Source organism: Psychrobacillus sp. FSL K6-2836, assembly GCF_038003085.1.
GTDB lineage: Bacteria > Bacillota > Bacilli > Bacillales_A > Planococcaceae > Psychrobacillus.
The window spans coordinates 1,038,084-1,268,769 of sequence record NZ_JBBOOM010000001.1 but is presented as its reverse complement, the minus strand read 5'-3'; the positions used below and the strand labels follow the sequence as shown (position 1 = coordinate 1,268,769).

General features: G+C 36.9%; 189 protein-coding genes and 1 pseudogene (2 of these 190 only partly in view). 152 read left to right on the top strand and 38 right to left on the bottom strand.

Annotated elements, in window-relative coordinates:
* Together MKY37_RS05955 and MKY37_RS05950 are read right to left on the bottom strand one after the other, a co-directional pair.
* On the bottom strand, positions 1-38 hold the 5' end (the start) of the coding sequence (locus MKY37_RS05955; protein ID WP_340774855.1) for a hypothetical protein. Its footprint begins 115 nt before the window's first position; the window shows 38 of its 153 coding nt (coding positions 1-38); the start codon lies at positions 36-38; its stop codon lies off the left edge, out of view.
* 191 nt (positions 39-229) lie between these two features.
* The gene (locus MKY37_RS05950; RefSeq protein ID WP_340774852.1) at positions 230-1,111 is read right to left on the bottom strand and encodes an AraC family transcriptional regulator; all 882 of its coding nucleotides are present in this window, start codon (positions 1,109-1,111) and stop codon (positions 230-232) included.
* Positions 1,112-1,364: 253 nt separating this feature from the next.
* Between MKY37_RS05950 and MKY37_RS05945 the strand changes: the two genes are divergently transcribed.
* Both MKY37_RS05945 and MKY37_RS05940 read left to right on the top strand, forming a co-directional pair.
* Positions 1,365-1,634 carry an Atu4866 domain-containing protein gene (locus tag MKY37_RS05945; RefSeq protein WP_241600672.1) on the top strand — a complete coding sequence of 90 codons (270 nt, stop codon included), beginning with the start codon at positions 1,365-1,367 and terminating at the stop codon, positions 1,632-1,634.
* Positions 1,634-2,365, top strand: coding sequence for an SDR family oxidoreductase (locus MKY37_RS05940; RefSeq protein ID WP_093496819.1), 732 nt, complete (start codon positions 1,634-1,636; stop codon positions 2,363-2,365). Before MKY37_RS05945 ends, MKY37_RS05940 begins: the two co-directional genes overlap by 1 nt.
* A gap of 1,172 nt (positions 2,366-3,537) precedes the next feature.
* Here the strand turns inward: MKY37_RS05940 and MKY37_RS05935 are convergent.
* From MKY37_RS05935 to MKY37_RS05925, 3 genes are all read right to left on the bottom strand, one after another.
* Positions 3,538-3,714, bottom strand: a complete 177-nt coding sequence (locus MKY37_RS05935; RefSeq protein WP_241600805.1) for a hypothetical protein — start codon at positions 3,712-3,714, stop codon at positions 3,538-3,540.
* 149 nt (positions 3,715-3,863) lie between these two features.
* Positions 3,864-4,133 (bottom strand): hypothetical protein, encoded by a 270-nt coding sequence (locus MKY37_RS05930; protein ID WP_340774842.1) that lies wholly within the window; start codon positions 4,131-4,133, stop codon positions 3,864-3,866.
* Between the two features lie 142 nt (positions 4,134-4,275).
* Complete coding sequence (locus MKY37_RS05925) at positions 4,276-4,497, bottom strand: hypothetical protein (protein WP_241600675.1); 222 nt, start codon at positions 4,495-4,497, stop codon at positions 4,276-4,278.
* 687 nt (positions 4,498-5,184) lie between these two features.
* On the opposite strand from MKY37_RS05925, the gene MKY37_RS05920 reads away from it, so the two are divergent.
* Positions 5,185-6,162 (top strand): hypothetical protein, encoded by a 978-nt coding sequence (locus MKY37_RS05920; protein ID WP_340774837.1) that lies wholly within the window; start codon positions 5,185-5,187, stop codon positions 6,160-6,162.
* Between the two features lie 181 nt (positions 6,163-6,343).
* Here MKY37_RS05920 and MKY37_RS05915 read toward each other — a convergent pair whose 3' ends face one another.
* Positions 6,344-6,781: a GNAT family N-acetyltransferase gene (locus MKY37_RS05915; RefSeq protein ID WP_340774836.1), complete on the bottom strand. Its 438-nt coding sequence runs from the start codon at positions 6,779-6,781 to the stop codon at positions 6,344-6,346.
* Between the two features lie 1,214 nt (positions 6,782-7,995).
* Between MKY37_RS05915 and MKY37_RS05910 the strand changes: the two genes are divergently transcribed.
* From MKY37_RS05910 to MKY37_RS05790, 25 genes are all read left to right on the top strand, one after another.
* Complete coding sequence (locus MKY37_RS05910; protein WP_340774834.1) at positions 7,996-9,240, top strand: copper amine oxidase N-terminal domain-containing protein; 1,245 nt, start codon at positions 7,996-7,998, stop codon at positions 9,238-9,240.
* Between the two features lie 314 nt (positions 9,241-9,554).
* On the top strand, positions 9,555-10,832 hold the full coding sequence (locus MKY37_RS05905) for an ATP-binding protein (protein WP_340774830.1): 1,278 nt from the start codon (positions 9,555-9,557) through the stop codon (positions 10,830-10,832).
* 815 nt (positions 10,833-11,647) lie between these two features.
* A complete protein-coding gene (rpoN, locus tag MKY37_RS05900; protein WP_340774827.1) occupies positions 11,648-12,991 on the top strand; it encodes an RNA polymerase factor sigma-54 in 1,344 nt (447 codons plus the stop codon).
* 405 nt (positions 12,992-13,396) lie between these two features.
* Positions 13,397-15,148, top strand: coding sequence for a sigma-54 interaction domain-containing protein (locus tag MKY37_RS05895; RefSeq protein WP_340774825.1), 1,752 nt, complete (start codon positions 13,397-13,399; stop codon positions 15,146-15,148).
* Positions 15,149-15,336: 188 nt separating this feature from the next.
* Positions 15,337-15,714 (top strand): Rid family detoxifying hydrolase, encoded by a 378-nt coding sequence (locus tag MKY37_RS05890; RefSeq protein WP_340774823.1) that lies wholly within the window; start codon positions 15,337-15,339, stop codon positions 15,712-15,714.
* 15 nt (positions 15,715-15,729) lie between these two features.
* Entirely contained in the window at positions 15,730-16,968 is a 1,239-nt protein-coding gene (gene dpaL / locus MKY37_RS05885; RefSeq protein WP_340774820.1) for a diaminopropionate ammonia-lyase, read from the top strand.
* On the top strand, positions 16,969-18,150 hold the full coding sequence (locus tag MKY37_RS05880) for a YgeY family selenium metabolism-linked hydrolase (protein WP_340774818.1): 1,182 nt from the start codon (positions 16,969-16,971) through the stop codon (positions 18,148-18,150).
* Positions 18,151-18,168: 18 nt separating this feature from the next.
* Positions 18,169-19,785 (top strand): N-acyl-D-amino-acid deacylase family protein, encoded by a 1,617-nt coding sequence (locus MKY37_RS05875; RefSeq protein ID WP_340774815.1) that lies wholly within the window; start codon positions 18,169-18,171, stop codon positions 19,783-19,785.
* A gap of 27 nt (positions 19,786-19,812) precedes the next feature.
* A complete protein-coding gene (locus tag MKY37_RS05870; RefSeq protein ID WP_340774812.1) occupies positions 19,813-21,222 on the top strand; it encodes a sodium:solute symporter family transporter in 1,410 nt (469 codons plus the stop codon).
* Positions 21,223-21,831: 609 nt separating this feature from the next.
* Positions 21,832-22,563, top strand: a complete 732-nt coding sequence (locus tag MKY37_RS05865; protein ID WP_340774810.1) for an FCD domain-containing protein — start codon at positions 21,832-21,834, stop codon at positions 22,561-22,563.
* A 25-nt stretch (positions 22,564-22,588) separates the two neighbouring features.
* Complete coding sequence (locus tag MKY37_RS05860; protein WP_340774808.1) at positions 22,589-24,145, top strand: Na+/H+ antiporter NhaC family protein; 1,557 nt, start codon at positions 22,589-22,591, stop codon at positions 24,143-24,145.
* Between the two features lie 26 nt (positions 24,146-24,171).
* Positions 24,172-25,602 carry an amidohydrolase family protein gene (locus MKY37_RS05855; protein ID WP_340774807.1) on the top strand — a complete coding sequence of 477 codons (1,431 nt, stop codon included), beginning with the start codon at positions 24,172-24,174 and terminating at the stop codon, positions 25,600-25,602.
* 677 nt (positions 25,603-26,279) lie between these two features.
* Entirely contained in the window at positions 26,280-26,825 is a 546-nt protein-coding gene (locus MKY37_RS05850) for a helix-turn-helix domain-containing protein (RefSeq protein ID WP_340774805.1), read from the top strand.
* A gap of 22 nt (positions 26,826-26,847) precedes the next feature.
* Positions 26,848-28,890, top strand: a complete 2,043-nt coding sequence (locus MKY37_RS05845) for a hydantoinase/oxoprolinase family protein (protein WP_340774803.1) — start codon at positions 26,848-26,850, stop codon at positions 28,888-28,890.
* 1 nt (position 28,891) lies between these two features.
* The gene (locus tag MKY37_RS05840) at positions 28,892-30,622 is read left to right on the top strand and encodes a hydantoinase B/oxoprolinase family protein (protein WP_340774800.1); all 1,731 of its coding nucleotides are present in this window, start codon (positions 28,892-28,894) and stop codon (positions 30,620-30,622) included.
* A gap of 19 nt (positions 30,623-30,641) precedes the next feature.
* On the top strand, positions 30,642-30,956 hold the full coding sequence (locus tag MKY37_RS05835) for a cupin domain-containing protein (RefSeq protein ID WP_340774797.1): 315 nt from the start codon (positions 30,642-30,644) through the stop codon (positions 30,954-30,956).
* A gap of 48 nt (positions 30,957-31,004) precedes the next feature.
* Positions 31,005-32,315: a purine-cytosine permease family protein gene (locus MKY37_RS05830; RefSeq protein WP_340774795.1), complete on the top strand. Its 1,311-nt coding sequence runs from the start codon at positions 31,005-31,007 to the stop codon at positions 32,313-32,315.
* 879 nt (positions 32,316-33,194) lie between these two features.
* On the top strand, positions 33,195-34,124 hold the full coding sequence (gene kdgD / locus MKY37_RS05825) for a 5-dehydro-4-deoxyglucarate dehydratase (RefSeq protein ID WP_340774792.1): 930 nt from the start codon (positions 33,195-33,197) through the stop codon (positions 34,122-34,124).
* Between the two features lie 16 nt (positions 34,125-34,140).
* Positions 34,141-35,601 carry an alpha-ketoglutaric semialdehyde dehydrogenase GucD gene (gene gucD / locus MKY37_RS05820; RefSeq protein WP_340774790.1) on the top strand — a complete coding sequence of 487 codons (1,461 nt, stop codon included), beginning with the start codon at positions 34,141-34,143 and terminating at the stop codon, positions 35,599-35,601.
* A 29-nt stretch (positions 35,602-35,630) separates the two neighbouring features.
* Positions 35,631-36,083 (top strand): RidA family protein, encoded by a 453-nt coding sequence (locus tag MKY37_RS05815; RefSeq protein WP_340774788.1) that lies wholly within the window; start codon positions 35,631-35,633, stop codon positions 36,081-36,083.
* A 43-nt stretch (positions 36,084-36,126) separates the two neighbouring features.
* A complete protein-coding gene (locus MKY37_RS05810) occupies positions 36,127-37,098 on the top strand; it encodes an aminopeptidase (RefSeq protein WP_340774786.1) in 972 nt (323 codons plus the stop codon).
* A 144-nt stretch (positions 37,099-37,242) separates the two neighbouring features.
* On the top strand, positions 37,243-38,253 hold the full coding sequence (locus tag MKY37_RS05805) for a TRAP transporter substrate-binding protein (protein WP_340774784.1): 1,011 nt from the start codon (positions 37,243-37,245) through the stop codon (positions 38,251-38,253).
* Positions 38,254-38,267: 14 nt separating this feature from the next.
* Positions 38,268-38,762, top strand: a complete 495-nt coding sequence (locus tag MKY37_RS05800; protein WP_340774782.1) for a TRAP transporter small permease — start codon at positions 38,268-38,270, stop codon at positions 38,760-38,762.
* The gene (locus MKY37_RS05795; protein ID WP_340774780.1) at positions 38,759-40,066 is read left to right on the top strand and encodes a TRAP transporter large permease; all 1,308 of its coding nucleotides are present in this window, start codon (positions 38,759-38,761) and stop codon (positions 40,064-40,066) included. Before MKY37_RS05800 ends, MKY37_RS05795 begins: the two co-directional genes overlap by 4 nt.
* 152 nt (positions 40,067-40,218) lie before the next feature.
* Positions 40,219-40,908, top strand: coding sequence for a FadR/GntR family transcriptional regulator (locus MKY37_RS05790; RefSeq protein WP_340774777.1), 690 nt, complete (start codon positions 40,219-40,221; stop codon positions 40,906-40,908).
* A gap of 311 nt (positions 40,909-41,219) precedes the next feature.
* On the opposite strand, the gene MKY37_RS05785 is transcribed toward MKY37_RS05790, so the two are convergent.
* The 5 genes from MKY37_RS05785 to MKY37_RS05765 form a co-directional block, all read right to left on the bottom strand.
* A complete protein-coding gene (locus MKY37_RS05785; protein ID WP_340774775.1) occupies positions 41,220-41,357 on the bottom strand; it encodes a hypothetical protein in 138 nt (45 codons plus the stop codon).
* A gap of 33 nt (positions 41,358-41,390) precedes the next feature.
* A complete protein-coding gene (locus tag MKY37_RS05780) occupies positions 41,391-41,603 on the bottom strand; it encodes a hypothetical protein (protein ID WP_340774771.1) in 213 nt (70 codons plus the stop codon).
* A gap of 57 nt (positions 41,604-41,660) precedes the next feature.
* The gene (locus tag MKY37_RS05775) at positions 41,661-42,035 is read right to left on the bottom strand and encodes a carboxymuconolactone decarboxylase family protein (RefSeq protein ID WP_340774770.1); all 375 of its coding nucleotides are present in this window, start codon (positions 42,033-42,035) and stop codon (positions 41,661-41,663) included.
* A 1-nt stretch (position 42,036) separates the two neighbouring features.
* The gene (locus MKY37_RS05770) at positions 42,037-43,671 is read right to left on the bottom strand and encodes a thiamine pyrophosphate-binding protein (RefSeq protein WP_340774767.1); all 1,635 of its coding nucleotides are present in this window, start codon (positions 43,669-43,671) and stop codon (positions 42,037-42,039) included.
* Between the two features lie 64 nt (positions 43,672-43,735).
* Positions 43,736-45,955, bottom strand: coding sequence for an EAL domain-containing protein (locus tag MKY37_RS05765; protein WP_340774764.1), 2,220 nt, complete (start codon positions 45,953-45,955; stop codon positions 43,736-43,738).
* Between the two features lie 357 nt (positions 45,956-46,312).
* Here MKY37_RS05765 and MKY37_RS05760 point away from each other — a divergent pair, with 357 nt between their 5' ends.
* The 12 genes from MKY37_RS05760 to MKY37_RS05705 all read left to right on the top strand — a co-directional run bounded on the left by MKY37_RS05760 (position 46,313) and on the right by MKY37_RS05705 (position 62,497).
* The gene (locus tag MKY37_RS05760) at positions 46,313-49,321 is read left to right on the top strand and encodes a hybrid sensor histidine kinase/response regulator (protein WP_340774761.1); all 3,009 of its coding nucleotides are present in this window, start codon (positions 46,313-46,315) and stop codon (positions 49,319-49,321) included.
* Entirely contained in the window at positions 49,322-50,416 is a 1,095-nt protein-coding gene (locus MKY37_RS05755; RefSeq protein ID WP_340774758.1) for a response regulator, read from the top strand.
* 138 nt (positions 50,417-50,554) lie between these two features.
* Complete coding sequence (locus MKY37_RS05750) at positions 50,555-54,202, top strand: S-layer homology domain-containing protein (RefSeq protein ID WP_340774756.1); 3,648 nt, start codon at positions 50,555-50,557, stop codon at positions 54,200-54,202.
* A 209-nt stretch (positions 54,203-54,411) separates the two neighbouring features.
* Complete coding sequence (locus tag MKY37_RS05745; RefSeq protein WP_340774754.1) at positions 54,412-54,729, top strand: hypothetical protein; 318 nt, start codon at positions 54,412-54,414, stop codon at positions 54,727-54,729.
* A 512-nt stretch (positions 54,730-55,241) separates the two neighbouring features.
* Complete coding sequence (locus tag MKY37_RS05740; protein WP_340774752.1) at positions 55,242-55,724, top strand: sigma-70 family RNA polymerase sigma factor; 483 nt, start codon at positions 55,242-55,244, stop codon at positions 55,722-55,724.
* Positions 55,725-55,971: 247 nt separating this feature from the next.
* Positions 55,972-56,439, top strand: coding sequence for a competence protein ComK (locus MKY37_RS05735; RefSeq protein ID WP_340774751.1), 468 nt, complete (start codon positions 55,972-55,974; stop codon positions 56,437-56,439).
* A 206-nt stretch (positions 56,440-56,645) separates the two neighbouring features.
* Entirely contained in the window at positions 56,646-57,152 is a 507-nt protein-coding gene (locus MKY37_RS05730) for a PTS sugar transporter subunit IIA (RefSeq protein WP_340774748.1), read from the top strand.
* Positions 57,149-57,418, top strand: a complete 270-nt coding sequence (locus MKY37_RS05725) for a PTS sugar transporter subunit IIB (protein WP_340774746.1) — start codon at positions 57,149-57,151, stop codon at positions 57,416-57,418. The genes MKY37_RS05730 and MKY37_RS05725 overlap by 4 nt, the downstream gene beginning before the upstream one ends.
* A 12-nt stretch (positions 57,419-57,430) precedes the next feature.
* Positions 57,431-58,696, top strand: coding sequence for a PTS ascorbate transporter subunit IIC (locus MKY37_RS05720; protein ID WP_340774744.1), 1,266 nt, complete (start codon positions 57,431-57,433; stop codon positions 58,694-58,696).
* A 150-nt stretch (positions 58,697-58,846) separates the two neighbouring features.
* The gene (locus MKY37_RS05715; protein WP_340774742.1) at positions 58,847-59,707 is read left to right on the top strand and encodes a transketolase; all 861 of its coding nucleotides are present in this window, start codon (positions 58,847-58,849) and stop codon (positions 59,705-59,707) included.
* A gap of 5 nt (positions 59,708-59,712) precedes the next feature.
* The gene (locus MKY37_RS05710; RefSeq protein WP_340774739.1) at positions 59,713-60,645 is read left to right on the top strand and encodes a transketolase family protein; all 933 of its coding nucleotides are present in this window, start codon (positions 59,713-59,715) and stop codon (positions 60,643-60,645) included.
* A 481-nt stretch (positions 60,646-61,126) separates the two neighbouring features.
* A complete protein-coding gene (locus MKY37_RS05705; protein ID WP_340774738.1) occupies positions 61,127-62,497 on the top strand; it encodes a S8 family serine peptidase in 1,371 nt (456 codons plus the stop codon).
* Positions 62,498-62,745: 248 nt separating this feature from the next.
* On the opposite strand, the pseudogene MKY37_RS05700 reads toward MKY37_RS05705, so the two are convergent.
* From MKY37_RS05700 to fosM, 5 genes and pseudogenes are all read right to left on the bottom strand, one after another.
* Positions 62,746-63,167 (bottom strand): annotated as a pseudogene (locus tag MKY37_RS05700) (GNAT family N-acetyltransferase).
* A 55-nt stretch (positions 63,168-63,222) separates the two neighbouring features.
* The gene (locus MKY37_RS05695) at positions 63,223-63,789 is read right to left on the bottom strand and encodes a GNAT family N-acetyltransferase (RefSeq protein WP_340774735.1); all 567 of its coding nucleotides are present in this window, start codon (positions 63,787-63,789) and stop codon (positions 63,223-63,225) included.
* Between the two features lie 255 nt (positions 63,790-64,044).
* Positions 64,045-64,329: a CD3324 family protein gene (locus tag MKY37_RS05690; RefSeq protein WP_340774732.1), complete on the bottom strand. Its 285-nt coding sequence runs from the start codon at positions 64,327-64,329 to the stop codon at positions 64,045-64,047.
* A 212-nt stretch (positions 64,330-64,541) separates the two neighbouring features.
* Positions 64,542-65,003: an NUDIX hydrolase gene (locus MKY37_RS05685; RefSeq protein WP_340774729.1), complete on the bottom strand. Its 462-nt coding sequence runs from the start codon at positions 65,001-65,003 to the stop codon at positions 64,542-64,544.
* 17 nt (positions 65,004-65,020) lie between these two features.
* On the bottom strand, positions 65,021-65,443 hold the full coding sequence (gene fosM / locus MKY37_RS05680) for a FosM family fosfomycin resistance protein (RefSeq protein ID WP_340774726.1): 423 nt from the start codon (positions 65,441-65,443) through the stop codon (positions 65,021-65,023).
* Positions 65,444-66,296: 853 nt separating this feature from the next.
* On the opposite strand from fosM, the gene MKY37_RS05675 reads away from it, so the two are divergent.
* Both MKY37_RS05675 and MKY37_RS05670 read left to right on the top strand, forming a co-directional pair.
* Entirely contained in the window at positions 66,297-67,328 is a 1,032-nt protein-coding gene (locus MKY37_RS05675; protein ID WP_340774723.1) for an acyltransferase family protein, read from the top strand.
* Between the two features lie 125 nt (positions 67,329-67,453).
* Positions 67,454-68,407: a glycosyltransferase family 2 protein gene (locus MKY37_RS05670; protein WP_340774722.1), complete on the top strand. Its 954-nt coding sequence runs from the start codon at positions 67,454-67,456 to the stop codon at positions 68,405-68,407.
* A gap of 7 nt (positions 68,408-68,414) precedes the next feature.
* On the opposite strand, the gene MKY37_RS05665 is transcribed toward MKY37_RS05670, so the two are convergent.
* Positions 68,415-68,780, bottom strand: a complete 366-nt coding sequence (locus tag MKY37_RS05665) for a GtrA family protein (protein WP_340774719.1) — start codon at positions 68,778-68,780, stop codon at positions 68,415-68,417.
* Between the two features lie 164 nt (positions 68,781-68,944).
* Here MKY37_RS05665 and MKY37_RS05660 point away from each other — a divergent pair, with 164 nt between their 5' ends.
* The 5 genes from MKY37_RS05660 to MKY37_RS05640 all read left to right on the top strand — a co-directional run bounded on the left by MKY37_RS05660 (position 68,945) and on the right by MKY37_RS05640 (position 77,313).
* A complete protein-coding gene (locus MKY37_RS05660; protein WP_340774715.1) occupies positions 68,945-70,543 on the top strand; it encodes a M14 family zinc carboxypeptidase in 1,599 nt (532 codons plus the stop codon).
* A 132-nt stretch (positions 70,544-70,675) separates the two neighbouring features.
* Positions 70,676-72,049, top strand: coding sequence for a S8 family serine peptidase (locus tag MKY37_RS05655; protein WP_340774712.1), 1,374 nt, complete (start codon positions 70,676-70,678; stop codon positions 72,047-72,049).
* Between the two features lie 379 nt (positions 72,050-72,428).
* The gene (locus tag MKY37_RS05650) at positions 72,429-73,880 is read left to right on the top strand and encodes an S-layer homology domain-containing protein (RefSeq protein ID WP_340774710.1); all 1,452 of its coding nucleotides are present in this window, start codon (positions 72,429-72,431) and stop codon (positions 73,878-73,880) included.
* 573 nt (positions 73,881-74,453) lie between these two features.
* Positions 74,454-76,805, top strand: a complete 2,352-nt coding sequence (locus tag MKY37_RS05645; RefSeq protein WP_340774707.1) for a bifunctional 2',3'-cyclic-nucleotide 2'-phosphodiesterase/3'-nucleotidase — start codon at positions 74,454-74,456, stop codon at positions 76,803-76,805.
* 355 nt (positions 76,806-77,160) lie between these two features.
* Complete coding sequence (locus MKY37_RS05640; protein ID WP_340774705.1) at positions 77,161-77,313, top strand: hypothetical protein; 153 nt, start codon at positions 77,161-77,163, stop codon at positions 77,311-77,313.
* A gap of 204 nt (positions 77,314-77,517) precedes the next feature.
* Here the strand turns inward: MKY37_RS05640 and MKY37_RS05635 are convergent, their stop codons facing one another.
* Genes MKY37_RS05635 through MKY37_RS05620 form a run of 4 tightly spaced genes read right to left on the bottom strand, consistent with a single transcriptional unit; the run spans position 77,518 to position 82,053 of the window.
* Positions 77,518-78,192 carry an ABC transporter ATP-binding protein gene (locus MKY37_RS05635; RefSeq protein WP_340774702.1) on the bottom strand — a complete coding sequence of 225 codons (675 nt, stop codon included), beginning with the start codon at positions 78,190-78,192 and terminating at the stop codon, positions 77,518-77,520.
* Entirely contained in the window at positions 78,155-79,312 is a 1,158-nt protein-coding gene (locus MKY37_RS05630) for an ABC transporter permease (protein WP_340779850.1), read from the bottom strand. The genes MKY37_RS05635 and MKY37_RS05630 overlap by 38 nt, the downstream gene beginning before the upstream one ends.
* Positions 79,309-80,544 (bottom strand): ABC transporter permease, encoded by a 1,236-nt coding sequence (locus tag MKY37_RS05625; protein ID WP_340774699.1) that lies wholly within the window; start codon positions 80,542-80,544, stop codon positions 79,309-79,311. The genes MKY37_RS05630 and MKY37_RS05625 overlap by 4 nt, the downstream gene beginning before the upstream one ends.
* Positions 80,545-80,556: 12 nt before the next feature.
* Positions 80,557-82,053 (bottom strand): DUF6583 family protein, encoded by a 1,497-nt coding sequence (locus tag MKY37_RS05620; protein WP_340774697.1) that lies wholly within the window; start codon positions 82,051-82,053, stop codon positions 80,557-80,559.
* Positions 82,054-82,396: 343 nt separating this feature from the next.
* Between MKY37_RS05620 and MKY37_RS05615 the strand changes: the two genes are divergently transcribed.
* The 17 genes from MKY37_RS05615 (at position 82,397) to MKY37_RS05535 (ending at position 111,611) form a co-directional block, all read left to right on the top strand.
* On the top strand, positions 82,397-85,219 hold the full coding sequence (locus MKY37_RS05615; protein WP_340774696.1) for a carbohydrate binding domain-containing protein: 2,823 nt from the start codon (positions 82,397-82,399) through the stop codon (positions 85,217-85,219).
* Positions 85,220-85,906: 687 nt separating this feature from the next.
* Positions 85,907-87,580: a hypothetical protein gene (locus tag MKY37_RS05610; protein ID WP_340774694.1), complete on the top strand. Its 1,674-nt coding sequence runs from the start codon at positions 85,907-85,909 to the stop codon at positions 87,578-87,580.
* A gap of 15 nt (positions 87,581-87,595) precedes the next feature.
* The gene (locus MKY37_RS05605; RefSeq protein ID WP_340774692.1) at positions 87,596-88,840 is read left to right on the top strand and encodes a DegT/DnrJ/EryC1/StrS family aminotransferase; all 1,245 of its coding nucleotides are present in this window, start codon (positions 87,596-87,598) and stop codon (positions 88,838-88,840) included.
* Positions 88,841-89,117: 277 nt separating this feature from the next.
* Entirely contained in the window at positions 89,118-90,932 is a 1,815-nt protein-coding gene (locus MKY37_RS05600) for a hypothetical protein (RefSeq protein ID WP_340774690.1), read from the top strand.
* Positions 90,933-90,942: 10 nt separating this feature from the next.
* Positions 90,943-92,004, top strand: coding sequence for an alpha/beta hydrolase family protein (locus MKY37_RS05595; protein ID WP_340774688.1), 1,062 nt, complete (start codon positions 90,943-90,945; stop codon positions 92,002-92,004).
* A gap of 76 nt (positions 92,005-92,080) precedes the next feature.
* Positions 92,081-93,511, top strand: a complete 1,431-nt coding sequence (locus MKY37_RS05590; RefSeq protein WP_340774687.1) for an extracellular solute-binding protein — start codon at positions 92,081-92,083, stop codon at positions 93,509-93,511.
* A 27-nt stretch (positions 93,512-93,538) separates the two neighbouring features.
* Positions 93,539-95,821 carry a heparinase II/III domain-containing protein gene (locus MKY37_RS05585; RefSeq protein ID WP_340779849.1) on the top strand — a complete coding sequence of 761 codons (2,283 nt, stop codon included), beginning with the start codon at positions 93,539-93,541 and terminating at the stop codon, positions 95,819-95,821.
* A gap of 386 nt (positions 95,822-96,207) precedes the next feature.
* Positions 96,208-96,849 (top strand): YesL family protein, encoded by a 642-nt coding sequence (locus tag MKY37_RS05580; protein WP_340774685.1) that lies wholly within the window; start codon positions 96,208-96,210, stop codon positions 96,847-96,849.
* Positions 96,850-97,010: 161 nt separating this feature from the next.
* Positions 97,011-97,934, top strand: coding sequence for an ABC transporter permease (locus tag MKY37_RS05575; protein WP_340779848.1), 924 nt, complete (start codon positions 97,011-97,013; stop codon positions 97,932-97,934).
* Positions 97,935-98,084: 150 nt separating this feature from the next.
* Positions 98,085-98,960, top strand: a complete 876-nt coding sequence (locus MKY37_RS05570) for a carbohydrate ABC transporter permease (protein ID WP_340774683.1) — start codon at positions 98,085-98,087, stop codon at positions 98,958-98,960.
* A 63-nt stretch (positions 98,961-99,023) separates the two neighbouring features.
* Positions 99,024-100,652 (top strand): extracellular solute-binding protein, encoded by a 1,629-nt coding sequence (locus MKY37_RS05565; protein ID WP_340774681.1) that lies wholly within the window; start codon positions 99,024-99,026, stop codon positions 100,650-100,652.
* A gap of 1,012 nt (positions 100,653-101,664) precedes the next feature.
* Positions 101,665-102,909 (top strand): Nramp family divalent metal transporter, encoded by a 1,245-nt coding sequence (locus tag MKY37_RS05560; protein WP_340774679.1) that lies wholly within the window; start codon positions 101,665-101,667, stop codon positions 102,907-102,909.
* Between the two features lie 18 nt (positions 102,910-102,927).
* Positions 102,928-103,944, top strand: coding sequence for an NAD-dependent epimerase/dehydratase family protein (locus tag MKY37_RS05555; RefSeq protein WP_340774677.1), 1,017 nt, complete (start codon positions 102,928-102,930; stop codon positions 103,942-103,944).
* Positions 103,945-105,003 (top strand): dihydrodipicolinate synthase family protein, encoded by a 1,059-nt coding sequence (locus MKY37_RS05550; RefSeq protein WP_340774676.1) that lies wholly within the window; start codon positions 103,945-103,947, stop codon positions 105,001-105,003.
* 59 nt (positions 105,004-105,062) lie between these two features.
* Entirely contained in the window at positions 105,063-106,385 is a 1,323-nt protein-coding gene (locus MKY37_RS05545; RefSeq protein ID WP_340774673.1) for a hypothetical protein, read from the top strand.
* Positions 106,382-107,248: a Gfo/Idh/MocA family oxidoreductase gene (locus MKY37_RS05540; protein ID WP_340774671.1), complete on the top strand. Its 867-nt coding sequence runs from the start codon at positions 106,382-106,384 to the stop codon at positions 107,246-107,248. Before MKY37_RS05545 ends, MKY37_RS05540 begins: the two co-directional genes overlap by 4 nt.
* A 736-nt stretch (positions 107,249-107,984) precedes the next feature.
* Entirely contained in the window at positions 107,985-111,611 is a 3,627-nt protein-coding gene (locus MKY37_RS05535; protein WP_340774668.1) for a S8 family serine peptidase, read from the top strand.
* Between the two features lie 512 nt (positions 111,612-112,123).
* Here MKY37_RS05535 and MKY37_RS05530 read toward each other — a convergent pair.
* Positions 112,124-112,993 carry a D-psicose 3-epimerase gene (locus MKY37_RS05530; protein ID WP_340774665.1) on the bottom strand — a complete coding sequence of 290 codons (870 nt, stop codon included), beginning with the start codon at positions 112,991-112,993 and terminating at the stop codon, positions 112,124-112,126.
* A 158-nt stretch (positions 112,994-113,151) separates the two neighbouring features.
* Between MKY37_RS05530 and MKY37_RS05525 the strand changes: the two genes are divergently transcribed.
* From MKY37_RS05525 to MKY37_RS05440, 18 genes are all read left to right on the top strand, one after another.
* Positions 113,152-113,892 carry a GntR family transcriptional regulator gene (locus MKY37_RS05525; protein ID WP_340774664.1) on the top strand — a complete coding sequence of 247 codons (741 nt, stop codon included), beginning with the start codon at positions 113,152-113,154 and terminating at the stop codon, positions 113,890-113,892.
* 12 nt (positions 113,893-113,904) lie between these two features.
* Positions 113,905-115,437: a xylulokinase gene (xylB, locus tag MKY37_RS05520; protein WP_340774661.1), complete on the top strand. Its 1,533-nt coding sequence runs from the start codon at positions 113,905-113,907 to the stop codon at positions 115,435-115,437.
* 1 nt (position 115,438) lies between these two features.
* Positions 115,439-116,314, top strand: coding sequence for a class II fructose-bisphosphate aldolase (locus MKY37_RS05515; protein WP_340774658.1), 876 nt, complete (start codon positions 115,439-115,441; stop codon positions 116,312-116,314).
* Complete coding sequence (locus tag MKY37_RS05510; RefSeq protein ID WP_340774655.1) at positions 116,311-117,795, top strand: xylulokinase; 1,485 nt, start codon at positions 116,311-116,313, stop codon at positions 117,793-117,795. The genes MKY37_RS05515 and MKY37_RS05510 overlap by 4 nt, the downstream gene beginning before the upstream one ends.
* 12 nt (positions 117,796-117,807) lie before the next feature.
* The gene (locus tag MKY37_RS05505) at positions 117,808-118,845 is read left to right on the top strand and encodes a galactitol-1-phosphate 5-dehydrogenase (protein WP_340774652.1); all 1,038 of its coding nucleotides are present in this window, start codon (positions 117,808-117,810) and stop codon (positions 118,843-118,845) included.
* 11 nt (positions 118,846-118,856) lie between these two features.
* Positions 118,857-119,792, top strand: coding sequence for a 1-phosphofructokinase (gene pfkB, locus MKY37_RS05500; RefSeq protein WP_340774649.1), 936 nt, complete (start codon positions 118,857-118,859; stop codon positions 119,790-119,792).
* Positions 119,793-119,796: 4 nt separating this feature from the next.
* Positions 119,797-120,573 (top strand): SDR family oxidoreductase, encoded by a 777-nt coding sequence (locus tag MKY37_RS05495; protein WP_340774647.1) that lies wholly within the window; start codon positions 119,797-119,799, stop codon positions 120,571-120,573.
* Positions 120,574-120,748: 175 nt separating this feature from the next.
* Complete coding sequence (locus MKY37_RS05490; RefSeq protein ID WP_340774644.1) at positions 120,749-121,822, top strand: substrate-binding domain-containing protein; 1,074 nt, start codon at positions 120,749-120,751, stop codon at positions 121,820-121,822.
* A 118-nt stretch (positions 121,823-121,940) separates the two neighbouring features.
* On the top strand, positions 121,941-123,422 hold the full coding sequence (locus tag MKY37_RS05485) for a sugar ABC transporter ATP-binding protein (RefSeq protein ID WP_340774642.1): 1,482 nt from the start codon (positions 121,941-121,943) through the stop codon (positions 123,420-123,422).
* 5 nt (positions 123,423-123,427) lie between these two features.
* Positions 123,428-124,387, top strand: coding sequence for an ABC transporter permease (locus MKY37_RS05480; protein ID WP_340774639.1), 960 nt, complete (start codon positions 123,428-123,430; stop codon positions 124,385-124,387).
* 28 nt (positions 124,388-124,415) lie between these two features.
* Entirely contained in the window at positions 124,416-125,447 is a 1,032-nt protein-coding gene (locus MKY37_RS05475; RefSeq protein WP_340774638.1) for a zinc-dependent alcohol dehydrogenase, read from the top strand.
* 23 nt (positions 125,448-125,470) lie between these two features.
* Positions 125,471-126,490 (top strand): zinc-dependent alcohol dehydrogenase, encoded by a 1,020-nt coding sequence (locus tag MKY37_RS05470; RefSeq protein WP_340779847.1) that lies wholly within the window; start codon positions 125,471-125,473, stop codon positions 126,488-126,490.
* A 156-nt stretch (positions 126,491-126,646) separates the two neighbouring features.
* Positions 126,647-127,585 (top strand): phosphoglycerate dehydrogenase, encoded by a 939-nt coding sequence (locus MKY37_RS05465; protein WP_340774635.1) that lies wholly within the window; start codon positions 126,647-126,649, stop codon positions 127,583-127,585.
* A gap of 11 nt (positions 127,586-127,596) precedes the next feature.
* Positions 127,597-128,559, top strand: a complete 963-nt coding sequence (locus MKY37_RS05460; RefSeq protein WP_340774633.1) for a phosphotriesterase family protein — start codon at positions 127,597-127,599, stop codon at positions 128,557-128,559.
* Between the two features lie 17 nt (positions 128,560-128,576).
* Entirely contained in the window at positions 128,577-129,518 is a 942-nt protein-coding gene (locus tag MKY37_RS05455; protein ID WP_340774631.1) for a shikimate dehydrogenase family protein, read from the top strand.
* Between the two features lie 29 nt (positions 129,519-129,547).
* Positions 129,548-130,123: a glucose-6-phosphate isomerase gene (locus tag MKY37_RS05450; protein ID WP_340774629.1), complete on the top strand. Its 576-nt coding sequence runs from the start codon at positions 129,548-129,550 to the stop codon at positions 130,121-130,123.
* A gap of 15 nt (positions 130,124-130,138) precedes the next feature.
* Positions 130,139-130,783: a bifunctional 2-keto-4-hydroxyglutarate aldolase/2-keto-3-deoxy-6-phosphogluconate aldolase gene (locus MKY37_RS05445; RefSeq protein WP_340774627.1), complete on the top strand. Its 645-nt coding sequence runs from the start codon at positions 130,139-130,141 to the stop codon at positions 130,781-130,783.
* A 71-nt stretch (positions 130,784-130,854) separates the two neighbouring features.
* Entirely contained in the window at positions 130,855-131,475 is a 621-nt protein-coding gene (locus MKY37_RS05440; protein ID WP_340774626.1) for an HAD family hydrolase, read from the top strand.
* A 247-nt stretch (positions 131,476-131,722) separates the two neighbouring features.
* Here MKY37_RS05440 and MKY37_RS05435 read toward each other — a convergent pair whose 3' ends face one another.
* Positions 131,723-131,854 carry a hypothetical protein gene (locus tag MKY37_RS05435; protein ID WP_340774624.1) on the bottom strand — a complete coding sequence of 44 codons (132 nt, stop codon included), beginning with the start codon at positions 131,852-131,854 and terminating at the stop codon, positions 131,723-131,725.
* 578 nt (positions 131,855-132,432) lie between these two features.
* On the opposite strand from MKY37_RS05435, the gene MKY37_RS05430 reads away from it, so the two are divergent.
* The 18 genes from MKY37_RS05430 to MKY37_RS05345 all read left to right on the top strand — a co-directional run bounded on the left by MKY37_RS05430 (position 132,433) and on the right by MKY37_RS05345 (position 152,878).
* Positions 132,433-133,437: a LacI family DNA-binding transcriptional regulator gene (locus MKY37_RS05430; protein ID WP_340774622.1), complete on the top strand. Its 1,005-nt coding sequence runs from the start codon at positions 132,433-132,435 to the stop codon at positions 133,435-133,437.
* 18 nt (positions 133,438-133,455) lie between these two features.
* A complete protein-coding gene (locus MKY37_RS05425; protein ID WP_340774620.1) occupies positions 133,456-134,412 on the top strand; it encodes a sugar kinase in 957 nt (318 codons plus the stop codon).
* Positions 134,413-134,461: 49 nt separating this feature from the next.
* A complete protein-coding gene (locus tag MKY37_RS05420; RefSeq protein ID WP_340774618.1) occupies positions 134,462-135,487 on the top strand; it encodes a C4-dicarboxylate TRAP transporter substrate-binding protein in 1,026 nt (341 codons plus the stop codon).
* Between the two features lie 46 nt (positions 135,488-135,533).
* A complete protein-coding gene (locus MKY37_RS05415) occupies positions 135,534-136,016 on the top strand; it encodes a TRAP transporter small permease (protein ID WP_340774617.1) in 483 nt (160 codons plus the stop codon).
* A 3-nt stretch (positions 136,017-136,019) separates the two neighbouring features.
* Positions 136,020-137,303, top strand: coding sequence for a TRAP transporter large permease (locus MKY37_RS05410; protein ID WP_340774615.1), 1,284 nt, complete (start codon positions 136,020-136,022; stop codon positions 137,301-137,303).
* 18 nt (positions 137,304-137,321) lie between these two features.
* A complete protein-coding gene (locus MKY37_RS05405) occupies positions 137,322-138,830 on the top strand; it encodes a UxaA family hydrolase (RefSeq protein ID WP_340774613.1) in 1,509 nt (502 codons plus the stop codon).
* Between the two features lie 12 nt (positions 138,831-138,842).
* The gene (locus tag MKY37_RS05400) at positions 138,843-140,297 is read left to right on the top strand and encodes a tagaturonate reductase (RefSeq protein WP_340774611.1); all 1,455 of its coding nucleotides are present in this window, start codon (positions 138,843-138,845) and stop codon (positions 140,295-140,297) included.
* Positions 140,298-140,306: 9 nt separating this feature from the next.
* Positions 140,307-141,317, top strand: a complete 1,011-nt coding sequence (locus MKY37_RS05395; RefSeq protein ID WP_340774609.1) for a zinc-binding alcohol dehydrogenase family protein — start codon at positions 140,307-140,309, stop codon at positions 141,315-141,317.
* Positions 141,318-141,329: 12 nt separating this feature from the next.
* Positions 141,330-141,959 (top strand): bifunctional 4-hydroxy-2-oxoglutarate aldolase/2-dehydro-3-deoxy-phosphogluconate aldolase, encoded by a 630-nt coding sequence (locus tag MKY37_RS05390; RefSeq protein WP_340774607.1) that lies wholly within the window; start codon positions 141,330-141,332, stop codon positions 141,957-141,959.
* A gap of 532 nt (positions 141,960-142,491) precedes the next feature.
* Positions 142,492-143,841: an acyclic terpene utilization AtuA family protein gene (locus tag MKY37_RS05385; RefSeq protein ID WP_340774605.1), complete on the top strand. Its 1,350-nt coding sequence runs from the start codon at positions 142,492-142,494 to the stop codon at positions 143,839-143,841.
* Between the two features lie 10 nt (positions 143,842-143,851).
* Positions 143,852-144,163 (top strand): DUF4387 domain-containing protein, encoded by a 312-nt coding sequence (locus tag MKY37_RS05380; RefSeq protein ID WP_340774603.1) that lies wholly within the window; start codon positions 143,852-143,854, stop codon positions 144,161-144,163.
* A gap of 12 nt (positions 144,164-144,175) precedes the next feature.
* Positions 144,176-145,105, top strand: a complete 930-nt coding sequence (gene rbsK / locus MKY37_RS05375; RefSeq protein ID WP_340774601.1) for a ribokinase — start codon at positions 144,176-144,178, stop codon at positions 145,103-145,105.
* Entirely contained in the window at positions 145,074-145,976 is a 903-nt protein-coding gene (locus tag MKY37_RS05370; RefSeq protein WP_340774599.1) for an ABC transporter permease, read from the top strand. Before rbsK ends, MKY37_RS05370 begins: the two co-directional genes overlap by 32 nt.
* The gene (locus tag MKY37_RS05365) at positions 145,977-146,870 is read left to right on the top strand and encodes a carbohydrate ABC transporter permease (protein ID WP_445323019.1); all 894 of its coding nucleotides are present in this window, start codon (positions 145,977-145,979) and stop codon (positions 146,868-146,870) included.
* A gap of 49 nt (positions 146,871-146,919) precedes the next feature.
* The gene (locus tag MKY37_RS05360) at positions 146,920-148,380 is read left to right on the top strand and encodes an extracellular solute-binding protein (RefSeq protein WP_340774597.1); all 1,461 of its coding nucleotides are present in this window, start codon (positions 146,920-146,922) and stop codon (positions 148,378-148,380) included.
* 12 nt (positions 148,381-148,392) lie between these two features.
* Positions 148,393-149,550, top strand: a complete 1,158-nt coding sequence (locus MKY37_RS05355) for an ADP-ribosylglycohydrolase family protein (protein WP_340774595.1) — start codon at positions 148,393-148,395, stop codon at positions 149,548-149,550.
* A 19-nt stretch (positions 149,551-149,569) separates the two neighbouring features.
* On the top strand, positions 149,570-151,666 hold the full coding sequence (locus tag MKY37_RS05350) for an ADP-ribosylglycohydrolase family protein (protein ID WP_340774592.1): 2,097 nt from the start codon (positions 149,570-149,572) through the stop codon (positions 151,664-151,666).
* A gap of 177 nt (positions 151,667-151,843) precedes the next feature.
* On the top strand, positions 151,844-152,878 hold the full coding sequence (locus MKY37_RS05345) for a LacI family DNA-binding transcriptional regulator (RefSeq protein ID WP_340774590.1): 1,035 nt from the start codon (positions 151,844-151,846) through the stop codon (positions 152,876-152,878).
* Between the two features lie 66 nt (positions 152,879-152,944).
* Here the strand turns inward: MKY37_RS05345 and MKY37_RS05340 are convergent, their stop codons facing one another.
* Both MKY37_RS05340 and MKY37_RS05335 read right to left on the bottom strand, forming a co-directional pair.
* On the bottom strand, positions 152,945-153,883 hold the full coding sequence (locus MKY37_RS05340; protein WP_340774588.1) for a putative bifunctional diguanylate cyclase/phosphodiesterase: 939 nt from the start codon (positions 153,881-153,883) through the stop codon (positions 152,945-152,947).
* A gap of 77 nt (positions 153,884-153,960) precedes the next feature.
* Positions 153,961-154,086 (bottom strand): hypothetical protein, encoded by a 126-nt coding sequence (locus MKY37_RS05335; RefSeq protein ID WP_340774586.1) that lies wholly within the window; start codon positions 154,084-154,086, stop codon positions 153,961-153,963.
* 48 nt (positions 154,087-154,134) lie between these two features.
* Between MKY37_RS05335 and MKY37_RS05330 the strand changes: the two genes are divergently transcribed.
* On the top strand, positions 154,135-155,010 hold the full coding sequence (locus MKY37_RS05330) for a helix-turn-helix domain-containing protein (RefSeq protein WP_340779845.1): 876 nt from the start codon (positions 154,135-154,137) through the stop codon (positions 155,008-155,010).
* A 334-nt stretch (positions 155,011-155,344) separates the two neighbouring features.
* Complete coding sequence (locus MKY37_RS05325) at positions 155,345-156,007, top strand: ribonuclease H family protein (RefSeq protein WP_340774584.1); 663 nt, start codon at positions 155,345-155,347, stop codon at positions 156,005-156,007.
* A gap of 100 nt (positions 156,008-156,107) precedes the next feature.
* On the opposite strand, the gene MKY37_RS05320 is transcribed toward MKY37_RS05325, so the two are convergent.
* Positions 156,108-156,575, bottom strand: a complete 468-nt coding sequence (locus MKY37_RS05320) for a hypothetical protein (RefSeq protein WP_340774583.1) — start codon at positions 156,573-156,575, stop codon at positions 156,108-156,110.
* Between the two features lie 128 nt (positions 156,576-156,703).
* Between MKY37_RS05320 and MKY37_RS05315 the strand changes: the two genes are divergently transcribed.
* The 4 genes from MKY37_RS05315 (at position 156,704) to MKY37_RS05300 (ending at position 160,825) form a co-directional block, all read left to right on the top strand.
* Positions 156,704-157,183 carry a metal-dependent hydrolase gene (locus MKY37_RS05315; protein ID WP_340774580.1) on the top strand — a complete coding sequence of 160 codons (480 nt, stop codon included), beginning with the start codon at positions 156,704-156,706 and terminating at the stop codon, positions 157,181-157,183.
* Between the two features lie 692 nt (positions 157,184-157,875).
* On the top strand, positions 157,876-158,769 hold the full coding sequence (locus tag MKY37_RS05310) for an NAD-dependent epimerase/dehydratase family protein (RefSeq protein WP_340774577.1): 894 nt from the start codon (positions 157,876-157,878) through the stop codon (positions 158,767-158,769).
* A gap of 102 nt (positions 158,770-158,871) precedes the next feature.
* Positions 158,872-159,573, top strand: a complete 702-nt coding sequence (locus MKY37_RS05305; protein WP_340774575.1) for a gamma-glutamyl-gamma-aminobutyrate hydrolase family protein — start codon at positions 158,872-158,874, stop codon at positions 159,571-159,573.
* Between the two features lie 220 nt (positions 159,574-159,793).
* Complete coding sequence (locus MKY37_RS05300) at positions 159,794-160,825, top strand: M23 family metallopeptidase (protein ID WP_340774573.1); 1,032 nt, start codon at positions 159,794-159,796, stop codon at positions 160,823-160,825.
* Between the two features lie 12 nt (positions 160,826-160,837).
* Here the strand turns inward: MKY37_RS05300 and MKY37_RS05295 are convergent, their stop codons facing one another.
* Entirely contained in the window at positions 160,838-161,173 is a 336-nt protein-coding gene (locus MKY37_RS05295; protein ID WP_340774570.1) for a DUF5658 family protein, read from the bottom strand.
* Positions 161,174-161,281: 108 nt separating this feature from the next.
* Between MKY37_RS05295 and MKY37_RS05290 the strand changes: the two genes are divergently transcribed.
* Together MKY37_RS05290 and MKY37_RS05285 are read left to right on the top strand one after the other, a co-directional pair.
* Positions 161,282-161,947: a Dph6-related ATP pyrophosphatase gene (locus MKY37_RS05290; RefSeq protein ID WP_340774568.1), complete on the top strand. Its 666-nt coding sequence runs from the start codon at positions 161,282-161,284 to the stop codon at positions 161,945-161,947.
* 89 nt (positions 161,948-162,036) lie between these two features.
* The gene (locus MKY37_RS05285; RefSeq protein WP_340774565.1) at positions 162,037-162,501 is read left to right on the top strand and encodes a divergent PAP2 family protein; all 465 of its coding nucleotides are present in this window, start codon (positions 162,037-162,039) and stop codon (positions 162,499-162,501) included.
* A 307-nt stretch (positions 162,502-162,808) separates the two neighbouring features.
* Here the strand turns inward: MKY37_RS05285 and MKY37_RS05280 are convergent, their stop codons facing one another.
* Positions 162,809-163,015: a YusW family protein gene (locus tag MKY37_RS05280; RefSeq protein WP_340774562.1), complete on the bottom strand. Its 207-nt coding sequence runs from the start codon at positions 163,013-163,015 to the stop codon at positions 162,809-162,811.
* Positions 162,994-163,302, bottom strand: a complete 309-nt coding sequence (locus MKY37_RS05275; RefSeq protein ID WP_340774560.1) for a hypothetical protein — start codon at positions 163,300-163,302, stop codon at positions 162,994-162,996. Before MKY37_RS05275 ends, MKY37_RS05280 begins: the two co-directional genes overlap by 22 nt.
* A gap of 195 nt (positions 163,303-163,497) precedes the next feature.
* On the opposite strand from MKY37_RS05275, the gene ytxJ reads away from it, so the two are divergent.
* The 15 genes from ytxJ (at position 163,498) to MKY37_RS05200 (ending at position 183,676) form a co-directional block, all read left to right on the top strand.
* Complete coding sequence (gene ytxJ, locus MKY37_RS05270; RefSeq protein WP_340774558.1) at positions 163,498-163,830, top strand: bacillithiol system redox-active protein YtxJ; 333 nt, start codon at positions 163,498-163,500, stop codon at positions 163,828-163,830.
* A 249-nt stretch (positions 163,831-164,079) separates the two neighbouring features.
* Entirely contained in the window at positions 164,080-164,934 is an 855-nt protein-coding gene (locus tag MKY37_RS05265) for an STAS domain-containing protein (protein WP_340774556.1), read from the top strand.
* Positions 164,935-165,747: 813 nt separating this feature from the next.
* Positions 165,748-167,499 carry a mechanosensitive ion channel gene (locus tag MKY37_RS05260; RefSeq protein WP_340774554.1) on the top strand — a complete coding sequence of 584 codons (1,752 nt, stop codon included), beginning with the start codon at positions 165,748-165,750 and terminating at the stop codon, positions 167,497-167,499.
* A gap of 209 nt (positions 167,500-167,708) precedes the next feature.
* Entirely contained in the window at positions 167,709-169,202 is a 1,494-nt protein-coding gene (locus tag MKY37_RS05255; RefSeq protein WP_340774551.1) for a class I adenylate-forming enzyme family protein, read from the top strand.
* Positions 169,203-170,047: 845 nt separating this feature from the next.
* A complete protein-coding gene (locus MKY37_RS05250; protein WP_090565261.1) occupies positions 170,048-170,341 on the top strand; it encodes a WXG100 family type VII secretion target in 294 nt (97 codons plus the stop codon).
* 77 nt (positions 170,342-170,418) lie between these two features.
* On the top strand, positions 170,419-170,658 hold the full coding sequence (locus MKY37_RS05245) for an EsaB/YukD family protein (RefSeq protein WP_093494092.1): 240 nt from the start codon (positions 170,419-170,421) through the stop codon (positions 170,656-170,658).
* 13 nt (positions 170,659-170,671) lie between these two features.
* Positions 170,672-172,042, top strand: coding sequence for a type VII secretion protein EssB (gene essB / locus MKY37_RS05240; protein WP_340774543.1), 1,371 nt, complete (start codon positions 170,672-170,674; stop codon positions 172,040-172,042).
* A 66-nt stretch (positions 172,043-172,108) separates the two neighbouring features.
* Entirely contained in the window at positions 172,109-176,587 is a 4,479-nt protein-coding gene (gene essC, locus MKY37_RS05235; RefSeq protein ID WP_340774541.1) for a type VII secretion protein EssC, read from the top strand.
* Positions 176,584-179,439: a type VII secretion protein EsaA gene (gene esaA / locus MKY37_RS05230; RefSeq protein ID WP_340774539.1), complete on the top strand. Its 2,856-nt coding sequence runs from the start codon at positions 176,584-176,586 to the stop codon at positions 179,437-179,439. Before essC ends, esaA begins: the two co-directional genes overlap by 4 nt.
* Positions 179,420-179,935 carry a type VII secretion EssA family protein gene (locus MKY37_RS05225; protein WP_340774535.1) on the top strand — a complete coding sequence of 172 codons (516 nt, stop codon included), beginning with the start codon at positions 179,420-179,422 and terminating at the stop codon, positions 179,933-179,935. Before esaA ends, MKY37_RS05225 begins: the two co-directional genes overlap by 20 nt.
* Before the next feature lie 18 nt (positions 179,936-179,953).
* Positions 179,954-180,313 carry a YwqH-like family protein gene (locus MKY37_RS05220; protein ID WP_340774532.1) on the top strand — a complete coding sequence of 120 codons (360 nt, stop codon included), beginning with the start codon at positions 179,954-179,956 and terminating at the stop codon, positions 180,311-180,313.
* A gap of 21 nt (positions 180,314-180,334) precedes the next feature.
* Positions 180,335-180,637 (top strand): YwqI/YxiC family protein, encoded by a 303-nt coding sequence (locus MKY37_RS05215; RefSeq protein ID WP_340774531.1) that lies wholly within the window; start codon positions 180,335-180,337, stop codon positions 180,635-180,637.
* Positions 180,634-182,082, top strand: coding sequence for a ribonuclease YeeF family protein (locus MKY37_RS05210; RefSeq protein WP_340774528.1), 1,449 nt, complete (start codon positions 180,634-180,636; stop codon positions 182,080-182,082). Before MKY37_RS05215 ends, MKY37_RS05210 begins: the two co-directional genes overlap by 4 nt.
* Before the next feature lie 21 nt (positions 182,083-182,103).
* Complete coding sequence (locus MKY37_RS05205; protein ID WP_340774526.1) at positions 182,104-182,817, top strand: hypothetical protein; 714 nt, start codon at positions 182,104-182,106, stop codon at positions 182,815-182,817.
* Positions 182,818-182,881: 64 nt separating this feature from the next.
* A complete protein-coding gene (locus MKY37_RS05200; RefSeq protein ID WP_340774524.1) occupies positions 182,882-183,676 on the top strand; it encodes a hypothetical protein in 795 nt (264 codons plus the stop codon).
* An 83-nt stretch (positions 183,677-183,759) separates the two neighbouring features.
* Here MKY37_RS05200 and MKY37_RS05195 read toward each other — a convergent pair whose 3' ends face one another.
* The gene (locus MKY37_RS05195; RefSeq protein ID WP_340774522.1) at positions 183,760-183,960 is read right to left on the bottom strand and encodes a hypothetical protein; all 201 of its coding nucleotides are present in this window, start codon (positions 183,958-183,960) and stop codon (positions 183,760-183,762) included.
* 202 nt (positions 183,961-184,162) lie between these two features.
* Between MKY37_RS05195 and MKY37_RS05190 the strand changes: the two genes are divergently transcribed.
* The 3 genes from MKY37_RS05190 (at position 184,163) to gdhA (ending at position 188,350) form a co-directional block, all read left to right on the top strand.
* Complete coding sequence (locus tag MKY37_RS05190) at positions 184,163-184,600, top strand: HEAT repeat domain-containing protein (RefSeq protein ID WP_340774519.1); 438 nt, start codon at positions 184,163-184,165, stop codon at positions 184,598-184,600.
* 452 nt (positions 184,601-185,052) lie between these two features.
* On the top strand, positions 185,053-186,648 hold the full coding sequence (locus tag MKY37_RS05185) for a M20/M25/M40 family metallo-hydrolase (RefSeq protein WP_340774516.1): 1,596 nt from the start codon (positions 185,053-185,055) through the stop codon (positions 186,646-186,648).
* A gap of 319 nt (positions 186,649-186,967) precedes the next feature.
* The gene (gdhA, locus tag MKY37_RS05180) at positions 186,968-188,350 is read left to right on the top strand and encodes an NADP-specific glutamate dehydrogenase (RefSeq protein ID WP_340774514.1); all 1,383 of its coding nucleotides are present in this window, start codon (positions 186,968-186,970) and stop codon (positions 188,348-188,350) included.
* Positions 188,351-189,265: 915 nt separating this feature from the next.
* Here gdhA and MKY37_RS05175 read toward each other — a convergent pair.
* The gene (locus MKY37_RS05175; protein WP_340774512.1) at positions 189,266-190,966 is read right to left on the bottom strand and encodes a methyl-accepting chemotaxis protein; all 1,701 of its coding nucleotides are present in this window, start codon (positions 190,964-190,966) and stop codon (positions 189,266-189,268) included.
* A gap of 392 nt (positions 190,967-191,358) precedes the next feature.
* Between MKY37_RS05175 and MKY37_RS05170 the strand changes: the two genes are divergently transcribed.
* Entirely contained in the window at positions 191,359-191,844 is a 486-nt protein-coding gene (locus MKY37_RS05170; protein WP_340774509.1) for a C40 family peptidase, read from the top strand.
* A 547-nt stretch (positions 191,845-192,391) separates the two neighbouring features.
* On the opposite strand, the gene MKY37_RS05165 is transcribed toward MKY37_RS05170, so the two are convergent.
* The 3 genes from MKY37_RS05165 to MKY37_RS05155 form a co-directional block, all read right to left on the bottom strand.
* The gene (locus tag MKY37_RS05165) at positions 192,392-194,647 is read right to left on the bottom strand and encodes an S-layer homology domain-containing protein (protein WP_340774507.1); all 2,256 of its coding nucleotides are present in this window, start codon (positions 194,645-194,647) and stop codon (positions 192,392-192,394) included.
* 17 nt (positions 194,648-194,664) lie between these two features.
* The gene (locus tag MKY37_RS05160; protein WP_340774504.1) at positions 194,665-195,903 is read right to left on the bottom strand and encodes an S-layer homology domain-containing protein; all 1,239 of its coding nucleotides are present in this window, start codon (positions 195,901-195,903) and stop codon (positions 194,665-194,667) included.
* A 989-nt stretch (positions 195,904-196,892) separates the two neighbouring features.
* Positions 196,893-198,530: a hypothetical protein gene (locus tag MKY37_RS05155; RefSeq protein WP_340774502.1), complete on the bottom strand. Its 1,638-nt coding sequence runs from the start codon at positions 198,528-198,530 to the stop codon at positions 196,893-196,895.
* A gap of 235 nt (positions 198,531-198,765) precedes the next feature.
* Here MKY37_RS05155 and MKY37_RS05150 point away from each other — a divergent pair, with 235 nt between their 5' ends.
* Complete coding sequence (locus tag MKY37_RS05150) at positions 198,766-199,842, top strand: branched-chain amino acid aminotransferase (RefSeq protein WP_340774501.1); 1,077 nt, start codon at positions 198,766-198,768, stop codon at positions 199,840-199,842.
* 66 nt (positions 199,843-199,908) lie between these two features.
* On the top strand, positions 199,909-200,706 hold the full coding sequence (locus tag MKY37_RS05145; RefSeq protein ID WP_340774498.1) for a gamma-glutamyl-gamma-aminobutyrate hydrolase family protein: 798 nt from the start codon (positions 199,909-199,911) through the stop codon (positions 200,704-200,706).
* Between the two features lie 22 nt (positions 200,707-200,728).
* Here the strand turns inward: MKY37_RS05145 and MKY37_RS05140 are convergent, their stop codons facing one another.
* On the bottom strand, positions 200,729-201,328 hold the full coding sequence (locus MKY37_RS05140; RefSeq protein WP_340774496.1) for a transposase: 600 nt from the start codon (positions 201,326-201,328) through the stop codon (positions 200,729-200,731).
* Positions 201,329-201,597: 269 nt separating this feature from the next.
* On the opposite strand from MKY37_RS05140, the gene MKY37_RS05135 reads away from it, so the two are divergent.
* From MKY37_RS05135 to MKY37_RS05125, 3 genes are read left to right on the top strand one after another with little or no spacing between them, the layout of a single operon-like run.
* Complete coding sequence (locus tag MKY37_RS05135; RefSeq protein ID WP_340774493.1) at positions 201,598-202,305, top strand: response regulator transcription factor; 708 nt, start codon at positions 201,598-201,600, stop codon at positions 202,303-202,305.
* Entirely contained in the window at positions 202,295-203,656 is a 1,362-nt protein-coding gene (locus MKY37_RS05130) for a sensor histidine kinase (RefSeq protein WP_340774491.1), read from the top strand. Before MKY37_RS05135 ends, MKY37_RS05130 begins: the two co-directional genes overlap by 11 nt.
* Before the next feature lie 39 nt (positions 203,657-203,695).
* Positions 203,696-204,763: a PepSY domain-containing protein gene (locus MKY37_RS05125; protein WP_340774488.1), complete on the top strand. Its 1,068-nt coding sequence runs from the start codon at positions 203,696-203,698 to the stop codon at positions 204,761-204,763.
* Between the two features lie 535 nt (positions 204,764-205,298).
* Here MKY37_RS05125 and MKY37_RS05120 read toward each other — a convergent pair.
* Both MKY37_RS05120 and MKY37_RS05115 read right to left on the bottom strand, forming a co-directional pair.
* On the bottom strand, positions 205,299-206,276 hold the full coding sequence (locus MKY37_RS05120) for a proline dehydrogenase family protein (RefSeq protein ID WP_340774484.1): 978 nt from the start codon (positions 206,274-206,276) through the stop codon (positions 205,299-205,301).
* A 426-nt stretch (positions 206,277-206,702) separates the two neighbouring features.
* Positions 206,703-206,858: a hypothetical protein gene (locus tag MKY37_RS05115; RefSeq protein ID WP_340774482.1), complete on the bottom strand. Its 156-nt coding sequence runs from the start codon at positions 206,856-206,858 to the stop codon at positions 206,703-206,705.
* Between the two features lie 205 nt (positions 206,859-207,063).
* Here MKY37_RS05115 and MKY37_RS05110 point away from each other — a divergent pair, with 205 nt between their 5' ends.
* The 18 genes from MKY37_RS05110 (at position 207,064) to MKY37_RS05025 (ending at position 226,634) form a co-directional block, all read left to right on the top strand.
* Positions 207,064-207,261, top strand: a complete 198-nt coding sequence (locus MKY37_RS05110) for a hypothetical protein (protein WP_340774480.1) — start codon at positions 207,064-207,066, stop codon at positions 207,259-207,261.
* Between the two features lie 118 nt (positions 207,262-207,379).
* Positions 207,380-208,363, top strand: a complete 984-nt coding sequence (gene guaC / locus MKY37_RS05105; protein ID WP_340774478.1) for a GMP reductase — start codon at positions 207,380-207,382, stop codon at positions 208,361-208,363.
* Between the two features lie 93 nt (positions 208,364-208,456).
* A complete protein-coding gene (locus MKY37_RS05100) occupies positions 208,457-208,885 on the top strand; it encodes a VOC family protein (protein WP_340774476.1) in 429 nt (142 codons plus the stop codon).
* A gap of 397 nt (positions 208,886-209,282) precedes the next feature.
* Positions 209,283-210,281 carry an ABC transporter ATP-binding protein gene (locus MKY37_RS05095; protein WP_340774474.1) on the top strand — a complete coding sequence of 333 codons (999 nt, stop codon included), beginning with the start codon at positions 209,283-209,285 and terminating at the stop codon, positions 210,279-210,281.
* Positions 210,271-211,269, top strand: a complete 999-nt coding sequence (locus MKY37_RS05090; RefSeq protein ID WP_445323018.1) for an ABC transporter ATP-binding protein — start codon at positions 210,271-210,273, stop codon at positions 211,267-211,269. Before MKY37_RS05095 ends, MKY37_RS05090 begins: the two co-directional genes overlap by 11 nt.
* Positions 211,266-212,075, top strand: a complete 810-nt coding sequence (locus MKY37_RS05085) for an IclR family transcriptional regulator (RefSeq protein ID WP_340774472.1) — start codon at positions 211,266-211,268, stop codon at positions 212,073-212,075. Before MKY37_RS05090 ends, MKY37_RS05085 begins: the two co-directional genes overlap by 4 nt.
* 12 nt (positions 212,076-212,087) lie before the next feature.
* A complete protein-coding gene (locus MKY37_RS05080; RefSeq protein WP_340774470.1) occupies positions 212,088-213,671 on the top strand; it encodes an ABC transporter substrate-binding protein in 1,584 nt (527 codons plus the stop codon).
* A gap of 72 nt (positions 213,672-213,743) precedes the next feature.
* Positions 213,744-214,676: a nickel ABC transporter permease gene (nikB, locus tag MKY37_RS05075; RefSeq protein ID WP_340774468.1), complete on the top strand. Its 933-nt coding sequence runs from the start codon at positions 213,744-213,746 to the stop codon at positions 214,674-214,676.
* A complete protein-coding gene (locus MKY37_RS05070) occupies positions 214,676-215,578 on the top strand; it encodes an ABC transporter permease (RefSeq protein WP_340774466.1) in 903 nt (300 codons plus the stop codon). The genes nikB and MKY37_RS05070 overlap by 1 nt, the downstream gene beginning before the upstream one ends.
* A gap of 3 nt (positions 215,579-215,581) precedes the next feature.
* Entirely contained in the window at positions 215,582-218,476 is a 2,895-nt protein-coding gene (locus MKY37_RS05065; RefSeq protein WP_340774463.1) for a M14 family metallopeptidase, read from the top strand.
* Positions 218,473-219,087, top strand: a complete 615-nt coding sequence (pcp, locus tag MKY37_RS05060; protein WP_340774461.1) for a pyroglutamyl-peptidase I — start codon at positions 218,473-218,475, stop codon at positions 219,085-219,087. Before MKY37_RS05065 ends, pcp begins: the two co-directional genes overlap by 4 nt.
* Positions 219,077-219,820, top strand: coding sequence for a 5-oxoprolinase subunit PxpB (pxpB, locus tag MKY37_RS05055; RefSeq protein WP_340774459.1), 744 nt, complete (start codon positions 219,077-219,079; stop codon positions 219,818-219,820). The genes pcp and pxpB overlap by 11 nt, the downstream gene beginning before the upstream one ends.
* Positions 219,817-220,578 (top strand): LamB/YcsF family protein, encoded by a 762-nt coding sequence (locus tag MKY37_RS05050; RefSeq protein WP_340774458.1) that lies wholly within the window; start codon positions 219,817-219,819, stop codon positions 220,576-220,578. The genes pxpB and MKY37_RS05050 overlap by 4 nt, the downstream gene beginning before the upstream one ends.
* Positions 220,578-221,468, top strand: a complete 891-nt coding sequence (locus tag MKY37_RS05045; protein WP_340774457.1) for a 5-oxoprolinase subunit C family protein — start codon at positions 220,578-220,580, stop codon at positions 221,466-221,468. The genes MKY37_RS05050 and MKY37_RS05045 overlap by 1 nt, the downstream gene beginning before the upstream one ends.
* 366 nt (positions 221,469-221,834) lie before the next feature.
* Complete coding sequence (locus MKY37_RS05040) at positions 221,835-222,995, top strand: aminotransferase class I/II-fold pyridoxal phosphate-dependent enzyme (RefSeq protein ID WP_340774455.1); 1,161 nt, start codon at positions 221,835-221,837, stop codon at positions 222,993-222,995.
* Positions 222,996-223,109: 114 nt separating this feature from the next.
* The gene (locus MKY37_RS05035) at positions 223,110-223,496 is read left to right on the top strand and encodes a MerR family transcriptional regulator (protein ID WP_340774453.1); all 387 of its coding nucleotides are present in this window, start codon (positions 223,110-223,112) and stop codon (positions 223,494-223,496) included.
* Positions 223,493-224,992 carry a class I adenylate-forming enzyme family protein gene (locus MKY37_RS05030; RefSeq protein WP_340774449.1) on the top strand — a complete coding sequence of 500 codons (1,500 nt, stop codon included), beginning with the start codon at positions 223,493-223,495 and terminating at the stop codon, positions 224,990-224,992. The genes MKY37_RS05035 and MKY37_RS05030 overlap by 4 nt, the downstream gene beginning before the upstream one ends.
* Before the next feature lies 1 nt (position 224,993).
* On the top strand, positions 224,994-226,634 hold the full coding sequence (locus MKY37_RS05025) for an acyl-CoA dehydrogenase family protein (protein WP_340774447.1): 1,641 nt from the start codon (positions 224,994-224,996) through the stop codon (positions 226,632-226,634).
* A 366-nt stretch (positions 226,635-227,000) separates the two neighbouring features.
* On the opposite strand, the gene MKY37_RS05020 is transcribed toward MKY37_RS05025, so the two are convergent.
* The gene (locus MKY37_RS05020; RefSeq protein ID WP_340774446.1) at positions 227,001-227,906 is read right to left on the bottom strand and encodes an LCP family glycopolymer transferase; all 906 of its coding nucleotides are present in this window, start codon (positions 227,904-227,906) and stop codon (positions 227,001-227,003) included.
* A gap of 254 nt (positions 227,907-228,160) precedes the next feature.
* On the opposite strand from MKY37_RS05020, the gene MKY37_RS05015 reads away from it, so the two are divergent.
* Together MKY37_RS05015 and MKY37_RS05010 are read left to right on the top strand one after the other, a co-directional pair.
* Positions 228,161-230,320 (top strand): 5'-nucleotidase C-terminal domain-containing protein, encoded by a 2,160-nt coding sequence (locus MKY37_RS05015; protein WP_340774443.1) that lies wholly within the window; start codon positions 228,161-228,163, stop codon positions 230,318-230,320.
* Positions 230,321-230,415: 95 nt separating this feature from the next.
* Positions 230,416-230,686, top strand: partial view of a CAP and S-layer homology domain-containing protein gene (locus MKY37_RS05010; protein ID WP_340774442.1) — the beginning only. It continues 782 nt past the right edge of the window; the window shows 271 of its 1,053 coding nt (coding positions 1-271); it begins with the start codon at positions 230,416-230,418; the stop codon falls past the right edge of the window.

Genomic DNA, 230,686 nt, shown 5'->3' with positions numbered 1-230,686 from the left:
ATTCCATTTAATTTTTCCACAAAATATAACGAAATCATCGAGTAGGAGGAGAATTTCGAAAGATTGAATAGGTAACTCATTTTTCCTAGATCTCTAATTAGGTATCCAAGCACTTTTTCTTTATATTTTTAAAATAATTTCCTATTTACCTCAATGGGTTCACTTTTCCTATGCCCTTCCACTTACATAGAATAACCCCTTAAGTCTTGACAAACGTGTGCTTCTTTTATTACAACATTTTCCGCAGACGTCGTATATCTTTCATTGGGGACAGGCCAAATTTACGGCTGTATTCCCGGCTGAAATGAGATGGACTTTCATAACCTACCTGAAACGCTGCCTCAGCCGCTTCCAGGTTTTCCGTTAAAAGCAATCGGCGTGCTTCCTGCAACCGAAGCTGTTTCTGAAACTGGATTGGGCTCATACCCGTGACTTCCTTGAAATGGCTGTAGAAGGATGAAGGGCTCATTCTGGCTTCTTTAGCCAATCTGTTTACCATTAATGGCTGTGCAAATTCACGGTTTAACACCCCGATCACCTTTGCAATACGTTGAGCCTGACTCCCTACAAGTGCAAAATGCTTCAAGGAATCATTCTGGTCATTCTGTAGAATCCTGTAAATGATTTCACGTTTGATACCATCGGCAAGGATAGGTATATCCTGTGGAGTCTCCAGTAGCCTTGTAAGCCGTAAAACCGCTTCAAGGAGCGAGTCATTTATTAGGCTGATTACCAGACCTCGTCCAGGGGAGTCATCAGAAATTACTTGACTCGATGACTGAACGACTTCGAAAATCTGGTTCATATCAAGCTGCAAATGAACGCATAAATAAGGGTTTTTAGGCGAAGCCTTTATGATCTGTCCCGTAATCGGCAAATGAACGGAAGCAGTCAGATAACTGGCAGAATCGTACTGATAGCTTTCTTCCCCTAGCATGACTAATTTTGATCCCTGGGCCACAACACATAGGGAAGGTTCATAAACAGAGTAAACGGGTTCAGAAGTCTGGGTGGTACGAACAAATCGCAATCCTGATATAGACGTGTCATGCGTTCCATCCACCGCTACATTTCTCTCAATCAACTCCGCTAATTCCTTAATTCGATCCATGAACCATTCCTCCTCCTTTCCAGTTACATATATGGATCTCTTGCTCATTATACTATAAATTTATTGGAGTATTAGGCAACAATTGTATATTTTCCGACTACCCCCTCTTTGGTGCAAAAGTTCATAATGAGTTTATGGTCAGACACTTCAATTAGATGGTATGGATTTTATCAAGTTTCTGTTACGTTCTTTGGATCACTTTTTGCCATTATTTGAGTGCCATCCATCTTTTAAATATGAGAGGAGAATATAAATGAAAAAAGAACTTATAAAAAATTCACATCCCTATGTGGGAATGTGGGTGACCGCGGACGGCTATATTCGGCACGAGCTGCTTCCAAACGACCGATACGATGAAGCCCGCGGCAACCGCGAAAGCGCATATCAAGGCAGCTATATCGTCAAAGACAATCATATCGAATATGTCGATGATACAGGCTTTACTGCCAATGGTGATTTTATCAACGGGGTTCTTTACCATGCAGGTATGGTGTTATATCTGGAAGAAGGGAGCAAGGAATAATGTCCGAACTTAATGGAAAAGTGGTTGTGATTACAGGGGCAAGCAGCGGAATTGGTGAAACAACAGCCCGACTGCTCGCAAGCCTTGGCGCTCATGTTGTGATCGGGGCAAGACGTGTGGAAAGACTAGAGTCATTGGCATCTGACATTCAAGGGGATGGCGGTTCTGTAGTCATTCAACAGCTCGACGTGACAGAACTGGAACAGATGCAGGCAATTATAGGTGCAGCCCAAAGTCGTTTTGGAAGAGTTGACGCTATTATTAACAATGCAGGGGTGATGCCGCTTTCTTCGCTGGAAGCATTAAAAATTGAGGAATGGAACCGGATGATTGATGTCAACATACGCGGTGTCCTCCATGGCATTGCCACAGGTCTTCCGGTCATGAAGAAACAAGGTTTTGGACATTTCATCAACATCGCATCCACCGGTGCCTACGAAGTGACCCCGACAGCAGCTGTCTACTGTGCGACCAAATATGCCGTACGTGCAATAACAGATGGATTGCGGCAAGAGACTGTAGGTCTAGGGATACGTGTGACCCTTGTATCGCCAGGAGTAACGGAATCAGAACTAGCTGAGAGCATTACTGACAACCAGGCTAGAGAATTCATGAAGGAATACCGACGTAACGCTCTGCCAACTAAGGCTATTGCCCGTGCGATCGTCTATGCACTTGAACAGCCTGTTCATGTGGATGTAAGTGAACTGGTCATTAAACCTTCAATGTAAATGAAACAAAGAGATATTAGGAATGCAAATAGAAAATTTAGCTTTCTGAGGATTCATCGTTTTTCTGACTCCATTTCATCACAGAGAATAATTGTATGTAGTAAAATACCCTCAAATCCTTACATTACATGGACTTGAGGGTATTCCTTTTCCTAATTATACTTCTTTTAAAGTACATTCATTCATCACTTTAGGTTAGTTACTCCAAAATATGATCCGATTGTTGAACACAAGTTCATTTTATAGGAAAACGTTTAAAGTTTAAATAAACTAACTCCAACCAAGCAATCGCTTCACAAGGTTTGAAAGTGTATGAACACATTTGGTTAATTATACACATCTAGAACCAGTAAGCTTGGTTTTGGGAGTTTTTTAATCATGGAAAGATAACTTTCGAAAAGTATGTTATTCAACTAAACTGCAGCATTAGTTCAATCAGAAAAGTGAACTGTATTATCAGCCCTACATTTTACTAGTCGAGTAGAAGGGAACCTCTCTACCTTACGGTAGATTGTGTTCCACTCCCCTCACAGAACCGTGCTTGCGCTATTTACGCACACGGCTCCTCCAAATCATCCTTCACAAAATGGTGATTCTGCTATCCTCAATAGTTTAGTTTACATTTATTATTTCTACCGCTGTGTGTAGTAAATGTGTCCCTAGTGAGGGTGATCATTTGGTAGCAGCCTTTCCTCCATCGGCATTACCCAACTTCATTGGTACTACGCTGCTATCCGACTCCCTACAACGGCATTTGGTTTCCTTGCTTATTATCGCTTGTACACCATACTCTTCTATAAGAAGAAAAGACCGGTAGGGCCTCCCGAGTTGCCGTATCATATCAATGTGTGACGTGCCAAGGTCTCTGACTCCAGAGAGGTTTTATCCTTCTTGCCTTTAACGATGGATAAAATGTAGCTTTCTGCTGTGCTTAAGGCATCAGCCCTCTCGATTTACTAACATTATGGAGCTCAATCCCTTCAACCATTTGGCTTTCGGCCCGCCACCTAACTGTCTACGCTTAAAGGCTAATGTTACCATTAGCCCTCCAAGACTCGCTACGAGTGAATGGCTAGTTCTTTCTCGACGGGAATCCCACCCGCTATATGATACAACCTAGGCTCGGCCGCACAAGCACCCGTTAGTGAAATAAGAAAAGAGAGCTGAGCTACCTATGCTTGAACATTCTTTAACCCTTTATTTTTCTTGTCATTATAAAGCAGAATTGATGCCACAATTATCCCAATCAAAAGATACTTGAAAAAACCGCCTTCAATAAAATAATCGACAATACCTATGCCTACCAACATTGTTATGACACTAAATAAGATCCTTATATATACTTTCATTAAATCACATCCTTGATGTATCAAATTGAACTAAACTGTTGCTTTAGTTTAAGTGTAACATTTCTCAATGCATATCTGAGATCAACTTATTGTTTTGGACATAAAAATAGACCATCAAAATGATGGTCATATTTTGCTAAAGCACACCTTTAGTGCAATAAGAAGTATGAAAAAGAAAGAGCTAAAATTATAGATACAATAATTCTAATCCAAATCAATTTTTTACTTATTCCTGCTCTCTTTTCTAAGTAATTGATATAGGTAATCGTTAAAAGAAAGCCAAAATATATACTTATGTATCCGATATAATCATTTTCTTTAATCATATACCTCACTGCAGCTAAAAAAATGAGTACAGGTCCAATTGTACCCAAAATCATATTGAAATACAGAGCCTGTTTATTTTCTTTCAAAACCATCCATCCCACCCACTAATGTTATTTTACCGAAATATCCCAATTATTTGTTTAACTAATCTGCCGCTTTAGTTCAATAAAAAAATGGTTTTACTCCTTCTTCAAGTAAAGCACCCGTTACTTTAAGTACATTCGAAACCGACAGTTATCCATGAAACCACCAACCAACAAGAGATATAGCCCCTACTCCCCAAGCAGTGGCACCACATATCCACCAAATTACAGATTTAGCTTTTGATAAATTTTCCTCGTCTTCCACATTTGCTTTTATAAAAGCGACCTTTCTTTCCATACCTTTTTTCATAGAAACGAGAACAACAAATCCGATTAGCATGAAACCAGTAGTTATCCAGAGTAATAAGTCCATCTTCTATACCTCCTTTTTTATGAATTACTTTCCTTTCAATCTTCTGCTTTACTTTAATACGTTTGAAACAAATAGATGTTCCAATTTTATATAAATTTTCCATTTATAATAAGTGAAAATCTATATTGCTTATTGAACTAAACTGCGTACGTTAGTTTAAGTACATTTCTTCACAATCTTTACAATTACATTAACAAAAATATCCAATAAAAAATCATCTAACCTCTATGAAATATACAGAGGAGAGATGATTTTAATCAATCTTTATTACAAAGCTACAGCATTTTATGCTTTTCTTGTCTGGGCCAAGTTACCGAACAATTATTAGCCAACTGTTCGGCTTCATCTTCTTCCTCAAAATTTTTGAATGAAATGAGATTGATTTTTCTAGAAAAAAATCTCAATTTACCATCTCTTCTTGTATTAATAATAGGATTTTGAAATTTATTTTATTTAGAACCTATTATACTATGAAAAGGAAAAATGGATCTCTGTGTTAGAAACAATTCTTCGATATTCTGACAGTTCACTATTAAAAAGCAATTATTGCGGTCAAAATTGAACCCTTCTGCTGCATTTTTATTCGACGGCCAGTGAGCACTTTTGGTTTAATCACCTTGAAAATAATTAGTTCTAAATACTATTTCTTAACTAGGAATATGTATAAGAAAGAAGTGGGGTGTGAGCGTGTCTATCTACGAAAATATTTTTCATTACTATAGAGGACAAACGAAAAATAGTTCAGAGGAAACAAATATTTTACAGGTTGAAAATAATGTAACAAAAGCTTTTATAAATGTTTTACAGCATTCTTCTCCTGAATTGACCTTAGCATTTATAAAATTATTGGATTCAAATAACGTTTCTATGGAAAACTATGAATATCGATATCAAGTGAGTTCTCCACTTTCCAAACTAACACCTATCGCTGCAATAGTTGGTATTGCCGAAAGTAAAAAAATTGTACCTGGAAAGCCTAGGAAATATGGAATACCTGATGGAGCTATCATTTCCAATGAAATTTCGCTATTAATAGAAAACAAAATTGGTTATAATACTTACTTAGAACTGGAACAATTGGAAAGGCATAAAAGTAATTTTGCAAATGGTCAGATGATCATTGATAAACCATTTATCTTAACATGGAAAGAAATTCGAAGCTTTTTTATGGAGCAATACAAGCATTTCGAAGCTAAACAAGATCTAATAAGTTGTTTTTTGATGAGGCAGTTTGAGCAATTCTGCATTATTAACTGTATTGGAGACAAGCAGAAGTCTAAAGAATATTTCTTTTTAAGATTTGAGAAGTTAAAAGCGAGAGAACTAGCAAGAGCTATTGATGCGTATATATGGAATAATAAAGAATTTGCTATTACTGATGCTGGTACGAGTGATGGGATAGGCTATAAAAAGGTAGGGAAAAGCAAGTTTGCTACTTTAACAACTGCGAGACAACGATGTTTAATCTTACATATAGGAAAGAAGGACTTAAGTTTAGGATTGGAAACACAAAACAAAATCGATAATGAACTCGGGATTAAGTATCCGAGACAGGATTATGAATATATCAAATACCCCCATGAAACATATATCAGACTTGAATGGGTAGAGAGATTTAGTCAAATAGAACCGTATATCAAATTAGCGTATGAATCAAGAAAGTAAAGTTAAATACGTCCATGTGTGAGAAATAATTCTGCACTTTTTTCATAATAGGCTACAATTCCCTATTAAATAAGAAAACACCAAATAACCCCCACTGAAAGAGTGAAGTTATTTGGCTCTACCTTTAATAATTTTCATAGCGTCAAGCCTAACTTCTTAGACAGATGGCAAATTAATAGAATTAAAGAGAATAATAGTAATAGTAACTGGAGTCTTTTGTAAAGCCAATCGTTTCGTAAAGTTTTTGGGCATTTACGTTTTCCTTCCCTGTTTCTAATAAAATTCCTTTTGCCTTAGTTTCTTCAGCCAAGCCAATCGCTTTATTTATTAACTCTTTAGCGACTCCTTTTCTCCGAGCAGTTTCTTTCACATACAAATCATTTAAAACCCATGACTTTTGCATACTAACGGATGAAAATGATGGAAATAGCTGAGTAAAGCCAACAGGTTCTCCATTATCGTAGGCTATAAAAATGACGGACTCATTTTTTTGAAATCTTTCTTCCAAAAACTTCTTTGCACCTATAAGATCCGATGCTTGTTTATAAAATAGCCTGTAAAAGTCGAAAAGTTCCGTTAGGGAATCAAGATCGTTTATAGTTGCTTGATGAAAATTCATATATGATAACCTCCAATTTCAATTATGTTTTTTATTCTGTGAAACAATGTTGTTAACATTACTATATCATTGTTTCAATCTATTCCTCCTTAATAAGGAACAGCGATAAAACAATTTTCGAATTCAATTGAGTCAAATTCATGATTCCTTATTTCAACTAGAAAGACGAATGATTATATGTATTTTTTAATGTTCGTTATTGTGATACACTACACGCGTTGAGTGAAGTGCAAGGCGTTGACTCCTGAGGGAATAGCATGAGCTGATGGCCCTGGACTGAGCAAAGCGAGAGAAGCGGCTGAAGTCATGCCTGCGGAAAACAACCTCGTTTGGGTTTTCAGATTAGATTTCTATTATGAAATTGATACAGTTACAAATAATAAGAAATAATACAACAGGAGTAAGATGGATCAAACACTTTCAAAACTTACATTAAAAAGCTTGAACAAATTTAATATAAGATGTTTAATCATTTTTAAGCGGGGTATATAAATAGTACAAGGCGGAACTACCGTAGGAAGGGACTGGTAAACGATGCGTTTACAAGAGACTCCAATGGATGATTTGCACAGCCTTGGCGGAAAATTTGCTTTACTGACGAAAGGTACTCTCGTCGGGAACCGATATATTTAGGTTTCCATCCAACGTGTTTTACCTGTAAGTGAAAGAAAAGTTTTTTGTGGAAGTGCACCTAAATGTCTGATTGTTTCATATCAGACGACCTAACTGCACTGACGAGATGAAGATTGAAATTGTCAGTTACGGTTTAACTAAGCAACATAACAAATTTTCCGAGTGTATTCCCCCTTTAGGGAAAGAAGGAAGCGTAGTCCTATAAGGATTACGCTTTTTTCTTGCCTTTTTTTGAAAGATATTATATAAAAAATCCCGTGAACACTGGGGTCACGGGAATCTAATGAAGGGTAGAAACAGGTTTTGAACTTAAAGGACCGGGCGTCTTTTTGACCGTTTTTTTGGGGGCCAGTGTAAAAAAGCAGAATAATAATGGATACTTCTTGTTTACCAGCATCTCGAAGAACTCAACTAGAACCCGAACCTTTTGCATTCCTTTTTACCTATTAATTACCATTTAAAAACATCAAAATAGTCTGAAAAAACAATGTGCCAAATGGATACTCTAGCATATTGGGAAATGGTTCCATATCGTCTAAGATTAATTGTAAATAGTTCCAATAATTGAGAGGGGAAAACCTATGAAAATTACACGTAAGCTCTTATGTATTGCCCTAACCTGGTTACTAGTTTTAGGAATAGTAGGGAATGCATCCGCAGCAAGTAAGTCAGTTTTAAATCAGGTGCAAAAAGAATATGAGATGTATGAAACAAAGACAACAACTGCTTATGAGTCGTATCGTCAAAAGACTGTAAAATCCTATGAAAATTATAGAGATAAAGAACAGACATCTTTAAATACATTTGTTAACCAAACCGTTAAAGATCTTACAAATCTGGAAGAGTTGCTTAATGAGGACCTTAAACGCTTAGAGGCACAATATAGTGATAATAAGGCATACGTTTCACAGTTGAGAGCATACAGAAGTGAGGTTAGCCCAACTTCTTTAGGCAGTGCTATGTACAAATATGCACAAATGGTCAACCCGAATAGCTTAGGAAGTCTCATGACAAAATACAAAATCTCTATCAATGAAAATTCGCTGGGAAGCCCGATGATGCATTATAAAAATGCGGTAAATCAATATTCGTTAGGTAGCCCTATGACCAAATATAAAAATGCAGTCAATGAATATTCGCTCGGCAGTCCAATGACAAAACTTAAGAGTAATAGCAATGAAGATTCCTTAGGGAGTGTTATGTTCAAATTCAAACGAGGTAGCTTGACCCAAAAAGAGGCACTTAAGCAGTGGAATGCAAGCATGAAAGAAGAAAAGGGAAATATCCAAAAAATTATTAACAAAGCAAATAAAGACATTAACCAGACATTTAATACCACAAACAATGAAATTTTAGCCCAAAAGTCCAAAACAGTAAATGGGATCATTGAACAACGGGAGATTACCTTAAAGACCATTTCAAATCTACGTACCGAATATTTTGGAGAAGGAATCTCATTTGACTCGTTTGTTCCCGATTTAGGAGACATAAATATCATAATAGGTGGGGAATGGCTAGCGCTAACTCAGCCACCAAAAATAGTAAACAAAGAAGTGCTTGTCCCATTAAGAGCAGTTTATGAAAAACTTAATGCTTCTACTAAAATTGAGAAAAAAGGAAATGTTATCACATTGACTGTCAACAAATCTATAGTGAAAATGACGCTCAATTCGAAGACAGCTAATGTGAATGGAAAAAACATTTCTCTTAAAACAGCCCCGAAAATTGTAAACGGTCAAACTATGATTCCACTACAGCTTGTAACAGAGCCACTTGATAAACAAGTGGAATGGAATGCGAGTGTCAAAACGGTATTCATCAAATAGTGCTCATTAGCGTTCCTCTGGAATAAACGATACTAAAAGTCAAAATAGAAGAAGCATCCGAAGGTTGAAAATTTCGGATGCTTTTTTAGTTATTCCTGTGTTTCACTAAAAATCTCTCTAACAATTATTTCTAATTTCAATATTAATGATGGAAAGGGGTGTCTCTCTGGTTTTTAGCTCAATTCTCTCAAATATTTATAGATCAAATTTTTGAATGGCATTTGTGACCTGGAATATATTGCTGAATCTTGTTATATATGTGACAATATAACTAAACATACTTAGCTTATCAATCGCAATAAGGGGACAAAAAAATGAATAAAAACACTGACTTTTTCCGGATAGTACCTTTTTTGTATGTAATAATAGGCCCTGTTTGGATTATTGGTACTGATTATTTCCTCGCTGTTTTTAATCTCTCTGATGAACAGATTCTATTTTTTGATACAATTAAAGGTTTTTTGTTCGTTTTCCTTACAGCTATTCTTTTATTTGTTTTAATAAATAAATTAAGGGATTCCAAACAAATTGAAGAAGAAAAAGAGAAACTTTCTTTTTTAATTGATACGATGCCCGACTTTGTTTCATTTAAAGATGGGGAAGGTAAGTGGCTTCAAATAAACAAATTTGGTGCTCAGCTATTCGAGCTTGAAGGCATCGATTATAAAGGAAAAACAGATAAAGAAATGGCAGAATATACAGATTTTTATCACGATGCTTTGATTTATTGTATAGAAACAGACGAAGAGGCGTGGAAGGTTGGAAAGGTTAGTCGATGCGAAGAAATAATTCCATTGAGGAATGGTTCCAATAAAATTTTCGATGCATTTAAAGTGCCTATTTTTAATAATGATGGTTCCAGAAAAGGATTAGTCGTTATTGGGAGAGAAATAACCGCTTTAAAAGAAGCAGAGCGCAAGTTAATACAATCCGAAAAGATGTCTGCTTTAGGCGAACTATCGGCAGGTATTGCCCATGAAATACGAAATCCTCTTGCAATTATTAAAGGGTATTTGCAAATGGGACAAGAGAAAACGATTAAACTGGATGAGCATATTAACCTGTTAGTAACTGAAATTGATCGAATTAATAGCATTGTGAATGAACTATTAATGATTGCAAAACCAACAGACATGTTGCTTGAAAATAATAACATTAATAAAATTGTGAGAGAAGTCGTTCAATTGTTTTCAATAGAAGCATCCAAACAACAAACGAAAATAAACGTAAATGACCTTGATCAATTTCATACATACTGCAATGAAAGTAAATTGAAACAAGTGTTTATAAATATATTGAAAAACGCTTTAGAGGCAATTACAACAAATGGGGAAATCAACATCTCTATATATGAGAAGGATGAAAACTATATTGGCATTAAGATTGAGGATAATGGCTGCGGAATGGAAGAGAGCCATTTACAACACATTGGTGATCCTTTCTATAGCTTAAAAGAAAAAGGAATTGGTTTAGGAATGACTGTCAGCCATAGTATAATAGAAGCGCACAAAGGCTCTATAAAAATTACAAGTCAAGTAAATATCGGGACTAGTATAGAGGTATTGTTACCAAAATTAAACGATTCCTTGTAGAAGTATTCCATGTGTAAGAAAAAACTCACATAAAAAAGTTTGAAAAAAAATAATAAAAGATGTTTAATCATTTTTAAGCGGGGTATATAAATAATACAAGGCGGAACTACCGTAGGAAGGGACTGGTAAACTATGAGTTTACAAGAGACTTCAATGGATGATTTGCACAGCCTTGGCGGAAAATTTGCTTTACTGACGAAAGGTACTCTCGTCGGGAACCGATATATTTAGGTTTCCATCCAACGTATTTTACCTGTAAGTGAATGAAAAGTTTTTTGTGGAAGTGCACCTAAAAGTCTGATGGTTTCATATCAGACGACCTAACTGCACTGACGAGATGAAGATTGAAATTGTCAGTTACGGTTTAACTAAGCAACATTAACAAATTTTCCGAGTGTATTCCCTCTTTAGGGAAAGAAGAAAGCGTAGTCCTATTAGGATTACGCTTTTTTCTTTTTTTTTCTTGTCCCTGTGTAAAAAAAGAACAATATTGGATACTTGTTAGGTGCAAGGTTCAATTCAGTGAGAATCTGCTATCTTTTACAAGACCATTCACAAGTATGTTTGCGTGTTCTTTGTTTTTCAAAGGGGATTTATGTAGCAACTTTCTATTTAAAAACTTAATAGAATTGCGTTTGAAGCTAGAATTAATGTCCAAATCCAAATAGAGTTCCAATATTAAAAGCTTAAGCTCATTTACACATAAATATTGAAGGTCTCGCTTAATATGATAATATATAGAATGAAATCAGAAAATTAATATAAATCAATATTTTTATAGTGTTATGATAATTAAAAATTTGGAGGGGGATATAATGCACGTTTCATTAGATATTTCACAGACTCAAAAAATAGCGCTTACAACAGAGTTAATACAACATCTTGAAATTTTACATTATTCAGGTGCGGAGCTGGAAGGGTATATTTACGAAAAAGCAAATGATAATCCTCTCCTACATGTAGAGGACTCAAAATTCCAAAAAAGTTATAAAGATGTATTACAACTTTCGTCCGTTTTTTCAAATAATAGAAGTAGTAACCTTAGTGAAAAAATGGATTCAATACAAACAAGGTTAGCCCAAAAAGACAGTTTAGAGCCTTATTTATTAGAACAGATACCAATGCATCAAAATTTATCTAAAAAAGATCTAAGTATTATAAAATATTTAATATGTAGCTTAGATGATCGTTTATTTTTGGATATTGAGTTAGAAGAGGTAGCAGAAAAGTTTAAAACAACAACTGAGCATGTTGAAGATATTTTAGATTTATTTCAAACTTTTGAACCAATTGGAGTGGGTGCAAGAAGTTTTACCGATTACTTACTCATCCAGATTGACCGAGATTTAACTGCACCATCACTTGCCAGGGATTTTGTGAAGTTCGAGCTTGAAAATATCGCTACACTATCACTGAAAATATTAAGTAAGAAATATAGAATTTCTATAAAGGAAACACAAGAAATCTTAAATTATATTAAAAATTTAAATCCTTTGCCAATTTTGGAAGACATGTTCAAACCTATACAATATATAGTGCCTGATGCAGAGGTTATAAAAAGAAACGGACAATGGATAATTCAGTTAAACCGCAAGTATTTACCAACTGTTTCAATAAGTAATACATACGTAGATTTACTAGAATCTGATCCTGACCCTAAAACTAAAAAGTATTATCAAGACTGTCTAAAGGATGCTCTACTATTAATGCAAGGAATCGAACAGCGAGATAAAACGATATATTCCTTACTTCGAGTATTACTTGAAAAACAGCAAGATTTTTTTGAAAAGGGAATGCAAGAAATTAAACCTATGCGTTTAAAGGACGCTTCCATAATTCTTGGCGTTCATGAATCTACAATTAGCCGTACGATTAGAAGTAAATATATACGAACACCACAAGGTACCTATGCTTTACAATCATTATTTACTAAAGGACTTGTAAATAATTCAGGTAAAATGGATTCAGTCAGCTATGTTAAACGCCGTATTAAAGAATTAATAGACAGTGAAAATCCTGATAACCGACTTTCTGATCAGCAAATTACTGATATTTTGGGAGAGGAAGAAATCCAAATCTCTCGTCGTACTGTTGCAAAATACCGTGAAGAGTTAAATATATTTAGTTCATCAAAACGTGTATATATATCTATTAAGTGACTGTTTCAAAAAGAACCTTCTTTTTGAAACAGTTCTTCCTTTATTAAAATAATAATTTAATAGACAAAACGTGAGAGTCAATTTCATAATTGCTTACTTTAATCTAAAACACGAATATTTATATGGAATTATATTAAATTACGAGTTTATTTAAAGTGGATTTTGTTGATTGGAGCGCAAGGCGGCGACTCCAGCGGGATCAGTGAGACAGATGAACCATCACAGCGTACCCGTAGGGGCGGTGTTGGTTCATCGCTCACCCCGCGGAACGCGTCCGCCTAAGTAGAAATCAACCTTGTTCGGCTTTTACTATTTAATATGCTTTTATGGAATTGACTCATATATATGAATTTCAAGCTATTGTAGTTTTTGTTTAATTGCCAATCATTAGGGAGAGGATTCTATTTGTACTTATTAGACATTCAATCAGACGTGCAAAGTATTGCAGAAGCGATTGCAGCTGTTTTAGATTTAGAGGTTGAAATTGCTGATATAAATTATATGAGAATTGCTGGTACAGGAGAAGGAAAAATAAATATATTAAAAAAGCTCGAGGGGAATTTAGTATACAAAGAAGTTTATGAGACTAAGAAATCTATGATTATACGTAATCCGGGTTTTGAAAAGATATGTAAATCGTGTGGATTTTATGGAAATTGTATGGAAGCAGGAGAAATTAGTGCGCCGATTTTTATGAACAATCAAATCATTGGATTTATTGGTTTAATAGCATTTTCAGAAGAACAACGAGAAAGGTTATTTATAGATATAGAAGGAATTTTACTTTTTTTAAGTAAATTGGCAGACTTATTAGCAAGTAAGTTAGAACAAGGACGAATTTTAGAAGAAATGAAAAATCAAGCTGAAAAATTAGATCATGTTATTAATCTAATGGATCAGGGGGTCCTAATAGTTACAAAATATTTTAAGGTCTTACAAGCCAATGAGCATGCTTTGAGAACATTAAATCTAAATGGACTAGATGAATTACCAAGTAGCGTGGAAAAATGGATACGAAGGGTTATAAAATTGGACAAAATTGAAAATGAGCCCTTTATCATTCAAACAAGGCCGCGTGAAACAAAAGTGATAGTAACTAAGCGACCTATTAATAATGAAGAGTTTTTAATAAGTATACAAGACGTAGATACCATTCAAACGATTGCGGAAAATGTTCAATTGGAAAAAAGAAAAGTTTTTAGAAGTATTATTGGATCAAGTTCACAACTTGAAGCAGTAAAAGAATTTGCACTAAGAGCAGCGCAATCAAAATCAACTATTCTTTTACAAGGTGAAAGTGGGACAGGAAAAGAGGTATTTGCAAAAGCAATTCATCATGCAAGCGAAAGAAATAGAGATTCTTTTATAGCAGTGAACTGCGGTGCAATTCCAGAAAATCTATTAGAAAGTGAATTGTTTGGTTATGAAAAGGGTGCTTTTACAGGAGCTAATAAAATCGGTAAAGTCGGAAAATTCGAAACAGCAAATGGAGGGACCATTTTTTTAGATGAAATTGGGGAAATGCCACTAGCTCTGCAAGTGAAAATTTTGCGTGTTTTACAAGAAAATGAAATTGAACGAGTAGGAGGAACCTCTCCAATTAAAGTAAATGTTCGAGTTATAGCAGCGACTAATCGGGCTTTAGATAAAATGGTTGAAGAAGGGACTTTTCGAGAAGATCTTTATTATCGTTTAAACGTTATTCCAATATTAATACCTCCATTAAGAAGTAGACCTGAGGATATTTTTACGTTATGCGATTACTATATAAACGAATTTAATGTATTGTTCAACAAAAGTATTAAAGGGTTTGATGAAAAAATTACACAAAAAATTTATGAATATCCATGGCCTGGTAACGTGAGAGAACTGAAAAATTTTATCGAATACTTATTTAATTTTGTACGAGAAGATTTTGTAACTTGGGACAGTGCAAAAGATCTTATTAATCGAAAGCTAAACAATGAATCTTTTGTAATTATAAAAGAAAAACAACAAATGGTATTTCAATTAGATTTAATAGAAAAAGAAACAATCCAGAAAACAATTGAATACATAAAAATGAATCAATTAAATATGGATGAGGCAGCGAAGTTATTAGGCATAGGTAGAGCTACTTTATTTCGAAAAATTAAAAAGTATCAAATTGATATCTAGTATCAATTTGATACTTTTTTAATTTTATCCTTATTTTCAAGTACTTATAGTGAAAAAATACAAATATAAGTATCAAATTGAGACTGAAATAAAAGATAGAGATATAAAAACATATGAGTTTAACTGGTTATTTTAGTTTGGCACGCTTCTTGCTTTCTTAAAAGTATACATAAAAAGGAGGAGATAATATGAAGATAATTACCGCATCAAAAGCACCAGCAGCCGTTGGTCCCTATTCTCAGGCAATTAAGTTAAATGATGTTCTATACTGCTCGGGAATGTTACCACTAAATCCGGAGACAGGTGTAGTTGTAGGAATAACAATTGAAGAACAGACAGAACAAATTTTTAATAATATTCGAGCTCTACTTGAGAGTGAAGGATTAACATTGGATCGAGTAGTGAAATCATTAGTTTTTTTACAAACAATGGATGACTTTTCTGGAATGAATACAATTTATGCAAGAGAATTTGGAGAGCATAAACCTGTGAGAAGTTGTGTAGCTGTTGCTGATATCCCAAAAGGAGCACTAGTCGAAATTGAAGTAGTTGTAAGTTACAAATAGAGAGGGGTAGTCAGGTTGGAATTGCAAAACAAAAATATCCTTTGGGCAAAAAATCGATTTTACCAAGAGAAAGACAATAGTAACATTTTAGTAGATTTTAATGAATTGGAAATTGAAAGAGTGCTTGCTTTCCAAAAAACTCACAAAGCATTTACATCTACACCACTGTACAAACTTAATCACTTAGCTAAAGAATTAAATGTTCGCACAATTTTTGCCAAGGATGAGTCTAAACGTTTTGGATTAAATGCATTTAAGGTTTTAGGTGGAATTTACTCAATAGCTAAATATATAGCAGAGGAATTAAATCGACCAATTGAACAATTATCTTTTGATATATTAAAATCCGATAAAGTAAAAAGTCAGCTAGGTGATTTAACATTTATATCTGCAACGGATGGTAATCATGGTAGAGGTGTAGCATGGGCTGCACGCGAATTAGGATATAAATCGGTGATTTATATGCCTAAAGGGTCCTCCGAGCAACGTTTGAAAGCAATTCGAGACGAAGGAGCCGTAGCTGAAATACAGGAAGTAAACTATGACGAAACAGTTCGTATTTGTGCACAACTTGCTGAAAAAAATGATTGGATAATGGTACAAGATACAGCATGGGAAGGTTATGAAAAAATTCCCTTATGGATTATGCAAGGCTACTCAGCGATTGCAAAAGAAATAGTAGATGAACTAAAAATTAACGATGAAAAAATTCCTACTCATGTATTTTTACAAGCTGGAGTAGGTTCCTTTGCTGCAGCTATTGCAGGATACTTATTGCAAGTGTACGGAGAAAATACTCCGAAAATTGTTATAGTTGAACCACATAAAGCTAACTGTTTTTATGAGTCTTTTATATCTTCAGAAGGGACGAGAGAATTTATAACAGGGAGTTTGAATACGTTAATGGCTGGTTTAGCCTGTGGTGAACCAAATACTAAAGCGTTTGAATTATTAAGGAATTATGCAATTGGTACAATTTCTTGTACCGATGAACTTGCAGCATTAGGAATGAGAATTTATGGAAACCCGATAGGTGAAGATCCTAAAATAACTTCTGGGGAATCAGGTGCTGCCACATTAGGTTTACTTTATTACTTAAGAAAATATGAACAAGATCAAAATATTTTAAAAGAAATGGAACTAAACGAAGAGTCTTCAATTTTATTAATTAGTACAGAGGGCGATACAGATAGTGAAAGTTATAAACAAATTGTTTGGGAAGGTAAATATGCCTTAGAATCGGAGGGAAAATAAATGATTCAATTACGTATAGATGAAATTGTTGCATTGTGCCAGAGCTTAGTTCAAAGTCCTAGTCTTTCTGGACAGGAAAAAGAAGTAGCAAAAAAAATTCAGGACTTTGCGAATCAGCATAAATTTGATGAAGTAACAGTTGATCGATTTGGGAATATTGCGGTCGTTATAAATGGAGTTGAGCCAGGTCCAACAGTGCTATTTGATGGTCATATTGATACGGTACCGGTATTTGAAGAAAATTGGACTGTTAACCCTTATGAAGCAATAGTGAAAGACGGAAAGATTTGGGGTCGCGGAACTTCAGATATGAAAGGTTCTATCACCGCTATGCTTTTAGCGGCAAAATACTTTGCTGAAGATTGCCAGAAAAATTTTAAGGGTAAGATTGTTATTTCTTGTAGTGTGCATGAAGAATGTTTTGAAGGAGTAGCAACAAGGTTAGTCAGTGAACAGCATCAACCTAATTATGTAGTTATTGGTGAAGCAACAAATTTAAAGTTAAATATTGGTCAACGTGGTCGAGCTGAAGTAATTGTAGAGACATTTGGAAAATCAGCCCACTCTTCAAATCCAGATGCAGGGATTAATGCAGTAAATAAAATGGTCACACTAATAGCTGAAATTAACGAATTAAAGAATGAAGAACATCCAATTTTAGGTAAAGGTATCTTGGAGTTAACTGATTTCATTTCTTCACCATATCCAGGAGCTTCAGTTGTCCCTTCTCATGCTCGAGTGACATTTGACCGTCGTTTATTAGTAAATGAAACACGTGAATCCGTGTTAGAACCAATACAAAAAATCATTGATCGTTTAGAACTAGAAGATGAACAGTTTAATGCAAAAGTAAGCTTTTCAAGTGGCAGTGAACTTTGCTATACAGGTGAAACAATTGAAGCAGAACGTTTTTTCCCTGCTTGGTTATATGATGCAAATGAAAATTTTATAGCTCAAACATTTGAAAATTTAAAGAAGATTATTCCTCAGACAGAGCTTTCACACTACTCGTTCTGTACAAACGGTAGCCATTTTGCAGGTGAGGCTAATATCCCAACTATCGGGTTTGGCCCATCCTTAGAAAAACTTGCGCATATTGATGATGAGTATATTGAAATTGAACAACTTGTCAAGGCAACAGAAGGCTATATTTCAATTATGGAAACGCTAACAAACTTATAACATATAGGGGGTAGGGAAATGGTAGATTTAATCATTAGAAACGGGAAGATTATTGATGGTACAGGATCACCTTGGTATTACGGCGATATTGCAGTTAAAGAAGGGAAAATCGAAAAAATAGGGTTACTAACTGATGTGCAGGCGCAAAAAGAGATCGATGCAAAAGGATTAGTAGTATCACCTGGGTTTATCGATATGCATACCCATTCTGATTTAGTGATATTAGAAGAGCCATTAATAGAAGCAAAAGTACGTCAAGGAATTACGACAGATTTATTGGGTCAAGATGGAATTGCTGCTGCCCCACTTCCGCGTGAGTACGTGTCTACTTGGCAGAAAAATCTAGCTGGATTAGATGGGACACCGGCAATTGATTGGGACTGGCAAACAGTAGGGGAATATATTGAAAAAATTAAACGAAATAAACCAAGTTACAATTTAGCGGTTTTGGCACCGCATGGAAATATTCGTATGGAGGTAATGGGCTTAGCAAATCGCCCAGCTACCGATGAAGAAATTAAGAGAATGCAAGATGTTCTCCGAAGATCTTTAGATGAGGGAGCAGTTGGCCTTTCTACGGGATTAATTTACCTCCCTTGTTGCTTTGCGGAAATGAAAGAGCTTGAAGCATTATGTCAAGTAATTGCTGAATACGGCGTACCTCTAGTAATTCATCAGCGTAGTGAAGGCGATGAAATTTTAGAATCTATGGATGAGTTAATCGCAATGATGAAACGATGTGGGGCTCATCTGCATTTCTCTCATTTGAAAAATTGTGGTAAAGACAATTGGCATAAAACAGCTGATGTTTTAAAGAAAATTGATGAAGCACGAAATACAGGATTAGAAGTTACATTCGATCAATATCCATACATTGCAGGTAGTACGATGCTAAGCGCAATTTTACCGCCATGGGCACATGATGGTGGAACTGAAGAAATGTTAAAACGTCTTGAAGATTTGCAATTACGTGATCAAATTAAAAATGAAATGTCTACAGCTCTTAAAGGCTGGGATAGTATTGCAAAATGGGCTGGATGGAGTGGCATCATTATCACATCAGTTGAAACAACTGAAAAACAATACTGTATAGGTAAAACTATTGAAGAAATAGCAAAAATTGATGGTAAAGATGAGGCAGATGTGGCTTTGGATTTAATTGTTCATGAGAAAAATAGCGTTGGCATGATTGATTTCGTTATGAATGAAGAATCGGTTAAGATGATTTTGGCACATCCAGCTGGTACGGTAGGTTCTGATGGATTGTTGGGAGGAGAACCACATCCACGTGCATATGGGTCCTTCCCTAGAATTTTAGGTAAATATGTGCGAGAAGAAAAGGTAACGACTCTTGAAGAAATGATTCGGCGTATGACATCGCAACCGGCTCGTATTATAGGATTACAAGATCGAGGAATAATCCGTGAGCGACTGGCCGCGGATATCGTAATTTTCGACCCAGATAAAATTATAGATCAAGCAACTTTTGAAAAGCCGCGTCAACACAATGTTGGTATTGAAACAGTTATTGTTAACGGGCAAGTAGTTGTTCAGGGGGAAGAGGCATACCGAAAACCTGTTGGTGTTGTTATTGTTAGGGATTATCCTCAAATTAGACAGACAGTAAGTAAATAAAAAATATTCCGATGAAGGGGGCATTACATGGGTATTATATGGGGAATTATTATAGTTTACATGCTAGTGATGATTGGGATTGGTTTTTATGCAAAAACAAAAATTAAGAGTAGTGAAGATTATCATTTAGCTGGACGACGTTTAGGGCCAATTATGCTTGCAGGAACACTTGCCGCTACTGAAATTGGTGGTGGTAGTTCGGTCGGTGTTGCGTCAAAAGCGTACGGAGAATGGGGACTATCGGCGGGTTGGTATGTTGTATCTGCTGGTGTAGCTATTATTCTAGTTTCTTTTGTAGCACCTTTTATGCGTCGCGCATTGGCTACCACTGTTCCAGAAATAATTGGTCGACGTTATGGTAAAAGTAGCCAACTAATTTCGAGTATTTTGTCGGTTGTAGCATCTTCAGCGTTAACAGCTGTACAGATTACTGCTACAGCATCAATTGTACATGTATTAACGGGCTTTAGTTTAAATTGGGCAATCCTTATTTCAGGTACTATTGTTGTCTTCTATACTTTCTTAGGAGGTATGTGGAGTGTAACATTAACGGATTTTGTTCAGTTTTTCATAATTGTTGTAGGATTTGCAATCGCAGTACCTTTTGCATTTTCCGCAGCAGGTGGTGTCGACACAGTATTAAATAATTTACCGAAGGAACAGTTAGGTTTCACAAAAATTGGTTGGCCAACAATTATTGGTCTAACCTTGATGTATTTTATGACTTTCTCTACAGGGCAAGAGGCGGTACAACGTTATTATTCGGCGAAAGATGAAAAAACGGCTGTATGGGGATCTGTACTCTGCGGTGGTCTAATGACTATATATGCGTTTATACCAGCAATTTTAGGATTAATTGCATTGTCTAGCTTTCCGAATATTAACGAAAATAGTGCATTAGCCACTGTTTCGGTAGAGCTATTACCACCAATTATTGCAGGTCTCTTGTTATCAGGGGTTATTTCAGCTACATTATCAAGTGCCTCAGGCAATCTACTAGCAGTAGCATCAGTTTACATGACTGATATTCACCCTACCCTATCAAAGAAAAAGGTTACGAGCGAAGCCGAATTAAAAGCATCTCGTTTGATTATCATTCTAATAGGTGTGTTTGCTATAGGAATTTCACTTTTTAGTCAACAAATTATACCGTTATTAGTATTTGCTTTTACTATTCGTTCAACTGGTCCATTTGCCGCGTTCATTTTAGGATTATTAGTTGATCGAGTAACCAAAAATGCAGGTTTGTCTTCGATTATTGTTGGCTCAATAGTTGGTGTAACCTGGCAAATATTAGAAGATCCTTTCGGGATAATGGCAGTTATCGCAGGTAGTGTTGCTAGTATTATTACATTCCTAGTTGTGAATAAAATTGAACTTAGTAGAGGTAAACCAATTGCTCCATCTGCCTATATACCGAAAAGTGAAAGTACTTGATCAATCAATTATTATTTTAAAAGACTGTAGTGATACTCAGATTTTGAGTATCACTACAGTCTTTTTCTTGCTAAAACTATAAAAATTTCAACAATTTAATTGCCTTTATGATTTAATTTCTCATTATGAAATATCGGGTTATTACAAGATTTATAATACCTAAAATACTCACTAAATGACAAATACCAGGTTCTAAGACAATTAAGAAGGGGCAAAAAAAGCACCCTATTTAGATGTCAATTTGATTTTTATAAAATCGGTTGTCTATCTTCTGATAATTTTATGAAATACGACTATCAGAAATCTTGCGAATGGTGTGGTAAGTGGAAGTAAAATAAAAGCATAAATCGTACCCCAGATCAATGTGCCTTCAACATTGATCTTTTTCAAACCACTTCTAACGGTAGTTTCGCCAAATTGTTGGGGAAGCAGCATTATTTTCGTTAACGCAACCGTTATTAATGAGATAAACAAATTGAATCCGAAGGTCACATAAATCTAGGTAAATATTTTTATTAAAACTGTTAATTCAGAAAATAATGATTGTTTTTACTAAAAAGATAAATTATAATTCTAATAGCTACTCATCAGTGAGGAGGAGGTGTGATTATGAGGATGAGTAAAGAGTTGTTTTCTAATGAAGCGGATTTTCATTACTTGATCGCTTTACAGTGTCTTGCTGATTCAGAAAAGCCACTTGGTTCATGGATTATGAAAGAAAAGATGGAGAACCTGGGTGATTCTATCAGTTTGGCATCTGTTGGTAGATTGTTAAAGGAGCTAGATGGGCTCGGATGGACAGAATTAGTATCCTCGCAAGGGAGAATTCTAACTGTAAAAGGACAACGGCAATTAGAAGGAATGCAAAGTGATGTAGAAAGACTAAAGATTGAAGCTGAAATGAAGAAGGCAACAGATCCTGAGAATGCGCAAGATATCATTGATTTACTAAATGTACGTGTGATCATCGAGTCGGAGGTTATTAAATCAGTCATTGAAAATGCGACTGATGATGAAATAGGTTTTTTAGAGGAATCAGTTAAGCAACATAAACAGTGTGTGAGTATTGGGGAAGATTCTGAATTACTTCCGATTAATTTTCACCAAGTATTATGTACACTTTCTTGTAACCGCTTTCTTAACTCTGTATTAAAACTTTTAATACATGAAGAGTTAAGACTTGAGGAGAAGTTTCCAGAGATTGCAACTAAGTTAAGGGATGCACATCATCTTGTGGAACATGAACTAATTTTAGAGGCAGTAAAAGCAAGAGATGTAGAAAAAGCAGTTTTACTTACAAAAGATCATATCCAAAAGCTGATTCAAAGCGTTATCAATTAAATAGTTTCATAAGGGGGACGAGAAAATGGAGTATGGGATATTATCATTATTACCACCGGTTCTTGCAATTGTAATAGCTATCGTGACTAGACAGACGATTTTATCATTGTTCATTGGTGTTTGGTTAGGTTCTACAATTATTAGCAGTTGGAATCCATTCTTTGGTTTTACATATTCGATTACGGATGTTGTCATTCCTTCGATCGCTGATCCTTGGAATGCGGGAATGTTATTACTAGTTACGCTGGCAGGAGGGTTTGTAAATATTCTACGTGTTACGGGTGGAGCGCGTGCGTTTGCCGAAATGGCTACGAAAAAAGTGAATACGCGCAAGAAAGCGCAAAACTTTATATGGGGTAGTTCCTTCCTATTTTCATATACAGAGCCAGTTTTAATCTTAGGTACGGTTACTCGTCCTATAGCGGATAAGTTAAAAGTATCCCGTGTTAAATTAGCTTATATTTTGGATTCGATGGGAAGTCCACTTGCCGCTATGTCACCGATAAGTAGTTATGGGCCTTTTATTACTGGACTTATTGCCACGCAACTTGCAGTGCTTGGACTAAGTGATAATCCATGGTCACTGTTCATCCAAATGATTCCTTATAATTTATATGGTCTGTTCGCGATGATTGGTGTGTTATTTGTAGTGAATTTGAATTTAGATATTGGTCCGATGTATAAAGCTGAAATGAGGGCGGTGGAAACTGGGGAGCTATATGGGAAAGACGATAAGCTGATGATAGATGAGTCTATTGAAGAAGAGATGAAGGTCTCCAATACAAAAGCGGATATTTTTAGCTTTTTGATTCCAATGGTTTTATTGATGGGGACTATTTTTACCGTTATTTTTTGGACAGGAAATATTGGAGAGAACGGATTTCGGGGAGCTTTTTTAAATTCTAATATTGTTTTGTCCATCATTTGTGGATTTATAGCAGGTGCAGTTGGCGGAATTATCTATGCAAAATTGAGATATAAAACATCATTAATTTATCTTTTTGATGAATTAACGAATGGTATTTTAAAACTAATGATTGTGCCACTTATCCTAGTCATGGCTTGGTCGATTGGTTCCATCGCTTCTACGATGGGATTAGGTACGTATATTACAGAATTTGTTGGAAACTACTTGCCGGCATTCCTAGTTCCATTAATCATTTTTCTCATTGGTGCATTGATAGCGTTTGCGACGGGAAGTTCTTGGGGTGTTTTTGCAATTATGATTCCAATAGCTGTTCCAATGGCTGCCTCGATGGATATCAATTTAGCTCTAGCGATTGGTGCAGTAATTAGTGGTGGCTTATTTGGAGACCATTGTTCACCGATTTCCGATACGACCATCATGTCATCAACTGGTGCAGCTGCTGATCATATTGAACATGTTCGAACCCAATTGCCATATGCTTTAGTTATTGCGACCGCTTCCGGAATTGGTTTTCTTTCCGCAGGACTTACGCAGAATGTATTTGTTGGATTGATAGTAACGGCAATTGTTCTACTAGTAGCGTTGTATTTATTGAATCGTCGAGTAAAAGGAAGAGATTCAAATGTACTTATAAATAAGCAAGTAATCTCTTAATATAGCTGGAAAGGAAATGATAATGTATGTTGAAAGTTGATATGATTATTCATAATGGGCATCTTCTCACAATGGAAGGAAAAGGTGTTGGTTTTATCGAAAATGGAGCAATAGCGATTAAAGGAAATTTGATAGAAGCAGTTGGAGAATCAACAGAAATTTTGTCTAATTACGAGGCAGAACGGATGATTGATGCATCTAACAAATTAATCATGCCAGGATTGATAGATGCACATATTCATACAGGCATCAGTATTTTCCGTGGCGTGGCACAAGATATGTCGAACTGGATGCAAAAAGGTCTATGGCCATTTCAAAAACATTTACGTCCAGAAGAAAGTGTTGTTGGATCCATGGTCAATATTATAGAGGGTTTGAAAGCTGGTACTACCACTTTCTGCGATTACGACGGGCGAATGGACTTACTTGTACAAAACTATAAAAAAATCGGAGCGCGTGCAAGGCTTGCCGAATTGATAAACGAGATACCAGATGATATTGGAGATTTGCCAGTAGGAGAGTTATATCCATTTGACCCTTCAATTGGTCAAGAAAAGCTGCAACGAAATCTAGATCTATATGAAGAACATCATAATACTGAAAATGGACGCATAACAGTTATACTTGGTCCACATGGTCCGGATATGATGAGTTTGGAGCTGTTGAAAGAAATTCAAGCGCATGCAGAAAGATTAGATACAAAACTGCATATGCATGTTGCGCAGGGCGATCGTGAAGTACTTCAAATCGAAAAACGATACGGTAAGCGAACTATTGAATTTCTAGAGGAACATGGTCTATTAAACGAACGACTTATAGCTGTGCATCTAACAGAGGCAACGGACGAAGAAACTGAAGTGGTTGCAAAAAGTGGAGCAAAGTTAATATACTGTGCAGGTAGTATCGGTATTATCGATGGTATGGTCCCACCCGTTCAGAAATTTTTGGATGCGGGAGGAACGGCTTGTCTAGGATCTGACCAAGCTCCAGGTAACAATTGTAACAATATGATCAATGAGATGAAAATGGCAGCCATTTTAAACAAAGTGAAATATAAAGATCCAAGAGTATTTAATGCCACACAGGCACTTCGAATGGCAACAATCGAAGCAGCTAAAGTGATGGGGATTGATGACCAGGTTGGTACGTTAAAAGCAGGTAAAAAAGCAGATGTTATCTTGCTGGATTTGTCCTCACCTACCTTTTTCCCAGTGTTAACAACACCAATTCGCAATATTGTTCCAAACCTTGTGTATTCTGCCCGTGGGGATGAGGTTGAAACGGTTATCATTGATGGAAACATCGTGATGGAAAATCGAGTAATTTTAACAGTAGATGAAAAAGAGGAAATACGAAAAGCACAAGCAGCAGCAGAACAGATTTCTATTCGTGCTAAAGACGATATATTAAGTGCTGATAGTGATATTTTACAAATGGTTCGGGATGGATTGTTGTAGAAGGAAGTATAATTTGAGCGTCCCTTTGTAAGAAACAATTCTACATTATTCGGATAGATCTATCTTTAGTGTTTTTTAGCATACTATTATAGAAAAGAGAAAGCAGCCGGTAATACTCGGCTGCTTCTTTTTGTATTCAAGGTTGTTATTTTGAAACGTAATATTAGTGCTATTAGGAAAATTTCCCTTGTGTAAGAAACAATTCTACACTACTCTGACAACAGGCTACAATTCAGTATCAAACATTAAAAAAACAGAAGTGATTGTATAGTGGTATCTTTTAAAAGAAGAACAGTTTCTCATCTGGCACCAATTTCATATGAATCTATAAGAATCCTCAATCAAGAGATTGATGGATTCTTTTTTTATAAATATGAACTGTTTAAGAAGTCAAAGATTTAGTGGTGTCATCCATCTTAGAAATTAAAATAACAAACCTCGAAATTACATGACTTCGAAGCTCGCTATTTTAGATAGTGTCCTTTTCTCTTTCATATGGATAAAAGTATTACTAGTCGAACAGGGGGCGTTGTTTAGTGTTTATCTTTATTAACAGATTTCCTATAAAACTCATAAAATATTAACTGATAATTATAAATAATCATTCCATTCACTCAATAATTATGTTATATTCATAATCATTACACATATACTGTAATTCTATAGGGGGTGTTTGAATGGATGATATTCATCTTAAGATCAAGGAGTTAAGGCAAGAGAAGAATTTAACACTAAAGGATTTAAGTGAACAGACAGGTCTTTCTTTAAGCTTTTTATCCCAAATTGAACGAGGTGCTTCCTCTTTATCGATTACCTCTTTAAAGAAAATTTCGGATGCATTGAATATTCATATGAACTATTTTTTTCTTGAAAGTAATGATCATCAACGGTTTGTTGTTCGGAAGAAGGATCAGCATAGCTTTACTACAAATTTAGGAAGTCAAATTTATACAAGAATGTCTGGGACATTTGCAGGACGAAAGCTGGAGCCATTGACTGTGACATTGCCACCTAATATGAAGGAGGATCATCCTTATAGTCACAATGGAGAAGAGTTTTATTTTGTGGTAGCTGGTGAAGTTGTTTTTTATATTAATAATGAGAAGTTTCATTTGTTTGAAGGGGATACAATTCATTTCCCTTCTAGTTTTAGTCACCAATGGGAGAACCCACTTGAAACAGAATCGGTTGTGTTAAGTGTCGTAACCCCAATTATATTTTAACTAAAATAGGAGTGTGATCAATGTGAGAGTTGCTACAGATATAGGCGGCACATTTACAGATTTAGTATATGTAGATAATAATGGAAATTTTGGAATTGCTAAAAGTAATACGACACCTCCCCATTTTGAAGAGGGAGTACTGAATGTTATTAAGAAAAGTGGAGTCGATAAGTATCCGCTAACAATGTTCATACATGGTACTACTGTAATTATTAATTCTTTAACAGAAAGAAAAGGTGCAAAAACTGCATTAATAACAACGAAAGGCTTCCGTGATGTACTTGAAATTGCTCGAGGTAATCGACCGGATTTATTCAATGTTAAATATGATAAGCCTAAACCATTTGTGGAACGTTATTTACGCAAGGAAGTAAGTGAACGTTTGAACTACAAAGGGGAAGTTTTAGAATCATTAAACATGGATGAAGTGAAAGAGGCTGTTGAATATTTTAAAACAGAAGGAGTAGAAGCGATTGCGGTTTCGTATCTTCATTCCTATGTGAATCCTTCTCATGAAAAACAAACAGTTCAATTAATCAAAGAGATTTGGCCAGAAGTGAAAGTAACTGCATCTAGTGATATTACACAAGAATGGCGGGAATATGAAAGAACGAATACAGCAGTATTGAATGCATATGTACAACCAGCTGCGACTACATATATAGATAATTTGGAGCGGAAATTATCCGAACAAGTCAAAATTGAGCAGCGTTATATTATGCAGTCCAACGGAGGGACTACCAAGTTTGCAAAAGCGAAGGAATCTCCTATTAATATGGTAGAGTCTGGACCTGTGGCAGGAATCCTTGGTGCAGCTGTATTAGGAGAAATAATTGGCGAAAAGAATATCATTGCCTTCGACATTGGAGGAACCACGGCAAAATGTTCGCTTATCGAAAATGGAGAAGTAAAAGTTTCGACTGACTATTATATCGAAAAAGATAGTCGAAATGCAGGATACCCAATAAAAACGCCAGTTGTAGATATCGTGGAAATTGGAAATGGCGGAGGTTCTATTGCATGGATTGATGAGGCTGGTTCCTTGAAGGTTGGTCCGCAGTCAGCTGGTGCAAGTCCTGGTCCAGTTGCATATGGTCAAGGGGGAACAGAACCAACGACTACTGATGCAAATCTCGTAACAGGTAGACTCTCTTCTTCCAATTTCGATTATGACGTTAATTTAGAAAAGGTGAAGTCTGCTATTTCTTCAAAAATTGGAGATCATTTTAAGATGTCGGCAGAGGAAGCGGCACTCGGAATTATCCGAATTGCAAACTCAAATATGTTAAATGCTTTAAAACTAATCTCTATTCGAAAAGGACATAATCCGCAAGATTTCACCTTGCTCGCATTTGGTGGTGGAGGATCTATGCATGCACCAGCACTTGCTTTGGAACTAGGGGTGAAGAAAGTAGTTATTCCTGTTGCATCCCCAGTATTTTCTGCTTGGGGAATGCTCATGACAGATCTTCGACATGATTATATCCAAACGTATATCAAACGCATGAATGAATTGACAATCGAAGAGATTAATCAGCAATGGGCAGAAATCGAAAAGAATGCATTCCATCACTTTGATGAAGAGGGGATGGAGGCAAATAATGTAGAATTCCAACGCTTTGCGGATATGCGTTATTTAGGGCAAGAGCATACAGTGAAGGTACCTGTTTCTAATGGAAATTGGTCAGAGCTGGAAAAACTACAAGCAATTGAGGATTTCCACCAATTGCATGAGAAGAATTTTACATTCAATCTACCAGAATCCCAAACAGAAATTGTTAATATTCATGTAACTGCCTTTGGTAAAGTTCCTAAGCCAAAGCTAAAAAAATTAGAGCGGGTAGGAACATTAGAAGAAGCGAAAAAAGAAAATAGAAATGTGTATTACGAAGAGGATGGTTGGGTGGATACCCCAATTTACGATCGTGATAAATTACCACCTGGTGAAGTAGTACAAGGTCCAGCAATCGTGGAAGAAAAAGCTGCTGTAACGGTTATATATAGGCAGCAAAAACTCTATCTAGATGATTACGGCAACATTATCATTGAGAAGGAGGAAAACTGAGATGACAACAACTAAACTAGATCCATTCACACTTGAGATTGTAAAAGACTCTCTACTATCCGCAGGAGATGAGATGTTCGTTGCATTAGCGCGTACTTCTATGAGTCCAATTATTTATGAAGTATTGGATTATGCAAGTGGCTTAACAGATGCACACGGGAATCTATTAACACAAGGAAATGGTGTAACGGGGTTCATTGGTATGCTGACGTTTATGGTAAAAGAAACATTAAGAAAATACCCTGGGGAGAAATTAAAAGAGGGAGATATCATTATTATTAATGATCCTTATCAGGGAGGGGGTTCCCATTTATCGGATGTAGGTCTGGTAATGCCAATTTTCTATCAAGGTGAGCTTGTAGCTTTTTCTGCAAACAAAGCTCACTGGACTGAAGTAGGTGGGAAAGATCCAGGTTCCTTTACAAATGATTCAGTAGATATCTTTCAGGAAGGGCTTCAATTTTCCTGCATTAAGCTTTATGACGAAGGGAAATTAAATGAAGGTATCGTAGAAATTATCCGCTCTAATGTTCGATTCCCTGACTTATCATTAGGAGATATGTTTGCCCAAGTAGCTGCTCTTCGAACAGGAGATAAACGAGTAAGAGAATTATGTGAAAAGCATTCTATAGAAACTATTCTAGCGGCTATTGAATATCACTTAGATCATGGGGAAGCTATTTCTCGACAAGAGTTGAAGAAACTTCCAAAAGGTGATTTCTATGCGGAGGACTTTATCGATACAGACGGAATTGGCAATGGACCTTTCCCTATTAAAGTAAAGGTTACTATAACGGATGATGAGTTTATATGTGATTTTAGAGGCAGCTCACCGCAGGTTCCAGGTCCGATGAACTGTTCTTATACGGGACTTGTATCTGCTGTCCGTGCAATCTTCCTAGCTATTACAAACCCTGAGCAAGACGTAAATGATGGGGTATTTAGACCATTAAAAATCATCGTGGATCCAAAATCTATCATGTCAGCAGAACGGCCAGTTCCTGTTTCAAATTATTTTGAAACACTACTTGGCAGCTTAGACTTAGTTTGGAAAGCAATGGCTCCTCATATTCCGACTCGCTTAAATGCGGGACAATTTTTATCGGTATGTGCTGTAACATTATCAGGAAACCATCAAGATACCGATGAACCATTTTTAATAGTGGAACCTTCTGTAGGAGGTTGGGGAGGTTCAATCGATAAAGATGGTGCTTCTGGACAATTCTGTTTTTCCGATGGAGAAACTTACAATGTGCCTGTAGAAGTTGCGGAGACTAGGTATGGAGTATTACTCGACGAATATAGCCTTCGACAAGATGGTAATGGAGCAGGTGCAGGAAAATTTGTTGGAGGTAAAGGTGTTATTCGCTCCTACCGCGCACTTTCTGATGGACAAGCAGTAACTGTAACATTTGGCCGCAATAAGTTTTTGCCTTGGGGAATTGAAAAAGGACATCAAGGTTCTCCAAATGAATTTTACGTGAAGAAATCTACAGGCGAAGTAGATGGTCCTTACGGAGTTTATCCACGTTATAAGTTGAATACAAATGATGTCGTTCAACTGATGACTGGAACTGGTGGAGGTTACGGAGATCCTCTAGAACGTTCTGCCGCTCAAGTTGCATCAGACGTAAAAAATGGTTACTTTACAGCAGAAGAGGCTCGCGAGTATTTCTTAGTAGATGTAGATGGAGAGACATTCGAATATCAAGAATTACCAGGAAGAAGCTAAATAAAAGGAGATTATTTAAATGAAAAAACAAACAGTACAAGTAACAAACGAAATTGTGCAAAACTTATTCCATGATCAATATCCAAATACAGAAGTGAAGTTTGGATTTGTAACTGTTCCAGTAGGAGAAAGATTGCCTAAAGAAGGAACGAATGCACATGAGGAGCAAGAATACTCTTATATGCTAAAAGGAACTCTACGAGGCGTATCTGGTGGAGAACCATATGAAATAACTGCGGGAGAATCGTCGCTAATTCCTGCGGGTGAACAGCATTGGTGTATTAATGATGGAGACGAGCCAGTGGAATTAGTATTTGCGTTAGTCAAGGCTTAACAAATAATGGGGGTTGATAGCCCCCATTATAAAAAAGGGGTGTTATAAATGGAGAATTATAAATCGGAAGAAAAAACATCATTTTTAGGAAACGATCCTGCCTTATCGGCTATTCCCGAAAAAGATCGTCAACATTGGATAACACCAGCAATGATTTTCGGTGGACTAGAGTTTACGATTCCAGTATTAATGGTAGGAGCCGCATTAACTGCTAGCTTTGGTTTAAGCAAAATACTATTTATTTTAATCATTGCATTGTTTGGATTTCAATGGGTTGGTAACACTTTACAAGGATATATTGGTGCAAAAACAGGTAGAACTTCTTCCGTTATTGCAAAAACAAGCTTCGGATCCCTTCAAGCAAAGGTGATCGTTGGATTAACGATATTTGTTGTATCCCTGGGTTGGTGGGCGCTACAAACTGCGGTTGCCGGTAATGCGATGTCTGCCATGTTTGGTATCGACTATGAAACGAATTGGATTGGATGGGCAATTGTTACAACTATTGCCGGACTATTATTCGCAGCACCTTCTATCATAGGCTATGGTTCGATGAAATGGACGGACTATCTTGCTGTACCATCCGGACTTATATTAATCATCGGTGGGATTTACCTTGCTTTAAAAAACACAGGGTGGGAAACGATAAGCTCTTGGAATCCTGAACCTACGATGACTATTTTTGCAGCTATCAGTTTAGTTATTGGTGTAAATGTTTCACAATGGGTAATCGCATCTGACTATACACGTTACGCAAAACCAACTTGGAGAGACAACTGGATTATCCCGAGTGGTATCGTATTAATTGGGTTTCCGTTATTTATAGTTGGAGCAATTATGTCTGTTGGAGTTGGAGATCCGGATATTGTTAATGTTATGATGAACCTTGGCTTTCCAGTATGGGGCTTTCTTATTCTTTGGTTTGCAACTTGGACGTCCCAACTAGTAAACAATTATAGTATGGGTCTTGCACTAGCTAACGTATTAAATGTAAATTCCGGTAAAGGACGTGCGCTTCTTACGTTAATTGGGACAATAATCGCAATCATCATTGCCTTAATGGGGATTTTACAATATTTTGAGGACTTCTTATACTTAACGGCCCTATTGTACCCAGCAATCGCAGGCGTTATGATGGGCGACTTTTTCTTCATTCGCAGACAGGAATGGAAAGACATCCCAGGTTGGAACTGGATGGCTACCATCGCAGTAGTTGCGGGGATTATCGTAGGCTACATCACACAATATGTTAGCCCAATGGGATTACCTGCTGTTCAATCTCTATTAGTTTCCATCGCAGTATATATTATTGCCATGAAAATCAAAAAGAAAGTAGCACCAGACCGTTTTACTGTTTGAGAAACATATTTGTCTTTGTATGTCAAAAGATTTTTCAATATTCGGATAAAAATCATGCCTGTGCAAGAAACAACTCTGATAATAGAATACAATTCAATATTTATTCTTAAACTTTAATAACGTACTATATGTATTTGGATAATAGAAGTACCAAATCATGAAAAATGGATTGATGAATTCACTGCATTATAAGTTTCTGCAAAGCAATTATTTAAAAAGGAGTTCGACTGGTCTTGTCGAAGTCCTTTTTAGTATGGAATGAAGTAGGAAGTTCTAGATCACCTACAATGATTTTACAAGTGCTTGAAGCAGAGGACATCAAAATTTTAAATGGATAAAGAAATCGTTCGCGCCAAAGGATTAGCTATTCAAGTTACTGGAAAGTCCCCTCTTCTTCTCTCAACTTCTTTTCTAAAACCTTTAATTTTATAATCTCCTGCCTCTTCAAATCGAGTAAAAATATAATACAACCAATCCTATGTAATTTCTTCGTCGAAGCAAACATGATTAATAAGAACCCTTTTATAGCTATCCCATTTACTCTCAAAGTCATTTCCCTTCTTTTCGTTATAAAGGCGTTATAACAGGATATGCCGAGATATTTGAATCTGTAACTGTTGGTTTCTCATTAACGGCCATGTTGGTCAGATGAGATAGTTTAAGGTAAAAATTTTTAACAAAATAAGTTTTCGTTTAATAGTAAAGCCACAGCCGCTTCTCTGTAATAGAGAAGTGTTATTTTTGGTTCCAAATTTAGAATGAATCTATTTAAATTATTTTACTTTTCAAAAAAAGCGTTTGACACAACAATATAATTGTCTTACAATAAAATTTATAGAAAATTATAATTCTTAAGTTTATTAGAAGGGTGGAATTTGTATGAAGACGAGTAAGAGACAAGCACCGAAAGGAATTTTAGGATTTCCGGTTGCGCCAATGAATGCAGAAGGTAAGCTAGATTTAGACGCATTAGGGAAAAATATTGAATTTTTAATAGAGGGAGGTTTAAGTTCTATATTTGTTGCATGTGGAGCAGGTGAGTTGCATGCAATTAGCAATGAAGAGTATAGATCAATGGTGGAAGTTGCTGTGAAAAAAACGCAAGGGAAGGTTCCTCTTTATACAGGAGTAGGAGGAAACATTTCACATGCTATAGAACAAGCAAAAATTTCGGAAGAGCTAGGAGCGGAAGGTTACTTGATTTTACCGCCATTTTTGATTGATCCTTCTCAGGATGGAATTTACGAATATTTAAGAACGATTATCCAAAGCACTGACTTAAACTCAATTGTCTACCAAAGAGATAATTGTATTCTAGATTCTAAGACACTAAAAAAACTATGTGAACTTCCCCAACTTGTAGGGTTTAAAGACGGTGTTGGAAACATGGAGAATAATATTGAGTTTACACATATAATCGGAGATCGTCTGGAGTGGGTGAACGGTATGCCATTAGCAGAAGTGACAATGGCTGCTTATGTGAACTTAGGCTTTACATCCTATTCTTCCGCAATTTCCAACTACATACCACATATTTCAGCTATGTATTACGAGGCACTGCTAAATGGAAATAAAGAAGTTGCGCATGAATTGCATGAAGACGTTATTTTACCAATTCATCGGATTCGTAAACAGAAAAAGGGCTATGCAGTTTCTCTTATTAAGGCGGGAATGCAAATTGTTGGCCTACCAGTGACAACGAACGTTAGAGCACCTATTGCCACTGTTGAAAAAGAACATTATGAAGAATTGAAGAAAATTATTGAGCACGCATTGGAAAAATATCCTGCTCCATCAAGAGTTATATAATAGGAGGTTCTTTTAAATGACAACTATAGCTAAAGAAAAAACGTATTTGAATTATATAAATGGCGAATGGATTGCTTCGGAAACAAGAGAAACGGCCGAGAGTAAAAATCCGGCAAATAAGGATGAAGTGGTTGGTCTTTACCAACTATCTTCAGCCAATGACTTTGATCAAGCTGCTACTTCCGCAAGAAAAGCACAAAAAGCATGGCGCAAGCTTACTGGAAATGTAAGAGGAGATTATTTACTAAAAGCTGCCACTATTTTAGAAGAACGAATAGAAGAAGTAGCAACCGCTATGACAAAAGAAATGGGTAAGACATTTGCAGAGGCAAAAGGAGAAACTGCACGTGGGGTAGCTATCTTGCGTTATTACGCAGGAGAAGGAATGCGACCGATTGGGGATGTAATCCCTCCTACTGATAGTGAAGCACTTATGTTCACAACTAGAGTACCTCTTGGTGTTGTAGGCGTTATTACACCTTGGAACTTTCCAGTAGCCATACCTCTATGGAAGATGGCACCAGCACTTATTTACGGTAATACGGTTGTTATTAAACCAGCAAGCGAAACAGCGGTTACTTGTGCAAAAGTGATAGCGTGTTTGCATGATGCGGGAATTCCAGCAGGAGTTATAAACATGGTGACGGGTTCTGGATCTTTAATTGGAACAGAAATGGCAAATCACACTGAAATAGATGCGATTACATTTACAGGATCCAACGCAGTAGGCAAGCAGCTCGCACAAACAGCTATTTCAAGAGGTATTAAATACCAACTTGAAATGGGAGGCAAAAATCCTGTAATTGTTGCGAATGATGCAGACCTAGATTTAGCGGTGGACGCAACGATTAGTGGTGGATTAAAATCTTCTGGCCAAAAATGTACAGCTACGAGCAGAGTTATTGTCCAATCAGAAGTTTATGCACAATTTAAAGAAAAGCTACTACAAAAAGTGGCAGACATTACAATTGGAGATGGCATGGAAGAAGGTACATGGATGGGCCCTTCCTCAAGCGAAAATCAGTTGAACACAGTACTCTCAGCTATTGCAAAAGGAAAATCAGAAGGGGCTACACTTCTCTTTGGAGGAGATAAAGTAGAAAAGGAAGGCTTGAATGGGTATTACGTTGAGCCGACGGTATTTGAAGACGTATCATCTACTATGACACTTGCTCGAGAAGAGATTTTTGGACCTGTTCTTGCACTTATGAAAGTAGATACTATTGAAGAGGCACTAGAATTAGCAAATGACTCAGAATATGGATTAAGCGCTTCTATTTTTACAACAAAAATAAGTAATATGCTTTCATTTATAAATGAAATGGATGCAGGGTTAGTGCGTATTAACGCTGAAAGTGCCGGAGTTGAATTGCAAGCTCCATTTGGTGGGATGAAACAGTCTAGTTCTCACTCTCGTGAACAAGGACAAGCGGCAAAAGAGTTTTACACGGCTATTAAAACAGTGTTCATTAAATAAAGTGAAATCGTTACAATGGAGGTGTTAGGGTGAATTACGAAGAGAAATTAGAAAGCAAAGGATATAAATTTCCAACACAAGCAAATAAGCGAATATTTGAAGCAGGAGTCAGAACTGGAAATTTAATCTTTGTTAGTGGTAATGCAGCGAAAGTAGAAGGTGTATTAAAATATAAAGGGATTGTAGGCGACACAGTTACGATGGAGCAAGCACAGGATGCAGGTAAAATTGCCTTTGTAAATTGTTTAGCAACAGTTAAAAATATGATAGGTAATTTGGATTCTATGAAAAGGATTGTTAATATTAAAGGTTATGTGGCAAGCACTCCTGAATTCACTGACCAACCAAAAGTGATGGATGAAGTTTCTGCATTGGCAATTGAGATATTTGGAGATGTAGGAAAACATAGTAGGGCTTCGATTGGAACATCTTCACTACCAGAAGGAACACCTGTAGAAGTTGAAATTATTGTTGAAGTGTAATAATTGATTAACGCGCAAAATAACTACAAAAGGAGTCTGACAGATGAAAAATATGAACGATCTACCATTAGGTATTAAACAATTATTTACGAGTATTACTCACTTGAAAGAAGGGGAAAAAGTTCTGGTCATCACGGATGATGATAAAAGAGAGATTGGTGAATTTGTTTATAAATATGCCAAACAATTTTTTGAAACTTCCATGATTGTTATGCCTCCAACTGAAGGACATGGTGCAGAACCGACAGAAGCTGTTATTGCAGCATTAAATAATTGTGATGTTGCATTTGGTGCTACTACTTACTCCTTGTATCATTCAAAAGCGCGCTTAAATACAAGTAAAAATGGACGACTACGATGGATTGGGCTTCAAGATTATGCTCTTCATATGTTCGAAGAAGGTGGACTAACTGCAGACTTCGATGAAGTTACACGAGTTGTTAATCGAGTTGCACCATTTTATAAAGGCAAAACATTTACACTCACTGCTCCTGGTGGTACTAATATGGTTTGTAGCATAGAAGGACGTGAACCTGTGCTGGATCATGGAACGGCAACAGTACCTGGATCTGCTTCATTTCCTCCGAATGCAGAAGTTGCGTTAGGACCAGTTGAAGGAACTGCAAACGGTGTATTGGTATTTGATGGAAGTATCCCACACCCATTATTAAATTTAATCGAAGAACCGATTACATGCACAGTGAAGGACGGCTACATTACAGAGATAACCGGTGGACATGAGGCAGATATATTGCGTAAGATGCTGGCTGACTTCAACGATCCAACCGTTTATAATATTGCAGAGCTTGGACTTGGACTCAATAAAGAAAATTTCCTATGCGGACATATGGCGCCAGATGAAGGGTCATTTGGGAATATTCATATTGGTATTGGAAAGAATTTAAATTTTGGTGGGCATGTCGATTCGCCATTGCATTTAGACATGATTATTAAAACAGTTACATGTAATATTGATGGGCGAGATATTATGAAAGATGGAGAATTGCTAGTTTAATAAATTTTGGGCAAAAACTCTTGGTGTGCTACTTAGGAATAGCCTAGTTAGAATACCAAGAGTCTCCTGTTGTGATAATATATTTAACTTTGAAAGTAAGCGCTTACAAATATATATTTAATATATAAAGAATGAGGTGGCTGAATGAAAAAGAAGAATAAAGTTACGGCAATTATACTAGGTCTTGCATTGATGATAGTGTTGGCTGGATGTTCTGCTTCAGCTAATGGAGCGGTAAGTAGTAAACGAATTATTAGTGTGGCAACCGTTCAACCTGAGAACCATGCAATTTATCTTGGTTTAAATGCATTTAAAGAATATGTAGAAGAAGAAATGGGAGATAAATTCGAGATCAAACTGTTTACTAATGGTGTAATTGGTGGAAATTCAGAGGCACTCGAATTGTTACAAATGGGATCACTAGATTTAGTTGCTACGAGTGGAAGTAATTTGGAAGCTTTTGCAAATGAGTATAAGATTTTTGGTTTACCTTATTTATTTAACGATGAAGCAAGCTTTCGTAAAGTGATGAACGAGGAAGAATTTACAGATATAATTTATAATTCGACAGCTGACAAAGGAATCCAAGGTGTAGCTTGGTTTTCCAATGGGGTAAATAATTTTTATGCTTCAAAGAAAATTGAAACTCCAGAAGACTTAAAGGGATTAAAGATTCGTGTTCAGTCTAGTGAAGCAAATGTGAAGCTTGTACAAGGATTTGATGCGGCAGCTGTTGTTATGGCTTATGGAGAAGTGTATACAGCTTTACAGAACCGTGTCATTGACGCTGGTACTAATCCTGAGATGGCGCTAGTTGATATGAAGCATGGGGAAGTTGCAAAATACTATTCTCGCACAGAACATCAGATTTTTACCGACATGCTTGTTGCAAATACAGACTTTTTAGATTCGCTTTCGACAGAGGAAAGAGAAGTTTTCCAAGATGGATTCAAATTAAGCAGTCAAGTTGCAAATGAAGCATGGGATAAACGGATTACTGAAGTGACAGAAGAAGCAACGGAAATGGGAGTAGAATTCATCACTGTGGATAAGGCATTATTCGAAGAAATGCAAAAACCAGTAAAAGAGGAATTATTAATCTCCAACCCGGATTTGCAACCACTTTATGACAAGATTCAACAAATCCAAAACTAAAGAAGGTGTATTTAATGGAAATAGTAAAGAACATAATGGATAAGGTGTTATCAGGTGTTTGCGCCGCTTTATTGTCTTTTATGACGCTACTTGCTACTTATCAAGTGATTTCACGATATGTATTTAGTAGTCCAAGTACGATGTCTGAAGATTTGTTGAGTTATTCCTTTGTTTGGGTATCTTTGCTCGGTACAGCGTTAGTATTTGGTCAAAAAGACCATATGAAATTATCTATATTTTCGGATAAGTTCACAGGGATAAAGCTGTTTGCATTATCCATTTTTACCGAGTTACTCATCATGACTATTGCGGTAATTGTCTTTTTATTTGGAGGTACACAGGTTGTTGGAGTAGGCGCAATACAAATATCACCAACGTTAAATATTTCTATGGAATGGATTTATATTGTGCTTCCAATAAGTGGCGTATTGATAGTTGTCTATAACGTCATTAATATTATCCAATTAGTACAACGATTCACAGAAAGCAAAAAGGAGGGGATTCTATGAGTGTAGCAGTAACAGCAGGTTTATTGATTTTTTTTACAATTGTTATTCTATTACTTATCGGTATTCCAATAGGAATAGCACTCATTGTTGCCTCGATCCTAGCGATTACACAAGTATTAGGTTTTTCAGCGGCAATTCCCTCATCAGCTTTGAAAATGTTTCAAGGTATTAATATATTTACTTTATTGGCCATTCCTTTCTTTATACTTGCAGGGAATATTATGAATAAAGGTGGTATAGCCGTTCGGCTGATTAACTTAGCAACCGCTATGACTGGCAGAATACCAGGATCACTTGCTCAGACGAATGTAGTTGCAAATATGCTATTTGGATCTGTATCTGGTTCTGGAACAGCTGCGGTATCAGCAATGGGGTCTATCATGGGTCCTATTCAAAAAAAAGAAGGCTATGATGAGAACTTTACAGCTGCTATAAATATAGCAACCGCTCCTACTGGATTATTGATACCACCGAGTACTGCTTTAATCACATATGCTTTAGTAAGTGGAGGAACTTCAGTAGCTGCTCTTTTTCTTGGTGGCATAATTCCTGGTGTCTTATGGGGAATAAGTTGTATGATCGTTGCATTCTTTTATGCGAAAAAGAAAGGGTATGTTGGTAAAAAGCAAATATCCTTAAATGAATTCCTAAAAGTTGCATTGGAAGCAATACCAAGTTTGCTACTAATCGTCATTGTCGTTTTTGGTATTGTTGGAGGTATATTTACTGCTACAGAAGGCTCTGCAATTGCAGTTGTCTATAGTTTGCTTTTATCTACTATATTTTATAAAACGATCAACTTAAGAGAATTATATACTATTTTGATAGATAGTTCGAAGTTGTCTGCTATTATTATGTTTTTAATTGGGGCATCTAATATTATGGCTTGGGTTATGTCGTTTACTGGAATTCCTGATATGATGGCAAACGTGATATTAGGCATTTCGGATAATCCAATTATCATTTTGTTAGCTATAAATATTTTATTGTTGTTCGTAGGCACATTTATGGATCTTACACCAGCAATTTTAATCTTTACACCAATACTACTTCCTGTGTGTTTAGCATTAGGAATGACTCCTTTGCATTTCGGTATTATGCTTACGTTTAATCTATGTATTGGAACTATAACACCACCTGTAGGGAATATTCTTTTTGCCGGTATTAAAGTATCAAACGTAAAATTGGAAAGAGTTATGCCACACCTGCTCAAATTTTATGTAGCCATTTTTATTGTACTTTTGCTTGTAACGTATATTCCATGGTTTTCAACATTTCTACCGTCTTTAGTTGGACTTAGTTAAAATGTTTGAATAAGTAGATTAACGAAGAGGGAGAATGTAGTGTTACAACAACTTCACTCCTTTTTACATAGTAATGTGAAATTCCTTGGGGATTATAGTGTATAATTGTCATATAGAAAATCTCAATTATTTTTAAAGAAAGGTGGGATTTGATGAAGGAGTATACAATGAACACCATCCGTAGGAGTACTTTGTCACAGCAGGTGTTAGAACAAATTATTTTTATGATAACAAGTGGACAATTGAAGCCAGGCGATAAACTACCAGCTGAAATGGCATTGATGGAACAGCTTGATGTAAGCCGACCAGTATTACGTGAGGCCCTAGGGTCATTGGAAACGTTAGAAATTATTACAAGAAGACCCCGGAGTGGTACATTTGTCAATGATAGAGTGGGGAGCAGTCCGTTCAAGGCAATGCTCGCATTGTCCATTAATAATATCCCTGCCGTTATTGAAGCTCGAATGACTTTAGAATTGGGACTCGTCACAATTGCAGCTGAAAAAATATCCGATGATCAACTTGAAAGAATAAAAGAAACAATTGATAGAATTCAAGAAAATCCAAATAGTGATTACGGAAAATTAGATAAGGAATTTCATCGGCTTATTGCGCAAAGTGCAAATAATCCTGTAGTAGAAGGGATGATCGACTCCCTTCTTATTACACATGAAAAAACAGATAGCTTGATCACTTACCGTGAGCCTTCTATTACGGTCGAACATCATTTAGCTATATATGAAGCGTTGAAAAAAAGAGATCCTCATGAATCGTTCAAACAAATGTATAAGCATTTAAGATATGTAAGGGAAAAAATATTAGATGACTATGAAAAAGAATAATCATAAAACTCGTCCTTTTTCAGAAATAATTTTACGATATTCTGTTCGTTAAAGATTCTACTAACAAGATATGTTGGTACGACATTAATAAAAAGTACAAATTCGCTATTAACGAATTTCGAGGGTTAGAGAGCCATATTAGTAAGGTTTTTAGCCGTTTCGTCCCTGTGAAAGAAACAATTTTTACAAACCAGCTTCTCATACAATGCAAAACTCAATAAAAGGCTTGTACCTTTTGCAAAAAGAAACCCACTCTATATGAACTGCACCCCAATTGTTAGACACAATCTAACAGTGGAGGTGCAGTTTTTTTAAGTAAAACCCCTTATATCCTCCAACGCCACATAAACATCCATAACCACCACATAACCCAATCCAACCACCACAAAAGTCGACAACCACCACATAATTCGATCAAACCACCACATAAACATCCATAACCACCACATAAACCAAACAAATCACCACATAAACATCCATAACTACCAAAAAACTCGATCCAACCACCATAAAAGTCGACAACCACCACATAAACCAAACAAACCACCACTTAAATATCCATAACCACCACCAAACTCATCGCAACCAGCACAAAAATCGACAACCGCCACATAACCCAATCCAACCACCACATAACCCAATCCAACCACCACATAAACACCAATAACCACCACAAAAGTCGACAACCACCACATAAAAAACTTCCCTGTGTAAGAAACAATTCAGAATTGTCTCGTACACAGGGACGTTTATTATTTTGCTTCCTCAAAAACTTCCCCGGCAATTCCCATTGCCTGAACCGCTTTTGGAAACCCAACATATCCGACACAGTGGATGATAATTTCGATAATCTCTTCTTTGGTAAGTCCAACATTTAGTGCTGCTTGCAAGTGAACTCTCAGCTGATCGAAGGCTCCCTGGGTGATAAGGGTCGTCAGTGTGATAATTTCCCTTTGTGCGTGAGAAAGGGTGTTTCTGCCATAGAGATCGCCAAAACCAGAGGACACAATCATCTCCCAAAAGTCCGGTGAAATTTTCTTCATTTCTTCCATACCCGTTCGTACTTCTGGGGAAAATAATTCTTCCATTGCACGTAAACCGGACTCGTATCGCTTGTTATTTTCCATCTTATTGCCTCCCCATAGTTGGTGGTATTTCGTTTTCATCGACTAATACTTCAATGACAATTGGCTTGCTTGTTTCTTTCATCTTATGTAATGATTCTTTTATTCTATCGGCTAAATCATAAGGGTTGTGACAGGTATATGCTTTCAGTCCCATAGATTCGGCAAATCGAGTTACATCAAGTGGAGTCTCATACACACCGCCGATAGATGTGCCGATCATTTTTTGCATTCCTTTTTCCACCATATCCAATCGTCCATTATTCAAAACGACGAATAAAACAGCAGAATTATAATTGTACGCCGTGGATAGCTCCGTCCCATGCATGAACATACATCCATCCCCTACTAAACATACAATAGTTTTTTCAGGAGCAGCTAGCTTTGCACCGATGGAATAGCCAATTCCGTTGCCCATCGCTCCGAATATATCATCAAAGAAGAAAGTACCAGGTTTATAAATGTCAAAGTGTTTGATGCCGTAAAAAGAGTGACTTCCATCATCTCCAAAAATAATCGCATCATTCGGAAGTGCGTAACGCATCGCCCGTAATGCTTGAACCGCAGACACTCGATTTCCTGGTTTGTTCTCCTCCAGTTGGATCAACTCGATTGGTGTTAAAAATGATTCGCTATCCGTTTTCGGTATATCCTTTAAAATAGCTAGCAAATTTGCTTTTATATTACCAAGCACTGGAGTAGTTGGCACTTGGATCGACTTCCCAATAAAGGTTGGGTCATAATCGAGGTGAATGACGTGCTCTGGATACATTGCTTCCGAAAATCCAGCGATAGACATATCACTTAGTCTTGAGCCGATAACGAGGAGTAGGTCGACTTTCTCTTGTAAGTATGCGGTTGCTTCAATCGTACCACCTAATCCAAATGCTCCCAATGAAAGTGTGTGATTGGAAGGGAATACACCTTTTCCTCCTGGAGTGGTGATGACAGGGATGTTCCAATACTCTGCAAGATGCTGAACTTCTTCATAGGCTTTACTCGAATGAACACCTTTTCCTAGAAAGAGAAGAGGACGTTTAGCCATATTCAGTTTATCGATCACAGCACTCGTTTTAGGTGAAATCATTTCATGCGACACTGGTAGCTCCAGTTGGAACGGTTCAATCTGTTCTAACAAAATATCAAAAGGAATGGCTAGATGCACAGGGCCTTTTACACCGGATAATGCTTTTTCTAGAGCATGTTGCAGGAAGGGCTGTAGCATATCTCCTCGTTCCACCCGTGCGCTAAACTTGGTGACAGATTTGAACATATCTACAAGATCAGTGCCAAACAGACTGGAGTCTTGTCCCATTGCTTTTCCAGTATCTTTCATCGAAGGATGCCCAGTGATGATGATTAGAGGAAGATTAGATGCTTTCGCCTGACCGGCAGCTGTAAGTAGGTTAGTGCCACCAGGGCCAGACGTACCAACTGCGACCCCGATTTTTTGATTCATCAGGGCATAGCCTGAAGCCTCAAACCCTGCAGCTGCTTCGTGTTTACTTAATACAAATTCCAATTCATGGTGTAATATTTCGAATAATATAGGAGATACTGCCTTTCCAGGAATGCCGAAAATATGATGAATACCCCAATGTTTAAAATTCGCTACTAATACGGATGAAATTGTTTTCATACTGTCATTCTCCTATTTTTTCCCTGTGTAGGAAACGATTCAGAATGGTGTCCTTCACAGGGACCTATTTAATATAAATCTTCTCAATCTCATCTGCAGGAAGTGGTTTGCTAAAGAAATACCCCTGCGAGATATCACATTGATGATTTTTCAGAAACTTAAGCTGTTCCTTTGTTTCAACCCCTTCAGCGATCACCTCCTTATGCAGGTTGTGCGCTAACGAGATAATTGCTTTTACAATGACGGCATCCTCCTCATTATTCATTAATTCACTCACAAAGGATTTGTCGATCTTAATATAGTCAATCGGAAAATTTTTTAGATAATTGAGCGAGCTATAGCCTGTTCCAAAATCATCAATGCTAATGCCAATACCGAGAGCTTTTAGCTGTTCTAAAACGTGAATGGAGTATTCATATTCCATTGCCATATATTCGGTAATTTCCACGACAATATATGCTGGATCGATAGCAGTACGTTCTAGCACCTCTTCCATAAATGTTAGGAGATCTCTTGTAAGAAATTGCTGTGTGGATAGGTTAACGGACATTTTTACTGGAGTCATTCCAGCATCTTGCCATTTTTTGTTTTGTGAACAGGCCTCATCGATAACCCACTCACCTATTTGAGTGATCAATCCATTTTCTTCGGCTAGTTTTATAAACTTTCCTGGAGGTATTAGACCTAACGTAGGATGCTGCCAGCGGATTAACGCTTCAAATCCAACCAATTTGCCGGTATCATTATTAACTTGAGGCTGATAATGAAGAACAAATTCATTATTCTCTAGTGCACTTCTTAAATCGACTTCGAGCCTATATTCATCCATCATTACATCTAATAATTCAGACGTATGAACGACATAGCGGTTTTTCCCTTGAAATTTTGCTTGGTACATGGCATTATCAGCGTAAACCATAAGCTGTTCCATTGTAATTGAATAGTCGGGATAAATGGCGACCCCGATACTCGCAGTCGTATGCAACTCTTTCTCGCCAACATGAAAAGGTTGTTGAAATAGCTGAAGTATCTCTTCCGCTTTTTTGGTGACATAATCCAAATCAACAAAATCTTTCAATAGGAATATAAATTCATCGCCCCCAAATCGTGCAAGTATATCCTTCTCCCCAAGACAACCTCGTAACCGTTTGCTTACCTCGATTAAAAATCTATCTCCATAAGAATGACTAAAGTTATCATTAATGATTTTAAAACGATCCAGATCTACGAATAAAAGAGCCAAGGTCCGATGATGCCCGGCATGTATATCCTGGATAATGGCTTCTAATTCTTTTTTTATATGCCGTCTGTTAGACAGATTTGTTAAATCATCATGATATGCTAAGTAATTATATTTTTCCTGTAGCAAGTAACGATCAGAGATGTCTCTGAACTGTCCAAAGGCCCCGATCATTTTATCTTCTTCATAAATTGGCTGTGCATCGAACAGACAGACTATAATGTTGCCAGCATCATCCTTAAATTTTAATTCTTCATTTTTAAAAATTTTTCCTTGTTCTAACACTTCTTTAAAATAGTCTCCAGTTAAATGTGACTCACGAATATTTCTTCCCATAACCGAATCTCTGCTGTTATTTGAAATTTTTTCAGCAAAATTATTAAACTCGGTAGTGATTCCTTTCTCATCGGTAATAACAATTCCATTTCTAGTTTTACTTAACATAATCTGATTCATAATATTAAGCTTCTTATTTTGTTTTCTTAATAATAATTCTCTTTCGATCGAATCGACCACCTGAGCTAACATCGTTAAGAAAAGTGTATTCTGAAACTGGATAGGCATCATGATAGAGACACTACCAAGCAAGTTGTTTTCATCTGTATAGTGAAATGCCGTCCCATAACAAGCAATTTCATGAAGAAACTTATGATAATGATGTTCGCCAATAAGACTGATAGGATGTCTTTGCTGCAATGAAAGACTAATAACATTCGTGCCCGTATCTTCTTGGACGAATAGACTTCCAGGCATAATCCCGAATTGTTCAATGACGGACTTGATCGTTTCATCTCCTTCAATTTCCAAAAGGTAACCCGTTGCATCCGACACAACAACTAGTATCGGTGTGCCTTTTAAGGAATCTAGTAACTTATTTGAGAAAAAACGCACAACTGATAGTATTTCACTGTAAGATTTTCGCTTCTGATCAAACTCTACTTCGCTTAAAAAGTTCTTTGGTCTTGATATCTCATTCGGATCCATTCCTGCCTCTGCGCACATTCTCTTAGATTCTGTAATATAGTATGGTTCCGTTGTGTTCATGTTGTCCTCCTAAAACTTTTTATATAATATATACCCTAATTTAAATGAGTTATAATTCTTTAATAGTGAAAAAAGAATCCTTTTCTACTAAGGTTAAATCGCCACGATATAACCAGCCGAAAGAATTCTAGAATACTACTTTACCGCAAAAAATTGTTAAGTTCAATTTTAGAGTTGCGTCCCTGTGTATGACACTACTATAAAACAATTCAGAGTAGTGTCCCAATTGCGTCTTACACTGGGACTAACCCAATATACAAATCTCCACCACAAAAATCCATCAAAAAAATATTGTATAAAGTAGTATTACCGCATACAATCAACATATCAAATAACATGAATCTAAGGGAAAATAGCATGAAAAAAAACTATATAAAAATCATCACTATTATTGGAATATTACTTATAAGTGCATTTGCCTTGAATTCCATTCTAGTGCAAGACAAAACGATTTCACCAAAGGCAGTGGATGGTGTTTTAGATTTACGTAATTATGAATTCAATGGGAACGAACCAATAGAAATGAATGGAGAGTGGGAGTTTGTCCCTGGTAAGCTATTAGACTCTCCAGAATTTGATAAGCAACAATCATATCCTGTTCCAGTTCCATCACTATGGACAGAATACGATCTAGATGGTGAACAAGTACCCAAGTATACTAGTGGTACCTATCGGTTAAGAGTTTTAATAAATGATTCGACAGAAGTGTTAGGGATAAAAACAACAAATATTCGTATGTCGAATGCCATTTATATGGATGGAAAACTCTTAGGTAAAAGTGGAGTTCCAGCAGAGGATTCTGCATACACACCTCATAATATCCCATATGTCTCTTATTTTTCTCCTGACGCAGAGGAGATAGAAATGATTGTACATATTGCTAATTTTGATTACGCATCTGGTGGAGGGATTTTAGGTTCTATCTATCTAGGAGATCAGGAAAGTATCGGAAAACTTCGTGAAAGTTCTCTTGCTTATGATTGGATAACAATTGCAGCTTTTTCTACGATGTTTATCTATTTTTTAGGCTCATATTTGCATGCGAGGATAGGGATGGAACAGCTTTTCTTTTCCTTATTTTGTTTTGCCAATATATTATATGCCGTTTCCCATGGTGAGAAGGTTTTTTTGGAGTTGTTCCCTTCGACACCCTACGCGATATTTGAAAGGATCCAATCGTTATCAAGTATTTGGATCGGTTTGTTTATGTTAAGTTTTTTTGCAACATCTTTAAAACCATTTGCTAATAAAAAAATAGTGAAGTTTTTATATATTTTGAGTATTTTACTCACTGGATCTGCCCTGCTACCAGTAAAAATTAACTCTAGCCTTCAATTCTACTATTCTCTTTATATATTTATCATTTTAGTGTATATCATTTATTTACAAATTATTGCCATATCCAAAAGGGCTGTAGGTGCCTCCTATCTAATCTTTAGTAGTTTCACTATTTTTATTTATTTTACTGTCGGAACTTTAAATGTTTCGGCAAATTATGCAATTAACTTAATACCGCCTTTATTTCCGTTTATTTGTTTGACGATGCTGTCTCTCTATATTTCTCATCGTTTCTTGGATTCATTCTTAAAGAAAGAAGAGTTGTCCAAAGCACTTCTACGAGTGGACAAGTTGAAGGATGGGTTTCTTGCGAAGACGTCTCATGAATTTCGAACACCTTTGCATGGAATTATTGCTATTTCCCAATCGATGCTGGAGGATAGAAAATCTTCCTTGACGATAGATGAAGAAGAGAAAATGGGTTTAATCATAGGGACCGCTCAGCGTTTGTCTAATCTTGTGAATGATATTTTAGACTTTTCAAAATTGAAAGAAGGAGACCTACGGGTTCGTATTACCACGGTGGATCTATTTGCTATTACGCATGTCGTAGTGGAAACTTTTACGTACATGGTAGACAAAGATGTGAAGATTGTAAATCACATCCAGAGAGGGCAATTTGTAATGGCTGACGAGGATAGACTCCGTCAAATTTTATATAATTTAATAGATAATGCGGTTAAATATACTATCCGCGGGAAAGTAGAGATTAAGTGCTCCGAACAAAAAGAAAACTTAGTGATAGAAGTTAGTGATACTGGCATTGGAATTGCTCCGGAGAATTTAAAATTTATATTCGAGCCTTTCCGCCAATATAGTAATTCGAGTGGGGGGACGGGATTAGGATTAAGTGTTACGAAAGAACTAGTTCAAATTCAAGGAGGGACTATCACTCTAGCTTCAGCGGTGAATAAGGGAACTACCTTTTCGGTTACGCTTCCTAAACCAACTCAATTCAATGAGGTTGAGCAACATCATTTTTCTCTTCCTATCCCTTCAATTATCGAAAATAAAGGAAGAAAAAAAGTGATTATTGCAGACGATGATCATGTAAATTTGAAAGTGCTTATAGATGCCCTTATGACAGAGAACTATTATATCGTTGCGGTTGATAGTGGAAAGGCAGTTTTGGAGCAGATAAGAAAGCATCAAGATGTGGATCTTGTCATTTTAGACATTATGATGCCAGAGTTTTCTGGTTATGAAGTAAGTCAACAATTGAGGAAGTCTTTTCTACCTTCTGAGCTCCCTATATTAATGCTTACTGCTGCCGTTCGACCGGAAGATATGATCGCAGCTTTCCAGTCTGGTGCGAATGATTTTCTGCACAAACCATTAGATACATCAGAGTTAAAAACTAGAATAAGAAACTTACTATTAATAAAGGAATCAGCCGAAAATGCTGTGAAGATGGAAGTAGCTTTTTTACAAGCCCAAATAAAACCTCATTTCATTTTTAACGTATTAAATTCAATTCTTTCACTTAGTTATATTGATTTGGATAAGGCTCGTGTCATGATTACGGATTTCGCAAACTTCATGAGAGGAAGCTTTTCTTTTGAGAATACGCATAGTCTAGTGCCGTTGAAGAAAGAACTTTCCCTAATTCAATCCTATGTGAATATTCAGCGCACTAGGTTTCCGGAGCGGTTAGAATGGGAAGTCGAAATGGAAGAAGCGTTCCATTGCCTTATTCCCCCATTACTATTACAACCAATCGTAGAAAATGCGATTCTTCACGGTCTGGATATGAAGGAAGGTCAAGGAACAGTAAAACTTACTGTGAAAAGGGAAAATGACCTAATTACTTTCTTGGTGGAAGATGATGGAAAAGGGATGTCGAAGCAGCAAATTCGACAGATTTGGAGTGTAGAAAAGAATAATAGGCAAAGTGTGGGACTGCGGAATATAGAGAAACGATTAAAATATTATGAAAATGCATCTATTGAAATAACTAGCGAAGAAAATATAGGTACTGTAGTGGAGTTAAGGTTTCCACTAATACAAAGTGAAAAGGAGGGACATTAAATGTTGAAAGCAGTATTAGTTGATGATGAATTTTTAGCGATTGAATTATTAGATGCAATGCTAAAAGAAATTGGAGGCATCGAAATTATAGGTAAGTATTCCAACCCATTAGAAGGATTAGAAAGTTTTGCAGCACATAAGCCTGATATCTTATTTCTTGATATAGAGATGAAAGAGATGAACGGTATAAAATTAGCAGAAAAAATCGAATCATTGGATTCTAAAATGGATATTGTATTTGTTACAGCTTACGATGAATATGCACTGGAAGCATTTAATGTCCATGCAGTAGATTACATCCTCAAGCCGATTGAAAAGAGTCGTCTAGAAAAGACAGTGCGTCGAATCCAACAACGTAGAAAACAGCCGGATCTTCCTTCTCATAAGGAACCATCTTTAAAAGCAAATTTTCTTGGTGGCTTTCGACTACTATACGACCAACATGAACCGATCAAGTGGAGAACAAAAAAAGTGAAAGAGTTTTGCGCCTATCTCATCCATCAAAATAAACCTGTACACAGAGAAAAAATTATGGAAGAGTTATGGTCAGACCGTACGTTAGATAAAGCATCCGTAGCGTTGCACACAAGTGTATATCATTTGCGAAAAGAACTAAAAAATCATGGGTATCATGATTCGATCAAGTATGTAGATGAGCGTTATTCTTTATCGATAGAGTTAAATAGCGATGTAAAGGACATAAAAAAAATCTTCAATCAAACACAAGTCAAAACAGAAGATGTAAAGAAACTCATAGATTTATATAAGAATCATTACTTAGCCGAAGAATATTATGATTGGGCGGCGGAAGAGCGAGAACAATTACAAAAAAGGACTATACAGTTTTTCGAAAAATTTATCGCTACTCATCATAAGGAAACAAAAACAGACAGTATATTAAAAGAAGCTATTGAAAAGCTTATAGAAATGGACCCTTGGGAAGAACGATATACAATAAAATTAGTTCAGTATTATATCTATCATGAAAACCATCGAGCAGCAATACAAACCTTCAATAACTATAAAACTAATCTTTGGCAGGAGTTAGGAATAAAGCCACAGAAAAAACTAGAAGATTTGATAAAAAATATATAATTATGACTAAATCCATCTTATTATTACTTATAAGATGGATTTTTTGTCGTTTTTTGTCAGCAATGTTTAGAAAATGTCTAGACTAAAGTGCTAGACTTCTTTAAGTGAACTGATATAAAACAACTAGGGGGAATATTTTTGAAGCAAAACAGATTATTATTATGGTCACTTATTTTTATACTTCCACTTTATAGCATACTTAGTAATGTTGGTATAGTAAGTGCGGCAGTATTGACCAATGATGAAACTAGTATTACTTCAGATACAAATGATGAGGATAAAATTTTATCCGTTGATCCAAAATTATCAGATGAAGAAGTTGTAAAAAAGGCAAAGGAAGCATTAGCCATTAGTTATACGGATGAGGATGACGCATCGAGTACGTCCAAGAATTTAATTCTCCTTACGACAGGTATAGAGGACGCAGTTATAAGCTGGCACTCAGATAAACCAGAAATTATAGCGAGTGATGGAAAAGTTACCCAACCTCTTACTTCAACAGGGAGTCAGTTAGTAACATTAACTGCAACAATTTCTAAAGGTGAAGTATCAGATACAAAAGTATTCAATGTAACAGTACTAGAATTGGCAGAAGAGATAGCACCGGTTCTAATTGCAGGACTAGTGGAGCGTTTATCCCAAACAACTGCCACGGTAAAATTTACATCAAGTAAACTTGGACACTACTATTATGAAATAGTGGAGAGTGGTAAGTCCTCTACTGAAATAATAGGGACAACAGAAGGAAAACCAGTATCGACTGAAGAAGAAACGATTAATTTAACAGATTTAGAGTTTGGTGCAAAGGATATTTATATAATAGTTAAAGATGAGAAAGAAAATACCAGTGAAAAACTAAAAATTGAAATCCCCGAGTTTATTGACTTCTCTACTAGTACTGGTAGACATGTTCGTGTAGAAGATGAAGTTTTCTTAGGTGGAAAGTATATCGAGGTAGGTATATCGAAAAGTGGCTCATTTGGAACAAAAAATAACGCCCCTGATGGATTTCATCCGATTGACCGTTTAAATTTAGGATTCGTCTTTGATGGAGACGGTTTTGATACTGGCAAAGCCATGACTAGTGGAGACTACTTCTTACCAGGTGGTCCATATGAAGGATTTATTGTTGGTTATAAAAATGAGGAAAGTCCAGTAACTTTTTTAAATGCCGAAAGAAGCTCAAGCATACGGATACCAAGTATATCTATTGAAGATATATCTACTGAAAAAATGTTAGCGGCTAAAACAATTGGTTTTACGTCAGATGATATGCTGAAGGTAGAACAAACCGTATCATTCAATGAAAATGATAAATTTTTTAAAATGACAGTGTTAATCACAAATAATACGGATAGCATGTTGAATGATGTGAGATATATGCGTTCAGTAGATCCAGACGTAGATCTTGATATGAGTGGTACCTTTGATACTATTAATTCGGTTCCATATAATTTTCCTAGTGATTCAAAATCTGTAGCATTAGCAAAAGGCCCTATTACGGGAAATTCTCTTGTGTTAATGTCGACTGATTCAAGATCTAGGGCATCACTGATTACTACAGACCCATATTCTGAACAGGCATTTAATGACAATGGTACAACCGCAGAAATTACGGAAGATGCTATGATAGGATTAACATTTACTTTAGGTAATTTATCCCCTGGGCAAACAGAAACAATAGAATATTTCTATAGCTTAGATAGCGATATCGATAAAACAATAGGGGATATAGAAAATGAAGCAGGTCCTGGAATATCGGATGAGGAAGCAGTTGCAAACGAATTAGAAAAATTAGTTATAGGATATGGGGAAGAAGACAATGAGTCTAACGTTACTAACGACGTAGTGCTTCCTACGAAAGGGATGAATGGGACGCAGATTAGTTGGTCTTCAAACACACCTGGAATCATTAATGAGGATGGTGCAGTTAACCGTCCTACCTATTTAACTGGAGATTCAGATATCATTTTAACTGCTACTATTACAAAAGGAGACACTTCAGTAATAAAAACCTTTAAACTGAAAGTTATAAAGCTACCAATTACGGATTTAGAGTCGGTGAATATAGCAAAAGAATCGTTAACTATAAGCTACTCACCTGGAGATAGTGAATCAAGTGTAAAACAAAAGCTTACTCTCCCAACTTCAGGACCGGAAGCAACAACCATTACCTGGTCAAGTAATCCTGCTGGATCTATATTGGAAGATGGAACAGTGCTCCGCTCTTCAAATGCAGACAAGAATATCACTGTCACAGCGACAATTTCAAAGAATGGTGTAACAACGACGAAGGAGTTTCAAGTGACAATACTGAAGAATCCAGCATCAGTACCTAATCCAACACCAACTCCGGCACCAACACCGGCACCAACCGGTCCAACAACCGAACAAGTCGAGGTCGATGTTGATGGTGAAGATGGGACAAACTTAACGAAAACGCCAGTCACTCGTACGACTGAGCCGAATGGTACCGTTAAGGATAAAGTTGCAATGACAGAGACACTCGCTAAAGAAATAGTAGCGAAAGCGAAACAACAAGGTGTCGATACAGCAAGAATTGTCATTCCAGATGCAAAGGATAAAGTAGCTGAAATCAAGGTGGACATTCCGAAGTCCGCATTAAAACAGCTAAATGATGGCAACCTGAAGCTAGAAATTGTTACAGATTATGGTGTGATATCTATACCAACTAAATCGATTTCTGGATTTGCAGAAGATTTATACTTCCGCATCGTACCGATGAAAACGGAACAACAACGAAAACTAGTAGAAGAACGTGCGAAGAAGGAAGAAATGATACAAGATGTCGCACAAAATCAAACCGTGCAAGTATTAGGTCGCCCGATGGAAATCGAAACAAATATGCAGAGTAGAGAAGTTTCGATTGTTCTTCCATTAAAAGATAGTTTGCCGTCGGATGCGAACAAGCGTCAAGAAATCTTCGATAACCTTGGTGTATTCATCGAGCATAGCGATGGAACAAAGGAGCTAATGCAAGGTAAACTTATCAAGATGAAGGATGGCTCTGAAGGTATTGAATTTACGGTTACGAAATTCAGTACGTTCACATTAATCTATATGGATGGCTGGAAGGAATTCCAGGATGAACAGAAGCAAATCCATAAAGCTTATATTAACGGGGTAGGAGACGGAACCTTCCGTCCAAATGCGAAGGTAACGCGTGCACAAATGGCCAAGATGTTAGCTCGGAATTTGTCAGATGTAGATTCTATCAATCTACTATCCTACATGGATGTCAGCAAAACCCACTGGGCATATAATGACATACTGAAAGCAAAAAATGCAGGCATTATGTTAGGGACAAGTACAGATAAATTCAATCCTGAAGGGACAATCACCCGCGCTCAAATGGCAATGATTGGGTACCGTTGGATTCAACAGGAATGCAAGAAGAATGCTTCCTCTTTTGACAGCTGTGCTTCTCTTACAAGTCTCAGCCAAGCGAATTATAAGGATGTTTCAACGAATCACTGGGCAGTTGAAGCGATTGACTTCATGAAGATGACAAATTTCATGAATGGATATGATGATAGTATCTTCAAACCAGATGAAAAACTAACACGAGCTCAAGCAGTAAAAGTTCTCAACCATCTCTTCAAACGTGACCCATTAACCGAAGTTAAAACTTCGACCTACAAGGATGTCCCAACAACTCATTGGGCATTCGCAGAGATCGAAGAAGCAACTAGAGAGCATATATTCACGATAGACACAGATGGAAAGGAATATCGTGTTCCTGTGTCAGAAACAATTCCCAACTAATCAGATAATTTACGATTAAATAAGCAATAGCATATAACGCTCACCTGGCAAACAGGTGGGCGTTATTTTGTACTTACAAAAGTTAGAATTGGCTCCACTGTTGGTAGTCCCCCGAGTAAATTCCGATAAAAATTTCCACTTTAAAATCAGAATTGCTGCAACCGTTAAAGAATGTAGGTACTCGTTATATTGTTTATGGGGTTCATTCAATGTCGTTTAATGGAACTTATAGATATAAAACTGATTTCAAGCGTTTTGATGAAGTAAAACTTTTATCGGAAGGTGTCAAAACTTCGGTGATTGAATATAATGGAGCACTCTATAAGGTACCGACTACGGCCTTAGCTATGGACAAACCAAAAGAGTCTCCTGTTATTAATAAGTCATTGATACCTGGTGATTCAATAACACAAATACAATTTGCCATCACAAAATCAAACCGTCCACTATGGTTTACTAGAACAACAGGTAATCGTTTTGAATGGACGGATTATTTTTTTGATTATAGAGGAACTGAAACAGCGTAAGTGACGTTTTTCCAAGATATGAAAAAATAGTAGAGTTTCAATCTGATAAAAGCCGTTTTGATATTGAACTGCACCTCCATTGTTAGACACAATCTAACAATGGAGGTGCAGTTTTTTAAAAGTAAAACCCCTCAAATCCTCCAACGCACATAACCGCTCATAACTACCACATAACCCAATCCAACCACCACATAAACACCGATAACCACCACATAACCCGATCCAACCACCACATAACCCGATCCAACCACCACATAAACTTCCAATAGTTATATCTCTGTATAAGAAACGGTTTGGATACAACTCTGAAATGCTTCTTACAAAGGGAACACTCTCAAAATAGTTTAGTTTTAAATGTTTCACCTCCGAACATTCACAGTACCAGACACAAAAACATAACGTTTGCAACGTCATTACTCCTTAAACGGTCATTGGATTATACCTGATGAGTTTATTATTCTTAGGCTACCTAGGAATAAGCGAATCGTGCATGACTCAAAAGGAATATAACTTTGACTAATTTTGAAGAAGTATTGAAGCAGTTTGAGCCGATGATTTCTGCCTGCATTCGAAAGCTAAGCATATATAAAAATCATGAGCTTTATAGACAGGCTGGTAGAATTGCGTTATGGAAGGCATGGGTTAAGTTCGATGTGGAAAAAGGAGATTTTGCACCCTATGCGTACCGATCCATATATGGGGGAATACTTGACGAATTAAAACGAGAAAAGCGTCAGGAGGAGCAAGTTGATCCCATGGAGGATGAAAAATTGGGGTTTTTACTTGAACAATCTATGGCGACAAGCTTATTGCGAGAGGATTTAGAAACAGCGATTGAATCATTGCAGTCAAATGAGCGAGAACTGTTGATGTGGATATTCGTGGAAGGCGTCTCGCTGCAGCAGGCTGCGACCAGAGTTGGTATCACAATACCGGGTATTAAAAAGAGGCGGGAAAGAATGCTTGCAAAATTGAGAGAACGTATTGAAAAATAGGATTTACTATTGGATGCCGAGAAAGTGATAGTTATCACTTCTCGGTATTTTTTCAGTTATTTTCTACTATCAGGACAGAAAATATTTTTCTAGTATAGGACCAAATTCTATAAATCAGCATTAGGATAGGGGGATTTAGGAATTATTTTTAAAATATTGTATATTTTTAGTATATTTAGACTAGTAAGATATATTGTCGTTTGATAGGATAGACTTATAGGGAGGAGACAAAAAAGGGGGAAATGTTTTGAAGGATAATAAAAGTAATTCTGAATTGATTGATAGTCAAACATTAATGCTTGAATCCGTTTTTAAAGATAAGGTAAAGACGCGAATCGTGACGACCCATGGAGTATATTATTCAGAAGAGAGTACATTGAACTTGCTTGAAGATGCATGTAATCGATTTGCATCCACGTTAGAGGGACGCTTGAAGGCAACGAAAAAATTAATGAATTATTCGGTAAAGACACCACTACTAATAGAACCGAATCATTTTGGCGCTTTTCCAACTATGTCCTATACGCATGTGGAATGTGTATGGATTTTCAATCACCCTTTTCATGTGAAAGAGGTGGGCAAGAGAAAGTCAATCATCCTTTTTTCAAATGGAATCTCTGTTCTTGTTAATGCTTCGAAGCATGTATTGCTCAAACAACATCAAAGACTACACACCTCGTTAAATATATATGGTATCCACCATCGAAATAAGTAGGGTACATAGGAACCTTAAAGTATACGTTTCTATTGTTTATGTAACTTAAAAGCTAGACACTGGCATTGAAGTGTACAAAAATATTGTCTCCTAACTAAATATTTTAACGTTGTGGCGTCTGAAGCTATTTTCAGATGCTTTTTTGTTTCCGTATTTTATATGTTAGTTCTTTTTAAATACTAGATCAAAGACTACTGTCACCTCTCATGTTCAAACTCAAACAAGCATATAATACAAAAAGCAACAAAGGAGCAAAAACACTGAATCGTAGAATACTAGAAAAGCAAGGAATACTGCTAGATGTCACAGCGAAAGACTGGGAAGATGCTGTACGTATTTGCGGTGAAATACTTATAAAAACGGGAAAAGTAGCAGCGACTTATGTGGATGCAATGATTCGTAATATTCATGAGCTTGGACCATATATTTTAATAGCTCCTGGTGTAGCCATGCCTCATGCGCGTCCGGAAGATGGGGTTGTTCAAGAGGGAATTAGTGTCGTTGTCTTGAAGGAAGAGATTGCTTTTAAGCCTGGTAAGGAGTTTAAGGTATTAATCGGCTTGGCCGCTTTAAATAATGAAACACATATTGACATTTTACAAAAAATTGCGGAGGTGATTTCCAAAACGGATTCGATAGAGCAACTTAAAAATGCAACTGAGCATGATGAAATTTTTCAGTTATTCCAAGAAAAAGAGGAGCATAGGCCATGAAAATACTAGCAGTCTGCGGAATGGGTTTTGGATCAAGCATGATGTTGAAAATAACAATTGAAAAAATATTAAAGGAAAAAGGCATAACAGCGGATGTAGAGACTGCCGATTTTACAACAGCTTCGAGTATCTATGCAGATATCATTTTTACTAACGAAGAATTTGCTAAACAATTGGAAGGAGGAAAAGTAAAGGTTGTTAGTGTAAAAAATATTGCAGATACAAATGAAGTTAGAGGTGCATTGGAGACAGTATTAAACACATAAGGGGGATAGAGTATGGCTTTTGTTGAATTCTTGATGAATGAAATTTTAAGCATTCCTGCTGTGTTAGTTGGTTTAATGGTATTTATCGGACTTGTTGCTCAGCGTGCTGCTACTACGAAAGTGATGTCTGGGACTCTTAAAAGTATTATAGGTTTTCTTATTTTAGGAGCAGGTGCGGGAGTAATTGTAGGCTCATTAGATTCGCTAGGCGGAATTATTGAAGAGGCCTTCCATATACAAGGTGTTATTCCGAATAATGAAGCGGTTGTTGCTATTGCTCAGCAAATGTTTGGTACGGAAACAGCACTTATTATGGGATTTGGATTCATTGCGAATATTTTATTTGCCCGTTTTACACCTTGGAAATATATCTTTTTAACGGGACATCATACATTCTTTATGGCCGCTTTGCTATCTGCCGTTTTAGGAACATCTGGCATGGAAGGGGCAACTTTAGTAATTGTCGGTTCCTTACTATTAGGATTTTTCATGGTTGCAATGCCAGCACTTGGCCAACCTTTTATGAGGCAAGTAACTGGAAATGACGATATTGCGATTGGTCATTTTGGAACATTTGGTTATATTTCTGCTGGCTTAATAGGGAAATGGTTTGGCAATAAAGCGAAATCCACTGAGGATATTAAAATCTCAGAGAAGTGGTCATTTCTGAAGGATTCATTGATATCTACTGCTTTAACTATGATAGCTATTTTCATCATATTAGCTGTTCTAGCTGGCTCGGATGTTGTGTCTAGTTTCTCCGGTGACCAAAATTATATTATGTTCAGTATTATGCAAGGTATCATGTTCGCTGCTGGTTTGAGTATTATTTTACTCGGTGTACGTATGATTCTAAATGAAATCGTGCCTGCTTTTAAAGGTATTGCAGATAAGCTTGTTCCTGGTGCAAAACCTGCTCTAGATATCCCAATTGTTTTCCCATTTGCCCCAACTGCTGTAATGATTGGTTTCCTTTTTAGCTTTGCTGGAGGACTTATTAGTATGGCGTTGTTAGGTGTATTGTCATTACCACTAATTATTCCAGGACTTGTGCCACATTTCTTTACAGGAGCGGGTGCGGGAGTTTTCGGTAATGCAACAGGAGGTCGAATTGGTGCTGCTGCGGGTGGGTTTGTAAATGGTGTTTTGATAAGCTTCTTGCCAGCATTTTTGTTGCCTGTTTTGGGAGAACTCGGATTTGCAAATACAACATTTGGTGATTCAGATTTTGGTGTAATTGGCATTATTATTGGATTTATTGCAAGTCTATTTAGCTAAAATTATTTAGGTAGCCTTCTTTTGAGGAATAAGGAGTGGGTTACCTAATTTTATCCCCATTAACAGGATGTTGTTTACTTAGGAATTGCCGCATGATGCGGCGTTATTTGCTTCAATCAGTGGGGGATGAAGAAAACCCCCACTAATTTTATGAGTAGAGGAAGAGGTGTTTCATTGCTACATTCAATTGATCAATTAAAACTGACAGCTACTGTGCTGAGAAAAAGGATATTATCTACTGCTTATTATAAAAAACAGGGGCATGTCGGTGGTTCCCTATCCTGTGCGGATATTTTAGTTAGTTTATATTTTCACCAATTATCGATCGATCCATCTAATCCAAAATGGGAGGATAGGGATCGATTTGTGTTGTCAAAGGGGCACACGGCATTGGGTCTCTATGCGACATTAGCATTGAGAGGATACATTTCCGAAGAAGAGCTTAAAACCTTCGATCAATATGATTCGCGACTACAGGCACATCCGGATATGACTAAGCTAGATGCGTTAGATATGTCTACAGGATCTTTAGGACAAGGATTATCAACGGCTGTTGGAATGGCTATTGGTGCGAAAAGGTTGAAGAAGGATTTCCATGTCTATTGTTTGATAGGGGATGGGGAGTCTCAGGAGGGACAAATTTGGGAAGCGGCAAATATAGCTGAAAAATATAAGTTAGATAATCTGATTGTTATTTTGGATCAAAACGGTCTGCAGCAATACGGTTGGAAAAATGGCAATAAAAGAATGAACCCAGAGAGTAATGGAAAAAGAAAGTTTGAGAGTTTTGGTTTTGAAACATGGGAAGTAGATGGACATTGTATGGAGGATTTAGTCACTGTTCTAACTGAAGTAAAGGGGAGGGAGAATGGTTTCCCTAAAGCCATTATTGCAAATACAACAAAAGGTAAGGGTGTTCGGTTTATGGAAAATAATTATGTCTGGCACTCGAAAGCCCCTAATGATGAGGAGTATATTATAGCTTTAAACGAACTAGAGGAGGAAGATTAACAAGCATGTCGATAAGTGTACGTGATCAATTTGGAAAGCACCTGGCACAAATAGCAAAAGATGATTCCAGAGTTCTTGCTTTAGATGGGGATCTTGGAAACTCGACACGTCTAGATTCGATAGAGAAAGAAACTGTCGATTCCTTTTTACAAATGGGGATTGCGGAGCAAAATATGGTGGGTGTGGCAGCAGGCTTAGCTTCTGTCGGATTTCAGCCTTGGGTATGCAGTTTTGCCACTTTTTTAACGAAAAGAGCATTAGATCAAATTGTAGTCAGTGTGGCACAGACTAATTTCGATGTGAAGTTAGTTGGCAGTTATAGCGGATTGCTGACAAGCAACACTGGTAAAACACATCATTCTTTAGATGATATAGCGATCATGACGACGATACCAAATATGACTGTCATTGCCCCTGGCGACGCAAGTGAAACGGTAGCTGCTATGAAAGCAATGCATCAAACAGCTGGGCCAATGTATTTAAGGCTAACTAGGGATGAAACAATTCCTTCCTTCTTGTCTGATTCTACGTTCGAAATTGGAAAGGGTAAAACGCTTGCGGAAGGGACGGACGTCTTAATAGTAACAACTGGGAGTACAACCTACCGGGTAGCGGAGGTTATTAAACAAATGGAAGAAGATGTGTCAATTGCCCACCAGCACTTTCCAACACTCAAGCCATTCGACAAAGAATTGTTATTGGAAGGTGCTAGAAAAGTTCAACTAGTAGTAACAGTAGAAGAGCATTATATACGTGGTGGTCTTGGAAGTATCGTTTCGGAAATTTTATCGGAAGAACTACCAAAGAGAGTGTATAGAATTGGAGTTCCCGATAGATTTTTGGGGTGTGGGACGGATGAAGAGCTGTTGGAGGCAAATGGACTATCGGTGGAGGAAATTAGAAAGTCATTGTGTAATGTATTGTTAAGCTTACAGTGAGGCCTGTGGAATTATGTGGTGGTTAGGAAGTTATATGTGGTAGTTAGGTAGAATTATGTGGTGGTTATAAGTTAATATGTGGTCGTTATGTTAGTTTAAGTGGTGGCAGATAGGTTATGTGTTAATTAGGGAGTTTTATGTGGTAGTTAGGCAGATTTAAGTGGTGTAAAATAGTTAGAACATATTAAGAGCGTCAGAAATGGCGTTCTTTTTAATTCTGCTGATTTTATGTGTAGTTCATTTCGATCGGAACGTTTATAATAACAAGTATAAGGAGTAAACAGTAAAAGAAGGGGAAAAATGGCATCGTCTGATCAAAAGCTTTATGAATACCATTTTGAAAATTCAAGTAGATAAAGGAAGTTGAAGGTAAGAGGTAGCTGGTTTTGGCTATTATAGATTTTACTTAGTCTATCTTGCCGCTATACATATAGGAAAACGAGTATGGATTGGTACTTGTAAGATTGGAGAGTAGTATGTGATGAAATATTTTATTTACCCCGTAGTTTTATTTGCATTAGTGCTTTTGTTACCTGGTATTTCCTATGCGACTGGAACTGATCAGAAATCATCTGGGACGGATAGAGTGATAGTCGAGGTTCTAAATGAGGATGGGCAGGAAGAGATTGAAAGTTTAACTTGGGATGAGTTAGATAAGATAGAAGAAGTACAACAGGTTGAAGTGTTAGAACCGGATTATATACGCTCCATCGGTGTTGTTGATACTAATATAGCGATGAATCCTACTTGGTCAGCAAAGCGAATTGGTGTGGAGCACATGAAGGAGCAGTTATTATCGAAAAAAGATGACATAATTGTGGCTATTATTGATACGGGAGTAGATAATACGCATCCTTTGCTAGCTGATAGAGTAATAGGTGGATACGATTTCGTAGATAATGACAATGATCCAATGGACAAACATATGCATGGAACACATGTCGCGGGAATTATTGCACAGTCTACACCTAAGCATGTGAAAGTACTTCCAATACGTTCCTTGGATGCGGATGGGAATGGGTACGACACGAATATTGCTAAAGGAATTCATTATGCTGTAGATAACGGAGCATCTATTATTAATCTGAGTTTGGCAGGAGAAAACTATAGTACTTATTTGGCAAATGCCATTGAATATGCGATTCAGCATAATGTTCTTATAATAGTTGCCTCGGGGAATAAGGGAATGGATACCGAAAAATTTTATCCTGCCTCTGAACAAAGAGTAATTGTCGTATCTGCGACAGATCAAAATGATCGGGTAACAGATTTTAGCAATACAGGGGCATCGATTGACATTTCAGCACCGGGTGTAAGTATTCTTTCGAGTATCCCTGGAGGAAAATATGCTCTAATGGATGGCACATCAATGGCTGCTCCCCATATTAGTGCAGTTGCCTCCATGTTAAAATTAGATGATCCTACTAGAAACATTAAGGAAATAGAAGACTTACTCAAACGATATGCGGATGATAAAGGTGAGGCAAACTGGGATTCACTATACGGAGAAGGTATTGTAAATGTCTCCTCCTACGAAAAGTATTCCATCATCGAGCAAACACTGGCATCAGCTGACTACATCTCGCTACCAAAATATACAAATGTCCCACTTGATAAAAAATGGACGATCAACTTTAATCGTGTCCTCACAGATACTAAAATCATCTCTGTCTTTATGTACTCCGATGAAAAAGAAGTACCAATTAAGGTCTCCTTTACAAGGGGGACAGATAAGTTAATGGTAACACCTGAAGCTAATTTTGAAGAAAATTCTCCTTATCTGCTTGACATACGAGTAGCTGGTGGTGATCGATATATGATGAACTTCCAAACAGCTACAGTTGAAGAGTGATAGTTTAAGAGAATTGGATTAGTGAGTTACAATATGTAGAATAATGGATAGTATTGGAAACCAATTGCGCATGAGGCAATTGGTTTTTTTGTGGTGGTTGAGGAAGTTTATATAGTGGCTGTGACGGTTTTGGTGTGGGTTACTTGGACTTATGTGGTAGATTGCAGTGATTGAGTAAAATTTAACAAAAAGAAACCATCTTGAACTAAGATTGATCAAAATGGTTTCTTTTTCGGTTATTGCTTGTTTTATAAATCTTTTTTTAAATAGTAATGTTTAAAATCTCGTCCTACATTATCTAAACTACCAAAAACTTCATATCCATTTTTTTTATAAAAACCTAATGCTTGAAAGCTTAATGTATCTACCTTTATGAAATCGCATTCCTTTTCTATAGCGATATTCTCAAGTTCTAATAATAATTTCGTTCCAAATCCTGATTTTCGAATATCCTCATCAATCATAAAGGTATGAATTTCTAACAAATCCAGCACACTTCAGCGAGTATTCCGCCACGTGTAATGCCATTTTCATCCTTAAGATATAAATTAACTTCTTCGTATCTGCCTCTTAAATTTACTGGAAAATGTTCTAGATTAAACTTATAAAGCTCATCATTAATATATTGTTTATCATTTTTATTTATTTCATTAGTAATAAGCAAATTCATCTTTGATTTCTCCTTTTGCCTTCTTTTATATATTTCTTGTTACAATAAATGTAAATTATTCCCCAGGAAATTCAGTGTGGAGCAAACCATAGACTAACATATCCTTACATTCTCCCGTAATACTATGACATTCAAACTGTCTTAAATAGCCTTCTTCCTTAAAGGTGAATTTTGTCAATAATTTCTTTGAAGCTATATTCTCATCTGTGACGAATGCCTGTATTCTTACTAAGCCTAACTCGTTAAATCCAATTGATAATACTTCCTGTACTGCTTCCGACATAATACCACGACACCAATATTCTTCAGATAATTCATAACCAATTTCAGCTCGTTTGCCTACAAATTCACTTAAGAAAATCGTACCAATAACTTCATCTGTTACTTTGTCAGCAATGGCAAAACGAATAATCCAACCTTCATCATATCCTTTGTTCCAAGCATTGATTACTTCATAACTTCTTTCTAATGTTCCTGGTCCATTCCAATCTAGGTGACGATATACATTTTCATTTGAATAATAATTGAATAAGCTAAGAGCATCTTTCGACTGCAACTTTCTAAGTATAATGTTTTTAGTTTGTATTGTCGGAAACGTTCCTAATAATTTCGAAAAGTTCATTATTTTCCCTCTATCTCTTATATGATTTAGTTTATCTATGTTGTGGAATCATTTTTCAATATCTGGCATAGCTATCCTCCATTTTTCAAAAAAAATAATATGAGTGGGTGTATTTAAAACTAGTAGCTGGTTCATTTCCTCTCGCCAATTATAAGGTGTGAGTAGATTATATCTTAGGTACATTCCTTAGAAATACCTCATTCTTATTTCATAAAAGAAAATAAGCCAATGTAGTAAAAACTACATTGGCTAAATTCAAAAATTTGTCTTTTTTCTTTTTTCTATTAGTACTATTCTTTGAATGCTCTTAGATGACAAAAAGTATTTTTCGCCTAAAGTAACTATATCTTTTCCTGATAGATGATCATTATAAATATTAGAATTTCTTAATTCCAATTCTTTTCTTGTAGTAGTACTGGAGCCCCAACTTTTTTTATTTTCTTCCCTACGTGGAATATAAATGTATTCACCATCAACATATTTTTGTATTAACTCTACCAGCTCAGCTGGCAGAACATTTTTTGCTTTTTTATAGCTCATTTTTGCACTCCTAAATGTTAATTTTTCTTTTAGGAATAACAAAGGCTATTTTTATCATTATGCAATAGCCTTTGCTATGCAAATATAGTATTCTTTCTCAAAAAATCAATCCTCCTTGCATGTTATATTATTTATTTTCCTATATGTCCGTTTCAAAAAATTATTACTTTATGATATACAGAAGGGGGCACTGTATCTACTTTTTCGTCATATTATTTTATTACTGGAACAGTTATTTTGTTTACCCAATCTTGAATGAATCGTTCTTGATGCGAATTCAAATGAGGTAGATTATTACGGGAAAAGAATCGATGCTCGTGACTTTCTTCCGTTTTATGTAGTAATTCTCCTGAAAAACAACTGGAATGGAATATAATCTGGACGCTAAAAATCTTATCTCCATTCTGATATTCTGCAAATCCCTCTTCACCTGAATAAAGACCGAACAGCTGTAATTGTTCAACTTTCAATCCTGTTTCCTCTAATGTCTCTCGTGCAGCAGCTTCAAGAAACGTTTCCCCAGGCTCCATAACGCCCCCTGGAATACCCCAAACATCCTGATCTGTCCGATGTTGTAGTAAAATCTGATTCTCATGTTCAATAATAATTCCACAGCCTACAGTCATTAGCATTTCATTTCCAATTAACTTACGAATTGTTTGTATGTAACTCATTGTTTCCTCCATGTTTTTTAATCGAAAAACTCCATATGCTTTAAGTTCTGTTTATAGTAATCTAATCTATCTTGTAAAGTACCAGTATGAAATTCAAATTTATGACCATCCGGATCAGTAAAATATATAGATTTCTTATCCCTTTCATCCCTTAGACGACCGGGTAATATATTTACATTTAATGCCTTTAGTTTGTTATATATTTTGTCAAATTCTGCTTCTTCAATTGAAAAAGCAATATGTGTGTATGACTGACTTATTTCATCACGCGGTATGTCATTCTCTACATTAAGAGCAAGCCACATACCATTCATATCAAAGTAGGCAGTGTTTCTACCTTTTACTAACAACTTAGCCTCAAATACTTTTTGATAAAAATCAATAGAATTTTCCAAATCAGAAACTGAAAATAGAAAATGGTTGAGACCTTTAATTGACATCTTTATCACCTCCTAAGGTAAAATTTTAAAATTCAACTAATCCATTGCATTAGTATTATAAGTTCGACAAATAAGGTGTTAATCCTTCTTGAATCAAGCCCTTCGTTTGTTTAATAAGATTAACGACTATGGGGTTGAGCGGGTTTAAGTGGCAGCCGTCATTTTATGTGTTGGTTATAGGAGTTTATGTGTTGGATAAAAGAGCTTATGTGTTGGCTATGGGAGTTTATGTGGTAGTTAAAAGAGCTTATGTGTTGGTTGATTGGATTTAAGTGGCAGCCACCATTTTATGTGTTGGTTATGGGAGTTTATGTGGTAGATAAAAGAGCTTATGTGTTGGTTGATTGGATTTAAGTGGCAGCCAACATTTTATGTGTTGGTTAGAGGAGTTTATGTGGTAGTTAAAAGAGTTTATGTGTTGGTTAAGTGGATTTAAGTGGTAGCCACCATTTTATGTGTTGGTTATAAGAGTTTATGTGGCAGATAAAAGAGCTTATGTGTTGGTTGAATGGATTTAAGTGGCGACCGCCATTTTATGTGTTGGTTATAGGAGTTTATGTGGTAGATAAAAGAGCTTATGTGTTGGTTGAATGGATTTATGTGGTAGCCACTATTTTATGTGTTGGTTATAGGGGTTTATGTGGTAGATGAAAGAGCTTATGTGTTGGTTGAGTGGATTTAAGTGGAAGCCACCATTTTATGTGTTGGTTGAATGGATTTATGTGGCGAATATGGGTATTTATATGTGAGTCAAAAGTATTATGTCAGAATAATACTTTGATTTCAAACTTTCTTTGACTTTCAAAGCTAATTAATTTACCATTTATATAGTACTATTTTTAAGGAGTCCTCTATGATAAAAGAATGGAATTTTTTACGTGCTGTTACATGTTTATGTATTGTTTTTTTACATAGTACAACGCAGACAGCATCAATCGTTTCGTATCCGGAAATCGAGTATTATCACTTATTTCGAATTCTCCTATGTTACGCAACTCCAACATTCATCGTTCTGTCCGTTATTATATTAGCAAATCGTTATCCAGATAGATTGCCAAGCAACTTTTGGGGAAGCCGAGTTAAGTTTATTTTTTTGCCCTTTATATCGTTCGCAATAATCGATGCTTTAGTTATATATTACACAAATTCAAATACTTATTTTGTGGACAAGTTGCTTAGGAATATAGTGACGGGTTCCTTCGAAGGATGGTTTATCCTTGTTATTTTTCAGTTTTATTTTTTGCATCATCTTGTTACAAAATACAAAGTATCCATGGCTTGGTTGGTTCCCGCAAGTATTTTAATCATGCTTTGGTACTTGGATTGGATGAATAACAATCCAGATATATTCCCGGATTTTAACTATATGCTGAAATTACCGTTTATTGCTTGGTTTGGTTATTTTGCATTTGGTTATGTAGTTGGAAAGCATTATACGGTTATTTCTGAAAAGCTATATAAGCATAGGTGGGCAACCTTATTATACGTAGCTGTTGCTTTCTCCTTTGTTTTTCTTTCCTATGAAGCAGGAAATACACTAGTCCATTCACGTAGATTTGATCTGTTCCCGTTTGTTATATCGGCTACCTGTGCTATGCTCGCTTGGGGTCAAGCTATTCCTAGCTTTAAAGTAATGACATTGCTTAATAACTATGCGTTTGGAATTTACCTAGTACACTGGCCAGTTCAGATGTTTTTAGCACCAATTACGGCAAATTATTTTCAACATACAAGTACAAGAGTTGTGGCACTGTTTTTTATCTCTTTACTACTAACTATGATTATTATCAAACTTATCTCGCTGCTACCTTTTGGAAAGTATATTGTGGGGAAAACGCAGAAAAAAACTTCAAAATCTATCAAATTGGAACCGATTACACAATAAAAAATGCTCTGCACTTAAATTAGTGCAGAGTATTTTTATTAAAAAGATAATGAATTAGTAAGATACCAATTAATTTAAGTGCCATAACTGCCACCAGACGGTATAATGTTCACTAGGTGATAAATATGAAAACAATCTCAATCTTAATACCAGCATATAATGAGGAGCAAGTACTACATACATTGATCAATCGTTTAGATGCAGTAACAAGCGAACTGCCGCATTATCAATTTGAGTATTTATTTGTCAATGATGGAAGTACGGATAATACACTTTTTTTGTTAAAACAATTGGTGGAACATAGAACCGATGTGTCATATGTGAATCTCTCACGGAATTTCGGAAAAGAAGTGGCAATGCTTGCTGGCTTTGACCATACTAAAGGTGAAGCGGTTATCATTATTGATGCAGACCTTCAAGACCCTCCAGAACTCATACCTGAAATGATTGGATATTGGGAACAAGGCTACGATGATGTGTTTGCGAAGCGTCGAAGTAGAGCGGGGGAGTCTTGGTTTAAAAAATGGTCGTCCTCTAGGTATTATAAAATACTGGAAACTCTTTCGAATATTCCAGTACAGCGTGACACGGGTGATTTTCGTTTGTTGGATCGACGTTGTATTGATGCATTGCAGCTGTTGCGTGAAAGTCAGCGATACACAAAAGGTATGTATAGCTGGATTGGCTTTAACAAGAAGGAAATTCTATTTGACCGTGATCCGCGTGCAGCAGGGGAAACTAAGTGGAATTATGGAAAACTATTTAATTTGGCTATCGATGGAATTACATCTTCAACGATTGCGCCACTTCGGTTCTCCTCTCTATTTGGTGTAATAATTTCTGTCGTAGCCTTTTTCTTCATGATTTTCGTCGTTATTCGAGCGTTATTATTCGGCGATCCAGTACCTGGTTATCCATCCCTTATGGCAGTAATTCTATTTTTAGGTGGTATTCAGCTTTTATCATTAGGGATTATTGGAGAATATTTAGGGAAGGTTTTCTATGAGACAAAAGGTCGACCGGTGTATTTTGTAGAAGAATATGTTTCCACTATAAAAAAAGATGATTCGGCTGAATAAGCGTGAATCATCTTTTTAATATTTTTCGGGATAACACAAACGTAAATGGAATCGTAACTACAGAAGCAATGAGAGCCCCGATTCGATCATCCACTCCGAAATATGTAGAAAGTATATATAATACGATTGTCGATATGATTACTTGGATGACATATGTCAAAGGAAATTGAAAGAATTTTCGCCATGTTGGCTTTGTATTATATGTAAAATAGGAATTCAAATAAAATGATCCAATCATACTTATGACAAAAGCTATCCAGTGGGACGGCAAAAAATGCCAGTCTATTACCTGAGAAAATAGTAAATACCAACCATAATAGTGAAGGGTATTTAAAACGCCGACAATTATAAACTTCATTAACTCATTGCGCATCTCAAAACCTCCCATAAAGAGTATTGTACCTCAAAATATATTTTGTAGTAAACTAGGCCAATAAAAAAGGTCTTATACCTATCGAATAATAGTTATAATGTAACTATTATTCGCTAGTATTCGACAGTAAACTTAAGGAAGGACATAAAGAAATGGGGGAAACGATGAAAAAATCATTAAAATTACTTGGAGCATTTCTCATCATGCTCCTGATCTGTAATAGTTATATGAATGTGACGGAGGCTTCTGATTTTCGAGAAGTATATACCGTAAACAGTGCATCGGGAGTACTCCTAAGAGAAGCCCCATCTACTGGATCTGCGTCGCTACAACACATGACCTACGGGACTTATGGTACAGTATTTTCGATTGATGAGAACGGTTGGGCTCATTTACAAGTGGACGGAATAAGTGGTTATGCGCCGGTAAGCTATTTGAAAAAAGCAACAGGAACTATTAAAATAGCAAGCTCAATAGGTGGCGTTATCGTTCGAGAATCTGCAAGTGCAACAAGTAAGAATCTTGCAACACTAAAATATAAAATGATTATCGAAGAATTCTCCGCTGAAAACGGGTGGTCATTCGTCCAATATGGCAATATTACTGGTTATGTTGCCTCAAACTTTATCGGGAAGCCTACTACTTATCCAGCAACAGTTGCATCCAAAAGTGGAGTGGTCGTGAAAAATATTGCGAGTACGAGTGGTGCAAGTGTTGGTGCACTTTCGAATGGAAAGGCTGTCTTAGTACATTCGGAGTTAGCAGGCTGGGCTTATGTGACAGCTGGTGATATGCAAGGATATGTCGTTGCAAGCTTTCTTTCAAAGGGAACACCAGCACCAAACACTAGCAATATAGTAAATCCTAAACAAGTCATCACACATCAAGAAATGACGACTTATTTACAACAGATTGCAGCAAAATATCCAAGTTTCACAGAACTAAAACAAATAGGAGCCTCCGTAGAGAAACGTCCTATCTATGCAATCCGGATCGGAAATGGGAAAAAGGAAGTATTATTTGATGGTTCCGTTCATGCAAGAGAGCACATGACGACAAATGTCTTGCTCGAAATGATAGACACATATAGTGCACACTATGCAGCAGGTAGTACTTACGAGGGATACAATGTTAAATCTGTTTTAGACAAGACTGCTATCTGGTTTGTGCCAATGGTTAATCCTGACGGGGTTACGCTTGTTCAATTGGGAACAAATGCTGTAGCGAACAAGTCTAGTGTTCTGGCTATTAATGGATCAAGTAATTTTAATCGCTGGAAGTCCAATGTACGTGGTGTCGATTTGAATGATAACTTTGATTCGAGATGGTCCAAGATTAACAATTCTCGGCCAGGTCCTTCTTATATGCAATATAGAGGTCCAAGTGCATTCAGTGAGCCAGAAGCACAGGCTTTAGGGAACTTTATGACGAGTCGACCATTTAAAACCAATATCTCCTATCACTCATCTGGTCAAATTATGTACTGGTTTAATTATCAAAAACCGACAGAGCTTAATAGAGATAAAGGCTTAGCCAATCAATTATCTCAAATTACTGGATATAAGGTTATGCCTCCACAATACCTTCCAGGCTCCGGGGCATCTGGAGATTACTTTATCCAAGAAACTGGAATGCCAGGTATTGTCCTTGAAATTTCGCCATATGCAGGTGAAAACCCTGTCCCATTAAGTAGATGGGATCGTATTTGGAAAGAAAATGCTAAGGTTGGCTTATTTGTCGCAAATGAAGCATCAAAAAGATAGTCTTATTACCTACAAACCAACAAGGTTTGTAGGTTTTTTTTATCTTATTGACAGTAATCGACATCTCCTGGTTTACATATTTTACTTAAGGGGTACTTGTTTGAAAAGTATAGCCAATAGGGTGGGGAGAAAATGAGGGGTTTATTGTTTAAAATGTTGATAGGATGTTCGTTTAGTATCGTTTTCTTTTTTCCTAGTATAGCTCTAAGTAGTTCAGGAGAATCAGATAGAGTAATAGTCGAAACAACCGATAAAGAGGGAAATAAAGAGATCGAGAGCATTGCTGTGGATGAAGTGCAGCCAAAATCATTCTTTAGGGTAGCCGCTTCATCGAAAGACGAGGTGAGCGTGCTACAGCCAGATTATATTCGTACAATCGGCATGGTCCAAACAGCGGATTATACCAAATCATGGGGGGCAATGCGGGTCGGAACAGACTGGATGAAATCGCAGTTTGCTACGAACGATGAAGAAGTGATTGTTGCAGTTATCGATACAGGTGTGGATTATACCCATTCCTTCTTGAAGGATAGAATGATCGCTGGTTATGACTTTGTGAATAATGACTCGGATCCAATGGATGAGCATGTTCATGGTACGCATATAGCTGGCATAATAGCCGAATCAACTACGGACAACGTCAAAATCATGCCAATCCGCGCATTAAATGAAAATGGTAATGGCTATGATTCCAATATTGCTAAAGGAATCCATTACGCAGTGGATAAAGGTGCTTCCATTGTGAACATGAGCTTTCAAGGAAAAGAATATTCCGAGCATCTAGCAGAGGCAATTGACTATGCACTTTCTAACAATGTACTTGTGGTCGTAGCCTCTGGAAATAAAAGTGATGATACAGCAAACTATTACCCTGCCTCAGAAAAAAGAGTGCTAGTCGTTTCCGCAACTGACCAATCCGATAAAATAGCTAGCTTTAGTAACACCGGTGGATCTATCGACGTTTCAGCACCAGGTGTCGGAATACTTTCAAGTGTCCCTGGAGAAAAGTATGCAGCCTTACATGGCACATCCATGGCAGCTCCTTACGTAAGTGGCGTAGCAGCTATGATTCTCGTGGATGATCCTACTAGATCCATAGAAGAAATAGAAAGAGTATTAAAAACATATGTAGACGATAAAGGCGCAGTAAACTGGGATCCGATCTTTGGAGAAGGTATCCTCAACGTCTCTAACTATGGACAGAATTCCCTTATTACCAGCGCATATAATTCAACCAATTACAGTAATTTACCCGAGCATACCAATGTTCCTTTAGACAAAACATGGACCATTCTATTCAACCAAGTATTCACCGACGACTCAACAGTTACTGTCAAACTATACACTGAAAACTATGAAATCCCCATTCAACTCACACCAGATTTAAAAAATAAAAAAATTATCGTATCTCCAACGAAAAACTATCAGACAAACACCGAATATCTATTAGAAATTCAAATCCAAAACGGAGAAAGATATTTGATGCGATTTAAAACAAAAAAATGAATAGTATAGGCTAGTAGATACCGAGATTGTATCTAGTGGCCTATTTTTTTGGGGGTTTAGAGGGAGTGTGTGGTGGTTAAAAGTGGTTAAGTGTTGGTTGGAAGAGTTTAAGAGGTACTTGGAAGGTGTTATGTGGTGGATAGAAGAGTTTATGTGTTAGTTAAAAGAATTTATGTGTTTAACTCTCAGTTATATAAATATTGGAGCAGCCGATGGTAGTTGTGAACTTTATGGATAAACATTATTTCTCATTAGTGAAATTTATATAGTTTTAAAGTTACTAGACTTGTGTACAGAATTTTCCGAAACTTTTTAAGTTGCAGTACGTTGTTAATAATATGAGTCTTCTAGTAGACTAAGAGATAAGGAGGAGAGGTATTTGAAGAAATTAATATTGTGTTTAAGTTTTTTATTAGCATTCGGGTTAAGCTTTTCATCTATTGCTCAAGCAGCGGGCTTTCAGGATGTAAAGACAAGTCATCCTTTCTATGAGCATATCAATTATTTACATGGCGAGGGAATTGTGAATGGTGTGGATGCCGATCATTATAAGCCGAGTAATTTTGTGACGAGAAGCCAAGCTGCATTGATGGTAGCTCGAGCTATGGATTTGGATTTAACTGGCAAAAAAACTGTTTTTAAAGATGTAGGTGCTGATCACCATGCATCTGGTGCTATTCAATCTGCAGCAGATGCGGGAATTATTAATGGTTATCCTGATGGGTCTTTTAAACCGAATAATTTTGTAACAAGAGGTCAAATGGCGAGTTTTATAGCACGAGCATTTAAGATGAAGGATGAGGCACTTCCATTTGCGGATGTTCCACTGAATTCATCTGCATATTCGGATATTCGCAAGGCAACTGCATTTGGTGTTGTTAGTGGGTATGCTAATGGCGAGTTTAAACCGAATGATTCCGTCACTCGTGCACATTTTGCTGGATTTTTGGCAAGAGCATTGAATGATGATTTACGTTTGACAGTGGATGCATGTGGATACAATCCAGATTCCAAATCAAACCCAGATCGTCAAACGATGAACTGCTTGCTAACAACAGCAGCTAAAAATGCTGATGTGCCAATTCCAGCAGAAATCGTGAAAGCAGTGGCTTCCGTGGAAAGTAATGGGTGGGTTCATTTCCTATCGAATGGTGAGCCAATTATAAGTAGCGACGGCGGTATTGGATTGATGCAAATCACGAATACAGCAGGATACGACTTGGAACGTATAAAATATGATTTAGCGTATAATATTGAGACTGCAATCGATATACTTGGGAAAAATTATAAGAGAAGTGATTTACCAAAAATCGAGAATACTAGCCCAGAAGACTTAGAGAGCTGGTATTTTGCTATAATGGCTTACAATGGAACAAAAGCTGTGAATAGCCCGGTATTCCAAGCAACTGGTGAAAGAAATACGAACGCATACCAAGAGCGGGTTTACAAAGCAATAGAGAACGTTGGATTATTAGAAACTAATGTTGACCTGCTAAACTTCAACAAAGAGGACTTCACATACGGTGAGGAAACAAATAACTCCATTGTATTTAATAAAAAGTTATTTCCTTTGACGTCAAGCACTCCAACTACCGAAGGATATGGCAAAGGAGATATAGTAAAATATAATGGAACAGGTCTCCGAAAATCAGCTAGCACTCAGTCGCCACTTATTGCGATTAGTAAAGGTGCTGCAGTGACTATCATAGGTTCACCAGTATTTGATGAAAACAAAAGCTCCACCAATCATTTTGTATGGTATCCAGTCCAAACAATAGTAAACGGCAAAAGTGTGAATGGATATATCGCTTCCCCATACATCGTAGAATAACTAAAAATTGTCGAACCGACTTCCTTCTGAGGGAAGTCGTTTTTTTATGTCATAAACTCCGCTCACCACATAATTCTATCTAACTGCCACATAAACTCTGCTAACTACCACATAAACTTCTCTAGCCACCACATAACCCTAGCTAACTACCACATAAACTTCTCTAACCACCACATAACCCTATCTAACCGTCGCATAAACTCTGCTAACCACCACATAATTCTACTTAATTACCACATACTCCGCTAACCGCCACATAACCTACTCCAACCACCACATAATTCTAATTAATTACCGCATAAACTCTGCTAGTCACCACATACTCCGCTAACCGCCACATAACCCTAGCTAACTACCACATAAACTCTGCTAGTCACCGCATATTCTGCTAACCATCACATAATCCTAGCTAACCACCACATAACCCCATTTATCAAGACTTAAAAAAACACTTTTCCCTATTAACTCACTAACAGTTTTCAAAATTTACAAACTTATTACACTATTTACTTTTGTTTTTGTTACAATTATATTGGTTTAATATTCCAAGATGAGAAAGAAGGAAATTAGTTTATGTGGAAAAAGGTTTCAGCTTCGGCGCTTGCTTTGTCGCTTGCAGTTGGTGGGTATGGTAATGTTGACTATGCATCTGCGGCAAAAAGTCCAGATGTCACTCGTGGTGAGTATGTAAAAACAATGATCGATGCAATGGGTGTTGAGTTAGGTACTGGTAAATCCGTGAAGTTTAATGATGTTCCAGATTCATTAAAGCCTTATATTGAGAAAGCGCTTGAGTTAAAACTAATTACTGGTAAGTCAGCTACTGTTTTTGCTCCTGATGAAAAACTTTCTCGTGAGCATGCATTTATCATTGCGACAAGAGCTATTGATACGAATAAAACTTACTCAGAAAATCTATTAAACAAATTTACAGATAAAAATAAAATCCGTACATCAAATCGAAACGAAATTGCGAAAGCGGTAGGATTAGGTTTCTTAAATGGATACCCAGATAAAACCGTAAAACCTGCAAATATTGTAAGTAAACATGAGATGAATAATATTTTAAAACGTTTTTTGAAGGAATATAAAAGTTCAGATTCGACTGTTTCTTTGAGAATCTTAGGTACTTCCGACATTCATACGAATATCGTGAACTATGACTATTACAAAGATACAGAGTCTAACAGCTTAGGTCTTGCAAAAACTGCTACACTCATCAAAAATGCAAGAACGGAAAATAGTAATACTTTACTATTTGACAATGGTGATGCGATACAAGGTACACCACTTGGTTCTTATAAGCAATCAGTGGATAAGCTAGAAGACGGTGAAGAACATCCATCAGTGACAGCAATGGAATTGCTAAAATATGATGGTGCTACATTCGGAAACCATGAATTTAACTATGGTTTAGATTATTTGGCTGAAGTTACGGATGACGCAAATTTCCCGTATGTGAATGCGAATGTTCGTGATGGAGCCACTGGTAAATTAGCTTATGAACCATATGTTTTGATCGAAAAAGAAGTAGTTGATTCCAAAGGAAAGAAATCTACCATTCAAGTTGGTGTAACTGGTATCGTTCCACCGCAAATTCTGAAGTGGGACAAGTCTCATTTAGAAGGGAAAGTGAAGGTAGACGATTCTGTACAAGCTGTGGAGGCTATTGTACCAGAAATGAAGAAAGCTGGAGCAGATGTAATTGTAGTCCTTTCCCACTCTGGTCTTGGCGATATGAAGCATGAGGTTGGCGAAGAGGATGTAACGTATTTACTAACAAAGGTTAAAGATGTAGATGCGATTATTACTGGTCATGCGCACCAAGTATTCCCTGGAGAAGTGGATGAGTCGTTAACAAATGTCGACGTGGAAAACGGTACGATTAACGGTGTTCCGGTTGTTATGCCAGGTAAATTTGGTAGCCACTTAGGTGTAATCGATTTAGATTTGGTGAAAAAAGGGAACGACTGGGAAGTAAAACAATCTAAAGCAGAAGTTCGCACAATTGCGAAAGAAGCTACGGATGTGGACAAAACCATTGTGGATGCAGTAAAGCAAGCGCATGAGGGGACTATTAAATATGTACGTCAAGCAGTTGGAACAACAACAGCCGACATCCATAGTTATTTCTCACAAGTGCAGGATGATCCATCTATCCAAATCGTAACAAATGCTCAAACAGAATATGTAAAAGCAAAACTAAAAGGTACAGCAAATGAAAAACTTCCAGTCCTTTCTGCAGGTGCGCCATTTAAAGCTGGAACAAGAAGTGACCCTGAGTATTACACATATGTACCAAAAGGCGAACTAGCTATTAAAAACGTAGCAGATCTATATTTATACGATAACACTGTGGCAACTGTAAAAGTTACAGGAGCTGACGTGAAAGAATGGTTGGAAATGTCTGCCGGCCAATTTAACCAAATTGACTCGACGAAATCTGGCGAGCAACAGCTTATCAATACAGACTTCCGCTCATATAACTATGACGTAATCGACGGAGTAACATACGAAATAGATGTTACAAAACCAGCGAAATACGATGCTGACGGAAATCTAGTAAATGAAGGTTCATCCCGTATTACAAATCTCCAATACGATGGTAAACCAATCGATTTAAAACAAGAATTCATCGTAGCAACAAATAACTACCGTGCGAATGGAACATTCCCAGGCGTGCGTAATGCGACAGCGATTGAAATCTACCCAGATGAAAATCGTCAAACAATTATCGATTACATTCTTGCAGAGAAAACAATCGATCCATCTGCAGATGGCAACTGGAAATTCGCAGCACTTCCAGCAAATGCAACAATCGTATTCGAATCGTCTAAACAAGCAGAAAAAGTAATCCCTGCTGATGGCCGCATCAAATATGTTGGTGAAGGTACAGACGGATTTGGTAAGTATTCTATTAAATAATATTTGTTAGTTGAAACCACCACAGCCACCTGAGCTGTGGTGGTTTTTTATGTTGTTTATGTGGTGGTTAGTAAGGGGTATGTTGTAGATAGACAACTTTATGTGTTAGATCACGAGAGTTATGTGTTTGTTAGGGATGTATATGTGGTAAATAGAGTGACTTATGTGGCACAGACCATTATCACGCTCTTTTATGCTCTGGAAGAGAGAGGAGTTGTCGAATATGAAACAGATATGTCATAACAGAGATCTTTATTACTAGTTTATTAAATCTTAGTAACATTGTCTGATATCGACATTTTTTGTATTACAATAAATAAAATTACATATAAACAAGTTATCAGGAGGAAATTGTATGATCACGACAGAATTGAATGAAGAATTTAAAAAAGTATTAGAATACGGATATGTGCTAGGAACTGAAAATAAAACGATTAAGGCAAACGAGCTGATTGAGGAGTTATCCGAGCAATTAAGAGGGATGCTAGAGAAAAACAAGGATAAATAACAAATACACCTGTGAGACTGGAGTTCTCGCAGGTGTATTTGTTTGAAAAATATACAGAAGAATTATCCTTTTTATGAGTATAACTAGTGAAAAGCTAGTAAGACCCTACGAAGAGCAAGTAAGCTCCCATCTAAAACAAGTAAACATCGCACGAGCGCAAGTAAACGTTCCAATGCCTGCTTAGAAGTATTTCCAATTCCCTGTTTATGCCAATTCCTCCACAGTAAGCCCTCTAGACTTTAGCAATTCAGCGTAAAAAGGATCTTTTCCTAAACAATATATGCGGTCACAAAAGGAAGTAATTTCGTTCATATCATGAGACGTATAGATGATCATTTTTCCTTCACGTTTTGCTAAATTCACTAAGTAATTTCCAATCTCTTCTTTGGATCTCATATCTATTCCTACGGTCGGTTCGTCTAGTAGTATTAATATTGGGTCATGAATAAGACTGATTGCGAGATTTAGTTTTCTTTTCATTCCACCGGATAAAGACTCTACTGGTTCATCCCATTTATTTAGTTGCATATCGAGACAAAGCTGCTTGCATTCTTCTAGTGATCTTCTTTTCCAGGATAGCTTTTCGAAAAACAAAAAGTTTTCAGCTACAGTGAATTCCTCCCATAAGGAAATTTCCTGTGGGACATATCCAATTAGCTTGCGAATACTTTTAATATCCTTTGAATAGGACTTATTTTCCAATAATACACTGCCATCAGATTGTGGTAGCACTGTTGCTAAAATTTCCAATAGCGTTGATTTGCCCGCTCCATTTTCTCCAACTAAGCCGACAACCTCACCTGGGTTCACTAGAAGATTTACATCGTTTAATATTTTGTGTTTATGATAGCTTTTTTGTAGGGAATTTACTTGTAGCACGCTGAATACCTCCTTTAACTATTGAAATAACCATAATAGCTATTAAAAATCCATAAGCGAACCCACCATGTAACAATGAATAAACAGGACTGAAAGACTCCACCCATGACCATCTACTAATAATAGAATCAATCGGGATAAATGCACCCCCACATATCGTTAGGATTAGGGAGATCGCAATGGTACTAATATAATAGTAGAAACTATTAGTGAAATTTTTGGCGATTAAAGCAGCTAATATATTTATCGTTAGCCTAAAGCCAAGTAGTGAAAAGAACAGCTGAGCACTTGGAGATGCTAAATCTAATAAGTAGAGAACATAAATAGTAACTACGTCCATAACAAATAATAAAATCGTGTAGAACAATAAATTCCAACTAATATAGCTATTTAATGATATTTTAGTAAATATCCAACGTACTTTTATCAATTTGCTATTTGCTTTTACGACCCAATCAAATAGAAATAATGTAGCGATGATTTGGAAGAAGGCCCAAATACCCCAAACAGATAGAAGAGAGGTGCTTTCACTTGCCGTTTCTGTTGGTGTCCATTGGAACGAAAAGCTTGTTGTAATTAGCTGTTTCTCTTCCTGCTTTTTTTTACTCGTTTTGAAAATTTCTTCTCGATCCCATTCCTCACTGGAGCCATACTTATCGTATAAATCTTTAATTTCTGTTGCCGCTTTAGTACGAGTTGCTTCTTCTTGAACATAGGAGCTAATCGTTTCTACAACAGCAAAGTAAGCAAAGGATCTATTGGATGAATATGCCTCTAGTAGCTGAGACCGACGATTATCTAGAATATCTTCCTCGTATCCATCCTTAATGACAAATACACTATCGAGCTCATGTTTTTCTAATAGATCTGTAGCTTCTGGAAGATCTAGTATGTTTACCTGTAAATAATCTGTATCCATTATTCTTTGAACTAGATTATCCGAAAGAGTAGAGTTTTCCTCTATTACTAAACCAATTGGAACCTTGGATTCATCCCCTAATTTAGTTAACATCCCGAACGTTAATATAGTTAAAAGGAGTGGAAGTAAGAGCCAGGCTAGTAAAACCTTCCATTCTTTACGCATTCGTATCGCTTGTATACCTAAAATAGCTTTCATCATTTCCACCTATCCTTCCTCCGTGTTGAGATCCATAGAAGGAGTAGACCTATTAAGACCTGAATTCCTAACGACGTAAAGCTTGCATAGTTTCGTCCAACTAACACAATTTCTACAATCCATTGGAAGCTCTCAAACGAGAAGAAAAATGGCAGTGCGTTTTTGATGAATAAAGGAAAATAAATCGTAGGAATTAATGCACCACTTGAAACTATCCCAAATAAAAAAAAGAAAAATTGAAAGAGCAACACTATTTTTTTAGATGAAATCCATAAATCTATGAGTGCTAAGCCTATTATTAGAAGTAATCCATACAAAAGGATGAACAAGAAAAGCCGGAAATAATCTAACATAAATAACTCTACTACGAAGTATTTGCTAATTGGGATAAAAGAAATAGTAGCAAATACAATACTTACTAGTAGAGAAACAAATATTTGTGAAACAGTCGTATGCCAGTGGGTCACTCCAAGTAATTTCCAGCGATTTCGCATAGCAGCATGCGTATCTTTCCTCAACAAGGAATAGCTTCCAAATAACCAAATAGTAAATGCACTAAACCAACCAGCTACAACATAATAATTAGTCGGGGAGGTAGTTGTAATATTCGTAACTTCTTCTTCATCTAGGATTTGTCCGCTTCCTAATGTATATAAAGTAAATTCGATAAATGTATTAAATAGAAGCTTTTCTAAATCCTCCTCAGGAATATATGTATTACCAGCATAGTCATAAACCGTGAGAATATTAGCCTGAGCAGAGGAGATGTAACGCGTCATACTTTCTGCTAATTCCTTTACGATGAAGCTATCAACTGTTTGGGAGGGATTACCTACAATAGTTAAGGAGACAGACTTTCCTTTATATAACTTTTTAGTTAATTCCTTAGGGAACAGTATGTAACTACTTATTTCATTGTTCTCTATTTTAAGATTAGCAGCTTTCTTTGTCATAGAAGTAATTTTAATGCCTTCTTCTTTTTCGATGGAGAGTGTCATAAATTCCAGTAGCATTTTCGTTTCTTCTGTTTGATCTTCATCTACAAAAGCAACGGTAATAGGTGCTTTAGCTGATGGAACAAATAGAGCAGCGACAATTCCGAGTGTAGTAGCTAACAGAAAAATGGGGAAAAGAAAAAGCAGAAGAAGCGATTTCCACTTCTTCTGAATACTTTTTCCATATTGAGTCGTAAAGAAAGCAATCTTTTTCAGTTGGATCAAGATGCATTCACTCATTTCTTTAGTGGTTTAGTACATTTCTTGTTCAAATTGCTGCATGATGTTCATTCCCCAGCTTTCCATTTCAGGGTAAATGTCTTCGGTTAGTAATTGCTGTAGTGCATTAGAATCCATCGTTCCGATATTTACTATTTTTTCGGAGTCAGCTGGTAGATTTACTTTTTTAATGATTTTGCTTTCTTGATTAACTTTTATAATAGCATTTGAACTTTCATCTATTGCAACAACAAATTCATGGTCTGCTTGCATAGAGTCTTTTTTGTAGTTAGATTTTCCAGTCCACAAAAACTCCATCGGTTGGTATTCATCTTCAAATGTAAATTTACGTTCGAATGTTCTATCATCACCTGATAACTTTTCTTCTCCGTTATAGGCTAGACCCACATTGTTATTATCCAGTATGGAAATTACATCTGTATAAGTTCCATCTTTAGTAGTTGAAAGGTCACCTGTAAATTTCAATGAATTATTATCTATACCTATTGAATAATCCCAGTTTTGTGTAGCTTCCTCTAGTGATTGAGTCCCGGCAATTTCAAATGTACCTGCCTCAGGAGTTTCTACATTAAATGCGCGTTTAACGATTAAATCGGCATCATGCCAGATAGTAGATTTTATACCATCGGGTAGGTCAATTTTGTCTACTGAGCTTATTAAGTCATCCATTACTTCATCAAATTCAAATGTTGTGTCTGGAGTACTAACGGCAGTAAACTGATCAAACGAACTTTCCAAGTAATCCTCAACCATTTCTTTAAACTTTGGATCCTTCTGAGCTTTTTGAAGTACATCAGTTAAAATCTTCTTCACTTCGGCTTCTGTAAGTGTCATGGAGACTTTTTCTGCTTTAATAGATTTCCCATTAACATCAATTTTTTCATCCGAAACGTTAAATGCCTCTTCTGGCAATGATTCATATAGATACATCATGTATTCTTCTTTTAAATATTCGACATTTTCTTCGGATAAAATATTATTTTTACCGAGGAAATTCTCTAAACCAAGATTTTCGCTACCTGAATAGCTTGGATCTATTGCACGCATTAAGTTTCCGTAGTCTTTATCCTTCAACTGAAGTAATTGATCATAAAATGGAAGCCCTAAAATGATTTCTTCTGTTGTGATATAGCCTTTTATAGGGTCAACATCTACCCCAAGAATAGTAGCGTTGATCTCAGCTTCTACCTCTTGCTTATTTGGATCACTTGCTATTCGTATTGCAACATTAGAGTTATTCACAGCCTGCTCTATTTCGGGATTAGTGTCGTCTTGATATTCACCTGAGAAGTCATATGTGCTATCGATAACTTTAGTTGTTCCATATTTTGCCCATTCCGTTTCATTTTCATAGCGTGTTTCGACAAGCTCTTGAATATGTTGAATCGTCTTAACTTCCGAATAAAAATATTGTTCCTTCGGTGTTTTGTTCACTAGAAAAAAAGCCGATGCTCCTCCAGCTACAACAAAAAAAGAAATAATTGCAATAATCCATGTTTTTTTCTTCATAAAATCTTCCTTTCAATTCCATACTTGTTATTGACTTGCTCTTTTTCTTTATTTTACATCATATATACCTATAAATAATTATAGCAGATAAATAAATTGAAAGGACTTTTATTCTATAAAAAAAGCTAAAAAAATGGTAATTTCTATTTTTTTCGCCAAAATATTCTGCAAATTGATAGGTTTTATTTAAAAATATAATTATTAAAATAGGTTGATTTTTCTGTCTATTTATTTTACATTTATTATTGAATACATGTCATATACATGTATAAATAATTGGTTGTAATGGAGGAGGTTTGTATAGTCTAAGTACTCATCAATCTACTATTAAAGGAGGAAGAAAATGAAGATTGTATTAAATTTTGTTTTTCTATTAAGTTTGGTTTTAATAGTGACCCTCTCATTTCCTAGTCTGCATTCAGTTTCAGCGGAAGATTTGGTTATACAAAATCCCAGCTTTGAGGATTCTACAGGCGGTGTGGGAATACCAGGTTGGACACAGAATTTTGGGACTTCCAGCATTACGACCGTAGAAAGTGAATTTTATACGGGTACGAAAAGTTTAGAAATTAAAGATACAAGTAAAAATGAAAACCTTGGTTTAATAAGTGATACAGTTCCCGTTACACCTGGTAGAGAGTATACCGCTTCTGCAAAAATCAAAACGGGTTCGACGGGTTCTGGAGAAATATACATTCGTTTTTTTGACCAGAAGGGTGCATATATCACTGGGTATAATAAGTCTTTAAGTGGAGCAACTTCGTGGTCAGATATAAGTATCACAGCTATTGCGCCAGAAACAGCAGCATCGGCTGCTATTTTGTTTTATTCTGGTAAAGCAAATATAGGAACCTTCTATTTTGATGATGCTAGTTTAATGGAGGTAAAGCCTATAAACCCAATTGAAGAAGTTGCTGAGGATTTAGGAATACAAGTTACGAAAACAACCGTCATGTTGGGGGATATTGGGAAAGACTCTCAGGGAAATGATGTTTTGTACACAGTTGTGGCGGGCATCCCTTCTAAATTTGCTATTGTGGATGTTGCTACTGAAAAGTTAATAAAAAGCTATACGTTAGAGGATACGTCTGGTGCGTGGGGTGTAAAGGTTGCTTCAGATGGTTCTGTTTATTTGGGTGCGTACAATAAAGGCTATCTTTATCGTTATTTACCTCAAACCGATGAACTAATCAATCTTGGTCATCCAGTTAAAGATACAGATGCTGTGCTATATCCATTTGCTACAGCAAGTGATGGAAAAATTTATGGAGGTACTTATGGGTCAGGAAGTATTTATGAATATGATCCTGCAACTGAAGAGTTTACGGATTTCGGTAGAATGGCTGAAGGACAGTCTTGGGTTAGAAGTGTTGCTCTAGATGAAGGAAATCAAAAAGTATATGCGGGAGTTGGTAGTCAAGCACATTTAATAGAATACGATATTGCTTCTGGTGAAAAGAGAAATGTGCTACCTGCACAATATGCGGATATTATTTCTGTTTATGACATGAATTTTATAGACGGAAAATTATTTGCACAAAAAGAATCTAAATACGAAATGTTTATTTATGATACGGAAACCGGAAATTTGGTAGAGGCTACGAACGGTGATACAGGTGAGAAGACATATGATATTCCTGAATCATCAAGAGGAGTCTCAGAAAAATCTCCTGTTGCCAATAAAGTTTATTACACACATATGGGAATATTACATGAGTACAACTTGGATACGAATACCTTCCAATCGTTGAATGTAGATCTAAAGGGAAGCGCTATTAGTTATAAATTCATCCAATTAAATGAGGAAGAATTTCCAGGATATACACTGGTAGGTCTTTCTGGTAATGGTGGTCAGCTTTACAAATATAACTTAGTAAATGGAAACCTTAAGTTGACAAACTTAGATTTACCTTCTGAGTCTGTATTAATTCATGAATTAGCGAAGGGACCAGACGGAAAAATATATAGTACGGGTTATCTACCTGGTAATATGAGTGCATTTATCCCTACTTCACAGGAAACTGTTCGGTTTGATGGGATTGGGCAAAGTGAGGGAATGGCTAACTTAAACAATAAAATGTATTTAGGAATTTATCCTAATGCCAAAATGTATGAATATGATCCATTTAAAGCATGGGATCGAACGGATTCAAATAATTTAAATCCTGATCTTTTATTCAGCCTGGAAAAAAATGATAGCATACCAGGTTATACACAGCAAGATAGACCATTCGCAATGCTTGGAGTGGATGATTATAACAAGTTGTTCATTGGAACAGTACCGAAAAACGGGAATTTAGGTGGCGCATTTACAATATATGAACCAGGAACAGAAAATGAACCTGAAATTCATTGGAATTTAATGGAAGACCAAAGTATTGTTTCATTAGCCTATGCTAACGGAAAGGTATACGGCGGAACTACCGTAGCTGGAGGACAGGGTTCTACACCTACAACAACGGAAGCTAAAATATTTGTATGGGATGTTGAGAAACAAGAGAAATCCTTTGAAATGGTCCCTGTACCAGGGAAAAGAGCATTAACAGCACTAGTACTTGGTCCAGACGAAAATATTTGGGGGATGTCAGATGGTACTTTATTTGCATTTGACCCTGCAACAAATACCGTAATTTTTAGCAAGGAAATAGACCCTAAAGCGTCAAGTAACTGGAGAAATGCTTCTCTTGAAATTGGAACAGATGGGAACATTTACGGAATAATCGGTAATAAGTTTTTCAAGTTTGATATAGTCAGTCAACAGCATGAATTCCTTGCAAGTGGTGTAGAACATTTAGCCCAAGATGATTTTGGAGCATTCTATTTATCAAAAGGTATCAACTTATATAAATACGAGGACAGTAGTTTGCTTCAAACTATTAAGAGTGCTGAGCTGTCAGTTGATGAAGAACGTCTTACTGTTGGAGACACTACGCAGCTTCATGTTAAAGCTATATTAGAGAATAATAGAAGCACTTATGAACTAGCAGGAAGTACTATTGAATATACAGTTAGTAATTCAAAGATGGTTTCCATAAACAATGGAGTTTTGACAGCACAAAAAAGTGGAAGAGCTAATATCACAGTGAACGTAACATTGAATGGAGTAACTGTTAAAAGTAATACGGTGTCCGTCTGGATCAATAACAAAGGTGGAAACAATAAGTGAAATTTTTATAAAATTTCTTTTTTAAAAAGATAAGGAAGTATATAAAAATGTAGCGTGAATACTGGGTTCTCGACATATAAAGAGAGAATGATACCGCATATTTTCGTTTCAGGTGGACGCGTTCCGCGGGGGGAGCAATGAACCATCACCGCCCCTTCGGGTACGTTGTGATGTTTCATCTGTCTCCCTCATCCCGCCGGAGTCGCCACCTTTCACTTCAATCAATGTAATGAGTATCACTCCAATAGGTGATTGGGCAAAACATATCACTTAGATGATAAGGTTTTCCTTATTATTAGCTTTAATTTAATCTTGACGTTTTATCCTATAATCTTCGTTTATTTAGCTAATCCTGATTCCAATTATCTGTTTTTGTAAAGGAAATCAACGGCATACAAAGACATTTAAGGTTTTTGTTGTTAATGGACCGAGCATGTCTTTTATCCGTTTTTTAATATGTATTAAATTGATTTAGTTTCAGGCGACGTCTCCGACGGAAAGCGTTTGCCTGGAACAAAAATCAAAATTTTTAGTAGAACCTAAAAAAAGCCTTTTACATAATTTTTATTATTTAAAATTTCAAATAATTCATTGATTATTATAGAAAACTATAATATGATTTAAGAAAAGAGTTTAGATACATGTAAAATACATGTATCTAAAATACTTCATAGAGGTGCTGAGAACATGAAAGTAGCGAAAATTGGAATTCTTTTTGATGAAAAAGAAGCGGAGTTAAATTGGTCGGAAGGACAGAATATTTTTGGAAGTTTTTTATTTGAAATTCTTGATCATATTAGACTTCCATATGAAAAAGTAAAGGTAATGGATGAGTACGATTCATTTGATGTACTTATCGTCAGTCATTCAAACAATAGTGAAGAGGCTAGCGCCAAAATATTAGCATATGCAACCGCGGGTGGGACAGTGATTTCCTACGGGGGATTGAACGCCATTCAAGGTAAGTTAGGTTTTTCTAATATGTTTGCACCTCAAAAAGGGTATGCGGTTTTATCTGGCTTCTTAAACCAAGAAACACCTTTACGTTTTCTAAATGCAGAGCCTTGGACACAGGATACCGATATAGAAGTAACAGAATTTGGTTCTGTAGCTGATGAGGCAAAAACATGGCAAGGAGCATCGGCATTACAACAGATTAAATACGGATCTGGAACTATTGAACGCTGGTCTATTGCAATCCCTGAAACGATAGTTGGACTGCAGCAGGGAACGAAGCCTGTATTGGAAGATGGCACACCAGCTCCGGACGGTTCGGCAAATTTAGATGAGGAAATTTTAAAGGCAGAGGATGGCTTTGAACTGGATTGGGTTTTGGACAGAGCATTTACAGAAACAGGAATGCCTTACTTCCCACATCCATATGCTGACCTTTGGAAAGAAGTAATAGTCGAACATCTTTTGAAGATAGTGCTAGACAAAGGCTTAACTCTTCCGTTCTTAGATTATTGGCCTGCTGATGTACAGCATGTTGCGATGATTTCCCATGATAGTGATTTAAATGTAGATGAATCAGCTCAAATCACATTAGAAACCTTGAAGGCAGAAAATGTTCAGTCTACTTGGTGCATGATTGCTCCAGGTTACAGTCCCTCCATATATGATCAAATTAAAAAAGATGGTCATGAAATTGCCCTCCATTATAATGCACTAGAACAGGATGAGGGGATTTGGTCCGCGGAAGCTTTTCAAACGCAATTAGCGTGGGTAGAAAAAGCGACGAATACAACTCATACTGTCTCCAATAAAAACCACTACACTCGTTTTGAGGGCTGGGGAGAGTTATACGCCTGGTGTGAAAACAATGGAATACAAGTGGATCAATCGAGAGGCCCAAGTAAAAAAGGGAATATTGGTTTCTTATTTGGCACATGTCACCCTTATTTTCCGATCGCTTGGGCAGATGAAAAAAATAGATTATATGACGTTTTAGAAATCGGCTTTTTAACGCAGGATTTAAATCACAATACATTATCAGATGTTAGTGTCATTCAGCCGTTCCTAGATGGAGTGAAGCGTGTAAATGGAGTAGCGCACTTTCTGTTCCATCAATACCATATTTACAACCAGCCAAAAGTAAGAGAGGCCATTGTTCATCTAATAACGACTGCTAAAGATCAGGGATTTGCTTTCTGGACTAGTAAGCAAATCAATGATTGGGAACGCGCACGTCGTAGAGTAACAATTGATGGTATTAGTCCTTCTGGAGCTATAAAGCTAACTACCCTGGATGAAGAAAATGATTTTGTGATACTTATTCCTGTAGATGAAAACCATGCAGATGATGTAGTAGTGAAGCGATTTGGCATTAGCTGTAAGCAAGTTAAAGTGAACAAATCCTAATATGGGGGACTAATAATGGGAGAAAATATACTAGCTTTAAATGGCGGTACGAAGGTGAAAGTGACCGACTTTGGTACAGGACAACGTTTTGGGTTGGAGGAGGCAAAGGAATTACTAGAAGCACTTGAGCAAAATACATTATTCTATCATTTTGGCAATAAAGTAAAGCAGTTTTTACAGGATTTTAACGATCTTTATAAAGTTAATTACAGTGTTGCTACTTCTTCCGGGACTGCTGCACTACATGTCGCACTTGGAGCAGCTGGAGTTACAGCTGGGGATGAAGTTATTACAAGTCCTATTACAGACCAAGGGACAGTAGTGGGAATTCTTTACCAAAATGCTATCCCAGTCTTTGCTGATTTGGATCCACATAGCTATACGTTAACTGCTAAATCAATCGAAGAAAAAATAACCGCTAAGACGAAGGCAATAATTGTTGTTCATCTAGCAGGTAACCCTTGTGATATGGATCCAATAATGGAACTTGCAGGAAAATATAATCTTAAGGTTGTAGAGGACTGTGCTCAAAGTTATTTAACGACTTACAAAGGAAGACTAACCGGTACAATTGGGGATTACGGCTGTTTTAGCACAAATGATTTTAAGCATATTTCTACTGGTGACGGAGGAATGGTGACAGTAAACTCAGGGGAAGAATCAGATTATTTTACTACTCATGCATTTGCAGATAAAAATTATCGTAGACATGAAGACACTGTGATGAAGGATTTAGAATACTTAGCGCCGAATTATCGTATGACTGAGCTACAAGGTGCGGTTGGCATTGCACAGTTAAAAAAGCTTAACTGGATCTGTACAAGACGCAACGAGTTAGGGGAAAGATTAAAGCAAGGACTCGGTACTATTAAAGGGATCAATCCGATGAAAATTACCGATGAAGGCTGGTGTAGCTATTGGTTTTATATGCTCACCTTAAATCTGGAACAGTTAACGTGCTCAAGAGAGGAGTTTTCGGAAGCTTTAGCAGCAGAAGGAATTCCTAACCAGCCTGGTTATATTCCGAAGGTGTTATATGCACAGCCTTTATTTCAAAACAAACAGGCATATTTGAATAGCCATTATCCATTTGATCTTGGATCTTATGATTATTCTATTGGAAGCTGTCCAAACGCTGAGAATATTTTAGAAACGGCCATTCGACTAAATATAAATGAATTCTATACTGACCAAGATATAGAAGATATGATCGTCGCAATCAATAAAGTTTCTTCCTATTATAATAGAGTTAATTCATAATAAAGTAATTAGTAGTAAAATCCGAACAAAGTTGATTTCCGCTCCAGGCGGACGCTTTCCGCGGGCATGGCTTCAATCTCCTCGTCACTGCGTTCCTGCGGGGCTTTCAGCTCATGCTATTCCCGCTGGAGTCGCCGCCTTGCGCTCCAATCAACGAAGTCCACTTTAAATAAATGGATAATTGAATATAATATCACATAAATATTCTTGTTTTAAACCGAAATAAGTAATTATGGGATTGACTCATTAAGTAAATATTTCTGGAAGGAGGGTCACAGTGAACAATCTGTTTACAGACTACGGTATTCCCGTTTCAGCGGAGGAAGAAAGAACAGCTGCAATATGTATGAATGCAGAAGGTGAGTATCGGTTCGTTATTGCGGCCAAAGGGTTCGTTATTATTGTTAATCTTGAAAATGATCATATAAAACAAGTATTTTTTCCTGAAAACAACGATGAATATCCTTATTCCTCGTATAGCAGCAATGGATTATTTTATACCGGTGCTGCAAATATGTTGATGGTATTGGACCCTTTTTTAGAGAAATTTATTTATTATAAGGTGATTGAAAACGGGGAAGAAATTGTAGGCTTTAGCTTTGCGGAGGATATATTAGGCAATATCTATTTCACGTCGTATCCTCATTGTCATTTACTTTGTTATTCGCCTCACTCAAAAGAAATCATGGACTATGGCAGTATGGATCTAACTGAAAAGTACCCTGGAAGTGTGGCAGTCGATCACACAGGGTGGGCATATATAGGAATAGGAACGGAAAAGAAGAATATAGTTGCATTCCATCTAGAAAAAGGTTTGAGGAAAGACCTTATCGAAGAGCAACAAAGGGAAAAGGGAACAGGATATATCTATTTAGGTATAGATGGATTTGTATACGGACATATGGGAGCTTCTAGTTCTTCGCAATGGATGAAATTCTCTAATGGAGAATTCGAAACTATCGATACAGAAAAACTATCGCCCTCTTTTTATACTGGTACAGCATTTCAAAGGATTCATCGGTATCAAGAGGGAAGCTATCATATAGAGAGATACAGCCTGTCTGAAGGATTTATTGAACTTGTTCATAGAGAAACAGCTAAGACAAAAAAAATACATTTTAACTATACTTCGGATGGAGCAAAATTATCTACAATTTATCTCGGACCAGATGATCATCTATACGGAACATCTATGCATCCGCTACAGTTTTTTCAATTTAATATTTCTACGAATAAGACAACTAATTTTGGTGGAGAGATTATTGAAAAAGGTGGCGGGGGAAATATTGCAGCCTATGCTTCCAATGGAAATATACTTATAGGAGCAGCATACGCGGGTGGAAAGCTATATGTATTTGATATGGCGAAGAAATTTAAAAAGAACGAAAATCCAAAATTGGTGTTGCAGGAAGAAAGTATTCATCGACCTCGTTGCGCCGTTGCTTTAAAGAATCATAAACATATAGTTTGGGGAGGATTTCCCGGATACGGAATGGTCGGCGGATCTCTAGGAATCTACTGTATTGAATCCGAGAAAAACGATCTACTGACACATGAAAAAGTAGTGGAAAACCAAAGTACGATTAGCCTTGGTGAGTTGAGCTCTGGTAATATCGTTGGTGGAACGAGTATTGAAACACCTGGTGGAGCAGGATCACGAGAAAAAGAAGCTCATTTATATGTATTAGATTGGGAGACTCGTAGGGTGAAAAATAGTTTTGTTCCGATAGAAGGTGCCCGTGAAATTGCTCAAATCTTTATCGACGAATATGACCGTGTACATTGTCTTACGGAACAAAGCATTTACTTTGTATGCAATCCCACTACAGAACAGATACTTTTCCGGAAGGATTTATCCAACTGGGGCCAAATTGTTCGAAATGGTTTTGCTTATGATTTGCCAACTAATACGCTTTATTGTCTCCTTAGTCATACATTGCTCAGTATGGAGATACAGGTGGAACAGTGTGTAGAACCGAAAGTAGTTCATACGCTACCGATGAGTGCTAGTAGTGGTATTGTACATAAAAATAGTCGAATCTACTATGGTAGCGGTAGTCATTTATGCAGTATTCAAATCGGAGAAGATTAGGGGGGAGACAATGTATACATTAATAGCTTTAGAGAAGGATGGAGCTCTACCGTTATTACATAATGTGAATGATATAGAAGATTGGCATGAAAAAAGATCTACGATAAGCCAAAATTGGTTAGATTGTATAGGTGGTCTTCCTCCGCTAGTTAAACCGAGTATGAAGATTAACACCTGGGAGATCCATGATGATTATTACCAGATTAACATTTGCTATTCCACGGTTTACGCGGACTGGGTGCCTGCTAACCTTTTAGTTCCGAAAGGACTTGTAGAAGAAAATTTAACTACAGAAAGTGATGTACTTCATTTATTGTCCTCTGCTAAAAGTAAGCGGTTTCGGGCAGTGATTGCTCTCCATCCAACGAGCGAAAATGGAAAAGAAGACATAAGTACAACAGTGGGTAGGAAGAATAGACAATACGGTCTGGAGCTTGTAAAAAGAGGATTTGTGGTTTTAGCTCCAGATACGATAACCGCAGGCGAAAGAGTATTACAGAATGAGCAGCCATTTCAAACAGCAGCATTTTATAAAAGTCATCCCGAGTGGTCGGCAGTTGCTAAAATGATTGTGGATCATCAGCAAGGGATAAGCTTATTGGAGGAACTAAGTATCGTTGACAACTCCAAAATTGGTGCGATTGGACATTCTTTAGGCGGTTATAATAGCTTTTTTCTAGCAGGAGTCGACAGTCGGATTAAAGCAGTCGTTTGTAGCTGTGGGTTCTCACCTTTTGCACAAGACCCTGAGAGGCATCGCTGGGGCAGAAGAGAGTGGTTCAGCCATATCCCTAAGATAAGTGATTATATAAATGAAGGAAAAGTACCGTTTGAGTTCACCGAAATAGCTGCACTAGTTGCTCCAACTCCATTATTCTTGTGGATGGGGCAAAATGACCATATTTTTCCTCATTGGGAACCAGCAGCAAAAGGATTAGCGGAACTTAACTCCTTATACGAATGGATGGAAGAAGGAGAACGATTTACATCATTGATAGGAAACACAGGTCATGATTTCCCGCCTGAAATTCGCCAAATCTCCTATGCTTTTCTAGATAAATGGTTGAGCTAAAGATCTTTCAAGTTTTCATTGCAAATATGCTATTCTAATTACAAGCAGGGCAATTATTAGTAGGGAGTTGTAGAAATTGCTAAAAAGAAAAAGTGTATTTGAAAATCGCTACAATAAGTTTATGCACGAATTAAAAGAAGAAATTATATCAGGAAAGATAAAACCAGGTGAATTCATCCTCCCGGAAAATACTTTAAGTAAAGTGTATGAGTTAAGTAGAGTTTCCATTAGAAAGGCATTGGCAGAGCTTGTTGAGGAAGGGTTAATTGAGAAAATCCCTGGAAAAGGAAATAGAGTAACAATTCCAAACGATACGCAAAAACAGACTATTACACTAGGTTGGTTTTCTAATTCATATGAGATAGAAATTATAAGGAAAATTATCAAACGTTTCGAACAGCTCAACCCATTCACAAAAGTAAATCTTCAAATACTACCTAATAGTCAGTATATATATAATCTGACACAATCTATAAAGCATGATAACGGACCCGATGTATTTATCGTATCTGACTATCACTTCAGGGAACTAATGGAGTCGAATTCTTTAGATATGCTAGATCCTTTCTTACCGGAGCATATTGACGCAGAAAAGGATAGCTATAAGCAAGTGTTTGATATGTTCACGTATAATCAGGCAGTTCCTGTAACGCCGTTTGTATTTTCACCGGTGATGATCTGCTACAATCGACGAATGTTTGAAGAGGCGGGAATCCAGAAGGACTTCAAAATGGAAAACTGGGATGACCTGTTAGAGTTGTCTACTCGGACAACGAAGGGAATGGAAAGCGATAGTATGATAAACGAATACGGCTTTTGTTTTTCATCTTCCACGAATCGCTGGCCTGTATTTCTTTTGCAGAACAAAGGTACATTCATGGCAGAGGATCGCTCTAAATCAGTTATGGATAGAAAAGAGAATATAGAAGCCCTGAATTACTGTGGTGATTTAATGTATAAGCATCAAGTCTCGCCAATATTCTCTCATGGGAGCAATGAGCTAGCTGAAAATCTCTTTATGCGAGAAGGGGCAGCAATGATTTTGACGACCTATTATTTTATGAATGAATTTAGAGACCATAAGATTAAATGGGACGTTCTACCGCCACCTCAAAATGATGCACCCGGAACACTTCTTTTAGGTGGTGCCTTAGGAATAAGTGCAAATAGTAAAATAAAAGAAGCAGCACAAGCACTTGTAAGCTTTATGGTAAGTACTGAAGCGCAAACATTGCTCAAACAAAATGGATGTACAATTCCGATGCTTCGCATAGTTGCAGAGGATAATAATCTTCTACAGCCTGGTGTTCATCCAGAACAATACAATGCTTTTAAAGAAGTAATGGGCTCCTCCAAGACGATTAGAGATCTTCATCTTACAATCGAGGAATTTGAACTAATTGAACGAGAGATGCAATTTTTCTGGGCCAATATGGAAAAAGCAGAAGATACATGTAAACGAATTGAAGAGCTTCTAAATTTAAAACAAGCGACGTATAGCGGTTAAAGCGCTATCTAAGGGGTGTAACTTGTGATGAAATTCGCTCAAAAGCTTAAGCAATTAAAACCAAATCCTCGAATTTTATATAATGACGAGGAACTAAAAGAAATGAAAGCTAGACTAGCAAATAACAAATTCGAAATTGGGATTGATTTTAACGATGGATGGGATAAAACGCTTGAACTAGCAGAGTCATACGCAGATGAAAAAGAGTTTACGGTGGTTTATCCAAGCTACTCGGTCCAACTGAATATTCCATTGCCACTAAAACAACTTGAGCCAGTTGGAGATCCACCAGGATATATAGAATATCCTTTTTGGACGATGTATTCTCGAGCTGTTGAGGAGAGAATCAAAATTTTAGCATTTGCTTATGGTATAACGGAAGAAAAAAGGTTTGCTGAAAAAGTAAAGGAGTATCTCATTGGTCTATCCTCGTTCACAAGATGGTTTGAATTTCCGCTAAGGGGAGCGGAAGGGAATTTAAGTAATGCTCATTTCACTTTAGGTGCAGCAATTGGATACGATGCTATCATGCATCTATTATCCAGCTCGGAGAAAAATACGATTAAAAATGCTATTTTGACAAAAGGTTTACAGCCCTTTCGTATAGATTTTAACAATCATGATAGCCATAATATAATTGCATCAAAGCAAGTAGCGATGCTTATCGGATCACTTGCCATTTTAGATAGTGATTGTAAGGATGAGGTGGAACCATTCATCTTCAATTCCTGTACTTATATAAGCAATTATTTAGATAGTAGGATGAAGGATCCGGATATTGAGGGGCTATTGTATTTAAATGTCGCTGCGAGACATATTTTAATGGCAGCGGATACGTACCATCGTTCGACAGGAGATGACGAATTTCTCCAGCATCCATACTTTCGTTTTCTACCTGATCTTTTCATGTACTCCTTAGGGACAGGTGGAAAGGTGAGCTTTGTAAACTTTTCAGATTCATTTTATAGTTTGGATATTTCCTATCTTATGGCAATACTTGCATCTAAAAACCAAAATCGTGTTGCAAGCTGGTATGTGCATAAATTCTCGGAAAGTCATTTGGAAGCATTACTTCACACGAATAATCTACCTAAGCCCTTAGAGCCGGAAATATACTATGAAAATAGATGCTCCCATATATTTTCTACGATAGGCTGGGCTTCTCTTAGAAGTGGCTGGAAGGATCATGATCACCTAATAGCCTTCAATTCAAGCGGATCAGCAAAGAATCATAATCATTTCGATCAAAACAATTTTATATTACATGTTGCTGGAGAGTGGCTAATAACCAATCCAGGGTACCAAGATTATGTAAAAGGTCCAAGGAGAGATTTTACGATTGGGACAATTGGACATAATAGTATGCTTGTTAATGGGAAGGGACAATCCAAGTTAGGGAAAAGTAAATTTGTAGACTCGTATACGTCTGATTCTTATTCTTTTGTTTGTGGTGAAGCAGCTGGTGCTTATGACAAAAGTATTTCACAGTGGGAACGAAAAATAGTACATATCGATAATAGCTACTATCTAATTATAGATAAGGTAGTTAAAGAGGATCCGGGTAGTGTTATCAGCTTTCTTTTCCATACGACAGCACAAATATATATAGGGGATAAAAACATGCTGCCAGGGGAGAAGACAGAAGAAACGCATATCCGATTCGCTGGAGACAAAGCTTCGGTTTCCCTTTACAATTGTTATCCAAAAGATACAAAGAAAAGTGTTGAACAGCATAAGGGAGCAGAAGAGTATGGGGCTTATCTACAGATAGTGCCTCATGATGAAGAGCAACAACTGCAATATATGATAACAATGCTTGTTCCTGAAGCTTCCAAAAATGATTGTGCTAATTCACTAATTAGAAATGGATCGCTTTTTCATATGGAGGTTAGCCGTCAAGGCATTACAGACCATATCCTTGTAAACGAGGAAAGGAAGTCTGTGTGGCAAAAAAACTCTAATGGTGAAATTGGTTTTCTAGGAGAACAGGGATGGATTTCAATTCAGAACAACGGCAACAAGCTAAGTAAGTTGTCTGTTGTGAATGGTAACTGTCTGAAGATAAAAGAGGAAACGATTTTTCGATCTTCTGAAGACATGAATATTTCAGCTCACATTTATAGTAGAGGTGCGAAAATTCACATTGAGCTTTTAAAAACTACTCAGGTTTGGTTTAAAACTCCGCAGCCTATGGATTTATTAGTTAATAATAAGGAACATTTGATAACCTATCAAACTGACGAGGGAATGCTTGAACTACACTTAAAGCCTGGAAAATATGAAATTATGTTATCTGAGTCAATTTCATAATTACTTATTTTAAGTTAATACATGAATATTAATGTGATATTATACTCAATTATCCGTTTATTTAAAGTGGACTTCGTTGATTGGAGCGCAAGGCGGCGACTCCAGTGGGAATAGCAAATGTTTTCTGCACCGATAGCGTAGCGACAGGTGCACGAGCTGAAAGCCTTGCAGGAAAGCTTTCAAGGAACACAGGCTAAGAGCGCCACATCGTGTGGTAACGCCTCCGTGCCCGCGGAAAGCATCCGCCTGGAGCAGAAATTAACTTTGTTCGAATTTTATTACTAATTACTTCTTTATGAAATAGACTCATCTATCTAAAATAAAGAAAATGTAACCTAAAGTGACTGAATTTTCAATGAAAATACGTATTTAAAGAGGTGATTCACATGGAACTTACTGGATGGAGAGGTTCGCTATATCATTATATGGATTGGGCTTTAAAGCTTGCGTATCTAAATATTCTTTGGTTAGCGGGAATAATCATTGGTGTTGGAATTGCGGGTTTTTTTCCATCAACCGTAGCAATGTTCTCTGTAGTTAGAAAGTGGACACAAGAAGAGGACCTAAAAGTATTCACTCATTTTAAAAATGAGTATAAAAAGGAATTTCTAAAGTCCAACAAATATGGCTATTCATGGGCAGTACTAGGGATAATAATATACGTGGATCTACAGTTTTTCCGTGGTATACCCACTATTTGGGCTTTAATTGTTTCTTTATTCTTTTTCATACTCGCTGCTATTTATATAGTTGCTTTGCTTTATGCATTCCCAGTTTATGTTCAATATAAATTGACTATAAAGCAATATTTTAGAAACTGCTTACTCATTGTTCTATCAAATCCTTTGTTTTCAGTTCTAATGGTTTTAGGATTTTATTTCCCCTATTATCTGATGATTAAAATTCCAGGGTTACTTCCATTTTTCGGTGGGAGCCTTATATGCCTAGTGGTAATGGTTATTGCTAACAAAATGTTTACGAACTTAGAAAAAAATAAAAAGGAAAATCAAGAAGAAAAAGGAATATAATTTTAAAAAAATATTGAATTATTGTAAAATTTAAATTACTATTAAATACATGTAATATACATGTATCGAAAAGAGTTTAATAGAGAAAGGGGAGATTAGTTATTGAAACTAAAAACAAAAAAATTGAGACGCTGGATTCGACATTAGCTGTATCAAATAATATCCCGACTAAAAGAAAAAAGAATTCATTAAAAAAGAAATTATGGCGAGATCGCTATTTATTACTTCTAATCTTACCTGGGGTTTTATATTTCCTAATATATCGTTATATACCAATGGCAGGAATTCTTCTAGCATTTAAGGATTATAGCCCATTTCGCGGATTTGCTGAGAGCCCGTGGGTAGGATTAAAATACTTTAAATTAATCTTTGAAGATGCGGAAGTTATTCAAGTTATATGGAACACGCTACAAATTTCAATGTTACAAATATTTTTCGCTTTTCCAATATCCATTGTACTTGCCTTAATGCTTAATGAAATTAGAAATCAGGTATATAAGAAATTTCTTCAATCTATTGTGTATTTACCGCATTTTTTATCCTGGGTAGTAGTTGTTGGGATAACCGTTATTTTTCTTAGAAGTGAAGGTTTAATAAACAGCGTTTTTGTGAATTTTTTGGAGATCAATCCAATCCCATTTTTAACAGATCCGGCATTGTTCAAGCCTATAGTCATTTTCCAGGTTATCTGGAAGGAATCAGGTTGGGGCACTATTCTTTTCTTAGCAGCATTGTCTGGGGTTAGCCCGCATTTATATGAAGCGGCTGTAATTGACGGAGCTAGTAGATTGAGACAGATGTGGCATATTACTTTACCAGCACTTAAGAGTACGATTGTCATCTTATTAATCCTTCGTTTAGGAAATGTTATGGATAGTGGTTTCGAGCAAATCTTTCTAATGTTGAATCCTTTCAATATGGAAACAGGGAACGTCTTAGACACTTATGTGTATTTTAAGGGGATTCAGCAGGCTAATTTTAGTTTTGCTACAGCTGTAGGGCTGTTTAAAGGAGTTATTGGTTTAGTACTCGTCGTTCTTGCCAATAGACTTGCGAAAAAGTTTGGGGAAGATGGTTTATATTAGATTACCATCTTAATAGATTTTTATGTCTAGCTCCAGCGCTAGTCGGAAGCCCACACGATGTGGGTCATACAGTCGTTGCGACACGATGTCGCGAACTTAGACTGTGACAAAGGCGCTTACGCTTTTCTTATTATGTTAGGGGGTAAGATTATGTTCAAAGCTACTGGTGGCGAAAGGGTAATGGAAATTTTTAATAACATACTTTTGTTATTAATATCTGTAACAATGCTATTCCCCTTCTTATACATTTTTTCCGTTTCATTTTCAAGTGTAAGTGATGTACTAAATAGTGATTTCCTTTTATGGCCAAAGGAATGGGTGACAGATGCTTATACGTATATTTTAGGGTCCGATCAATTTATCCGTTCCCTATGGGTGACAGTTTATATCACAGTGGTAGGAACATTTGTTAATCTAGTTTTCACTTCAACAATGGCCTATTCACTAACAAGAAATATTATTGGGCAAAGGTTAATCTTATTTTTAGTATTATTTACAATACTATTTTCTGCTGGAATGATTCCAACTTATATTATTGTAAAAGAAACTGGTTTATTGAATTCGTTATGGGCATTGATCATACCTGTAGCAATCAGTCCATTCAACTTAATCATCATGACTCAATTTTTTAAAGGGATTCCTGAGGAACTTACAGAGGCAGCAATTATTGATGGAGCAAATGATATTCAAATTTTTTCTAAAGTGATTTTACCGTTATCAAAGCCCGCTTTGGCAGCATTTGGTCTGTTTTATGCAGTGGGTCATTGGAATAGCTATTTCTCAGGAGTTCTCTACTTGAACGACCCTGCAAAGTGGCCGATTCAAGTTATTTTACGACAAATTGTCATTGTGAATGAACCCAATGCAGCACTAGGAGGTCATGCGGCAATGGTAGAGGCATTACCTCCTCCAGAAACGGTTCAAATGGCAGCTATTTTGTTGGCAACCTTACCAATACTTATTGTTTATCCATTCTTGCAAAAACATTTTGCTAAAGGAGTGATGCTTGGATCTGTAAAAGGTTAATAGAAATTTGTCTGTACTACTGTTTAACAAAGCCTTACTAAAAAGATTAATGGAGGGGTTAATGTGAAAAATAAGCACTTAATAATTGGCTTGCTACTTCTTTTTCTCAGTTTTATGCTGGTAGCTTGTACGGATGAAAACACAGGTGAGAAAGAAACAGACAAAGAAAAAGAAACAGAAACAGCAGGAGAAACTGAAAAGGCTCCAGATGCGCAGGTTGATCCATTTGATCATAGTGAAAAACATACAATCACGGGGATGACATTCCGTTTTGGTGATCCACCACCGTTAAGTAGTCCTGGTCTTGATTTGATAAATGAGCGCTTTAATGTAGATTATAAACCAGAGATTATTCCTCAAGGTGACTATGTGGAAAAATCATCTGCCATTGTAGCTTCAGGTTCAATGCCAGATTTAGTAGGATTCCAAGCTGGTGATACACGTTTTTATCAATGGGCTGAGGACGGGGCATTCCTACCTTTAGATGATTATCTATCACATTATGCAACATTAGGTAAAATCCCAGACTATATTTACAATTCTTTTAAAGTAAATGGCAAAATATATGGAATTCCGCGTTATTCTCAACCATATCCTTTAACTCCGATTATTCGGAAGGATTGGTTGGACAAATTAGGATTAGAAATTCCAACGAGTTACGATGAGCTTGAGAAAATTGCCATTGCATTTACTAAAGAAGATCCAGATGGTAATGGTAAGGCTGATACGTATGGTGTAGCAATTGGAGAAAATATCAATCCAAACTTCAATATGGGAACTTATTGGGACTTCAACGCATGGTATCACCAAAATGATAACGGTGATTTTATCCCGGGTATCATTTCTGATGGAAGAAAAGATTTAGTTCAATTCTTTGCTAACCTTTATAAAGAAGGGGCTATGACGAAGGATTTTGCGGTTTTAGATTGGGCAAGTACGAATAATGAATTTTATTCTGGCAAAGCCGGAATTTTCGTTGGTGGAGTTTCAGGTATGTCTCAAGAATACTTTGAAGGATTATTATCCATTAACCCGGACGCAGAGCTCGTAGCAATTCCGCCATTTGAAGCACCAGATAAATCTAAAGGATTCACAATGGGTTCAGGTAACTCAGGGATTCTTGCTTTAAATGCTAATCTTGCGGAAGATGAAGGAAAAATTTATCGCGCATTAGAGCTAGTGGATTTCGGAAAAACATATTTCCCGGCTGAGGAAAAAAATCCTCAAAATGCGGACTTTGACTTCTATTTAGGTAAAGAAGGAACTGGTTATAATATGGAAAATGGATTACCTGTCCAAGTTCCAACATTCTCTTCTGAAGGACTTTCACCATCCACTTATTTCTTGGATAACAGAGAGCAGGTTCCAGAGGATGCAGCGATTAACTACGCTGATAGCTACACTTTACCAGAGTTAAAGGAAATGACAGTTACCTTGCAGGAAATGTTTGAATCGAACCAAATGTATATTGACCCTTCTCATGGTGTATTGTCACCGACCAATCAAGAAAAAGGCACAGACCTAATGCAATTCCTAATTAACGAACAATCTAAAATGATCGCAGGCCAAAGACCAGTATCTGATTGGGATGCTCTTGTAGAGGAATATATGGCAAAAGGCGGCGAAGCGATTATTAAAGAAACAAATGAAGGGATCAAAGCAAAAGGTTACACAGAAAGAGAATGGAAATAATAAATAAGTGGCCTGTTCGCTCATGCGAATAGGCTATTTTTTAAATAAGGTTGTTAAATCATACTGACGCTTTTCGCTGGTGCGTAGTATAGGGTCTCGTTTCGGATGCATAGAGTAAGAAGTCGGGTGTACGCTTACTGCTCGAGCGGATAGAGGTTCTGGTCGAGCGCATGAGACTAGATACCGAGCGTATAGAGCAAACCGCCGAGCGTTCGCATACTTCTCGAGCGGATAGAGGTTAGTCTCGAGCGCATGGGACTAAAACCCGAGCGTATAGAGCAAAACACCGAGCGTTCGCTTATTACTCGAGCGTATAGAGGTTAGTCTCGAGCCATGCGACTAGATCCCGAGTGTATAGAGCAAAACGCCGGGCGTTCGCTTATTGCTCGAGCGGATAGAGGTTAGTCTCGAGCGCGTGGGACTAGATCCCGGGCGCATAGAGCAAGACGTCGAGCGTTCGCATACTTCTCGAGCGTATAGAGGTTCGTCTTGCGCGCATAGGACTAGATCCCGGGCGTATAAAGCAAACCGCTGAGCGTTCGCATACTTCTCGAGCGGATAGAGGTTCGTCTCGAGCGCATGGGACTAGATTCCGAGCGTATAGAGCAAACCGCCGAGCGTTCGCATACTTCTCGAGCGGATAGAGGTTCTGGCCGAGCGGATAGGACTAGATCCCGGGCGTATAGAGCAAACCGCCGAGAGTTCGCATACTTCTCGAGCGTATAGAGGTTGGTCTCGAGCGCATGTGACTAGATCCCGGGGCATAAAGTAAAATGCCGAGCGTTCGCTAACGTCTCGGGCGTATAACGACCAGTCACAAGCATATAAGCACTTGTTCCTGATAATGATCTAGCCTTAGTTTGTCCAATGGTCAATAGAATAGATGCGGACCTTGCATTTCCTTAAAAACCCCCCGACCAATTAAAGACGTATTATAGTCATGTCATAAATTGAGACGGTAAGTTAATATAATTATAGAGTATTCAGAATAATTAGTGATGGAGGGGTTGGATTGGATGTTAAGGGGGATTCAGTATCAGCAAGGGGTAATGAGGTTGTAAAAAAGAGGAATATATTTAATTATCTTGGACCGGCATTAATCACTTCTGCTTTAGTATTAGGTCCGGGAAGTGTTACGCTTTCTTCTAAGATTGGGGCAATATATGGAACCCAATTAGTTTGGACTATTGTTTTAGCCATTATTTTAATGATGGTTTATACAGAAATGAGTACTCGGATTGGTTTAGCTGCTAAGCATAGCTTCATCCAAACGATTAAGAAAAAGTGGGGATTGTTCGCAGGTATATTAATCGGAGTTGGGGCATTTTTAGTTACCGCCTCATTCCAGGCAGGTAATGCAATTGGTACAGGGATTGCTATATCTGCAGTTACGGATATGGATCCAACCATTTGGAGTATTATCTTTACCCTGTTATCCATTGGATTGTTATTTGCAAAACAATTTTATCAAATTCTTGAAAAGATGATGCTTGTATTAGTAGTGATTATGCTCCTAGCATTTTTAATCACTGTAATAGTTGTCCAACCATCCATAGTTGATATATTTAAAGGATTTATACCGGTATTGCCCGAGGGGAGTATGGGGTTAATTATTGCTTTATTTGCTACAAGTTTTTCCATCGTAGGTGCCTTATATCAATCTTATTTAGTTAAAGAGAAGGGCTGGAAAATTACGGATGCCACAAGTGGTCGTAAGGAATCGTTTTTAGGAATCTTTCTTCTAGGTTTTATATCCTTTCTAATAATGATTACAGCTGCAACTATTTTAAAGCCTCAGGGACTTGTTGTGAATGATGCAAGTGAAATGGGCTTAGCGTTAGAACCACTTTTTGGTAGCTGGTCTACTTTTGTCTTTATGCTCGGGTTGTTTGGGGCATCTTTTTCTTCCCTGATGGGGAATGCAACGATTGGTGGTTCTTTGCTAGCTGACGGATTAGGATTAGGTAGCAGCCTATCCAATTTAAAAGTGAAGCTACCTATTATTTTAGTAATGCTTTTCGGTTCCATTATTGGGATTGTATTCGGCTCTGCGCCATTGAATCTAATTGTTTTTGCGCAAGCCGTTACCATATTCGTTGTGCCGTTCATCGCAATTGCTATTTTAGTAGTAGCTAATGATAAAAATATTATGGGTGAGCTAAAAAATAAATTATTAAGCAATGTTCTAGGGATTATAGGATTACTCGTTTTAATCTATTTAGCTTTTAATAATATAAAAAATATCTTTTTCTCATAAGAAATAGGAGGAATTCTTTTGAAAACAATTGAAGAACTAGAAAATTTAATGACCGAGCCATCAGATGCACTAGTAGAGGATATGCGAAAAATAGATGGGAATATTTTGATATTAGGCATTGGAGGTAAGATGGGGCCAACCTTAGCAATCATGGCCAAAAGAGCTATAGATAAAGCAGGGTTAGATAAGAAAGTGATAGGGATTTCTCGCTTCTCAAATGGGACATTAAAAGAGAATTTAGAAAAAGCCGGAATCGAAACAATTTCCATAGACTTATTAGACGATGAACAATTGAAACTGCTTCCGAAAGAGAAAAATATCATTTATATGGCAGGCAATAAATTCGGTACAACTGGCAATGAACACTTCACCTGGGCAATGAATACGTATCTGCCTGGAAGAGTAGCAGAGCACTTTAAAGGCTCCAACATTGTCGCTTTCTCAACAGGGAATGTATATCCTTTAGTGCCTTTAACTTTAGGTGGCTGTGATGAATTGCATGAGGTTGCTCCAGTTGGTGAGTATGGTCAATCCTCTCTTGGGAGAGAGCGAGTGTTCACTTATTTTTCCAATAAAGATAATACGCCACTAACTGTTTTCAGATTAAATTATGCGATTGATATGAGATATGGCGTATTACTCGAAATTGCTCGTTCCGTATATAATGAGGTTCCTTTAGATTTATCTATGGGTCATGTAAATGTCATTTGGCAAGGAGACGCAAATGAATATGCGATTAGGTCGTTATTAATCGCTAGCTCACCTCCAACAATTCTGAATGTAACAGGTCCAGAAACATTGCCAGTTCGATGGCTTGCAAATGAGTTTGGTAAATTGCTAGGGAAAACTCCGGTATTTGAAGGAGTCGAAAAGGAAAATGCATTATTAAATAATGCAAGTAAGGCACATAAGCTATTTGGATATCCGCGTGTCTCTATACGAGAAATGATTGAATGGACAGCGGACTGGGTAGCAAATGATGGAGAAACGATTAATAAACCAACTCACTTTCAGGAACGGAAGGGGCAATTCTAAATGGCTCTATCACAGGAACTACAGAAGCATTTATATGAGGGTGCCTTTATCCCAGCTCATCCGTTAGCATTGACAAGTGATAAACAATTAGATGAATATGCCCAAAGAAGATTGACTAGATACTATATAGAAGCTGGAGTAGGCGGGATTGCAGTGGGGGTCCATACGACTCAATTTGAAATAAGAGACCCTGAGTTTAATCTGTACGAAATTGTTTTACGTTTGGCGATGGAGGAAGTTGAAAAAGCTAAATTGCAACGTCCTTTCCTCAAAATAGCAGGTGTCTGTGGAGGAACAGAGCAGGCATTAAAAGAGACAAAAATAGCTAAAGCACTAGGCTATGATATGGTGCTTTTAAGTAATGGTGGGTTAAAGGATTATTCTGAAAAGGAACTAATTGAACGGACGAAAGCAGTTGCGGAAGAATTACCAGTCTTCGGCTTTTATTTACAGCCAGCTGTTGGGGGGAGAGTTTTTAGCTACGAATTTTGGGAGGAATTTGCTAGTATCCAAAACGTAGTAGGTATTAAAATGGCACCTTTTGATAGGTACTTAACATTAGACGTGATAAGAGCTGTTTGTGCCTCTCCAAGAAGAGATGAAATTGCACTCTATACTGGAAATGACGATAATATTGTTATGGATTTATTTACAACGTATGAATTTGAAGTCCAAGGTCAAATGGAAAGCAAAAATATAGTCGGTGGTCTTTTAGGTCATTGGTCGGTATGGACGCACGAAGCTGTAAACCTTTTTGAACAAATAAAACAAGCTCGACTTCATAATGAACTCGATAAGCAGTGGTTTTCCATTGCGCAAAATGTGACAGATGCAAACTCTGCCTTCTTTGATTCTAAAAACGTCTTCAAAGGAAGTATCGCGGGAATTAATGAAGTGTTAAGAAGACAGGGGCTTCTGCAGGGAAATTGGTGTTTAACCGATCATGAAGTGCTGAGTCCAGGTCAAGCAGAGGAAATCGATCGTGTTTATGCAACCTATCCAAAGTTAAATGATGATGCATTCGTACAGGCTTTTCTTCGTAATGATAAAGAGCAATAAGAAGCGAGAAGGGACACATTTGCAACCATGTGTCTTTTCGTGCTGGAAAGGAAGATGGTATGAAATCTCATATAAAGGTAGGAGTAATTGGTCCACTATGGATTTATGACACAATTGTCCGGTGCTTTAACCTTTTTCCTACCATACAACCGATATTCCGTTTGTCTGATGAAATGGATAAAGCAAAAGAATTCACAGTGGAGCTTAAAGATAAAGTGGATTGTTTGTTTTATTCGGGACGAATTCCATACTTGGTCTCTAAAGAAGATGTGCCAATGGAAGTTCCTGCATTCTATATACCTTTAAAAGGTGCAGGACTATACCAGGCACTCTATAAAATGAAAAATAAAATGAATTTCACACAAGTAAGTTTTGATGGAATTCAAAATGATTATATTGAAATTGTAAAAAAAAATTTAGAAGAAACGTTTAGTTACGACAACTACAATGATTTAGTTTCACTTGAAAATGTGGAAGATATAGTTAATTTTCATATAGAGAACGTGGCAAAAGCACCTAATACCGTTGTCATTACAAGCATAAAATTAGTAAGTGAATTATTGGCAAATAATAATATTGTGAATGAATGGTTGAAGCCTCCAGAAGAAGATATTATTGTGGCAATAGAACGAATGTTATTAGGAACTAACCAACGAAAACAAAAAGAAATGCAAATTATCATAGGAAGAGTTTTTATAGAAAACACAACTACGCTAAATCCTGATTTTATGACAGAGCAGCAAATTCAAAAAAGAAATAACTCTACATATCGAATGCTACTCCATTTTGCTGAGCAAATGAGCGGCTATTTGACTGCATTAAGTAGCACAGAATACTTATTTGTCACAAATCGTGGAATATTTGAAAGGATTACAGAAGGTTATAAAGTATTGCCGATTGTAGACGAATTAAAGAAAAAATTAGGTGTAACCTTATCCATTGGGATAGGCTTCGGATTTTCGGCATTAGAAGCAGGCTCTCATGCGAGAGTAGCACTTATTCAAGCGCAAGAAAATGGAGGGGATAGCTGCTATATCGTTAATGAGGATAGAAGTGTATTTGGACCAATTGATATAACGGCACCTATGAAATACCCACTTGCGGTGACAGATCAATTATTAATACAACAATCAGCGGCAGTTGGTATGAATGCAGCGAACATAGAAAAGACGATGGCCCTAATCCGAAGAAAAAAGAAAAATGAATTTACGGCCCATGAGCTTGCTTCGGTTTTAGGAATTACACCTAGGAGTGCGCACAGAATTGTTCAATCTTGGTTAGATGCTTCTTTAATCGAGGTGATTGGGACAGAGAAAATATCGAGAAGAGGCAGACCACGGCAAGTTTTCAGACTACTAAATAGTGAGGAGAATAGTATATGAAAATAGGTTTAATAGGTTTGGACACATCACATTGTGAAATTTTCACGAAATTATTAAACGATTCTGGGGCTCCGCATCATGTAACAGGCGCACAAATAACGCATGCTATCCCAACATATTCAGAGGATTTACCGATTAGCCGTGAGCGTTTCCTAAATTACTATGAAATAGTTACAAAGAAATATGGGGTTACTCCAGTAGAAGACGTCGAAGAGTTTATGACTGCTGTCGATGCAGTAATCATTGGGACAGTTGATGGAAGAAACCATTTAGATTGGTTTAAGAAAGTAGTTGGCTATAGTAAACCAATTTTCATCGATAAACCAGTTGTCATGAGTAGCGCGGAAATGCGAGAACTGATCGATCTTAGTAAGTTGCATAACACACCCGTCATGAGCTCATCCTCCTTAAGGTTTTCAGAATCAGTTGTAGCAGTAGCGAATAACACAGAAATAAAAAGTGGCTACTTTTTCGGACCGACCCCTCGTCAGGAACAAATGCCAGGATACTTTTGGTATGGAATCCACTTACTTGAAATGGTCGTCACTATTTTTGGCACAGAAGTGGAAAAAATGAGCATAGAGACATTTTCGGATTGTGAACAAATTCATATGACCTTTACTAATGGAAAACATGCAATCCTTCGAGGAGAAAAGGAGTGGCATAATCGTTTTGGAGCAATCCTACATTCCAAGGAAAGTGTTCATTCCCTCCGCTTATGGGAAGAAGATAAACCTTATTACGCTGGGCTGATTGAGCAAGTCGTGCAATTTTTTGAAACTGGAGTATCCCCCGTAGCGATTGAAGAAACGGAGCGGATAGTTGAATTAATTGAAAAGATTAATCTATTAAATAATGAATAATGTGCCATTAGAGGTGATTCAATCACTTCTAGCGGCCTTTTTTTGCCTTAAAAGTTATTAGAAATAATTCGCCACATAACTTGGATTAACTACCACATAACTTGGACTAACTACCACATAACTTCGATTAACTACCACATAAATTACACTAACCACCACATAAACGCCGAACTACCAAATAAACTCCTCTAACCACCACATAACCGGTTCCAACTACCACTTAAATTGCTTTAACTACCACATAAACTCCAAACTACCAAATAAACGCCAAACTACCACATAAACTCCTCTAACCACGACATAACCGGTTCCAATTACCACATAAATTGCTTTATCCACCGCATAAACTTAAAACTACCACATAACTTCGATTAACCACCACATAACCGGTTCCAACCACCACATAAACTTCTCTAACTTACACATAACTTCTGCCAACCACCACATAAACTCCTAACCGTAACCTGGGAATTTCTTATTCTGAAATCTATTAAAAATATCTGAAACTAAAGTAGTATTAAAGGGTACTAATTAACTTAAATTGAAAGTATAAACTACTAAAATGATTTGTTGAGAACGGTTCAAAAGATACGAGTTTTTTTATAAAACTAATACTATTTATCAATCTTTCGGAATAATCCGAAATTTCGATATTCGTACTAGTTTACTTGTGATAAGTTGGTAATGTCACACAATATTGGTAAGTGTGAAATTATAGCCAAAGGGGAAATGAGTTTTGAAAAATTTTAAGTTTACTAAGTTCTTTAGTAGTATTCTAGCTGTGATTATGGTGCTTTCTTTATTGGTTCCATTCTCCAGTGTTAGTGCTGAAGAAACGAAGCCATTTAAACAGAATGGTCAAAGTGAAAGTACGATTCAACTGAAGGCGGCTATTGCGGAACAATTGAGCTTGTCCAAAGATGGTCCAACCCTTCACGAAAGTTTACAAAATGTCTCAGGCAATCAAGATGTTGCAGTAATCATTCATTTATCCGAGAAGCCTGTAGCACTTGAACAAGGGATTAGCCAAGTTAAAGGCAAGAAATTCTCTAATGCTCGAGCAAATCAAGTTCGTGCGAATGTAAAAGCACAACAAGCAAAAGTTAAAAAAGAGCTAACTGCTAAACAGGTTCAAATAAAGCAAGGATATACATTTGATACTGTATTAAACGGATTTGCAGCAACGGTTAAAGCGAGTGACATTCCGAAATTACTAACGGTTGATGGAATTACATTAATCGAACCGGATGCAACTGTTTATGCATCAGAAGAAAATACGACTAAATCATCAGAACTTATAAAAGATGAAACAATAGAGGCACAAATGAATACAAGTATTTCATTCCTAGGAATTGAACAACTTTGGGACGAAGGAATAGAAGGACAAGGGGTTAAAGTAGCTGTACTTGATACAGGTATTGATGCTGATCATCCTGAGTTCGCTGGAATTTATAAAGGTGGGAAGAACTTCATTCCAAACTCGTCTACGTATACAAAAACACGAGCAGATGATGATGCTTCGGAAACGTTACCTTCAGAACGACCTGCGGGAACACCTGAATTTAATGCAAATGGAAGTTCTTTCTATACTTCACATGGTACGCACGTAGCAGGTACTATTGCAGCAATTGGTGCGAATGAATACGGTATTAAAGGGATTGCACCTAGAGTAGATCTATATGCTTACCGGGTACTTGGAGCATACGGAAGTGGAGCAACATCGGGTATTGTCAAAGCAATTGAAACAGCAGTATTAGAAGAAATGGATGTTATCAATCTATCACTAGGTGGAGGAGCAAACTCCGAAACAGATGCAGGGTCATTTGCGATTAATAATGCAATGATTGCTGGGACAATCGGGGTAATTGCTACTGGTAACTCAGGTCCAAACCGTGGAACTATGGGAACTCCGGCTACTGCACGTTTAGGAATTGCGGTTGGAAACACAACAAATCCGGAAACAATGCACAACGGACAAGTAAATATTACAGTTGGTGACTACAACTTAACTAAGCAGTTGCAATTAATGGGTTCAACTTTTGGAAAAGATTTAGCAACACAGCTTCAAGGTGAATTCGACCTAGTTGCTATTCCTGGAAACGGAGAAGTAAAAGATTTTGAAGGAATTAATGTAGAAGGAAAAGTGGCATTGATATCTCGAGGTAGTATCGCTTTTGTCGATAAAATTGCGAACGCAAAAGCAAATGGAGCTGTAGCAACAATTATTCATAACTTTGCAGGTGGTACAGGTGCACCGAACGCATCGGGTACATTCCTTGGTGATTCATTTGCTTTCCTACCAACGTTTGATATGTCTCTAACAGATGGCGAGGCAATACGTGCTGCATTGGTAGGGGGAACAGGAAAAGTGAGCTTCGGTAACTTTTCTTCTACGAGTACACTTGGAGATGAAGTAAATGATTCTAGTTCACGTGGACCTTCTACACCAAACTTTGATATTAAACCAGATGTAAGCGCACCTGGAACAAATATTATGTCCACAATTCCTAAGTACAAAACAGATTTTCCAGAAGCAGTTTACGATGAAGCATATGATCGCAAAACAGGAACTTCGATGGCTACACCACATATCGCAGGTATTGTAGCACTTGTGAAACAAGCTAATCCTTCTTGGAATGCCTTTGATGTGAAAGTAGCTATTTCCAACACAGCTAAAATCCTAAATACAACGAAGTATGATGTATTCTCACAAGGTGCTGGCCGTGTAAATGCATATGCAGCAGCACATCCAGAAATTCTTGCGTATGCATTAGATAGCGCAGTGTTAGACGGTACTGGAGCAGTAGTGGATAACATAAAAGGGACAGTTACTTTTGGTCCTCAATCATTAAAAGAAAATATTTCCGTAACAAAACAAGTTAAAGTTAAAGATATTAAAGGTAATGGTGGCGAATATAATGTCACAGTTGATGTCACAAAAACATTCGGTGATGCACAGGTGACGGTTGACCAGCCTACATTCAATTTAGCTGGTGAGCAAGTTTTAAACTTAACATTAACAGCTTCAGCAACTACTACAAAGCCTGGTGATGAGATTTTAGGATATATCCATGTTCAAGGCGGAGAAACGGATATTTCATTGCCATTTGCAGCAGATTTTGGTGGAGCAGAAGCAACACAACTGAAAGACTACAAGATCACAGAAACAGATTTATCATTTAATGGTGACGGAGTTCAAGATTCTGCAGTCCTTTCATTTACATTAACTGGCGACGTAACAACTAACTATATCGAGCTTTGGGATATTATGAATCCTGAAGGCGGGGAATATGGAGATGGCTATCTTGGTTATTTACACGCAGGTTCAGCACTAGGTGCAGGATCTTATAACCTGAATATTGCAGGACAATATAAGCCATGGAGCAGTGATCCAGCAACAACTATTCCAGATGGTCTATACACAATTGACTTCACTGGTCTTGCAGCTTCAGGAGTAGTTTCAGACTACGTAGGACCAATTGTTGTGAAGACAACTAGTCCAAAAATTACTGGAGCAGTAGCTGAAGGTGTTGCGACTGGTCAAGTAACAGACAAATATATCGAATATAATGAAGAATTATATTTGTATGGATTAGACTATAATTTAAATGAAAAATTAAAAGCATCATATATTACTACTGTTAATGGTGAAGCAACTGCACCAGTAGCATTTGAATTGAACCAAGACGGAAGCTTTACATTCCCAGTAACGACTGAAACAGATAAGGTAAGGGTCGTTATTAATGATGCTGCAGGAAATGTTGGCGAAGCATTAATTTACGAAAAAGAAATGGTAGAGCCGGTTCTATCACTTTCTGTAAATCCCACTGAGCTAGACTTAACAGCTGGCGAGACGTCTCAACTTACTGTTATAGAGACATCTACACCTGTAGAAGGTGATGCAACAAATGAGGACGTAACTTCAGACGCTACGTATGTCGTCGCTGATGAAAGTATCGCAACAGTGTCAAATGGTTTAGTAACTGCGGTTCGAGAAGGCACAACTACAATTACTGTTTCATATGGTGAAAATGAGGTAACTGTTAATGTTAAAGTTAAAGCGCCTATCGTTGCAGAACCAGTAATAACTCTAACTATCGACCAAGCTCAGGTTGAAACAAGACCTGGTAAAGAAGTAAAAGTTAAAATTACAGAAGTAACGACTGTTGATGGCGAAACTACAGAAACAGACGTTACCAAAATTGCGACATATAGTGTTGCGCATAATAACGTGGCTTCTGTAAAAGCAGGCGTTGTAAAAGGCAAAGGCCAAGGTGAAACATCAGTAACTGTAACGTATGGTGAGCATACGCTGACGTTTGATGTGACTGTTGTGAAACCTGGTAAAGGGAATAACAAGTAATAATAACTGAACCGTTCTAATCGATAGAATTATCGAATGGAACGGTTTTTCCTATTCAAGAAACAATTAATCAGTAAAGTCTACCTGCCGGATAACTCACTAACCTCCACACAATATGTCCAGTCCTAATTTTAAACTTTTATCTAATAAGCGGTTCTAACCACCACATAAACTCCCAACTACCACATAACTTCGATTAACCACCACATAACCGGTTCCAACTACCACATAAATTACTCTAACTACCACATAAACTCCCAACTACCAAATAAACCAGATTAACATCCACATAACCGGTTCCAATTACCACTTATTCCACTCTAACTACCACATAACTCCTGCTAACCACCACATAAACTCCTAGTCTTATTCTTCCATAATTTTTTTAGTATTTATGAGCGGCATTCATTCTTGTTCTAAATTATATTTGTTCATAAAAAACTACACCCCCGTTGTTAGTAGTGTCTAACAATTGGGGTGTAGTTCAAAAATCTAAGCCGGCTTTTGCTAAATCATTTTTCAAAATGCTCTTTTACAAATTTAAGTGATTTTGCCAGTTCTTGATCCAGTTGTTCTTCGCTGGCGTTATCGCTCAAATCACGCCATACTTTAATGTCCTGTCCAACCTGTCCACCCATTTTTACAAATGGTTCCATCACGACATAGTCTGAGTAGTTGATGTCTTGAAGTGCTTGTCCGATACCAGACCAGTCTAGTGAACCTTTGCCAGGAACTTTCCGGTTGCCTTCTCCAATATGTAGATGACCAAGATAATTGCCAGCAAGGCGGATGGCGTCTGGGATTGAATCTTCTTCGATATTCATATGGAATGTATCAAGCATGACTTTAACATTAGGTTTTCCTACTTCTTTTACATAGTCGATGGCTTCTTGCGTATCGTTTAATAAAAATTGTTCAAAACGGTTTAATGTTTCTGCTAGTAGTGTAATGTTCAGTGGTGCCGCATATTCTGCCAGTTCTCTTATACTTTCAATAGAATTTTTGCGAATTTCTGGTTTATTGATCAGTTTGGAATAATCCGCTGGCCAGTAGGAATAGATAGTCCCTCCAATCCGGTCAATTCCAGCTTTATGGCATTTATCGAGCACTTGCTTCATGAAGGAAACTCCATTATTTCTTATTAGCGGGTTTTCAGAACTTACATCAAAATCTTTAGGGATACCAATTCCCGCGGTCAGTCGGATATCAGCAGCTTTAGCAATATCTTTTAGACGAGTTAACTCACCATCACTTAAGTGAATTAATCCAAGAGCAGCCACTTCTAATATATCAAATCCTAGTTTTTTTACTTTTTCAATATAACGTTCGAAATCAGTCTCCCATTCATTCTCCCAGTATGCAAAATATACACCGTATTTCATTTTCCATTTCCCCCTTAAAAAATTCTAATGTTATTAGATAATGACATTGCGATATTACGACTTGATGATATAATCATAAATAAGTCTTTAACTTTTAGTCAAGTCTGAATATTATAATAGGTGAAAGCATTTACATTTGAAGTGGAGTGAATATAAAAATGACAAAATTGGACAAATCTGTTCCGATTCCTCTTTATTTTCAGTTAAAAGAATTAATTCTTCAACAAATTAAAGAGGGGTCTTATAAAGTGGGAGATGCTATTCCTACTGAAAAAGATTTTAGTGAAATTTATGACATCAGCCGTACTACAGTTAGACAAGCCATTACTGAACTTGTTCAAGAAGGTTGGCTATACAGAGTAAAGAGCAAAGGTACTTTTGTAAGGGCTCCCAAAATTGAACAAAGCTTTATTCAGGCACTTGGATCATTTAATGACCAGATACTTGAACTTGGTATGACACCTAGTACAGAAGTGCTCGATTTTAAAGTAATCGAAGTTCCTGATGAAGTAGCTATGCATCTAAAACTAGCTGTAGGTGAAAAAGTCATTTACATTCATCGCAGACGTTTTGCAGACAGTGAACCTATCGTGATGGTGGAGACGTATTTACCTTATGACAAATGCGAGTTTGTGTTAGAACGTGACTTAGTTAAGGAATCTCTATATCCCATATTGAGCGAGTTAAATGAAACCCAAATCTGTAAAATCCGACGCTTCATTGAAGCAGTGGAAGCTACGCAATATGATATAAAAAATTTAAATATGACAAAAGGTAAAGCTATCCAACAATTTATTTCCATTGGTTTTAATTATAAAGATGAGCCGATTGAATATTCGTTAGCACGTTATAGAGGAGATAAAAATAGATTTGAAATTGTCATTACTGCCACAAAATAAGGGGGACATAAGATGGCTACATATATTTTAGCTCATGATTTAGGGACTTCAGGTAACAAAGCCACGATATTCAGTGTGGAAGGCAAGATGTTAGGCAGCAGTATTTCACCGTATTCTACTCATTACTTTAATGAAAAATGGGTGGAGCAGAATCCAAATGACTGGTGGAATGCCGTATGTGATTCAACGAAGAAATTGATTGAGGATACAGGGATTGATCCGACTGAAATAGCTGTTGTTAGTTTCAGCGGGCAAATGATGGGTTGTTTGGTTGTTGATGAGCAAGGGAACCCTCTTCGCCCATCCATTATTTGGGCAGATCAACGCGCAACTGTCCAGACAAAAGAGTTGGAGAAGCAGCTAACGCAACAAGAATTTTATCATATTGTTGGCCACCGCAATACACCTTCATACGGTATTCAGAAATTGATGTGGCTCCGCGATAACGAACCTAATATTTATGAAAAAACGTACAAAGTACTAAATGCGAAAGACTATATTGTCTTGAAATTGACAGGTCAGTTCTTCACAGATTACTCGGATGGTAATGGAATGGGGTGCTTTGACCTTGAGAAATTGGAATGGTCAGACCGCATTATTGAAGCAAGTGGCATTGACAAAGACAAATTGCCAGAACTGAAACCATCAACATATATGGCAGGCGGTGTGACTGAACAAGCAGCTACAGCAACAGGTCTCGTACCGGGAACTAAAGTAGTGATTGGGGCTGGTGATGGTGTAACAGCCAACATTGGTGCGGGTTCTGTGAGTGAAGGTAAAACATACTGCTCACTAGGCACTTCTGCATGGGTGACAACGACATCAAAGAAACCGATTTTTGATCCAGATATGAGAACTGTAACATGGGCACATGCAATTCCTGGCTATTATGCTCCGAACGGCACAATGCAATATGCAGGTGGGTCGTTCAGTTGGATGAAGGAAACGATTGCTACATCGGAGCAGATTCAAGCGAAGGAAAGCGGTAAATCTGTCTATGATCTAATTAATGAGCAGATTGAAGCAACTGAACCAGGATCAAACGGAGTATTATTTTTACCTTACTTACTCGGCGAAAGGGCACCACGCTGGGATACGGCTTCTAAAGGTTCATATATAGGTATTAAATCAGATACCACTCGTGGTGAATTGCAGCGAAGTGTGTTAGAAGGCGTTACCTACAACTTGGGAATCATCTACGATATCCTGAGTGAGCATATTGAAATCGACCGGTTAATGATCATTGGAGGTGGTGCTAAGAGTGAGGTATGGCGTCAGATTATTGCAGATGTTTTCCAGGTTCCTGTAGAGGTACCGAATTATCTAGATGAAGCGGGGTCCATGGGAGCAGCTATAATCGGAGGGGTTGGAGCAGGATTATATGACAACTTTGAAGTCATCGATCGCTTTATCCGTATTGAGAATTTCCAGGAGAATAATCCAGAAATGCAAGAAGTGTATAAAAAAGCAAAAGAAAAATTTGATGATTTCTATGTTGCTCTCCACAGCGTTTATGAAAAACATCAAGTAGAAGGAGTGAAGTGAAATGCCATTAGTTTCAGGTGATGTGATTTTAAGACATGCACAGGAAAACGGTTATGCTGTATGTGCATTTAATATAGAAAATATGGAAATGGTGCAGGCGGTTATAGAAGCAGCTGAGGAGAAAAAATCTCCGGTTATTATCCAGACTTCTGCCAACACGGTGAAATATGCTTCTATGGCTATGTTTTATGCAATGGTACATGCGGCAGTGGAGAATAGTCCCGTTCCAGTAGCGCTACATCTAGACCATGGAGACAGTCGCAATCTTGCTTTAAAGGCTGTCCGAGCAGGCTATACATCCGTAATGATTGACGCCTCTAAACAACCGTTTGAGGATAACATCCGTCAAACAGCAGAGGTAGTTGAAATTTGTAAACCAATTGGCGTATCAGTTGAATCGGAATTAGGTACGGTTGGCGGAAAGCCAGGAGATATTGAATATGGTGCCGATGGTTATACAAAAGTGGAGGAAGCAATCGAATTTGTCGAGCGCACTGGTGTTACTTCGTTGGCAGTAGCCATTGGTACCGTCCACGGAGTCTATAAAGGTGAGCCGAATTTGGATCTTGAATTACTGAAAAATCTACGCAGTAATGTAAATGTACCACTTGTGTTACACGGTGCTTCAGGACTTTCCGAGCAAGATGTAAAGGATTGTGTTGAGTTCGGTATAAGCAAAATAAATTATGCAACTGAACTGCGTATTGCATTCTCAGATGCAGTAAAAGAGTATGTTACTTCACATGACAATATTATTGACCCTAAGTTATTTACAAAGCACGCACGTGAAACTGTTAAACAAGTAGTAAAAGAAAAAATGCACTTATGCGGCAGTAGTGACCAAGTTAAACAAACGACATGGTGGAATTCACAGTGAAAAAGTATTTACTCGGTATTGATATTGGAACATCTTCCTGTAAAGTCGCTATTTTTGACATTGAAGGGAAGGTAGTTATCCAGCACTCTGCTGACTATCCACTTTATTATCCTGAGGTAGGTTGGGTTGAACAGGATTCAGATGAATGGTGGAAAGCTATTACCATTTCTATACGCTACTGCCTCGAACATTCAGAGGTTAAATCAGATGAAATAGCTGGTATTGGTATTGCGGGACAAGGTTGGTCTGCCATTCCAGTAGATCGAGATGGAAATAGTCTGCGTAAGACTCCAATTTGGCTGGATATACGGGCTAGGGAAGTCATGAAAGAATATGAATCACAAGTGACTGAAGAAGAGATTTTTGAGTTGTCAGGTAATGCTTGGTCAGCATCTTATACAACACCAAAACTTCTTTGGTATAAAAAAAACGAGCCGGAATTGTTTGAAAAGACCTATAAATTCCTTCAGAGCAACAGCTATATTGCTCTAAAATTGACTGGCGTTTTTTCATCAGATCGCTGTCAGAATTATGGTCTCCATTTCTATGATCCCGTTACATATACCTATAACGAACAAATGGCCGAAAAGCTGGGTCTCCCACTTGAAAAGTTTCCACCAATTTATGAATGTCATGAAGTAATTGGAACTGTAACGGAACAAGCTGCTAAATTGACAGGTCTGTGTGTTGGAACACCTGTTGTCGCAGGAGGTCTTGATGCAGCATGTGGAACACTTGGAGCTGGAGTAGTTACTGTAAATCAAACCCAACTTCAAGGAGGTCAGGCAGGTGGTGTTAGTATTTGTCTAGATGAACCTAAAACACATCCGCAACTAATTTTTTCACCACATGTTATCCCAAAAAGATGGCTTCTGCAGGGAGGAACTGTGGGTGGAGGGGGTGCTCTTCGGTGGTTCAAGCAAGAGTTTGGCGAAAGTGAAAGTTTTAATGAATTGACACAGCTTGCGGAAAAGATAGATCCAGGCGCAGATGGTATGTTATTTCTTCCTTACCTTTCAGGGGAACGCAGTCCTATATGGAATCCGAAAGCAAAAGGGCTTTTTTATGGGCTGAGCTTTGACAAAACGAAAGGACATTTGGTGCGTGCAGTATTGGAGGGGGTCGTGTTCTCGGTTTATCACAATCTACTTGTAGCAGAAGAAGCTGGAGTTCCAATTCAAGAACTAGATATTCATGCGATGGGCGGGGCAGCTAACAGCGAACTTTGGATTCAGATATATGCGGATGTAACAGGATGTCAGATTCGAGTACCTAGTTCCGATACGGCCACAACATTTGGAGCCGCTCTTCTTGCAGGGGTTGGAGTTGGTATGTATGAAAGCTTTGAAGAGGTCGTCGAGCAAACTGTTAACATACGTAGGGAGCATCAGCCAAATATTGCAAATACAGAAGTTTATAAGCAAGCAATGGATCAGTATCTCAAGCTATCAAGCGTTATGAATAAACAGATATACAACTAGGAGGTAAAAGAGATGAAAGCAGGTGTACTGAACGCAAGGGAGAAACTAATTTATGAGGACGTTGAAACACCAGTACCTGGTTCGGGTGATGTTCTTATCAAAGTAAAATTCACGGGGATTTGTGGTTCTGATATTCCGAGAGTTAATGGTGATGCAGCCCATTCATACCCGATTATTCTTGGACATGAGTTTTCAGGGGAAGTCGTTGAAATCGGTGAAAATGTGAAATCATTGTCAGTTGGAGATCGTGTTGCCGGTGCTCCGTTATTACCATGTATGGATTGCCAATACTGCAGGAATGGTGATTACGCACTTTGTGAAACCTATAGCTTCATCGGTTCCAGACGATCAGGGAGTTTTGCAGAATATGTAGTGGTGCCTGAAAAAAATGCCATTCGCTTCGATACTTCCATTTCCTTTGAACAAGGGGCTTTTTTTGAACCGATTACGGTTGCGCTCCACGGCATCCGCCGACTAGATTTTCAATCAGGAAAATCTGTAGCACTACTCGGCATTGGGAATATAGGATTTTTTACACTACAGTGGCTGAAAATATTAGGTGCAGGACATGTGACGGTATTCGATATTAGTGAAGAACGACTTGAACTTGCTAAAAGATTTGGTGCAGACGAATGCATCAATTCTTCAGATCCAACTTTCCTTGAGCAATTAGATGGTCGCCGTTTCGACTATGTATTGGAAACTGCAGGGAACACGGCAACGATTAAACTTACATTTGAATTAGTTAAAAAGAAAGGATCTGTCTGTCTGATTGGAACGCCGACAAAAGAGCTGACATTCTCCGTTCATGAATGGGAACATCTTAACCGTAAAGAATTTTTCTTGACAGGTTCTTGGATGTCATACAGCAAGGATTTTCCTGGTGAAGAGTGGATAGAAACAGCGAAATATATTCGCTCTGGTGACATTAAAATTGATGAGTCACTGCTTTTTAAGAAAATTCCATTAAGTGAAATTGTATCTGCATTTGAGATGTTTAAAACACCTGGAACGGTAAAAGGAAAAATACTAATCGATAGTGAAAAGTGAGGAGATATAACATGATTGTCACACTTACGCTGAATGTAGCGCTCGATCAGTATTATCATGTTCCTGCCTTTACCAAAGGTGACGTGCACCGTGCAGCGAAGAACATTTCGTCAGCTGGTGGTAAAGGACTCAATGTGGCAAGGGTAATACGTCAACTCGGCTTTCCAGTGCTGGCTGTCGGTCTCACTGGTGGTCATACAGGGCAGAGGGTCGTTGAACTATTAGATCGAGATCAGATACCACATCGCTTTACGGATACGGGTGTGGAAACGAGAGAATGTATTAACATTGTGGATGAAAATAGTATATCGACTGAAGTGTTAGGAAAAGGTGAAGAAATCAGTCCCGAAGTTATTAGTCGTTTCATCCAGGATTTCGAAGAAGTTCTTGGAGAAGCATCACTTGTCACAATGTCTGGAAGTGTTATGAAAGGGATGCCAGTTGATATTTATGCGCAGCTAATTGGTATGTGTAGCAAGAGGAATATCCCTGTTGTACTTGACACTAGTGGAGAATATCTGGCGAAGGGCTTGGAGGCTGCTCCATTCGTTATCAAACCTAATATTCATGAATTGGAGCAATTATTTGGTACAAAATTGGAAACAGAAGAACAGGTAATCACTTTTGGAAACAAGTTATTAGATAATGGCATCAAAAATGTGATTGTATCCCTTGGAGAGAAAGGGGCACTCTTCATCAGTAAAAAAGGCGTCCTTCGCGCTACTCCACCAAAGCTAGACATAATAAATACAGTTGGATCTGGTGATTCAATGGTGGCGGCTATAGCTTGTTCTATGATAGATAGTCATGAAGACGAGCTGAAGCTTCAGTTAGCAATTGCAGTATCGGCTGCGAATACGCTCTCAGAAAAAACAGGTGATATTTCAACTGAATTGGTTGAACAGATTCTTCCGCAAGTAGCAGTAAAAAATATGGAGAGGGGATGAGGATATGGAAATGCTTGAGAAATTATTTTCATTAAAAAATAAAACTGTTTTAATTACAGGAGGAGCGCGTGGAATCGGTAAAACAGTCGGAGAACATCTGGCGGCAGTAGGTGCAAATGTCGTTATTTTCGATGTTAACGGGGAGTCTGCTGCACAAACAGCAGAAGAGATTGCGCAAAACTATGGCTGTAAGACTTTCTCATTGCAAGTAGATGTAACGGATTATGATGCAGTGAAAAAGGCCTTGGAAGACTCGGTTAAACAAATGGGGTCAATTGAACTTCTTTTCAACAATGCAGGTATCGTCATACAAAAACCTGTAATTGAAGCAAGCCCAGAAGAATGGCTAAAGGTCATTGATGTCAATTTAAATGGTGTTTTTTATGTTGCTCAATTATTCGGAAAATATCTTATAGAGAACGGTATTAAAGGTTCGATTGTCAATACTGCTTCTATGTCAGGCATCATTGTCAACTACCCACAGTTACAAGCATCATATAATACGTCAAAAGCAGGGGTCACTCAACTGACAAAGTCATTAGCTTATGAGTGGGCTGAACAAGGAATTCGCGTCAACTGTATTAGTCCCGGATATATCTTTACGGAACTTACTTCTTTTGTAAGGGAAGACTGGAGAAAACAATGGGCAGATTTAACTCCGATGAAACGACTTGGTAAACCAGAGGAGCTTGCTGGTGCAGTAATTTATTTGTTATCTGACTCTGCATCTTTTGTGACAGGAAGCGAGTTCGTTATAGATGGAGGATTTACCATCATTTAATTGAATATATAAGCTTTTTGAAAGATTAATATAAATAAATAATACTGAATAATTAAATATATTCTTGAAAACGCTATCAATAAGTTGTATAGTATAAGCATATTACAACATTGTATTGTAATGACATTACTATGCAGTTATGTAATTAACAAATAATTTATAGGGGGAAACAGCATTGAAAGCAAATAAATTATTTCTTTTTACAACTCTACTTCTGATGATGTTAGTAGTTGCAGCATGTAGTTCTGATTCAAATGAAGCAAATGGAAAATCTGGTGGAGGAGATGAACAGATTAAAGTCGGTTTTGCCATTAAAACACAGGATTCACCTTATTTTGTTTCACTTGTAGATGCAGTAGAAGAGTATGCGGAAGCTGAAGGATGGAAAATAACAGTTTTAGATGCAAATGGGGACACAACAAAAGAAGCAGAGAATATGGAAACATTTATTGCTCAAGGAATGGACATGATTTTCCTGGATGCAGTTGAACCAGATGCAGTAGTTCCAGCCATCAATAAAGCTGCTGAAGCAGGCATTGGTGTTATTAACCTAGACAGCGGTGTTAATGAAGATGCTGATGATATTACAACTGTTTATTCTGATAATAAGCAAAATGGTCGTTTGGTTGGTCTTGCTTATGCAGAAAAAATGGGTGACGAAGAAATCGTATCAATTACACTTAGTGGTGCAAAAGGAAACGTTGCAGGAACAGAGCGTCGTACAGGATTATTCGCAGGCATTTTAGAAGGTAAATTAGGTGTTTCTGAAGATGAAGCTTGGAAACTAGCAGATGAATTAGATTCTCAACTTGCATCATCAGGTAAAGCTTCTAATGCAGAAGCTAAATTCTCTGTAGTTGGACAAGGTTGGGGTGCATGGACTCGTGAAGATGGTCTTGTAGCGGCAGAAGATTTAATCACTGCAAATCCAAACCTGACAACTGTACTTGGAGAAAATGATCAAATGTTATTAGGTGCAATGACTGCCCTAAAAAATGCAGGAATTGACAACGTAGATATTGTAGCAGCGGCTGATGGAGCACTTGAAGCATATGATCTTATCAAAGAAGGTCAATACTTTGCAACAGGAGAAAATAGTCCATATAAAGTTGCAAAACTTGGAGTTGAAATCGCAAAAGAAATTATTGTTGATGGAAAAGATCCTGAAAGCTACGAAGAAGTAACATTAACTGAACCAGCAGCAGTTACAAAAGATAATGTAGATGATTATTACGATTTCGGATTCTAATTAGTTATAAGGTAACACAGCTTATCTAAGAATCCTCCTCTTTTTTTGGGAGGATTCTTATACATAAAAGAAATATTTTCATATTAATTTGAGCGACGATTTGAAAGGGGGACTCATTGTGGCTTCAAACTATATTGTTGAAATGAACCATATTTCAAAGCACTTTGGAGGCGTTAAGGCGCTAGAAGATGTGCATATGAAAGTCAAAAAAGGCGAAATTCACGCACTTATTGGTGAAAATGGCGCCGGAAAATCGACATTAATGAAAATCCTTGCAGGAGCTTATGAAAAGGACGGTGGGAATATCATTATCGATGGAAAAGAGGCTACGGTTTCAAGTCCAAAGGCAATGATTGATCTCGGCGTTTCTGTCATTTACCAAGAATTCATGTTAGCACCAGATTTATCAGTAGCTGAAAATATATATATTGATAAGTTAAGCAGTGGCGGATTATTTATCAACTGGAAAAAACTTCGAAAGAATGCGAAACAGGAACTCGAAAAAATTGGTTTTGGCCACATCGATCCAAATCAAAAAGTGGGGGAACTGAGTGTTGCTTATCAGCAAATCGTTGAAATCTGTAAATGTCTTGCAAAAAATTCGAAAGTTCTAGTTTTCGACGAACCAACAGCAGTACTTACTCATTCCGAAACTCAAAAGTTATTAGAACTAATTGTCAGACTGAAAGATTCTGGTGTAACAATTGTATACATATCACATCGTTTGGAAGAACTTTTCGCTATAAGCGACCGAATTACTGTATTAAAAGACGGTAAGTATGTAGGCACTGTTGATACGAATTCTATAACAAAAGATCAACTTGTCACCATGATGGTAGGTCGTGAAATCTCAACGCTTTTCCCTGAACGTCATGCAGAAATTAGAGAAGAAGTCCTCAGAGTCGAGAAACTTAATGTAGGTAATCATGTGAAAAATGCCTCGTTCTCAGTTCGTGCCGGTGAAGTAGTAGGGTTCAGTGGGCTTGTAGGTTCCGGAAGAACAGAAATTATGAGAGCTATTTTTGGTGCTGACAGGAAAGAGTCGGGTTTGACCTATTATCTTGGCAAAGAAATAGATATCAAAAATCCGAAACAAGCTATTAAACTAGGTATTGGATTATTACCCGAAGATCGAAAAAAACAAGGTTTACTGTTAAGTCAGTCTATCCGGATAAACACCACAATGGTTTCAAAACAAACAAACGGTTGGATTTCACATCGTCAGGAAAAAGATGATGTCCTGCAATTATTGGCTCGTATTTCAACAAAATATGGTTCTACTGAAGATCCAGCCGATAGTCTAAGCGGAGGTAACCAGCAAAAGGTGGCACTTGCCAAATGGCTTGCAATCGATACAAAGCTTATTATCCTTGATGAGCCAACACGAGGCGTGGATGTCGGAGCTAAAACTGAAATTTATAAAATCATCAATGATCTCGCGGATAAGGGTGTAGCTATAATTATTGTTTCTTCAGAGATGTCCGAAATTATCGGAATGTGTGACCGTGCACTTGTCATGCGTGAAGGTGAAATCAAGGGAGAAGTCAAAAAGGAAGAGCTCACAGAAAATAACTTAATTAAACTAGCAATGGGGGTTTAAAACTCATGTCATCTTCTGCAAAGAAATTCAATTGGAAAGAGTTTATTATTAACAACAATACATTTTTGATTCTTCTACTGCTGATTATTATCAGTGCTATGTTATCAGACACTTTCTTAACACCGATGAATTTGCGCAACATTCTTCTTCAACAGGCTGGTCCAATTTTAGTAGCAATTGGACTTCTGTATGTCATTTTGGCTGGTGGCATAGACTTGTCCGTCGGTTCCTTGATGGCACTTGGAGCAACTGTTTCTGCACTATTAATAACTGATATCGGATTACACTTTTCAGTTTCAATTGGTATTGCCGTTTTAGTTGGCCTGCTATTTGGGATATTTTCAGGGTTCTTAGTTGCTTATACAGGCATTCAAGGATTCGTCGCTACATTGGCAACAATGACGATTGCCCGAGGTGTCGCATTTGTTATTACTGAGGGGCGACCGGTTCGTGTTGAATCGAACACAATTGATTTACTAGTTAGCAAAGATTTAATGTACCCAATTATTTTCATTACAGTTCTTCTTATTATTATTTTCACAATCGTCCAGCGTTATACAGGATTTGGTCGTAAGATTGTTGCAATCGGAAGTAACGAGACTGCTGTAAAACTAGCTGGTGTCCGTACAAAGCTATACGTAATGTCTACTTACGCGATTTCGGGTGCACTTGCTGCACTTGCTGGTGTATTCATAGCTGCTCGTTCTTCAACAGGAAGTGCGACTGTAGGTATGGGTCAGGAACTGGATGCTATTGCAGCAGTAGTAATCGGTGGTGCTAGTCTTATGGGGGGACGCGGTTTTGTTCTTAATACCGTTGCAGGTGCACTGATTCTTGGATTAATAGGGAATATCATGAATCTAATGGCTGTTCCTTCTTATCCACAAGACATTATTAAAGGGGCTATTATTATTGCGGCAGTGCTACTTCAGATTGCTACGAGTAAAAAAGAACGAACAGTTTAAACATCTCTATTAAAAAGGAGAGACTTCAATGAAGACATTTGTAGTACACAGCTCGAACCAATTTTCTATTGAAGAAGTCCCAGTTCCAGAAATTACATCGAAACAGGCACTTGTAAAAACACTTGCCTGTGGAATTTGTGGTACTGATGCAACGATTATCGAACAGTCTTTTAAAGGATTTCATATATCTGATTACCCAATGATGCTTGGTCATGAGGCAGTCGGGGAAGTAGTAAAAATCGGTTCTGAAGTTACAAGTTTTCAAATAGGCGATATAGTTATGCTTCCATTTACTCCAGCAATTGCTGGCAACAATCCATTTAGCTCAGGCTGGGGAGCATTTAGTGAATATGGAGTTGTAGATGATGTTCAAAGCTATAAATCTATCGAAGAGATTCCTGAAACAGCATATGCCCAAAAGAAATTACCTTCATGGATTTCAGTAAAAGAGGCACCTGTTTTAGTTACATTGCGGGAAGTGTATAGTGCGATTCAGCACTTTGGGATTCAGAAAGGACAATCGATAGTAGTCTATGGCAGTGGGACGGTAGCCATTACGTTTGTTAAACTAATGCGGTTGCTCGGAATAGAGAATATCACTGCAGTTGTCAGAAGTGAGGAAAAAGGAAAGCTACTTAGTAAGTTCGGCGCTGAAGTCGTAATCGATAGTTCTGTAGGTTCGGTGAAGACACAATTGCTAAAGAGGAATTCCCAGGGAGTAGACTTTGTTTTGGATGCTGTTGGGTCTGAAGCAATAATCAACGAAGGACTGTCACTACTAAAAGACCGTGGTGAAGTGCTCTGCTACGGGGTACCTAAATCGACTGCTTTGAAACTTAATCTAGAAGATGCTCCTTATAATTGGAATATTAATTTTCAGCAGATGCCTAGGAAAGAAGAAGAAGGTGCTTGTCACGAACAAATCATCCAGTGGGTAGAGGAAGGAAAGATTGTACTCTCGGATTTTATTTTTGCTACTTATCCCTTTGAACGGATTACGGAAGCGTTCGAAGATTACCTTACAGGCAAGACAAATAAGAAAATCATTATCACTTATTGAGAAATGAGGGACTACAGTTGAAAATGAAACAAGCCTTAATGACAGAACCGGCAAAAATTATTTTCCAGGAAGTAGACGTGCCAGAAATCGGTCCAAAACAAGTAAAACTGAAAATGCAAAGAATTGGTGTATGTGGATCTGACATTCATGTATTTCATGGTAAACACCCCTACACAACTTTCCCGGTAGTGCAAGGACATGAAGTTTCTGGTGAAGTCGTGGAATTGGGTTCAGAAGTTACAGAAGTAAAAAAAGGCGAGAAAGTTACTGTTCAACCTCAAGTAGTTTGTGGTGCGTGCTTCCCATGTCAAAATGGGATGTATCATGTTTGTGAGGAACTAAAGGTTATGGGCTTCCAAACAACTGGAATGGCCTCCGACTATTTCGTTGTAGATGAAGATAAGCTAACTATTCTCCCAGACTCAATTGGCTGGGATGAAGGTGCTATGATTGAGCCACTTGCAGTAGCTGTACATGCGGTTAAACGTGTTCCTTCTGTTGAAGAGAAAAATGTGCTCGTCATTGGCGGAGGACCAATCGGAAACTTAGTTGCTCAGACTGCAAAAGCACTGGGAGCTAAAAAAGTGGTTATAGCAGAGTTGAGTACGACTAGACTTCAGATGGCTGAAAGATGTGGTATTGAAACGATTAATAGCAATGAGGAGCAGTTAGACGAGGGTATCCTGCGTCAATTCGGAGAGGCAAAATCAGATGTCATATTTGAATGCGTTGGTTCGAGCTTTACAGTTGCACAAGCAATTGAAGTAGCACGCAAAGGAAGTACAGTTGTCGTGGTAGGTGTTGTATCTGATCTTACTAAAGTGAATATGGGGTATGTGCAAGATCATGAGCTTACTATACTCGGAAGTGCTATGTACCAATCTATTGATTTCGACCAAGCGGTTGAACTGATCCTTCAAGGCAAGGTCAAACTGACTGAACTAATTACAGATAGATTCCCATTTGAAGATTATTTAAAAGCTTACGAAATTATCGAAGTCAACAAAGACAAAGTGATGAAGGTTATGATAGACATGAACTAAGAAGGAGTGCCACTAATGTACTAGGTGCTTTCCTTTCATTACATCCTTATCTAGAAGTATTTCTAGATGAGGATGCGACGAAGTATTTAATTGTAACTACTAATGTAGTGACATAGTAATGTTATACACACAAACAGAGAGTTGGAGGGAAAATTGATGGCAAAAATACTTGTCACTCCAAAATCATTCCAAAAGTATAAGCAGAAGCCTTTTGAAATGTTGCAGGCAGCAGGCTATGAAATAATTGAAAATACGACAGGAAAAACCTTTTCAGAGGATCAGTTACTTGAACTTGCTACTGACGACATTATTGGAATAATTGTCGGTGTTGATCCACTTTCTACTCAAGTTCTTGAAGCGTTCAAAGGGTTGAAGGCTATTTCGAAATATGGGGTAGGGATGGATAATATCCATTTAGGAAAAGCAAAAGAAATGGGTATTTCAGTAAGAAATGCAATCGGCACGAATAACATCTCAGTTGCTGAACTTGCTATCGGTCTAATGTTCGAATCTAGCCGTAGACTTTCTTCTACGATTAATGAAGTAAAGAAGTTCAGCTGGGAGCGCACGATTGGTACGGAACTGACAAACAAGAATTTATCGATCTTCGGTGGAGGTCAGATTGGTAAAGAAGTGGCTAAGCGGGCACGTGGTCTAGAAATGAACGTTACAATTTATGATCCATATTTTAATGATCAAGAGTTTCTAGATACATACGGAGTCACAAGAACAGTGGAACTTTTAGATGCTGTAAGACAGGCCGATATCCTCACTCTTCATCTGCCGGTTACTGAAGATACCACACATCTCATTAACGAAAATATATTGAAGCAGATGAAACCAAGCGCAATTTTAATCAATACAGCACGTGGAGAACTTGTTGACGAAAAAGCCCTTTTTGAGGCACTAAATAATGGTTCGATTGCAGTTGCAGCACAGGATGTCTATTCACAAGAGCCACCTTCTAAAGGAGATTCACTCGTGCAACTACCTAATTTTATACTTACACCACATATTGGTGCATATACAAATGAAGCTATAGAACGGATGGCTGTCGTTTCAACACGTAACCTCCTCGAAATGCTGAATGCATAGGAGTGATCCAAATGAGAGAACGTATAGTCACTACTGTAAGTGGTGATATCAGTCAAGAAGAAATGGGTATCACACATGCTCATGAACATTTATTTATCAAGGCTGGACAGCCTGCGAAGCAAGATCCGGCACTTCGTATTGATGATTTTGAACAGACAATGCAGGAACTGAAGGAAATCCAACTTCTCGGTGTACAGACTATAATAGATGCCCAGCCTGTGGGATCAGGACGTCATGCTCGGTGGCTTGCTAAAGTAGCTGAACAAACTGGCCTAAATATTCTTGCTTCTACTGGGTTTCATAAACTATCCTTTTACCCTGAAGATCACTGGATTCACACAAAAGACTCAGAGCAACTCGCTGAACTTTTTATAAAAGAATTGACAGTGGGCATGTTCGCAGATGGAGAGGACAGTTGGCCGTCGGAGCAACTTCCTGCGCGTGCGGGATTGATCAAGACAGCCGCTGATATGCAGGGTACAGCAGGAAGATATTTTGAATTGTTCCGCTCTGCTGCAAAAGCTGCAGTCGCTACTGGTTCACCTATAATGAGTCATACCGAACTTGGTTATCACGCACTTGAACAAATTTCATTATACGAAAGTCTAGGGGTTCCCGCCTACAGGTTAATCATATGTCATCTCGATAGGAAAATGGAAAATGCGGACTATATGCTTCATGTAGCTTCTACTGGTGTGTTTTTGGAACTCGATACAATTGGCCGCTTCCATTATCATTCTGATGAAGAAGAGGTAGAACTAATCCTTCGTCTTCTTGATGCTGGTCATGAGGATCAAATTCTGCTTAGCCTTGATACAACAAGAAAGCGTATGAAATTTTACGATGGTGGAAGTTTTGGCATGGATCATCTATTAGCTCATTTCATACCCATGCTGAAACAAGCAGGTGTGACAGAAAAAATCATACAAAAAATGCTAGTGTGCAACCCCGCCAAAGCTTTTGCAAAACGATAAGAAAGGGTGATAATTGCATGGTACAACTACCTGAACAGGCAACAGTCCCAACAATGTATTTTATAGGTGTAACAACGACAAAATCGTCTATCATGACGTTATTTCCGAAATGGGCAAAGATACTTGGATTTCCTAATGCTGTTCTCAAAGGAATTGATTTGGAGATTCATGCAGATCCTTCTGATTACCGGAAAGTTGTAGAATTTATTAAAAACGATGAACATTCTCTTGGTGCTCTTGTAACTACACATAAAATTGATTTGTATGAGGCAGCCAAAGACTTATTTGATGAAATGGACCCCTATGCAAAAATGTTTGGAGAACTGTCTTGTATCTCTAAAAAGGACGGCAAACTTCGTGGACATGCTAAGGATCCAATCAGTAGCGGAATGGCACTTGAACGGTTTATACCAAAAAACTATTGGAGCAATAACGAAGGTGAGACACTACTTCTCGGTGCTGGTGGAAGCGCGATTGCGATTTCTTCTTATTTAATGAACCGTGAAAAAGGTGAAGAAATACCGAAACGGCTGGTCATTACTGACATGAACGAAAAACGGCTAGAAGAGATTATGCATATTTTAACTGAAGTTAATCAGGATGCGAATGTAGAATATCATCTCATTTCAAGTGTTGAAGAAAATGATGGGCTACTTCAATCCTTAGCAGACAACTCACTCATCATTAATGCGACTGGACTTGGGAAAGACAGACCTGGATCACCACTGTCCGATTCTGCACAGTTTCCTTCTAGCAGCTTTGTCTGGGAGCTTAACTATCGTGGAGATCGAGATTTTATGCATCAAGCAATTGCTCAAGAGGAAAGAAGCCAGCTTCAAGTGGAAGATGGCTGGATTTACTTCTTGCACGGTTGGACTCAGGTCATCGCAGAAGTGTTCCATCTTCCGATTGAAGGAGAAACATTCCAGCAGATTGAAGAAATTTCAAATCAATCATAATAATTATTAGTAGAAAGAGGGACATTTAAATGATAGAACCAGTAAAAGCATTAAATATCGATTTTAACTTAGCCACAGGACTGTCAACTACAAGAGAATCAACGAAGAGACAATTATCCCGCATGAAAGGGATGTACTACGATGAACAGGCTTTTGACGAAAAAGTTGCTAAAGAAAATGATCCGCTTATCTATGAATTCTATGAGCTTGAAGTACCTCAAACAGAAGGTGACATCTTGTTTGGTACAAGCATTGTGTATCCAGGTAAAGTGGGTAATGAATATTACATGACGAAAGGTCATTTCCATACGATTTTAGAAACAGGTGAAGTATATTACTGTCTAAGCGGCAATGGTTATATGCTAATGGAAAATCCAGAAGGCGACTGGCAAATTGAAAAATTTGCACCAGGTCAAGCGGTATATGTACCGCCTCGTTACGCTCATAGAAGCATCAACACAGGAGATCAACCTCTAGTCACTTTCTTTTCTTTCCGTGCAGATGCAGGTCATGACTATGGAACAATTGAAACAAAAGGATATCGTAAACTAGTTGTAGAAAAAGATGGTAATACGGAAGTCATAGATAACCCAAAATGGGCTTAAGGAGCTGAAAAGGATATGTTGATGAAGCATCAAGTAATCTCCAAAATAACAGACTCTGGACTTGTTGCGGTTGTACGGGCTGATAATACAGAACAGGCTAAAAGAATTACGGAAGCTGCTTTGAAGGGTGGTGTTTCTGCAATAGAAATTACTTATACAATTCCTGGAGCTACAGAAGTCATCCGAGAATTAGCAGAAGAGTTCAAAGAGGACATCCTCATCGGTGCCGGTACAGTACTAGACGCTGAAACTGCTCGCATAGCCATTTTGGCAGGATCTCAATATGTGGTAAGCCCTTATTTCAGTGAAGCTACAGCGACTCTTTGCAATCGATATCAAATACCATATATGCCCGGTGTTATGACAATTGAAGGCGTTGTGAAAGCGTTGGAAAGCGGCGCAGATATTTTGAAAGTTTTTCCTGGGGAACTAATGGGACCTAAAGTAATCAAAGCGATAAAAGGACCGATTCCTCAAGCTAATCTTATGCCTACAGGCGGTGTCAGTGTGGACAATGTTAGTGAGTGGATTAGTGCTGGAGCAGTGGCAGTCGGTGCTGGTGGAAGTCTAATCGGTAAGCCGGAAGTAGACGGTTACGAACAAATTACAGAAACAGCTAAACGCTTTATAGAACAAATCCAACAGGCACGCCAAAAATAAAAACTGAAAAGACACGAATTCTTAATCAGAGGATTTCGTGTCTTTCTTTTCAAGTGGGAGGTAAATGCATTATGGACAGCATCATTTTTGATCTCGATGGAACACTCTGGGATTCTAGAAGAACAGTATCCAAATCCTGGTCCAAAGTTGTTCAAGAAGTAAAGTATGGTCGGGGTGAAGTTACTGAGGATGACCTGAAAAAAACTATGGGACTACAAGTCAAAGACATCGCTGCCCGCTTATTTGACTATTTGGATGAAGCTAAACAAATGGAACTCATTCTTAAATGCTGTGAAAGAGAGCAGGTAGACTTGAGACGTGAAGGTGGAGTTTTGTATCCGGATTTAGAGGAAGTACTTCAAAAATTATCTTCTCGCTACCGCTTATTCATCGTCAGCAATTGCCAGGAAGGGTATATTGAATCATTTTATGCGTATCATGGACTTGAAAAATACTTTCTCGATTTTGAAAACCCAGGCAGAACCGGTCTAACTAAAGGAGAAAATATTAAACTACTGATGGAACGCAATAATGTCTCATCCGCAGTGTACGTGGGTGATACACAAGGTGACTGTGATGCAGCCAAATTTGCCGGTGTTCCATTTGTATTTGCTAATTACGGCTTTGGCAATCCAGACAGCTATGAATACTTAATCCAAAAGCCTTTTGATTTAATAGATCTGTTCCTTTAAAATGTTTCAAAGAATTCTTAGCAACTATTGAACTGCCGTAGCCAGAATGAAATAGTTCAAGCTGTTAGAGGTGATTCAATCACTTCTAGCGGCTTTTTTTGCTTTAGAAAGTTATCTAAAAATCTTTAGAAATTATCCGCCATATAACTTTGATTAACCACCACATAACCAGTTCCGAATACCACATAATAGTTTGCAACTACCACATAAACCACTCCATAAACTCTAAACTACCACATAACTTCGATTAACCACCACATAAGCGGTTCCAACTACCACATAAATTACTCCAACCACCACATAAACTCCTAACTACCACATAACTTCTATTAACCACCACATAACCAGTTCCAACTACCACATAAATTACTCTAACCACCACATAAACTCCCAACTATCACATAACTTCGATTAACCACCACATAACTTCGATTAACCACCACATAACTTCGATTAACCACCACATAACCAGTTCCAACCACCACTTAAATTACTCTAACCATCACATAAACTCCCAACTACCACATAACTTGGATTAACCACCACATAACCGGTTCCAACTACCACTTAAATTACTCTAACCACCACGTAAACTCCAACCAAAACATAATAACTTGGGAATATCCTATACTGAAATCTATTTAAAATAATCAAAAACTGAAGTAGTGTTACTAGTTATTAACACACTCAATTTAAAATTTAAACAACTAAATTAATCTTTTTGAGTGGTTCAAATAGAGGTATTTATACTATTCATCATTTTTTGTAATTATTGGATATTATATGATTTGAACAAGTTTTATTATGATAGGTTGGAAATGTCATACAATAAAAGAAATTATTTTTTAGGTTAAATATTCTAAAAAATGTATTGATTTTGAAAAGGCTTTCTTTTATACTTTACCTAAACCGATTTACTAAACCGGTTTAGTGAATTTGGTAAGAAGGGGCATGGAAATGAATAAAGTAACAATGGTTGATGTTGCACAGAAGGCAGGGGTTTCTAAAAGTACTGTTTCTCAATATATTAATAATCGATTCGAATATATGGCGGAGACAACACAGATTAGAATTCGCGAGGCAATTGCAGAACTTGGTTATATTCCAAACTTTGTTGCTAAGAGTCTTAAACAAAAGAAATCTTCTACGATTGGTGTTATTGTAGCAAATATTCTTCACACTTTTTCAACAGAGATTATTCGCGCTATTGAGGATGAATGTGAAACGAATAACTTTCACCTTTTTGTCTGTAATGCTGATGACGATCCGAAAAAGGAAAGAGATTATATCGAGATGCTAGTAGCTAAACAAGTAGATGGCTTAATAATATTTCCGACAAATGGAAATATGGATTTATATATAAAACTTAAACAAGCAAATTTCCCGATTGTATTCGTTGATAGGAAAATACAGGAACCAATGTATCCAACGCTATTACTAGATAACAAAGAAGCTTCTTCAATGGCTGTGGAAATTATCTTAAAAGCATCAAGAAATGAAATGTCAATTATCACTACCTCGATTATCCAAAATGTTACACCACGGGTAGAGCGGTTGCAGGGTTTCAGAGAAGCTCTAATTGAACGAGGTATAAAACCGAATGAAAACTGGCTAATTGCAGAAGATCGTTCAAAGATTCGTGAAAGACTGGATAATATTTGGGCATCTGAAGAGCGACCAAAAGCATTTTTTGCTTCAAATGATTTATCACTCATTGAACTGCTGAGATTCATAAAAGAAACTGATATTAAAGTTCCAGAAGATGTAAGCATTGTCTCTATAGATGATTCTCCATTTTTAGAGATATCTTCACCACCAATTACTGTTATCAAGCAACCTACATTTGAGATGGGTAAAGATGCAGCAAAACAGCTACTTAAATTATTAAAAGAAAACGTATTAGAAGAATCGTATGAAATTATCAGGTATGTACCGACTCTCATCGAGCGTCAATCCATATAGTTACAAGGAGAATGTCACATGTCATCTGAATTACAAGTTTTAACTATCGGAGATGCAATGATTACAATGAATCCGATTACAACAGGTCCGCTAAGATATGTTACTCAATTTGAAAGAAAAGTGGGAGGAGCTGAACTTAATTTCGCGGTTGGCTGCGCTCGCTTAGGCTTAAAGTCTAAGTGGATAAGTCGCTTAGGAAATGATGAATTTGGTCGGGTTATTTATAATTTTGCCCGCGGAGAAGGTGTAGATGTTTCGGAGGTTCAATTTGTTAATGGATGTCCTACTTCAGTGAACTTCAAAGAGATACAGGAATCTGGAGCTGGGAAAACATTTTATTATAGATATGATTCTCCTATTCTAACGCTTAGTAAAGACGACATCCATGAAGAGTTACTAGAAGGTGTAAATTTAATTCATTTATCTGGAGTATATTTAGCAATTGATGAAAAGAATCTTGAAATTGCAGAACATTTATTGAAATTAGCAAAAAAACGTAATATTCCAGTTGCATTTGATCCAAATATTCGATTAAAACTTTGGACGATTGAGAAAGCGGTTACAACATTTGAAAAAGTTTTCCCATACGTTGACATCCTTTTAACAGGTTTAGAGGAAATACGAATGATTCTCGGTACAGACTCTGAGGAAGAACTAGTAAACTTCGCAAATCATCATAATATCCAACACCTAGTTATTAAAGATGGTGGCAATGGTTCACGGCTATATCGGGATGGTATATGGTTAACTGCCCCTGCCTTTAATGTGAACCCAGTAGATACGGTCGGTGCGGGTGACGGATTTGATGTCGGATATGTATATAGTTACTTATTAGGATGTACACCTTCAGACTCACTTAAGTTTGCAAATGGAGTAGGTGCTTTGGTGACAACAGTTTTAGGAGATAATGAGGGGTTACCATATTTAGAGGATGTAAAGTTATTTATTGATGGGAAAGAAAGTATCAGTAGATAAATAACATTAAATTGTTAATACAAAAAATTATTCAAAGGGGATTAAACAAATGAAAAAGTTAAACAAATGGACATTATTTACACTACTTACGATTTTAGCTTTATTGGTTTCTGCCTGTTCTGAAAAAGATTCTTCTAAAGATGGAGAAGTAAAAGGTGATGAGAAAGTAGTAATAAACGTTGCATATGGTAATCAACCGGGGGAACCAATTGATCAACTTGCAAAAAAATGGAAAGAGCTAGCTGAAGAAAAAAGCGAAGGTAAATTAGAATTAGTTTTATATCCTAGTTCACAATTAGGTTCAGAAAAGGATGTAGTTGAACAAGCAATCATGGGAAATAATGTAGTTATTTTTACAGGTTATGACTTTTTGATGGACTATGTTCCAGATGTAGGGATTTTAACTGCACCATATTTAACGGAAGATTTTGATGACCTTTTATATTTAACAACAACAGATTGGTTTAAAGAACAAACTGAGAAACTAAACACAGAAGGTATTGATATCGTCACTACAAATACTATCTATGGTAAACGTCAACTAATGACAACTGAGCCTGTATTGACTCCAAATGATTTAAAAGGTATGAAAATTAGAGTTCCTAATAATCAGATGTACATCAAATCATTCGAGGCTCTAGGTGCAGTACCGACACCAATGCCATTGGCAGACCTATATACTGCTTTACAACAAGGTCTAATCGATGGTGCTGAGAATCCATTACCAGTTTTGAAAGGTTCGAAGATGAACGAAATAGCAAAACACTTATCTCTTACAGAGCATACAAAAATCATGAGTCCTTGGATTGCTGGAACAGCCTTTATGGAATCACTTCCTGAAGATTTAGTGAAGATCTTAAAAGAATCAGGAGACGAAGCAGGAGAGTATGCTAAAGCAATTACTGACCAAGAGTCTGAAACTGTATTAGCAGAATTTGAAGCAGAAGGTATAGAGATTCATGAAGTAGATTTAAAACCTTTCAAGGAAGCAGCTAAAAGTGTATATACTTCATTCCCAGATTGGACTCCAAATTTATATGAAACTATCCAACAATTAATAGAAGAAAAGAAATAAGAAGCTGGAGCCCTGTAACAAGGGCTTTTATTTGGAGGTGCATTATATGATTAAGAAATGGATTAATCAAATCGATGATATTCTTGCCACAATTGCATTAACGGGTGTTTTAACTATCACTATTGTAAACGTTTTTTATCGATTTATATTAGAAAGTCCTTTTGCTTGGGCAGAAGAACTTACATTAGGATTATTTGTCTGGGTTGTTTTCATTGGTATAAGTTCATCTATGAAGCGTGGAGGACATGTAGGTATTGATTATTTTGTAGAAAAACTACCAAAAGGTCTAAAATTAGGTGCAATTATTATTCGAGCTGCAGCCATTTATTTTGTGCTGATATACGGTTTTATCTATCTTGGATATGATTTAATGGCTCAAGCTTCAGCTAAAATCACACCAGTTCTAGGCATAAGCTATCAATGGATCGATTTGGCTGTTCCCCTTGGAGGACTTTTAACTGCTTATCAATTCTCGAGGGTTTTATTAAAAACTTTCCGACAAACATCTACTCAGAAGGAGAGTGTATAGTACATGGAAATGATGATAGTTCTTGCAGTCTTATTAATATTATTTTTTCTAAATGTACCAATTGCCTTTGCTCTCGTTATTAGTACAGCAACTTATTTTATCTTCCAAAATAATTTTTCAACTACAATTATTATTCAGCGGATGATTGGTGGGATAGAATCTATACCACTTTTGGCAATCATTTTCTTTATCACTGCTGGAATTCTTATGAACTATACAGGCATTACTATGCGTATGTTGCGGTTTGCAGAAATTATTACACGTCCACTACCTGGTGGACTGGCTCAAGTAAATGTTGTACTAAGTACCATGATGGGTGGATTATCTGGATCTAATATTGCTGATGCAGCGATGCAAGCAAAAGTTCTTGTACCAGAAATGGTGCAAAAAGGATATAGTAAAGGCTTTTCTACTGCACTAACAGCTGCTACATCTTTAATAACACCAATCATTCCTCCAGGCATTGCATTAATCATGTATGGATATATTGGAAACGTTTCAATTGGAAAGCTATTTTTAGCTGGAGTAATCCCAGGATTAGCATTATGTATCATGATGATGGTTTATGTTCATATATACGCTAAAAAGAACAACTTAGAAACTGAGAATAAAAAGAAGATTACATTAAAAGAATTCCTTTTTGCATTAAAAGATGCAATCTTGGCACTTTTATTGCCTTTAATAATTATTGGAGGAATACGTTTAGGAATTTTTAGTGCTACAGAAGCAGGAGCTATAGCGGTATTATATGCACTTGTTCTTGGTCTTGTAGTTTATAGAGAAATGAATTTCAAACAATTAGTCAGTGCATTAGTTGAAACAGTACATACTTCAGCATCTATTTTAATCATTATTGCTGCAGGGTCAGCATTCGCTTGGGTACTTACTTTAGAGCAAGTTCCTCAGAAAATGACAGAGTTTATGACAGGATTTATATCATCACCATTAATGTTCTTTATTGTTGTACTTATCTTCTTATTAGTTGTAGGTATGTTCATTGAAGGGAATGTGGCGTTGGTTATTTTAACTCCATTATTTATGCCAATGTTAATGACTTATGGAATAGACCCAGTCCATTTTGGTATTTTCTTTATTGTTTGTTTGAGTATTGGGACGTTAACACCTCCTCTAGGAACAATAATGTTCACAACTTGTGCGATTACTGGAACAAAAATTGAAGACTTTATCAAACATATAACGCCATTTTGGATTTTACTTGTTATTGCGGCAATACTATTTGCTTTTATACCGGCAATTTCGATGTTCTTACCAAATCTATTATTTTAATCGAGGAGAGTTGAAGAAATGATGGCAACTAAACAATCACTAATTCAAATTCATCCATCCGATAATGTTTGGATAGCTTTAGAAGATTTTAAAAAAGGTCAGTCTATTGAACAGGGTGGGCTAACAGTTCTATTAAGAGAGGATATTATGAGGGGTCACAAAATTGCTATTAAACCTATTTCATTTGGAGAAAATGTTGTGAAGTATGGTTTTCCGATTGGAAAAGCTATTCAAGAGATTGAAGTTGGTACGCTAATCCATTCACATAATTTAAAAACAAATTTAGATGGTGAACTAAGTTATACGTATCAACCACCAAAGAAAAGCATTAGTACAAATGAAGAAATTAATCTTCCTACATTTCAAGGATACAAACGAGAAAATGGAGATGTAGGAGTTCGAAATGAGATTTGGATTATTAACACAGTAGGATGCATCAATAAAGTTTCAGAGAATTTAGCTAAAATGGCAAATAAAATATTTGATGCAGATAATTTTGATGGGGTCCAGTCCTTTTCACATCCATATGGATGCTCTCAATTAGGTGATGACTTAGTTTACACGCAAAAAATACTTTCTAATTTGGTTCATCATCCTAATGCAGGCGGTGTAGTTGTTTTAGGGCTAGGCTGCGAAAATAATTATATTGATTTATTTAAAAATGAAATAGGCGCATATAACCCAGATCGTGTGAAATTTTTAAGTGTACAAGAAGTAGACGATGAAATGGAAGAAGGCATGGAGTTAATAACAAATCTCTTTCAATATGTAACCTCTTTTCATCGAGAGGAAGTACCTGTTTCAGCATTGAAAATTGGCTTGAAATGTGGAGGAAGTGATGGGTTGTCAGGTATCACTGCGAATCCTCTTGTAGGATCATTCTCTGACAAATTAATTGGTTATCATGGTGCGACTGTATTAACGGAAGTTCCAGAGATGTTTGGAGCAGAAACGATATTAATGGAAAGAGCAAAAGATGAAGAAATATTTGGCGATATTGTAAATCTAGTAAATGATTTTAAACAATATTTTATAAAATACAACCAACCAGTATATGAGAATCCATCTCCTGGAAATAAAGAAGGTGGAATTACAACACTCGAAGAAAAATCTCTGGGATGTGTTCAAAAAGGTGGTTTTGCACCTGTGAACGACGTAATTCCTTATGGTAGTAAGCTCAGAAAAAATGGATTGACCCTATTACAAGGTCCTGGGAATGATTTAGTTTCAACAACAGTTATGGCAGCTTCCGGATGCCAGATTGTACTATTTACAACAGGTAGAGGAACTCCATTTGGAGGACCTACTCCTACTGTGAAGATTTCTACTAATACACCATTATTTGAACGCAAAAAAAATTGGATGGACTTTAATGCTGGAACAATTGTTGAGGGGCAAAGTATGAGCCAAGTAACAAATGAGTTTTTCAATTATATTTTAGATGTGGCTTCTGGAACTAAACTTACTAATAATGAAGTTTTCGGATTTAAAGAAATAGCAATTTTTAAAGACGGAGTAACTATGTAAGGAGGAGGCAGTGTGAATTTACCTACCCAATTAAATTTAGAGCATTTGAAAGATAAAGACATATCTCACCAAAATAATATTTTTCCTGAACGTGTTTTACAAATAGGTGAAGGTAATTTTATGCGAGGCTTCATTGATTGGATGGTTTTTGAGATGAATAACAAAACTAATTTCCAAGGAAGCGTAGTTACAATTCAGCCAACGCCTAGAGGTAAAATCATACCAAAGTTAAATCGACAAGATGGCTTGTATACTCTTGTTCGACGTGGGATTGAATATGGAAAACCTGTAGAAAAAATTGAAATCATTAGTTCGATCACTAGGGGAATAAATCCATATTCGGACTGGGGTGAAGCTTTAACAGTAGCAACTTCAGAATATATTGAATTTCTCTTTTCCAATACAACCGAGGCAGGACTTGTTTATGAAAATGAAGCATATCAAGAATCTGTCTCACCTTTATCCTTTCCTGGAAAAGTAGTTGCATTACTTTTTCACCGATATCAATACTATAACGGTGCAAAGGACAAAGGATGGATTATTATTCCTTGTGAACTAGTTGAAAATAATGGGGATGTATTAAAAAGTATTTGTCAGCAAATTATCAAAGACTGGAAATTACCTATTTTATTCTCTAAATGGATTGATGAAAGCTGCACATTTTGTAATACATTAGTAGATCGTATTGTCCCAGGTTATCCAGATAAAGAAGCAGATAACTGGTTTGAAAGATTAGGTTATTCTGATGAGCTTTTGACAATGGCTGAGCCTTATCATTTATTTGTAATAGAAGGACCCAAACAATTGAGTGGTAAACTTCCTTTTGTAGAAGCAGGATTAAACGTAAAATTCGAGCCTATTGAGTTTTATCGTAACCTTAAAGTAAGGCTATTAAATGGTCCACATTCCATTATGTCTGTTATAGGACTACAGCTAGAAGTGGAAACAGTAAAAGAGGCCTTGGAACATCCCTTGCTGGGTAATTTTATACAGAATGTTATGAGGAAAGAGATAGCTTTAACCTTGCCAAAGAGTGAAGATAAAAAAATTAACGAATATATATCAGAAGTTATAGATCGTTTTTCAAACCCTTATTTACACCATCTATTAAAAGATATTAGTCTTAATAGTTATTCTAAATTTTATGTTCGTTTATGGCCAATTGTTAGGGAATCGGATAAGGGTTACCGAAAAAAATTATTATTTTCCTTAGCTGCATTAATTACTTTCTTTTATAACCGTGAAGGAATTAAAGATAATGAAGAAGTAGTTTCAATGTTTGCTGAATTATATAGTAGTAATTTTACGAACCAAAGTGTTTTGCAGAAATTTATTGAAGAGAAAATTTTACTTTCATGGGGTATGGACACTTCAGAAATAAGCGATGTTGCTCAAGAACTTGTACAAAGTATTAGTATCATCTTAAATGAAGGAATGGAAAAAGCATTAGCATTACAGTTGAAATGAGGGGAATCTATGAAAACAATTGTTTGTACAGAACCAAAATCACTAATAATAGAACAAAGAGAATCTCCAGTATTAGTGAATAAATCAGATGTGAAAATTTCGATTAAACGAGTTGGAATATGTGGAACAGATATACATGCGTTCGGAGGGAATCAACCATTTTTTACATATCCTCGAGTACTAGGTCATGAGTTATCTGGAATTGTAGAAAGTGTTGGTTCTAATGTATTGGATATCCAAACCGGAGATTTAGTAACAGTTATTCCTTATATGCATTGTGGAATTTGTGGATCTTGTCAAAATGGTAAAACTAATTGTTGTACGGAAATGAAGGTATTAGGTGTACATATGGATGGAGGAATGGCAGAATCTATAGTGGTCCCGTCTTCTCATGTTTTTCCCGTTAATCAATTGTCATCTGAAATGGCAGCTATGGTGGAACCCCTAAGTATTGGTGCCCATGCGGTTAGAAGATCAACTATTCAAAAAGGTGAAACTGTTCTAGTAATTGGTGCCGGTCCAATTGGACTTGGTGTTGCCAAATTTGCGAAGCTACAAGGTGCTCGAACAATTATAATGGATATTAGCCCAGAGCGCTTAAAGTTTGCGAAAGAATGGACAAATTGTGATTATATTATAGTTGGTTCCGACACTACGGAAGCAGATATTTTACATATTAATAATAACAAATTACCTTCAATTGTATTTGATGCTACTGGTAATAAACATTCCATGATGAAGGCATTCGATTTTGTTTGTCACGGTGGTAGGTTAGTATATGTTGGATTAGTTAAAGATACGATTAGCTTCTTTAATCCTGACTTTCATTCGAAAGAATTAACGCTTTTAGCTAGCAGAAATGCTACTAAAGAAGATTTTGAATATGTTATTCAGTGTATGAATGCAGGGGAAATAAATGAAAACTATGTTTCAAGAGTTATTGAGTTTGAAGAAATAATTCCTCTTTTTAATAACGGTGATTTTAATTTTAACAAGACACTCCTTCGTTTCGGAGAATAATGAGGTGAAAAAATGAATAAAGATAATGTTTTAAAACAATTGTCAAATTCGGGTATTATACCTGTTATGCGCAATATGAATCCAGAGAGTATTGTAAGCATTATAGAAGCTTTACGTGATGGCGGACTAAATACAGTAGAAATTACTATCGAACAAAAAGGTGGACTTGAAGCAATTAGAGCTGCAAAATCTCATTACGGAGATGCGTTATGTATTGGTGCAGGGACTGTTTTATCAGAGGCTCAGGCCCAATCTGCTATTGAGGCGGGAGCAGACTTTATAGTCACGCCTATTGTTAGTAAAGAGGTAATAGCCCTAGCCAATAAGGCAGAACGTTTTATAGCATGTGGTGCTTTGACTCCAACTGAAATTTTTGAAGCACATATGGCGGGTGCTGATTTAGTAAAAGTTTTTCCAGCGGATGCAATGGGGGCATCCTATTTTAAAAATGTAAAAGGTCCATTAAGATCTATTCCACTCATGCCAACAGGTGGCATTACATTAAGTAATTTAGGGGACTATGTGAAAAATGGAGCTATTTGTGTTGGTGTTGGAAGTGCAATTTATCAATATGAAACAAATGCTGAAATTACGAATGCGGCAAAAGCATTTGTATCTGCATTTCAACTTGCTAGAAATTAGTAGTAAAATCCACAAACGTTGGTAAGAAGGCTAATCCGGTCCAGAATGCGAAAAGCCACCTAATCTTACCGTCAATAGAGTAATCGAAGAAAATTCTTTTATTTTTCACTCGCGATTTTTCATTCAAGAATTTCAAATCCTATTGAAATACTTAGTAAAATCCTAAAAAAACCGCCCTACTCGTTAAAATTATCGAATAGGGCGGTTTTTATTGTTCTAACACGTACTTTATTTCTCCTTCCTTATGGTTGAATTTATTAAATTCTATTATAGCGTCAAAATTGGTATTTTACGGAATATCTAAGAATAAAGGTCCCTACTTGATGGGACTTTTTTTGTCTGAAAACAATTCCTAATTTGTTCAAAAATTTTGTTGACTGTTTAAGAGTTCTGAATTATCATACTTGTAACCGGTTACATAAAATGGAGGATTGCATCCTAATATTTTTTTGATGAAATATGTAACCGGTTTCACAATTGATATTATCCTATTGAATATATGATTTATAAGTAAATAAAGAGGAGTGGCCAAATGGGTAATGAGATTAAGATTTTATCTCCCTGTGGAATGTTGGGATATGGGTTTCCAGAGGAATCATTCTTACGAGGAATGAAAGAGGAACCCCATGGGATTGTAGTGGATGCAGGATCGACAGATGCGGGGCCTCATAAACTCGGAGCCGGTGTTTCAATTGTTAGTAGGCGCGCTGCAAAAAAGGATTTAACCATTATATTGGAAAATGGAATTCCAAAGAAAATACCAATTATCATTGGCTCAGCTGGCGGAGCAGGAGCACAGGTGCATGTAGATTGGACTATGGACATTATCGAAGAAGTTTTGGAGGAAATGGGTCTTCGAGCAAAAATAGCTATTGTGTGGGCGGATATTCCAAATGATTTAGTAATGGAAGCAAATCAACAAGGAAGAATAAAACCCTTAAGTCCTAATATACCTTCTTTAAATGAGGAGGTTATTCTTGAGACAAATGGAATTGTAGCGCAAATGGGGCATGAACCGATTTTGGAGGCTCTACAAAAAAAGGCAGATATTATTGTTTGTGGAAGAGCATATGACCCTTCCCCTTTTGCGGCAATCGGAATTTTTCATGGAAAAGATCCTGGGCTTTCTTATCATCTTGGAAAGATATTGGAATGCGGCGCTCTTTGCGCAGAGCCGGGAACGACGAAGGATAGTATTTTAGGTATCATCGGTGAAACCTCTTTCAAAGTGAAGTCTTTAAACCCGAAACGTAGCTGTACATCGATAAGCGTGGCTGCACACACTTTTTATGAGAAAGAGCATCCATATATTCTTCATGGGCCAGGATTCACTTTGAACCTAGAGCAATGCGAGTTTAAAGAATTAGCAGATGGAGTTGTGGAAGTTTCTAATAGCAAGTATATTCCCGCGGAGCAGCATTTCATAAAGCTGGAGGGAGCTCGGAAAGTTGCTTATCGTACATTTGTATTGGCTGGTATAAGAGATCCGATTTTATTGGAAAACGTAGAGGATATAGAAAAACGTGTGAAGCAACAGGTAAGTGATTACTATGATGAAATTCCAAGCAATGATTACAAAGTGAATTTTTACAATTACGGGATGAATGCAGTCCTTGGCGATAAAGAAAAAGAAGTCTTCAGAGGACATGAAATCGGCGTTGTAATAGAAGTAATTGCAAAGGACCAGGAGCTTGCAAATAGTATTTGTGCAACTGCAAGATCTACCTTTTTACACTTTGCTCACGAAAAAAGAAAGTCCACAGCAGGAAACCTTGCTTTTCCTTTTGCGCCAAGTGATATTGAGTTCGGACCAGTATATGAGTTTTCCGTATATCACTTAATGGAAATAGAAGATAATCCGTTCCGAATTGAGTATAGATAGGAGGGGGAAAATGGAAAAGTTATTTGATATCGCAAAGGTATTAAGAAGTAAAAATTCAGGACCATTTGAACTGACAATGGATATTTTATTTGATAGTGCTGAAAAATATCAGCGGGTTAAAAATTCAAATAAAATTACAACCGAGATGATCTGTAGTCTTTATAACATTCCAGAAAGTGATATCCGTCATATTGTGTTTTTTGATCCTGCAATGGGCATAAAGATAACAATTCTAAGGGAAGTTTCTTCAGGAACTATTGGAGATAGAGATGTATATGGCGCACAGCAGCATGCTCCATTGATGAACATACTAATAGATTAGGGTGTTAGACATATGAAAAAAATAGCAGTGGTCGGCAGTATAAATAGTGATTATTTTGTGGAGGCAGATGTGCTTCCTAAGACAGGTGAGACAATACTAGGAAACAACTTTTTTAGAGCACTCGGAGGAAAGGGTGCAAATCAGGCTGTAGCTGCCTCTCGTTTAGGAGCACAGGTCACGTTTTTTGGCTCTGTCGGTAATGACGACAATGGGAATTTTGCAAAGGATTCTTTTCTTCTGGAAAACGTAGAAACTTCTTTTCTTAACGCTGTGAATAACGCACATACAGGAGCAGCCTTCGTTGAAATTAGTAATTCTGAAAACCGAATCATTGTAATTCCGGGAGCTAATAGCCATACAAATGAGAAGTATGTAAAAAGTCACTTAGAACAGATTTTGAAGCATGATATTTTTATTTTCCAGCTGGAGATACCAATGGAAACGATTGAATACCTTATACCAATTCTCTATGAGAACCAAAAGATAATTATTGTGAATCCAGCCCCATCTCAACATATAAAACAAGACATTCTAGAGAAAATTACTTATTTAACTCCAAATGAACATGAATACCATTTGGTTCTCGATCAGTCAGACAGTAAGATGGAGGATGCATTGAGCAAATTTCCTAATAAGCTCGTAATAACATGCGGTCAAGAAGGGGTTAAATTTTTTGATGGGAGTCGCATAGTTAATGTTCCAGCCCGAACAGTTCAAGCAGTAGATACAACTGGTGCTGGAGATACTTTTTGTGGTGCCTTTGCTGTTGCACTAGCTGAAGGGAAGGATTTGAGCGAATGTATCCGCTTTGGAAATATTGCTGCAGCCTTGTCCGTACAGAAGAAGGGTGCACAAGCGGGCATGCCGTATAGAAAAGACTTAGATCAAATTTTTAAAAAGGAGCTAATCCATGACACAGAAGGGGATATTCCAAAGAATTAAAAAAGACTGGGTCATTTACTTGATGCTCTTTCCGGCCATATTATATTTTGTCATTTTTAATGTGATCCCTATTATCGGCATGAAGCTCGCTTTTCAGGATTACCGTGTTATTGGGGATAATATCTGGGTCGGTTTGAAGCATTTTAAAGTACTATTCGATTCTCCAGCTTTTTTTGATGTATTACAAAATACGATTATTATTAGTTCGATGAAGATAATTTTCTTTTTTCCAATCCCGATTATACTTTCATTGATGATCAATGAACTTAGAAATGGGCCATTTAGAAAATACGTACAATCTGTGATTTATTTACCTCATTTCCTTTCATGGGTAGTTATTGCAGGAGTATGGATTAGCTTACTTAGTCCTGATAGCGGTGGCGTAAATGTCATCAGAAATTTTTTTCAACTACCAACTCTAGATTATATGACAAGTAAAGATCATATCAGATGGGTGCTAGTATTTTCGGAAATGTGGAGAAGTGCTGGATGGGATTCCATCATTTATCTTGCAGCTATTATGAAAATTAGTCCTTCTTTGTATGAAGCAGCACGTATAGACGGAGCTTCTACTTTACAACAAATGCGTTTTATCACGTTTCCACAACTGTTAAGTACAGTCGTAGTCGTTTTCATACTAAATTTAGGTTTCTTCTTGAATGCAGGGTTTGACCAAGTATTCAATATGATTAACGATTCTACGATTAGTAAAATCGATATTCTCGATACATATGTCTACCGTATCGGAATTCTCAATGGACAATACGCTTATGCAACGGCAGCCAGTCTTTTTAAAGGTGTAATTGGTGTTGTTTTAATACTGAGCACACATTTTATATCGAAAAGGCTGACGGGGAAAGGAGTATGGTAAATGATGCGACGTTTTTTTAAGCGCTTTACTTGGTCTCACTTTATCATTTCTACAATTTTGTTAATCCTGTCATTTATGATTCTAATTCCTATCTTGAATCTTTTAGCAATGTCCTTCTCAGACCCTTTACAGGTCCATAAACTTAGTGGGTTGGATATTATTCCAAAAGGTTTTTCATTTATCAATTATGAGGTGTTATTTTCAAATCCACTTATAGTTAGAAGTATTTTCAATAGCCTTTTTCTTACAATTGTCGGGACTGCTTTAAATCTGTTTCTGACTGCTTTAGCTGCTTATGTTTTAGCGAAGACAGAATTTGTAGGTAAACGAGTTGTTGTTGTCTTTTTAATAGTGATTATGGTTTTTGAGCCAGGTCTCATCCCGGAATATCTTCTAGTTAAAGACTTAGGGTTACTTGACACTTATGCTTCTCTATTACTATATAAAACGATTAATATTTTTTATTTGTTTATCCTAATGCGATTTTTTGAAGAAGTACCAGATGGTATTTTGGAAGCAGCAAGAATCGATGGAGCAGGACATTTTCGAATTTTTACTCGAATTATGTTACCACTATCCAAACCAGGTTTGGCTACATTGGGACTATTTTATGGAGTCTATCATTGGAACGAATATTTCCGCGCAACGATTTACTTAACAGACCCAAATAAATGGCCATTGCAAGTAGTTCTTCGGCAATTTGTAGTAGAAAGAGACAATACTACTCTCTTAGGAGCACAGAATGTCCTTTCTTATGAGCAAGTCCAAGCACTAGATTTTGGTTCTTTACAAGCGGGAACAATTATTATTTCCATCGTTCCATTGCTTGTTTTCTATCCTTTTATTCTTAAATATTATGCGAAAGGAACACTAGAAGGAGGGGTAAAGGATTAAGTCGTAAGTTCAGGTTGAATTGTAACACCAAACTAAAGGGGGAAATGAAATGAAGAAGATGCTTTTATTGGTTTTAGCTTTTGTTATGATTTTTGCAGCAGCTTGCTCTAATGATTCAGACGATGCGAGTGATGCAACAGTCGATAAAGATGGGGTAGTTACACTAAAAGTTGTATTTAAAGATGAAGGCCCATCCAATCCAGTGGCGGTTAAGTACTTTGCCAACTTAGAAAAGGCTTTAAAGGAAGATAAAGATTTGAATGTTAAGTTTGAATTAGTAGAAATGCCACAAGGTAACTATGCAGAAAAGTTAAATCTACTATTAATGAGTGGGGATATTCCAGATTTAATATATTTCCAAGGTGGAGATCAGCAAATAGCTAATCAGGATTTACTAGAAGATCTAACTCCTTATATTGAAAAATCCGAGTATATCAAAGATATTATGCTACCACATAACGAAGAAAGAATTAAAAACTATCCATACCTACTTTGGATAAAACCATTGGATTCGAAAACACCAGTTATTCGTAAAGACTGGTTCGAAAATGCTGCTAGTTCAGATGCATTAATGGTAGACCCAACAGTTGAAAACTATCATACATTCTTTAAAGAAGTTGTACAAAATGCAGACGGTGGTAAGCCATCTTATGCAGTAACGGTAGCTGGAGATATTGCCGAACTAGATACTATTTTCAAAATGGCTTTTGGCTTGAACCAAACTTGGCTAGAACAGGATGGAAGTTATATAAATTCTAAAGTTTCTGAGCAAGAGAAAGCGAAATTGACTTTCTACAATCAATTATATGAAGAAGGATTATTGGATCCACAGTATTTAACGAAGCAATGGGATACAAAGGAAGAAGCCTTCTATGATGGCGACGCAGCTGTGATTACCGGTACAAACGGGAAGGTTATTGACATTTATAACGGGAAAATGACACAAGTAAATGGTGCGGACGCTGAGCTTGTCGTACTTCCACCCGCAAAAGGGGAGTACCAAGGGTTTATAGCTACAGATATTACGAAAGAATCTCGTGGATTAGCGATATCTTCTCAATCTAAGAGCAAAGACGTGGCTTTTGAGGTGTTGGATTATTTAGCTAGTCCAGAGGGGCAAGTACTAGATCGTCTTGGCTTTGAAGGTGAACATTTTAATATTACAGATTCTGGAACTGAGTTAACGGAAAAATACTACAATGAATGGTACTCAAGATTTTGGGAACCAGAGGCTTTTGAACTTGAAAAACCACTTGTTACGCCATTATTAAGCGAACCTGCACAAAATTCAAGAGACCTTGCAAATGAATTCTATAATCCTGATAACAGTTTCATAATCCCTGAGGAGTTTGTTTCCAAGTGGGATGCGATGGAAAATATTTATAAAGACTTCTCTGCAGATGTTATTACAGGAAAACGACCAGTTAGCGAGTTCGATGATTATGTAAAAGAGTGGAATGAGGCTGGTGGAGCAGAAATTACGGAATATGCTAACGAAACAATTAAGTAAGGGGTAAGATAAATGGTTTCTTTTCAAGATCGAGTAAAGGGAGTTCTTCTATCAACAGCACTTGGTGATGCAATGGGAGCAACAATTGAAAAATTAAGTTATCAAGAAATCAAAAAACAATATGGCCGTGTAGAATCGCTAGAAACAAAGTGGTATAAGGCAGATATCCCGGAAGAAGACAGATTAGGGAGGATGCGTGGGAATGGAATAATTACAGATGATACATTAATGACAAACGCATTGATACAGGTGTATATGACAAAGAAAAGACATCTCGATGCGTATGACATGGGCGATGAATTCATTAAAGAGATTGCGTATAAAAAGCAATACATTCCGGAGTTTGGAAAAGAAGCAATGATTATTGATCGTTTGTTTTATCCGGAAAAAAATATTTTTATAAGACATGTGTTAGCAAACTGTGAGCCAAGAGAAGGCGGCATAGGGAATATGGTCAACTGTGGAGCAGCTATGTATATTGCACCTATTGGCATAGTCAATGCAGGTAACCCAAAAGCTGCATATGATGAAGCGATTTTGTTTGCGATGGGTCATCAAAGTAGTTATGGACTGGAGGCGGCTGGAGTATTAGCCGCCTGTGTTGCTAAAGCGTTTGAACCGAATATCACAATCGGTGAAATAATTGAAACCGCGATATTCTTTGCTAAAGATGGAACGAAGGAAGCAATACAAGATTTAACAACTGCAGCTAAAGAGTTACGAACGAAAAATGCTGACATGGATGAAGTAATACAAGTCCTTCAGAAGAAGATGGAAAAGTATTCACCTATGAAGGATGATGTGCATCGAAAATTTGAGAAACTTGGTATTCCATCGAACCACTATACACCAAGTAGGTTATTTTCTATTGAAGAGCTTCCGATGGCACTTGCCTTTATCGTATTAAATGATGGTGACTTCTATACTTCTATTTATGACGGTGTAAACTCTGGAAGAGATACAGATTCCATCGGTGTGATGACTGGTGTTATTTTAGGAGCTATGCAAGGTGTTGGCGTTATAAAGAAAGAAGATATAAAACTATTGGAAGAAACAAATAAAACGAATTTCACTCTTCTAGCAGAGCAATTTACTAAAGTAGCAGAAATGATAATAAAAGAGGATCTTGCGCTAAATCAAAGGAGAAACAGTCTATTTGACTCGGAATAAATGAATTGGAGTGAATCACGTGTTACATGAAAATTATTTGGAAAAGGTGTATGCGGGATTCTTGGGAATGAACGTTGGAATTAGACTAGGTGCACCGTTAGAACCAACAGAATGGACATTCGAAAGAATATTACAAGTCCATGGAGACATTAAAGGATACGTTAAAGATTATAATATGTTTTCTGCAGACGATGATGCAAACGGGCCTCTATTCTTTATACGAGCTCTCTATGATGATGCGAAGGATAGAGAAGTTCGGGCAGAAGATGTAGGGAAGGCATGGTTGAACTATTGTCGGGAAGGCATTGGAATGATTTGGTGGGGTGGAGAAGGTATAAGTACAGAGCATAACGCCTACCTCAATTTAAAAAATGGGATCCAGGCTCCTAAATCAGGATCTGTTGAGCAAAATGGAATTGTGTTGGCAGAACAAATAGGCGGTCAAATTCTTATTGATAGCTGGGGGTTAATATACCCACAAAATGTTGAAAAAGCTGCTCATTTTGCGGAGATAGCTGCCAGTGTTTCTCATGATAAAGAAGGTCTTTACGGTGCAAGATTTATGGCTGCATGTATATCTAAAGCTTTCACAGCAACTTCCATTTCTGAAATAATAGACGCAGGATTATCAGTGATTCCCAAGGAGTCAGTTTATGCAAGTGTAGTGAATGCAGTTCTAGAATTTCATCTTCAGAAACCAGAGGACTTTCGTGAATGTCGCAATTATTTAGAAGCTGAATGGGGGTATGATAAGTATCCTGGAATATGTCATATTATCCCGAATGCAGGGGTATGTATTTTAGCATTACTTTATGGAAATGGAGATTTTGCAAGAACTATTGAAATTGCCACAATGTGTGCATGGGATACAGATTGTAATGCTGGAAATGTGGGGACAATTACTGGTGTATACGGCGGTACTCGGGGTATTCCTCTCCATTATAGAAAACCAGTAAACGATTGTATCGTTGCTTCCAGTGTCTCAGGCTACTTAAATATTGTGGATATTCCAACGTTTTCAGCAGAGCTCGCGCTATTAGGGTATAAGATGGCCGGCGAAACTCCGCCTGATAACCTTCAAAACAAAGTGAAAAATGGAGAGGTTTTCTTCGATTTTGAGCTTCAAGGATCTACACATGGGTTCAAATCAGACAATCCTTTTAAAGCATTTATTCAGCATAGCGATAAAGTCGGACAGGGATCGTTGGAGGTCATTTTTGACCGGATGTATGGGGATAGTCAAAGTAAAATATTTTATAAGCCTTTCTATCGAAGAGAAGAATTCAATGATGAAAAATATAAACCAACTTTCGCTCCTAAAGCATATAGCGGTCAGCAAGTGGCGGTTGATATGTATTTAGATAAATGGCAAGGCTCCGGTATTTTTATCAGACCATATATTCGTAATACCTTTACAAAGGAATGTATGATATTCGAAAAAATTGAACTCGAGAATCATCGATGGATTAGTGTACAATTTACAATTCCAGATACGAGTGGAGCATTGATAGATGAAATTGGATATATTCTGGAGAGTCCATCTACTTCGCTCGAACGTGCATTTGGCGCAATCTATTTGAAAAATTTCCATATCTTTGGGAACTCTGAATATACTATAGACTTTTCAAAGCAAGCTGTTGAATTTCTTAGTATTACTCCATTTGCACATCATAATGGTAAGTGGTCGTTAAATGGAGACAAGATGACATGTTTATCTGAAGGGAATTGTTCGAGTTATACAGGAAATTACTATACAAAAGACGCAATTATAGAATTCGACGTTCATCCAGTTAGCGGTGATAGCCACAAAATGATCTTTAGAGCGCAAGGAATTCAACGACATTATCTTGTAGGATTTGATGGAGTAGACAAAGTATCCTTGATCTTAAATGATTTTGGTTACGAACGTTTAATCACCGTACCCTTTATTTGGGGAATTGGTGAAAAGTATCGTTTCCAGGTTCAATATAAAGGGAAAAATATTCGGTTTTCTATCGATGATGAAATTATTTTGGAATATGAAGATGACAAAATCACTTCTGGAATGATTGGAATTGGATGTTTAGATAAGGGAGAACTAGATATCTCATCATTTAAAGTGAAGGAAGTAGGATGAGTACGATCAGGCAACCGCTATAGGAACCGATACTCACTAAAAATTTACTCGGTGATTCTATAGCAAAACGTCTGTCCAAAGCACTTCGGAAACGCTAAAAACAGGTTTTGACCTTAAAATACCGGGCATTTTTTGCCTGGTTTTCTTACCATAATTCGGCAGGGAGTTTGAGCTTTCGTGAAAAAAAATGTAACGATTAGAGATGTAGCAAAAGAATCGGGTTTATCCATCGCTACTGTTTCAAGATATCTAAACGGCAAAGGCTATTTAAGTGAGCAATCAGAGAAAAAAATTAAAGAAGTAATGGAACGACTAGATTATAAGCCAAATGAAGTAGCAAGGAGTCTATCTATTGGAAAAACGAATACGATTGCACTAATTATACCAGATATCACGAATCCATTCTTTCCCGAATTAGTAGTCGCCATTGAAGGCGTTGCAAGAACAAGAGGCTATAGCTTATTTTTAATAAATACACCAGAAGAGCTGCTTCATTCAAACGGTTTTTGGAGAAGTCTTGAAAGTCGATTTATCGATGGTTTGATTTTGGGGTCCTTTCAATTCACTGGAGAGGTATTAAAAGGGATGGAGAATATGAATCTACCTTTTGTTCGTATTGACCGTGCGGTAGGTGATGATGAAAATAATTCCTTCGGCGTGGATAACAGCGAAGGGGCTAAACTCGCAGTGGAGCATTTAATCGAGGTAGGTTGTAAGAAAATTGCCCATATAAGTGGACCAAGCTCTTATCCTTCTTCCTCAGAGAGGCTGAAAGGCTACCGAGAAGCGATGAAACGATATCTTCCTTTTCAGGAAGAATGCATTTATGAAGGTGATTTCTCTTTAGAAAGTGGTCAAAAGCTCATAAAACAGTTATTGAATGATCATAGAGATTGTGATGGTATTTTTTTCGGAAACGATCTTATGGCAATCGGTGGACTAAAAACGTTAAAGCAAATGAATATTCAAGTGCCAGAAGAAATAGCGATTATTGGATTTGATGGAATTCAACTAACTCAAATGGTGGACCCTGAAATTAGTACGATTGAACAACCAATTTATGAATTGGGGAAACTCGCAACTACTCACCTAATCGACATGATTGAAAAAAAGAATGAAGGCAGTGATTATGTTAAGTTAGATGTGCGTTTGAGGGAAAGGGAGTCTACTTTGGGGAAACACCCCGGTGGAGCAATTCTTCCTATTAAATAGTGAAATAATCATGGTTGTATTGCAATATGAAAAAAGAGGTTTCCTACCTAATGTAGGGAGCCTTTTTCAACGAATAGGATCGATCCTCTGTTTTTTCAATAACTCGGCAAACTGATACGCAGGCATTGGTTTGGAGAACAAATAGCCTTGCACCGTATTGCAATTATAGTTTTGTAGAACCTCCAATTGCTCCATAGTTTCGACGCCTTCTGCGATTACATCCATTTTCAATTGGTTTGATAATTGAATAATCATATGTACGATGAAATTTGCATCCTCTTGTTTGGCAATACTTAAATCCTGTATAAACGTACGATCAATTTTTAGTATGTCAATTTTCCCGTTAAAATGATGCAGATGGGATAAAGAAGAGTATCCAGTCCCAAAATCATCTAGTGCTATTTTGATCCCTAAATTTTTTAACTCATCTAATAGAGAGAAGACAATTTCCTCGTTCTTCAAAATAGAAGTTTCGGTAATTTCAATCTCTAAGTACTGGGCTTCAAGCTGAGTTTCTTCCAGTGTTTCCTGTATACTGCTGACTAAATCTTTCTCCATGAAGCGAGAAGCTGATAGATTGATAGAAACTGGAATAGCAGGTAAGTTTGCTTCCTGCCACGTTTTGTTTTGAGAACAGGCAGTTTTTTTAACCCATTTTCCAATATTATTTATAAAACCAATCTTTTCTGCCAAAGGTATAAAATCGTTAGGCAGGATTAACCCTAATTCAGGATGATTCCATCTAATAAGGGCCTCGGCTCCAATGATTAAATTCTTCTTCGCATCGACTTTAGGTTGGTAATACAATTCAAACTGGTTTCGATCTATTGCATTTACAAGGTCCAATTCCAGTGCAGTCAGAGAAGATGCAAATACTTGATCGCTATCAGTTCCTTCTATGCTATTTATATTAGAAATGCTATTTTTTTGATGATTATTTTTCTTATCTGCGCTATGCTTATGTAATGAAAGCTGATTTACATCAAGATTTGGTGTGGGCTGCATTGGTTTTTCTCCTTATATAATATTTTTAAGAAAATCCAATAAAATTAATGTTATAATTTTATTGGATTTTGATTGAATTAGTGGACGAATGGTAGATCTAATGTAGTAATTGGACCTTTTAGTGATAAAGCAGTTTCGTTACTTACATTTGGAAATAAAGCTACTGCTAATACGATTAATAGAATAATAGATAACTTTTTCATGTTTTTTACCGTCCTTTTTTTATATAATATGGGGTGATCCTGTTGGAAATGAAATACTTAGGCATTGAAATAAGTAAAATGAGAGCTGAACTGGGATTTTCCCAAAAGGAGCTCGCAAAAGATATTTGTACACAGTCGACGATAAGTCGAATAGAGGCCGGAGAAGTTTATCCAGCAATAGATACTTTATTGAAGATAGCCCTAAAGCTACAAGTCCCAGTCGAGTATTTTATTGAGATGTTATTTCATAAAAATGTCTTAGAAAGCGAAAAACTTATAAAAGATATTGAGTTTCATTTAAAAGAGCATAATTATCAAAAAGTTATTTCTATTATTAACAGTAATAAACTTGATGAAGATAATGTTTGGTTGAACTTATATTTAGAATACATATTACTAACTTCAAACTATTCTTTAAAACAGATTGACCCTGATGAATGTATAGTTAGTCTGAAAAGAATATTAAATTTTTCTAACCAAACTACCATTCAGTTCCGTTTCCTTCATATTAAAATAAATAATTCAATTGCAAATATATACGGAGATAAGGGTGAAAGTTATAAATGTTTGTATCACTATAATAAAATATTGAAGGAACATATCCATAAAAATTATAATGATTATAAAATTTATGAAACACTTATAATTGTATTATTTAATAAGTGTAAAATACTGTATGATATCAATGACATTGACGCAGCTTTAGAAACCGCTAACCTTGGTATTCAAAAGGCTAAAGAATCAACATTTTTCTTTTTTACTGGGCAATTCCTCTATTACAAGGGTCAATGCTTAGAAAAAAAACTTGCTCCAGTTGCAGAAATTAGAGAAGTATACCGACAAGCTCTATTCATCTTTGAATTTCAAGAGCTTCCATTCTACATTCAAGCGATTAAACAGAATAAAAAGCAATATTTAGATTAGACTGGGTGTCTTATTAGCATTTTCGTTAAACTTCTATTGATAGAATAGTTTCCTCCAATCTTATTTTAAGTATTGAAACTTCCTAAGACTCTATGAGCATTTTAGAAGGGTACGAAATACTTAAATAAAAGTGTATTAATTTCTTTTTGCATTTCAAATATACTAGATATACTAAAAAAAATCTTTAGTGTATGCATAAATGGATATTTTCTTAAGCGGTCGAATACTAATTTCGACTGCTATTTTTGTACTAAAGAGAAATATGTGAGCACGTAGAAGCGTCATAAATTGATATACAATGGAAATACTAATGCTATATAAGGAGGAATGCGAGATGAAGGTGCGGATGGAGTGGGTGTACAAAACGCCGAGAGGAGCGGAGATGGAGTTCTTTTCAGAGGAGGTGCCAGCTGCGCAGGCATTGTTGTTTTCGGAAGATATGGAACGTACAGGAAGACTAAAGCAGGTGACATTTGTTGATCGGTTCGATAGTTCTTGGACTGTGAAAGAATTGAAGGGATATTTGAAAGGTATTGAGACCGAGCCACATAATGTGACGGTATATTTTGATGGAGGATATGACCGTGAAACGAAAAGTTCTGGTCTGGGTTGTGTCATTTATTATGAGCAGAATGGCAAGGCTTATCGATTGAGACGAAATGCCCCCGCGACAGGTTTGGAATCGAATAATGAGGCGGAATATGCTGCGATGCATTTAGGGTTACAGGAATTGGATTTGCTGGGTGTTCATCATTTGCCTGTTCGGTTTATAGGTGATTCACAGGTAGTTATCAATCATTTAAACGGCGAGTGGCCAGTAATTGAAAGGGATTTGACTGGTTGGGCAGACCGAATTGAAGAGAAGCTATTGAGTCTTGGAATTCAAGCGGAATACGAGTTAGTACCGAGGAAAAAGAATGGGGAAGCAGACCGTTTAGCTACACAGGCTTTAAATGGTATTGATATTCAGGCTGTCATTGAATTGGTGGGGGATTAGGTTTGTTTTTCCTACTTAGTTTCCTAACTACATATTGAAAACACCATTGTCTACAAGGGACAATGGTGTTTTTGCTTTACCCTAGAATCATAAAAAATTCCTATAAATGTGCAGCATTTTCTTGTTTTGCTGGTGAATCGTTGTTGTCTTCCGGTAAAGATTCTACTTTTTTAGCTAATTTTTTCTGCTGAGATTTAGGGAAAGCTTGTTTTGCTTCTGCCTTTGTATTAGCATCTTGTACATTTTCATTATAATATTGAACGCTTGTCATGGCACCCTCTTCAACCATACGATTATCATCTGGATCGTTCGGGTCGGAGAAACCTGTTTTTGTCATTTGACTTGGTTTTGTATTTTTAGAAGCCACCATAGAATCAATCTTTGTTTTAGAATTTTTTACTGCTGTTTTTAATTGTGCTTTATTGTTTTTACTTGTGAGATATACTGCTGCAAGTGCGGTAGCTGCCCCTATTATCATAGATCTTTTATTTCCGTTTGCCACAATCATCACTCCCTTTCTATATCTATACCCACTTCTTTTCATGCTCAATCCTTTTTTATCTGTCATTTTTTTGATTGTTTTATTAATCAGGCATATCTGTAACAGAACGTATGTACAGTACAAATGCCCGATAACTTTCACACTAAAAATAGTGTAAAATAATTGTCGACATACATGAAAAAGGAGAATAAAGCATGACAGGAAACACACACATCATAGGAGGTCTTGCAGCAAGTCTTGCTTTTGCCCAAGTTACAGATTTTGAACCTATTCTATTAGTAGGTGCAGGAGTAGTTGGTGCCCTAATACCGGACATTTGCCACGGTGGTAGTACAATCGGTCGTAAATTTAAAGTATTATCCAAGGTGATCAACGCCCTTTTCGGGCACCGTTCCTTCACGCATAGTTTACTATTTTTAGTTTTGATAGCCATTCTTTTGACTTCGTTTGTCGACAACGAATCTATCGTTATGGGTATTCTTGTTGGTATGGCTAGTCACTACATATTAGATATGGCGACCAAAAATGGCATCAAATTATTGTACCCACTAAAGATAACGGTCCGATTTCCCATTACAACGAGAACAGGCGGCACAGTAGAGTATCTCGTATTCGCAGTATTATCACTACTTACTGTCTACTTCGGCTACGGCGTATTCGGAAATTATTTTTAGCAACCAAAACACTCCTTGGAGTGTTTTTTTAGTTACGGTAAATGCTTCTCCTAAGCTGTTATCAGCAATAAGAAGTTCCATGAACTCTAAGAAGGATTTGGAAGTATTATCCATTTCACGAGTAAATGCCTCTTGAAAACAAGTAACTAGCAAATGAAAGCAAGTATTTATCCGAAGAGCGCAAGTTAATAGTAGCCGAACGCAAGTAATGGAGTAGTAAGAGAGAGCGATCGGGTTCCAACATTAAAGCTGGCTTGCTCTCGTATAGAGTAGAATGACTCTCGTATAGAATGATAATTGCGTTAGTCCCTCTCGGATAGAGATGCAACGCTCTCGTATAAACACAAACCTCTCTCGTATAACTTTCTTCTAATAGAACTGTCCAATTATTGATTGAAAAATCGTAATAATCCTTTAAAATTTGCTAGGGATTTGGGAGTATTATCCGTTTCGCAAGTAAATGCCTCTGGAAAGCAAGTAACTTGCAAATGAGAGCAAGTATTTATATGAAGAGCATAAGTAAATATCCGTCGACCGCAAGTAAAGTACTATAGAGAGCAAGTAATTCAAATATCGGAACCAATATCGGGGCAAGTCGAGACGTTTGAGAGAAAATTTGCAATATTTGATTGACGATTTAGTAATGGAAATGGGATAGTTAGGGAAGATGAACAAATAAAGGGGATGAAATTATGGGGAAGGTCTTAGTGTTGGGTGGAACAAGATTTTTTGGTGTACAGCTAGTCGATACTTTATTGAAACAGGGGTTTGATGTGACGATTGCCTCACGAGGAAATGTGGAGGATCCGTTTGGAGATAAAGTGAGTCGTGTAAAGGTCGACCGCTTAGATGTAGGCGATATGCAAAAGAATTTTGTAGATACGGACTGGGATATAGTATTTGATCAAATATGTTACTCCTCCCAGGAAGCGATAGATGCAATAGACGTTTTTACTGAGAAAACGAAAAAGTATGTATTTACATCTTCTAAATCTGTCTATGAATCAGTTAGCACAGGTAAAGGATTTACTGAAGAGAATTTCAATCCATTTGAATACAAGTTAAACGTAGGACCAAAGGAAAACTTTTCCTATGCTGAAGGTAAAAGACAAGCAGAAGCAGCATTTTTCCAGCGTGCATCTTTTCCTGTCGTTGCAGTAAGATTTCCGATTGTCATTGGGCTTAATGACTATACAGAGAGACTGAATTATTATATTCGCAAAGTAAGAGATCAAGAGGATGTGCATTTCGTCAACTTAGATGCCGCTATGGATTATATATCAGAGGAAGAGGCTGGCGATTTTTTAGCATGGATTGGACAATCCGATTTTGAGGGTCCAATTAATGCGACATCCAATGGACACGTAAAAATGGGAGAGCTGCTTGAATATATAGAAGAAAAAGTTGGGAAGTCTGCGAAAGTGGTTGCAACGACGGAGGAAGAGAGCGGATCACCATATAATATTTCAGAGACTTGGCTGATCAGCAATGTAAAAGCAAAGTCATTAGGATATGAATTTAAAGAATTAAAGGAGTATTTGCCAGGGTTAATAAGTGATGCATTAGCTAATATGAATGAGAAGTAGGTTTAGTTGCATTAATCCATTTACTGAGAATGAAATCATGCTCTGTTAGAAAACATACATTCAATATATAATACAAAGTTCTACTTAGAGGGGTGTTCTAAATTGAGTGCTATTATTGGGATTTCGTCAAATTTAAAAGAGGATTTGCTGTCAGTTCCGATGAGCAATGTGCGAGCGATCACACAGTTCGGGGGAGTTCCGATTGTGCTGCCAAATTTAGTTGGAGATGGAATTGAAGAGATTGCAGCAGCAATAGATGGTCTATTATTAACTGGTGGTGGAGATATCGATCCGACGTTGTTTGGTGAAGAGCCACTACCTGGATTGGGTAATATTGTACCAGAGCGAGATCTGTTTGAAGTGGCACTAATTCAAAAGATGTTGGAGTTGAATAAGCCGATTCTAGGAATTTGTCGTGGTGCCCAGATTATGAGTATTGCGATGGGCGGGGATATGTATCAGGATATTTATTCGCAAAAAGAGGGTCCATTATTACAGCATGATCAGGAGGCTCCAAATTGGCATGGCTCTCATTTTGTAGAAGTGACAGAAGGGTCATTGTTACGCAAAATTGTTGGAGTGGATAAATTTAAGGTGAATAGCTATCATCATCAAGCGCTGCGAAATATGCCGGTAGGTTTTATCGTAAGCGGTGTTGCAAGTGATGGCGTTATTGAATCCTTTGAAAGCACAAAGCATCCATTTGTAATGGGTGTTCAGTGGCATCCCGAGAGCTTAATAAGTAAAGGTGATGCTAGTTCGCTCGCGATATTTGAGGCATTTATGAATGCATGCAAGAAGTAATGCTATGTCTAGTTCCAGACGCCAGCAGCTCGATCGCTTCAGACTTGTAGAAAAGGCAAGAGCGCCTTTTACTTCAATCTTCAAGCGTTTTTCGCTGCAGATCGGCGTCTTCCGCTTTTCTTCAGACGACTGTTTTTATAGCAGTCGTTTTTATTATTCTCCTTTTTAATATAAAAATGCAATTCATGAAATTTTTTTTCTGGGGAAAGCTATTTGAATCATGAATAAGGAGGTAGTGGCTTTGAAAAGCTGGCTGAGGCGAGGGTTTTCTGTTTGTGTGCTTTCTTTTTTGATCTCCACTAGTGTTTCGGCGGCGGAAAAGGAACCGACTAGGGAACAGATTTTGGAAATGCGCATGGATTACTATATAAAGTATTCGAGTGAGATGCTACCGTGGTATTACTTGGCAGCAATTGACCAATATGAGCGTAATCTGCAAGAGGTTCGAAGTGATCTCCCGAAACGAGATGGAATTGTGGCTTTTCAATTTTCCAATGACTTTTGGGTTGGATTATTGAATCCGATAAGAGAAGATCGGAATAGCACATCAATTACTTTCTTTGATGGTAGAGGACTTGATGGAAATAATGATGGCTTTGCTGATCTTAAACAGGATGATGACGTAATGTTTACATTAACTAATTATTTGAATGAACGCGTCGTAACAGTTGAGGATTTTGAAAAAACTTTGAAGGAATATTATGCTCGAGATGAAGCAGTCAAACAGATTATGACAAATGCTAAAATTTATCAGCATTATAATACGGTGGACCTTGATGGACGTGCATTTCCATTGGCTTTACAGCATAATTACAGTTACCGTAGCACTTGGGGTGACAGACGCGGCTGGGGTGGGCGACGAATGCATGAAGGGACCGATTTGTTCGCTTCCTATGGTGTACCAGTGAAGTCGACAACTTATGGCATTGTCGAGACAAAGGGCTGGAATGATTATGGTGGTTGGCGTGTAGGGATTCGTGATGTTAATAATACCTATCATTACTACGCCCATTTATCAGGTTATACAAAGGAGTTAAAAGAAGGCGATATATTGGAACCAGGAACCGTCATTGGTTACGTTGGTAGTTCGGGTTATGGTCGTGAGGGAACCTCGGGGAAATTCCCACCACACCTACACTATGGAATGTATAAATTTAACGGTCGCACGGAGTGGGCTTACGACCCTTTTCCATTATTGAAGCGTTGGGAGCAGCAGGAAAAGAGTGCTAAAAAGAATCCAGCAGCAAGTTAGTAGCTGCTGGATTCACTTATCAATAAAAGCAAGTGTTAGCCAAAAAAAGTGAAGCAACAGCACAATTACATAAAGGGAAATTGCTACATTTAACAAAAACAATATAAAGGGTTTTGATTCTAATTTGGCTACAATACTGATTAATAAAACAGGCAGAGCAATTTTTATAAGATAAAAGCCTGTGACGTTGGCTTCATATATACTAAGCATAATCGGATTAGCTTCTGTTATATGATGATTCTGAATGCCAAAATCGGTAAATAGAGCATCGAATGTAGCGAGTATTAATAGGACAATTCCCATTTTGATCAGTTTGTTTTGTGGCAAAATGGAAGAAATGGATTGCATTAGAAAGAGAACTCCTTTCATGTTTTTCTATAAGTATGTGATGGAAGTGACAGATTATATTCTTCATTTACAAAAATTAGATTACAATGAAAATAGTTAGGAAAGGATGTGCCAAAATTGAAAGATATTCCATTTGTATGTTCTTGGAGTGGCGGGAAGGATTCTGCAATGGCCTATTACCGGGCAATGAAAATGGGGATGAGACCGAAAAAGTTACTGACCATGTTCGAAGAGGAAGGAGATATTTCGAAATCCCATGCACTTCCCCTTGAAGTAGTCACAGCTCAGGCAGAACATTTAGGAGTGCCACTATCAATAAAGGAAGCAAGCTGGAATTCATATGAAGGACAATTTATAGATGCAATGGATAAATGTCGTACGGAAGGAATTACGCATGGTGTATTTGGAGATATTGATCTGGAGGGTCACTTAGAATGGGTACAGAAAACCTGTGCAAAATCGAATATTGTTGCAGTGCATCCATTATGGAAGGAGCCTCGTCGCAAGATTATAGAGGAATTGTTAGATGTGGGCTTTGAAGCTTGGATTGTAGTTGTGAATACAACGATGATGCCTGCCGAGTTTATTGGAAGAAAGTTTTCAAATGAGTTAATAGTAGAATTAGAAGCGCTAGGAATCGATGCTTGCGGAGAAAATGGAGAATTTCATACGGTTGTTGTAGACGGTCCAATTTTTTCAAAAAGGGTTCCGATAAGAATTGGGGAGACAGTCGAAAGAGGCAACTATGTTTTCTCACCGGTATCTATTGAATGAAAAAAATTTAGTTCTTTTTGATTATTAATACTGTAAAAGGGTATCGTAAAAAAGAAAATACATAAATTTTGAAATGGTGGAGAATACAAATGACGAAAATGAATAGAGGAATTATAACTGCACTTTCGGCAATTGGGCTAGCACAAGGCTTGAAGGTATTAACACATAAAAAGCTAACAGGTAATTGGGATTGGAAGCAAGCATTTACAACTGGTGGAATGCCAAGTTCTCACTCTGCAGGTGTCGCAGCATTAGCATCATACGTTGCTGCAAATAAAGGAACTCGTCATACAGAAACTGCATTAGCTGTTGTTTTCGGGGCAATTGTTATGTATGATGCACAAGGAATTCGAAGACATACAGGTGAAATTGCACAATTAGTAAATGACTTGGAAGATAATATTGTAGCCCTTTCAGGAAATTTCCCTAGCTTTGAATATGTTCAACGAGAAATCGAATTAAAGGAACTTTTAGGTCATCAACCAGTAGAAGTTTTGGCTGGTGCACTATTTGGAACTGCTTACGGCGTATTATGCGCTAAGTTGGAAGATTGATCCATTCTTGATTAAAGAGGCTGGGACAGAACCCCAAAACAGCATTTTTCTCTGTGAGAAAAATGCTGTTTTTTGTTTTGCACAAAATTGACTTCCATTCCAGGGACGCTTTCCACGGGCGTGGCCTGAGCCCGTAGTCTCAGGCATCACGCTATTCCTGTAGGAGTCGCGCCTCCATTCTAATCAATTTTATTAAATATCCATTATTTAGTAAAGGTTTCTCCTTATCCAATAAAATTTCTACTTCTGTCCCAGCTTCTTTATGTTTTATCTCATAAAAGGTCGTGGTTCGGGACAACAGGTTTTATTAATTTTCATCGGTATAGGTTTTAGTCTCTCCGTCTTCATACTCGATTTTCAGATCAACCTTTGTGTACTCATCTACTTCAAATGCCGACGCTACTCTTTGGATTACTTCTTCATCACTCATATCCTTCATGGGTTGTAGTTCTAAGAATATTGGTTGAAGAAGCGCATAGGCAGCATCACCTTTTAAACTAGAGGCGGCATGCATATTAATATATATACTGCTTCCTCTGTTTCGACATTGTATTGAGCCACTACAGCATCACTGTTATCAGGTGTATCGATGTGCAGGTCGAAGTTGGTGAAGCCATATTCATTTTCGGGATTCTCATCAGTTAATGTCTCATCTACCGTACTATCCTCTTCTGGATTTACAACAGTACCATTAGGAACATTCTCTTCAGGTTCGTCATTATTGTTGCCGCCGCATGCTCCTAGAACTAGTGCGGAGGTTAATAATGTAGCGCTGAGTATTTTATATTTTGACGTTTTCATGATGTCTACTCCTTTCGAGGCATAAAAACCTTTAGTATATTAATAACCTAAAATATTCTGGATTAAACAAATGTCTTTGACTTAGTAATTATTTTGAATAGTGTAACCAATACATTGTTATGAATAAGAGGATTAGGTTGAGGTAAGTGTGGGTAAAAGTATGGTAAGGTTATTATAAATTAGGAAGGTGATTGAATGGAGAATTATATGGAAATTACGTCTGTTGATCAATGGAAGAATGTCTTGGAGCAGTCAAGTGAAAAACCAGTAGTCGTGTTCAAACATAGTACAACCTGTCCAGTAAGTGCTCATGCATACGGAGAATTCAGCGCATTTGAAAAATTGATGGATCGTTATTTGGTGAAGGTTATAGAGAACCGTCCTGTATCCAACGAAATATCAATTGACCTGGGAATTCAACATGAATCTCCTCAAGCATTTGTAATAGCGAATGGAGAAGCTATATGGAATGCATCGCACTGGAAAATTACAAAAAAAGAGTTAGACAAGGTAACAGAATCTTTATAATGCATTAAAGGGCAGGCCTATTAAAGTCGCCACGTCCTGTGGCAACATCGGAATTAGTACGTCCTGTACGTCATAAGACCCCCACCTCAAGGAGTGGTCAAAGTAACAAAGTATAAGTGGGAGTGAACTGCCCGTAAAAGTCCGAATGGTTCGGGCCAACAGGATGTTGGTCACTCAGGTTTGCCGCAAGATGCAGGGTTATTTACCTGAGTTCAATTTTCAATCATTGACGGATGAAGAACAGATTCAATGATTGAAGTTTCACTTTATAAAGAATGGAGCAAAGGAATGGCACCTATACAAAAAGTAAGTAATTATTTAGTGAATAATGCAGAGGCGATTATACGAGATATTACGGATACAGCACTGGACAATTTGAGTATAAACTTATCACCGGAAGATCTTGAACATGCCATTCAAAAAAACGTACAGTTTTTGGTATTGCTGTCTGAGTCTCTACAAGATTCTAAGGAGTCAGCAGAGGAAGTGCTGAAAGAGTGGAGTAAACAAAATGGTGAAGAAGAAGCGAGGGTGTTTCATCAATTTTCTTCCGTTATAAAGCCATATGCAGTTAATCGGTTGTTATTTTTACAAAAAATATCTCAAATTTCAATGGAGCATGGGTTATCAACAGAAGACGTTGTTAAAGTAAATAATAGATTCTGTTATTTAATGGATATAAGTATGTCAGAAACTATTCAAGCATATGAAATGTATCGTGATAAATTAATGAAGGATCATCAGCGAGAAATTAATGAGCTATCTGCACCCATTGTTCCTATTCAAGACGGGGTGGCAGTTTTACCATTAATAGGTGCCATTGATTATACTCGTGTTCAACATTTGTTAAATTATGTAGTTCCTAGCATTCCTAATTTAAAGGTTGACCATCTGATTATCGACTTTAGTGGTATTTTAGCAATAGATACAGAAATAGCTCAGCATATATTCACGATTCACAATGTGCTTGGACTATTAGGGATTCATGTGTTATTCTCTGGAATTCGTCCTAATTTATCGATGACGGTAGTTAAAGCTGGAATTGATTTTACTTCTTTTGATACATATGGAAGTGTAAAACAGGCAATTGATAGTTTAAAATAATAGAATTTAGTTAATCCAATCCTCTAATTGAGGCGTTGGATTTTTTTTTTTTTGAAAAAGTATATAAATATGTCCTGTGAACACTGGGTTTGTGGCACTTTTGAAAATGAATAAAACGACTGATTTCCATTACATCTGTCTCACTCATCCTGCCTGAGTCGTCACCTTCCAGTGCAATCAATTAGTGTGTAGTACCCAGTATTAGTTTTAGCATAGCTTATCGCTTAGATGATAAGTCTGGTCAAATCTTAATTAAAAATGCGATTATCCAATATTAGAGGAAGCAAGCAGATTTTCTTTTATACTAGTGGAAATAAAGAGGAATAGTAAGTGTTTTTCCAATAAAGGAGCGAAATAGCGAACGAAATTGCATCTTCGAGGCCAGCACGACGCGGGGCAGGCAGTCGTTGCGAAATGTTTTTTTATTTTGCGACGAGCTTTGCGCAGGAGCACCACGATGTCGCGTACTTAGACTGTCATCCCTCTTTGAATAGGAAAGTAGCTTTTCTCTAGTTATCAACAAATGCACTTACCTGTTTCTAAGATTTGTAGAAGAGCAACGGACAGACAATAGCTATAAGATTACGAAAAAAGTGATATTGGTTGTGACGGGCGTCACAACCAATATCATAAAAAATTCACACAGTAATCTTATAGCAAAATGTCTGACTTAAGCCCTTCGAAAACGATAGAAACGGGTTTTGAACTTAAAATATTCTTGTGCTTACCCATTATCTGTTTAATTTTATTACACGGGGGGTAACTAATTTATATGCACAACATGAATAACGTTGAATAAAAGGAGGAAAAAGTATGCTAGATCGCTATTATTGGAATGATACATTATCATATTTACCTGAGTTAATCGTTGCAATACTTGTACTTGTTATTGGATTTATCGTCGCAAAAGTGTTGGAAAATGCTACTCACAAGTTATTGAGAAAGTTTCGGGTAAATGAACGTTTAGGAAATACGAAGTCCAAATGGACCGTAGAGAAGATTATTAGTAAGGTAGTATTTGTTATTATATTGATTTTAGCACTAGTTTTATTCTTTAATATTTTGAATTTAAATACAATGGCAACACCATTTGTTTCAATGTATTCAGGATTGACTGGAGCTTTCCTGAACGTACTAAAAGCCGCTTTAATATTATTATTTGCTTGGGTTTTAGCTACTGTTGTAAAAAAAGGCATTCAAATGGCTGGATCGAAGCTCAATCTAAATAAATACTCGGAGAAGGCAGGATTCGAAGCAAAACCTGAACACCAAGCCAAGTGGACAGATACTGCAGCTAAAGTTGCATATTATTTAATATTCCTTTTGTTCATTCCAGCAGTGTTGAATGCATTAGGAATAGATGGATTAAGTGGACCATTTGAAGGAATGCTAGCAAGCTTCTTTAATTTTATACCTAAGTTAATATCAGCAGTAATCGTATTTGCAATTGGTTGGTTTGTTGCGAAACTAGTTCGTAATTTACTAGAGAAATTATTGCAGTCAGCGGGAGTGGATCGTGTAGTAGATAAATGGAAGCTATCTTCATTTATTGAGGGTACAAGTTTATCAAAAATAGTTGGAATCATTGCATTTATACTAATCATGATTCCAGTATCGATTACAGCACTAGAGATTTTAGATTTAGAGGGTATTTCAGGACCAGCCATAGCCATGTTAAATGATGTTATGACGATGTTGCCGAAGATTTTCGTAGCAATTGTACTAGTGTTAGTGGGCATTATTGCTGCTAAATGGGTAAAGGATGTGGTTATCTCCTTACTAGAAAAATTAGGTGTGAATTCTATTTTTGGAAAAATGGGATTCAAATCTGCTAGTGGAGCAGCTCCATCGTTTGCAACTTTAATAGGGACGATTGTCCAAGTTGTTATAATCTTGTTATTCGTAGTAGAAGCACTTCAATTATTAGAGCTGGACTTTATGGTAACGCTAGCTACAGGTATCTTTGCTTACTTGCCATCAGTAATTGCAGCGATTATCATTCTAGCAGTAGGATTTTGGTTAGCTAGTTTAGTAGAAAAAATAGTTGGAAACGTGATGACTCATTCGTCAGGAACACCACATTTCCTACGTTATGTAGCGAAATATGCTATTTTAGCCTTTGCGTTTTTCATGGCGTTAGATCAATTAGGTATCGCAGCTTCTATTATTAATGCAGCATTCATCCTAATCCTGGGTGGTGTAGCATTGGCATTTGGACTTGCATTTGGACTTGGAGGCCGTGAGCATGCTGCAAAATATTTAACGAAAATGGAAAAAAGCTTAGATGATGCAGAAGTATCAAAAGAAAAATTTCAACAAGAAAAAGAATCGATGAAAGAATCATTTACAGAGAACTTTCAAGACCCTACAAAAACAGAGCAAAGTTTAAAAGGGGCAAGTCCTCATATGGACGAAATGAGTCCTATTAGAGAAGCGAATGTAAATGAAGTAAATCCTGCACATGAGGAAGATTCACCTAGCACGGGCTATAATATTCCATCGACGGATGATCTTCACCCGTTCGAGGACTTACCTCCGATTGACGAAAGAAAAGATGAACGATAAGAAATGGCTTCAGCGAGAAATAATCTCGCTGGAGCTTTTTTTTCTGAGAAAAGAACGTTTTTGCCCGATTATATATCTATCCCCACTCTTATTGATTACCACAGAAATTAGTTATGATTTCTCTACTATTTATGTATAATAGTATTAAAGTTTTAATATTCAGTAATTTGTAAATATTAGAATAGGGCGACAATAAAAGGGGGAATAGAATGTTAGTATCAGAGAGATTGGCATATTTAGCGAAGGAACAACCAACGAAAATCATCACTTCTTTTAAAGGCAGGGAGACAAGCTACGAAAAATTATTTGAGCAGGCTAAACGGCTTGCGGGATATTTCCAATCGAAAGGGTATAAACAAGAAGATATTATAGCCGTATATTTGATAAACTCGGATTACTTTTTGACATGTTATTATGCCTGCCAGCTAGGTGGATTTACGATATTACCGATTAATACAAAGTTAACAGCGCCAGAAGTCAATTATATATTTTCTCATTCAGAGGCAAAGGCTTTAATATATGACACTCGTTTACAATCGATATTAGACGATATTCCAGAAACATTGAATAGTTTCGATGATCTTCTATATTTAGGGGAGAAAGATACGCTACTCACCGTATTTAATGATGAAAGTTTGTTATTTAATGAAGTAAAGGTAGATGCAAATACAACGACAGTTATATTCTATACTTCGGGTACGACAGGTAAGCCGAAAGGGGTTATGCTATCAGCAGCAAATGTTCGAGCAACGGCAAAGCTTTATGGTGAGGCTCTTGAACTGAATTCAGAGGATCGCATGCAAATTGTAGCTCCTCTTTTTCATTGTGCAGCAAGTCATGTATTTAGTATTCCGGTTATTTATGCTGGTGGAACTGTCGTTATTGAAGAAGGATTTTCTCCAAAACAAACGATGGAAACATTGGAACAAGAAAAAATCACCGTTTTCTTTGGTGTACCGGCAATGTATAGTATTTTATTGAATAGTGCCAAAATGGAAACGCTCAGGCTACCTAATTTAAGATTATTTACGTATGGTGCATCTCCTATGCCATTTGAGTTAATTCGGAAAACAAAAGCAATGTTCCCAGAAGTTAAGGTCCAGAATATATATGGCCAAACAGAAAACTCACCAGCGGCAACAACATTAAAGGATCATTATGCGCTTGATAAAGTAGGTTCTGTAGGAGAGCCGGTACCAGGAACACAGGTCCAAGTTGTTGATGAGCAGGGCAAACCACTTCCTCCTGGTCAAGTAGGAGAAATTGTCATAAAGGGTCCTCAGCTAATGAAGGGATATTTAAAAAATGAAGAAGCTACGAAACAGGCGATTAGAAATGGTTGGTTATATAGTGGCGACTTGGGACGAATGGATGAAGATGGACTTTTATATATTGTGGATCGGAAAAAAGATATGATAAATCGCGGCGGGGAAAATGTATTTCCAGTAGAAGTGGAAGAGGTTCTATATGAAATACCTGAAGTACTAGAAGCTGCAGTAATTGGTATCCCCCACGAGATATACGGTGAGGTTCCGAAAGCGTATGTTGTATTGAAGGAAGGTAAGGAACTGAAAGAAGAAGATGTTTTGACAATATGCTCAAAAAAATTGGCTAAATATAAGCTACCAGTAGAAGTAGAATTCATCGATAGTTTACCACGCAATGCAAGTGGAAAAGTGCTAAAGACTATACTGCGCAATTAAATTAGATAACTTAGCATTCTATTTTAGTCATTTGAATAGAATGCTTTTTATATTGTCTGTGCCGATAATTAATAGTCTAATAATTTTTATTTATAAATAAATTAGAAATACATTGAGGGAAATTTACAATACGAAAAGAATACTAAATTGGTTCGTATTGGAAAAAAATCGTAGATTTGAGTATCTTTATATCGAGGTATTTTTTTAGGAGTAATATTGAAAAAATGAGTAAAAAGTAATCAAATAATTTTTATTTGGTATTTTTTCGTTTAAATATTCTCTTTTTGTCCAAAATTAAAAACAAAAAAATGTTATATATATTTTGTGGTTAGCTTACGTGACAAAAGTCTATGAGTTTATAGTTCTAGTAAGTTTTTCGGATTTTTATAGGATTTTTGACTATAAGATTATGTAGTGGTATTTATTATATTAAAGGAAAAGTTTTCTAGTACTTCTACAATATTAAGTAGTTAATAACTTTTCTAAACAGTTTCAAAACCTATTATAGAAACTCAATTTCATAATTAGTTGGTTCAATTAAAAACATGAATTTACGTACGTCATATCACATAACTATAATTGTTTTTTTAACTCGATTTGTTTGAGTGTCTAGAAGAACATTTGTCTGGAGTGGAAATCAGTGTTGTACGAATCTTACTATTTACAAGTTTTATGAAATTAATTATAAAAATAGGTTTATAAAGTAGTAGGGTAGGGTATTGGGTGTTAGTCGACTTCTATTACCCATTTTTACCAATGTAGGAAGTACCTGTGGGTCCTTATAAAAGCACTACACAGTTATTTTATAAATGCCACAAAATTTCAAGATAAGGGAGATGTATGGAATGTCAGGAATTATTCGCGTAACACCAGCTGAGTTAGATGCTATGGCTTCTCGCTACAACCATGAATCAGGGGAGGTTGCTTCTCAAATTGGTCGCCTAGATGGCATGATCGGTGAATTGCAGTCAATGTGGGAAGGTTCTTCTAGTGCTGCCTTCGCTGAGCAATATGAGAGACTTAAACCTCATTTCAATGAAATGCGTGAATTATTAAGTGAAGTAGGTATTCAATTAAGCCGTGCTGGTCAAGCGTTGCAAGATGCTGACCAACAAGTTGCTAGTCAAATTCGCGGATAACAATAGTTCCGCAAGTCAAAATAGTAGAGCGTCATTCCCACACAGGAAGGCGCTTTTTCCTTAATTGGGGTGAGAGAGTGTATATAGAAATTACTGTAGATCTTTCTAAATACGATGGAAAAGTCTTAGATCTAAGACTTTCTGATTACTACACAATGAAAAAAATGATTGATATAGCCTGGCAGGCCAATTCTATATCCAAAACTCCACGCGAAGGCCATTGGGTGCGCGTAGTGAATAAAGATAAAATATTCCCAGGACATTTGACGTTAGCCCATTGCGGAATAACGACAGGTGACCGAATTGAAATTATTTGAAGGAGCTACAAAGATGGCCAAACGTTCACATACATACTTAAAAAACCGAATAGGTGCAGAAATAAATGAAGAACCACTTAAAACTACTTTTGTCTTTCAAAAAGAGAGAGTGGGATTTAAGCGAACTGAAGAAATTATTTTTCTAAAGGAAGTTAATCCAAAAATAAAAAAAGATATAGTAATAACCGACGACGAGCTAATTATTCAAGCGGATATCCCAGCCTCTTTTAAGCGTTTTGATGACATTCAAGGAGAGGATGAAAAATCTCGTTGGATGTTTGCATACCAACTAGTGGAGAAGGTTTATTCCCATCCATATCCACGCTTAAATTTAGTCGTTTCCCCGGAAAACATTGTGTATAGCCGAGGGATGGATCCTGTTTTTCTTTATTATGGAGTGTTAGGGAGTTTACCGCCCTTTGAAACAAATGATGAGCGCGTCTGGTTAGAAACAAAAGCCGTAGTTGCAGCCGCAATAGACGGCTCTTTCACATTTGAAGAGTATTTAAAGTATTCCGAGATTCTTGAACTGAAGGAAATGGGCGCTACCATTATGTCCATGAAAGAAAGTGACTCTTTACTGGACTTCATAAGTCAGCAAATGGAGCAACTAGAAGTAAAAGAACTAGAAAATGTGAAGCTTCCTCGAAAAAAGTGGAAAATTACCAAATGGATATCTATTGGGTTAGGTGTACTTATTATTCCTGCAATTATATTTACTGTAATTTATTTTGTACACGAAAAGCCAAAAACAGATGCATTTATCAATAGTCAAGCATCCTTCCTCGGTCAAAACTACAGTCAAGTAGTAACAACTTTAAGCCCTTATAGCGTTAAGTCTATGCCATATATTGTTCTTTACGAACTTGCGTACTCATCTGTTACCAATGAACGCTTGGATGAAGAACAAAAAGAAAATGTGCTTTCTAATATTACATTGCAAACTGATGCAGATTATTTTAGATATTGGATTTATCTCGGTCGTGGAGAGGCAGAAAATGCTGTAGATATTGCAAGAGCAATGGAAGATGGGGAGTTAATCACCTATGCATTGTTGAAAAGAAGAGAAGAAGTGAAGGCAGATAAAGATTTAACTGGTGAAGAAATGCAAGAACTACTAAACGAAATTGATCAAGAAGTAGAGGAATATGAAAAGTTAATGGAAGAAGTGGAAGAACAGGAACTACAAGAGCAGCAAGAACTAGAGCAGGCACAACAGGAACAGCAAGAACTAGAGCAAAAAGAAAAAGAAAAGCAGGAGCTAGAACAAAAGCAAAAAGAACAACAGGAGCTAGAACAAAAGCAAAAAGAACAACAGGAACTAGAACAAAAGCAAAAAGAACAACAAGAAAAACAGCAACAACAAACAGATCAAACAAAGTAACAGTAAACAGGAAAAGAAATAAAGAATAGATAAAATTCTAAAGTAGTTTGAAAGAAGGTGTGGCTATTGCAACAACTATGGTTGTTTTACGACGAAAATTATCAGTGGATAACTCTACCAGAAAGTGACTTTACATCTTTAACAATTGGACCTGCCATAGAACATGATATTACGATACAGACATTTCCTTTTGTGAATGGTCCTTTTACATTAAAAAAAGAGGATAATGTACTCGTTATTTATAGTGGAGACAAATCTTTTGGAAGAATCACAGACGATGAGGGTCTTACGATTGAACAGAAAGAAAAAGTGCTTCATTTGTATACTTCGTCTACTCCACTAACTTCTAAAACTTACTTTATAGACTTTGACAATGAGGTTTCGTTTGATACCCAATTAGAAATTGCGACATTTCAAAGACTGAAAACAAGTTTTCCAAGAGTAGAGTCTGGACATTTCTCGATAAATAAAATAAAAGATGGCTGGATTATAAAGAAAGACTTTGGCTGTCCTTTATATGTAAACGGTAAGTTAGTGGAATCTAACACAGTTCTTGCCGATGGAGATATTCTTCAGTGGGCATTTATGGAAATGAAATTACTCCAAAAAGACTTACTAGAGGTAACTGCATCGGTTCCTTATGCCACGAAATTGTCTATTATAGATGTCCCGGAGTCTGAAATTCTGCAGATGTATCCTGATTATCGTCGTACACCGAGAATGATTTATGATCTTCCAGATGACAAAATTTCATTAACATTTCCTACCCAGGAAACGGATGATTCCGGAAGAGGATTATGGCTTATAATAGCCCCACCACTGGTGATGCTCGTTGTCATGGCACTTGTAGCAATTTTTATCCCAAGAGGAATTTTCGTTATTATTTCTATCACAATGTTTTTAACATTTCTAGTCACCTCCACTGTTCAATATTTCCGTGACAAAAAGAAGCATAAGCGGAATGCAGAAAAACGGCGCCGTGTGTATAAAGCGTATTTAGAAAACATGAGAGAAGAGCTTTACGAGCTTTCAGAGAAACAAAAGAAAGTGTTGAACTATCATTTCCCTGATTTTGAAGAAATGAAACAAATGACTAATGATTTATCCAGTAGAATTTGGGAAAGATCACTTGAGAGCCATGACTTTTTAGAGTTTAGATTAGGAACTGGAAATGTAAAAGCTAGCTATGATATTAAACTATCCTCTGGTGATTTAGCTAATAGAGAAATAGATGATTTGCTCGAACAAGCTCAGCGAATGGAACAGGTTTACAAAGAGATTCCTGCTGCACCAATTACAACGAAATTACCCGAAGGTATTTTAGGCTTAACTGGCAAAGAATCAGTGATTAAGCGTGAACTTCAGCAAATAATTGGTCAATTGGCATTTTCTCAAAGTTATCATGATACAAGATTTATATATATTTTCAATCATGATGAATATGCCGATGTAGAGTGGATGAAATGGCTACCCCATTTTAAGCTGCCGCATATGCATGCTAGAGGTTTGATACATAACGAGGAAACAAGAGATCAATTATTGTCTTCGTTATATGAAATTATTCGCGAGCGAGATACAGATGATCAGAAGGGTAAAACAATATTTGCCCCACATTTAGTTTTCTTTGTTTCGGATTACTCATTGCTTGCAGAGCATGTCATTTTGGAATACTTAGAAGGCAAACATACAAAAGACCTTGGAATATCGGTTATCTTCGCAGAATCCGCTCAGGAAAGAATGACTGAGAATGTGCACACACTTATTCGATATGTAAACGAACGTGAAGGGGATATCCTCATCGAGGCAGGTAAAGCAGTAGATATTGCATTCAATTTAGATGAATTTGATACTACGACCAACGAACGATTTACCAGAATGCTGCGAACATTGAACCATCAAATAGGCATAAAAAACTCTATACCAAACTCGGTTAGTTTTCTAGAGATGTTCGGCGTTAAGGATATTGAGGATGTTCCAATAGCTAGAAATTGGACATTGAATGAGTCGGCAAAATCACTTGCTGTGCCGATTGGTTTTAAAGGAAAAAATGAACTCGTCGCATTGAACTTACATGAGAAGGCTCATGGTCCTCATGGTTTGTTAGCAGGTACAACGGGCTCTGGTAAAAGTGAATTTTTACAGACGTATATATTATCACTTGCAGTTCATTATCATCCACACGAAGTAGCTTTCTTATTAATCGACTACAAAGGCGGAGGAATGGCACAGCCGTTCAAGCATATCCCGCATTTATTAGGAACGATTACGAATATTGAAGGCAGTAAAAACTTTAGTATGCGGGCACTAGCTTCTATAAATAGTGAGCTGAAACGAAGACAGCGACTTTTCGATCAATACGTCGTTACGCATATTGATGATTACACGACACTTTATAAAGAAGGAAAAGCGATGGAACCCCTTCCTCATTTGTTCCTCATTTCCGATGAATTTGCAGAGCTGAAACGTGAGGAACCAGAATTTATACGAGAGCTTGTGAGTACAGCTCGCATCGGACGAAGTTTAGGAGTACATCTTATTTTAGCTACTCAAAAGCCAGGAGGAGTTATAGACGAACAGATTTGGAGTAATGCAAGATTCCGAGTTGCATTAAAGGTACAGGATGCATCGGATAGTAAAGAAATCTTAAAAAATGGAGATGCCGCATCTATCACCGTAACTGGTCGTGGTTATCTACAAGTTGGAAACAATGAAGTGTATGAGCTATTCCAATCTGCATGGAGCGGTGCCCCTTATAAGGAAGAAGTGCTAGAAGGAGAAGATGATGTGGCAATTGTCACGGATCTAGGCTTGTATCCACTTTCTGGTATAGCAACAAATGTGAAAAAGAAATCTAGTGGAATGACCGAAATGGAAGCAGTGACAGCGAAAATTGCGGAGTCAACCGCTGATATGAATATTCAAAAAGTAGCTAGTCCTTGGTTAGAGCCGTTAGCGTTACGTCTTGAAAAACAACACGATATACCTAGAAGTCAAACGGGATTCCCTATAGGGATGATTGACGAACCAGATAAGCAAAGCCAGACACCAATTGCTTATAACTGGACAAAGGATGGAAATCTTGGCGTATTTGGTTCCTCTGGATATGGGAAATCATATACATTGCTCACAACTTTATTGGGACTTGCGGAAAACCTAACTCCAGAAGAAGCAAACTTTTACTTACTCGATTACGGAAATGGTTCGTTACTACCTCTTAGACAGCTCCCACATACAGCTGATTATTTCACGATCGATGAAGAACTGAAAAGAGATAAATTAGTTAAGTTAATAAAAGAAGAAATTGCTAAGCGAAAAATTGCCTTCCAACAATCAGAGGTTAGTAACATCCATATGTTCAATAAACTATCAGCTTCGACGTTACCTTTTCTATATATAGTCGTAGATAATTATGATATTGTCCGTGAAGAAATGGAAGAGTTAGAGGCTCAACTAATTCAATTTGGTCGAGATGGTCAATCACTAGGAATCTATTTATTTGTGGCTGCGACAAGAGTTCAATCAGTTCGACAGTCCCTAATGAATAACTTAAAAACGAAAATTGTTCATTATTTAATGGATACTACGGAGTCATTTACAGTAATCGGTCGTGTACCGTTTGACTTAGAACCATTCCCAGGTAGAGCAATTCTGAAAAAAGAGGATGCTTACTTTGCACAAATTTATCTCCCTGCTAGTGGGGCAGATGACTACGAAGTATTAGAATCCATTAAGGTAAAAGTGAGTAATTTACGAACGCAATACTTGGAAGAAAATCTTCCGAAACCAATTCCGATGCTCCCGCTCGAGCTTACATCTACAAACTTTTCCTTCTACTTGGATGGAAAGAACAAAGATGGAATCGTTCCAATTGGGTTGGATGAGGATACAGTGCTTCCAATTTCCATTGACTTTAAGAAAAATCGTCATTGTCTACTTATTGGGCAGGTTCAAAGAGGGAAGACAAATACGATTACTTGGATGCTTCACACACTTTTAGAACAGAAGACGGGATTCATTTCTATATTTGATTCGTTTGACCGAGGATTATCAAGATTCGCTGAGCATGATTCCATTGACTATCTGGAAACGAAAGAGAATTTGGCAGAATGGATTACTCGAACAGAGCAATATTATGCGGAAGTAGAGCGGATTTACCTCGAAAATATTCAACAAGGGAAATCTGTAGAAATTACACTTTCTTATTTCGTCATTGATGGATATACAAGATTCTTACAAGTAGCTGATATTAGCCTGCAGGATAGACTAGCAAAATTGATGAAGCGTTATGCTCACTTAGGCTTTAATGTCGTCATGTCAGGAAATAATGCAGAAATCACGAAGGGCTATGATGCCTTTACGAATGAGTTGAAGCTTGTCCGACAGGCGCTCGTGTACATGAAAAAATCGGAACAAACTTTGTTTACAGTAGCGTATGAGCGCAAAGAAGCAGAGCTTCCACTTGGATTTGCACATTATATTTTGAATGGGAACGCAACGAAAGTAAAAATTCCATTAAGTGAGTTGGAGAGGACGAACATACAATGAAATCAACAAAAAATACCAAATTACTAAAATACGGTGTTGGAATTCTATTAATATTAGCTGTTCCCATTATTTTCTTCCAGCTGATGGGTGTTAATATTCTCGATTTGAATAACGCAAATAAACGTACGATTGCTATCGTAAATGAAGATATGGGTTTAACGAAGGATTCAGAAAAGGTACAAATGGGTGTTGAAGTAGTATCCATTTTAGCGGATGACTCAGATTACGAATGGGAAGTAATGGGACGTGGGGCCGCGGAGAATGGAATAAAATCCAACCAATACGACGCAATTGTATATATTCCTTCCAATTTCTCGGAAAATATAATGTCTTATGACGAACAAAATCCGAAAAAAGCAGAGTTTGCCTATCAAGTACAGCGTCAGAAAACAGGATTACGGAAAGAACAGGTTTTACATGAAATAGAAGTAGCAACAGATCGAGTAAATGATAAAATTTCCACTTTGTACTGGAGCTATATAGCGCAGGAAATGAATCATATTAAAAAAGAGTTTACGAGTATTTTAGGAAAAGAAACAGAATTCCTAAGTGCAATGTCAGCCTATTATAAGCCAGAATCAGAAACATTGGCTGAACAGATGCAAAGACAAAAGGACCAAATGGCATCATTGCAAACTACAATCGGATCTGCAAATAATGCTCATACTAGCCGTATTGAAAATGCCGATTCGTTTGGATTACAAATGAACAACTTCATCACCTATGTACAGCAATATAAGGAGTTTCAGAATACACAAAGACAAATACTACAGCAAGTACAGGATGATAGTTTAGCGAAAATTCATGCAGCTGCAGCAACACAAGCAGAGCAGTTCAATCAGTCCGTTCAAATGCTGGAGGATAGTAATAATAAATTAAATGAAGAAATTCAAAAAGTGAATAATATTGTGGAGACAAATAAAGAAAAATTTAATGAATTATCAGAACTACGAAAAAAAGAAGTAGATCGGCAGGCTAAGGATTTACTAGCAGTGCAAGGTACTGCAATCGATCGTTATAATAATACAATTTTAGATAATCTTGAAAAAGGCATTGAGACAGGAAAAAGTAGCAATGCAGTGCTTTCTGCAGCTTCTTTAGGAATAGAGCCAAATCAACTTACTTCTATTAAAGATCAGCTAGAACAAAAAGCAGCGGAGAAAGCCTCTACTATTTTACCTGGATTAGAACAAGAACGCTGGAAAGTAGAAAGTATATTATCCGCATTAACTTCCTTAAAAACAAAGGTAGCAGAAACGGATCCTGCATCTACTTTTATAAGTGAAATTGATCAGCTTCAGGTGGAACTTGAGTCGATTACAGCTGGCTTAGCTGAAAGAGAAACAACTTGGGTTAATGCAAACCAAACCGGAAATGCTGACTATTCAAAAGCTTCTACAGAGTATACAAAGCTATTAGAAAACTATAGCTCTATTTATAGAGAATACGAATCTGTCCAACAGGTTGTAAATACTTATCCAACAGATACTGCACGAATAGGAATGGAAATAATACTAAAAGAAGAAGACTTGTTGGCTAATACTAACCTATCAAAAAATCAGCGAGCTAGATTACAAAAGCTATTTGCAAAAGGTGCAGCTAAAACAGATACAAGTTCTTTGTTATCCTACTATGCTACGTTAGAACAATTTGAATTCACTCTCAATGAAGGCGGAGATAGTGTCAATAAGGATGCTGTTTTAAAGGATGAAATTTTGACAGCTTTACTGAAAAATGTAGTGGAAATTAACGAATTGGAATTGGAGGGTTGGAATTCTGTATCAGAGACTATTCCAGAAACAGAACTAGGAATGTCCGACCTTAGTACAACGTTTGCTGCCATCATGTCTGGTTATAAAGAAACTGCGGAACAGCAGCATGCATCATTAATCAATGAACTAAACTCTATTGATCAACAAGCAAATGTCTTACTTGCGCAAATTCAAAATCCTACGAATATGATTCCGTCTGGGGAGCCAGTGGCAGCTACTTCTGAAGGGGAAGTAATGGCTGGTCAACAAAATGTGACTAATCAGCTTGTAACGTTAAGTGGAATGATTCAATCATTATCACAAAAACAAAGCAGTTTAGTAGATTACGCAAATGACCTAACTGTGAAAGCAGAAAATATAAAAGAGACGTCCAATGAATTTAGTGGTAAATGGGATACGAATGTAGCTGCCATGTCTGAATTCGATAATGATATTCAAGACTTTCTTGCCAATACATATGTCGATGGTCAGGAAAACGGATATGCCTTTAATCATTTTGTAAATCCACTTGATGTAAAAGGAGAAGCAGCAGTTTCTGATGAAATGGAGAAAGTCCCTCCTGTTATTTTATTTATCATTCTATTAATCAGTAGTTTGTTGATCGGATATTTCTCTTATCAGATGAAAGATGGTCCGATTGGGCTCCAATTAGCTATGACAGCTTTATTATCCGTACTTGTTGGACTAATTATTAGTTTCTACAGTATCTATATGTATATTTTAAATGACCATCGTGCGCTTGAATGGACAATTTTTACAATTCTTTTATTGCTTGCAGGCGCAGCCATCATTCGCGTGGCTTTAGAATTCGGCCAATCAGTTGGGTGGCTTGCTAGCTTGGCGTTGATGTGCTTATATATCATTCCATTACTAATACTTGCAGTGCCCGATATTAATATTCCTGATATGTTGTCTGCTGTTTATATGTCTATCAAATATGAACCAGAAACTAGCTTTATGTGGGGAGCAGTAATCACAGCGGTTATAGCAATAGTGATGTTAGCAACAACTTACTTGATGAATAAAAACAAAAATAAAAGATCAAAAGCATCTGCGGCAGATGAAGCGTATGAAAGTTAACCCTCGTCTTTTGTTTCCAATATTGTTTTTAACGCTAGTTGGAAATGGTTTTGTTGTTTTAGCGGAAGAACCAAAAAAGGTAGAAGACTTAGATCCTGTTATTTATGAAAAACTAGAATTTAAGAAAAATACGGATTATCTGCATGATAAGAAAAAAACGGAAATGAAAAATACAATTCCTAAGAAGCAAGTTGATATATATTTTGATGGGAGAAAGAAGCTTCCTAACAGAGGAGACACTTCCTATTTGTTTCAAACGGCTGAGCGTGGGGAGAAAAGTACCGTAACAGCAAAATCCTCTGAGTTAAAGTTATTTTCTGAAAAAGATATTACTCTAGCAGATGTTTCAGTATCCCAAATAGAAGAGGAATCCGCTAGTAATAGTGCGAGGACAATCCTATTTTTTGGTGTAATAGGGATTGGTATTCTTACTTTGTTTGTCATTTTCTTACCGAGGTTAGTAAGTACCTCAGAGTCTACTGAATCAGCCAAATGAAAAAGGGAGTGAATATATATGCCAGGATATTATTATGCTTTACTAGCTAAAAAGAAGGATGACTTGCAAAGATTAACTGCATGCCAGTCTTCCTTGCAAGGAAAGCAATCCGAATTTAATACAAATGAACATAAGTGTTTAGAGCCAGAGCTAACTGCCACTACTTGGCAGGGAACTCATGGAGATAAGTTTGACGATATTCGAGAATCAGGAATTCATACTAGCTATGTGGATATATCCGGAAGTCAATTTTCTAATGTATTTAGTGCAATCTCTACGAGAATAAGTGAATTGAATACTGAAATAGCATCTATTGAACAAACGATCGCCAATATTTTAGCGGAGCAAGAACGCAGGCGTCAAGAGAAAGCAAACTAACTTGCAAGGGGGAGAAACGTTATGTCTACGGAAGTTAAAATCGTATATGCTGATGTGGAAAATCAACTTGGAGAAATGACTGGTGCGGTTGACCTGCTAAACCCAAAAGCAGAGCCGCCTATTACGGGTAATATACTAGATGTCGTTACAAAGTTCAATGAATTATCCGTAAAATTGGACCAATTATTAGTCAAATATCAAACATTATCATCCAAAAATATTCAAACTACATCTGCTTCAATAGACTTTATGGAAGAGTCCGATCAAAAAATATCAGCAGCTATGCAGTGTACCATTGATGGAACAGGGGTGGTGTCACGATGAAAATACTAGACGTACAACCATTTCATGATGGTCTAGGGCGTAATATTAATATGCTTACTCGCCTTGAAGGGGAAATCAATGCCATTCAAGCTGCAGTTCAAGGCTTAGTGGCTATGGAGGAAACGCTTAAAGGGGAGGGTGGAAATGCAATAAGATCATTTTATAATGATTGCCATTTACCTTTTCTACATTTCTTTTTGACGTTTAAATCCATATTTAATACAACCCTTACTACGATGAATTCTGCACTGGATAGTTTAGAGCCAGATGCCAATGGCTATATTCGCCAGGCTTATTTAGAAGGAGAAGTAGAAGAAGGATTGACGGAAATTTCCCAAGTAACGACTAATTTAACGGATGAATCCAATAGTATTATGGATTCTGTTACCGACATAGTAGCGTTGCCGCATTTAGATGACAGTGGTGTGCAGGAAGGTGTAACTAGTGCTAGAACCTCAAGAGATAATACGATTACTGATCTAAATGAATTCGATTTGACTCAAACAAATGCACTACTTCTAATAGAAGCTGCCATTTTAAATATGGAAGTCTGGCTAACAGATATTGAATATTTAATGGAAGAGGGATTAACGGATGTTAACTTCCCAGCAGAGGATTGGAATTATGTGCAGGATGCGACGCCGATTGGTCAATTTTATATGCAGCACCAAATAGACATGCTTGCTGCAGATCCACGAGTAGAACAGAATGATGTGGAAGTATCTGCCCCTGCCTATACAGAGAAGAGTTTATGGGAAGGTATAATGACTACTGTCGGGCTAGATATTAATGATTGGGAAAACAAGCCTATAAATGCTGCTGCCAATTTTGTCGGATTTGCTGCAGCGGGGAATGCAACATATAAGGATGTAAGATTGGCTTCCAAAGGGTTTGGTATCACACTTACTAAAAAAGAAGTAAAAGGTGTTCCTAGACCAGTAGTTAAGCTAACTCATCCAGAATTGATTGGAGCCAATAAAAAAACATATAGTGGGACCAATGCAACAAACTATGAGAAAATTTGGAAACGAGTTAACGGAGCGTCCAATGTTAAATCGACATTCCGATGGTCTACTAATAAGCTAGGATATGTCGGCATATTTGCGACAGTGGGTGGAGATATTGTACATGGTGTACAAAATGAAGAGTCGGCAAGTCAAATAGCTGGTAATGTAACTGGAGATGTTGCAATAGCTGGAGCTTCTATGGCTGCATCAGCATGGTTAGGTGCAAAAACGGGTGCTGCAGCAGGTGCACTAGGAGGGCCTGTTGGAGTAGTAGCTGGAGCAGCAGTAGGATTAGTGGTTGGTGTAGTTGTAACAGCTGCGTTAAGTGAGTTTAAAATTATGGATGTTAATAACGATGGACGTGATGATTCAATAGGTGATGCAATTAAGATAGGAACAAAAGGATTAATCGATTCTGTATCGTCTTGGTTTAAATAGATAGGAGAGATTAAAATTAAAGTGGAAGAGAAGAGAAGAAATAATATAAAATTATCGTATTTAAATCTTGAATCACCCCAGGAAAACAGAAGTGGTATTATTGGGTATTTCCTAATACTGTTATATGTAGTTGGAATGATACCAATATTAGGAGTACCGTTCTCTTTCCCTTTTTTCCTAGCTGCAATTATACCAATCATAATTATTCAAGTATGGGCAATTGTTTATCTGATTGATCCATATAAATACGAGAAATCGTATTACTTATTCTTTGGTATATACGGAGTCGTGAATACTTATGTATTTTTCTTAGTCATTTTGAAATTAATATATGTAAACATGGAATGGAAAGGGAGCGCTCCTTTTGTCATTAATTTAGTTTTGTTTATCCTCTTATTGGGAGGAATCAATTGGTTGAACTGGAAAGCACTATACAGTGGAACATATTATAAATTACAACAAAAAAGAACTATACCTGTAGTCTGGACAGCTATTGGTGGTAGTTCTTACATTATCGGTCAAATTATTCTATCCTTTATCTACTCAGATTCAGCTGTAAATATTTTGATGATAGTTGGGATATCAATACTATCTCTTTGTACTGCTTTTTTTTCGATTAACATTCATCGATATTTCTTTATTAATAAAAATATGGATTTAGTGAAACAGCGGTTCCCTGAATTTGGATTGCCAAAGAGTGAGAGGTATACGAAACGGAAGAAAAAGAAAAAATAATCGATTTTTGAGTTCTATTTAATTAAAGGAAAATTCCAAAAGAAAAAAGAAAGAAGGGAAAATAATGATTCCAACATTTACAGTTCAGGATATTTTTGTCATGATGCAAACGTTAAATACGAAAACTTTAATAGGTTTTTCTAATCCCTTCGAACATTTAACAAAGTATGAAATGGAAAGAGAGTGGGAGAAAACCTATAAAAAACTTCATAAGCTTAATCTTATTGATCTAGTAAATAAGGAAATAAAATTAGAAGAAAAATTTGGAAATGCTCTATGGATCATGTCGCGTACTAATATGGTTGTGGAAATATTAAAAGACGGACGTCAGAAAAGTTATTTTTATTTTAGTAAAGACCATGTAGTGGAATGCAAAGAGAACGAAGAAGGTGAATATACGTTATACGTGCATGGAACTCCGGATCATGTATGGAATAATGTCATTTACCCCCGTATGCTTGTAGGTGTAGAAAGTCAATCTGCCAGTGCAGGTGAAACTATCTTTATATCTACTGCTGCATATAATTCGTGGGTAAAAGCGAGAACAGTGACAGATGTGTACAGCTTGGAAGCTATCAATTCAGGTGAAAACTGGAAAAGGGTCAGTAGTCAATTGGATGCTGCATTAAAAAGTATGATACATAATAATCGGTTAATGGTATTTTTCAAAGAGGATTCCAATTGGGTTATCGAAGGTATGCATGTTTTGACATCACCGAATAATAATTGGACTTTCCAAATGATTCAGAAGAACAATCAGGAATTATTGGAAGGAAAACAAAGTACAAATGTGGACATTGTTTCGGAGATTTTAGAGGTTTTAGTAAGGATACAGGATAAGAAAGTAACGATTAAATAAATAAAAGTAGAGACATCAAGCACTTTTTTCGTACAGTCGAATAGAGTGCTTGATGTCTGTTAGATTGTAATTCTTATGTATTTTCAATGAAGTATTTTGACATTTAAACTTTCCAATTGCGCTAGGTTGATCGTATAATTGTTTTCGGTATCTACAAATAGCCCACCATTAACTTTATTCCTTTCAGCTGTTCGGATATCTGTATTCGTTTCGAATATCAGATTATTACCACCTTTAAACTTTAGGTGAAATTTATACTTTTTCAATTCACCAGCTTTACGCAAAATTCTCCCTCCTTTAACGAAGTATATCACTCGTCCTGATAAAGGTTAATAGATAGAAAATAGTTTTATTGGGTATATAGTTTATGAGACTTAATGAGGAAGTCCTTCTAATAGAAATAAATTAGGTGATACGACTTAAGTAGTATATAATGAAGGGATGCTGAAAATACTGAATTAGAGAATATAAAGGAGTTTGAATCATATGGGAAACAAAACTATAAAAAATGAATTACCAGCGAATTACGAGGAACTAAAGAAAGCTGCAAATCGTACTGCAAGCTGGAAAGCACGTTATGACGCAGTAGTTGAATTAGGAATGTACAATCATAATCAAGTGAAGGACATTTTAAGAACACGCCTTGCGAATGATCCGGTTTATAAAGTACAAGAGGCTGCTTTCCAAAGTTTATTAGATTTTGGGGAAGAAGCTCAGTTACCGAAGCGTAAAAAGTTTGAATTAGTAAAAGGAGCAAACAAAGTGTTTGTTCGTGTTAAGAAAAGCTTACCTAAGGATCATACTTTTGAAGAATTTTTAACAAAATTAAAAAGAATGCGCATCGACGTATATGATACGTATGAAGGTGACAAAGGCGACGAATTCAAAACTTGGCTAGAAAAAGAATGGTCTAACTTAAAATAATAAACAAAAAAGCAATTGTCATCATGGACAATTGCTTTTTTTTTTTAATAAAGTAAGTTTTCCTTATTAATATATGGTTTCTGATGCAACCGGAAACTTTTAAGTGTTGGTTAAGGGATTTATGTGGTAGTTGGAAGAGTTAATGTGGTAGTTAAGAAGAAGTAAGTGGTAGTTGGAATGGTTTATGTGGTACCGAAATTTTCGGTGCTATAATTTTCCGTTTTATGGAATAAACTATAAGCAAGTTAGTATAAGAGCTGTCGGTACAAATTTATCAGCCAGACTTCTATAATGTTTGACATGCCTTGATAGAATCAAGAATTAATTAATAAGAAGTTTTAAAATAAATAAGTAATATTAATAAAAATTCAAAATAGATTGACAGTTTATAGGGGAGCACCTATATTTTAAATAGAGACTTTATAGGATGTTGGGATTGGAGAGAAACAATTATGAGTAAATTATGGGATACACCTGAGAGACTACGTGCTTTGTTATGCGAATTGGTTAGCTGGGATAGTATTACATTAACTGAGGGGGAGCGAGCGTTTGCTCCTAAATTAGTGCAGAAGCTTAGAGAATTAAGTTATTTTCAAGATCATCCGAGTCTATTACAGATGCATGATGCAGGGCTTGGTAGACAAGTAGTGACTGCATTGTATAAACACCCGGAAGCGACAGAAACGGTTGTACTGATCAGTCATTTTGATACAGTTCAGACGGAGGAGTACGGTGTTTTGGAGCCGCTTGCTTATTTTCCAGAGGAGTTAACAAAAAAGTTAATGGAGAACCCCGAAGAATTGCCAGAAGGTGCTCGTACTGATTTGGAAACTGGTAAGTATTTGTTTGGCCGCGGAACAATGGATATGAAAATGGGGCTTGCGTTACATATGCAGCTGATAGAAAAAGCGAGTGTTGAGCAATGGCCGATCAATCTTATTTTGACAACTGTTCCGGATGAAGAAGTCAATTCAGCTGGTATGCGTGCTGCGGTCACTCACCTAGTGCGTATTCGTGAAGAGTTCGGATTAACTTATAAGCTATTTTTAAATAGCGAGCCATCATTTTCTCAAAACCCTACTGATATTGCAGAGTACATTTATACCGGTACAATCGGTAAAATCATGCCTGCAGCATTGTTTTACGGGAAGGAAACGCATGTGGGAGAACCTATGAAAGGCATGACAGCTAATTATATTGCATCCTTCTTAACGCAACGAATGGAATGGAATGACTCATTCCGTGAGACGGATCTAGGAGAAAGTACGCCTTTACCAGTTTCATTACAGCAAAAGGATTTGAAACTGTCTTATTCTACGCAAACACCGTATCGTGCTGTTGCCTTATATAATGTGTTTTTACTGAAGCGTACTGCTTCGGAAGTGATGAATTTGTTTGAGCAAGTTGCAGAAGAGGCAATGCATGAATTGAACGAAAATTATTCTATGATTTGTGAGCGTGAGCAGGTAACGGGCGTAGGGGAAGTAAAAGTTATCCGCTATGAAGACCTACTAGCATATGCAAATAAAAAACTAGGAACGGACCAAGTGGAACAACTTAAAAAACAAACACTAGAAAACGAAGAATGGGATGACCGAGAAAAGTCACTTCGTATTGTAGATGACCTAATGATTCAATGTCAGGAATTAGCACCAGCAACAGTTATCCTTTTCGCACCACCTTTCTACCCAGCAGTTAATACCTCCAATGATCCATTGATTAGAGATGCGGTGGAATTGATGAAGCAATCAGGATTAACGTTTAATAATAAAATTGATCAAATCCATTATTTCAATGGAATTTGCGATTTAAGTTATGTGAACTATGAAGATGAAGGTAAAGGTTGGACTGCTTTTGAAAATAATACGCCTGTATGGGGTGACACCTATAACATACCATTTGAAGATATGGCTAAACTTAAGGGACCAGTTCTGAACGTGGGACCATTCGGAAAGGATGCGCATCAAAAAACAGAGCGACTTCATGTAGATAGTGCATTTGTAGAGATGCCAGTAATGTTAGAGACATTGCTTAAGAGCCTGTATTAAATATATGGATACAGACTTCCTATAATGGGAAGTCTTTTCTTGCTCTTGAGAGGAACATACTTGCTTTCAACTTATAGTTACTTGCTGTTACTGTCAGTTTAGTTACTTTGAATAATGAATTACTGGCGGAACGAAAAAATTATCCACTTTCACTTGCGAGAGAAGGCTATGTAAAAAAGTAAATCATCCCTGTCCGTATAAATATGAATTTTATAAGACTATTTTGTATATTTATAATATTTTGCCTACTAATCTGTTGAATAGTTAACGGTTTTTAGAGATAATGAAACTAATAATTTTTTACGATAGGAGTAATTGAATGGAAATAACAACAAGGACTAATATAGAACATAAAAGTAGAGCAAATGACTATGTCCACGAAGTATTCGAATTAGTAAAAGAAAGAAACCAAGGGGAAAAAGAATTTTTACAGGCAACACGTGAGATCTTTGATTCGCTACGACCTGTATTTCTAAAACATCCTGAATATATACATAATGGAATATTAGAACGCATAACGGAACCTGATCGAGTTATTACGTTTCGAGTTGCATGGGAAGACGATACTGGAAAGGTTCAGGTAAACCGTGGTTTTCGAGTACAGTTTAATAATAGCTTAGGACCTTATAAGGGTGGAATTCGTTTTCATCCGACGGTAAACAGTAGTATTATGAAATTTCTTGCCTTCGAGCAGACATTTAAAAATGCATTGACGGGACAGCCGATTGGCGCAGGTAAAGGTGGATCAGATTTTAATCCAAAAGGAAAGTCAGACCGTGAAATTATGCGATTTACACAAAGTTTTATCACCGAGTTAAGTAAATATATTGGGCCTGATATGGATGTTCCAGCTGGAGATATTGGAGTTGGAAAGAGAGAAATAGGTTATATGTTCGGCCAGTATAATCGTTTAAAAGGTGGCTATGAGGCTGGTGTGTTTACTGGAAAAGATCCAAATCATGGAGGGAGTCTCGGTCGTAAAGAGGCTACAGGTTACGGCACAGTCTATTTTGTTGAAGAAATGTTAAAGACAGTAAATGACAGCTTTAAAGGGAAAAAAGTAGTTGTCTCTGGATCCGGTAACGTTGCAATCTACGCTATGGAGAAGGCGATTGAGCTTGGTGCAGTGGTGCTGGCATGTAGTGACTCCTCTGGATACATTTATGATCCTAAGGGTATTGATGTAGAAACGATTAAACAGTTAAAAGAATTTGATAGTAAAAGAATTAAAGAATATACAAAGAATCATCCAAAAGCTGTCTATCATGAGGGCTGTACGGATATTTGGTCGGTGGCGTGTGACATTGCTTTACCTTGCGCCACTCAAAATGAAATGGAAAAAGACGATGCTATTATGTTAATTGAGAATGGGGTACGAGCAATAGGGGAAGGTGCTAATATGCCTTGCACAGAAGATGCCATTCTTGCCTTCCAAGCAAGCGGTGTATTATTTGCCCCAGCTAAAGCGGCAAACGCTGGTGGAGTAGCTGTTTCTGCAATGGAGATGTCACAAAATAGTATGCGCTTATCGTGGACGGTTGAAGAAGTAGATGAAAAGTTAAAGCAGGTTATGAAGAACATATACATTAGCTGCTATAATGCCGCAGAAAGCTACGGACATCCAGGTAATTTAGTGATAGGAGCAAATATAGCAGGATTCCTTAAAGTGGCAGAAGCAATGGTGGCACACGGAATTCATTAATAAGAAAAATGGAGCAGCTTCTCGGTACTTAGAGAGTTGCTCCTTTGTCGTAAAAGAAAGTATAAAAAAGAGTCACGTGAATACTGAGTTCGTGGGACTTGAGTGAATGAATAATAATATTGATTTCGTTTTGGGTGGGGTTCAAAGGCTAAGAGCGCCACATCGTGTGGCAACGCCTTCGTGACCAACATCCTGTTAGCCCCCGCGGGGGGAGAGATGAGCCATCACCACAGCTCAATGCGTCGATGTGATGGCTCATCTGGCTCACTCATCTCGCTGGAGTCGCCACCTTACACTACAATCAATTAAAGTAGTAGTACCCAACAAGAAGATTAAGCATGCTTATCGCTTAGATGATAAGATTGTTCAAATTTTAGAAAGTGATAAAATTATTTTTAATCACTTCTGAATTAGAGCTGAAATTAGTTAATGATAAATTAAGAATGTAGATTTACTTTTTTTCTAGTGGAAATAAAGAGAAGTAGTAAGTGCTTGATCTATAAGAAGTGAAATAGCGAACGAAATTGCATCTTCGGGGCCAGCACGATGCGGGTCAGGCAGTCGTTGCGAAATGTTTCTTTATTTTGCGACGAGCTTTGCGCAGGAGCACCACGATGTCGCGTACTTAGACTGTCATCTGCTCTCTGAATAGGAAGGTGTCTTTTCTATAGTTTTCCAAAAATGCATTTACCTGTTTCAAAAAGTTGTTGAAGGGCGACGGACAGTCAAACGCCATAAGATTACCGAAAAAAGGAGTGCTGGTTGGTTGTGACGTCCGTCACAACCAACCAGCACTCCTAAAATTTCACTTGGTAATTATATAGCAAAACGCCTATTCAAAGCCCTTCGAAAACGATAGAAACAGGTTTTAACATTAGAGGACAGGACATCTTTTTGCTCCTTTTTACTATTAGACTAAAGCTTAAATTTACCTACGATCTGATTTAATTGATGTGCAATATCATTTGTTTCGTTTGAACGGTTTGCAATCTCATCGATCGAAGCTGTCGTTTGTTCTGTTGCTGCTGAAATAGATGTAGTAACTTGTTCAATCTCTCTTATTGATTCGGTAAGCTGATTGATCAACAATACGACTTGTTTTGAATTATCTGCTTCTGTAGTTGACATAGCTGAAATCATGGATATTTCTTCAACTGTTTTTGCAACTGCTGTAGAAATATCACTTAATGACTGAGATGTTTGAAGTACAGTCGAAGAGCCCGTTTCGATTAACTTCGTACTTTCTTCTGTAGAATCTACTACTAGCTTAATGCTTTCCGTAATGTCTTTAATAATTGTTTCTACTTGCTCTACTTCAGTATTCGACTGCTCGGCTAGTTTTCTAACTTCCTCCGCGACTACTGCAAATCCTTTTCCATGCTCACCTGCGCGAGCTGCCTCAATTGAAGCGTTAAGTGCTAGTAAATTAGTTTGAGCAGCTATTGCTGAGATGGAGCTCGTAATTTGTTGGATTTGTGTAGTTGCCTCATTGAGTCGTCCTATTGTTTCACTCGTTTCAATGGAAGCAGATTTGATTTTATCCATGTCACGACTAATTTCACTTGCTCGAGTCAACCCTTCTTCGGCAGTGTGCATAGTTGTTTTGGAATTTATGACAGTTGTATCTGCACGGTCTTTTGAAACTTGTAAATCTTGTGCTAGGCTTTGCAAAATATTGGAGGAACGCTCAGCTGTTATCGTTCCATCAGATACTGATGCGGCAGTTTCACTCATATTAGTTGATACTTGGTGCACTGCGTCTTTCATTTCGTTTAGTGAAATAGAATTGTGCTCGACATTATTAGTTAATTGAACGGAAGTTGTTTGAATCGTTCCTATAATTTCTCGTAGGTTCGACGCTAATGTATTTAATGTTTTACTTAAATCTCCAACCTCATCTTTACTTGTGAAATGCGTATCCTTGACAGCTAGATTACCATTAGCAATTTCACCAGCGTGTGCAATAAGTGCTGAAAGTGGCTTTGTTTTTCTTCTTATTAAAAATAACGTAACTAATGATGCCAAAATCAATGGAATTAGACTAATAAGTATTCCTCCACTAACAACATCCCAGGTGCGATCTGTAACGATAGATGCATCAAAATCAATGACGCTAATAGCTATAATATCTTTAGAAGGATCATGATCTTCAAAAATAGGTGCATAGCCAGAAAGTCTTTCTAAGCCAGCAAACTCATAAGCATCTGAATAGGTAGGATGTTGCATTTCTACTAACATAGCAGTAGCTTCCTTATCTATATAAAACTGATCTCCAGCTTTAAAGCCATCTTCCTTTAACTTGTCATCCATAGCGAGTAATTTACCATCTAAATCTATAATATACTGCGTTTCAAATATGTCTTTGTGTGCGGTAGTCCAATTTAGTTGCTCACCAACCTTATCGATTGCTGACGTATCTCCTGCAATGATTTTCTTAACATCATCAGCTTGGATCAATCCGGTAGTAATATTTGCGCACCCATAAGCTTCAATACCCGCTGCCTTATAAAGTTCATCATAAGCTGTATTGTATGTAGCCACCGAAGTAATTAACAGCATAGAAGCGATGATTCCAACAATAATCATCCCTAAATGCACTGTTAAGGTATTTTTCATTATAAATTCTCTCCTGTCTACCTTTACATAAAACGTATATACACATTTATACCATAAAAAGAGGTAAAAAAGATACAGTTTAATAAATAGAAATAACACGAATATGTGACTAATTAACTTCCAAGTTATATCCTATAGTCTTGGTTTTTAGTTATTTGGTTATCCAATTATTGTAGAAAACAATATGTTGTAAAGGTTTTGTAACAATAATTAGGACTTTAAGATATTAAATTTGTCGGACTTAGTAAGTTTATAACGAAAAGCTTGTAATATTATTGTTACACAATTGTAAAGTTACTTTAGTTTAAAAGGTGATAGTATGGGTATAGAGAAATTTTCAGAAAACATATTAAATCGAATTTTTCAATACACATCTTGGAGGAACATAAATTTTGACTTCATTGTTTAAGAAAATCATCACTATCTTTAGTTTAACTGTAGTTTTAGCCGCGGGAACATTTGCAGGAAATACAGAAGCAGCAAGCACTGTAGCATCCAATGAAATAGTATCGAGTGCGAAAAGTTTAGTAGGAATTAAATATCGTTATGGTGGAACAACGAAGGCAGGTTTTGATTGTTCAGGTTATATCGGATACGTATATAAAAGTAAAGGAATTTATTTACCAAGAACTGCAGCAGGAATGTACAACTCTGGAAAAAAGGTAAATAAATCAAATTTAGCAGTGGGGGACTTAGTTTTCTTCAATACATCTGGTAAAGGCGTATCACATGTTGGAATGTACATAGGTAGCGGTAAATTCATCCATGCTTCAACATCTAAAGGTATTCGCGTAGATAAATTAAATGATCCTTATTACTGGGGTAAAAAATACGTTGGTGCTAAAAGAGTAGCGACGGTAACAGTAGCAAAAAAATAATCCTAAATTCAACCGTTTCAGCTCATAGCTGAAACGGTTTTTTTAGATAAGAGAGCATATAAAAATGTCCCGTAAATAAAGGGGTGATTGTACTTTAAAAGAGTCCATGTGAAGGGCGGGTTATTACCTAAGGGAGAAAACAAAAGAAGCGATGAAATCCATAGTATAAAGAGATTGCAACATAAATAACAAAAGGAATAGAGGCTGGGACAGAAGTAGAAATTTTATTGGATAAGTAGAAACCTTTACTAATAATGGATATTTAATAAAATTGATTGGAATGGAGGGGCGACTCCTACGGGAATAGCGTGACACCTGAGTCTACAGGCTCAGTCCACGCCCGTGGAAAGCGTCCCTGGAATGGAAATCAATTTTGTGCACAGCAAAAAAACAGCATTTTTCTCACAGAGAAAAATGCTGTTTTGGGGTTCTGTCCCAGCCAGTATAAATTGGAAAAAAATAATCCCTATTAATAGGCACTGTAAAACCCAATATGGTACCATCTCCAATCAGTGTGGATAAGGCACCCACTGAATGGAGTTTCGTCTTACTTAATTGTTACTACTTTTGATCCAACGAGATTGCCAGATGCATCATAGCTTAAAAACATTCCTTCTGAGAAAAGGGAAAGATCAATAATTTCATCTAATTTTTTTTCAAGAGCAAAATAGTTTTGTCCCCGATAAATTAGTTCATAATCAATTTGCCCTTCTAAAGAGGAGAATCGTACAATAACTCTCTCCACATCACCACAGCTCATATCAATAAATGTATTCATATAAAAGTTTGATGGTGTGGACTGAATCGTCGGCGAGATAAATCCTTGGTTATTATTTGAGCAGCCAGGTGGATGCGTTTCACAAGTGACTTCATCCAGAATAGATTGATAAGTAGCGGATAGGTCTACATTTTTTTCTACATGATAATAACTTCCGCCCGTACTATTTGCAATTTGTTCCAACAAAGGTTCATTTAATTGATTTACAGAACCAAGGCCAATAGTGAATATCTTAATATTTTTATCTTTTGCTTTTTGAAGTGATGAAAGTATTTTACTAGTGTTAGATTTTCCGTCTGTTAATAAAATAGCAATTTTTGGTTTAGAATCATTTGAAAACTTGTCAATTGCTACATCTAATCCATCTGCAATATTAGTACCACCGGATTGACCAACATTTACAAAGGTAGAACCAACATAGCTAGCCGTACCCTTCGCTAAGAAATGTCCTTTAGAATTAAAATGAGCACCAACATTTGTAGAAGCATGAAGTGCTGAAATGAACTCTTGCGATTTAGACACTCTTAATCGTTCAGGGTCACTTCTTTTCATACTTCCCGAGGAATCTATAATAAATCCAACCTCAAAATTCCTTGGACAGCTATAGTCTGTTGTAAGTGGACGAGCGATTTGAATCCGATGACTATGCGTCTTATTTACAATAGAAGATAGTTCGCTTGAGTATCTTGGATCCTTCACAGAAATCCTTGCACTCCAGGAAGAATCACCCCAGGCATAAGAATTGACGCTAGTACGGGCAACACCATTCACAAAGCTTACTTCTTTATTTGCAAAAGAAAGGTCTGATGAATTGAAAACTACTTTCCCTTTATAATCAGAAATTACTTGTCCACCCGGAAGGACAATAGTGGCTTTTATAGTTACTAATCCATCTTTATTATTATTTTCAACTACATGCTCTAGACGTAATTCTGCTTGTGGTACGTAGGTAACATTTACGTTAACTGGTGTTCTATAGCAGGACATGTTTAAATCATTGCTTCTGCTGTCACTAACTTTAAAGGAAATTGTGTCAACTACAGTTTTAGTTGATTTTTTTGCTGTAATCTCTGCAGTTAAATCAGCTCCATCCGTGTAAAGAATAGGGGAACCAGAAACCTTTCCACCTTTTTCATTGGTAATAACCGCTCCAGACTTGGATGTAATTACAAATGGGATGGATTCTTCGTAAGAAATATTATTTCCGTAGCAGTCCTTTAATATTATTGTGATAAATGACGTATCTACACCGTTTGCGATAAGTGTAGGGGATTCGATATCCAGACTTGCAATACGCGCATCATGAGTGGAAGATGGTGGTTTTGCAGGCTCCTCGGTACTAGGTGTAGGAAAAACAATCGTTCCTCCATCTGGAAAATCAGTAGGTAATTCACTTGCTACATTGTCCTTCCCAGAAGGGGCACCACGTAGACCTTTAATACTGAAAGTTCCTCGTTTTGCAATTCTATTAAGAAAGACAGTTGCATCCACACGGGTCAATGTGCGCGAAGGTTTAAAATCCTCATATGTTTTTTTGCCATTCGTTCCAGTAGATAAATTTTGCGTATACAAATATTGGACTGCATAGGTTTCTGTGAGGTCATAACCGTCAATAGCAGCGATAATTCGTGCAAATTGGCCTCTAGTTACTGCTTTTCCTCTAATTTTTGTATTAGTATACCCATTTACTGGCATATTTTTACTTTTGAAATATCGATAATATCCAGATGCACTATCTTCATTTTTCTTAGCCACATAAGGGGAGATTGCCTTATAAGACGTATCAAATTTGGATAATACGGAAACTAACTGAGATTCTGTGATTTCTTTCTGCGGACCAAAAGTTCCGTCGGGATAGCCCTGCATTATGCCAGCTTTACTTGCCCATTCAATCGATGGATATGCCCAAAAATCATTTTTGATATCTTTGTATAGACTAGCAGCACTTATACTTTGTTGTGTAAATGGAATTGCTAGAAACAAAACAATAAATAGAAGTAATGACCGTAAAGTAGTTTTTTTCATCTAATCGTTCCTTTCTATCAGTCAAAGAAGAGCATGTCATCACGATAATTTTGTTTTAAATCAGACTCTAAGAAAGTTAAAAATCTAGAAATCATTGCCGAAGATTGTGCCCTTGTAAGAGGTTGGTTTGGATTGAAACGGTTTTTACCATCTCCATTAATAAGTCCTAGCTCTGTTGCAACATACACACTATCTTTGGCATATGCAGGTATAATCTTGTCATCAGCGTAGTTAGTAGAGAATCCTGGACTAGGAGCACGTCCTTCCATACCTAAAGCTCGTACAAGAATCGCTACTGCTTGAGCTCGTTTAATTGGTTGATTAGTCCCGAACGAATTCGGATTAACTCCATTAATGATTCCTTTTTCCACAGCACTTTCAATGTACGGATAATCAGGATGTTTAGGATCAAGATCGGCGAAAATTGCCTTTTTCGAAGCTGCTTTCTTTTGAGGTTCTTCAAAAACCCGTAAGTTAACAGCCTTTAACACGCCTACTGTAAATTGGAATCTCACCATTGGAGTATTGGGAGAGAAAAATTGACTTGCTTCATCAAAAATACCTAATGAATATAACTTCTCTATATCACTCTTAGCCCAATGATTGGATAAGTCACGAAACTTCGGCACAATTAGACGATCGATTTTTGGGACATTAACTTGGTTGAGATGTATAACACCCTTGGAATCTTTGTAACTTTTTGCAAATGGAATATCATAATTGTATTCAGAAATCATATTACTGGAGCTAATAACAGAATGTCCTCCAACAAAGCTTGAGAAGGAAGGGGTATTAGGCTCATATTGAAGTGTTCGTGATTTGCTATCAGAAACCTTACTTGTTACATAAGCAGTGCCTTTACTAGTATTTATCTCAAAATCTAGTAGCTGTGTCTCCGTTGCTCCCCAGAAGTTTTTATAGCCAACATCTCTTCCGTTCAGAAACACGGTAATGGTTTCTGTGTTTTTAGCTCCCTTAGCTTTTTTTAGATATATTTTTCTCCCTACTACATTCCCAGAATAGTAATCACTCGCTGGGCGATTATCAATTACAGATGCTTGAGAGAATTGATAATCATCTAACGTATAAGTATCTCCATTAATTATTACTTTTTCTGAGTAGCTTTTTATAGATGTATTGGAGGTAGTTTGTCCTTTATCTAAATGTGCTTCTAATGTCGAAACGTATGACATGCTTCTAGTTAGTTTGTCCCCATTGGGATTAGATAGATTGAACTTGTATGTAGTTGTAACCAAGTTTTTACTTGTTCGCTCTGAAATAGTAGCTTTTCCACTAAATTTAATAGGAGCCCCTGATAAGAAGAAAGCCTCTTCATACGTATACTCGTTCAGAACACCACCATTAAAATCGGGTGCTTTTGCTTTTGTCTCTGTATTAAAGAGAATTAGTGATAAAACTATGGCTGCTAAATAGGTAGATATCCGTTTAATGCTTGATTTTTTATTAATTGTAAACCCTCATCTCGTGTCAAAGTTGAATCGACATATAGTTTAGTAACTATATGTCGTTTATTTATGTTTTAGTAAATAATAAAATCTACGGCAAGAGGATAACTTTATACAAGTGATTATCCGTCAAGACTCCAGCGATTTGCACTTTTGTTCAAAAAAAGTACAAAAAAAGCTGCATGAACACTGGTTTTATGGAACTTTTAAGAATGAATAATACTACTGATTTCCGTTACATGTGGACGCTTTCCGCGACGAGGCCGAGCCTCCTCATTCAGGCGCACGCTTCTTCCCTGTGGGGTCTCGACTTTCTCGCTTATCCCGCTGGAGTAGCCACATTTCACTCCAATCAACATATAGTGTAGTTCTCCACTCTGAGATTTAGCAAAGCTTATCGCTTAGATGATAATAGTAGTAAAAGTTTATAGAGGGATAAAACCGTCCATCCAGTTAGGAATACTACTTTATAATGAAAGAAGAAAGTAGATATTCTTTTATCTGAGTCCATCTCATCTTTACTTATTTGAAGATAAAACACGTATATTTTGGTGGTTTTATATCCAAGTATTCGTTTATAAAAAGTGGAACTAGTTGATTGGAGTGCAGAGCGGCGACTCCAGTGGGAACAGCGCGAGCTGAAGACCCTGGACTGAGCGTAAGGGAGGGAAGCGGCTGAAGCCGTGCCCACGGAAAGCGTCCGCTCGTAGCGGAAATCAATGGCATATCTACGTATCAGTTCTTAAAGGACCGGGCGTCTCTTTGCCTGGTTTTTCTTATTAATCTACAAAAATTAGTCGACCTTTAATAATCGATTCATGAATTATAAACAATCTATCATTAGGCTTTAAGTCATTAATAGAAATTACTTTTCCCTCTTTAATAATAGTTGCTTGTTCTATATTCATATTGTATATTTTACCTGCTTCTTTCCATATGCCATTTTGCCACTGACTAACGTTTTGGACACGAATAGTTGTCCCACCTATTGTGTTTTCTAAACGACCTACCGACACTAAATTGGAAATAGGTGATGAGCTTCCTACGATATGGCTAGCAATAATTTGATTGTTTTTTACGTAAAAGTATCCATATTTCCCGATTCTCTCATCCATTTCATTCCTAGGAACTACTTTTAGTGTGGAACGTCTAAAGTCTTCCACTACATTAGTGTCGTCACTAAAGTTAAGCGTTGGTGTTGCAGCATTTGACCAATAATTATTAGATAATTTTTTTGCATTGATAATAGTTAAATTGTAGGTTCCAGTGTAACCAATTTTTCCGAAATAAACGGTGTGATCTGCAAGATTAGGACTCATAAACCCATCGTTAGTAATATGAATAACATTTGCATATTTGCTAGTGCTCGGTCCGTCAGTCACAACAAAAGCAGTTCCACTTGACTGTAGACTATACGAATCAACTAATCTTCCATTTCGGATAAGAATAGAACCGTCATGATAAGGTAATAGACCTATATTTCTTAAACCTATTTTTTTGATAGATGTGTTAATAGAAGTCATAGGTTCATAATATGTGCGTTCATTATCTCGTTTAATAACCATCTTTTGTATTACTTCTTTTCCGAATTGCTTTGCAGTAACATAGTAAACTTCATCGTATGTATAATATCGTAATTGATCCTGTTTAATTTGCTTGTTTCCTACATATATCGGAGTTTTATCGGTGAAAGTTTTCGTTGAATTATCTATCGAAATTTGTGATTGCCACTTCCAATCACGAAAAATTTGTTCATCATTTACGATTAATTTGTTTTGGATAGGATCAATTTTCTGTATTTTTCCTTTATACAGATTTTCTATAACCTCTCCTTGAGTGTTTATATCTACTGATGTAATTATTCTAGAGTCATATTCGTCTAACTTTAATTTTATACGATCGCCTTCATACAAAACACTAAGATCGGATATTTTTGTATCTTTATAAAACTCTGTGTCATCATTTATATAGTAAGTTTTAGAGATTCCGCTATCTAATCTAACGGAAAGAAAGGTTCCTTTTTTGTCAATTCTATTTATCGTTCCAGAAAATGATTTGCCTATTGCATCTGTATTTTCTTGAGATACATAGGATGTACCACGAAGTTCTACTACCTTGCCTAAGTTAACGTCTGCTTCAAGTTCCATGCCTATTTTAAAAGCATCAATAGAAGTTGGAAGAGAATTTACTGAAAGTCTTGTATACTTATCGATTTTAAGTGTCAATTTTTTATTTTTATTATTTTTAATGGTAATTGACTTGAGATTTTTTTGATATGAGCCATCACTTTGCTCAACAGTCTCAAAAGTTACATTTTCAAAGTTTCCTTTAATAAGTGTTGCTCCAAATGTTTCGGATGGTAAAAAAAGTAAAGTGCACAGAAACAGAATTGGAATAAATAATAACTTCTTGAACAAATTTTCTCCTCCTCATAATTTTATAAATAGTCCTAGACAGTATATCGACTAAAAATCTATGTTTGTTATAAGAATTGGAAATTTTGTAGTAAAAATAAGAAATTGTATAAAATTTTTTGAAAATAATTTTAAAAAGCTATTTCTAAATTTCGTAAAAGTAGTATAATTGCATATAATATATTGCACACTTAAAATTGTTGCAATTTACTAATTTAATTGATAGGGGAAACACATTATGAATAATCTAAAAATTCAATTTACTGAAAACGAACTGAAGAACGAGAAAACACCAGCAGACCAACTAGTTTTTGGAACTAAATTTACAGATCATATGTTTATCGCCGATTATACAGAAGGTACAGGTTGGCATGATCATCGTATCGTCCCTTATCAGCCACTTACTTTAGATCCGTCTGCATCTATATTACATTATGGTCAAACGGTTTTTGAGGGAATGAAAGCTTATCTATCGGAGGATGGAATCGTTCGCTTGTTCCGTCCAGAACAAAATATGAAACGCATGAATATTTCAGCTGATCGCATAAGCATGCCACAAATAGAAGAAGAACTAGCTATTGATGCTTTAAAACAATTAATTGAAATAGACAAAGAATGGGTACCTAAAGAGCCTGGAACATCTCTTTATATCAGACCTTTTATGATTGCAACAGAAGCACATCTTGGAGTATCAGCTTCTAAAACGTATAGCTTCATCATTATCATGTCGCCGGTTGGATCTTATTACAAAGAAGGTATTCATCCAGTGAAAATATTAGTGGAAAGTGAATATGTTCGGGCAGTTGCTGGTGGTACGGGAACTGCTAAAACTGCAGGAAACTATGCCTCTAGCCTAAAAGCGCAGGAAGTAGCGGATCGTGAAGGATACGCGCAGGTTCTGTGGTTAGATGGACTTGAGAGAAAATATATTGAAGAAGTAGGAAGCATGAATGTGTTTTTCAAAATTGATGGGGAAGTAGTTACTCCAGCTTTGAATGGTAGTATTTTAGATGGTATTACGAGAAAATCTATCATTGAATTATTAAAGTACTGGGGTGTTCCAGTAACAGAACGTAAAGTTTCAATGGAAGAAATTCGTGAAGCTTACTTGAAAGGTAAACTGGACGAAGCTTTTGGAACTGGTACTGCCGCTGTTATTTCACCAATCGGAGAATTACGCTGGAAGGGTGAGTTATTCTACGTTAATAACGGAGAAACAGGAGAACTTTCTCAAAAATTATATGATACATTAACTGGAATTCAACGTGGCATTATCGAAGATCCATTTGGCTGGGTTGTGGAGTTAGAAAAATAATGTTTTACTAGTCGCTTCTCGTCACTGAGAGGCGATCATTTTGTTAAGACAGAACGGAGAATAACGATGAAACCACTAATTGGTATATGCGCTAACTATTTATCGGACGACGCAGTTGGAATTTCAGCAGGTATCGGTGCAAAAAATCAGGAATGGCAGTTGCTGGCAGATGATTATATAGTAGCTATTGAAAGAGCTGGAGGAGTTCCAGTTATTTTGCCTATCACAGAAGATATAGAGACTTTGACTCCACTACTTCAAAAGTTGGACGGGATATTATTTTCTGGAGGCTCTGATATAGATCCCTATTTCTATGAAGAATATCCGAAGTTTGGCTTAGGAGCTATTGAGCCAAAAAGGGATGTACATGAAGTTAGGCTAGCTAGAAAGGTTTTATCGGAAATGACTATTCCGGTACTTGGCATTTGCCGTGGAATGCAGTTACTCACGGTAGCAACAGGAGGCAAACTTTATCAGGATTTAGCATCCCAAAAACCAGACGGGATCAACCACTCCGTACCGAAATCAATTAGACATCATGGATTTCATCCAGTTCGAATTGAAATTAGCTCTATATTATATGATATTTTTCAAGGTGAGGAGCTGAGAGTAAATAGTTTCCATCACCAAGCAGTAAAAGAGCTAGGTAAAGGTTTTAAAGCGACGATGATTGCTCCTGATGGAATTATAGAAGGAATGGAATGGGAAGAGCCAAACCGATTTGTTGTAGCAGTTCAATGGCACCCCGAAATGATGGAAGCACAAGTGGATACTGTACGTCCGATTTTTAATGCTCTTATAGAGGCAAGTAAAATGACTGGTGTGGCTATCGAACTACTCCCATCTGCAGAGACAATAGCATAATGATTGATTGAAGAAATCCTTCCTATGTCAAACTATATTGACGATGGAAGGTTTTTTCTACTTCTAATAGAATATTCTCGCAGTACATATTGTAACTTTCCATCTTTAATTCAGGATATTTTTTGATCAAAGAAGGTAATAAATTTGTATTTATATATGAAGGTTTACACTTTTTTTCATCCGCATAAAATGGATAAGAGCTATACGGGTAACTCTCTAATTTCCCTAAAATCGTTCGTTGTGTATAAAGATGATTTTGATGTATATACTTGCTCACTTTTAATAACTCCTTCGGATCAGAAATCATATTAGTGTAATATCTAGTTTCATATAATTGGTCAACGAATTTATACTTACGCTTAAAGTAATTGGAGTATTGTTGATTGATAAAAATCAACACTTCAGAAAGCGGCGCTCGAGGAGAACGTATAAGTAAATGATAGTGATTGTTCACTAAACTATAAGCAATAATCGTAAACGAGTAAATTGAATTTGCTTGCCCAAGGGTATGAGTAAAGAACTTGAAATCTCCTTTATTTATAAAAATACGTTGTTTGTTATTACCGCGCATCGTAATATGATAAAAAATTTCGGGTTGCCAAACCTTTCGGATATTTCCCATAGGAACTTCGCCTCCTCGTTATTGACAACACCATATATTAAAATAGTGTAAACAACAATTGTCACAATTCATTATTATAAACAACAATTCCATTCCTAATTCAAAAACTCTTTCGAAATTTAGCTTTGCCTCGATAATTGCTTTCAAAATAAAATTTTATTCGAAAGTATTTTTAACTATATTACAGAGTTGGATAAGTTTTTTCCTATTAAACTCTTATTTAGAAACTGCTCTATTGTATGATAAAATAGGGAAAAAGGAGTGTTTCCATGAAGGACAAGGTGTTAATTGTAGAAGATGAAAAAAATATTGCTCGTGTTCTTCAGTTAGAACTAGAGTTCGAGGGATACGCTGTAGATATTGCATATACAGGAATAGATGGTTTGATCAAATATAGAGAGCAAAAATGGGATTTAGTTTTACTTGACTTAATGCTTCCTGGTTTAAATGGGTTGGATGTATTAAGAAGGATTCGTGCTACGGAGGATGAAACACCTGTAATTTTGTTAACGGCAAAAAATAATACAGAAGATAAAGTAACTGGTTTGGATCTTGGCGCGAATGATTATATAACTAAACCCTTTGAAATTGAGGAATTACTAGCTCGCGTACGTTCGGCAATTCGTTTTGCTAAATCACCCACAACAGTGCCTGTTCATGACGAAAATGTACATATGTTTGAGTCGCTTTTATTGAACGAGCAAACACGTGAAATTACTAATGCTGGAGTGTCTATTAATCTGACACCTCGAGAATATGATTTATTGTTATATATGATGAAGCACCCTAACCAAGTGTTGACACGAGAGCAGCTCTTAGATGCTGTATGGGGGTTCGATTATTATGGGGATACGAATGTTGTAGATGTTTATATACGTTATGTTCGCAAAAAGTTAGAAGAAAACCAGCAATCATCTCTTATACAAACGGTACGCGGTGTCGGATATGTGTTGAAGGAGCAAAAGAATGAATCTTAAAACGAAAATACATCTATTTTCTACCTTATTAACGCTTATAATTATGGGGTTAATGAATATAGGTGTATATTTTTTATTTGAAGAAATGGCCTTTGATACGGAATACACTCAGCTTAACTCGGATGTCGATGAGATGATTGGAGCATTAAGTAAGATGCAAAAAGAAGATGATCCTGCCACAATCTTACGCACATATTTACCGCCTAGTGGAGGAATAAGGGTCTTAGATAGTAAAGGAGAGTTACAATTAGTTGTTCAAACAATGGAAGAAATGACGTCCTACCAACCTCATTTTGATGTGGGTGAACCGTACTCTGTAGGGACGCTTGAGGGTACACCTGTTTTAACGATAAATAAACCTGTTATTTGGTCTAACGGGGAAGTAGTAGAAGTACAGATGATGAAACAATTATTAGATGTAGGAAATAATTTAGATTTCCTTCGTCTTATTTTAGTTGGCGTCACGATAACTGGAATGTTATTAATGACCGCTTCAAGTATAACATTAGGGAAAATTATTACAAAACCGATCAATAAATTAATAAATACTATGTCTCATAGTAGAATTTCTGGAAAATATGAAAAGATAGCAGTTCGACCGAATAGGAAAGACGAAATGGCTCAAATGGGTATAGCTTTTAATGAAATGATGGAACAGCTAGAGCAAAATTATAAAAAACAGGAGCAGTTCGTATCTAATGCTTCGCACGAATTAAAAACTCCATTAACTGTTATAGAAAGCTACGCAAAACTCCTATCTCGGCATGGATTTAGTGATATCGAAATTGCGGAAGAATCAGTACGTGCCATCATTAATGAAACGAGCAGAATGAAAGAAATGGTGTCTCAAATGCTAGTTCTAGCAAATAGTAACGGAAAACAAAAACATCGTTATGAAATGGTTGAAGTGCAAACATTAATCGAAGAAACATTACGATCAATGCGAATTGCTTACGATCGGAAGTTCTTATTAAAAGGTGAGGGTCCTTTTTATGTGAATACTGATACAGAGCAATTGAGACAGTTGCTTTTTATCATTTTAGATAACGCACGAAAATATAGCGAAAAAGAAATCAAGACAACTATCTCAGAAAATGAGGAAGGAACAACTATCTCGATCGTGGATTATGGTGATGGTATCCCCAAAAAAGACTTGGATCGCATTTTTGATCGTTTTTATCGTGTGGACGAAGCTCGAAACCGCAAAACGGGAGGCACTGGACTTGGGATGGCTATTGCAAAAGATATTGCAGATCGACTTTCAGCCAAAATAACAATTGAAAGTACGGTAGGATTTGGTACAACCATCCATATTTTTCTTCCTTCTAATCAAATTCTCATCGATTTTTAATGTTCGTCACTTAAGATGAATTGGAGGGGGGATGCGTGAATGAGGTTTGCAAAAAAGAACAATTTTGTATTCGTAGGTATTGCAACATTCGGTATAATAGTAATATTTACAGCCAATATCATTGACGATAATCATATACCTATAACAGAAAACAACGTCCGCTCCCAACTTGAGCAAATGTATGATGCAGAAGTAGCAGAAGTGAAAAAAAATGAAGATGTCTACGAGGCAATTATCGCGAAGAGTGGACAAGTGTATTTGGTGGAAATGAATGCCGCCACTGGTGATGTTAATTCGTTAGAACACACAGATGAGTTCCTCATACAAGAAGTCCCATTTACAAGTAAAGAAATAACCAATGAGATAGTAGATAATAGTCCAACAAAAAATCCGTCCACAGATGAAAAAGTGAAAAATAAAGTAATTCCCTCTAGTGGAGCTTCTAAATTGGTTGTCGCAGAAAAACCAAAAGAATCCTCCGAGAAAGTAAAAGTTGTTGAAAATCCAAAAGACACGGAAATTAAAACAAAGAAAGATACCTCTTCTAAAAAAGAGGAAAAAGTAGAAGAGAAACCTACTAAAAAAGTCAATAAAGATTCTTTCAAAGACGTGTTAAATAAAGAAGAAAACAAAACAGAAACGGCTATTAAAGAAAAGAAAAAAGTAGAAGAAGTAAAAAAAGAAGAAATAGCAAAAGCAGAAGTTTCTAAAGCAGCAATTGAATCCGATCCAATTAAGATAGAACCTGAGAAGATAGAAGTTTTAAAGTCAGAAACAGCAATAGCAGATTCGCCCAAAACAGAAACAGCTGAAGTTCCTAAATCTGAAGAATCGCAATCCTCCAAAGAGACTAGCTCAATTAAATCAGAGGAAAAGAAAGAGGATGCAGAGAAAAACGCCACTGTTCTTATTACTGCGGAAGAGGCTATTAAGCTAGCGCTTGCATCTCAAAAAGGAGTATTGGAAAGTAATACCTTTATTCGAACAGATGAAGGTGGCTATTACCTAGTTGTTCTGGGAATAGAATCATCAAAAGAGAAGAAAACAAAAGCAACTGTGCAAGTACATGCGATATCCGGAAAAGTACTATCGATTACTTGGGAGTAAATACTCTCATCAAATTCTAATTTAACTCTCCAGAAATTCTCATTTACTTTCTATATGATAGAAATAACAAATGAATATTGCAAAAGAATAGTAAACAGGGGAACTATATTAGGGCAACCAACCTTAAATTTCGTATTACTATCTAAATAGTCACGTAAATGAATAAACCTTACTCTATACATTCCCCGTAGAGTGAGGTTTTTATAATTTGGATTCATAACTTGTACTAATAATATTTAGCATAAAAAATCGCACTTTCCATTTAGGAGAGTGCGTTTTTTTAATAGATAGGTCTCTAGTTATCCATAAATGCACTAACCTGATCCTAAAAGTAGTAGAAGGGCGGCAAACAGACGAACGCCATAAAATTACCGAAAAAAGAGATGCTAGTCGTGACATCAGTCACGACCAGCATCTCCAAAGAACAATCAGTAATAAGTATAGCAACAAGTCTGTTCAAAGCACTTGGAAAACGATAGAAACAGGTTTCGAAACTTAAAGGACTAGGCTTTTTTTGCCCGGTTTTCCTTAGTGATTATTTACGTTTGTTCCGTTTTGTTAAACGACCAAGTGCAAATGCACCAGCAGCAAGACCGATCATTGTATTCGTGTTTTTATTGAAAACTTGTTTTACAACTAAGTTCATATTGGCTGGACGCTCTGCTAGGCGACGCATGAAATAGCCATACCAGTCTTGACCAAATGGAACATACGTGCAGAAGTTATAGCCTTCTTTTGCAAGCTGAAGCTGCATTTCTGTGCGGAAACCGTATAACATTTGGAATTCAAATTTATCATAAGGAATATTATTGTCTTTGATGAACTGTTTAATATGGTTAATCACATTATGATCATGTGTAGCGATAGAAGTGAATTTACCATTTAATAAATGCCATTCTATTAACTCGACATAGTTTTTGTCAATTTCTTCCTTTGTCTGGTAAGCATATTCAACAGGCTCCTTATAAGCCCCTTTTACGATACGTAGACGGAAGTTCTTGTACTTTTGAATATCTTCAACTGCACGATAGAAGTATGCTTGAATAACAGTTCCAACGTTATCATATTCTTTTGAAAGCTCGTCCAAAATATCAAAAGATGGTTGTAAATGCTTGTTGGATTCCATGTCAATATTGATGAATGTACCATATTTATGTGCGATTTCTACAATTTCTTTTAAGTTATTTAAAGCGAACTCATAGTCAATATCTAAACCAAGCTGTGATGGTTTTAAAGATATATGTGCATCTACTTGATGTTCCTCGATTGCTTCGATTACTGCGATAATTTGTGCTTTGGCAGCTAATGCTTCTTCTTTTTCGAAAACAAATTCACCTAAATTATCTACTGTACAAGAGATACCCATTGCGTTGAGCTTTTTAATACTTTCAATTGTTTCCTCAATGTTTGTTCCAGCAACAACATGCTGTGCACCCATTTTTAAACCATATCTTTTTGCCGCACCATTTAGTACTTGATTCTCCGACAAAGCCATAAAAATATCTTTTAACATTGTAATGCTCCTATCTCTGTTTGGATGCCTAAATTATATCATAAATTTCTACATAATATATAACCCTGTAACAGAAGACTTCTGTTTTGTCATATTGTATCAAGTGAAAGGTTTCAATTGTAACATTTTGTATTCTAACATGTGAAACACTAAAGTAGATACGTTAGAACTAGTCTTCTTCTTAAAATACTATTGTACCCAACATATAACATTAAATTACTTTCATATTCGGCTAGAAACCAAATCTATACCATTCGGTACTTCTAAAACGGTCATCTTCCATATTTCCGGGGAAATGATATCCTCCTCGTAAAGTATACAAAAACCATGGATTTTCATTTTTTATCCTTTAGTTCACAATATCATTTAACTTAATATGTCTCAGCTTTTAAAACAAATAAAAAAGCCCTACAAAAGTAGGGGGAATTATTGCGGACCGGACTCCTCTTTCTCCATATCCATTGGTGAAACAGGTGCTCCCTCCGAAATCATATGAAGGGAAGCTTGTATATCTGGGTCATTTCTATAAGCCATTTCTTCTGGTTCAACTGGATTTGGTTTAATAGAAAATTTCCTCCTCATACCCTTTCTATTATTATATTATTCAAAAATAAAATATGACATGAAACATTAAAAAATTATTTTAAATAGCAAAATCGCTGTAAAAATAAAATCTTATATCGAAAAGGTCGTAGAAATGCCATAGTCTTATTTAATGATGAATTCCGACAATTGAATTAACTTGATAAGTGGATACAATAAAGGAAATGAAAGGAGTAGGTAAGCTATGACTGTTGAATATCTAGTTCAAATAATGAATCGGAGTATACAAAAAGTAGAAGAAACAGTTGACCAGGTAGAACGTCATACACATATGTCAAAGGCAGATCAGCATCAAATTATGCAAGCAGTTTTAGAGTTAAGTGACCGGATAAAAATACTTGAAATGCATGTAGAGATAAACAAACGGAAAACGATTCACTAAAATATTCGCGCATGAGTATCATATAGATTGACATACTACTAAATATGATGTAAATTACCAAATGGACGAACATTTCAGTTCATTTGATAATAAATATTCGTATTTGGGAGTGTTAATGATGGAAAATGTATTCGATTATGAAGATATTCAATTAATTCCGGCAAAATGTGTGGTTAATAGTAGATCGGAATGTGATACTACAGTCAAACTTGGGGGACATACATTTAAATTGCCAGTAGTCCCTGCTAATATGCAGACAATTATAGATGAAAATATTGCAAATTATTTAGCTGAAAATGGTTATTTTTATATTATGCACCGCTTTGAACCACAAAAACGTATTGCGTTTATCAAGAGTATGCAGTCACGTGGCTTAATTGCCTCTATTAGCGTGGGTGTCAAAGAGGAAGAGTACGCTTTTGTAGAGCAGTTGGCGGAAGAGAACCTTGTACCTGAATTCATTACAATAGATATTGCACATGGTCATTCTAATGCAGTAATTGATATGATTAAACACCTTAAAAAACATTTACCGGAGAGCTTTGTCATCGCTGGTAACGTAGGTACTCCAGAAGCAGTGAGAGAGCTAGAAAATGCTGGAGCGGATGCAACAAAAGTTGGTATCGGACCAGGGAAAGTGTGTATCACGAAGATTAAAACAGGATTTGGAACTGGTGGATGGCAACTTGCGGCACTACGCTGGTGTGCAAAAGCAGCTAGTAAGCCTATAATTGCAGACGGTGGAATCCGTACACATGGTGATATTGCGAAGTCCGTTCGCTTCGGGGCTTCCATGGTTATGATTGGATCTCTATTTGCAGGACATGAAGAATCTCCTGGTGTTACAGTCGAGAAGGATGGTAAACAATATAAAGAATATTTTGGGTCAGCATCTGAATTCCAAAAAGGTGAAAAGAAAAACGTTGAAGGTAAAAAAATGTTTGTGGAATATAAAGGACCACTAGAAGATACTTTGAGAGAAATGGAACAAGATTTACAGTCCTCTATTTCTTATTCAGGTGGAAATAAATTAGAATCGATTCGTAATGTAGATTATGTAATTGTAAAAAACTCTATTTTCAACGGAGATAAAGTTTACTAAATATTTGTGTTATTTAGGACTCCCAAATGCTACAATAAAGGTGTTATTTAACATTTGAATAATAACATTATTTTAAAAAGAGGAGTGTTCTAAATGGCTATAGATGTATACCTTACTTTTAACGGGAATTGTCGAGAAGCTGCGGAATTTTATGCGGAAGTATTTAAGACAGAAAAACCAGAAATTATGACATTTGGTGAATCGCCACAAAACCCGGATTATGTATTGCCTGACGAAGCAAAAGATTTAGTTCTACACACTCGCTTAAATATTAATGGTAGCAATGTAATGTTCTCTGATACATTTCCAGGATCTCCGTTTATAGCAGGAAATAATATCAGTTTAGCTTTTGTAAGTAAAGAAGAAGAAGTGGTTAAATCCGCATTTAATGCACTAAAAGAGGGCGGTAAAGTAAGCATGGATCTCCAAGAAACGTTTTGGAGTAAATGTTACGGATCATTAAGAGACAAATTCGGTATCGAATGGCAATTTAGCCACGAAACCGATCAAATGCCACAATAATATTAAGGAATAGTTTTTCCAACTAGGTAACGTGTGGTCAGCCCTTAATATTGAGAGAATGACTTCAAACCTTTCGAGAAGCAGAAATATTGTGCGCTCAATAATATTGCGAATAGCTTATCATAAATTGCTAGTATGTATCCGTAAGCGAGTAGTAGTTTGAAGAAGATACTTAGTCATAAAGAAAAGTCGGAGATGCAATGGTGAAGTGTGAATGGTTTCAAGAAAATTATAGATGATAAGAAATCCAACGAGTAACACTCTCGTTGGATTTTTTTTATTCATAAGAGTTATTGTAAAAGAAAAAATATTGTAATTAGTTAGAAAGTTGTTTACAATTAAAATAATTAAGAAATGAAATGCCGTTCCATATATTGAAACGATGAGGGGTGACTAAATGATTTCGGAAGTTATGAATGTAGAGAATCTTCAAGTCGGGATAAAGGATAATGATGAAGATATTGCGATTGTAAACGGCATCAGCTTTCGGCTAAAAAAAGCCGAAACTTTGGGAATTGTCGGAGAATCAGGGTGTGGTAAAAGTATGACATCACTTTCTTTAATGGGATTACTTCCTCCAGGAGTCGAGTGGCAAAATGGGGATGTCCAAGTAGGGGATCTACACTTTAAGCAATTTAAAAACAAAGATTGGAGAAAGGTTCGTGGGAAAAAGATATCGATGATATTCCAAGAACCAATGAGTTCTTTGAATCCGGTATATACAATAGGTAGACAAATTGTAGAAATGATTTTGAGTCATGAGTCTATTTCAAAAAAGGAAGCTAAAACTCGTGCTATAGAAATGTTAAAGCTAGTTGGAATACCTAGACCGGAGCAAGTAATAAATGAGTATCCGCATCAGCTATCCGGAGGAATGAGGCAGCGTATTATGATTGCCATCGCTTTAGCATGCAATCCGGAAATACTAATCGCAGACGAACCGACTACAGCACTAGATGTTACGATTCAAGCGCAAATTTTAGAATTAATGAAAGGCTTACAAGATAAATTACATATGTCTATTGTATTGATCACACATGATTTGGGGGTAGTTTCCGAAATGTGTGACCGAGTAATAGTGATGTATGCCGGTGAAATAGTTGAAGAAGCAGATGTTGTGAACTTATTTGATTCACCTAAACATCCTTATACAAAAGGACTAATGGAATCGCTACCAGATGTTGCAGTACAAAAGGAATATTTATCTTCTATACCAGGAGTTGTACCGGCTCCAGGAAGTATGCCATCAGGATGTCGCTTTGCACCAAGATGTAGTAAAGCACATGACAGATGTTCAACGCAGCCACCACTTTTTACAACGGTAGATAATACCCGTGTTCAATGTTGGTTGTATGATTCGGAAACGACAGCTGAGGTGATTAATAATGAACATTGAAGATGCAATATTAAAAGTGGAGAATTTAAAGAAGTATTTTCCCATTAAAGGTGGGGTATTTGGTAAAAAAACACTTCAGCAAGTAAAAGCCGTTGATGATATTTCATTTGTAGTAAGACGCGGAGAAACTTTTGGAATCGTTGGAGAATCAGGATGTGGAAAAAGTACAGTCGGTCGAACGATTTTAAGATTGTTAGAGCCGACTGGGGGATCTGTCTTTTTTGAAGGGACAGACCTTGCTTCACTTGATCAAAACAAAATGAGGTTAATGAGAAAAGATATACAGATTGTTTTTCAAGACCCATTCGCTTCTTTGAACCCTCGAATGAGAGTTTTTGACATAATTGAGGAACCACTTATTAACTTTGGAATTACTAATAAGGAAGAAAGAGAAAGAAGAGTATTAGAGGTAGCCGATCAAGTGGGGCTAACGATTAGGCAACTGAAACGTCTTCCTCATGAATTTTCGGGTGGACAAAGACAAAGGATTGGCATTGCTAGAGCATTGGTATCTAAGCCTAAGCTTATTATCGCAGATGAACCTGTCTCAGCATTAGATGTATCCATTCAATCTCAAGTATTAAATTTAATGAGGGATTTACAAAAAGAATTTGGTTTAACTTACATTTTCATCTCCCATGATTTAAGTGTTGTCAAACATTTCTGTGACAGAATAGGAGTTATGTATTTAGGGAAAATGGTTGAAATTGCAGATAGAGATGATTTATATGATAATCCAAACCACCCATACTCTACTGCATTACTATCAGCACTTCCAAGTTCGCATCCATTGCAAAAAAAGGAAAGGATTATTCTAAAGGGAGATGTTCCTAGTCCTGCCAATCCGCCGTCGGGTTGTACTTTTCATCCTAGATGTTTTGCTTGTATGGATGTTTGTAAAACAGTAAAGCCAGTTCTATCAGAGTCGGAAAATAACCATTTTGTATCCTGCCATTTACACCAACCGAAAGATGTGGTGAATCTATGAGTAAAACAATAGAAAAAGGTTTTCAATTACTAGACCTGTTTACAGAAGAAAAACCTTTTTGGCGCTTAGATGAAATATCTGCGTACACTCAAATACCTAAACCAACCGTCCATCGATTACTGAAGACTTTTGTCGACTATGGCCTTTTACAACGATCAGAAATAGAGAAAAACGGGGTATTAGTAGAAGGGGATACTTACTCTTTAGGACTTAAACTTATGTATTTGGGAAGTATCGTTTCGAGTAACTTGGAAATTCGTAATATATCACTACCTTATATGAAAATATTGCAATCAAAATTTAATGAGGCAGTCCAATTAGTTTCAAGAGATAAGGACGAAGGTGTTTATATTGAAAAAGTGGAGAGTACAAGACCTGTCCGTTTATATACGAAAACGGGTAGAAGAGCTCCACTATATGCAGGGGCTTGCACACGAATCTTATTATCTTTTTTGCCAGATGAAGAAATTGCCGATATTTTAAAGCGACCAATGACTTTTTATGCAAGTCAAACTCCACAAAAAGTAGAGGACGTGTGGTCTTTTATTCATGAAACCAGAAAAACTGGCTACGCTTACAGTGATTCAGAACTAGAAGAAGGAACGGTGTCTATTGCTGCTCCAATTTTTAATCGATTAAAGGAAGTTGAGTTTTCTATAAGTATCGCAGGGTTTTCTACTTCCTTACCGAGAGAAAAGGTGAAAGATTTCCTAGTTCCTCTTTGGGAAACGGCAGAAACCATTTCCAAAAAAATAGGTTACACGAATCCATATCCATATGGATTTTCAAATATTGAAAAACATTAAGGGGATGAAGAAATGAAGAAAACATTACAACCTAGGCTAATTGCTGTAATGGCAGTATTAATGTTAATTTTAGCGGCATGTTCAAATGGTGGGAGTAAATCTACCGAGGGGGATACAAAATCTTCTTCTGGGGAAAATCCAGCTGCAAGTCGCGGAAATGAAATAGTTGTAGGAATATCTGGTGATCCACAAAGTTGGGATCCAATTGATACATTTTTATTAGACTGGAGTTCAGTAGCAAGCTCAGTATTTGAAGGGCTTGTAGATCGTACACTTGATCTAGAACTAGTCCCAGGATTAGCGGAAAAATGGGAATACAAGGATGATAAAACGATTGTCTTCACACTTCGTCAAGGAGTTCAGTTTCACAATGGTGAACCATTTAATGCAGATGCGGTTAAATATACTTTCGATCGACTATTAGGTGATGAAGGAAAAAAAGGTCCTCAATATTCTAACTATAGTTCAATAGAATCTGTGGAAGTAAACGATGAATACACAATAACAATGCATATGAGTACTGCAGACCCAGTGTTATTAACGAAACTTTCTGGCTACGGTGCAGTGATTGTTCCACCGAAATATATTGAAGAAAACGGGGACGAACATTTTAATAATAACCCAGTAGGAACAGGTCCATTTAAAATGACTGGCTATAAACGAGATCAAGAGGTTGTCCTAGAAAAGAGTGAAAACTATTGGAAAGAAGGACTTCCAAAATTAGATGGGATAACTTTTAAAGTAATCCCTGAAGCTTCTACTCGTTTGGCAGAATTGCAAACTGGAAAAATCGATGTAATGAAACGTGTTGAAGTAGCTCAAGCAGAAACAGTAAAAAGCACGGATTTCTTAGAGCTTAAAGAAGTAGGAACACCAACTGTATACTCTTTAAGATTTGATACAGCAAAAGAACCTCTTGGGGACGTAAGAGTACGTCAAGCACTTAATTATGCTATTAATAAAGAAGAAATTATTAGTGAAATACTGGGTGGATATGGAAAACCGATTAGTACATACCAAAGTGAGTTGTCATTTGGTAATAATCCAGATTTAAAACCTTATCCATATGATCCTGAAAAAGCAAAAGAATTATTAAAAGAAGCAGGAGTCGCAGAAGGAACATCACTAGACTTATTCATCCCTGGTACAGATGGGAACTTTAAAGAAATTGCCCAAGCAGTTTCGTTCTATTTAGAAGAAGTTGGGTTGAAACTTAATATTAATAGTGTTGATAGTACAACTTTAACATCTGATCTTATTCCAAAAGGAGATGCAGGTCATATGTATCGCCAAGGATGGGGTGGCTGGACGTTAGACTTTGATAATACTGCATACTTGATGTATCACGAAGGGGAGCAATGGAACCCATCCTTTAAAGATGAAAAAGTAGAAGAATTATTAGCAGCTGAGCGTGCAACGGTTGATCAAGAAAAGCGTGAAGCAATTTTCCTTGAATTAACAGAAGTGTTATATGAACTAGCACCCGAAGTAAATCTTTATCAAGCAGTAGATTTATATGCAGTGAATAAACGTCTTAAAAATTTCCAACCACCTAATGAAGACCGCATGCGCTTTGAAGAGGTAACGGTTGAATAAAAGTAATGTTAAAGAGGATAGTATGAACATCTCATACTATCCCTTTCTTTTAAAAGATACGGAGGAATAAATATGTTAACTTATGTTATTCGAAGATTATTCCATACTATAATGGTTATATTTGTAATCTCACTCATTGTTTTCTTTTCCATCCGTTTAACAGGTGATCCTGTGTCCGTTATGTTTAGTGCAGGGGAACCATCAAAAGAGGCTATTGAAGAGGTAACAAAAAACTTAGGCTTGGATAAGCCGTTGTACATACAGTATGGATTATTTTTGAAGGGGCTGTTGACGCTGGATTTTGGAGAATCCTTTAGAAGCGGAATGCCCGTTACTGATTTAATAGTAGAAAAAATTGGTGCAACATTAGCACTTGCACTAGGTGGAATTGTAGTAGCAATTCTTATAGCATTTCCTGTAGGGATACTATCGGCAGTAAAAAGAGGAACATCTGTAGATTTTTTTGGAAGGATTTTCTCCTTAATTGGCATCTCCTTTCCAAACTTTTGGTTGGGGATTATGTTGATTCTAGTATTTGCAGTTACCTTGCAGTGGCTGCCGTCTTCAGGTTTTGATGGTTTTTCATCTTTAATCCTCCCATCTATTACATTAGGAATGATTTTGTCGGGAATTTTAGCCAGATTGGTTCGATCATCTATGCTTGAAGTGTTGAATCAACAATATATATCAACCGCAAAGTCAAAAGGGATAAGTACATGGTCTGTTATTATACAGCATGCATTTAGAAATGCATTATTACCGACGATTACTTTTTTAGGGTTACAATTTGGTTCACTACTAGGTGGAACCGTTATAGTAGAGCAAGTTTTTTCGTGGCCGGGAGTTGGTAGATTGATAATAGATGCAATCAATCAACGGGATTACCCAGTCATTCAGGGGGGCGTAATATTTTTAGCAATCATTATGGTTGTTGTTAATTTACTCGTAGATTTAAGTTATTCCATAATTGACCCACGTATTAAAACGGGAAAGGGGAGTCATTAATGGCATTAGTATCAAAAGAAGATTCATTAGCCCTACCTAAAAAATCTGTTTGGAAGAGTTTCTTGAAATTTATCAAAAAAAATCCAGCAGGCTTTATCGGAATTATACTAGTTGCGATTAGTGTTGGATGTGCTATTTTTGCACCTTGGCTAACGGCTTTTGACCCAGGAAAAGCCAGTTTAGGATCTAGATTAGATCCACCATCTTGGGCGGATCCAACTGGCGAATCTATCTATTTTTTAGGTGCAGATCAATTAGGAAGAGATTTATTTACTAGAATTTTATACGGAGCGAGAATCTCTTTAATGGTAGGTTTTTTTGGAGTACTAATTTCGCTTGTTATTGGAACTATTCTAGGGTTGGTTTCAGGATATTTCGGCAAATGGTTAGATGATTTTATAATGCGTGTTGCAGATATTCAGCTAGCATTCCCATTTATTTTGTTTGCTATTGTTGTAATGAGTATATTAGGTACGGGTATTTGGAAAATAATTATTATTTTAGGTTTAACCTATTGGGTAGGTTTTGCGAGACTTATTCGGGGGCAAGTAATTGCGCTAAAGGAGCAAGAATTTGTTCATGCCGCTAGAGCAATTGGTGGGACGAATTTCACAATTATTAGGAAACATATTTTACCAAATGTTCTTTCTTCAATCTTTGTTTTAGGTACGATGTATATTGCCGAGTTTATATTACTAGAAGCTTCCTTGACATTTCTAGGGCTAGGTGTTGACCCTACGATTCCTTCATGGGGAGGAATGCTTGCAGATAGCCGTAATTATATAACTACAGCCTGGTGGACATCCGTATTCCCAGGGGTTGCTGTTATGTTAACGGTTTTAGGATTCAATCTGTTAGGTGATTGGTTGCGTGATCGGTTTGATCCAAATATGAAAATGTAGGTGGTGCTGAATCTGGAAAGTCTACAAAAAATCTGGACTCTAGATGGGATATTTATAGACAAAAATAACGATAATGTAATAGATGGCATTTCTCTATTTGTAGATTTGCCATTAGGGTTAATGCCTGACGGATTATTAGACTTCTTTGCAAGAGTAGGCTTTGAAACTACTGCATTATCGTATAACTTCTTTGAATACAATGATCAAAAAGTAAAGATGATATTTAAAGAAAATCTGGAATCTAGTTATATTGCTTATGACAAACGAATAATAACTGTCCATTATGAGAATGAAATGGAATGTTCAAAATTATTATCAAAGCTTTCAACTGTTGGCGTAAATAATGATTTTCATGTAGATGCACAGCATTCTGTCATTAAATCTATTCATAGTTTAGCGGAAATTTGGAGCTTTTCGGGATTTGGAGCTGATAACGAAGCATCGCCTAATCAAACACTTAGTTTAAATATAGATATACACCCTAGTATGAAAAAGAGAGAAATTTTCATAGAATTTTGTCATTTTGTTGCGAGAACAGCTTTGTATTGTACAGAAATCAAACTTCCTGTTACGAATAATCTTACCGCAAGTATTGGAATAACGGTACAAGCAGGTGATGAAACAAAATTAAAGCTTATAAAAGCAAATAAGCTAAAACTAGAGGGAACTATAAATGAAGTAGCATCAGCACTAAAATGGTTGAACTATCAAAAAAACTGGAGTGAAGAAGGAACTTTTGGTTACTGGGAACAGCAAATTCAATTCGATGAAAAGAAGCCCTCTAAGCTACTTTTGGAAGAGGAATGGGAAGATGTATCAGAAATAGAATTGGTCCATAAAGTATTAAGAGATTCTACCTTATTGGATGGTGATGAAATCGAAGTCTTTATATCTGAACCGATATATATCCGAGATCAACTGAAGCGAGATATACAGGTGTCTTATCCGCAATTGAATAAGGTAAAAGTCTATTCTGCTTTTAAAACAGGATTTCAATGGGTTCGTGAAGAAATACTACCAGACATTACAAAAGACGTGATTGAAGTAAAAATTTATGCAAAAAAAGAGGATAATCATGGTGGATTAGAGTTGCCGATAAGATGGATACAAGAAATGTATCCTATTGACGTATATCTTGAAAAACATACACATTTACAGGCAGATGATATAACTTTTTATATAGAAGATAATTTAGAACATACATTTAATGTTTTCGGGATAAAAGAGGATGGAACGATCATTCAACTGGGAAGTTTAAATATTCCAGTCGTACAAATTCCTTATGTAGAAGAAGGGAAATTTGCGTATCCGAATACAGGAGCTGTTCGTATTAATAGAACAGATAGTAAGGTTGAAACTCACTTAATCCCGACTGATCGAGAACGCTTTTATTTGTATTATATTAATGAGTTTCTCCCTAGAATGACAAATCAACTAAAATACATAAACGATGGACAAGGTGTGAATAGACCATTGTTCGATCGTATTGTGTTAGACGTGTGGATGAGTGAACAAGAAGAGAAATTGTTTATAGATGAAGAACGTATCTCTTCAATGGAAGCACTTTATGAGGATTTATACTTTAATACACTAGACTATTTTTCAGAATGGGGAAAAAGAAAACAAGGTATTTCATTGGATGCACCAGGTGGAATTTATCCGTTTATGCATGTTAGCGAGGGCAGAAAGCCGAGATCGAGAATCCAAGTATTTGAATGGGTTGATTATATTCCTTCGATTAAAAAAACTACTGAACTTCATTTTAATCATGCATGCGATGAAATAACGGCGATTGTTGAATCAAACGAAGCACTTGTTTCTTGTAATGTAGAAACATTTAAAGCAAATATAAATTGGGCATCATGTGAACTAAGTAATTTTATTAAAGAAAATAAAGAACTACGTATTGCATACCCGGATCATTCTTATTATGGTGACAATATTCCTATCATCGAGTGTTTCATGCCATCATGGGAAACGTTTGATGCGGCTTTGAAACTTACACTATTCAAAAAGACAATCGTAATTGAAGCTGGTCATCATGCAAATGAAGTATCAAGCACACCGGCAGTTTTACGCCTAGTGAAAGATTTGTCCAGTAATACCGACTACTTAAAAGAAATGAATATCATTGTTATTCCTTTAGCAAATGTTGACGGAAACTATTTACTTTCTAAAATGATTATCGAGCATCCGGAATGGAAGCATCATGCGGCCCGTTATAATGCTGTTGGTTTGGAGTTTGCATATGTTAAGTATCAACAAACTATTTTTGGAGAAGCGAATATTTTACCGCAAGTCATGAGGAAATGGGCTCCTGATATCGTTGTAGACAATCATGGAATTCCCTCACATGAGTGGGTTCAACCTTTTGCAGGATATAATAGTCCACCAAGATTTCCTGTTTCTTATTTTTTACCGAGTGCGAAAATTTACGGGATTGGCCGGATTTCACAAGAAGTGAATGAAAAACGACTAGCAGAAAATCTTGAAACAATTGTACAATCGATTAATAAAAAATTTGAAGCTACATCTATTGCAGCAGAAAATGCTTATTGGAAATCACGTTTTATTAAATATGGGCATGCATGGTTACCCGATATATTTCCGATTGAAGAAGCATCATCTATAAACTTTTACCGTCAGCAAAGTGTCACACCAACCTATCCAACTGTTAGTATTCTTCGCTATCCAGAATGGGTGGCTGCGGACATTATATCAGAGGCGGCAGACGAGGTTGTGTATGGAACAGAGTTAGAAAGCTGTATGGAATCCCAATATCTTTTTAATAGTGGAATAATAGATGCACTAAAAAATAGTAGGACAGAAACGTTTCAAGAATCATTACGAAAATATCGAATACGCCCACTAATCTTACAAATGGAGGAGAAATTATGAAAAAGCTACTGTTAACTGGATTTGAACCATTTTTAAACTATACAGTCAATCCTACGATGAAAATAGTGGAGGAATTAGATGGATCAGCCATAGGGGAATATGAACTTATCGGAAAAATAATGACGGTAGATTTTAAAACATCTGGACAACAATTAGTAAAGTTACTAACAGAAATCCAACCAGATGTACATATTTCACTTGGGCTAGCTGCAGGTCGATATAAAATAACACCAGAACGAATTGCGATTAACATAAAAGATGGCGATGCTGATAACGAAGGAAATAAACCAGTGGATGAATCGATACAAGAAACTGGGGAAGCAGGATATTTATCAACGCTGCCAATTCGTAAAATAGTGAACAAACTTATTGAAAATGGTTTGCCTGCTGAAATATCAAATAGTGCTGGTACTTATATATGTAATAATGTCATGTATGAAGGTTTGCATTATGTTAAAACAACGAATAGTGAGATGCTTTCGGGATTTATTCATATTCCGGCCTCACATGAACTCGCTATTCAGCACGGGAAAATTCCGAGTTGGTCTCATGCTGACTTGAAGCAAAGTATTGTAATATGTATCGAAGTGTTAGAAGAGTATGGAAAATAATTTGCCTGAAGTTTGGAGAACGGGAGAGCGAACACTTCGATTTAGTTTTGGCGAAGTAATTAGCGCTGAAATTTATAAATCTGTTCATACATTCACTGAATTTTTGAATGCTAATTGGAAGCATTTTATAGAGGAAATAGTTCCTAGCTATCATACGGTTACCGTATTTTTTTATAAGTCATCTATTCTAGATAAGTTAAATATGGAAAAACTTCTTGCAAAATGGAGAAGCTATAAAATAGATTGCATTATTTCTTCTGCAAGACAAGTTACTATTCCAGTCTGTTATGAAGAGCCATATTGCGAAGATTTAACGAGGATGCAGAGATTAATAGGAAGAGCGAAGGATGAAATAATCCATTTACACTCACAAAAAATATACACGGTGTATATGATTGGTTTTCTACCAGGATTTCCATACTTAGGTGATTTGGATCCTAAATTATTTGTGCCTCGACTTGATAAGCCAAGGCTAAAAGTACCAAAAGGTACTATTGGCATTGGAGGAAACCAAACGGGTATTTATCCAATTGAATCACCGGGTGGTTGGAATATTATCGGCAGAACCCCTTTAGAAATTTTTTCGATAAAGCGGAGTAATCCCTTCTCCCTAAAAGCGGGAGACCGTTTAAAGTTTACTCCTGTGACTAATGCGGAATATGAAGAAATAGAGAGGGAAATGAAAAATGACTGGCATACAATTGACGGTTTCATAGAAGAGGTGGATATATGAGAATTGATTTGAATGCGGATGTAGGGGAAAGTTTTGGTAACTATAATATTGGGGATGATGTTGCACTTTTTAAAGTAATTACTTCGGCAAATATTGCATGTGGGTTTCATGCAGGGGATTTCTCCGTGATGAACAAGACAATTCAAACTGCAAAAGAAAATCATCTTTCTATAGGAGCGCATCCTGGTTTTCCCGATATACAAGGATTTGGTAGAAGAAATATTAGTATGAGCCCATCGGAAATTTACGAAATGATTGTTTATCAAATAGGTGCTTTACAAGCATTTTGTCATATTAATCATGTAGAACTCTCCCATGTGAAGCCACATGGAGCTTTATACAACGCATCAGCAGATGATGTAAAGATAGCAAATGCAATAGCGAAGGCTGTTTTTGATACGGTCCCGAACGCTGTACTTTTTGGAATTTGCAATAGCGAATTACTAAAGGCTGGAACTAATATAGGGCTGAAAACTGCTGGAGAAGCTTTTGCAGATCGAAAATATGATGCTAAAGGTCGACTTGTTCATCGGAGTCAATCAGATGCTTTACTTACTGAATTCGAAGATATCATGAAGCAAGTAGAAAATATCGTAATAAGAAAACAAGTAGCAACAATTACTGGAGAAATAATCAAAATAAGCGCAGACACACTTTGTTTTCATGGTGATGGAAATAATGTTGTAGAAATTGTACAGAAAATCAGAAAAAAACTGGAAGCAAAAAATGTAAAGGTTGCTCCTCTGGAGATGTTCTAATGAAACAATTATTTCGTGTACATAAAGAAGGTGTATATGCGTCTTTGCAAGACAAAGGAAGAATAGGATATCGTGCATTTGGAATGCCAGTTGCGGGTCCAATGGATACCTATGCTTTTAGATTAGGAAATGAAATTATTGGAAATCCTCCTAATGCTGCAGCAATAGAATTATTTTTAGGGGGACTTTCCCTAGAGGTTTTAGCGACACATACAATAGTGATTAGTGGAGCGGATCTTCATGCAGAAATAGATGGTAGGCAAGTACCCTTATGGAAATCTATAACCGTTAGTAAAGGTCAAACATTATCTTTTGTTAAACCAGTGCAAGGGAGCATTGCATATATTTTTGCGTTAGGTGGATTCGATTCAGAAACAATTATGGGAAGTAATTCTGCCTACTTAAGGGCAGGTATAGGGAATATTTTAAAAAAAGAAACTGTTTTATCGGTTCCTAATCTACCGCAAATGAAGCTAAAGCGTGGATTGATCGCTTTAGAAGTACCTACATATAATCAGGAAGTGGAAGTTGCTGTTTGGAGAAGTCCACATCTTTCATTGTTTAAAGAAGACAGCATCCATACGTTTTTTCACTCAGAATATACATATAGAGGGGGAGATCGAATGGGATACTATTTCAATGGCCCAGAACTCCACTTTATAGGCAAGAGTGATATTTTATCTGAAGCAACTCAATTTGGAACAATTCAAGTACCATCAAACGGACAACCTGTAATATTAATGGCTGATGCCCAAACAGTCGGCGGCTATGCAACGATTGGCAAAGTAGCGGATTCGGATTTGTGGAAAATAGCTCAATTAAGAGTTGGTGGAAAACTCACTTTTAAATTGTTAGAAAACGAGAAAGAGTTTCCGAAATTGTATCAATAGCACTGAAAAATGTTTTTAAAAATAGTAATTCCTTTTCAGAAAAGATAGGGTACTTCATGAGCAAGAAGTACCTGATTGCTTTGACTGGACAGGTTATCGCTATAAAATTACCGATAAAAGAGAGGATGATTGTGACGACAGTCATGATTATCCTCTTTAAAAATCACACAGTAATGATATAGCAGCAAGTCTGTCCAGAGCAACCGACAAAGATGAAACCAGTTTGACCCTTTAAGGGTTGTGTTTTTCTTATTGTCTTATTTTCTGGTTTCTAAATAATCCAAAAAGTAATGATAAACCTAGCCTCTTTAAAGTATACTTACATATAAACATTCTAGAAAATTAATAGAAGGAAGAGATTAAACGATGAATATACGAATAAATCCTCGAGCGGAATCCTTGAAAATTCCTGGAACTCGACAATTTTCCAATCAATTAGTTCATTACCCAGATGCCATTAATTTGACGATTGGTCAACCAGATTTTCCAACACCTACTTCAGTAAAAGAAGCAGGTATTCGAGCAATCGAACAAAATTTAACAGGGTATTCGCATAATGCGGGGCTTCTAGAGTTAAGAAATGCTGTGAACTCTTTTTTCTCCGATAAATATGGTTTTTCATATGATATCCAAAATGAAATAATCATAACTAATGGTGCTAGCGAAGCGATAGATGCAGTATTTCGAACAATTTTAGAAGAAGGAGACGAGGTTATCTTGCCGGCTCCAACTTATTCAGGTTATGTGCCAGTAATTGAACTTTGCGGAGCCAAAGTGGTGTATTTAGATACGACTGACACTAATTTTCAGCCTTCTGCAGAAAGACTTGCGAGCTTGATTACGGATAAAACAAAGGCGATGTTTTTCAATAATCCTTCTAATCCAACTGGCGTTGTCCTAACAAAAGAGACGATGGATGGATTAGTAGATGTTATAAAAGAAAAGAATTTATTCGTCCTAACAGATGAAATATATAGCGAGAATACATTCTCTGGCAAGCACCATTCCTTTGCTAGCTACAAGGAAATTCGCGATAAATTATTTTATATCCACGGTGTATCCAAGTCGCATTCAATGACCGGATGGCGGATTGGCTTCTTGATGGGACCGGCGAATGTAATGGAGCATGTAGTTAAGGTGCATGCCTTTAACACAATTTGTGCATCACTACCAGCTCAATATGCAGCAATTGAGGCATTAACAAATGCAAAAGATACGCCAAGTGAAATGAACTTAGAATATGTGAAAAGACGTGACTTTGTATATAGTCGTTTAATAGAGATGGGGATGATAGTAGAAAAGCCAAATGGAGCTTTTTATATTTTCCCTGACATAAGAAAATACGGATTGAATTCTTTTGATTTTGCTACGAAGCTATTACAGGAGGGTGGAGTGGCTGTCGTTCCTGGAAGTGCGTTTACGGAGTATGGGGAAGGTTTCATACGCATTTCCTATGCTTATAGCATGTCTGTACTAGAAAAAGGATTAAATAGACTAGAGGAATTCCTCCTTACATTAAACAAATAATAATTTCTAAGACACTAGACAAGTTTGTTTAGTGTCTTATTTTTAAATTACACTTGAAGTTTACGTTAACGTAAATGATATGCTCAAAACAAGACTCAGGGGAGTGAGGGCTGGATGAAAAGTATTTCGGATGTTGCAAAAGAATTCAATATTACGACGAGAACTATACGCTACTATGAGGAGCTGGGATTATTAATGCCCATTCGCAGCGACAGCAACAGAAGATATTACAGACCTGCCGACTGCGCCAAACTAAAGCTCATACAAAGAGGAAAGCAATATGGCTTTCAACTGGATGAAATTAAAGAAATGGTTCTGCTATTTGATATGGATCGCACTGGAAGAAGACAACTAGAAAGAACGATAGAATATGGAAATGAAAAAACCATGGAAATTGAAAAGAAGATTAAAGAGCTAGGAGAAATGAAAAAAGAAATGGAAGCTTTGCTACATGTTTTTACAGTTAAATTAGAAAATCTAAAAGGGGAGGAAAACAGATGAATTTATCAAGACTATTAGAACATAATGCAAGTAAGTATCCACTTAATGAGGCAGTAGTTGGGATGGGCCAAAGACTTACCTACGAAGCATTAAATAATCTAGTAGAGAAGTTGTCGACTGGACTATTAAAAGTAGGCATCAAGAAAAATGATAAGATTGTTCTATTTATGCCCAATGTTCCCGAATTTATTATTACTTATTTTGCAGCACATCGAATCGGAGCAGTAATCGTACCGATCAATGCAAAGTCTACTCTAGCTGAAATAGAGTATATTTTAAATCATGCAGATTCAAAGATATTCGTTGTGCATGAGCTTCTATTCGATACTGTAAAGGATTTACAAAATGAAAGCCTACTTGTAAAAACGGGTGGAGAGCACCATGGATGGATTACGTTTAATGAATTAACTAAAGAAGAAATGAAGGCGCTTCCTAAATCATCCTCCATGGATGACGAGCCATCTACCATTCTATATACGTCTGGAACGACGGGACAGCCAAAAGGAGTTCTTTTCAGTCACCGGAATGTTCTCACTGTAGCGAAAATGATTTGTATTGAAATGGAAATGAAACCAGAAAGTCGCTTGCTTTTAATGATGCCGCTTAGTCATTCAGCTCCTCTTCATTTATTCATGGTAGCTGGCGTCATAGTTGGTGCCACACTCGTTTTAACGCCAACATTTACTCCAGATTTGCTGTTAAAAACGGTAGAGGAAGAGAGGACGACCCATTTCTTTGGGGCTCCAGTTGCATATTTAATGACTGGTAAGAATCCCGCAATCGAGCATACAGACTTAAGCTCGATGAAGTGGTGGATATATGGGGGGGCACCATTGTCGAGTGGGGAAGTTTTATATATGAAACAGGCTTTTAAAACGGATAATTTTGTATGTGTTTACGGATTAACGGAGGCTGGTCCAAGTGGGACACTATTGTTAGGACATGAACATGCGAAGAAAGCAGGAAGTATTGGGAAAAGGGCAGCATTGTTTACGGAAATTAGAGTCGTAAATGGCGATGGAGAAGATGTAGGTGTAGCTGAGGTCGGAGAAATTTATCTTCGAGGTGACGGAACGATGCTAGGATACTATAAAAATCCTGAAGCAACTGCAGCGACCTTTGATGGCGATTGGTTAAAGACAGGTGATTTAGCTCGCATTGATGAAGATGGATATATATTCATCGTTGATCGAAAGAAGGACATGATTATTTCTGGAGGAGTAAATATTTATCCGAAGGAAGTGGAGGATGTATTAATTACCCATGAAGCAGTTTCAGAAGTTGCTATTGTCGGGGTTCCACACGTAGAATGGGGCGAAACAGTAAAAGCTTATTTTGCGGCAACAAGACCAGTCGAGACGAAGGAATTAATAGACCATTTGAACGGAAAAGTATCCTCTTTCAAAATACCAAAGCTCTTTGAACAAGTCGAAGCTCTTCCACGGAATGCATCCGGGAAAATTCTGAAGCAATCATTGAGAGAAGGCGGTAAATAATATGGATCGAGCAAATTACTTTGCAGAAGATGAATCATTACAGGATATTTTACAGTCAAAGTTACATCCAGCATTTCAGACATATGCACAGGACCAGCTTAAATCGTTTGGAGAGCTAGTAACAAATGAGATAGATGAACGCGCGCGCCATACAGATCGTGAAGGAGAGCCGAAGCTCGTTAAATTTGATAAGTTCGGAGATGATCAATCAGTCGTTTGGGTAAATGAAGGCTATAAACAGACAGTAAAGGAAACATATGAAACAGGCATAGTAGGTTATTTGCATAAAGAGATTCCCGAGCTTGGTCATAAAGGGAATTATGTTTATAGCTTCGCACAGGGGTATGTATTATCACAATCAGAACCTGGGTTTTATTGTCCCGTAACACTTACGATGGCTACTAGTTATTTACTTGATCATTATGCAAACCAGGAAGTGAAAGAACGATTTCTTCCCCATGTCATCGCGACAGGTGATATAGAGCTATACGAGGGTGCGACTTTTTTAACAGAGCGACAGGGGGGATCAGATGTAGGAGCCAATGAAGTAAAAGCTATAAAAGAAGGTGAGCATTATCTTTTATATGGAGAAAAGTATTTTGCCTCCAATGCTGGTATGGCAGGAGTTGCCATGGTGCTTGCGCGTATAGAGGGCGCTCCTAGTGGCTCCAAAGGGCTGACATTATTTGCTGTTCCTTGGAAAAATACAAATGGTTCCTTAAATGGTATTAAGATTCGCCGACTGAAGGATAAATTAGGTGTTCGAGCAGTCCCAAGTGGTGAGGTGGAATTTGAAGGCGCTCTAGGTTATGTAGTTGGAGACCCTAGCAGTGGGCTGAAATATATGCTAGAGGCACTAAATCTTTCGCGTATTTGTAATACAGTAGCGTCGCTGGGCATTATGCGTCGTGCTTATAATGAGTCGTTTGCTTATGCGGAGAAACGGACTGCATTTGGAAACAAGCTAAATGAATTTCCAATGATCCAGGACTCCCTCGGTCGAATGCGTGCGAAGTTAGAAATAGAACTGTATACAACCTTTGACCTGATTGAACAATATGATCGGGTCGTAAGCGGAGAGGCTTCGAAGGAAGAAGTGATTTTGAATCGATTGTTTATAGCTTTATTGAAAAAAGAAACGGCCGAACAAGCGATTCACTTTGCCCATGAAGCTATCGAGATGCACGGAGGAAACGGCTATATCGAGGACTTCGTAACTCCTAGATTATTACGGGATGCGCAGGTGCTGACAGTATGGGAAGGAACTGCGAATATTCTAGCGCTAGAGCTCATACGATTGGTGAAAAAATTCAATGTCCATCATCTATTTGTTCGAGCAATGGAGCAGCGACTTCAACAATGTGAGGAATCAAACCTGAAACCCATTGTCCATGAAAAGCTCCAACAACTTAGCGAATCATTAGATGTATTCGCTTCACTACAAGAGGATGTCCAAACGTTTGAAGCAAAAGCACTCGCTAAAGAAATGGTACGCTTGTATGAAAGTATCGTGGCTGTAGAAATTGCTGATAAACCTCATATCGGATTATTAAGCGCTATTTATATAGAAGAAACATGGCAACTACGTAAATTAGGAGATGCAATGAAGACATGTGAGTGGTTCAAGGGAATCCAAAAATAAGAAAAGGCTATTCCATTTATTGGAGTAGCCTTTTTGAGTCAGTATATATGGAAAAGTATCCCTTTCCGCAAGTAAACGCTAGCCGACCGCAAGTATTCAACTCGAGATTCAAAACTATACGAGAATGCCATGATTATGCTAGAGAGAATTGCCTCTATACGAGAGAGAAATGAGCTTATACGATAGTGATCCAGTTCTATACGAGAATACCATGAGTAAGCGAGCGAGAATTGCCTCTATACGAGAGAGAAATGAGCATATACGATAGGGATACACTTCTATACGAGAATGCCATGATTAGGCGTGTAGAGCACAAGTATCCAGCTATCAACCGCAAGTAAACTACCAAATGCCACAATCTTCCCGTTATTCAAGCTCCAAATGCTCCTTCAAAAGCATCGTCACTTCATTCAACTCTTCTTCTTCGGGAACATAATACCAAATATCATTCATTCGCTTGCCGCCTCCATTCGAGAGCGTAATAGATTCAACATTTGCCAGTGCATTCTTATAGCCTTTTTGAATATCCATCATTTGTTCGAACTTCATATTCGTCCGGATATTTTCTGCTAATGTAGCCAATAAATCCTTGTAGTGGAGAATGCTATTAAAAGAAGCTCCTTCTTTTAAAACGGCTAGGAGAACTTGTTTTTGGCGCTCCTGTCTCCCAAAGTCACCTAGCGGATCATTCATCCGCATGCGCACATAACTAAGTGCCATATCTCCATCTAAATGCATTGGACCTTCTTCAAATAGATAACCGTTTTCTTCGAAAGCAGAAGCGTTTTCGACTGTAACACCGCCAACACTATCGACAATTTCTAAAAAGCTTTCCATATTAACCTGTATAACATAATCGATCGGAATATCTATTAAGTTTTCGACGGAATGAAGCGCCATATCTATTCCCCCGAATGCATACGCGTGATTTAATTTATCCATTTTATCTAATCCGATGATTTCCGTATATGTATCTCTGGGAATACTCAATACTTTTATCGAAGCGAGAGAGGGATTAACGGTTAGTACGATAATAGTATCGGAACGACCAGCATCCGCATCGCGTTCATCCACACCGAGTAATAATACCGAAATTGGTTCTTTTTCTATGAGCTCCACTTCCGTTTCTCGAAGTTTAGAAACTTTACGAATTTCGGGTTCATGGATAGTTTCGAGTGTCGTCGTTACATTTTTATAAAAACTAGTAGCGTATACTGTTCCACTTAATAGTAAGCAACTAATAATGGTAATCCAAATTATTTTCTTTGACATGCATGGTCCTCATTTCTTATAACTACAAAGCCTTTTCGTAAATATATGAATGCAAGCTCCAGATTATTAATCTGAGCTTGTGCTAGTATGCATAGTTTTTGATCTTATTAAACGTATTAAAAATACCTATTTCAAAATCATCATTTACTAAAAATTAATATTCAAATTACAATTTACTGAAACTTAATATTTAAAATTATCTAAACTATAGTATAGTTAAAGAGATTCACATTATAAAAAGGGATGGTGCGAGAATGTATAAAAGAACTTATAAAAGTATAGCAGCATTAACGATTGCAGCTGGTTTGGGGTTAGCTTTAACACCTCAAACAAGTTTAGCGGCTGAGGGAGATTTCAGCCTTACAGTTATGCATACGAATGACACACATGCAAACGTAGATGCAGCTGCAAAACGAGCGACTCTTGTAAAACAGATTCGTTCTGAGCACAAAAATAATCTGTTACTTGACGCAGGGGATGTTTTCTCTGGAACGCTATATTTTAACCAATATACTGGTTTAGCTGATTTAGAGTTTATGAATTTATTGAAATACGATGCTATGACTTTCGGAAACCATGAATTTGACCTAGGTTCTACATCTGATGGTCATTTAGGTCTTACAGAATTTGTCAAAAAAGCAGAGTTTCCATTTGTAAGTGCCAATGTGGATTTTTCGAAGGACGCTCTATTTGAAGGGCTTCAAAATAACGAATATTCATCAACAGCTGCCAATGGAGAAATATATAACGGTATTATAAAAGAAGTTGGTGGAGAAAAAGTTGGGATTTTTGGATTAACAACTGCAGAAACTGTGGATATTTCAAGTCCTAATGATATCGCATTCACTAATTATATTGAGGCAGCAAAAGGAGCAGTAGCTGCATTTGAAAAAGCAGGGGTAAATAAAATCATTGCGTTGACTCATATAGGCTATGATGATGCGGCGAAATACGATAATGATTTATTGTTAGCGGAAAAAGTACCTGGAATCGATATTATCGTTGGTGGTCATACTCATACGAAACTGGATGCACCTAAAGAGCTAACTGTAAACGGAAAGCCAGTTCTTATCGTTCAAGCAAATGAGTACAATAAATTTTTAGGTCAATTAGATGTTTCATTCAATACTGAAGGTGTTATTACAGATCACACTGGAGTCTTACATGATGTTGCAGCAGTAGAAACTCCAGATGCAGAAACTACTAAACTACTAAAACCGTATGCTGATTCTATTGAAAAAGTAAAAAATACTTCAACAGGTAAGGTAGCAGTAGAGGGACTTAATGGTGGACGTGGACTTTGGGGCGTTCGTGCCGGTGAAACGAATCTTGGTAACTTGATCACGGATGGTATGTTAGCGACTGCTAAAAAAATTGATGCAGAAACTGTTATTGCTATGCAAAATGGTGGAGGAATTCGTGCTTCTATTGACGCAGGAGATATTACAGTTGGAGAAGTTTTGACTGTCATGCCTTTTGGTAATGCATTAGCTATAGCGTCTGTGACAGGAGAAGAGATTAAATCTTTACTGGAAAATGCTGTGGATGAGTTTCCTAAAGAAAAAGGAGCATTTTTACATGTTTCTGGTTTAAAATACACGTTTGATGGTACTGCAGAAGCAGGTAAACGTGTTCTAAGTGTACAAGTAAAAGAAGGCGATAAGTATGTAAACTTAGATAATTCTAAAACATATAAAGTAGCAACAAACACATTTACAGCAAAAGGTGGGGATGGCTTTAAAGCCTTTGAAACTGCTTATGCTGAAGGTCGAGTAAGCGAACCAGGAAATGTGGACTGGGAAATGTTCATTGAATACATTACAAATCTTGAAAAAGTAAATCCAACTGAAGAGGGACGCATTAAAGTTGTAATACCATTTAATGACGTTAAAGAAGCGGATTGGCACTATTCATATATTCAAGATTTATTTTATCAAGGCTTATCAAAAGGAACTACTGATGCAACATATTCACCAAACAAACAATTGACGCGCGCTCAAGCTACGTCATTAATCGTCCGTGCACTTGGTCTGGAAGCAAAAGGGACAGCAAAATTTACAGATACCGCTAATCTTCATGCTGATACAAAAGCTGAAATTGCAGCTGCAGCAGAGGCTGGTATTGTAAAAGGCGTTAACGGAAAGTTCTTGCCTCACCAAGCTGTCACTCGCGCACAATTTGCGTTAATGCTTAACAGAGCTTATGATGCAAAATCAGAAGTAGACTATACAGTAAAAGAAAAAGCTACTTTCTCAGATTTAGGGAAATATGATGGCGATTTTGTAAAAGCTATTAATATGATAGAAGAACTAAATATTGGTTCTGGTACTGATGGGAAATTTAGACCTACAGAAGGAACAACTCGTGCTCAGGCTGCTAAATTTGTTTCTAACTTTAATAATCTATTAAAATAAATACTAGAAAATCCCTTCATATACATTATATGAAGGGATTTTTAGTTTAAATTGGACCTTTCTTGTGTATACTTATTAGAAAGGAGGTAATTTACTTGGAAAAGTTTAATAGATTCTTATGGTTGGCGTTATTCATGGTCTTATTGTTTCCAGGAATAGCACAAGCTTCACTATTCACAGACGTTAGTGAAGATGAGTGGTATTATCCGGTATTAGTCTCCAATCAAAAGAATGAAGTCATTACTGGCTATCCAGACGGAACTTTTCGTCCGAATAACTCCATTAGTAGAGCCCAGGTAGCTCAAATTATTAATAGAGTCTTAAAATTACCAGATTCTACTGATTACAAGCCCTCATTTACAGATA

Excerpts from the sequence above, each read along its gene's own strand:
- MKY37_RS05795 (WP_340774780.1), top strand. The coding sequence starts at position 38,759 with ATGAGTGTAGCAGTAACAGCAGGTTTATTGATTTTTTTTACAATTGTT.
- MKY37_RS05280 (WP_340774562.1), bottom strand. The coding sequence starts at position 163,015 with ATGCATGCCGCCTCTAGTTTAAAAGGTGATGCTGCCTATGCGCTTCTT.
- MKY37_RS05210 (WP_340774528.1), top strand. The coding sequence starts at position 180,634 with ATGAAAATACTAGACGTACAACCATTTCATGATGGTCTAGGGCGTAAT.
- MKY37_RS05260 (WP_340774554.1), top strand. The coding sequence starts at position 165,748 with ATGCTAGATCGCTATTATTGGAATGATACATTATCATATTTACCTGAG.
- MKY37_RS05340 (WP_340774588.1), bottom strand. The coding sequence starts at position 153,883 with ATGCAGCCCACACCAAATCTTGATGTAAATCAGCTTTCATTACATAAG.
- MKY37_RS05215 (WP_340774531.1), top strand. The coding sequence starts at position 180,335 with ATGTCTACGGAAGTTAAAATCGTATATGCTGATGTGGAAAATCAACTT.
- MKY37_RS05930 (WP_340774842.1), bottom strand. The coding sequence starts at position 4,133 with ATGGTTTTGAAAGAAAATAAACAGGCTCTGTATTTCAATATGATTTTG.
- MKY37_RS05265 (WP_340774556.1), top strand. The coding sequence starts at position 164,080 with ATGATTGAAGTTTCACTTTATAAAGAATGGAGCAAAGGAATGGCACCT.
- MKY37_RS05850 (WP_340774805.1), top strand. The coding sequence starts at position 26,280 with ATGGATGATATTCATCTTAAGATCAAGGAGTTAAGGCAAGAGAAGAAT.
- MKY37_RS05250 (WP_090565261.1), top strand. The coding sequence starts at position 170,048 with ATGTCAGGAATTATTCGCGTAACACCAGCTGAGTTAGATGCTATGGCT.
- MKY37_RS05445 (WP_340774627.1), top strand. The coding sequence starts at position 130,139 with ATGTTGATGAAGCATCAAGTAATCTCCAAAATAACAGACTCTGGACTT.
- guaC (WP_340774478.1), top strand. The coding sequence starts at position 207,380 with ATGGAAAATGTATTCGATTATGAAGATATTCAATTAATTCCGGCAAAA.
- MKY37_RS05905 (WP_340774830.1), top strand. The coding sequence starts at position 9,555 with ATGAATAAAAACACTGACTTTTTCCGGATAGTACCTTTTTTGTATGTA.
- MKY37_RS05805 (WP_340774784.1), top strand. The coding sequence starts at position 37,243 with ATGAAAAAGAAGAATAAAGTTACGGCAATTATACTAGGTCTTGCATTG.
- MKY37_RS05070 (WP_340774466.1), top strand. The coding sequence starts at position 214,676 with ATGGCATTAGTATCAAAAGAAGATTCATTAGCCCTACCTAAAAAATCT.
- MKY37_RS05455 (WP_340774631.1), top strand. The coding sequence starts at position 128,577 with ATGGTACAACTACCTGAACAGGCAACAGTCCCAACAATGTATTTTATA.
- pfkB (WP_340774649.1), top strand. The coding sequence starts at position 118,857 with ATGATTGTCACACTTACGCTGAATGTAGCGCTCGATCAGTATTATCAT.
- MKY37_RS05200 (WP_340774524.1), top strand. The coding sequence starts at position 182,882 with ATGATTCCAACATTTACAGTTCAGGATATTTTTGTCATGATGCAAACG.
- MKY37_RS05915 (WP_340774836.1), bottom strand. The coding sequence starts at position 6,781 with ATGAATTTTCATCAAGCAACTATAAACGATCTTGATTCCCTAACGGAA.
- MKY37_RS05120 (WP_340774484.1), bottom strand. The coding sequence starts at position 206,276 with ATGTTAAAAGATATTTTTATGGCTTTGTCGGAGAATCAAGTACTAAAT.
- MKY37_RS05940 (WP_093496819.1), top strand. The coding sequence starts at position 1,634 with ATGTCCGAACTTAATGGAAAAGTGGTTGTGATTACAGGGGCAAGCAGC.
- MKY37_RS05330 (WP_340779845.1), top strand. The coding sequence starts at position 154,135 with ATGAAATACTTAGGCATTGAAATAAGTAAAATGAGAGCTGAACTGGGA.
- MKY37_RS05935 (WP_241600805.1), bottom strand. The coding sequence starts at position 3,714 with ATGAAAGTATATATAAGGATCTTATTTAGTGTCATAACAATGTTGGTA.
- MKY37_RS05880 (WP_340774818.1), top strand. The coding sequence starts at position 16,969 with ATGATTCAATTACGTATAGATGAAATTGTTGCATTGTGCCAGAGCTTA.
- gdhA (WP_340774514.1), top strand. The coding sequence starts at position 186,968 with ATGGAAATAACAACAAGGACTAATATAGAACATAAAAGTAGAGCAAAT.
- MKY37_RS05320 (WP_340774583.1), bottom strand. The coding sequence starts at position 156,575 with ATGACAGATAAAAAAGGATTGAGCATGAAAAGAAGTGGGTATAGATAT.
- MKY37_RS05570 (WP_340774683.1), top strand. The coding sequence starts at position 98,085 with ATGTTCAAAGCTACTGGTGGCGAAAGGGTAATGGAAATTTTTAATAAC.
- MKY37_RS05285 (WP_340774565.1), top strand. The coding sequence starts at position 162,037 with ATGACGAAAATGAATAGAGGAATTATAACTGCACTTTCGGCAATTGGG.
- rbsK (WP_340774601.1), top strand. The coding sequence starts at position 144,176 with ATGAAAAAAATAGCAGTGGTCGGCAGTATAAATAGTGATTATTTTGTG.
- MKY37_RS05430 (WP_340774622.1), top strand. The coding sequence starts at position 132,433 with ATGAATAAAGTAACAATGGTTGATGTTGCACAGAAGGCAGGGGTTTCT.
- MKY37_RS05470 (WP_340779847.1), top strand. The coding sequence starts at position 125,471 with ATGAAACAAGCCTTAATGACAGAACCGGCAAAAATTATTTTCCAGGAA.
- MKY37_RS05800 (WP_340774782.1), top strand. The coding sequence starts at position 38,268 with ATGGAAATAGTAAAGAACATAATGGATAAGGTGTTATCAGGTGTTTGC.
- MKY37_RS05040 (WP_340774455.1), top strand. The coding sequence starts at position 221,835 with ATGAATATACGAATAAATCCTCGAGCGGAATCCTTGAAAATTCCTGGA.
- MKY37_RS05515 (WP_340774658.1), top strand. The coding sequence starts at position 115,439 with ATGCCATTAGTTTCAGGTGATGTGATTTTAAGACATGCACAGGAAAAC.
- ytxJ (WP_340774558.1), top strand. The coding sequence starts at position 163,498 with ATGGAGAATTATATGGAAATTACGTCTGTTGATCAATGGAAGAATGTC.
- MKY37_RS05150 (WP_340774501.1), top strand. The coding sequence starts at position 198,766 with ATGAATAATCTAAAAATTCAATTTACTGAAAACGAACTGAAGAACGAG.
- MKY37_RS05110 (WP_340774480.1), top strand. The coding sequence starts at position 207,064 with ATGACTGTTGAATATCTAGTTCAAATAATGAATCGGAGTATACAAAAA.
- MKY37_RS05730 (WP_340774748.1), top strand. The coding sequence starts at position 56,646 with ATGTTCAAACTCAAACAAGCATATAATACAAAAAGCAACAAAGGAGCA.
- MKY37_RS05690 (WP_340774732.1), bottom strand. The coding sequence starts at position 64,329 with ATGAGCTATAAAAAAGCAAAAAATGTTCTGCCAGCTGAGCTGGTAGAG.
- MKY37_RS05810 (WP_340774786.1), top strand. The coding sequence starts at position 36,127 with ATGAAAAATATGAACGATCTACCATTAGGTATTAAACAATTATTTACG.
- MKY37_RS05225 (WP_340774535.1), top strand. The coding sequence starts at position 179,420 with ATGAAGCGTATGAAAGTTAACCCTCGTCTTTTGTTTCCAATATTGTTT.
- MKY37_RS05035 (WP_340774453.1), top strand. The coding sequence starts at position 223,110 with ATGAAAAGTATTTCGGATGTTGCAAAAGAATTCAATATTACGACGAGA.
- xylB (WP_340774661.1), top strand. The coding sequence starts at position 113,905 with ATGGCTACATATATTTTAGCTCATGATTTAGGGACTTCAGGTAACAAA.
- MKY37_RS05395 (WP_340774609.1), top strand. The coding sequence starts at position 140,307 with ATGAAAACAATTGTTTGTACAGAACCAAAATCACTAATAATAGAACAA.
- MKY37_RS05725 (WP_340774746.1), top strand. The coding sequence starts at position 57,149 with ATGAAAATACTAGCAGTCTGCGGAATGGGTTTTGGATCAAGCATGATG.
- MKY37_RS05295 (WP_340774570.1), bottom strand. The coding sequence starts at position 161,173 with ATGCAATCCATTTCTTCCATTTTGCCACAAAACAAACTGATCAAAATG.
- MKY37_RS05945 (WP_241600672.1), top strand. The coding sequence starts at position 1,365 with ATGAAAAAAGAACTTATAAAAAATTCACATCCCTATGTGGGAATGTGG.
- MKY37_RS05080 (WP_340774470.1), top strand. The coding sequence starts at position 212,088 with ATGAAGAAAACATTACAACCTAGGCTAATTGCTGTAATGGCAGTATTA.
- MKY37_RS05030 (WP_340774449.1), top strand. The coding sequence starts at position 223,493 with ATGAATTTATCAAGACTATTAGAACATAATGCAAGTAAGTATCCACTT.
- MKY37_RS05605 (WP_340774692.1), top strand. The coding sequence starts at position 87,596 with ATGGGAGAAAATATACTAGCTTTAAATGGCGGTACGAAGGTGAAAGTG.
- MKY37_RS05525 (WP_340774664.1), top strand. The coding sequence starts at position 113,152 with ATGACAAAATTGGACAAATCTGTTCCGATTCCTCTTTATTTTCAGTTA.
- MKY37_RS05275 (WP_340774560.1), bottom strand. The coding sequence starts at position 163,302 with ATGAAAACGTCAAAATATAAAATACTCAGCGCTACATTATTAACCTCC.
- MKY37_RS05045 (WP_340774457.1), top strand. The coding sequence starts at position 220,578 with ATGAAACAATTATTTCGTGTACATAAAGAAGGTGTATATGCGTCTTTG.
- MKY37_RS05745 (WP_340774754.1), top strand. The coding sequence starts at position 54,412 with ATGTCGTTTAATGGAACTTATAGATATAAAACTGATTTCAAGCGTTTT.
- MKY37_RS05115 (WP_340774482.1), bottom strand. The coding sequence starts at position 206,858 with ATGAGGAGGAAATTTTCTATTAAACCAAATCCAGTTGAACCAGAAGAA.
- MKY37_RS05640 (WP_340774705.1), top strand. The coding sequence starts at position 77,161 with ATGATCACGACAGAATTGAATGAAGAATTTAAAAAAGTATTAGAATAC.
- MKY37_RS05645 (WP_340774707.1), top strand. The coding sequence starts at position 74,454 with ATGTGGAAAAAGGTTTCAGCTTCGGCGCTTGCTTTGTCGCTTGCAGTT.
- MKY37_RS05655 (WP_340774712.1), top strand. The coding sequence starts at position 70,676 with ATGAGGGGTTTATTGTTTAAAATGTTGATAGGATGTTCGTTTAGTATC.
- MKY37_RS05440 (WP_340774626.1), top strand. The coding sequence starts at position 130,855 with ATGGACAGCATCATTTTTGATCTCGATGGAACACTCTGGGATTCTAGA.
- MKY37_RS05665 (WP_340774719.1), bottom strand. The coding sequence starts at position 68,780 with ATGCGCAATGAGTTAATGAAGTTTATAATTGTCGGCGTTTTAAATACC.
- MKY37_RS05415 (WP_340774617.1), top strand. The coding sequence starts at position 135,534 with ATGATTAAGAAATGGATTAATCAAATCGATGATATTCTTGCCACAATT.
- MKY37_RS05720 (WP_340774744.1), top strand. The coding sequence starts at position 57,431 with ATGGCTTTTGTTGAATTCTTGATGAATGAAATTTTAAGCATTCCTGCT.
- MKY37_RS05185 (WP_340774516.1), top strand. The coding sequence starts at position 185,053 with ATGAGTAAATTATGGGATACACCTGAGAGACTACGTGCTTTGTTATGC.
- MKY37_RS05890 (WP_340774823.1), top strand. The coding sequence starts at position 15,337 with ATGAAGATAATTACCGCATCAAAAGCACCAGCAGCCGTTGGTCCCTAT.
- MKY37_RS05550 (WP_340774676.1), top strand. The coding sequence starts at position 103,945 with ATGGCTCTATCACAGGAACTACAGAAGCATTTATATGAGGGTGCCTTT.
- MKY37_RS05715 (WP_340774742.1), top strand. The coding sequence starts at position 58,847 with ATGAGTAGAGGAAGAGGTGTTTCATTGCTACATTCAATTGATCAATTA.
- MKY37_RS05660 (WP_340774715.1), top strand. The coding sequence starts at position 68,945 with ATGAAAAAATCATTAAAATTACTTGGAGCATTTCTCATCATGCTCCTG.
- MKY37_RS05595 (WP_340774688.1), top strand. The coding sequence starts at position 90,943 with ATGTATACATTAATAGCTTTAGAGAAGGATGGAGCTCTACCGTTATTA.
- MKY37_RS05165 (WP_340774507.1), bottom strand. The coding sequence starts at position 194,647 with ATGAAAAAAACTACTTTACGGTCATTACTTCTATTTATTGTTTTGTTT.
- MKY37_RS05910 (WP_340774834.1), top strand. The coding sequence starts at position 7,996 with ATGAAAATTACACGTAAGCTCTTATGTATTGCCCTAACCTGGTTACTA.
- MKY37_RS05840 (WP_340774800.1), top strand. The coding sequence starts at position 28,892 with ATGACAACAACTAAACTAGATCCATTCACACTTGAGATTGTAAAAGAC.
- MKY37_RS05135 (WP_340774493.1), top strand. The coding sequence starts at position 201,598 with ATGAAGGACAAGGTGTTAATTGTAGAAGATGAAAAAAATATTGCTCGT.
- MKY37_RS05770 (WP_340774767.1), bottom strand. The coding sequence starts at position 43,671 with ATGAAAACAATTTCATCCGTATTAGTAGCGAATTTTAAACATTGGGGT.
- MKY37_RS05630 (WP_340779850.1), bottom strand. The coding sequence starts at position 79,312 with ATGATGAAAGCTATTTTAGGTATACAAGCGATACGAATGCGTAAAGAA.
- MKY37_RS05830 (WP_340774795.1), top strand. The coding sequence starts at position 31,005 with ATGGAGAATTATAAATCGGAAGAAAAAACATCATTTTTAGGAAACGAT.
- MKY37_RS05685 (WP_340774729.1), bottom strand. The coding sequence starts at position 65,003 with ATGAGTTACATACAAACAATTCGTAAGTTAATTGGAAATGAAATGCTA.
- MKY37_RS05765 (WP_340774764.1), bottom strand. The coding sequence starts at position 45,955 with ATGAACACAACGGAACCATACTATATTACAGAATCTAAGAGAATGTGC.
- MKY37_RS05780 (WP_340774771.1), bottom strand. The coding sequence starts at position 41,603 with ATGTGGTGGTTGTCGACTTTTGTGGTGGTTATTGGTGTTTATGTGGTG.
- MKY37_RS05095 (WP_340774474.1), top strand. The coding sequence starts at position 209,283 with ATGATTTCGGAAGTTATGAATGTAGAGAATCTTCAAGTCGGGATAAAG.
- MKY37_RS05790 (WP_340774777.1), top strand. The coding sequence starts at position 40,219 with ATGAAGGAGTATACAATGAACACCATCCGTAGGAGTACTTTGTCACAG.
- MKY37_RS05675 (WP_340774723.1), top strand. The coding sequence starts at position 66,297 with ATGATAAAAGAATGGAATTTTTTACGTGCTGTTACATGTTTATGTATT.
- MKY37_RS05465 (WP_340774635.1), top strand. The coding sequence starts at position 126,647 with ATGGCAAAAATACTTGTCACTCCAAAATCATTCCAAAAGTATAAGCAG.
- MKY37_RS05390 (WP_340774607.1), top strand. The coding sequence starts at position 141,330 with ATGAATAAAGATAATGTTTTAAAACAATTGTCAAATTCGGGTATTATA.
- pcp (WP_340774461.1), top strand. The coding sequence starts at position 218,473 with ATGAAAAAGCTACTGTTAACTGGATTTGAACCATTTTTAAACTATACA.
- MKY37_RS05615 (WP_340774696.1), top strand. The coding sequence starts at position 82,397 with ATGAAGATTGTATTAAATTTTGTTTTTCTATTAAGTTTGGTTTTAATA.
- MKY37_RS05875 (WP_340774815.1), top strand. The coding sequence starts at position 18,169 with ATGGTAGATTTAATCATTAGAAACGGGAAGATTATTGATGGTACAGGA.
- MKY37_RS05020 (WP_340774446.1), bottom strand. The coding sequence starts at position 227,906 with ATGTCAAAGAAAATAATTTGGATTACCATTATTAGTTGCTTACTATTA.
- MKY37_RS05865 (WP_340774810.1), top strand. The coding sequence starts at position 21,832 with ATGAGGATGAGTAAAGAGTTGTTTTCTAATGAAGCGGATTTTCATTAC.
- MKY37_RS05460 (WP_340774633.1), top strand. The coding sequence starts at position 127,597 with ATGAGAGAACGTATAGTCACTACTGTAAGTGGTGATATCAGTCAAGAA.
- MKY37_RS05360 (WP_340774597.1), top strand. The coding sequence starts at position 146,920 with ATGAAGAAGATGCTTTTATTGGTTTTAGCTTTTGTTATGATTTTTGCA.
- MKY37_RS05255 (WP_340774551.1), top strand. The coding sequence starts at position 167,709 with ATGTTAGTATCAGAGAGATTGGCATATTTAGCGAAGGAACAACCAACG.
- MKY37_RS05335 (WP_340774586.1), bottom strand. The coding sequence starts at position 154,086 with ATGAAAAAGTTATCTATTATTCTATTAATCGTATTAGCAGTAGCTTTA.
- MKY37_RS05300 (WP_340774573.1), top strand. The coding sequence starts at position 159,794 with ATGAATAAGGAGGTAGTGGCTTTGAAAAGCTGGCTGAGGCGAGGGTTT.
- MKY37_RS05545 (WP_340774673.1), top strand. The coding sequence starts at position 105,063 with ATGAAATCTCATATAAAGGTAGGAGTAATTGGTCCACTATGGATTTAT.
- fosM (WP_340774726.1), bottom strand. The coding sequence starts at position 65,443 with ATGTCAATTAAAGGTCTCAACCATTTTCTATTTTCAGTTTCTGATTTG.
- MKY37_RS05705 (WP_340774738.1), top strand. The coding sequence starts at position 61,127 with ATGAAATATTTTATTTACCCCGTAGTTTTATTTGCATTAGTGCTTTTG.
- MKY37_RS05855 (WP_340774807.1), top strand. The coding sequence starts at position 24,172 with ATGTTGAAAGTTGATATGATTATTCATAATGGGCATCTTCTCACAATG.
- MKY37_RS05760 (WP_340774761.1), top strand. The coding sequence starts at position 46,313 with ATGAAAAAAAACTATATAAAAATCATCACTATTATTGGAATATTACTT.
- MKY37_RS05355 (WP_340774595.1), top strand. The coding sequence starts at position 148,393 with ATGGTTTCTTTTCAAGATCGAGTAAAGGGAGTTCTTCTATCAACAGCA.
- MKY37_RS05625 (WP_340774699.1), bottom strand. The coding sequence starts at position 80,544 with ATGAGTGAATGCATCTTGATCCAACTGAAAAAGATTGCTTTCTTTACG.
- MKY37_RS05085 (WP_340774472.1), top strand. The coding sequence starts at position 211,266 with ATGAGTAAAACAATAGAAAAAGGTTTTCAATTACTAGACCTGTTTACA.
- MKY37_RS05620 (WP_340774697.1), bottom strand. The coding sequence starts at position 82,053 with ATGAAGAAAAAAACATGGATTATTGCAATTATTTCTTTTTTTGTTGTA.
- MKY37_RS05130 (WP_340774491.1), top strand. The coding sequence starts at position 202,295 with ATGAATCTTAAAACGAAAATACATCTATTTTCTACCTTATTAACGCTT.
- MKY37_RS05610 (WP_340774694.1), top strand. The coding sequence starts at position 85,907 with ATGAAAGTAGCGAAAATTGGAATTCTTTTTGATGAAAAAGAAGCGGAG.
- MKY37_RS05050 (WP_340774458.1), top strand. The coding sequence starts at position 219,817 with ATGAGAATTGATTTGAATGCGGATGTAGGGGAAAGTTTTGGTAACTAT.
- pxpB (WP_340774459.1), top strand. The coding sequence starts at position 219,077 with ATGGAAAATAATTTGCCTGAAGTTTGGAGAACGGGAGAGCGAACACTT.
- kdgD (WP_340774792.1), top strand. The coding sequence starts at position 33,195 with ATGAAGACGAGTAAGAGACAAGCACCGAAAGGAATTTTAGGATTTCCG.
- MKY37_RS05420 (WP_340774618.1), top strand. The coding sequence starts at position 134,462 with ATGAAAAAGTTAAACAAATGGACATTATTTACACTACTTACGATTTTA.
- MKY37_RS05505 (WP_340774652.1), top strand. The coding sequence starts at position 117,808 with ATGAAAGCAGGTGTACTGAACGCAAGGGAGAAACTAATTTATGAGGAC.
- MKY37_RS05090 (WP_445323018.1), top strand. The coding sequence starts at position 210,271 with ATGAACATTGAAGATGCAATATTAAAAGTGGAGAATTTAAAGAAGTAT.
- MKY37_RS05365 (WP_445323019.1), top strand. The coding sequence starts at position 145,977 with ATGATGCGACGTTTTTTTAAGCGCTTTACTTGGTCTCACTTTATCATT.
- MKY37_RS05480 (WP_340774639.1), top strand. The coding sequence starts at position 123,428 with ATGTCATCTTCTGCAAAGAAATTCAATTGGAAAGAGTTTATTATTAAC.
- MKY37_RS05925 (WP_241600675.1), bottom strand. The coding sequence starts at position 4,497 with ATGGACTTATTACTCTGGATAACTACTGGTTTCATGCTAATCGGATTT.
- MKY37_RS05450 (WP_340774629.1), top strand. The coding sequence starts at position 129,548 with ATGATAGAACCAGTAAAAGCATTAAATATCGATTTTAACTTAGCCACA.
- MKY37_RS05580 (WP_340774685.1), top strand. The coding sequence starts at position 96,208 with ATGGAACTTACTGGATGGAGAGGTTCGCTATATCATTATATGGATTGG.
- gucD (WP_340774790.1), top strand. The coding sequence starts at position 34,141 with ATGACAACTATAGCTAAAGAAAAAACGTATTTGAATTATATAAATGGC.
- MKY37_RS05140 (WP_340774496.1), bottom strand. The coding sequence starts at position 201,328 with ATGGGAAATATCCGAAAGGTTTGGCAACCCGAAATTTTTTATCATATT.
- MKY37_RS05670 (WP_340774722.1), top strand. The coding sequence starts at position 67,454 with ATGAAAACAATCTCAATCTTAATACCAGCATATAATGAGGAGCAAGTA.
- MKY37_RS05405 (WP_340774613.1), top strand. The coding sequence starts at position 137,322 with ATGATGGCAACTAAACAATCACTAATTCAAATTCATCCATCCGATAAT.
- MKY37_RS05775 (WP_340774770.1), bottom strand. The coding sequence starts at position 42,035 with ATGGAAAATAACAAGCGATACGAGTCCGGTTTACGTGCAATGGAAGAA.
- MKY37_RS05410 (WP_340774615.1), top strand. The coding sequence starts at position 136,020 with ATGGAAATGATGATAGTTCTTGCAGTCTTATTAATATTATTTTTTCTA.
- MKY37_RS05475 (WP_340774638.1), top strand. The coding sequence starts at position 124,416 with ATGAAGACATTTGTAGTACACAGCTCGAACCAATTTTCTATTGAAGAA.
- MKY37_RS05380 (WP_340774603.1), top strand. The coding sequence starts at position 143,852 with ATGGAAAAGTTATTTGATATCGCAAAGGTATTAAGAAGTAAAAATTCA.
- MKY37_RS05190 (WP_340774519.1), top strand. The coding sequence starts at position 184,163 with ATGGGAAACAAAACTATAAAAAATGAATTACCAGCGAATTACGAGGAA.
- MKY37_RS05220 (WP_340774532.1), top strand. The coding sequence starts at position 179,954 with ATGCCAGGATATTATTATGCTTTACTAGCTAAAAAGAAGGATGACTTG.
- MKY37_RS05370 (WP_340774599.1), top strand. The coding sequence starts at position 145,074 with ATGACACAGAAGGGGATATTCCAAAGAATTAAAAAAGACTGGGTCATT.
- MKY37_RS05125 (WP_340774488.1), top strand. The coding sequence starts at position 203,696 with ATGAGGTTTGCAAAAAAGAACAATTTTGTATTCGTAGGTATTGCAACA.
- essB (WP_340774543.1), top strand. The coding sequence starts at position 170,672 with ATGGCCAAACGTTCACATACATACTTAAAAAACCGAATAGGTGCAGAA.
- MKY37_RS05015 (WP_340774443.1), top strand. The coding sequence starts at position 228,161 with ATGTATAAAAGAACTTATAAAAGTATAGCAGCATTAACGATTGCAGCT.
- MKY37_RS05785 (WP_340774775.1), bottom strand. The coding sequence starts at position 41,357 with ATGTGGTGGTTATGGATGTTTATGTGGTGGTTTGATCGAATTATGTGG.
- MKY37_RS05100 (WP_340774476.1), top strand. The coding sequence starts at position 208,457 with ATGGCTATAGATGTATACCTTACTTTTAACGGGAATTGTCGAGAAGCT.
- MKY37_RS05025 (WP_340774447.1), top strand. The coding sequence starts at position 224,994 with ATGGATCGAGCAAATTACTTTGCAGAAGATGAATCATTACAGGATATT.
- esaA (WP_340774539.1), top strand. The coding sequence starts at position 176,584 with ATGAAATCAACAAAAAATACCAAATTACTAAAATACGGTGTTGGAATT.
- MKY37_RS05860 (WP_340774808.1), top strand. The coding sequence starts at position 22,589 with ATGGAGTATGGGATATTATCATTATTACCACCGGTTCTTGCAATTGTA.
- MKY37_RS05950 (WP_340774852.1), bottom strand. The coding sequence starts at position 1,111 with ATGGATCGAATTAAGGAATTAGCGGAGTTGATTGAGAGAAATGTAGCG.
- MKY37_RS05175 (WP_340774512.1), bottom strand. The coding sequence starts at position 190,966 with ATGAAAAATACCTTAACAGTGCATTTAGGGATGATTATTGTTGGAATC.
- MKY37_RS05530 (WP_340774665.1), bottom strand. The coding sequence starts at position 112,993 with ATGAAATACGGTGTATATTTTGCATACTGGGAGAATGAATGGGAGACT.
- MKY37_RS05835 (WP_340774797.1), top strand. The coding sequence starts at position 30,642 with ATGAAAAAACAAACAGTACAAGTAACAAACGAAATTGTGCAAAACTTA.
- MKY37_RS05695 (WP_340774735.1), bottom strand. The coding sequence starts at position 63,789 with ATGAACTTTTCGAAATTATTAGGAACGTTTCCGACAATACAAACTAAA.
- MKY37_RS05310 (WP_340774577.1), top strand. The coding sequence starts at position 157,876 with ATGGGGAAGGTCTTAGTGTTGGGTGGAACAAGATTTTTTGGTGTACAG.
- MKY37_RS05495 (WP_340774647.1), top strand. The coding sequence starts at position 119,797 with ATGGAAATGCTTGAGAAATTATTTTCATTAAAAAATAAAACTGTTTTA.
- MKY37_RS05385 (WP_340774605.1), top strand. The coding sequence starts at position 142,492 with ATGGGTAATGAGATTAAGATTTTATCTCCCTGTGGAATGTTGGGATAT.
- MKY37_RS05315 (WP_340774580.1), top strand. The coding sequence starts at position 156,704 with ATGACAGGAAACACACACATCATAGGAGGTCTTGCAGCAAGTCTTGCT.
- rpoN (WP_340774827.1), top strand. The coding sequence starts at position 11,648 with ATGCACGTTTCATTAGATATTTCACAGACTCAAAAAATAGCGCTTACA.
- MKY37_RS05585 (WP_340779849.1), top strand. The coding sequence starts at position 93,539 with ATGAAATTCGCTCAAAAGCTTAAGCAATTAAAACCAAATCCTCGAATT.
- nikB (WP_340774468.1), top strand. The coding sequence starts at position 213,744 with ATGTTAACTTATGTTATTCGAAGATTATTCCATACTATAATGGTTATA.
- MKY37_RS05710 (WP_340774739.1), top strand. The coding sequence starts at position 59,713 with ATGTCGATAAGTGTACGTGATCAATTTGGAAAGCACCTGGCACAAATA.
- MKY37_RS05870 (WP_340774812.1), top strand. The coding sequence starts at position 19,813 with ATGGGTATTATATGGGGAATTATTATAGTTTACATGCTAGTGATGATT.
- MKY37_RS05325 (WP_340774584.1), top strand. The coding sequence starts at position 155,345 with ATGAAGGTGCGGATGGAGTGGGTGTACAAAACGCCGAGAGGAGCGGAG.
- MKY37_RS05540 (WP_340774671.1), top strand. The coding sequence starts at position 106,382 with ATGAAAATAGGTTTAATAGGTTTGGACACATCACATTGTGAAATTTTC.
- MKY37_RS05755 (WP_340774758.1), top strand. The coding sequence starts at position 49,322 with ATGTTGAAAGCAGTATTAGTTGATGATGAATTTTTAGCGATTGAATTA.
- MKY37_RS05145 (WP_340774498.1), top strand. The coding sequence starts at position 199,909 with ATGAAACCACTAATTGGTATATGCGCTAACTATTTATCGGACGACGCA.
- MKY37_RS05425 (WP_340774620.1), top strand. The coding sequence starts at position 133,456 with ATGTCATCTGAATTACAAGTTTTAACTATCGGAGATGCAATGATTACA.